General features: G+C 63.6%; 175 protein-coding genes, 1 tRNA gene and 1 pseudogene (1 of these 177 only partly in view). 83 read left to right on the forward strand and 94 right to left on the reverse strand.

Going from position 1 to position 210099, the window contains the following annotated elements; translation table 11 throughout:
- The 5 genes from I2H31_RS10660 to ispF all read right to left on the reverse strand — a co-directional run.
- Positions 1-676, reverse strand: the 5' portion of a protein-coding gene (locus I2H31_RS10660; RefSeq protein ID WP_196293015.1) for a hypothetical protein. Its footprint begins 383 nt before the window's first position; only the first 676 of its 1059 coding nucleotides appear in the window; its start codon is at positions 674-676; its stop codon lies off the left edge, out of view.
- Between the two features lie 66 nt (positions 677-742).
- On the reverse strand, positions 743-2140 hold the full coding sequence (locus tag I2H31_RS10665; RefSeq protein WP_196293016.1) for a LutB/LldF family L-lactate oxidation iron-sulfur protein: 1398 nt from the start codon (positions 2138-2140) through the stop codon (positions 743-745).
- Positions 2137-3822, reverse strand: coding sequence for a M28 family peptidase (locus I2H31_RS10670; RefSeq protein ID WP_196293017.1), 1686 nt, complete (start codon positions 3820-3822; stop codon positions 2137-2139). Before I2H31_RS10670 ends, I2H31_RS10665 begins: the two co-directional genes overlap by 4 nt.
- Before the next feature lie 169 nt (positions 3823-3991).
- A complete protein-coding gene (locus tag I2H31_RS10675) occupies positions 3992-5686 on the reverse strand; it encodes a M28 family peptidase (RefSeq protein ID WP_196293018.1) in 1695 nt (564 codons plus the stop codon).
- A gap of 110 nt (positions 5687-5796) precedes the next feature.
- Positions 5797-6276 (reverse strand): 2-C-methyl-D-erythritol 2,4-cyclodiphosphate synthase, encoded by a 480-nt coding sequence (gene ispF, locus I2H31_RS10680; protein WP_196293019.1) that lies wholly within the window; start codon positions 6274-6276, stop codon positions 5797-5799.
- Positions 6277-6604: 328 nt separating this feature from the next.
- On the opposite strand from ispF, the gene I2H31_RS10685 reads away from it, so the two are divergent.
- The 5 genes from I2H31_RS10685 to I2H31_RS10705 all read left to right on the forward strand — a co-directional run bounded on the left by I2H31_RS10685 (position 6605) and on the right by I2H31_RS10705 (position 14379).
- A complete protein-coding gene (locus I2H31_RS10685; protein ID WP_196293020.1) occupies positions 6605-7219 on the forward strand; it encodes a TetR/AcrR family transcriptional regulator in 615 nt (204 codons plus the stop codon).
- A 45-nt stretch (positions 7220-7264) separates the two neighbouring features.
- The gene (locus tag I2H31_RS10690) at positions 7265-8944 is read left to right on the forward strand and encodes a TolC family protein (protein ID WP_196293021.1); all 1680 of its coding nucleotides are present in this window, start codon (positions 7265-7267) and stop codon (positions 8942-8944) included.
- 136 nt (positions 8945-9080) lie between these two features.
- The gene (locus I2H31_RS10695) at positions 9081-10211 is read left to right on the forward strand and encodes an efflux RND transporter periplasmic adaptor subunit (protein ID WP_196293022.1); all 1131 of its coding nucleotides are present in this window, start codon (positions 9081-9083) and stop codon (positions 10209-10211) included.
- Positions 10212-10495: 284 nt separating this feature from the next.
- On the forward strand, positions 10496-13984 hold the full coding sequence (locus tag I2H31_RS10700) for an efflux RND transporter permease subunit (protein ID WP_196293023.1): 3489 nt from the start codon (positions 10496-10498) through the stop codon (positions 13982-13984).
- Positions 13985-14112: 128 nt separating this feature from the next.
- Entirely contained in the window at positions 14113-14379 is a 267-nt protein-coding gene (locus tag I2H31_RS10705) for an acyl carrier protein (protein WP_196293024.1), read from the forward strand.
- Positions 14380-14472: 93 nt separating this feature from the next.
- Here I2H31_RS10705 and I2H31_RS25800 read toward each other — a convergent pair whose 3' ends face one another.
- The 3 genes from I2H31_RS25800 to I2H31_RS10720 form a co-directional block, all read right to left on the reverse strand.
- A complete protein-coding gene (locus tag I2H31_RS25800; RefSeq protein WP_394368958.1) occupies positions 14473-15258 on the reverse strand; it encodes a YkvA family protein in 786 nt (261 codons plus the stop codon).
- A gap of 248 nt (positions 15259-15506) precedes the next feature.
- The gene (locus I2H31_RS10715) at positions 15507-16682 is read right to left on the reverse strand and encodes a trypsin-like peptidase domain-containing protein (protein WP_196293025.1); all 1176 of its coding nucleotides are present in this window, start codon (positions 16680-16682) and stop codon (positions 15507-15509) included.
- Positions 16683-16760: 78 nt separating this feature from the next.
- Positions 16761-17369: an RNA polymerase sigma factor gene (locus I2H31_RS10720; RefSeq protein ID WP_196293026.1), complete on the reverse strand. Its 609-nt coding sequence runs from the start codon at positions 17367-17369 to the stop codon at positions 16761-16763.
- 135 nt (positions 17370-17504) lie between these two features.
- Here I2H31_RS10720 and I2H31_RS10725 point away from each other — a divergent pair, with 135 nt between their 5' ends.
- Positions 17505-17795, forward strand: coding sequence for a hypothetical protein (locus I2H31_RS10725; protein ID WP_196293027.1), 291 nt, complete (start codon positions 17505-17507; stop codon positions 17793-17795).
- 108 nt (positions 17796-17903) lie between these two features.
- On the opposite strand, the gene I2H31_RS10730 is transcribed toward I2H31_RS10725, so the two are convergent.
- The 4 genes from I2H31_RS10730 to I2H31_RS10745 all read right to left on the reverse strand — a co-directional run bounded on the left by I2H31_RS10730 (position 17904) and on the right by I2H31_RS10745 (position 21665).
- Entirely contained in the window at positions 17904-18938 is a 1035-nt protein-coding gene (locus I2H31_RS10730) for a 5-methylcytosine restriction system specificity protein McrC (protein WP_196293028.1), read from the reverse strand.
- 74 nt (positions 18939-19012) lie between these two features.
- Positions 19013-19279, reverse strand: coding sequence for a hypothetical protein (locus I2H31_RS10735; protein ID WP_196293029.1), 267 nt, complete (start codon positions 19277-19279; stop codon positions 19013-19015).
- Between the two features lie 34 nt (positions 19280-19313).
- On the reverse strand, positions 19314-20630 hold the full coding sequence (locus I2H31_RS10740) for an AAA family ATPase (RefSeq protein WP_196293030.1): 1317 nt from the start codon (positions 20628-20630) through the stop codon (positions 19314-19316).
- A 189-nt stretch (positions 20631-20819) separates the two neighbouring features.
- Positions 20820-21665 (reverse strand): hypothetical protein, encoded by an 846-nt coding sequence (locus I2H31_RS10745; protein WP_196293031.1) that lies wholly within the window; start codon positions 21663-21665, stop codon positions 20820-20822.
- Positions 21666-21821: 156 nt separating this feature from the next.
- Between I2H31_RS10745 and I2H31_RS10750 the strand changes: the two genes are divergently transcribed.
- The 3 genes from I2H31_RS10750 to I2H31_RS10760 all read left to right on the forward strand — a co-directional run bounded on the left by I2H31_RS10750 (position 21822) and on the right by I2H31_RS10760 (position 26389).
- A complete protein-coding gene (locus tag I2H31_RS10750) occupies positions 21822-22796 on the forward strand; it encodes an isopenicillin N synthase family dioxygenase (protein ID WP_196293032.1) in 975 nt (324 codons plus the stop codon).
- A gap of 205 nt (positions 22797-23001) precedes the next feature.
- A complete protein-coding gene (gene chrA / locus I2H31_RS10755) occupies positions 23002-24291 on the forward strand; it encodes a chromate efflux transporter (RefSeq protein ID WP_196293033.1) in 1290 nt (429 codons plus the stop codon).
- Between the two features lie 340 nt (positions 24292-24631).
- The gene (locus I2H31_RS10760; protein WP_196293034.1) at positions 24632-26389 is read left to right on the forward strand and encodes a hypothetical protein; all 1758 of its coding nucleotides are present in this window, start codon (positions 24632-24634) and stop codon (positions 26387-26389) included.
- Between the two features lie 186 nt (positions 26390-26575).
- Here I2H31_RS10760 and I2H31_RS10765 read toward each other — a convergent pair whose 3' ends face one another.
- The 5 genes from I2H31_RS10765 to I2H31_RS10785 form a co-directional block, all read right to left on the reverse strand.
- Positions 26576-27943, reverse strand: coding sequence for a lysophospholipid acyltransferase family protein (locus tag I2H31_RS10765; protein WP_196293035.1), 1368 nt, complete (start codon positions 27941-27943; stop codon positions 26576-26578).
- Positions 27944-28012: 69 nt separating this feature from the next.
- Positions 28013-28933 carry a helix-turn-helix domain-containing protein gene (locus I2H31_RS10770; RefSeq protein ID WP_196293036.1) on the reverse strand — a complete coding sequence of 307 codons (921 nt, stop codon included), beginning with the start codon at positions 28931-28933 and terminating at the stop codon, positions 28013-28015.
- A gap of 202 nt (positions 28934-29135) precedes the next feature.
- The gene (locus I2H31_RS10775) at positions 29136-30131 is read right to left on the reverse strand and encodes an aldo/keto reductase (protein WP_196293037.1); all 996 of its coding nucleotides are present in this window, start codon (positions 30129-30131) and stop codon (positions 29136-29138) included.
- A gap of 102 nt (positions 30132-30233) precedes the next feature.
- Entirely contained in the window at positions 30234-31274 is a 1041-nt protein-coding gene (locus I2H31_RS10780) for an aldo/keto reductase (RefSeq protein ID WP_196293038.1), read from the reverse strand.
- Positions 31275-31437: 163 nt separating this feature from the next.
- Positions 31438-31950: a DUF6799 domain-containing protein gene (locus I2H31_RS10785; RefSeq protein ID WP_196293039.1), complete on the reverse strand. Its 513-nt coding sequence runs from the start codon at positions 31948-31950 to the stop codon at positions 31438-31440.
- A gap of 400 nt (positions 31951-32350) precedes the next feature.
- On the opposite strand from I2H31_RS10785, the gene I2H31_RS10790 reads away from it, so the two are divergent.
- The 4 genes from I2H31_RS10790 (at position 32351) to I2H31_RS10805 (ending at position 36925) form a co-directional block, all read left to right on the forward strand.
- Positions 32351-33280 carry a DnaJ C-terminal domain-containing protein gene (locus I2H31_RS10790; RefSeq protein WP_196293040.1) on the forward strand — a complete coding sequence of 310 codons (930 nt, stop codon included), beginning with the start codon at positions 32351-32353 and terminating at the stop codon, positions 33278-33280.
- A gap of 20 nt (positions 33281-33300) precedes the next feature.
- A complete protein-coding gene (locus tag I2H31_RS10795) occupies positions 33301-33624 on the forward strand; it encodes a hypothetical protein (protein ID WP_196293041.1) in 324 nt (107 codons plus the stop codon).
- A gap of 420 nt (positions 33625-34044) precedes the next feature.
- Entirely contained in the window at positions 34045-35790 is a 1746-nt protein-coding gene (locus I2H31_RS10800) for a sensor histidine kinase (RefSeq protein ID WP_196293042.1), read from the forward strand.
- A 427-nt stretch (positions 35791-36217) separates the two neighbouring features.
- Positions 36218-36925, forward strand: coding sequence for a S41 family peptidase (locus tag I2H31_RS10805; protein WP_196293043.1), 708 nt, complete (start codon positions 36218-36220; stop codon positions 36923-36925).
- A gap of 267 nt (positions 36926-37192) precedes the next feature.
- On the opposite strand, the gene I2H31_RS10810 is transcribed toward I2H31_RS10805, so the two are convergent.
- From I2H31_RS10810 to I2H31_RS10830, 5 genes are all read right to left on the reverse strand, one after another.
- Positions 37193-37942, reverse strand: coding sequence for a ZIP family metal transporter (locus I2H31_RS10810; RefSeq protein ID WP_196293044.1), 750 nt, complete (start codon positions 37940-37942; stop codon positions 37193-37195).
- 172 nt (positions 37943-38114) lie between these two features.
- Positions 38115-38480 (reverse strand): hypothetical protein, encoded by a 366-nt coding sequence (locus I2H31_RS10815; RefSeq protein WP_196293045.1) that lies wholly within the window; start codon positions 38478-38480, stop codon positions 38115-38117.
- A gap of 77 nt (positions 38481-38557) precedes the next feature.
- A complete protein-coding gene (locus I2H31_RS10820) occupies positions 38558-39190 on the reverse strand; it encodes a hypothetical protein (protein ID WP_196293046.1) in 633 nt (210 codons plus the stop codon).
- 107 nt (positions 39191-39297) lie between these two features.
- Positions 39298-40164 (reverse strand): carboxylating nicotinate-nucleotide diphosphorylase, encoded by an 867-nt coding sequence (gene nadC, locus I2H31_RS10825; protein ID WP_196293047.1) that lies wholly within the window; start codon positions 40162-40164, stop codon positions 39298-39300.
- 167 nt (positions 40165-40331) lie between these two features.
- The gene (locus I2H31_RS10830) at positions 40332-40685 is read right to left on the reverse strand and encodes a DUF4783 domain-containing protein (RefSeq protein WP_196293048.1); all 354 of its coding nucleotides are present in this window, start codon (positions 40683-40685) and stop codon (positions 40332-40334) included.
- A 238-nt stretch (positions 40686-40923) separates the two neighbouring features.
- Here I2H31_RS10830 and gpmI point away from each other — a divergent pair, with 238 nt between their 5' ends.
- Together gpmI and I2H31_RS10840 are read left to right on the forward strand one after the other, a co-directional pair.
- Entirely contained in the window at positions 40924-42465 is a 1542-nt protein-coding gene (gpmI, locus tag I2H31_RS10835) for a 2,3-bisphosphoglycerate-independent phosphoglycerate mutase (protein WP_196293049.1), read from the forward strand.
- Positions 42458-43045, forward strand: coding sequence for a hypothetical protein (locus tag I2H31_RS10840; protein ID WP_196293050.1), 588 nt, complete (start codon positions 42458-42460; stop codon positions 43043-43045). The genes gpmI and I2H31_RS10840 overlap by 8 nt, the downstream gene beginning before the upstream one ends.
- Before the next feature lie 24 nt (positions 43046-43069).
- Here the strand turns inward: I2H31_RS10840 and I2H31_RS10845 are convergent, their stop codons facing one another.
- A complete protein-coding gene (locus tag I2H31_RS10845; RefSeq protein WP_196293051.1) occupies positions 43070-44608 on the reverse strand; it encodes a hypothetical protein in 1539 nt (512 codons plus the stop codon).
- Between the two features lie 104 nt (positions 44609-44712).
- A complete protein-coding gene (prfA, locus tag I2H31_RS10850; protein WP_196293052.1) occupies positions 44713-45786 on the reverse strand; it encodes a peptide chain release factor 1 in 1074 nt (357 codons plus the stop codon).
- 114 nt (positions 45787-45900) lie between these two features.
- On the opposite strand from prfA, the gene thrA reads away from it, so the two are divergent.
- The 6 genes from thrA to I2H31_RS10880 all read left to right on the forward strand — a co-directional run bounded on the left by thrA (position 45901) and on the right by I2H31_RS10880 (position 54143).
- Positions 45901-48345 carry a bifunctional aspartate kinase/homoserine dehydrogenase I gene (thrA, locus tag I2H31_RS10855; protein ID WP_196293053.1) on the forward strand — a complete coding sequence of 815 codons (2445 nt, stop codon included), beginning with the start codon at positions 45901-45903 and terminating at the stop codon, positions 48343-48345.
- 86 nt (positions 48346-48431) lie between these two features.
- Positions 48432-49364, forward strand: coding sequence for a homoserine kinase (locus I2H31_RS10860; protein WP_196293054.1), 933 nt, complete (start codon positions 48432-48434; stop codon positions 49362-49364).
- A 139-nt stretch (positions 49365-49503) separates the two neighbouring features.
- Positions 49504-50799, forward strand: a complete 1296-nt coding sequence (gene thrC / locus I2H31_RS10865) for a threonine synthase (protein WP_196293055.1) — start codon at positions 49504-49506, stop codon at positions 50797-50799.
- Positions 50800-50871: 72 nt separating this feature from the next.
- Entirely contained in the window at positions 50872-51561 is a 690-nt protein-coding gene (locus I2H31_RS10870; RefSeq protein WP_196293056.1) for a c-type heme family protein, read from the forward strand.
- A 50-nt stretch (positions 51562-51611) separates the two neighbouring features.
- On the forward strand, positions 51612-52832 hold the full coding sequence (locus I2H31_RS10875; protein WP_196293057.1) for a toxin-antitoxin system YwqK family antitoxin: 1221 nt from the start codon (positions 51612-51614) through the stop codon (positions 52830-52832).
- 12 nt (positions 52833-52844) lie between these two features.
- Positions 52845-54143 (forward strand): protoporphyrinogen/coproporphyrinogen oxidase, encoded by a 1299-nt coding sequence (locus tag I2H31_RS10880; protein ID WP_196293058.1) that lies wholly within the window; start codon positions 52845-52847, stop codon positions 54141-54143.
- A 3-nt stretch (positions 54144-54146) separates the two neighbouring features.
- Here the strand turns inward: I2H31_RS10880 and I2H31_RS10885 are convergent, their stop codons facing one another.
- The 6 genes from I2H31_RS10885 to I2H31_RS10910 form a co-directional block, all read right to left on the reverse strand.
- Positions 54147-55196 carry a glycosyltransferase gene (locus I2H31_RS10885; protein ID WP_196293059.1) on the reverse strand — a complete coding sequence of 350 codons (1050 nt, stop codon included), beginning with the start codon at positions 55194-55196 and terminating at the stop codon, positions 54147-54149.
- A 166-nt stretch (positions 55197-55362) separates the two neighbouring features.
- Complete coding sequence (locus I2H31_RS10890) at positions 55363-56835, reverse strand: MFS transporter (protein ID WP_196293060.1); 1473 nt, start codon at positions 56833-56835, stop codon at positions 55363-55365.
- A gap of 92 nt (positions 56836-56927) precedes the next feature.
- Positions 56928-58748 carry an alpha-amylase family glycosyl hydrolase gene (locus I2H31_RS10895; protein ID WP_196293061.1) on the reverse strand — a complete coding sequence of 607 codons (1821 nt, stop codon included), beginning with the start codon at positions 58746-58748 and terminating at the stop codon, positions 56928-56930.
- A 57-nt stretch (positions 58749-58805) separates the two neighbouring features.
- Entirely contained in the window at positions 58806-59513 is a 708-nt protein-coding gene (locus I2H31_RS10900) for an SDR family oxidoreductase (protein ID WP_196293062.1), read from the reverse strand.
- 12 nt (positions 59514-59525) lie between these two features.
- Entirely contained in the window at positions 59526-59960 is a 435-nt protein-coding gene (locus I2H31_RS10905; RefSeq protein ID WP_196293063.1) for a GxxExxY protein, read from the reverse strand.
- Positions 59961-60009: 49 nt separating this feature from the next.
- Positions 60010-61932: an alpha-amylase family glycosyl hydrolase gene (locus I2H31_RS10910; RefSeq protein ID WP_196293064.1), complete on the reverse strand. Its 1923-nt coding sequence runs from the start codon at positions 61930-61932 to the stop codon at positions 60010-60012.
- 301 nt (positions 61933-62233) lie between these two features.
- Here I2H31_RS10910 and I2H31_RS10915 point away from each other — a divergent pair, with 301 nt between their 5' ends.
- The 4 genes from I2H31_RS10915 to I2H31_RS10930 all read left to right on the forward strand — a co-directional run bounded on the left by I2H31_RS10915 (position 62234) and on the right by I2H31_RS10930 (position 65876).
- Complete coding sequence (locus tag I2H31_RS10915; protein ID WP_196293065.1) at positions 62234-62689, forward strand: PA2169 family four-helix-bundle protein; 456 nt, start codon at positions 62234-62236, stop codon at positions 62687-62689.
- 220 nt (positions 62690-62909) lie between these two features.
- Positions 62910-64562: an alpha-glucan family phosphorylase gene (gene glgP, locus I2H31_RS10920; protein ID WP_196293066.1), complete on the forward strand. Its 1653-nt coding sequence runs from the start codon at positions 62910-62912 to the stop codon at positions 64560-64562.
- Positions 64563-64736: 174 nt separating this feature from the next.
- Positions 64737-65399, forward strand: coding sequence for an SOS response-associated peptidase (locus tag I2H31_RS10925; RefSeq protein ID WP_196293067.1), 663 nt, complete (start codon positions 64737-64739; stop codon positions 65397-65399).
- A gap of 102 nt (positions 65400-65501) precedes the next feature.
- Complete coding sequence (locus I2H31_RS10930) at positions 65502-65876, forward strand: hypothetical protein (protein WP_196293068.1); 375 nt, start codon at positions 65502-65504, stop codon at positions 65874-65876.
- Positions 65877-65982: 106 nt separating this feature from the next.
- On the opposite strand, the gene I2H31_RS10935 is transcribed toward I2H31_RS10930, so the two are convergent.
- Entirely contained in the window at positions 65983-66177 is a 195-nt protein-coding gene (locus tag I2H31_RS10935; RefSeq protein WP_196293069.1) for a hypothetical protein, read from the reverse strand.
- A 42-nt stretch (positions 66178-66219) separates the two neighbouring features.
- Positions 66220-66636: a septal ring lytic transglycosylase RlpA family protein gene (locus I2H31_RS10940; RefSeq protein ID WP_196293070.1), complete on the reverse strand. Its 417-nt coding sequence runs from the start codon at positions 66634-66636 to the stop codon at positions 66220-66222.
- A 64-nt stretch (positions 66637-66700) separates the two neighbouring features.
- Here I2H31_RS10940 and I2H31_RS10945 point away from each other — a divergent pair, with 64 nt between their 5' ends.
- Complete coding sequence (locus tag I2H31_RS10945; RefSeq protein ID WP_196293071.1) at positions 66701-66919, forward strand: hypothetical protein; 219 nt, start codon at positions 66701-66703, stop codon at positions 66917-66919.
- A gap of 18 nt (positions 66920-66937) precedes the next feature.
- Here the strand turns inward: I2H31_RS10945 and I2H31_RS10950 are convergent, their stop codons facing one another.
- Positions 66938-67879, reverse strand: coding sequence for a glycoside hydrolase family 25 protein (locus I2H31_RS10950; protein ID WP_196293072.1), 942 nt, complete (start codon positions 67877-67879; stop codon positions 66938-66940).
- Between the two features lie 96 nt (positions 67880-67975).
- Between I2H31_RS10950 and I2H31_RS10955 the strand changes: the two genes are divergently transcribed.
- On the forward strand, positions 67976-68251 hold the full coding sequence (locus I2H31_RS10955; RefSeq protein ID WP_196293073.1) for a VF530 family protein: 276 nt from the start codon (positions 67976-67978) through the stop codon (positions 68249-68251).
- Between the two features lie 5 nt (positions 68252-68256).
- Positions 68257-68580 carry a hypothetical protein gene (locus tag I2H31_RS10960; RefSeq protein WP_196293074.1) on the forward strand — a complete coding sequence of 108 codons (324 nt, stop codon included), beginning with the start codon at positions 68257-68259 and terminating at the stop codon, positions 68578-68580.
- Positions 68581-68883: 303 nt separating this feature from the next.
- Here I2H31_RS10960 and I2H31_RS10965 read toward each other — a convergent pair whose 3' ends face one another.
- The 3 genes from I2H31_RS10965 to I2H31_RS25630 all read right to left on the reverse strand — a co-directional run bounded on the left by I2H31_RS10965 (position 68884) and on the right by I2H31_RS25630 (position 72734).
- Positions 68884-69267: an Hsp20/alpha crystallin family protein gene (locus I2H31_RS10965; RefSeq protein WP_196293075.1), complete on the reverse strand. Its 384-nt coding sequence runs from the start codon at positions 69265-69267 to the stop codon at positions 68884-68886.
- 183 nt (positions 69268-69450) lie between these two features.
- A complete protein-coding gene (locus I2H31_RS10970; RefSeq protein WP_196293076.1) occupies positions 69451-71316 on the reverse strand; it encodes a BamA/TamA family outer membrane protein in 1866 nt (621 codons plus the stop codon).
- Between the two features lie 98 nt (positions 71317-71414).
- Complete coding sequence (locus tag I2H31_RS25630; RefSeq protein ID WP_196293077.1) at positions 71415-72734, reverse strand: O-antigen ligase family protein; 1320 nt, start codon at positions 72732-72734, stop codon at positions 71415-71417.
- Positions 72735-72958: 224 nt separating this feature from the next.
- Between I2H31_RS25630 and hemW the strand changes: the two genes are divergently transcribed.
- The 6 genes from hemW to I2H31_RS11005 all read left to right on the forward strand — a co-directional run bounded on the left by hemW (position 72959) and on the right by I2H31_RS11005 (position 77721).
- On the forward strand, positions 72959-74116 hold the full coding sequence (hemW, locus tag I2H31_RS10980) for a radical SAM family heme chaperone HemW (RefSeq protein ID WP_196293078.1): 1158 nt from the start codon (positions 72959-72961) through the stop codon (positions 74114-74116).
- Between the two features lie 98 nt (positions 74117-74214).
- Complete coding sequence (locus I2H31_RS10985; protein WP_196293079.1) at positions 74215-74649, forward strand: hypothetical protein; 435 nt, start codon at positions 74215-74217, stop codon at positions 74647-74649.
- A gap of 4 nt (positions 74650-74653) precedes the next feature.
- Positions 74654-75313, forward strand: coding sequence for an alpha/beta fold hydrolase (locus I2H31_RS10990; protein ID WP_196293080.1), 660 nt, complete (start codon positions 74654-74656; stop codon positions 75311-75313).
- A 121-nt stretch (positions 75314-75434) separates the two neighbouring features.
- Positions 75435-76187 carry a hypothetical protein gene (locus I2H31_RS10995; protein WP_196293081.1) on the forward strand — a complete coding sequence of 251 codons (753 nt, stop codon included), beginning with the start codon at positions 75435-75437 and terminating at the stop codon, positions 76185-76187.
- A 21-nt stretch (positions 76188-76208) separates the two neighbouring features.
- Positions 76209-76982, forward strand: coding sequence for a cyclase family protein (locus I2H31_RS11000; RefSeq protein WP_196293082.1), 774 nt, complete (start codon positions 76209-76211; stop codon positions 76980-76982).
- 82 nt (positions 76983-77064) lie between these two features.
- Complete coding sequence (locus tag I2H31_RS11005) at positions 77065-77721, forward strand: hypothetical protein (protein WP_196293083.1); 657 nt, start codon at positions 77065-77067, stop codon at positions 77719-77721.
- A gap of 79 nt (positions 77722-77800) precedes the next feature.
- Here the strand turns inward: I2H31_RS11005 and rpmA are convergent, their stop codons facing one another.
- Complete coding sequence (gene rpmA / locus I2H31_RS11010; RefSeq protein WP_196293084.1) at positions 77801-78076, reverse strand: 50S ribosomal protein L27; 276 nt, start codon at positions 78074-78076, stop codon at positions 77801-77803.
- 81 nt (positions 78077-78157) lie between these two features.
- Positions 78158-78463 carry a 50S ribosomal protein L21 gene (gene rplU / locus I2H31_RS11015; protein ID WP_190926885.1) on the reverse strand — a complete coding sequence of 102 codons (306 nt, stop codon included), beginning with the start codon at positions 78461-78463 and terminating at the stop codon, positions 78158-78160.
- 519 nt (positions 78464-78982) lie between these two features.
- On the opposite strand from rplU, the gene I2H31_RS11020 reads away from it, so the two are divergent.
- From I2H31_RS11020 to I2H31_RS11030, 3 genes are all read left to right on the forward strand, one after another.
- Positions 78983-79942 (forward strand): ribonucleoside-diphosphate reductase small subunit, encoded by a 960-nt coding sequence (locus I2H31_RS11020; RefSeq protein ID WP_196293085.1) that lies wholly within the window; start codon positions 78983-78985, stop codon positions 79940-79942.
- Between the two features lie 205 nt (positions 79943-80147).
- Entirely contained in the window at positions 80148-81077 is a 930-nt protein-coding gene (locus I2H31_RS11025) for a DUF6624 domain-containing protein (protein ID WP_196293086.1), read from the forward strand.
- Positions 81078-81234: 157 nt separating this feature from the next.
- Positions 81235-81861, forward strand: a complete 627-nt coding sequence (locus tag I2H31_RS11030; protein ID WP_196293087.1) for a YceI family protein — start codon at positions 81235-81237, stop codon at positions 81859-81861.
- 82 nt (positions 81862-81943) lie between these two features.
- Here I2H31_RS11030 and I2H31_RS11035 read toward each other — a convergent pair whose 3' ends face one another.
- Positions 81944-82630 carry a membrane-associated protein gene (locus I2H31_RS11035; protein WP_230687679.1) on the reverse strand — a complete coding sequence of 229 codons (687 nt, stop codon included), beginning with the start codon at positions 82628-82630 and terminating at the stop codon, positions 81944-81946.
- Positions 82631-82785: 155 nt separating this feature from the next.
- Between I2H31_RS11035 and I2H31_RS11040 the strand changes: the two genes are divergently transcribed.
- The 4 genes from I2H31_RS11040 (at position 82786) to I2H31_RS11055 (ending at position 90068) form a co-directional block, all read left to right on the forward strand.
- On the forward strand, positions 82786-83892 hold the full coding sequence (locus tag I2H31_RS11040) for a hypothetical protein (RefSeq protein ID WP_196293088.1): 1107 nt from the start codon (positions 82786-82788) through the stop codon (positions 83890-83892).
- 270 nt (positions 83893-84162) lie between these two features.
- On the forward strand, positions 84163-86544 hold the full coding sequence (locus tag I2H31_RS11045; RefSeq protein WP_196293089.1) for a ribonucleoside-diphosphate reductase subunit alpha: 2382 nt from the start codon (positions 84163-84165) through the stop codon (positions 86542-86544).
- A gap of 75 nt (positions 86545-86619) precedes the next feature.
- Positions 86620-88926, forward strand: a complete 2307-nt coding sequence (locus I2H31_RS11050; protein WP_196293090.1) for a DUF262 domain-containing protein — start codon at positions 86620-86622, stop codon at positions 88924-88926.
- A complete protein-coding gene (locus I2H31_RS11055) occupies positions 88923-90068 on the forward strand; it encodes a PIN-like domain-containing protein (RefSeq protein ID WP_196293091.1) in 1146 nt (381 codons plus the stop codon). The genes I2H31_RS11050 and I2H31_RS11055 overlap by 4 nt, the downstream gene beginning before the upstream one ends.
- A 140-nt stretch (positions 90069-90208) precedes the next feature.
- On the opposite strand, the gene I2H31_RS11060 is transcribed toward I2H31_RS11055, so the two are convergent.
- Positions 90209-90553, reverse strand: a complete 345-nt coding sequence (locus I2H31_RS11060; RefSeq protein WP_196293092.1) for a DUF5615 family PIN-like protein — start codon at positions 90551-90553, stop codon at positions 90209-90211.
- Positions 90550-90774 (reverse strand): DUF433 domain-containing protein, encoded by a 225-nt coding sequence (locus I2H31_RS11065; RefSeq protein WP_196293093.1) that lies wholly within the window; start codon positions 90772-90774, stop codon positions 90550-90552. Before I2H31_RS11065 ends, I2H31_RS11060 begins: the two co-directional genes overlap by 4 nt.
- A 422-nt stretch (positions 90775-91196) precedes the next feature.
- Between I2H31_RS11065 and I2H31_RS11070 the strand changes: the two genes are divergently transcribed.
- The 6 genes from I2H31_RS11070 to I2H31_RS11095 all read left to right on the forward strand — a co-directional run bounded on the left by I2H31_RS11070 (position 91197) and on the right by I2H31_RS11095 (position 94465).
- Positions 91197-91667: a radical SAM protein gene (locus I2H31_RS11070; RefSeq protein WP_196293094.1), complete on the forward strand. Its 471-nt coding sequence runs from the start codon at positions 91197-91199 to the stop codon at positions 91665-91667.
- 130 nt (positions 91668-91797) lie between these two features.
- The gene (locus tag I2H31_RS11075; protein ID WP_196293095.1) at positions 91798-92130 is read left to right on the forward strand and encodes a hypothetical protein; all 333 of its coding nucleotides are present in this window, start codon (positions 91798-91800) and stop codon (positions 92128-92130) included.
- A 155-nt stretch (positions 92131-92285) separates the two neighbouring features.
- A complete protein-coding gene (locus I2H31_RS11080; RefSeq protein ID WP_196293096.1) occupies positions 92286-92597 on the forward strand; it encodes a hypothetical protein in 312 nt (103 codons plus the stop codon).
- Between the two features lie 125 nt (positions 92598-92722).
- Positions 92723-93274, forward strand: coding sequence for a glycosyl-4,4'-diaponeurosporenoate acyltransferase CrtO family protein (locus I2H31_RS11085; protein ID WP_196293097.1), 552 nt, complete (start codon positions 92723-92725; stop codon positions 93272-93274).
- Between the two features lie 65 nt (positions 93275-93339).
- Positions 93340-93948 carry a Crp/Fnr family transcriptional regulator gene (locus tag I2H31_RS11090; RefSeq protein WP_196293098.1) on the forward strand — a complete coding sequence of 203 codons (609 nt, stop codon included), beginning with the start codon at positions 93340-93342 and terminating at the stop codon, positions 93946-93948.
- Between the two features lie 79 nt (positions 93949-94027).
- Positions 94028-94465 carry a carboxymuconolactone decarboxylase family protein gene (locus I2H31_RS11095; RefSeq protein WP_196293099.1) on the forward strand — a complete coding sequence of 146 codons (438 nt, stop codon included), beginning with the start codon at positions 94028-94030 and terminating at the stop codon, positions 94463-94465.
- A 247-nt stretch (positions 94466-94712) separates the two neighbouring features.
- On the opposite strand, the gene I2H31_RS11100 is transcribed toward I2H31_RS11095, so the two are convergent.
- A complete protein-coding gene (locus I2H31_RS11100) occupies positions 94713-95477 on the reverse strand; it encodes a hypothetical protein (RefSeq protein WP_196293100.1) in 765 nt (254 codons plus the stop codon).
- A gap of 475 nt (positions 95478-95952) precedes the next feature.
- Here I2H31_RS11100 and I2H31_RS11105 point away from each other — a divergent pair, with 475 nt between their 5' ends.
- Entirely contained in the window at positions 95953-96423 is a 471-nt protein-coding gene (locus tag I2H31_RS11105; protein WP_196293101.1) for a hypothetical protein, read from the forward strand.
- A gap of 118 nt (positions 96424-96541) precedes the next feature.
- Here I2H31_RS11105 and I2H31_RS11110 read toward each other — a convergent pair whose 3' ends face one another.
- On the reverse strand, positions 96542-96967 hold the full coding sequence (locus I2H31_RS11110; protein WP_196293102.1) for a VOC family protein: 426 nt from the start codon (positions 96965-96967) through the stop codon (positions 96542-96544).
- A gap of 152 nt (positions 96968-97119) precedes the next feature.
- Here I2H31_RS11110 and I2H31_RS11115 point away from each other — a divergent pair, with 152 nt between their 5' ends.
- Positions 97120-97839, forward strand: a complete 720-nt coding sequence (locus I2H31_RS11115) for a DUF3826 domain-containing protein (RefSeq protein ID WP_196293103.1) — start codon at positions 97120-97122, stop codon at positions 97837-97839.
- Positions 97840-97846: 7 nt separating this feature from the next.
- Here the strand turns inward: I2H31_RS11115 and I2H31_RS11120 are convergent, their stop codons facing one another.
- Positions 97847-99907, reverse strand: coding sequence for an ExeM/NucH family extracellular endonuclease (locus I2H31_RS11120; RefSeq protein WP_196293104.1), 2061 nt, complete (start codon positions 99905-99907; stop codon positions 97847-97849).
- Between the two features lie 203 nt (positions 99908-100110).
- Here I2H31_RS11120 and I2H31_RS11125 point away from each other — a divergent pair, with 203 nt between their 5' ends.
- A complete protein-coding gene (locus tag I2H31_RS11125; protein ID WP_196293105.1) occupies positions 100111-101022 on the forward strand; it encodes a DUF5694 domain-containing protein in 912 nt (303 codons plus the stop codon).
- On the opposite strand, the gene I2H31_RS11130 is transcribed toward I2H31_RS11125, so the two are convergent.
- The 3 genes from I2H31_RS11130 to I2H31_RS11140 all read right to left on the reverse strand — a co-directional run bounded on the left by I2H31_RS11130 (position 101019) and on the right by I2H31_RS11140 (position 103266).
- Positions 101019-101996 carry a hypothetical protein gene (locus I2H31_RS11130; protein WP_196293106.1) on the reverse strand — a complete coding sequence of 326 codons (978 nt, stop codon included), beginning with the start codon at positions 101994-101996 and terminating at the stop codon, positions 101019-101021. The two genes, I2H31_RS11125 and I2H31_RS11130, sit on opposite strands and share 4 nt — an antisense overlap.
- Positions 101997-102135: 139 nt before the next feature.
- The gene (locus I2H31_RS11135; RefSeq protein WP_196293107.1) at positions 102136-102762 is read right to left on the reverse strand and encodes a helix-turn-helix domain-containing protein; all 627 of its coding nucleotides are present in this window, start codon (positions 102760-102762) and stop codon (positions 102136-102138) included.
- Positions 102763-102846: 84 nt separating this feature from the next.
- The gene (locus I2H31_RS11140; RefSeq protein WP_196293108.1) at positions 102847-103266 is read right to left on the reverse strand and encodes a hypothetical protein; all 420 of its coding nucleotides are present in this window, start codon (positions 103264-103266) and stop codon (positions 102847-102849) included.
- Between the two features lie 205 nt (positions 103267-103471).
- Between I2H31_RS11140 and I2H31_RS11145 the strand changes: the two genes are divergently transcribed.
- Both I2H31_RS11145 and I2H31_RS11150 read left to right on the forward strand, forming a co-directional pair.
- Entirely contained in the window at positions 103472-104047 is a 576-nt protein-coding gene (locus I2H31_RS11145) for a GNAT family N-acetyltransferase (protein ID WP_196293109.1), read from the forward strand.
- A gap of 53 nt (positions 104048-104100) precedes the next feature.
- On the forward strand, positions 104101-104730 hold the full coding sequence (locus I2H31_RS11150; RefSeq protein ID WP_196293110.1) for a YhcH/YjgK/YiaL family protein: 630 nt from the start codon (positions 104101-104103) through the stop codon (positions 104728-104730).
- 154 nt (positions 104731-104884) lie between these two features.
- On the opposite strand, the gene I2H31_RS11155 is transcribed toward I2H31_RS11150, so the two are convergent.
- On the reverse strand, positions 104885-105481 hold the full coding sequence (locus tag I2H31_RS11155) for an OmpA family protein (RefSeq protein WP_196293111.1): 597 nt from the start codon (positions 105479-105481) through the stop codon (positions 104885-104887).
- A 26-nt stretch (positions 105482-105507) separates the two neighbouring features.
- Positions 105508-106077 (reverse strand): lipoprotein, encoded by a 570-nt coding sequence (locus tag I2H31_RS11160; RefSeq protein WP_196293112.1) that lies wholly within the window; start codon positions 106075-106077, stop codon positions 105508-105510.
- 168 nt (positions 106078-106245) lie between these two features.
- Between I2H31_RS11160 and I2H31_RS11165 the strand changes: the two genes are divergently transcribed.
- The 3 genes from I2H31_RS11165 (at position 106246) to I2H31_RS11175 (ending at position 108648) form a co-directional block, all read left to right on the forward strand.
- The gene (locus I2H31_RS11165) at positions 106246-107517 is read left to right on the forward strand and encodes a TPM domain-containing protein (protein ID WP_196293113.1); all 1272 of its coding nucleotides are present in this window, start codon (positions 106246-106248) and stop codon (positions 107515-107517) included.
- A gap of 165 nt (positions 107518-107682) precedes the next feature.
- Positions 107683-108045 (forward strand): VOC family protein, encoded by a 363-nt coding sequence (locus tag I2H31_RS11170; protein ID WP_196293114.1) that lies wholly within the window; start codon positions 107683-107685, stop codon positions 108043-108045.
- Positions 108046-108096: 51 nt separating this feature from the next.
- Positions 108097-108648 (forward strand): GNAT family N-acetyltransferase, encoded by a 552-nt coding sequence (locus tag I2H31_RS11175; protein WP_196293115.1) that lies wholly within the window; start codon positions 108097-108099, stop codon positions 108646-108648.
- On the opposite strand, the gene I2H31_RS11180 is transcribed toward I2H31_RS11175, so the two are convergent.
- Positions 108645-109310: a hypothetical protein gene (locus I2H31_RS11180; protein WP_196293116.1), complete on the reverse strand. Its 666-nt coding sequence runs from the start codon at positions 109308-109310 to the stop codon at positions 108645-108647. The two genes, I2H31_RS11175 and I2H31_RS11180, sit on opposite strands and share 4 nt — an antisense overlap.
- Before the next feature lie 49 nt (positions 109311-109359).
- On the reverse strand, positions 109360-109962 hold the full coding sequence (locus I2H31_RS11185; RefSeq protein ID WP_196293117.1) for a TetR/AcrR family transcriptional regulator: 603 nt from the start codon (positions 109960-109962) through the stop codon (positions 109360-109362).
- 139 nt (positions 109963-110101) lie between these two features.
- Between I2H31_RS11185 and I2H31_RS11190 the strand changes: the two genes are divergently transcribed.
- The 4 genes from I2H31_RS11190 to I2H31_RS11205 all read left to right on the forward strand — a co-directional run bounded on the left by I2H31_RS11190 (position 110102) and on the right by I2H31_RS11205 (position 112742).
- Entirely contained in the window at positions 110102-110869 is a 768-nt protein-coding gene (locus tag I2H31_RS11190; RefSeq protein ID WP_196293118.1) for a creatininase family protein, read from the forward strand.
- A 130-nt stretch (positions 110870-110999) separates the two neighbouring features.
- Positions 111000-111638, forward strand: a complete 639-nt coding sequence (locus tag I2H31_RS11195) for an HAD family hydrolase (RefSeq protein WP_196293119.1) — start codon at positions 111000-111002, stop codon at positions 111636-111638.
- A 199-nt stretch (positions 111639-111837) separates the two neighbouring features.
- Complete coding sequence (locus I2H31_RS25635; RefSeq protein WP_196293120.1) at positions 111838-112233, forward strand: DUF433 domain-containing protein; 396 nt, start codon at positions 111838-111840, stop codon at positions 112231-112233.
- A gap of 80 nt (positions 112234-112313) precedes the next feature.
- Positions 112314-112742 (forward strand): hypothetical protein, encoded by a 429-nt coding sequence (locus I2H31_RS11205; protein ID WP_196293121.1) that lies wholly within the window; start codon positions 112314-112316, stop codon positions 112740-112742.
- Between the two features lie 154 nt (positions 112743-112896).
- Here I2H31_RS11205 and I2H31_RS11210 read toward each other — a convergent pair whose 3' ends face one another.
- The 4 genes from I2H31_RS11210 to I2H31_RS11225 form a co-directional block, all read right to left on the reverse strand.
- Positions 112897-114549 (reverse strand): MFS transporter, encoded by a 1653-nt coding sequence (locus tag I2H31_RS11210; protein ID WP_196293122.1) that lies wholly within the window; start codon positions 114547-114549, stop codon positions 112897-112899.
- A gap of 181 nt (positions 114550-114730) precedes the next feature.
- Complete coding sequence (locus tag I2H31_RS11215) at positions 114731-115765, reverse strand: LacI family DNA-binding transcriptional regulator (RefSeq protein ID WP_196293123.1); 1035 nt, start codon at positions 115763-115765, stop codon at positions 114731-114733.
- A 301-nt stretch (positions 115766-116066) separates the two neighbouring features.
- The gene (locus I2H31_RS11220) at positions 116067-116672 is read right to left on the reverse strand and encodes a pentapeptide repeat-containing protein (RefSeq protein ID WP_196293124.1); all 606 of its coding nucleotides are present in this window, start codon (positions 116670-116672) and stop codon (positions 116067-116069) included.
- Between the two features lie 90 nt (positions 116673-116762).
- A complete protein-coding gene (locus tag I2H31_RS11225; RefSeq protein WP_196293125.1) occupies positions 116763-118853 on the reverse strand; it encodes an ExeM/NucH family extracellular endonuclease in 2091 nt (696 codons plus the stop codon).
- Positions 118854-119033: 180 nt separating this feature from the next.
- Here I2H31_RS11225 and I2H31_RS11230 point away from each other — a divergent pair, with 180 nt between their 5' ends.
- From I2H31_RS11230 to I2H31_RS11240, 3 genes are all read left to right on the forward strand, one after another.
- Positions 119034-120380: a Gfo/Idh/MocA family protein gene (locus tag I2H31_RS11230; RefSeq protein ID WP_196293126.1), complete on the forward strand. Its 1347-nt coding sequence runs from the start codon at positions 119034-119036 to the stop codon at positions 120378-120380.
- Between the two features lie 168 nt (positions 120381-120548).
- Positions 120549-121400 (forward strand): pirin family protein, encoded by an 852-nt coding sequence (locus I2H31_RS11235; RefSeq protein WP_196293191.1) that lies wholly within the window; start codon positions 120549-120551, stop codon positions 121398-121400.
- 120 nt (positions 121401-121520) lie between these two features.
- The gene (locus I2H31_RS11240; RefSeq protein WP_196293127.1) at positions 121521-121943 is read left to right on the forward strand and encodes a hypothetical protein; all 423 of its coding nucleotides are present in this window, start codon (positions 121521-121523) and stop codon (positions 121941-121943) included.
- 106 nt (positions 121944-122049) lie between these two features.
- Here I2H31_RS11240 and lysA read toward each other — a convergent pair whose 3' ends face one another.
- Entirely contained in the window at positions 122050-123282 is a 1233-nt protein-coding gene (gene lysA / locus I2H31_RS11245) for a diaminopimelate decarboxylase (RefSeq protein ID WP_196293128.1), read from the reverse strand.
- A 195-nt stretch (positions 123283-123477) separates the two neighbouring features.
- On the opposite strand from lysA, the gene I2H31_RS11250 reads away from it, so the two are divergent.
- On the forward strand, positions 123478-124005 hold the full coding sequence (locus tag I2H31_RS11250; protein ID WP_196293129.1) for a DinB family protein: 528 nt from the start codon (positions 123478-123480) through the stop codon (positions 124003-124005).
- A 112-nt stretch (positions 124006-124117) separates the two neighbouring features.
- On the opposite strand, the gene I2H31_RS11255 is transcribed toward I2H31_RS11250, so the two are convergent.
- Positions 124118-125209 carry an NADH:flavin oxidoreductase/NADH oxidase gene (locus tag I2H31_RS11255; RefSeq protein ID WP_196293130.1) on the reverse strand — a complete coding sequence of 364 codons (1092 nt, stop codon included), beginning with the start codon at positions 125207-125209 and terminating at the stop codon, positions 124118-124120.
- A 171-nt stretch (positions 125210-125380) separates the two neighbouring features.
- Between I2H31_RS11255 and I2H31_RS11260 the strand changes: the two genes are divergently transcribed.
- The 4 genes from I2H31_RS11260 (at position 125381) to I2H31_RS11275 (ending at position 129662) form a co-directional block, all read left to right on the forward strand.
- Positions 125381-125917 carry a DUF4833 domain-containing protein gene (locus I2H31_RS11260; RefSeq protein WP_196293131.1) on the forward strand — a complete coding sequence of 179 codons (537 nt, stop codon included), beginning with the start codon at positions 125381-125383 and terminating at the stop codon, positions 125915-125917.
- A 359-nt stretch (positions 125918-126276) separates the two neighbouring features.
- Positions 126277-127488, forward strand: a complete 1212-nt coding sequence (locus I2H31_RS11265) for a pyridoxal phosphate-dependent aminotransferase (RefSeq protein ID WP_196293132.1) — start codon at positions 126277-126279, stop codon at positions 127486-127488.
- Positions 127489-127558: 70 nt separating this feature from the next.
- On the forward strand, positions 127559-128422 hold the full coding sequence (locus tag I2H31_RS11270) for a prephenate dehydrogenase (RefSeq protein WP_230687682.1): 864 nt from the start codon (positions 127559-127561) through the stop codon (positions 128420-128422).
- 145 nt (positions 128423-128567) lie between these two features.
- Complete coding sequence (locus I2H31_RS11275) at positions 128568-129662, forward strand: chorismate mutase (RefSeq protein ID WP_230687683.1); 1095 nt, start codon at positions 128568-128570, stop codon at positions 129660-129662.
- A gap of 132 nt (positions 129663-129794) precedes the next feature.
- Here the strand turns inward: I2H31_RS11275 and I2H31_RS11280 are convergent, their stop codons facing one another.
- The 10 genes from I2H31_RS11280 to I2H31_RS11325 form a co-directional block, all read right to left on the reverse strand.
- Complete coding sequence (locus I2H31_RS11280) at positions 129795-130019, reverse strand: PID-CTERM protein-sorting domain-containing protein (protein ID WP_230687684.1); 225 nt, start codon at positions 130017-130019, stop codon at positions 129795-129797.
- Positions 130020-130115: 96 nt separating this feature from the next.
- Positions 130116-133694, reverse strand: coding sequence for an endo-1,4-beta-xylanase (locus I2H31_RS11285; protein WP_196293133.1), 3579 nt, complete (start codon positions 133692-133694; stop codon positions 130116-130118).
- A gap of 310 nt (positions 133695-134004) precedes the next feature.
- Entirely contained in the window at positions 134005-135753 is a 1749-nt protein-coding gene (locus I2H31_RS11290) for a T9SS type A sorting domain-containing protein (protein WP_196293134.1), read from the reverse strand.
- A gap of 109 nt (positions 135754-135862) precedes the next feature.
- Positions 135863-137587 (reverse strand): T9SS type A sorting domain-containing protein, encoded by a 1725-nt coding sequence (locus I2H31_RS25480; protein ID WP_196293135.1) that lies wholly within the window; start codon positions 137585-137587, stop codon positions 135863-135865.
- 111 nt (positions 137588-137698) lie between these two features.
- Complete coding sequence (locus tag I2H31_RS11300) at positions 137699-139486, reverse strand: T9SS type A sorting domain-containing protein (protein WP_196293136.1); 1788 nt, start codon at positions 139484-139486, stop codon at positions 137699-137701.
- Positions 139487-139581: 95 nt separating this feature from the next.
- Positions 139582-141690 (reverse strand): M13 family metallopeptidase, encoded by a 2109-nt coding sequence (locus I2H31_RS11305; RefSeq protein ID WP_196293137.1) that lies wholly within the window; start codon positions 141688-141690, stop codon positions 139582-139584.
- Positions 141691-141850: 160 nt separating this feature from the next.
- The gene (locus tag I2H31_RS11310) at positions 141851-143251 is read right to left on the reverse strand and encodes a M56 family metallopeptidase (protein WP_196293138.1); all 1401 of its coding nucleotides are present in this window, start codon (positions 143249-143251) and stop codon (positions 141851-141853) included.
- Between the two features lie 2 nt (positions 143252-143253).
- Positions 143254-143622, reverse strand: coding sequence for a BlaI/MecI/CopY family transcriptional regulator (locus I2H31_RS11315; protein ID WP_196293139.1), 369 nt, complete (start codon positions 143620-143622; stop codon positions 143254-143256).
- 167 nt (positions 143623-143789) lie between these two features.
- The gene (locus I2H31_RS11320; protein WP_196293140.1) at positions 143790-144218 is read right to left on the reverse strand and encodes a hypothetical protein; all 429 of its coding nucleotides are present in this window, start codon (positions 144216-144218) and stop codon (positions 143790-143792) included.
- 63 nt (positions 144219-144281) lie between these two features.
- Positions 144282-145538 carry a TCR/Tet family MFS transporter gene (locus I2H31_RS11325; protein ID WP_196293141.1) on the reverse strand — a complete coding sequence of 419 codons (1257 nt, stop codon included), beginning with the start codon at positions 145536-145538 and terminating at the stop codon, positions 144282-144284.
- A gap of 205 nt (positions 145539-145743) precedes the next feature.
- Between I2H31_RS11325 and I2H31_RS11330 the strand changes: the two genes are divergently transcribed.
- Positions 145744-145938 (forward strand): hypothetical protein, encoded by a 195-nt coding sequence (locus I2H31_RS11330; RefSeq protein WP_196293142.1) that lies wholly within the window; start codon positions 145744-145746, stop codon positions 145936-145938.
- Between the two features lie 120 nt (positions 145939-146058).
- Positions 146059-146131, forward strand: a tRNA-Met gene (locus I2H31_RS11335).
- A 616-nt stretch (positions 146132-146747) separates the two neighbouring features.
- Here I2H31_RS11335 and I2H31_RS11340 read toward each other — a convergent pair.
- From I2H31_RS11340 to I2H31_RS11350, 3 genes are read right to left on the reverse strand one after another with little or no spacing between them, the layout of a single operon-like run.
- Positions 146748-147212: a hypothetical protein gene (locus I2H31_RS11340; protein ID WP_196293143.1), complete on the reverse strand. Its 465-nt coding sequence runs from the start codon at positions 147210-147212 to the stop codon at positions 146748-146750.
- A 51-nt stretch (positions 147213-147263) separates the two neighbouring features.
- Positions 147264-148013, reverse strand: coding sequence for a LytR/AlgR family response regulator transcription factor (locus tag I2H31_RS11345; RefSeq protein WP_196293144.1), 750 nt, complete (start codon positions 148011-148013; stop codon positions 147264-147266).
- Positions 148010-149029: a sensor histidine kinase gene (locus I2H31_RS11350; protein WP_196293145.1), complete on the reverse strand. Its 1020-nt coding sequence runs from the start codon at positions 149027-149029 to the stop codon at positions 148010-148012. The genes I2H31_RS11345 and I2H31_RS11350 overlap by 4 nt, the downstream gene beginning before the upstream one ends.
- 316 nt (positions 149030-149345) lie before the next feature.
- Between I2H31_RS11350 and I2H31_RS11355 the strand changes: the two genes are divergently transcribed.
- From I2H31_RS11355 to I2H31_RS11370, 4 genes and pseudogenes are all read left to right on the forward strand, one after another.
- Positions 149346-150314, forward strand: a complete 969-nt coding sequence (locus I2H31_RS11355; protein ID WP_196293146.1) for a radical SAM protein — start codon at positions 149346-149348, stop codon at positions 150312-150314.
- Positions 150314-151039, forward strand: coding sequence for a dolichyl-phosphate beta-glucosyltransferase (locus I2H31_RS11360; protein ID WP_196293147.1), 726 nt, complete (start codon positions 150314-150316; stop codon positions 151037-151039). The genes I2H31_RS11355 and I2H31_RS11360 overlap by 1 nt, the downstream gene beginning before the upstream one ends.
- A gap of 727 nt (positions 151040-151766) precedes the next feature.
- On the forward strand, positions 151767-156209 hold the full coding sequence (locus tag I2H31_RS11365; protein WP_196293148.1) for a DUF2339 domain-containing protein: 4443 nt from the start codon (positions 151767-151769) through the stop codon (positions 156207-156209).
- Positions 156210-156433: 224 nt separating this feature from the next.
- Positions 156434-157074: pseudogene (locus I2H31_RS11370) on the forward strand (IS5 family transposase).
- 120 nt (positions 157075-157194) lie between these two features.
- Here I2H31_RS11370 and I2H31_RS11375 read toward each other — a convergent pair.
- From I2H31_RS11375 to uvrA, 12 genes are all read right to left on the reverse strand, one after another.
- Positions 157195-158853, reverse strand: a complete 1659-nt coding sequence (locus I2H31_RS11375; protein ID WP_196293149.1) for an autotransporter outer membrane beta-barrel domain-containing protein — start codon at positions 158851-158853, stop codon at positions 157195-157197.
- A gap of 405 nt (positions 158854-159258) precedes the next feature.
- The gene (locus tag I2H31_RS11380; protein ID WP_196293150.1) at positions 159259-160704 is read right to left on the reverse strand and encodes a T9SS type A sorting domain-containing protein; all 1446 of its coding nucleotides are present in this window, start codon (positions 160702-160704) and stop codon (positions 159259-159261) included.
- An 83-nt stretch (positions 160705-160787) separates the two neighbouring features.
- On the reverse strand, positions 160788-160991 hold the full coding sequence (locus I2H31_RS11385) for a hypothetical protein (protein WP_196293151.1): 204 nt from the start codon (positions 160989-160991) through the stop codon (positions 160788-160790).
- Positions 160991-161527 carry a hypothetical protein gene (locus I2H31_RS11390; protein WP_196293152.1) on the reverse strand — a complete coding sequence of 179 codons (537 nt, stop codon included), beginning with the start codon at positions 161525-161527 and terminating at the stop codon, positions 160991-160993. Before I2H31_RS11390 ends, I2H31_RS11385 begins: the two co-directional genes overlap by 1 nt.
- Positions 161528-161590: 63 nt before the next feature.
- On the reverse strand, positions 161591-162046 hold the full coding sequence (locus tag I2H31_RS11395; RefSeq protein WP_196293153.1) for a hypothetical protein: 456 nt from the start codon (positions 162044-162046) through the stop codon (positions 161591-161593).
- A 21-nt stretch (positions 162047-162067) separates the two neighbouring features.
- A complete protein-coding gene (locus I2H31_RS11400) occupies positions 162068-163435 on the reverse strand; it encodes a TrpB-like pyridoxal phosphate-dependent enzyme (RefSeq protein WP_196293154.1) in 1368 nt (455 codons plus the stop codon).
- A 47-nt stretch (positions 163436-163482) separates the two neighbouring features.
- Positions 163483-163848 carry a hypothetical protein gene (locus I2H31_RS11405; RefSeq protein WP_196293155.1) on the reverse strand — a complete coding sequence of 122 codons (366 nt, stop codon included), beginning with the start codon at positions 163846-163848 and terminating at the stop codon, positions 163483-163485.
- A 582-nt stretch (positions 163849-164430) separates the two neighbouring features.
- Positions 164431-165858 (reverse strand): phytoene desaturase family protein, encoded by a 1428-nt coding sequence (locus I2H31_RS11410; protein ID WP_196293156.1) that lies wholly within the window; start codon positions 165856-165858, stop codon positions 164431-164433.
- A gap of 196 nt (positions 165859-166054) precedes the next feature.
- Positions 166055-167635 carry a DUF6770 family protein gene (locus I2H31_RS11415; RefSeq protein ID WP_196293157.1) on the reverse strand — a complete coding sequence of 527 codons (1581 nt, stop codon included), beginning with the start codon at positions 167633-167635 and terminating at the stop codon, positions 166055-166057.
- Between the two features lie 36 nt (positions 167636-167671).
- Positions 167672-169147, reverse strand: coding sequence for a M48 family metallopeptidase (locus I2H31_RS11420; protein WP_196293158.1), 1476 nt, complete (start codon positions 169145-169147; stop codon positions 167672-167674).
- 186 nt (positions 169148-169333) lie between these two features.
- The gene (locus I2H31_RS11425) at positions 169334-169972 is read right to left on the reverse strand and encodes a class I SAM-dependent methyltransferase (RefSeq protein WP_196293159.1); all 639 of its coding nucleotides are present in this window, start codon (positions 169970-169972) and stop codon (positions 169334-169336) included.
- A 139-nt stretch (positions 169973-170111) separates the two neighbouring features.
- The gene (gene uvrA, locus I2H31_RS11430; RefSeq protein WP_196293160.1) at positions 170112-172646 is read right to left on the reverse strand and encodes an excinuclease ABC subunit UvrA; all 2535 of its coding nucleotides are present in this window, start codon (positions 172644-172646) and stop codon (positions 170112-170114) included.
- 689 nt (positions 172647-173335) lie between these two features.
- Between uvrA and I2H31_RS11435 the strand changes: the two genes are divergently transcribed.
- The gene (locus I2H31_RS11435) at positions 173336-182188 is read left to right on the forward strand and encodes a T9SS type A sorting domain-containing protein (protein WP_196293161.1); all 8853 of its coding nucleotides are present in this window, start codon (positions 173336-173338) and stop codon (positions 182186-182188) included.
- A gap of 145 nt (positions 182189-182333) precedes the next feature.
- On the opposite strand, the gene msrB is transcribed toward I2H31_RS11435, so the two are convergent.
- The 3 genes from msrB to I2H31_RS11450 are packed head-to-tail and all read right to left on the reverse strand — an operon-like array spanning position 182334 to position 184829.
- Positions 182334-182795: a peptide-methionine (R)-S-oxide reductase MsrB gene (gene msrB, locus I2H31_RS11440; protein ID WP_196293162.1), complete on the reverse strand. Its 462-nt coding sequence runs from the start codon at positions 182793-182795 to the stop codon at positions 182334-182336.
- Positions 182796-182811: 16 nt separating this feature from the next.
- On the reverse strand, positions 182812-184320 hold the full coding sequence (locus I2H31_RS11445) for an NCS1 family nucleobase:cation symporter-1 (RefSeq protein WP_196293163.1): 1509 nt from the start codon (positions 184318-184320) through the stop codon (positions 182812-182814).
- Positions 184321-184361: 41 nt separating this feature from the next.
- Positions 184362-184829, reverse strand: a complete 468-nt coding sequence (locus tag I2H31_RS11450; protein ID WP_196293164.1) for a hypothetical protein — start codon at positions 184827-184829, stop codon at positions 184362-184364.
- Positions 184830-184925: 96 nt separating this feature from the next.
- On the opposite strand from I2H31_RS11450, the gene I2H31_RS11455 reads away from it, so the two are divergent.
- The 3 genes from I2H31_RS11455 (at position 184926) to I2H31_RS11465 (ending at position 189285) form a co-directional block, all read left to right on the forward strand.
- Positions 184926-187583, forward strand: coding sequence for a M1 family aminopeptidase (locus I2H31_RS11455; RefSeq protein ID WP_196293165.1), 2658 nt, complete (start codon positions 184926-184928; stop codon positions 187581-187583).
- Between the two features lie 90 nt (positions 187584-187673).
- Complete coding sequence (locus tag I2H31_RS11460) at positions 187674-188222, forward strand: hypothetical protein (RefSeq protein WP_196293166.1); 549 nt, start codon at positions 187674-187676, stop codon at positions 188220-188222.
- Between the two features lie 16 nt (positions 188223-188238).
- A complete protein-coding gene (locus tag I2H31_RS11465) occupies positions 188239-189285 on the forward strand; it encodes a 2Fe-2S iron-sulfur cluster-binding protein (protein ID WP_196293167.1) in 1047 nt (348 codons plus the stop codon).
- A gap of 109 nt (positions 189286-189394) precedes the next feature.
- On the opposite strand, the gene I2H31_RS11470 is transcribed toward I2H31_RS11465, so the two are convergent.
- The 3 genes from I2H31_RS11470 to I2H31_RS25170 all read right to left on the reverse strand — a co-directional run bounded on the left by I2H31_RS11470 (position 189395) and on the right by I2H31_RS25170 (position 192841).
- Positions 189395-189916 carry a GNAT family N-acetyltransferase gene (locus I2H31_RS11470; RefSeq protein WP_196293168.1) on the reverse strand — a complete coding sequence of 174 codons (522 nt, stop codon included), beginning with the start codon at positions 189914-189916 and terminating at the stop codon, positions 189395-189397.
- Between the two features lie 139 nt (positions 189917-190055).
- Positions 190056-191627 carry an ABC transporter permease/substrate-binding protein gene (locus tag I2H31_RS11475; RefSeq protein WP_196293169.1) on the reverse strand — a complete coding sequence of 524 codons (1572 nt, stop codon included), beginning with the start codon at positions 191625-191627 and terminating at the stop codon, positions 190056-190058.
- Entirely contained in the window at positions 191615-192841 is a 1227-nt protein-coding gene (locus tag I2H31_RS25170) for an ABC transporter ATP-binding protein (protein WP_230687685.1), read from the reverse strand. Before I2H31_RS25170 ends, I2H31_RS11475 begins: the two co-directional genes overlap by 13 nt.
- Positions 192842-193010: 169 nt before the next feature.
- On the opposite strand from I2H31_RS25170, the gene I2H31_RS11485 reads away from it, so the two are divergent.
- Positions 193011-194663: a M28 family peptidase gene (locus tag I2H31_RS11485; protein ID WP_196293170.1), complete on the forward strand. Its 1653-nt coding sequence runs from the start codon at positions 193011-193013 to the stop codon at positions 194661-194663.
- Between the two features lie 125 nt (positions 194664-194788).
- Here the strand turns inward: I2H31_RS11485 and I2H31_RS11490 are convergent, their stop codons facing one another.
- Complete coding sequence (locus tag I2H31_RS11490; protein WP_230687686.1) at positions 194789-195679, reverse strand: pirin family protein; 891 nt, start codon at positions 195677-195679, stop codon at positions 194789-194791.
- 304 nt (positions 195680-195983) lie between these two features.
- On the opposite strand from I2H31_RS11490, the gene I2H31_RS11495 reads away from it, so the two are divergent.
- Both I2H31_RS11495 and I2H31_RS11500 read left to right on the forward strand, forming a co-directional pair.
- The gene (locus I2H31_RS11495; protein ID WP_196293171.1) at positions 195984-197105 is read left to right on the forward strand and encodes a glycoside hydrolase family 43 protein; all 1122 of its coding nucleotides are present in this window, start codon (positions 195984-195986) and stop codon (positions 197103-197105) included.
- A 232-nt stretch (positions 197106-197337) separates the two neighbouring features.
- Entirely contained in the window at positions 197338-197760 is a 423-nt protein-coding gene (locus I2H31_RS11500) for a BrxA/BrxB family bacilliredoxin (RefSeq protein WP_190927064.1), read from the forward strand.
- Positions 197761-197834: 74 nt separating this feature from the next.
- Here the strand turns inward: I2H31_RS11500 and I2H31_RS11505 are convergent, their stop codons facing one another.
- Entirely contained in the window at positions 197835-198980 is a 1146-nt protein-coding gene (locus I2H31_RS11505) for a PepSY-associated TM helix domain-containing protein (protein ID WP_196293172.1), read from the reverse strand.
- Positions 198981-199133: 153 nt separating this feature from the next.
- A complete protein-coding gene (locus tag I2H31_RS11510; protein WP_196293173.1) occupies positions 199134-201611 on the reverse strand; it encodes a TonB-dependent receptor in 2478 nt (825 codons plus the stop codon).
- Between the two features lie 151 nt (positions 201612-201762).
- Here I2H31_RS11510 and I2H31_RS11515 point away from each other — a divergent pair, with 151 nt between their 5' ends.
- A complete protein-coding gene (locus I2H31_RS11515; protein WP_196293174.1) occupies positions 201763-202086 on the forward strand; it encodes a hypothetical protein in 324 nt (107 codons plus the stop codon).
- 151 nt (positions 202087-202237) lie between these two features.
- On the opposite strand, the gene I2H31_RS11520 is transcribed toward I2H31_RS11515, so the two are convergent.
- The 3 genes from I2H31_RS11520 to recQ all read right to left on the reverse strand — a co-directional run bounded on the left by I2H31_RS11520 (position 202238) and on the right by recQ (position 207466).
- Positions 202238-202741: an EamA family transporter gene (locus I2H31_RS11520; protein WP_196293175.1), complete on the reverse strand. Its 504-nt coding sequence runs from the start codon at positions 202739-202741 to the stop codon at positions 202238-202240.
- Between the two features lie 173 nt (positions 202742-202914).
- Entirely contained in the window at positions 202915-205017 is a 2103-nt protein-coding gene (locus tag I2H31_RS11525) for a M3 family metallopeptidase (RefSeq protein WP_196293176.1), read from the reverse strand.
- Positions 205018-205261: 244 nt separating this feature from the next.
- Positions 205262-207466 (reverse strand): DNA helicase RecQ, encoded by a 2205-nt coding sequence (gene recQ, locus I2H31_RS11530; RefSeq protein WP_196293177.1) that lies wholly within the window; start codon positions 207464-207466, stop codon positions 205262-205264.
- Between the two features lie 379 nt (positions 207467-207845).
- On the opposite strand from recQ, the gene I2H31_RS11535 reads away from it, so the two are divergent.
- Together I2H31_RS11535 and I2H31_RS11540 are read left to right on the forward strand one after the other, a co-directional pair.
- Positions 207846-208802 (forward strand): KpsF/GutQ family sugar-phosphate isomerase, encoded by a 957-nt coding sequence (locus I2H31_RS11535; RefSeq protein WP_196293196.1) that lies wholly within the window; start codon positions 207846-207848, stop codon positions 208800-208802.
- A gap of 77 nt (positions 208803-208879) precedes the next feature.
- Positions 208880-209962, forward strand: a complete 1083-nt coding sequence (locus I2H31_RS11540) for a mannose-1-phosphate guanylyltransferase (protein WP_196293178.1) — start codon at positions 208880-208882, stop codon at positions 209960-209962.
- The last annotated feature ends 137 nt before the right edge of the window (positions 209963-210099 follow it).

Below are 210099 nucleotides of genomic sequence, written 5' to 3' on the forward strand. Positions count from 1 at the left end.
GCGGCGAGCGGAAGAACGAGAGAATGGGCAGCGAGGTGTGGCTTTCCTCAATCTCGACAAACCACTGCTCCCAGGCCGCCCACTGCGCGTCGTCGTTCTGCACCGAGCCGTCGTGGTTGAGCCAGCCCAGCAGGCAGGCGGCGGTGGGCGGGGTGCCGGCGCGCAGCTCCAGCAGGGCCACCGTGGTTTCGCGCCGCGCAAATGCCTGGTAGATGGTGGGCAGGTACGAGAGCAGCAGCGTGAGCAGCAGCAGCCCCAGCGCCGCTTCGGAGTAGGTGAAGGCCGCGATGAAAACGTGGCGGGTATCGGTGGTGCCCAGCGTGGTGAGGGAGCTGCTGCTCAGTTCGTAGCAACGCAGCCAGCTGCCTTCACCCAGCGCCCAGTACAGGCCGGTGTAGCCCACCCCAACCAGAAACTCCCAGGCCACGGGCAGCGCCACCAGCGCCACGGGCGCGTAGTGCGCCATAATGCGGTCGCGCCGCTCGTAAGAGTTGGCCAGCTTCGCGGCGAAGTCGAACACGACGCGGATGCCCATGAACACCCACACGTTCAGCCGCACCACCTCGTTGCGCGGCAGCACAAACGAGCGAATGGCGGCCGACAGCGTGGTGACGACGAGCATGACGCCGCCCAAGCCAGTCACGATGCGCAAAGCCACAAACAGAAAATCCGACATACGCAGGCAAAAGCCCTGATACGGGCAACCGCCACAAACCGCCGGCCGCCCAACGAATTAGCAAAATTAGCGCGGGGCCTGCCGCGCTTTCCACAGCTCGCGGAACGACTGCGGTGCAATGGCCAGCGCCGCGCGCCGCTTGCTCCAGCCCACCTGGCCCAGCAAGCGGCCGAGGCTCCAGTCCTTCACCCGGGCGGGCAGCACATCCAGGGCCCAGCGGTGCTGCATGCTCCACTTCCACAGGCCAATGGCTATTTTTTCCTCCGTCGGCGCGTGGCCTTCCTCCACGCTCTGCTTGCGGTTGAGCAAGAGCAGGTTGTGCAGCGGAATGCGGACCGGGCACACCGTGGTGCAGGCGCCGCACAGGCTGCTGGCGTAGCTCAGGTGCTTGTGCTCGGGCAGGCCGCTCAGGTGCGGGCTGATGACCGAGCCGATGGGGCCGGAGTAGGTGGTTTCGTAGGTGTGCCCGCCGATGTTTTTGTACACGGGGCACACGTTCAGGCAAGCGCCGCAGCGGATGCAGCGCAGGGCGGCGCGCTTGTCGGGCTGGGCCAGCAGGTTGGTGCGGCCGTTGTCGAGCAGGATGACCACCATTTCCTCCGGGCCGTCCGCTTCACTCGCTTGGCGCGGGCCAAAGTACACTGTGTTGTACACCGTCACTTGCTGGCCGGTGCCGCTAGTGCTGAGCAGGGGCCAGAACAAGTCCAAATCGGTGAGCTGCGGAATCACTTTCTCAATGCCCACAATGGCAATGTGCAGCTTGGGGAAGGTGGCCGATAGCCGGGCATTGCCTTCGTTCTCAGTCACGGCGATGGCGCCTTCTTTGGCAATGAGGAAGTTGCCGCCGGTCACGCCCACCTCGGCGCTGGTGTACTTGTTCCGCAGCAGGTGCCGGGCCGTGAGCACCAGCTGCTGGGCGTCGTCGGTGTGCTCGATGCCCAGGTGCTTCACGAAAATGGCGGCGATGTCGGCCTTGCTCAGGTGCATGGCCGGCGTCACAATGTGGTAAGGCCGCTCGCCGTTCAGCTGCACGATGTATTCGCCCAGGTCCGTCTCCACCGACTCGATGCCCTGCGTGGCCAGGTACTTGTTGAGGTGGATTTCTTCGGTGGTCATGCTCTTGGCTTTCACCACCGTTTTGGTGTTGCGCGCCGCCGTCAGCTTGCCGATTTCGGCCAGCGCTTCGGCGGCGTCGCGCGCCCAAATCACCCGGCCGCCGCGGGCCGTGAAGGCAGCTTCGAACTGCAGCAGGTGCTCGTCCAGCTTTTCCAGCACGGTGGCTTTGAGGTAGGCGCCGCGGTCGCGGGCCAGCTCGTGCTGGTCGTAGAGCTTGAGGCCGGCGCTCACGGCCGCGTCGTACTTGCCGATGTTGAACCGGATTTTGCGGCGGTGCTCGCGGTCGAAGGCTTTGGTTTCGGCGTCGAGCTGAAACTGCTCGGCTTTGGCTTTGGGGGCGTTGGTCATGGCTTGTTGGAATCAACCACGATGCGCTGCTCGCGGTTCGCCAGCTCCCAGGCCGTGTGGAACACCAGCTGGGCGCGCTCCGCTAATTTATCGAACTCGATTTTCTCCACGTCGTCGGTGGCCTTGTGGTAGTCGGCGTGCTCGCCGGTGGTGTAGAAAATGACCGGGATTTTGCGCCGCGCAAAGTTGTAGTGGTCCGAGCGGTAGTAGATGTGCTCCGGCTCGCCGGGGATATTGAAGCGGTAGTCCAGCTCCAAGTGCGTGTAGTCGCGGTTGGCCGCCTCGTTGATGCGGTGCAGGTCCGACGACAATTTATCCGAACCCACAATGCACACGAAATGCTTCTTGGGGCTGTGTTTGCGGTCGGTGCGGCCCACCATGTCAATGTTCAAGTCGGCAATGGTCTGGGCCAGCGGCAGCACCGGGTGGGCCGTGTAGTATTCGGAGCCGAAGAGGCCTTCCTCCTCGGCCGTCATGGTAATGAACAGGATGCTGCGCCGCGGCCCGTGGCCTTCTTTTTTGGCCTGGGCAAACGCCTTTGCCAGCTGCAGCACCGCCACCGTGCCGGAGCCGTCGTCGTCGGCCCCGTTGTAAATGGTGTCGTGTTTCACGCCCAAATGGTCGTAGTGGGCCGAAATCACCAGCACCTCGTCCTTCTTGTCGCTGCCTTCCAGGAAGCCCAGCACGTTTTCGGTGGTCAGCTGCTCCTGCGCCTGCGGCAAATAAAAGGTGGCCGAAGGGGCCCGAAACGCCGGCCGTACCGACTGCCCGGCGGCCTGGCCCAGCGCCTGCACGTAGCCCAGCAGCTCGGGCATGGTGGCGCCGGCCAGCTGCAGGCCCAGCTCCTGCGAGGTCAAGTACACGCCAATGCCCGGCGGAATGCTCTCGCTCACCGTGTCGACGATGGCCGGGCCGGGGTCGGGCAGCGAAAAGGCCAGCTCGCTCAGCGACGCGCCAAACTGCTGGCCTTCCTGCCGAAACGCCGCCGTGGGCGCAAACGTGACCAGGAAAATGCTGCGCGCGCCCTTGGCCTTCGCCAGCGCCGCCTTCCGCAGGCCCGATTCCCAGTAGTCCGCCTTGCGGCCGTAGGGCTTCAGCAGCTGGCGGCCCCGCTCGTCCTGCGGCGCGCCCATCAGGGCCACCACGTCCTTGCCCGTCACATCCAGCCCGGCGTAATCGGAATACGGCCCCTGCTCCACCCCAAAACCCACAAACACCGGCTGGGCCGCCGTAGGAACGAGAAACGGCGAAGGCATGGGCCCGTAGCTGAAAAAGTCATTCAGCCACTCGTAGCGCTGGCCGTTCACCTGCACGTAGCCGCCCGGCGCGGGCGTGCCCCGGGTCAGCGGGAAGTGCTGCAAATACGGACTGTCGCCGCCCGTCACGGGCCCCTGCAGGCCCAGCGCCGCAAACTGCTTCACCAGAAACTCGGCCGCCAGCTTCTGGCCCGGCTGGCCCGCCTCGCGACCCTGAAAGGCATCGGAAGCCACCACGGTCAGGTTCTGGCGCAGCTCGTCGGGAAGGATGGTAGCGGCGTAAGTGCGGGCCCAGTCGGTGGGAGCGGGCGTGGCGCTGGGCGCGGCGGCTTTGGTCTTGATTTTGACCTTGGTAGGTGCTTGCTGAGCCGCGGCGGGCAAGCCGGTGATTAAGGTGAGTTGCCCGAAAAGTAGTAGTGGCTTCATGAAAAGAAGAGCGCAGGAAAGTATAACACGCAATAAACAGAACGTCATGTCGAGCTGGTCGAGACATCTCGCCTGGGGCAGTAATCCATTCAAGTGAGTTACTGCCCCCACGCGAGATGTCTCGACCAGCTCGACATGACGTTCGTGGCTTTTGGCTACTTATTTAGCTTTACGGCTTGTTCGAGTCAACGGCGATGCGGCCGTCGCGGTTGGCCAGCTCCCAAGCCAGGTGGAACACCAGCTGGGCGCGCTTCTCCATTTTCGGAAACTCGATTTTGTCAATTTCGTCGGTTTCCTTGTGGTAGTCGGCGTGCACGCCGTTGAAGAAGAAGGCCACCGGCACCTTGTTCACCGCGAAGTTATAGTGGTCCGAACGGTAGTAGAAGCGGTTCGGGTCGGCGGGGTCGTCGAAGCGGTAGTCCAGGTCGAGGTGGGTGTACTTCTGGTTCTGTTCTTCCTGAATCACCTTCAGCTGCGACGCCAGCTTGTCGGAGCCGATGACGTACACGTAGTCCGGCTTGCCTTCGTGCTCCACGTCGGTGCGCCCAATCATGTCCACGTTCAAATCTGCCTCCGTCTGGGCCAGCGGGAAAATGGGGTGCTTGGAGTAGTACTCCGAGCCAAACAGGCCCTTTTCCTCGCCCGTCACGCTCAGGAACAGCAGGCTGCGGCGCGGCCCGTGGCCCTCGGCCTTGGCCTTGGCAAACGCCTCCGCAATGGCAATGATGCCCGAAGTGCCCGAGCCGTCGTCATCGGCCCCGTTGAACACCTTGCCCTCCTGAATGCCCAAGTGGTCGTGGTGGGCCGAAATCACAATGATGTCTTCCTTCTTATCCGTGCCTTCGATGAAGCCCAGCGCGTTTTCCGTGTCCAGCGGCGTGCGCTTGCGCTCGGCCTTAATCTGCATCGGCACCACTTTGAAGGCCGGTTTCACGGGCTGCTTCGTGGCGTTAATTTTGGCCAGGTAGGCCTGCATGGCGGCCTCCTTGGTGCCCAGCACCGCCATGCCCACGGCCGGCGACACGAAGAACGACGGCACCCGGCTCGGCTTTTCGGTGGTCGGCAGCACCGTCGAAGGGCGCGAGATGTAGGGCGCCATCCGGGCGGCCAGCTTGGCAAAGTTGTCGTTGGGGTTGAAGCTCACGAAAATGGCCGTGCGGGCGCCTTTCTGGGCGGCCAGCTGGGCTTTGGCGCGGTAGTCGTTGCCCCATTTCGTGGGCGCGCCGTCGGCGCTGAGCAGGGCTTTGCCGCCGTCGCCGGTGGGCTCGCCCAGCATAATCAGCACGTCCTTGCCCTTCACGTCCACGCCGGCGTAATCGGAGTAGCCCGGCTGCTCAATGCCGTAGCCCACAAACACCGGCGTCACCGTCGTTACCGTGGCAAAAGGCGAGTCGCCCATGCCGTAGAAATCCACCAGCCACTGGTAGCTGGTTTTGCCCACTTTCAGGCTGGCGCCGTCGGCCCAGGTCACCTGCTCCACGTTGAAATGCTGCTGGTAGGGGTCGGAACCCGTGGTCACGGGCCCAGTCAGGCCGGCGTTTTTGAACTGCGTGGCCACGTAGGCCGCGGCCATGTGCTGGCCTTTCATGCCCGTTTCGCGGCCCTCGTACTCGTCCGAGGCCAGCACCGACAGGTGCGCGCGCAGGCGCTCGGCGTTCACCAGGTCGGCGTATTTCACGCTCCAGTCTTCTGCGACCGGTGCCACGGGCTGGGTGGCCGGCGCGGCCTGGCCCTCTTTCATTTTGGTTTTGGCCGCGGGCGCCGTCACGTTGCCTTTGGTCTTGACTTTGATTTTGCCCTGGGCGTGGGCCGAGGAGGCGCTGGCCAAAGCCAGCAGGGCAAGCAGCAACGTTTTATTCGTCATCAGAAAAGGAAATGGTGGGAGTAGTAAGGTAGGGGCGGGGCTTGCCCCCGCCCGTCGTTGAACAAATTCGATAAATTGGCGGGAACACCGGACGGGGGCAAGCCCCGCCCCTACATTTTTTGGATAAGCACGGTGGCATACGCCGCCACGCCTTCCTGCCGCCCCACAAACCCCAGTTTCTCGGTGGTGGTTGCTTTAATAGAGATATCATCGGCATCAATTCCCATCACGGCGGCCAGCACGCGCTGCATTTCGGCGATGTGCGGGTTCACTTTGGGCCGTTCCAGGCAGATGGTCGAGTCGATGTTGCCGACTTCGTAGCCTTTCGCGCGCAGCAGGCGCAGCACCTCGCTCAGCAGGCGCTTCGAGTCGATTCCCTTGTACTGCGGGTCGGTGTCGGGGAAGTGAAAGCCAATGTCGCGCAGGTTGGCGGCGCCCAGCAGCGCGTCGCAGATGACGTGGATGAGCACGTCGGCGTCGGAGTGGCCAAGGGCGCCGTGGGTGTGCGGCACCTGAATGCCGCCAAGCCAGAACGGCAGGCCTTCCTGCAATTGGTGAACGTCGTAGCCGAAGCCGGTGCGAATTTTCATAAGGTCGGAGGAATGTCGGGCTTCAAAGCGCCGCTGCAAAAGTACCCGGCGCCCGCTGCCCGCGCTACGCCAACATTTTGGGCGTGTTAACAAAATAATAATCGGATTATACGATGCTATTAAACTAAATTTATTAGCTTTGTATTGCTACTGTAATTAGTTGCATGTCGAGGGCACCACGAAAAATTTCCGTTATGGTCAAAATATCCCGTCCGCTCATCCGTCCCTCTTCGAGGCAAAAGCGCTGATACCGATAGCTGGCCGCAAAAAAACAGCTGGAAACTTTGGGCACGATAAAAGTTTCCGTTGTATCTTTGCGGCGTTAGTTATGGAAATCAAAGACCGAATCCTGAACCACGCCCAGGCGCTTTTTATGCGCAACGGCATCAAAAGCGTGAGCATGGACGACATCGCGGCCGACATGGCCATGTCGAAAAAGACCCTCTACAAGTGGTTCGAGAACAAGGACCAGATTGTATTGGCCACCATGAACCGCCACCTCAACCAGGTGCAGGGCGAGTGCGCCGCCGTAGCCGGCCCCGCCGCCAACGCCATCGAGGAGATGCTGACCATTTCGCGCTGGGCCGATGAACAGTTCAGCAACGTGCACCCCAGTATTTTCAACGACCTGAAGAAGTATCACCCCGTGGCCTGGGAGCTGTTTGGCCGGCACAAAAACTCGTTCATTCTGGAGCAAATCACCCGGAACCTGCGCCGCGGCATGGCCGAGGGCCTGTTCCGCCCCGACCTCGACGTGGACGTGCTGGCCCGCCTCAACCTGGCCCAGATTGAGCTGGCTTTTGACCCCACACTTTATCCCCCGGCGCAGTTCAGCCCAATGCGCGTCAACCGGGTGTTCGACGAGCATTTTCTGCTGGGCGTGGCCACGCTCAAGGGCCACAAGCTCATCAACGACTACCGCCAGGTGACTGAAAACGAATAGCAACTCTCGCCTTTTTTCCGCATACCCGTTACCCTTTTTGCTGTTATGAAGATGTTTCAACCCAGAGTCCTGCTGCTGGCGGCGCTGAGTGCGGCCGCGCCGCACGGGCTGCTTGCCCAAACCCGGCCCAACCCGGCGCTGGCATCTACCCCCACGGCCGGCACCATGCCCCTGAGCCTGCAGCAGGCCGTGAGCTACGCCATCCAGAACAAGCCCACGTTGCTGGCCACCCGCCTGGGCGAGGCCACGGCCGCCGCGCGGGTGGGCGAAATCAAGAGCGCCGGCCTGCCGCAGGTGAACGTGGCAGCCACGGCCACCGACAACCTCAAGCTGCAAAAGTCGCTGGTTGACTTTGGGGCGCTGGGCGGCGGCTCGTCGGCCACGCCGCTCACGGCGGCCGATATTGCGGCTGCGCAGGCCGGGCAGACGGTGAACATCAAGCCCATCTCGCTGCCCTCCGAGCCAGTGCCGCCGCAGGCCTTCGCCTTCGGCCTGCAGTACGCCGGCAACGCCAGCGCCTCGGTGTCGCAGCTGCTGTTCGACGGCGCGTACCTGATTGGCTTGAAGGCGGCTAAGGTGTACACCGAGCTGGCCAAGAAGCAGACCCAGCAGGCCGAAATCGACGTGGTGGAGCAGGTGAGCAAGGCCTATTACAGCACGCTGGTGGCCCGCTCGCGCCTCGCCCTGCTGGCCCGCAACGTGCAGCGCCTCGACACGGTGCTCTACCAAACCAACCAGACGTTTAAGGCCGGTTTCGCCGAGAAGCTCGACGTAGACCGCCTGCGCGTGCAGCGTAACAACCTGGTGGTGGAGCAGCAGAAAGCCCAGCGCCTCACCGAGCTGAGCGTGGCCTTGCTGAAGTTTCAGATGGGCCTGCCGCAGCAGCAAAACGTCCAGCTCACCGACTCGCTCGGCGCGGCCGTGGTGGATGCCGGCGCCCTGCGCCAGCGCCTCGGCGTGGCCAGCCTGAACACCGGCGGCGCCGGCGAAGGCAACGTGCCCACGGCCCCCGCGCCCGTCACGGGCACCGACCAGGCCACCCAAAACCGCCTCGACCAGCAAACCGCCCTGGCGGGCGGCCTGGCCCCGGCCGCGCTGGGCGCCCTTAACTACAACAACCGCATCGAGTTTACGACGCTGGAAACGCAGCAGGCCCTGGCTGGCCTCGACCTGCGCAACCGGCAGGCCGGCGCCTACCCGCGCCTGCTGCTGACCGGCGCCTACGGCTTCACCGGCTCGGCCAAGACGATGGGCGACTTGTTTGCCTTCCGCGGGCCCGACTCGCGGGCCGGCAACGGCTTCCCCAACCAGAACTGGTTCGGCTTCGGCAACGTGGGCTTGACCTTGCAGGTGCCGGTGTTCGACGGGTTCCGCCGCAAGTATCTGGTGCAGCAGAGCCGCATTCAGCAGCAAACCATTGAGAAAGGTTTCGAGACGCTGAAGCAGAGCATTGACTTGCAGGACGCCCAGAGCCGCACCACGCTCATCAACGCCCTGGACGTGCTCGACAACCAGAAAGCCAACCTCGACCTCGCCACCGACGTGGCCCGCGTGACGCGCATCAAGTTCAACGCCGGCGTGGGCTCCAACCTGGAGGTCATCACGGCCGAAACCGACCTGCGCTCGGCCCAAACGAACTACTACGGCGCCGTGTACGATGTGCTGGTGGCCAAAGTGGACCGCGACAAGGCCACCGGCGAACTGTACAACCAGGTAAAGAAATAACAACGGTGTTGTCTGTCATCCTGAGCGCAGCGAAGGACCTTCTCAGGTCAGAACGAATTGCTTCAGGCGTGACAAGGTCCTTCGCTCCGCTCAGGATGACAGCCGATTCTCCGATAATCTAAAATACCCGTTTCCCATGCGTTTCAACTCCATTCAACCCGCGGCCCTTCTCTTAGCTGGCACCTTGCTCGCTTCCTGCGGCGGCGGCAACAAAGACCCCAAGGCCGAGCTGGCCAAGCTCAAAAGCGAGCAGGCCGCCAACCAGGCCAAAATCGCCGAGCTAGAAGCCAAAACCGGCGGCCCCGCCACCGTGGCCCCCACCTCGGTGGCGGTAATGAACGTGCAGCCCGAGAACTTCAAGAGCTTCCTGGAAGTGCAGGGCCGCGTCGACTTCGACCAGAACGCCACCGTGGGTGCCCGCGCCGCTGGCTCGCTCACCAGCATCCGCGTGCAGCGCGGCGACCGCGTGAGCAAAGGCCAGGTATTGGCCACCGTGGATGCCAGCATCCTCGACGCCAACGCCGCCGAGCTGCGCACCCGCATGGACCTGGCCAAGACGGTGTACGAAAAGCAAGCCGGCCTCTGGAAGCAGCAGATTGGCACCGAAATCCAGTACCTGCAGGCCAAGAACAACTACGAGGCGCTGCAGCGTAACCTGGCCACGCTCAACCAGCAACGCTCCTTGTATAACGTGGTGGCCCCGTTCTCGGGCACCGTGGACGAGGTGCTGCCCAAGCTGGGCGAAATCACGTCGCCCGGCGCGCCGGTGGTGCGCCTGGCCGGCGGCACGGGCGGCAAAATCCTGGCCGACGTGAGCGAAGCCTACGGCAACAGCATCAAGGCCGGCGACAACGCCGTGGTGACCATCCCGGACCTGGGCGGGGAGGAGCTGCCCGCCACGGTGCGCGTGGTGAGCCGCACCATCAACGCCACCAGCCGCACCTTCACGGTGGAGGTTCGCCTGAAAGGCAACAAAGCCGCCGACCTGCGCCCCAACATGGTGGCCACCGTCCGCATCCAGAACTACGCCCGCCAGAACGCCACGGTCATCCCCGTGGACCTGGTGCAGAAAGACGAAGAAAACAGCTACGTGTACGTGGTGGGCCAGGAAGGCAACAAGAAAGTAGCCAAGAAGCGCGTCATCAAAACCGGCAACACCTACAACGGCAAAGTGGAAGTCACCAGCGGCCTCACCGCCAACGACCAGGTGATTTCGGCCGGCTACCAGAACCTCAACGAAGGCCAATCCATCGCCGTGCAAGGGTAGCCCAACGTTTGGCGACCCGTGCCGAGTCTTCGGCGGGGAGCGCCAACACTTCAACTTGCCTCGCCGAACCTTCGGCGACCCCCGCACAACTTTCGGAGGGACGGGCCAAACCTTCGGCGACCCTCGCCGAACGTTCGGCGAGGGTCGCCAAAGAATATTCCTGCCAAGCTTGACAATCAGCGGGGTAGGTTACCAATAAAATCTGCAAGAAACGCCCTCGCAAGAGTCGATTTATTGTAATAAAGTCAACGCTGCACGTTTAACGCCCTCGCGGCACCCTTCCTATGCAGGATTTAGAAAAAGAATTCGGCCCAACCAGTTGGTCCATCAACAACAAAACCAGCATCTACATCATCACGGTGCTGCTGTGCGTGGCGGGCATTTTCGCCTACGTGAAGCTGGGCAAGGAGAAATTCCCCGACATCGTGATTCCGCGCATCATCGTGGCCACGGTGTACCCCGGCACGTCGCCCACGGACATCGAAAACCTGGTGACGCGCCAGCTCGAAAAGGAGATTAAGAGCGTGAACGGGGTGAAGCACATCAACTCCACCTCCAACCAGGACTATTGCATCGTGGACGTGGAGTTCAACTCCGGCATCGACGTGCAGTACGCCAAGCAGCTCATCAAAGACGCCGTGGACAAGGCCAGCACCGAGCTGCCCAACGACCTGCCCACGGCTCCCACAGTGAAGGAAATCAACATTTCCGAGCAGCCCATCATGTACGTCAACCTGGCCGGCAACCTGCCCGCCGCCCAGCTCAAAAAGTTCGCCGACGACTTCCAGGACAAGATTGAGGCCCTGCCCGAAATCACCCGCGTCGACATCATCGGCGCCCTGGACCAGCAGGTGAACGTGGACGTGGACCTCAACAAGCTGCGCGCCTCGCGCCTGAGCTTTACCGACATTTCGCGCGCCATCGGCGGCGAGAACGTGACCGTGTCGGGTGGCAGCATCGACGTGGGCGGCCAGAAGCGCGCCGTGCGCGTGGCCGGCCAGTACGTGCGCGCCGAAGATATTGCCGACATCCAGGTGAAAAACCTGAACGGCTCGCCGGTGCGCCTCGGCGACATTGCCACCGTCACCGACGGCTTCAAGGACCGCGAAAGCTACGCCCGCCTCGACGGCAAGCCCGCCATCACGCTGAACGTGGTGAAGCGCCAGGGCGAGAACCTGATTGACGCCTCCGACAAAATCAAGGCCGTCATCAAGGAGTCGAAGGCCAGCCTGCCCAAGGAGTTGACCATCACCGTGACCGGCGACACCTCGAACGATACGCGCGTGACGCTGCACGACCTCATCAACACCATCGTCATCGGCTTCCTGCTCGTGACGTTCATCCTGATGTTCTTCATGGGCACCACCAACGCCATGTTCGTGGGCTTGTCCGTGCCGATTTCGATGTTCCTGGCCTTCCTCATTATCCCGGGCTTCGATTTCACGCTGAACATGATTGTGCTCTTCGCCTTCCTGCTGGCGCTGGGCATCGTGGTCGACGACGCCATTGTGGTCATCGAAAACACCCACCGCCTACTGCACGAGCACCCCGACCTGAGCACCCAGAAAGCGGCCAAGTTTGCCGCCGGCGAGGTATTCGTGCCGGTATTGGCCGGCACGCTCACTACGGTGGCGCCGTTTGTGCCGCTCATGTTCTGGCCCGGCATCGTGGGCTCGTTCATGTACTACCTGCCCGTGACCCTGATTATCACGCTCATGTCGTCGCTGGTGGTGGCCTTCATCATGAACCCGGTGTTTGCCGTGAGCTTCATGCAGCGCGAAGAGCATTTTGAAGAAGACCTGCACAGCAAACCCAAAGTCACGCGCGGCTTCCTTATCACCATGGGCGTGCTCATTGGCCTGGGCGTGCTGTTCAACCTGATGGCCCTGGGCGCCAAGCCCGACGTGTCGCCCGAAGGCGAAGTGAGCGGCCTGATGGGCCACTTCCTCGGCAACGTCTGCTTGGCCCTGGCCGCCTTCATCGCCCTCGACCGCTTCATTCTCGTGAAGATGATTGCCTGGTTCCAGACCCGCGCCCTGCCGCGCTTCCAGAACGGCTACGCCAGCCTCGTGCGCTGGGCCATCAGCCACCCCACGTTGGTGATGGTGGGCGTCGTGCTGCTCTTCTTCGGCTCGTTCGTGGCCGTGGGCATCCGCAAGCCGGCCATTCAGTTCTTCCCCAAAGGCGACCCCAAGTTCATCTACACCTACCTGAAGATGCCCGTGGGCACCCGCGTAGAAGTAACGGACTCGATTACGAACGTGCTCGAAAACCGCATCTACGGCGTCATCGGCCGCCACAACCCCGACGTGGAATCGGTGATTACCAACGTGGCCATCGGCGCCGGCGACCCCGGCGAAGCCACGGCCCAGGGCGTGTCGCAGTCGCACATGGGCAAAGTGGGCGTGGCCTTCAAAGAACTCAGCGAGCGCAAAGGCCAGGCCACCCACATCTACATGGATAAAATCCGCGAGGTGGTGAAAGGCATCCCTGGCGCCGAAGTCTCGGTGGACCAGGAAGCCAGCGGCCCGCCCACCGGCAAGGAAATCGCCATCGAAGTAGCCGGCGACGACTACCCCAAACTGGCGGCTCTGTCGAAGAAAGTCATTCGCTACGTCGACTCGCTGAAAATCGGCGGCGTGGAGCAATTGCGCTCCAACCTCGAAGACCGCAACCCGGAAATCGCCGTCAACATCAACCGCACCCGCGCCAACCGCGAGGGCATCAGCACCGGTCAGATTGGTCTGGAAGTGCGCACCGCCATCTACGGCAGCGAGGCCAGCAAATTCAAGACCCCGGACGACGAATACCCCATCCAGGTGCGCTACGCCAAGCCCTACCGCGAAGACGTGGACGCTGTGGTGAACGCCCCGCTCACCTTCCGCGACGCCACCGGCGCCATCCGCCAGGTGCCCATTTCCTCGGTGGCCGACGTGACCTACGGCTCTACCTACGGCGGCATCAAGCGCAAAGACACCAAGCGCGTCATCACGATTTCCTCGAACGTGCTCGGCGGCTACACCGGCCCCGACGTGGTGCGCAACATCCAGACGGCCCTCAAGTCGTTCCCGCTGCCGCCCGGCTACACCATCAACATGGGCGGCGCCCAGGAAAACCAGAAAGAAACCAGCGACTTCCTGCCGCTGGCCGGCATCGGGGCCCTGGCCCTCATCTTCCTCATCCTCGTCACGCAGTTCAACTCGTTCAGCAAGCCGGTCATCATCCTCTCCGAAGTGCTGTTTTCGATTGCGGGCGTGTTCTGGGGCCTGGCCATCACAGGCCAGAACGTCAGCATCGTGATGACGGGCGTGGGCATCATCGCCCTGGCCGGCATCGTGGTGAAAAACGGCATTCTACTCGTTGAATTCACCGACATCCTGCGGGCCCAGGGCATGCCGCTGCGCGAGGCCATTGTGCTGGCCGGCCGCACCCGCCTCAACCCCGTGATTCTGACGGCCACCGCCGCCACGCTGGGCCTCATCCCGCTGGCCATCGGCCTGAACATCGACTTCTACGAACTTTTCGCCTCCGGCAACCCGCACTTCTTCATCGGCGGCGAGTCGGTGACGTTCTGGGGCCCCTTGGCCTGGACCATCATTTTCGGTCTGGTGTTCGCCACGGGCATCACCCTGCTGGTGGTGCCGGTGATGTATTTGCTGAGCGAAACGCTGAAGGGAAAAATTTCCGGAAAAAATCCGGATAACGTTGCAACCATTCAGCAGGAGGTGGACTCTGAAGAGGTACAGGCGGCCCGGCCGCCTGTACTAGCCTAACGTTTTCTGCGTTTCAGGTGCCCGTCGGCCGGTTTTTGTTGCAGCACTAACCACTTCATCCCACCCCGACGGGCACCAACCGCAACTGCGCTGGTCGCCTTCGCCTCACCATTTTTTTCGCAACTATTATGTACGTATCCACCACTAGCCTCGCCCACACGCCCACCATCGAGCAGCAAGTATTCCGCATCATCAGCAAGCGCAAAGCCATTCGGGCCAGCCGCGTGCGCAAGACCGCGAGCCTCGCCCGCGACCTGCGCTTCGACACCGTCGACGTCGTCGACATCATCTTAGAGCTGGAGCGCAACTTCAGCATCACCATCCCCGACGAAGTGCCGCTCTACACCGTGGGCGACTTCGTGCGCTACGTGCGCGAGCACGCCGCTGCCGCTTAGTGGTGACTGAGATATCATTGCTATAGTTGCTATAAATTCAAAAGGCCCCGAAACGCAAGTTCCGGGGCCTTTTTCGTTTGCCTTGAGGCGAAGCTAGCGCACGTTGCCGCCCGCGTCGAGGGCGCTGGCATCGTTGCCATTGCGGCTGCCTTCCCAGGTGCTCACGGTAGGGCCGTTGGTGGCGCCGGTGGGCTGGGCGTCGTCGCCGGCTTCGTGCACCGGGCGCGGGCTGCTGCTCTCGGGTGAGCCCAGACCGGAATCGGTATTGGATTCGCGCTGCGGGGAATTAGTAGCGGAATCTGAATGCGTGCCGTGCTGCTTAGCCGACTCGCGCTCGGGCTGCAGGCGGTCAGCATCGGCGCCGGCCGGGGCCGAGCCGGAGCCCGCCATAGAAGCCGCAGCTTGCTCAGCAGCGGATTTGTGGCTGTTGTCGCCAGCGGCAGCCAGCGCGGGGCGCGTCAGCTCCCACTCGTGGAACTTGTCCATCTCGTGCTTGAGCGTGGTCGAGAACCAGGCCACCAAGGCCACGTCGTCGAGCAGGCCCAGCACCGGAATGAAATCCGGAATCAAGTCAATGGGGCTCAGGAAATAAACGAGCACGGCCACGGCTGCCGCCACCGTGCTGGTGGGCACACCCGTGTATTCGCCCGACATGGAGGCTTTAATAAGCCGGAACATGGTTTGGAGCGTTTCCCAGGCCTCGTGGGCCAGCGTGCCGACTTCGTTTTTCTGGCTGGCTTTTTTGTAAGCGTCCGTCAGCAGCGTTTTCATGCGCGTGGGCTGCTTGATGTAACCTTCGGCGGTGCTGAGGAATTTCTTGAAAAAGGCCGAACCGGCCACGTCGTTGCCGGTGGGCGGGGTTTGTTGATTTTGAGCCACGGTATGCGGAGTTAGGAAAGACAAAAGGGAATGAGACAAACGGAGTTTATCTGGGCCTGAATACTGAATTTGCCCATTCAAGGTTATCGAAACCAAGCTCGGCACTTAAGCAGAGGCCGCAACCGGCGCGGTGGTTGCATGTATAAATATGAATTTTATAATTATTGCTCAGGCCAAAAAAACAGCCCTGTTCCGCGAAAGAAACAGGGCTGCTTGAAGTTGCCAGGCAAACGCGCTTGGTGGACGCCTTAATCTTTCTCGTACACCTTGACCACAAACACATAGTCCTGAAGCTTTTTCAGCTGCTGTGGGCGGCCGGTGCCGGCCAACTGGCCGTAGCGAGGCAGATGGTAGGGCGCGGTAGCCTTGGCGTTAGCAGCTAAGGAGTCGACCAGCCGCACCAGGTACGACGACTTAGTAGCGAAGGCGGCACTTTGCGCGTCGTTCTGCCGGCCGCTCACCACGCCAATCAGGTTGCCACGCTCGTCCAGCAGCGGGCCGCCCGAGTTGCCTGGGTTCACCGGAATGCTAACCTGATAAAAAGCGGTATCTCCCTCAAAACCCGAGCGGGCGCTCAGCGAGCCTTCACCGTACACCACGTCCTCGCGCGGGTAGCCCAGCGTGAATACCCGTTCGCCCAGGTCCGCCTGACCAGCTTTGATGGCGTAAGGCAGGCGGCCGAAGCCGGTGAATTTCCGGTCCGTAATGCGCAGGATGGCCAGGTCGTGCTTGGTGTCGGAATACACCGGTTCGGCGTGGAAGCGCTGCTTGTCGCGGCCTTCCACTAGCACCGAGTCCGCTCCCTGAATCACGTGGTAGCTGGTCACGATGTAGCCTTCCGAGGTAAGCGCAAAGCCCGTCCCGCTGAACTTGCTCACCGGCACCAAGGGTGTCACGCTGCCGTCGATGCGCTGAATGGTGTTATTCAGCACCTTCTGGTTTTGTTTGAGGTTGTTTATCTCGCGGCGCAAGGCCTGGTAGCCCGCCGGAATGGGCAAGTGGTTGGTGCGCCAAATGTCTAGGCCCAGCAGCGTGGCAAATACCGCCATCACGGCCACCGAGGCGGCCACGCCCACGGTGGCGCGGTGCCCGCTCCAGAACTCGCGCAGCTTGCGCTCGGTGCGCGAAATGCGCAGCATCGGGTTCACGGTGTGGGTGAGCTTGGCGGGTTGCTCAGCGGCGGGCGCAACTTCGGGGGATTCGGCGGCCAGCATGGCACCGTGAATGCCGCGCAACTGCTCGCGCGTCTGCTGGCGCTGGCGGTAGGCGCGCAAGGTGCCGGTCAGTTCCGTAAAGTCGGCGTAGCGCAGGGCAAAGTCCGGGTCGGCCGCCATGCGCGCTTCGAGGTTGGCGCGGGCGGGCCCGGCCAATTCGCCGTCGGCGTAGGCTTCAAATAAGGCGTAATAGTCTGCTTCAGTCATCATGGGTAAGCCCGCCGGTGGGAACGGCGGCGGTAAGCGAATTGAGGGTTCTGCGAACGGTTTGCCCGCAGCTAGCGGTAGTTAAATAGGCGCTTCTTTATAGTTGGCAAAGAATAGTTTTTTCAAGCGCACCAGGCACTTATACTTTTGATTTTTAGCATTATCGGCGTTGGTGTAGCCGAATTCAGTTGTCAAATCCTGCATCGATTTATCGAGCAGGTAGAAGCCTTCCAACAGCGAACGACAGGGCTCCCCCAGGTGGTTCAGGGCCTCGCTCATGGTGTTGAAGCGGCGGTCCTGTTCCTCAGCGGCCAGCACATCTTCCTCGGCCCCCGTGTTGAGGTAGGGGCCGTGCTCCTCGTCGTCGAGCAGGCGCACGCCGAAGCGGCTTTTGCTCGTCAGGCGCTTCAGCCACAGGCGGCGGCACACGGCGTAGAGGTAGGTTTTAATCTGGCAGCTCAGCTCCAAGGAGCCGTCGCGGACCTTCTCATAAAACACCATCACGCCTTCCTGGTACACGTCCTGGGCGTCGTCTTCGGAGCCGCTGTTTTGCAGCACGAAGTGCGACACCATGGGCCAGTGCAGCCGGTAGAGGTGGGCCAGCGCCCGCTCATCGCCGGAGCGAATGGCGGCAATCAGCGCATCGTCGGTAGGAGTCAAAGAAGAGGAAGTTGGAGTGCCCCTGCTCATTCACTTTGATTGTTAATACGGCCGCGGGCAGCAAGTAACCCGACGAAAAAATATTTTTCTGGCCCGGGTTACCTTTTCAGGAAGGCGGGATAAAGGGCGTTTTTAAGTTAACCCACTTTCAAAATTACCCCCAAAATGAACAACCTGTTTAAAGTTGCTGCCCTGGGCCTGGCCCTCACCGCTGGTCTGACCTCTTGCGAGTCGAAGTCGACCGAGTCGACCACCGTTGAGACTCCTGCCGCTGGCACCGAGACTTCGACCACTACCACCACTGACACCACCGCCATGGCTCCCGCTGCTGACGCTACGGCTCCTGCTGCTGGCACCACCACCGACGCTGCTGCTCCCGCTGCTGGCGCCACGACCGAAGGTGCTACCACCGCTGGTTCGACCACCACGACCACGACCACCGAAGCTCCTAAGTAGTTGACTGCCGGCGCTGGCCGGCTCACCACTTACGCTCGCGTAGTTGAAAAGCCCGGATTTCCCATTGGGAGGTCCGGGCTTTTTTGCGTTTGGCGCTGCTGCTACTGTTCAGGCAATCAAGCTCAACAAGTCGCGGGCAATGCCGGCCCAGGGCTGGTGCAGGTTGAGGGTGACCACGCGCACCGGGTGCCCGCCCAGAGTGTAGCGCACGTCCACGGCCTGGGTGGCGGCGGGGTAGAGCAGGATGCCCTCCAAGGCCTGGCCCGGCGCAGGCTGCTGGTTTTGCAGGTAGGCGTAGAGCTGGTAGAGGTGCGGGGAAATGAGGCGCTGCCGGTCGTAGCGCGGGCGCAGGGCCGCGGTGTAGTACTTGGTATCGAGGATGATTTTACGCTCGGGCGCTTCGAGGGTGGTGTCCGTGAGCATGGTGGGCAGCAGGGCCAGGTCGTCGGGCTGCTGGGCTTCGGCCTGCCAGGCAATGGTTTCGGCATACACGCGGTAGCGGCGCTGCTCGCGGCGGAAGAAGTTGCGGGTAAATTGCTCAAACAAGCGGGCCATCAGCGCCTCATCGCGGCGGAAATCGGCGAAGCGGCTGCGGCCGCCGGCCGTGGGCTCGGGCAGCGCCGTGAGCCAGACCAGTTCGCACACGTGCAGCAGGAACGCCAGTTGGCCGTCGGGCCGCTGGCGGCGCAGCTCCCGAAAGGTAGCAGCCGTGGGCCGGGGCACTGCCACCGCCCCACCGGGCAGGCGCTGCCGCAAGTGGCTCAACTCGCGGCGCAAGGCCAGGGGCAGGTCCGACGCGGTGGCTAACTGGTCCAGCGTTTGGGCCAGCAGGCGCAGCAGAGGCGAGGCGGCGCCCAATTCATCGAACGTGCAGATGGCCCGGCCCCGCGCCAGCAGGCCCCGGCCCAGGCTGGGCGCCAGCTCGACGCGGCCGCGCAGGCTGGTGAGCTCGGCTTCCTGGTTTTCAAAGGTGCGCGGCAGGCCTTGTTTCAGCAGGCGCCGGGTGCCGTGCAGCAGCACCTGCGCCAGCAGCCCCCACGGCCGATGAAACGGCGCGGCTTCGCTGGCTTGCAGCACGGCGGGCTCGGGCAGCCGGTTCCAGGCGTAGCACAGGAAGTAGTAGAGGGTGGGAAGCGGAATCACGGGCGCAACGCGGTTTTATCTGTCAGGCAATGCTTTTGTGACGGCCAAACGAGCCATTTGTGCACACGTCTTTTTTAAGACGTCAGCCCCCAGAGCAGAACAAAGGGCAAAACGAGAAACAGCACGAATTGCGTTTCAGTAGCGTATGAACCCGGTTTTTGAGGCTTGAACCACTGATATAAGACCCAGGCATACCCATCGTAAACGCCGAGTAAGCATAGGGTGACCAAGGTAAAAAGTCCGACTGCGTCACTGCTTTCGTCGAGCAGGCCGACCTCTACCAGCCATGCACCAACCGCCAGATTAAGCAGCAAAATGCATCCTTGGCGAAAGTTGTGCATGGAAGTGCTGCTTCTTAATCGAGCGTATGTTTTTTTACGCCAACAACTTGCGCAACTGAGCGGCGGCCGTGGCCGGCTGCTCGCGCCAATAGTCGGCCAGCAGCGGGCCTATTTCCTGCTCCAGCACCAGCCGGAGCCAAGCCTCGGCTTGCTCCGGCTGCGTCGGCGGCTGGCAAAAATAGCTGTGGCCAATTTCAAAGTCGGGCCCCAGCTCGGGGTCGTCGGCAATGGTTTGGTTCAACGCCAGCATGCGGGTGCACAAACGCTCGATGAGGGGCACGGGCACGCCTTTGGCAGCCAGGTAGCCTTGCAACGGCGCACCAAACTGCGGCTCCAACTGCACAAAGGCAAAGCGCCGACGCAGGGCATAATCCAGCGGGCTGAGCGAACGGTCAGCCAGATTTAGCGTGCCGATGACGTAGAGGTTATCGGGCACGAAGAAGCGCGGCAGGTCGGGCGGCGCGTAGGGCAGCCGCAGGGCGTGGGCCGGGCCGCGCTTATCGGCTTCGAGCAACAGCAGCAGCTCGCCGAAAATGCGCGGCACGTTGCCGCGGTTCACCTCGTCAATGAGCAAAAAATACGCCCGCCCGGGGTCGGCGGCGGCGCGCTGGCAGAGCAGGGGCAGCACGCCGGGCACGAGGTGAAAGCGGCCGTCGGCATCGGGCCGGAAGCCCAGCATGAAATCCTCGTAGCCGTAGCTGGGATGAAACTGCACCAATTCCAGGCGGCGCTCGTCCTGCGCGCCGAGCAGCAGCCAGGCCAGCCGCCGCGCCAGAAACGTTTTGCCGGTGCCGGGCGGGCCTTGCAGCAGCAGGTTACGCCGGCGCATAAGGCCCGCTACAGCCGCATCCAGCGCGGCTTCATCCATGAATAGCTCGGCCAACGCATCGGCGCGGGTGTAGGCGGGCGGTGCGTAAGGCGCGGCCGGCTCGGCGGCGAGCGTGGAAGGGGCCGCGTGAGAAAGAAAAGTTTCCGGCCCATCCTTGGGCAGGCCGGTGTACAAATCTTCGGCTTGCTGCCGGGCCGTTTCCTCGCCGTCGGGGCCGGAGCCGGACGTGAGCACCGGCCGCTTCGTGCTGATGGTGAAGTCCAGGCTTTCCAGCAAGGCGTTGGTGGGGGCGCCGGCGGCGCGGGGCCATTGGGCGGCGGGATTGCCGGTGGCCAGGCGATAGGCCAGTTCGGCCACGGCGCGGGGCGGGTAGCGCCGGCCCCGGTACACCAGCTCGTACACGGTGCCGGGCGGCAGGGGCCGGCCCTCGCGCGCCACCTGGCGCAGGGCGCGCAGCACCTGCTCGCGGGTGAGCAGCGAGGGCGCGTGGGCGGCAGCAGATTCGGGCGAAGCGGCGGGCATGGTGGGCAATGTAGGACCGGAACAACAAACGGCGGGGAACGGCCTTTAATAAAGAACGTCATGCAGAGCGGAGCGAAGCATCTCTACCGCAAGAGTAATCAGATTACTGCTGCGGTAGAGATGCTTCGCTCCGCTCTGCATGACGTTCTAAAAACGTTTTAACAGACCTGCGGGACCGGCTACGCAGTACTACGGGGCCACCGTGAACTTGCGCGTCACCGAATTGTACGGGCCGGGGATGAGCGTGCCGCTGCTGTCAACGAGCTCCAGCTTCACGGTGTTTTCGCCGGCGGGCAGGCCTTCCATCATGTAGGGCTGCCAGCGGTCAATCATGAACTCAGTGCCGTTGATGGTGGCGCGCACGCGGTTGCCGCCGGGCTCCAGCGTGGTGTTCACGAGGTAAAAGTCCAGCATGATGCGCTTGGCATCGGCGCCGGAGTAGGTGTCTTTCGGGCGGCTGTAGAACAGGTTGGGCCCGTTCACGTTGATGATGGGCGTGGCGGGCGCCGCGCCGTTGCCCACGTTGATGATGCGCAGGTCGTAGGCGCCGCGGTGCTTGAGGCTTTCGTGGTAGGAGCGCGACAGGAACGAGAGCACCACGTGCTGGCCGTCGGGGATGGCTTTGCTGAAGGTGGTTTCGTAGTGGGCGGTGTAGGGCTCGTTGTCCACGATGTTGTGGATGTGCTGGCCCTTCATCGAATTCGCCATTTCGGCCATGTGCGGGCCGCCGCTCATTTTGGTGAGCTGGAAGTTGGTGATTTGGTAGTTGAAGGGCACTTCGCCGCTGGGCACCGTGGAGTTGGCGATGGGGGCGCGCAGCTGCATTTGCGCTTCCGGGAACCGGGGCGAGTCGTTGAAGGGCGTCAGGCGGATGCCGTTGGACTCCATGCTTTCGCCGCTGCCGCCGGGGCGGGCCGCGGCCGCGGTGCCGCTACCGGCCGAGGCGCTCACGTCGGTCGCCGGCTTGCTGGTTTCGCAGCTTGCGAGTACGGCCAGGGTTAGGGTGCTGCTCAGCAGCCAGTAGGGAGTTTTCATAGGGGGTAAAAAACGCAAAAATGTTTGGTAGTAATTTTCTCAAAGAGTTCGTATAGAGCGTGCCGCTTACGAACCGTCCCCGGTGGAAGGTTTTGATTAACTTGCGGCGTTGCCCACCGTGGGGCTTACAAGCCCCAAAGTAAACCTAATTTTCCCATGCAAGACCAACTTCTCGACCAAATTCCCTCGCTCGACCTCGCCGACTTCCGTTCGGGCGACCCCGAGCGCAAGGCCCGCTTCGTGCAACAGCTCGGCGAGGCCTACCAAAACATCGGTTTCGTGGCCCTCAAAAACCACGGCCTCAACGACGAGCAAACCAAACAATTGTACGCCGACGTGCAGGCGTTTTTCCAGCTGCCCGACGACGCCAAGCAGCGCTACGAAAACCCGGAGCTAGCCGGCCAGCGCGGCTACATCAGCAAGGGCAAGGAGCACGCCAAGGGCCGCAACACCGGCGACCTCAAGGAATTCTACCACGTGGGCCAGGAAGTGGAAACCGAAGACCCCATCAAAAACGAGTACCCCGAAAACATCTGGCCCAGCGAGGTGCCCTCCTTTAAAGAAAGCACCTTCCGCGCCTACCGCACGCTGGAAAGCGCCGGCCAGGACGTGCTGCGCGCCATTGCGCTGTACCTGCACTTGCCCGAAAACTACTTCGACGACAAGGTGAAGCACGGCAACAGCATCCTGCGCCCCATTCACTACTTCCCCATCGAAGACCCCGACGCGGTGCCCGCCGACGCCGTGCGCGCCGCCGAACACGGCGACATCAACCTGATTACCTTGCTGATGGGCGCCAGCGCCGACGGCCTGCAGGTGAAGCGCCGCGACGGCAAGTGGATTCCCATCACGGCCCTGCCCGACCAGATTGTGGTGAACGTGGGCGACATGCTCCAGCGCCTCACCAACGGCGTGCTGAAAAGCACCATCCACCGCGTGGTGAACCCGGCCCGCGAGAAAATGAACACCTCGCGCTACAGCATTCCGTTCTTCATGCACCCGCGCTCGGAAATGAGCCTGGCCGCGCTGGAGCACTGCATCACGCCCGACAACCCCAAGAAGGAGGCCGACATCACGGCCGGCGAATTCCTGAACGAGCGCCTGATTGAGCTGGGCCTGAAAAAGAAGTAATTTCGGTTTTGCCTCCCAGAAGCGGCCCGCCTTATTCCAGGCGGGCCGCTTTTTTACGGCCTAGCAGCGGCCGCCAGCAAAGCGGGCAAGCCCAGGCTGGGCAGGCCGTTGGCTGCTGCCATTGAAAAGCTGTTAAAAAAACGCGCCAAGATGCGTGTACCGAGCTGTTTGCCCTATCTTCGGTATATATAGGAAACTGCCCACTGTGCAAACCCAAGCAACTCCCGCGTCTACCGTTTCGCTTGCGCCGCCGCCCCGGCGCTCTGGCAAGCGCACGCGCCGGGTACGGGGCATCATTTTCCTTAAAGACGTGGCCGTGCTGGCGCTCACCGCTTTTGGCGGGCCGCAGGCACACCTGGCCATGTTTTTCCGGCTGCTGGTGGAGAAGCGCCGCTACATCAGCGCGGCCGAGCTGCTGGAATTGCAGGCGCTGTGCGCGCTGCTGCCGGGTCCCACCTCCACCCAAACCATTACCGTCATCGGCTTCCGGCTGGGCGGGCCCAACCTGGCCTACCTCACTTTGCTGGTCTGGATGGCGCCCGCCGTGGCCCTCATGACCGTGGCCGGCCTCACCCTCAGTCACCTCGACCCCGCCCGGGTGGCGGCGCTGGTGCAGTTTGTGCAGCCGGTAGCCGTGGGCTTCGTGGCCTTCTCGGCTTATAAAATCTCGGAGAAAGTCATCCACACCAAAACCGCCGTGGGGCTGATGGTGGCCGCCGCCATGCTGGCCTACTTTTTCCAGCTGCCCTGGATGCTGCCGCTGCTGCTGCTGGCCGGCGGCGCCGTCACCACGGTGCGCTACCGCAAGCACGCCATCATTCAGGAGAAAAAGCCCCTCAGGGTGGAATGGGCCAACTTTTTTCTATGGTTTGGCATTCTGGTGGGGGCGGCCCTGCTGGGGCACTACACGCGCCTGCTGCCGGTGCGGCTGTTTGAGAACTTTTACCGCAACGGCTCCCTGGTATTCGGGGGCGGGCAGGTGCTGGCCCCGCTGCTTTATGCTGAGTTCGTGGAGTTTAAGCACTACCTCACGGCACCGGAATTTCTGTCGGGCCTGGGGCTGGTGCAGGCCATGCCGGGGCCTAATTTTTCCATTGCGGCCTACATCGGGGCGCTGGCCATGCGGCCGGCGGGCGGCACTCACATGCAGTTGCTGGGCGCGCTGGTGGGCGTGGCGGGCATCTTTCTGCCGGGCACTTTCCTCATCTTTTTCGTCATTCGCTTCTGGGACCGGCTGCGGCAGTACCGCGTGGTGCAGGCCTCGCTGGAAGGCATCAATGCCGTGAGCGCCGGGCTGGTGTGCGCGGCCACGTTTCTATTGTACCACCCACTGCCGTACCGGCTGCTGGATTTGCCTTTTCACCTCGGGCCCATTGATTCGCTGCCGCTGAACCCGCTGCTGGTGGGCACCACGTTTCTGCTGCTGCTCTGGGAAAAGGTGCCGAGCGTGGCCATTATCGCCGTGGCGCTGCTGGCGGGAGCGGTGCTGGGATAGGAGGGGGAGGCAGAATCAACCTGTCATTGCGAGCGCAGCGAAGCAATCCGTCCTGTTCTCAGCGACCAGCCCTAAGTTGTGAAGCACTTATTACAAAGCCCCCGGCATTGTGCATTGCCGGGGGCTTTTTGGTGAAAGGACGTGTCTGGTCTTAACAGGACAGATTGCTTCGCTGCGCTCGCAATGACAGACAAATTCTGACTTTCTGCAGCAAGCGACTCCGTGCCAGCACGGACGGAAATATGCCCGCCAGCACGGATTGACCGGGACAGTTGAGAGCGGGTCCTTTGTGAAGGCCAATGCGTTGGCCGTGTCCTTCACCGTTTTTCTGTTCGACCCCATGAATACCCTCGCCTTTGGGCGCTGGCTGCCGGCTGCTGCCGTGGCGGCCGCGCTGCTCCCGGCCCCGCTGCTGGCCCAGAAACTGGTCATTGAGAAAACCCACGACGTATCGGGCAAAGCCAAGCGCGGCTTTCTCGACGACGTGAAAGTAGACGAGTCGGCCAACAAAGTGGACCTGACCTTTTGCACCAAGGCCAACAACCGCAAGGTGAAGTTTGAAACCTATCACTTTGATAAGCAATTCAACTTCAAGGGCATGGACGAGAGCGAGGAGCCCGTGGAAAAGGTGAAGCGCTACAAGGGCGACCTCTACGACGTGCTGGGCGTGACCGTGGAGCCCAACATGATGGGCACGCTGGTGCTGCGCCGCAAGCAGGTGCACTACAAGTGGGATTGGGTGTGGGGCGGCTACAACAAGAAGGTCGAAATCCTGGAAAAAGTGAAGCCCCGCGGCGACAACGGCGCCTACTACCAGTACCTCACCCACGCCGACTACGACCAGACCGGCACCGTGGTGGTCCTCACCTCGGTGAAGGACAAGCTGGGCAAGGGCATGGACCCCCTGAAGATGTACAAGGAGTTCCACGTCCTTAAATTCAACAAAGACCTGGAGCTGGTGAGCGACTCGCCGCTGACTTTTGACAAACCAATGAGCGTGGTGGAAGCCAAAAAGCTGGACCCGCAGGGCGACCGCGACGAAGACGCCGACGACAGCGCCGACCCGGAATACGACCTCGGCTTCGTGTTTGCGCCCTCGCCGGTGGGTGGCAAGAAAGTGAGCGACGCGCCCACCAGCTACGCCTTCGTGCGCGTGGGGGCCGACACCAAGGAGCGCGAGCGGGTGGCCCTGGCCTCGCCCAACGGCGCCTGGGTGGTGAACGGCATGGCCCAAAGCGCCGACGGCACGCTCTCCCTCTTTGGCCCGGCCAACGACAAGGCCGACGAGTACTTCGCCAAATACATCCCTTCGCAGGCGGCCAACGGCGGCACCCGCGAGCCGGAAGAAGAAAATTTCAAAGCCAAAAACTTCCAGCTGGCCCAGATAAAAGGCGGCGCGGTGCGCTACCTCACCAGCACGCCGATTGATGATTTCGAGAAGAAGCTGCAAACCCCGCCCACCCAGAAGCGCACGCCCGAGTACACCGGCAAGCGCTTTAAGGTGACGGGCGGCAGCATCCTGCCCAACGGCGACCTGCTGATTCAGGGCCAGGCCTTCAAGTTCGAGCGCAAGGGCCTGGGGCTGGGCGCCCAGAAAACGGCGTCGAGCGGCGGCGGGCTGGCCGGGGGGCTGATGAGCCTGGCCGGCAAAGGCGGCACCACCATGAGCAGCACCGAAAACCTGAAAGACTACCGCGACGTGATGATGTTCCACTTCGACCCGCAGGGCCAGCTGCGCGCCCAATACGGCGTGCGCCGCCAGGAAAACAACAAATTCAGCGAGCAAAACCCCAACGAGCAGCACACCTACCTGGGGCAAGATGGCCGCAGCGTGTACTGGATGATAGGCGAAATCACGGGCGTGCGCGAAATGGGCGGCATGGAATCGGGCACGGCCAAAGTGCTTTACTACCCGGCCGTGGCCAAAATCGACCTGGCTTCGGCCAAGCTCAGCAACTTCACCAAGTTCGGCAACGAGCAGTATTTCCTCAACAACTCGATGCCGCAACTGCCCATGGGCGGCAAAAACAGCATCGTGTACTTCGGCGAAAACCGTAGCGGCAAAACCATGTGGTTCGGCCAGATGCCGCTAGAGTAGGGGAGGTGTTGCCTGTCATTGCGAGCGCAGCGCGGCAATCCGTCCTGTTCTCAGCGACCAGCACAAAGACGTGACAAAGTTCTGAAAAAGCCCCGGCACTTTGCAGTGTCGGGGCTTTCTGATAAAAGGACGTGTCTGGTCTTGACAGGACGGATTGCCGCGCTGCGCTCGCAATGACAGAATGGTTTACGCCTCCACCCGCCGGGCCAGATACTCCGCCCGGGCCTCTTCCAGCTGCCGCAGCAGGTCGGCCCGGCGGTTCAGCAGGTCCTGGCCCACGGCGGGCATGCTGCGGAACAGGCGCAGGGCGCGCAGCCGCTCCAGCCGCGGGGCCAGCTTGTTCCAGTAGCTCAGGGCGTAGAAGCCGGTGAGGGGCAGGCTGAGCACGTAGAGGGCCGTGAGGCGCCAGTCGTGGGTGAGCCAGTGTTGCACGGCGGCGGCTTGCAGGGCGTAGGCCAGCGGAAACGTGAACATGCCCACCACCAACATGATGGGCGCCACAAAGGAAATGTCGTCGGTGGCGCGTTTGGCCACCATCGACGGCAAAATGTAGGGCAGGTAATTGTTGATGAGCCCGTACAGCCACACCGGCGCGCCCAGCACCAGGTTCAGCAGGCCGGCCACGGTGCCGCGGCTTTGGCCTTCCACGGCCTCGTCGGTGAGGCCGTGGCGCTGCAGCTCGCTCAGGTAAGTTTGGAACTGGATGCGCATGGATACCAGCCGCGTGGGCGCGTGCTGCTCGAACCAGGCCAGCGCCTGCAGCAGCGTCTGGCTGAGCTGAAAGTTGTCGTAGAGCGTGTCGGGGTTGTCGTCGGGGTTGAGGTGGTCGCCGAAGGTGCGCTCCACCTGCTGCACAAATTCGTCCTCGGCCGCGTCGCGCGTGATGACCAGGCGCTTCTCCAGCGCCTCGCGAATGGCGTCGGTGAGCTGGTCGGCCGCTGCTTCGGGGTCCTGGGCGTAGGCGGCGGCGTAGTCGGCCACGATGATGGGCGGGGCCACGTTCAGCAGCACGTCGGAGCGGAAGCGGGCGGGGTCGAAATAGTTGTTGGCAATGGGTATCACCATCAGGCCCAGCTGGAAACCGTGGCGAGCCTCGGCGCCCAGCGCAATGCGGGCGGCGCCGGTTTTGAGGGGGCGCAGGCGGCGCTCGGTGATGCTGGTGCCCTCGGGAAAAATCATGATGGTGCCGCCCTTGTCAAGGTAGTCGTAGCAGCGGCCGAAGCTGGCCTCGTTCTGGGCGGCCAGCTGCTCGGGCGTGGCGGGGGCGGCGCCGCTTTCGGCGTCCTGACGCCGGTAGATGGGGATGGAGTTGCCCGACTCCATGATGGCCCGGCTGATAGGGTTCTTGAAAAACGTGCTTTTGGCCAGAAACGCCACCGGCTGCCGCGTGTGGATGGCCGTGAGCAGCGGGTCCATGAGCGTGTTGGGGTGGTTGGCGGCGAAGAGCAGCGGGCCGGGCAGGTTGAGCCGTTCGCGGTGCCGGACTTCCATGCGCCGGAAAAACACCCGCAGCGCTACCTGCACCAACGGCTTCATCACAGTATAAAAGAGCATGGGCCGAAAGCAGTTAGGCCGGCGAAGGTAGGCAGCGGCTTCCTAATGCGCCTTGCCCCGGCTAATGCGCTACTGCGCCGAAAACCGGAAGGCCGCCGGCGTCAGGCCCGTCTTGCTTTTAAACAGCCGCGTGAAGTACTGCGGGTACTCAAACCCTAGCTGAAACGCCGTCTCGTTGATGGTGAACGAAGTGGTCAGCAGCAGGCGTTTAGCCTTCTCAATGAGGGCGTGGTGCAGGTGCTGCTGGGTATTCTGGCCGGTGAGGCTGCGGAGCATGTCGCTGAGGTAGGCCGGCGACACGTGCAGAGCGTCTGCAAAATGCTGCACGGTGGGCAGCGGCTGCTCGCCGTCGGGCGCAAAATACTCCGTGACCAAGGCCTCGAAGCGGCTGAGCAGGTCGTGCTCGGGCGTGCGCCGGGTGAGGAACTGGCGGTGGTAGAAGCGGTTGGCGTAGCTCAGCAGCACTTCGAGCTGCGAGATGAGTACGTCCTGACTGAAGGCGTCGATGGGCTGCTCGTACTCCAGTTTCATGTTGCGCAACAGGCCATCAAGCACCGCTTCTTCTTTGGCCGAGAGGTGCAGCGCCTCGTGCACGTCGTAGGAGAAAAAGCTGTAGCTCAATATCTTTTTGGCCAGTGGGTACTTCGCCAGCAAGTCGGGATGAAACACCAGCATCCAGCCGCTGATTTCCGACAAATCCAGCGTTTCATCAATGGCAAACACTTGGCCCGGCGCCTGAAACCCCAGCACGCCCTCGCCGAAATCGTAGGACTGCCGGCCGTAGTAGATGGTGCCCTTCAAGCCCTTTTTCAGCCAGATGCTGTAGAGCTGCGGCACCACCGGCGTAAGGCCCTTGGGAGGCGCCTGCCCGCGCGCCTCGCTCAGGTCGATGATGGTGAGCAGGGGGTGTGCCGGGGCCGGCTTCCCGCAAAAGCGGGTGTAGTCCGTGACGGTGTGCAGCACCCGAAACTCTTTGCTGGCTGGTTTCATGGGAATTGATTGAAGGTAAGCCGCTCAGAAGAAAATGGTTTGAAAAGCTAGCAAAGCCTATTAGAACGTCATGCTGAGCTTGTCGAAGCATCTCGCGTGCAAGAGTAAATGAATTACCACTGCACGCGAGATGCTTCGACAAGCTCAGCATGACGTTCTAATAGGCCGGCGGCGCAATGGCGGGCTGGCTGTGCTTGGTTCCTTAAAACCCTTCCGGATACGCGGCACCGGCCTGGCTGCCCACCGGCATAATAGTCTCCAGCTCTGCCAGCTCGGCTGCACTCAGTGCCATGGTAGCAGCGGCCACGTTGGCCTCCAGGTACTTGCGGCGCTTGGTGCCCGGAATGGCCACCACGCCCTGCGCCAGCACCCAGGCCAGCGCTAGCTGCGCGGCCGTCACGCCTTTGGCCTGGGCCATGGCTTGCAGCTTCTCCACCAAAGCCAGGTTTTTGTAGAAATTCTCGCCCTGGTAGCGCGGGAAAAAGCGGCGCGAGTCGTTGGGCTCGAAGTCGTCCGGCGTCTTGATGTCGCCCGACAAAAAGCCCCGGCCCAGCGGCGAATAGCCCACGAAGCCGATGCCCATCTCGCGCGTGGCTTGCAGCACGCCGTTTTCCTCCACGCCCCGGTCAAAGAGCGAGTACTCGGTTTGCAGCGCCGTGATGGGGTGCACGGCGTGCCCCCGACGCAGCACGTCGGCCGACACTTCGCTCAAACCCAGGAAGCGCACTTTGCCTTCTTCCACCAGCCGGCTCATGGCGCCCACGGTTTCTTCGATGGGCGTGGCGGGGTCCACGCGGTGCAGGTAGTAGAGGTCCACGTAGTCGGTGCCCAGGTTGCGCAACGAGCGTTCGATGGACTTGCGCACGTACTCGGGCCGGCCGTTGTAGCCGCCGGTCCAGGTTTCGTTATCGTCGACTTCAAAGCCGAACTTAGTGGCCAATATTACCTCGGCGCGGCGGCCGGCAATGGCCCGGCCCACCAGCCGCTCATTCAGGGCGGGGCCGTAGAGGTCGGCCGTATCCAGCAGGTTCACGCCCAGTTCCAGGGCCCGGTGAATGGTGGCCACGCTCTCGGCTTCGTCGGCCTCGCCGTACACGCTCATGCCGTTCACGCCGGCCGTCATGCCCATGCAGCCCAGTCCTTCCACGGGTACGTGCAGGCCCTGGCTGCCCAGGGCTACTGTTTTAATGGTGCTCATCGTAAGTGTTTTAAAAGAGGTGATTGAGTAAGGCAAAGGTCCGGCCCCGGCCTGCCCGGCGCGTTATACAAACCCCTACTTCTGCAACACAAATCGCGGCGCCTACCAGCCCCGCACCTCCGCGCCGCCAAATACGGCGCGCTTTATCACCGGCCACAGGCGCCCGCCCACGGGGTCCACGATGCTGGCATCGTCCAACGTCTGCAAATGCTCCGCGCTCAGGCGCACTTCCAGCGAAGCCAGGTTGTCGCGCAACTGCTCCGTGCGGCTGGCGCCGATGATGAGCGAGCTGATGCCCGGCTGCGCCGTCGCCCACGCCAGCGCCACCTGCGCCAGCGGCCGCTCCAGCTGCGCCGCCACCGGCCGCAGGGCTTCCAGCACGCGCCAGTTGTGGTCCGTGAATTTCAGGTTGCCGAACGGGTTGGGGCCGCTGAGCCGGCCTTCGCCGCTGGCGCCGGCCCCGGCGCGCTCGTACTTGCCGGCCAAAAATCCCGCGGCCAGCGGACTCCACGGCGTGATGCCCAGGCCCAGATGCAGGGCGGCGGGCACGTGTTCGGTCTCAATGCCGCGCGCCACCAGCGAATATTCCTGTTGCAGCGCAATGGGCCCCGGCACGCCGTGCGCGGCGGCCAGCGTGGCCGCCTGGGTGGCGTACCAGGCCGGCACGTTCGAAAAGCCAAAGTAGCGAATGGTGCCTGCCCGCACCAGGTCGCCCAGGGTTTGCAGCACTTCCTCGGCGGGCGTCACCGTGTCCCAGGCGTGCAGCCAGTACAGGTCCACGTAGTCGGTTTGGAGGCGGCGCAGGGAGCCCTCCAGGGCGCGGTAAATGTTTTTGCGGCCGTTGCCGCCCGCGTTGGGGTTGCCGGGCTGGGGGTTGAAAGCAAATTTGGTGGCCAGCACCAGCTGGTCGCGCAAGCGGCGCTCGGCCACGAAGCGGCCCACCATTTCTTCGCTGCGGCCCCCGGCGTACACGTCGGCCGTGTCGATAAAATTGCCGCCGGCCGCTACGTAAGCGTCGAAAACGTGCTGGGAAACATCCTCGGCCGAGCCCCAACGCGGGGTGCCAAAGGTCATGGTGCCCAAAGCGAGCGGGCTCACCACCAGGCCGGAGCGGCCCAGGGTACGAAAATCAGTAAGGGGCATGAGCGAGGAGCGGTAAGTTGGTGCAAAGCTCCAACCGCCTGCTACTGCCGCGGTTATACAAACCCGCGCTTCTGCAACACAAAACGCCGTGGTGGCTCCAAAACAAACGCGCCGCTCTGCCCGAAGGCAAAGCGGCGCGCGGCCGGGCATGAAAAGCGGGGCCTTATTTTTTCCGCTTGGCGGCCTTCTCTTTTGCTTTGATTTTTTCTTCTTCGCGCTTGAGCTTGGCCTTTTCTTTCTTGGCGCGCTCTTCTTCCATCTTCTTGCGCTTGCCGGGGTGCAGGGCGTCAAACGACGTGATTTTGGCGATGCTGTCGGCCTCAATCATGGCCCGGCGCGAGGTCACGCGGCCGCTCAGCGACACGTGGTCGCCTTCGTTGATTTGGGTGGTGGTGCCGTCTTTGGCCGTCACCAGGCCCGTGGTGCTGATGGTGGTGCCGTTCAGCAGCTGTTTGTCGGCCGTGAGGGGGTTGGTCACACCAAATTCGGTCAGGATGATGCGGCCCTTCTGCATGGTCAGGCCGTCTTTGATGCCCTCGCCGTTGGCGGCCAGTTTGGCCCGGGCGGGCACCGCGCCGCCCGGCCGGCGGGGCGGCAGTTTGGTTTGGGCCTGCGCCGCGACGCCGTTCAGAAGCAGCAGGACCAAAAGGCCGCAGATGAGTTGTGGGAATTTCATGGAAAAATTAAAATTAGAATAAAATAAACGCGAGTTGAATGTCTAATAGGATGCAAGTTATACCTTTTTTGGCATTCATCTTCATCTAGCCTTAATGTACGAGTGCAAAAAGGCAAAGGGTTTCGCTGAAGACAAAAAACCAACTTTTGGGCGAAATTCTCCGTTCAAAAACGAGTTATTCAATTTTGGTGCCTCTTTGTGAATGGCGGCGGTGTTCGGCCTTTCGGCACGTGCTGGCTCGTGGTTATTTTCACCGCTGTTTCGCCGGCCGTGCCGATGATGAGCGGCTGCTTTTCGGCTAACGCCCGCGACGCTGCTACCCTCACGAAGCGCACAATGCGCCGGAGCCGATAACTTGCCAGCCGCCCCCGCATTTGGCCACCCCCAACCCCCTTTGGCAATGGATTACAAAGACTATTACAAGACGCTGGGCCTCGATAAAACGGCCACGCCCGAGCAAATCAAGAAAGCCTACCGCAAGCTGGCCCGCCAGCATCACCCCGACGTCAACCCCAACGACAAAACGGCCGAGCAGAAATTCAAGGAAGTCAACGAGGCCAACGAAGTCCTCAGCGACCCCGAGAAGCGGAAGAAGTACGACCAGTTCGGGGCCGACTGGCAGCGCTACCAGCAGCAGCCCGGTGGCGGGGCCGGCCAGCCCGGCGGCTTCGACTGGAGCCAGTACACCCAAGGCGGGGGCGGCGGCTTCGGCGGCCAGGGCAGCCCCTTTGGCGAGGGCGAGGATTTTTCCGCTTTCTTTGGCTCCCTGTTTGGCGGCATGGGCGGCGGAGGTGGCCGCAGCACCCGCCCCGGCGCCGGCCAAGACTACCAGGCCGAGCTGGAGCTGAGCCTGGAAGAAGCCTACCACGGCGGCCCGCGCACCATCACGGTGAACGGCAAAAACCTGCGCCTCACCATCCAGCCCGGCGTGGCCGATGGCCAAACCATCCGGCTGCGCGACCAGGGCGGCCCCGGCCGCAACGGCGGCCCCAATGGCTCGCTGCTCATCACCTTCCGCATCCGGCCCGATGCCCGCTACGCCCGCACCGGCGATGACCTCACCCAGGACGTGCCCGTGAGCGTGTACAAAGCGCTGCTCGGCGGCGAGCAAACCGTGGAAACCCTCAGCGGCCCCGTCAAAATCAAGCTAAAGCCCGAAACCCAAAACGGCACCCGCCTGCGCCTGCGCGGCAAAGGCTTCCCCGTGTACCGCAAGGAGGGCCAGTTCGGCGACCTCTACCTGCGCCTCAACCTGACGCTGCCCGAACGCCTCACCGACCAGGAAAAAGACCTCATCAAGCAACTCGCCGCCCTGCGGCCCGAAGCCTAACCCACCACCGTTTCGATGCTATGGAAACGCACCTCATCACCCTCACTTTTCAGGAGTGCCGCGTCCGCTACGGCCTGGCGCCCGCCGAGCTGCACGAGTTTCTGCAGGCTGGCTTGCTGCGCGCGGCCCCCGCGCCCGAAACCGTCATCGTGGACGAGCCCGACGACCTGCCCCGCCTGGCCCGCCTCTACCACGAGCTAGGCCTGGCCCCGGAGGCGCTGGACGTGATATTGGCCATGCGCCAGCGGCTGGTGCGCCTGCAGGCCCTGCTGGCCCACGAAACGGCCCGCGCCCGGCAATTGGAAGACTTCCTGCGCGGCAACGGCGCAGTGGAAGAGTTGTGAGCACCTGACAGCACGGAAAACGGCTGCGAAATATTTGTTTCGGCTGCCTAAATTTCCGTTGAGCCCACCATTAGCGTAATGCCGGTAAAATAGCAGGCGAAGAATTCCTGACAACGCCACAATTGTTGCTAAGCGACTTCCGGAATCAGTGCGGGTGTGCTGTGGCGAGAAAAGTGCTCTAATAATGACTTCAAAAAGCTTTGCTGCTTGAAGAATCCCCTGTGTTCACTCACTGTTCCAGCCTCGGGCAGGCCGCCCGGTAGTGGGTTTCTGGCCGTCGTTTAGAGAGGAAGCCTGCCGCTGGTGGGCTTGGCAACCGCTGCGCTAACTGGGGCCAAACTTCCCCGTCGACGCGCCAGTATCCCACAATAGCCTTACTTTAGGTTGTCCGAATCCCTCCTGGCCCCTATTTACAGCTTCATGCCTGCTTTTGATGTTCCCGAAGCGTCCCTGTCGGAAGCAGAATTCCTCTGCCGGCTATTTCCCAACGGGGGCGAAATGGGCGCGCGCATCCGGCAGCTGGACTGGTCGGCCACGCAGCTGGGGCCGGTGCACGGCTGGCCCCAGAGCCTGCGCACAGCCGTGGCCGTCATGCTGGGCTCGCGCATCCCAATGATGGTGCACTGGGGCCCGGAGCTGGTGCATTTCTACAACGACGGCTACGCCACCATTCTGCACACCAAACACCCCGGTGCCCTGGGCCAGCCCGCCGCGCCGTGGTGGGCGGAAATGTGGCCGTTTTTGCTCACCATTTTCGAGCCCGTGCTGGCCGGGCAAACCACCTACTTTGAGAACGGGCTGGTGCTGCCCAACCGGCAAGGCTTCGTGGAAGAAACGTACTTTACATTCTCTCACAGCCCGCTGTACGACGAGAAGGGAGCCGTGGCTGGCATCTTCGTGACGGCCCTGGAAACCACGGCTTCCGTGCTGCAGCAGCGGCGCCTGGCTTTGCTCAGCCACCTCACCGCTCAAACGGCGCTGGCGACGTCGCCGGCCGAAACCGCCCAGCACCTCATTGGCGCGCTGGCCACCAACCCGCACGACATTCCCTTTGCGTTGCTCTACACCCATGAGCTCCGCGCCGAACACGCCCACCTGCGGGCCTGGTTTGGCGTGCCAGCGGGCGAGCCCGCCGCCCCGGCAGCCCTCGCCGCGGCGTCGCCCCTTCACCAGGCGTGGCCCGTGGCCGACGCCCTGCGCCAGGCCGAGCCCCTGCTGGTGCCGTCCATTGCCGAGCGGTTGGGAGCCCTGCCGGCCGGCGACTGGCCCGTGCCGCCGCAACAGGCGTTGCTCTTGCCCGTGTCCCTGGGCGAAGGCAGCCCGGAATCCGCCGTGCTGGTGGTGGGCCTGAGCGCCCGCCTCCCGCTCAACGAAGCCTACCGGTCTTTTCTGAGCTTGGTGGCCGACTACGCGGGCCGGGCGTTGGCGCGCGCCCAGGCCGCGGCCGAGGACCGGCGCCTCACCCAAGCCCTGCGCGAGATGAATGCCTCGCTCGACTCTTTCGTCCACATCGTGGCCCACGACCTGCGGGGACCCGTCACGAACCTGCGGGGCCTGGCGGACGCTTACGCCGACGAGGAGCCTGGCCCCGCCCGCGAGCACTTGGTGGCCTTGGTAAGACACGAAGCAGGGCGCCTCTCAGACACCGTGCAAGGGCTGTTGCAGGTGCTGCGGGCGCAGTACGAGGCCCCGGTGGCCGAAGCGGAAGTGGCGGCCTGGGCCGACCTCTACGCCGGGGTGCACGCGGAACTGGCGGAATACCTGCGGCAGCAGCACGGCACGGTGGTCACGGACTTTGCCGCGGCCCCGCGGGTGCACTACCCGCCGGCCTACGCGGCCAGTATTCTGAAGAATCTGGTGCACAACGCCCTTAAGTACCGCTCCCCCCACCGCCCGCCGGTAGTGCGCATCCAAACCCGCCGAGACGGGCAGGCGGTGGTGCTCACGGTAGCCGACAACGGCCGGGGCATCGACCTGCCCCGCGACCACGAGCGGCTTTTCCAGCCCTTCACGCGGCTGACCGGGGAGGGAGAAGGCGCGGGCCTGGGGCTGCACCTGATTCGCACGCTAATCCAACAGCGCGGAGGAACATTGACCGTCGCGAGCACGCCCAATGTGGGCACAACATTCACCGTTGTGCTGCCTGGAGCAGCGCTACCGCGCTAAAGGCACAAGTTCACGCAAACGGTCTTTTCCGGAATAGAGGTTTTACCTAACAAGTTTTATCCGACGCCTCCGAGAAAAATGGTTGGTTTCGGCCACCGTCGTCCCGCTGGTAGAATGCAGTATTTTTCTGGGACGAGCTTTGCATATTGGGCTTTGTTTTAGCCGCGCAGACATGAGGGTCAAGCTCTGCCTTTTATTCTTCGTGTTTGCCACTTGTGGTGCAGAACGTAGGCCCCCTTCCCCGGCGGTGCGGAAATATTTGGAGGAGGTAGTCGGTGTTATGCAAGCCAATTTCGTTAATCGCGCGGCCATCAACTGGGTAGCTTTCAAGTAGCATCTGCTGGCGGAAGCAAGTGGCGCCAGCACCATTGAGCAGGCCTATCCAGCGGTTGCATCGGCTGTCGTTGCCCTGGGCGATAAACACAGCATGTTTGCGCCCGCCCGTCTGGTGAAGGAGTCCAAACTGCCCACTGCCACGCAGCCCCCGCTATACCCCGACGAGCCGGTTCCCGGGGACATCGGCTACATCCGAATTCCCTGGGTTGTCGGCAGTCCGGAAAAGCTGGACGCGTACATAACCAGTGTGCAAGCCCAAATCAAGGCGCGGGATAAGCCAGCATTAAAAGGCTGGCTCGTGGATTTAAGAGGAAATATGGGCGGGAATATGTGGCCGATGCTTGTGGGGGTAGGGCCGGTGTTGGGAGAAGACACGCTCGGCTATCTCTTTGACTCGAATAAGACCAAAACCGCGTGGCGGTATGAAAAGGGCAAGGCCTTGCTGGACGGCGAAATCCAGGCCGAAGCCGCCAATTATTATACCCTCAAGTCCGCCAACCCGGTAGTGGCCGTGCTGACCGATACCCTAACGGCCAGTTCGGGCGAGGCCGTTGCGGTCGCCTTCAAAGCCCGACAGCACACCCGAAGCTTTGGGGCGGGCACGTGCGGGGTATCTACCAGCAGAAGCCGCTTTTATTTGTCCGATGGGTCCGTTCTCTTGCTGTCAACCGCCGTGTTCGCCGACCGCCGCCTGGTACGGTATGGCCGCTCCATAGCCCCCGACGAGCCGCTCAGGCCAGCCGAAGTAGTACCGCGCGCCATTCGCTGGATTCGAGAAGAATACCAAGCGAAGAAATAAGTGCCCCGGCCATCGCAACGGTGGCGTCTTTACGGACTTGCTGCTAGCTAAAATTCTTAAAAACAGCTCTTATAGGCGATAAACGCCCGAAAGTAAACGAGCGGAAAACGCCCTGCTTTTACGTGAAATGACGAAGAGGGACTCGCCGTTTATCGGTTGTTCAACGGGGACGGGGAGGCCGGCGCCGGAAAGGCGGCCTCCCAAAGCCTTCTTACACAGCCCACTTATTGTGTCAAAATAGGAGTTCTACTACCTGCGGAGCGTCTGCTACGCCACGGCCAGCGCCAGCAGCAGCCCGGCCAGCGTAGCGCCCAGCTTGGGCCAGTTGAGCCGGTGTTCCGGGCTGGTTTCGAAAAGAATGGTGGTGGACACGTGCAGGAAATTGCCGGCCACCAGCCCCAGCAAAGATGCGTACAGCCCGCTGCTCAGCAGCTTGCTCAGCACCACGTAGTTGCTGAACACGATGCCCACGGGCGAAGCCAGCGCAAACACCAGCAGCCCCGGCCACACCCGCCGGAAGCTGCCCAGCCGCAGCCGCAGCAGCGTGGCCAGCGCAAACGCTGCCGGCACGTGGTGCAAGGCCACGCCTACCACAATGGCGTAGAAATTTTGACTTATCTGGCCCACTTCCGGCGTATGCACCAAAATGCTGCCTTCCAGAAAGGAATGCACCACCAGCGCCGCCAGCAGCAGAAACGGCACCCGGCTCACGCCCGCGTGCGCGCCGTGCGCCGGCTCGTGGTGCACGTGCCCGTGTTCCACGCCCTGCGACAGCACTTCGAGCAACAACTGCCCAAAAAAGCCCGCCAGCACCCAGTAGCCCACCCGCGTGGGCTGCTCGGGCAGCAGCTGCAGGGCCTCCGGCAAAATGTGTGTGACCGTGAGCGTGAACAGGTAGGCCCCGCTGAAGGCCAGCAACGGCTTCAGCCAGCGGCTGCCCTGCGCCACCGGCACCCAGGCCGCCGCCGCGCCCGCGCCCAGCACCGTCAGTAGCAGCAAAAAGATAGCAAACCCCATGATAATCAATAACAAATGAAAAATAAGGAATGAGGAACGAAAAACCGGCACCCGCCAATTCTTCGTTCCTCATTCCTCGTTTTCCATTCAAAAACAGCAGCAGCCCGGCCGTCGGTCGGCGGGCCGGGCTGCCACCCAACTATGCAGTTAAAAACGATGCAACGGCAGCGGCTTAGCGCTGAATCTCGTGCCCGTTTTCGGCGGTGTCAGCCTGGCTCGATTTGCCGGCGTCGTTCATCTTGCCGCGCTTGCGCATGCCTTCCTCGGCATTGGCCGAAATGGTCGACTCGACCGCCGGCATGGGGCGCACGTCCAGGTCAGCCGATGAGCTGATGGGCTTGGTGATGGCGCCGCCCTTGGCCTGGTTGGGGGCGTAGGCCGTGTTCTGGTCGAAGTTGTCGGAAGTGCGGGTGCCCGGCGCAACCATGTCGACGGATACTTTGTCGTCGGGGCGCCAGTCGGAGGGCTCGCTGCTGCAGGAGGTGAGGGCCAAAGAAGCGGCGGCCACGGCCAGCAGCAAGGTGGGGGTCAGTTTCATCGGGGTAAAATTAGCGGGGGAATGATGTCGAAAGCAAGCGGCGGGGCACGGGCCTCGTCCCAATACTGCCGCCGGAATTAAACGGTTGTGGCGCCGGCTTCGGCGGGCAGCAGGTTTTTGCGGCGCAGCAAAGCCTCAAACAGCTTGCGGTCGTTATCGGCGTTGAAGATTTTGAACGGCAGGTGCAAAAACACCGGCACGTCGAACGTGCGGGCCAGCCACAGGCGCCAGGCGGCCAAGCCTGCGGGCGGGGTGCCGGGCTTCAGGTACAGCAGGTAGGCGTCGGCGTCGCGGCGGGCGCGGTCTATCATGTCCCAGTTCAACTGCATGGCCTTGCCTTCCTTGTCGGGGCCCACGCGCAGCAGCAACTGCTTGTTGTCCATCTCAAACGCCATGCGCTCAAACAGCGGCTTGCTCTGCTCCATCTGGGTCACGCCCGTCACCTGCGCCGAGCGGAACAGCACGAACAAGATGGTGAGCACCACCGACAGGGCCAGCCACCACCACGAGTGCACAAACAGCGCCGGCAGCAGCCCCAGCACAAACGGAATCAGGGCGTACGGCCAGTCTTTTTTCCACACTTCGCCCATCACCATTTTGGTGTAGGTGTCGGTGGTAAGCTGCGATTTTTTGGTGCGAATGGCCAGCGGCGAAGCCTGCTGGGCCTGGCGGAAGCCGCCGCCTCCGCCCCGTTGGTTGGGTTGGTTCACTGATTGATGGGGTGATTGTTAATTTGCTGATGTGCTGACAAGGAATGAAACTTTCGGTTGATTCACTGGCGCACACGCAGCACATCAGCAAATCAATAATCAACACATTAATACGCTTTAAGACTCAAGTCCAGGCTTTTAACCGAGTGGGTGAGGGCCCCCACGGAGATGTAGTCGACGCCGGTTTGGGCCACTTCGGCAATGGTTTGCTCCGTGATGCCGCCGCTGGCCTCGGTGGGATAACGGCCGGCCACCAGGGCCACGGCCTCGCGCAGCAGCTCGGGCCGCATGTTGTCCAGCATAATGCGCGTGATGCCGCCGGCGTCTAGCGCCTGCTGCACTTCGTCCAAGGAGCGGGTTTCGATTTCGATGGGCAGTTGCCGGCCGGTTGTTGCAAGGTAGGCGTGCGTGGCGGCAATGGCCTGGGCAATGCCGCCGGCGTAGTCCACGTGGTTGTCCTTCAGAATAATCATGTCGAACAGCCCGTAGCGGTGGTTCACGCCGCCGCCGATGAGCACGGCCCACTTCTCACAGAGGCGGAAGTTGGGCGTGGTTTTGCGGGTGTCGAGGAGCTTGGCGCGCGTCCCGGCAATCAGGTTGTTGAGGTGGGCCGTGTAGGTGGCAATGCCGCTCATGCGCTGCATGCAGTTGAGCACCAGCCGCTCGGCGGTGAGGATGCTGCGCGCCGGGCCTTCCACCCTGAAGGCAATGTCGCCGTGCTTCACGCGGGCGCCGTCGGCCAGCAGCGGGGTTATTGCCAGGGCCGGGTCGACGGCCGCGAAAATCATCGGGGCCAGCTGCATGCCGGCCAGCAGGCCTTCACCTTTCACCAGCAGGTGGGCGCGGTTGCGGGCCTCGGCCGGAATGGACGCCAGCGCGGAATGGTCGCCGTCGCCCACGTCCTCGGCCAGGGCCGTGCGGATGAAAGTGGACAGGGCCTCGGGCGTGAGGTAGGGAGCGGAAAAGGTTTGCACGGCGCAAAGGTACGGCCCTTGCCTTTGCCAATGAAACCGGGGCAGGATGCAAGAATGATATAGCAAACGTCAGGTCCCGACAGCGCTCGACCTGACCGTTCTTTCCCGGGCGGGCCTGCCCACCGAACCCACGAAAAAGCCCCGGCCTAATCAGGTCGGGGCTTTTCTTATTCTTTTTCTTTGGTGAAATCCAGCGTATCAATCAGCGGAGCGCCGCGGGAGGGCTTGAGCTTCACGTACAGGCGGTAGGTGCCGCTCTTGCCGGTGTAGCGCCCGATGGCGTACTGAATGCCTTCGCCGCTCTGGCCCTGGTGGATAAACTCAAACGTGCTGGGCGCGTTCTTGGCGAAGATGTCCTTCATCACAATCTCGGCCTGGGTCGAATTATAACTCTGGTGCTGACCGTCAAAACCAATGTCTACGGTGGGGGCAAAGTACTGCGACAACTCGCGGGAGGAACCGTTGCGCAACGCGGCGCGCACGGCCGCCAGGTTATCAGCCTGCGCATGAGCCGCGCCCATGCCCAAGAGGAATATCCAGCTTAAGAATAACGTTCTAAACAAATAGCGTTTCATTATCGGGGTAATAAATGCGTCATACGCGACTGATTTCAAGCGAAAATGGTGCCAGGATAGAAAACGAACCCCGCATTGGGCCCGGAAAGTTTGCTCGTAAACTTAATGGAAAGAAAAACAAGGGCAAGCAACTGCGAAGGTAGATAATTCCAACCCATGGGCGGGCCGGCCGTATCTTCGCGCCATGAATAAGCAGGTTTTGTTGGTGATTTTGGACGGGTGGGGCATTGCCCCTAATACGGCCGTTTCGGCAGTGGACGCCGCTAATACGCCGTTCTACCACGCGCTGTTGCAGCAGTATCCGCACAGCACTTTGCAGGCCTCGGGCGAGGCCGTGGGCTTGCCCGAGGGCCAGATGGGCAACTCCGAAGTGGGGCACATGAACATCGGGGCCGGCCGGGTGGTCGACCAGGAGCTGGTGCGCATCGGCAAGAGCATCCGGGAGCGCAAGCTGGGGCAGATGCCCGCGCTGGTGAAAGCGTTTGAGTACGCCACGGCCAACGACAAGCCCCTGCACCTCATTGGCTTGCTGAGCGACGGCGGCGTGCACTCGCACATCGACCACGTGAAGGCCCTCTGCACCATTGCCCACGAAGCCGGAGTGCGCCGCGTGTTCGTGCACGCCTTCACCGACGGCCGCGACACCGACCCCAAATCCGGCGTGCGCTTCATCAACGACCTGGAGCAGCACAACGAGCGCAACGGCGCCAAAATCGCCTCGGTGGTGGGCCGTTACTACGCCATGGACCGCGACCGCCGCTGGGAACGGGTAAAAGTGGCCTACGACCTGCTGGTGAACGGCGTGGGCACGCCCTCGCAAAACCTCATTCAGAGCGTGCAGGAGCAGTACAAGGACGGCGTGACGGATGAATTCCTGAAGCCCATCGTGAAAACCGGCGCCGACGGCCAGCCGCTGGCCACCATTCAGGACGGCGACGTGGTGCTGTGTTTCAACTTCCGCACCGACCGCGGCCGCGAAATCACGGAGGTGCTGACCCAGCAGGACATGAACGCCTTCCAGATGCACCGCCTCAACCTCCACTACCTCACGCTGACCAACTACGACGACACCTTTACGGGCGTGACGCCGGTGTTCGAGAAAGACAACCTCAACAACACGCTGGGCGAGGTGCTGGCCGCGCATGGCAAAACCCAGATTCGCATTGCCGAAACGGAGAAGTACCCGCACGTCACGTTCTTCTTTTCGGGTGGCCGCGAAAACGAGTTCGAGGGCGAAAAGCGCATCCTGCGGCCTTCGCCCAAAGTGGCGACCTACGACCTGCAGCCCGAAATGAGCGCCGCCGACCTGCGCGACGCCCTGATACCGGAGCTGCAGGCCCGCTCGGCCGATTTTGTGGTCCTGAACTTTGCCAACCCCGACATGGTGGGCCACACCGGCGTGTTTGAGGCCGTGGTGAAGGCCGTGGAAACCACCGATGCCTGCGCCCGCGCCGTGGTGGAAGCCGCCCGGGCCGCCGGTTACGCCAGCATCATCATCGCCGACCACGGCAACGCCGAGTACATGCGCAACGCCGACGGCTCGCCCAACACCGCGCACACCACCAACCTGGTGCCCTGCATCCTGGTCGACGATGACTACCGCGGCGCCCTGGCCGACGGCAAGCTTGGCGACCTAGCGCCCACCATTCTGGAGCTGATGGGCGTGCCCAAACCCCTGGAAATGACGGGCCAGAGCATCCTTCGTCCCGCAGTGTCGAATGCGTAAGGGCGGTCGTGGTTGGGTTGGGGCGTTGGTGCTGAGCGGCCTGGGCCTGCTGGCGGGCTGCAGCGACGCGGGCCCGGCCGCCCCCGCCGCCCGGCGCCCACTGTATTTCGACGTGAAAGGCCTGCTGACCCGGCAGGTAGAGCAGCTGGACCAGCGCCACGCGGCCGTGACCAAGCGCGTGAGCCTGCGCGGCGGGGCCACGGAAACCGTGCGCGTGCCCGCCGTGAAATGGAACGACGAGCTGCAGATTCTGTTCCAGGCCGACATCAACAAAGCCGCCCTGCGCGGCGCCTACGCCGTGGATTCGGTGGCGCTGCCCGGGGGCGGGCTCCGGCGCACCTACACCCGCCGCCCCGGCCAGCCCAATGCCCCGGTGGCCCGCCTGACGGTGGTGCAGCAGGGCGCGATGCCCCAGGAAGTGGCCGCCACCATCGTGCAGAATAACCCGTTGTTTTCGGCGGAGAAGCAGTTGCGATTCCGGCTCGAAAACGGCCAGCTGCGCAGCTACGAAGTGCAAGGCACCCAAAAGCTGGTGCTGTTTGATACGTTGCGCTACTCGGCGGCCGGGCAGGTGCAGTAACCTTCCGAGGCGTGAAGCCCAGTGTTAGTCGTAGGCGCCCCAACTGGTGGTGGCCCGGGAGCGTTGCAGGTTCGAAAGGTCGACAGCGGGTTTGCTGCCCGTAGCACGATTCTTGGCCGGCGAAGTGTCCTGCAGCCGATAGTCGGGCTTGCCGCTGCTGATGGGGGTGCGCTTGAACAGCGGGTCCTGCACGGCGACGAGGTTGCCCAGGCCAGGGGCGCCCAGCCCGGGCTTGTTGGTGGCGTTGGTGGCGGCCTGGTACTCGGTGGTGCGCAGCAGGTTGTTGGTGATGTTGAGGCGGTAGGTCGGGTCGGAGCTGTTCTGTAGAAACAGTTCGTCTTCGTACGAGCCCCACACAATGCTGTTGGTCAGGGTGATATCCGTCTGGAACTTCTGGGTATTGCCGTCGGCGTCCTCCAGGGCGTTGGAGAAGGTAAGTGCGGAGGTTTCGCGGCGGAAAGCGGGCGTGTAGTTGGCGAAGGTGCAGAAATTGAAGTTGAAACGGCCGCCGTAGCCCAACACGGCGTACTCGCCACAGTTGGTGAGCAGGCAGTTGGTGGCGGTGATGTTGCTCAGCACGCCCACGATGCCGCCCGGCGGCAGGCCCGTGCCCACGTAGTTGGGGTTGTCGCCGGAGATGTTGCGCAGCACCACATTTTCCAGCAGCAGGTTGGGCTGCCGGCTGCGGTTTTCTACGTTCAGCAGCGACACGCCAAAATTGGCGTTCTTGATTTCGGTGTAGCGAATGACGTTGTCATGGCTGGTCGAGGTGAAAAAAATGCCGCCCCACTGGCCGGGAATGTCCGAATAGCCCGCTTCCAGCCGGTCGCCCTGGAAGCGCACGGTGGCTTGTTTGGCGGCCGTGGTGTCGCCCGGTGCGGGCGTTATGGCAGCATTGATTTTCAGCGTGCCGTTCACCTGAATGGTAGCGCCTGCGTGGCAATAGATTTTGGCGCCTGGCGCAATCCGGAGCGTGGCGCCTGCTTCTACGTACACGCCCACCATCACATCCGGATTAGGAGCCGTCTGCTTGTAAAGGCTGTTGATGATGACGTGAGGCTTGTCGGCGGGCCAGGTCGTGTCTACCCGGATGATATCGGCGCGATGGAAATACGCGTTCTGGCCATAGGCCACCAGTTTCACGTTCTGGTCGTTGCCATTGGTGCGGAAATGCACTTCATCGGTTACCAAAAACTGCTTGGCCGCGGTGGCCTGCCCGTTATCGCCCAGCGTGGCGCGCACCAGCACCTGCAGGCTGTCGTTGCCGCGAATGGTGATGCCACTCACCGCTGGGCCGGCGTCGCCGTTGATAATCAGCGAGTAGGTATTGCCCGCCAGGCCCGCCAGGCTCACGTCCGTTTTCACGGCGCCGCTGTTGCGGTTGTACACCCACAGCCGCTTGGTCACGGTTTTGATGGTGGTGAACACCGTGTCGAACAGCACCGTGTCCTGCCCCATCTCCAGGCTGCCCGAGGTTTGAATCAGGTCTTCCTTGGGCTCGCAGCCGGGCAGGAAGGTGAGCAGGCAGCTCAGAAAAATAAACAGCGGGAAGAGGTGGCGCATGAGGGATAACAGGTTTGCGGGCAGGGGCCGCTACCAAACGATGAAACCGGAAAAAATTGCAAAAGCGCCGGCAATTGCCGGCGCTTTCGTTTCGGTTGGCTTTTTTACTTGGTCACGCCTTCCTGCAGGCGCTCAGCGCTTTCGGCCAGGCGGAGCTGTTCCACGAAGTCGTCCACGTTGCCTTCCATCACGCTGGCCAGGTTATACACCGTGTAGCCGATGCGGTGGTCGGTCACGCGGCCCTGCGGGTAGTTGTAAGTGCGGATTTTATCCGAGCGGTCGCCGCCGCCAATCATGCTTTTTCGCACGGCGCCGTCGGCTTCGTTCTTCTTGGCCAGCTCCATTTCGTACACGCGGGAGCGGAGCACGGCCAGGGCTTTGTCGAAGTTTTTGAGCTGCGACTTCTGGTCCTGGCACTGGGCCACGAGGCCGGTGGGCAGGTGGGTGAGGCGCACGGCCGAGTAGGTCGTGTTCACGGACTGGCCGCCGGGGCCGCTGGAGCAGAAGTAGTCCTTGCGGATGTCGCTCATGTTGAGCTCGATGTCGAATTCCTCAGCTTCCGGAATGACCACCACCGAGGCCACGCTGGTATGGATGCGGCCCTGGGTCTCGGTGGCCGGCACGCGCTGCACGCGGTGCACGCCCGATTCAAACTTGAGCTTGCCGTACACGTCCTCGCCGCGCACGCCCACGATGATTTCCTTGTAGCCGCCAGCGGTGCCTTCCATGGCGTCAATCAACTCCATTTTCCAGCCCTGCTTTTCGGCGAAGCGCATGTACATGCGCTGCAGGTCGCCGGCAAAAATGGCGGCTTCGTCGCCGCCCGCGCCGGCCCGGATTTCCATGATGACGTCCTTGGAATCGTTGGGGTCTTTGGGCAGCAATAGGTCTTTGATAACTTCTTCGAGGCGCTCCTGCTCGGGCTGCAGCTCGTCGAGCTCCAGCTTGGCCATTTCGCGGAAGTCCTGGTCTTTCTCGGTGGCGATGACTTCGCGGGCGTTTTCGATGTTGCTGAGCACCTGCTGGTAGTTGCGGTATTCGGCCACAATCTTGCCCAGTTCCTTGTATTCCTTGTTCAGGGCCTTATAGCGTTTCAAGTCCGACATCACGTCGGGCTGCATCAATTCCTCGTTCACGTTTTCGTAACGCTGATTGATGGCTTCTAATTTATCCAGCATCGGGTGTTCGGTATTTAGTCAGTAGTTTGCAAAGATACTGAATCTAAACACCGCTATGTCGGCGGGGCGTTCCTTCAGCATCGTAACCCAACAGCCGCGCGGCGGCCTGAGTTTATGCAAGTGTTAAAATTCGGAGGCACGTCGGTGGCCTCCGCCGAGAATATCCGGAAGTCGCTGGCCATTGTGGCGAAGGCGGCGGAGCAAGGTCCGGTGGTGACGGTGGTGTCGGCGTTGAGCGGCACGACGGATGCGTTGATTGGCGCCGGCCGCGCCGCGGCGCTGGGCGATGAGGCTTTCCGCGAGGCGCTGCAACAGCTGGAAGAGCGGCACGTAAGCGCCGCCCACGAGCTGTTGGGCGCCGATGCCGAGCACTCTGCCATTGCGTTGATTCAGAATGAATTTGATGGCTTGCAGCAGCTCTGCAACGGCATTTTTGCCCTCGGCGAGCTGTCGAACCGCACCCTCGACCGGCTCATGAGCTACGGCGAGCTGCTGTCGTCGCGGCTGATTGCCAGCGCCGCCCAGGCGCACGGGCTTGGTGCCGTGTGGGCCGACGCCCGCCAGCTTATTCGCACCAATTCCCGCTTCGGCACGGCCGAGGTGGACATGGCGGCGACCGAAAAGCAAGTAGCTGACTTCAAAGCCAAAACCAACGCCAACATCTGGGTAGTGCCCGGCTTCATCGCCGCCGATGCCCACGGCACGACCACCACACTGGGCCGCGGCGGCTCCGATTACACCGCCGCCCTGCTGGCCGCCGCGCTGGATGCCGAGAAGCTGGAAATATGGACCGACGTGAGCGGGATGATGACGGCCGACCCGCGCCTGGTGCGCAGCGCCCGGCCCATTGCCCGCATCAGCTACCAGGAAGCCATGGAGCTGTCGCATTTTGGCGCCAAGGTGCTCTACCCGCCCACCATTCAGCCCGTGATGCAGCGCGGCATCCCGCTTTGGATTAAAAACACCTTCGCGCCCGACGACTACGGCACCCTGGTGGAAGTGGCGCCGCCGCGCACGCCGGCCGTGGTGCAGGGCATTTCCAGCATCGGCAACCTGACTTTGCTCAACCTCGAAGGCAGCGGCATGGTGGGCATCCCCGGCTTCTCGAAGCGGCTGTTTGAAGCCCTGGCCCGCGAGCGCATCAACGTGATTCTCATCACCCAAAGCTCCTCGGAGCATTCCATCTGCGTGGGCGTAAACGCGCAGGATGCCGGCTTAGCCAAAATAGCCGTGGACGAGGAGTTTGCCACGGAAATTGCGGCCGGCCGCATCGAGCCCTTGCGGCCCGAAACCGACCTGGCCATCGTGGCGCTGGTGGGCGAGAACATGAAGGACCACCCCGGCATCAGCGGCAAGCTGTTTGGGGCGCTGGGGCAAAACGGGGTGAACATCCGAGCCATCGCGCAGGGCGCTTCGGAGAAGAATATCTCGACGGTAATCCGCGCTGCCGACGTGCGCAAAGCCATCAACGTGCTGCACGAGGCTTTTTTCGAGGCCACCAAGAAGCAGGTGAACCTGTTCATCCTGGGTCCCGGCAACGTGGGCAGCAAGCTGCTCGAACAGCTGGCTCGGCAGCAGCCCTACCTGCTCGAAAAGCTGGGCCTGCAGGTGCGCGTGGTGGCCATTGCCAACAGCCGCCACTGCCTGGTAAACGAAAACGGCCTCGACCTGGCCGCCTGGCCGGCGGAATTGGCCCAAGCGCCGGCGCAGTCGCTGGAAGAATTTACCCAATTCATCATCGGCCGCAACCTGCGCAATTCCATTTTTGTGGACGTGACGGCCAACCCGGCGGCGGCCGGCATCTACGCCGGCTTGCTGGAGAAAAGCGTGGCCGTGGTGGCCTGCAACAAGGTGGCGGCCTCGTCGGAATACGCCCACTACGCCCGCCTGAAAAGCCTGTCCAAGGAATTCAACGCCAGCTACCTTTTTGAAACCAACGTGGGCGCGGGCCTGCCCGTCATCGGCACGCTCAACGACCTCACGCGCAGCGGCGACGTGGTGCGGCGCATGGAAGCCGTGCTCTCGGGCACGCTCAATTTTGTGTTCAACCACTACGACGGCACCCGGCCCTTCGCCGAAGTGGTGCGCCAGGCCCAGGCCGAAGGCTACACCGAGCCCGACCCGCGCCTCGACCTGAGCGGCGCCGACGTGGCCCGCAAAATTCTCATCCTGGCCCGCGAAGCCGGGCAGGTGATGGAAATGGCAGATATCGAAATCAAAGGCTTCCTGCCGCCAGCGTGTCTGGAAGGCGACGTGGAGGCCTTTTACGCCCAAATGGCCGCGCACGAAACCCACTTCCGCGCCTTGTATGACGAAGCCACCGCGGCCGGGCAGCGCCTGAAATTTGTGGCGCGCTACGCCGAGGGCCGTGCCGGCGTGGGCCTGCAAGCCGTGGCGCCAGGGCATGATTTATACGACCTGCGCGGCAAAGACAACGTGGTGCTCTTTTATACCGACCGCTACGTGGAGCAGCCGCTGGTGGTGAAGGGGGCGGGAGCCGGCGCGGAGGTCACGGCTTCGGGCGTGTTCGCGGATATTATTAGGGCCGCTAGGTTGTAGCGCGAACTTTGTAGTTCGCGTCCCCACGCCACCGAAACGATTGATGTTCTGCCACGCGAACTACAAAGTTCGCGCTACTGCTTTTTATGCCTGATTCCGTCCTCGTTCATTCCCCCGCCACGCTTTCTAACCTCGGCTGCGGCTTCGATGTGCTCGGCCTCGCCCTCGAAGCGCCTTATGATGCCGTGCGCGTCACGCGCAGTGCCACGCCCGGCGTGCGCATTCAGCATCTTGACCCTTATAATCTGCCCACCGACCCGGCCCAAAACGTGGCTGGTGTGGCGCTGCTGGCTTTGCTGAAAGCCGCGCCCGACGCCATTGGCTTCGACCTGGAAATCACCAAAGGCATCAAGCCGGGCAGTGGCGTGGGCAGCAGCGCGGCCAGCGCCGTGGGCGCCGTGGTGGGCGCCAATGCGCTGCTGGGCAACCGCTTCAGCCAGATGCAAGTGGTCGATTTCGCGATGGAAGGGGAGGCCGTGGCTTCCGGCGCGCGGCACGCCGACAACATTGCGCCGGCCGTTTTTGGCGGTTTCACGGTGGTGCGGGCCCTGCAGCCGGCCATCGACATCGTGGCCCTGACAGCCCCGCCGCTGTGGGTGGCCGTGGTGCATCCGCAGATTGAGGTAAAAACCAGCGACTCGCGTAAAGTGCTGCCCCGGGAAGTATCGCTGGGCTTGGCCACGCGCCAGTGGGCCAACGTGGCCGGGCTGGTGGCGGGCTTTTTAACCGCTGACTATGAGCTGATAGGTCGTTCGCTGGACGACTACATTGTGGAGCCGGCGCGGTTGCCGCTCATTCCGGGTTTGGCTGAGGCCCGCCAGCGGGCGCTGGCCGCGGGGGCCATTGGGGGCGGCATTTCGGGCTCGGGGCCGTCTATTTTCATGCTAAACCGGACCGAGGCCACGGCGCAGGCGGTGGGTGCGGCCATGGGCCCGGTCTTTGCCGAACTTGGCATTGAATTCAACGTCTACGTAGGGCCGGTGGCCACGGAAGGGGCGCGGGTGGTTTCGGCGGAATAGCTAAAACGCTCTGTCATCCTGAGCGCAGCGAGGGACTTTATCAAATCGGAGTAATTGGTCTTGATGATTGGCGCGTGAGAAGGTCCTTCGCTGTGCTCAGGATGACAGAACATTATGAAGAGCGGACACAAACAATAAAATGAAATACTACAGCCTCCGCCACCAGTCGCCGCGGGTTGATTTTCGCACGGCCACCGTCACCGGCCAGGCGCCGGACGGCGGCCTGTATTTCCCCGAAACCCTTCCGAAGCTTCTGCCCGGCTTCCTGCGCGAGCTGCGCACCCTGAGCAAGGCCACCGTGGCCCTGAACGTAATGCAACCCTACGTGGGCAATGCCATCCCGGCGGCCGATTTGCACGGCATCTGCGCCGAGGCGGTGGATTTTGAGTTTCCGCTGGTGCCCGTGGCGGCGGGCGTGGCGGCGCTGGAGCTGTTCCACGGCCCCACGCTGGCGTTTAAAGACGTGGGGGCGCGGTTTATGAGCCGCTGCCTGGGCTACTTCGCCCAGCGTGGCGACACGCCGCCCGTGACCGTGCTGGTGGCCACGTCGGGCGACACCGGCGGGGCCGTGGCCAGCGGCTTTTTGGGCGTGGCGGGCGTGGAAGTCGTCATTCTTTACCCCTCCGGCAAGGTGAGCCCGGTGCAGGAGCAGCAGCTCACCACGCTGGGCCAGAACATTACGGCGCTGGAAGTGCAGGGCACGTTCGACGACTGCCAAGCGCTGGTGAAGCAGGCCTTTCAGGACGCGGACTTGGCCAAGCGGCGCTTCCTCACTTCGGCCAACAGCATCAACGTGGCGCGGTGGCTGCCGCAACAGCTCTACTACTGCTTTGCCGCGCAGCAGTGGCCCGAAGGCGCCGCGCCGCCGGTGGTGGTGGTGCCCAGCGGCAACTTCGGCAACATTTGCGCCGGGCTGCTGGCGCGGGCCTCGGGGCTGCCGCTGGGCCATTTCATTGCGGCCTGCAACGCCAATGAGCCGGTGCCTGCTTACCTGCGCACCGGCACCTTCACGCCGCGGGCGGCCGTGCCCACGTTTTCCAACGCCATGGACGTGGGCAACCCCAGCAATTTCGTGCGCATTCTGGAGCTTTTTGACAACGACCTGACCAAGATGCGGGCGGCCCTGGGCGCCGATACCGTGAGCGACGCCGACACGGTGGCCGCCATTCGGCAGGTGTGGAACGAGCACGGCTACCTGCTCGACCCGCACGGGGCCGTGGCCTACACGGCGCTGCGCCGCTACCAGGCCGAACACGGCGAGACCGGGGGCATGATACTGGCCACGGCTCACCCGGTGAAGTTCCCCAACGTAGTAGAGCCCATTCTCGGCCACGCCGTGCAATTGCCCGAGGTGGTGCAGGCCCTGCAGGGCCGCGCCAAACGAAGCGTGCCCCTGGCGGTTGACTTCGAAGCGCTGAAAGCCTTTTTGCTGTAGTAACGCCCGGCGTGGCCGTTTTTTAACGGCGGCTACTTTTGCACCGCTTTTCAACTACCCCTGCCCTTGCGCGTGAAAAACCTGCTGCCCAACCTCCTCTTTTTTGCGGTGCTGCTAAGCGTCGCCGCCTGCCGCCCCGACCAGGTGGAGCACCTCAAGGACAGCAAGCGCATCGGCATCGAGGCTGAAAACTGGGAGGTGAAACGCATTCTGCCCAAAGACCTGCTGCGCGCCACGCGCTGGGCCGGCGACTCGCTCACGGCCACGGCCGACACGCTGCTGCGCCGCACGCTGGCCCGCGAGCTGGCGGCGGGCGGCGTGGCCCGGGCCGCCGCCTTCTGCCGTCCCGAAACCTACGGCGCGGTCGATTCCCTGGCCCGTGTGCTCAAGGCCACGGCCCGGCGCGTGAGCGAGCGGCCGCGCAACCCTGCGAACCAGGGCGTGCTGCCGGCGGCGGAAATGACGCCGGACACCACCCGCACCATCCGGCGCGAGTCGCAGGAAGTGTTTTTCTACCAGCAGCCCATTGTGCTCAACAATACGCTATGTCTGCGCTGCCACGGCGAGGTGGGCCCGGACATCGCACCCGCCGATTACGCCTTCCTCAAAAAGCAGTTTCCGCAGGACCAGGCCACCGGCTACCGCCTGGGCCAGCCCGTGGGCGCCTGGCAGCTCAGCCTGCGCCGCGACGGCGTGGCCGAATTCTGGACCATGAAAACGCGCAAAAAATGGAAGGAGCACAAGCTGCCCAAGCTGTTTTGAGGAGTACTTTCACCATCAATCAGCTTTTCCAGTTAAATTCTCGTAGCGCGATGCTTACCCTGATTTCTGTTCCGCGGGCGGCAGCTGGCGGCCTGTTGAGCATTGCCGTGGCCTCGGTATCGGTGGCGGAGGCGCAAACGAGTGAAAAACCGCTGACCGTGGCCGAATGCGTGAAGCTGATTCGGCCCGACAGCGTGCACATGTTTTTTGATGCGCAGTACGCGCTAACGCCGCCCACCTGTGCCGCTATCCGGCGCGAAAGCCGAATGGACGCCACCTCCGGCACTTTTCTGGGCGAGGTGCGGGACTACGCCCTACCCGATAACAGTCTGCTGACCAAAGTTCAGTATGCTGCCGGCCAGCGAATGGGCCCCTACGAGCAGCACTATCGAAACCAGCAGCTGGCCGTGAGCGGACAATTTGCGCAGGGCCAGCCGGTGGGTACCTGGAAGTACTGGTACGCCAACGGCCGGCCCTGGCAAACGCTGGAGCTGACCGCGGAGGGGCCGTTGCGCATAGTGGCGTATTGGGACTCGACGGGGCAGCAGCGGGTGAGCGCCGGGGCGGGCACCTGGCAGGAGAGCACCGGCGGCACGCTCCCCACGCGCACCGGCGGGCGGGTGGCCGCGGGGCTGATGGAAGGCACCTGGGAGCGCCGCAGCCTGCTCGATAAGCAGGTGCTGACCGCCGAAGACTACCGCGGCGGGCGTTTGCAGGAAGGCCGGCAGTACATCGGTGTGGTCGGAAAACCTAAAAAGTACCAGACCCAGTCGTTGCTGGGGCCCCGCGTTGCCGACGTTTCCGCTTCAATTGAGCCGTTTCATCTGGGCAAAAGCTGTGAGGAACGGGCGCAACTGGCGGCCGCAGCCGCGGCCAGCCGGGCGGCCTACGCTGCGATGATAATGGTGCAGCCCACGCCGCCCCGCGACCCCAGCACCTACCAGCGCGAAATCCTCATGCGCTTGTCGAGGTTCAACAACCTCACCCAGTGGATGCCCCGCACCGACGGCCAGAGCACGGTGGTCACAGCCGAGGTGGATGCGCAAGGCCAGCTCCACAATTTCACGTCCGAGTCGGGGGGGCTGAGCAATGCTTTTGCTTCGATTATGCGCGAGCTGGGGGCCTGGCACCCGGCCACCGTAAACGGCCGGCCAGTGCCTGGCCAGGTGCGTATTATCTTGAAAATGTATAGCAGCCAACTACAAAGCAGCCTGCAAGCCAATGTGGCCTTTCCGCTCCCGCCCGACGTAATGCCTAAAACAACGAAGTAACTGTTTGAAGCTATGCAGCACCCCACACCTACCATCATCATCGGGGCCGGCATGGCCGGGCTGGCCTGCGCCACCTGGCTGCACCGCGCCGGCCGGCCCGTGCTGCTGCTCGAAGCCTCCGACGCCGTGGGCGGCCGCGTGCGCACGGATGTGACGCCCGAAGGCTTTCGGCTCGACCGCGGCTTTCAGGTGCTGCAAACCAATTACCCCGAGGCCCGGCGCATCTTCGACTACGGCGCGCTGCAGCTGAAGGCTTTTCGCTCGGGCGCCGTCATCCGCATGCCCGATGGCCACGAAACCACGCTGGAAAACCCGTTGCAGCGGCCACTGGCGGCGTTTTCGGCCCTGGCATCGCCCATTGGCACGCTGCCCGATAAGCTGCGCATCCTCAGCTTGGTGCGCCACGTGCTGAAGTGCACGCCGGAGGAACTGCTGGCCCGCCCGGCCACCGACACGCTCACGTTCCTGCAGCGCTACGGCTGGAGCGAGCAGATGATAAATTCGTTTTTCAAGCCCTTTTTCGGCGGCGTGTACCTGGACCGGGAGCTGACCACGGCCAGCAACTTTTTCGAGTTCGTGTTCCAGCAGTTCGTGACCGGCGAAGCGGCCGTGCCGGCCCTGGGCATTCAGCAGCTGCCCGAGCAGCTGGCGGCGCGGCTGCCTGCGGGCACAGTGCAGCTCAACGCGCCCGTGGCCGCCATTGTCGACGGCACGCAGGTGCGGCTTACGTCGGGCAAGGTGTTGGATGCCAGCGGCATCGTGCTGGCCACCGATGGCCTGACGAGCCTGCGCCTGCTGGCCGGCCGCAGCGGCAGCCGCGCCGACGCCGCGAGCGCCGAAGCCGCAAGTTTCCCCACAGCAGCGCGCATCACCACTTGTAACTACTTCGCCACCAATGGCGGCCACTCGCCGGGCCGCAACGACAAGCTGCTGCGTCTCAATGCGTCATCCCGCGCGCTGGCCCACAACGTGGCCTTCCCGGCCGACGTGAGCGGCGCTTACGCCCCGGCCGGCCGGGCGCTGGTTTCCGTCAGCACGCACGGCGAGCGCAGCCTTTCCGAGGCCGAAGTAACGGCCGGCGTGCGCGAAGAGTTGGTGGCGTGGTTTGGGCCGGCGGCGCGGCAGTGGGAACACCTGCGCAGCTACCGCATTGCGGCGGCGCTGCCGGTGTACCTGGCCGGCCAGCCCGTGCGCCAGCCCCTGAAGCTGGCCGAGGGCTTGTACCGCTGCGGCGACTGGGCCGCGTACCCGTCGCTCAACGCCGCGCTGGCCACCGGCCGCGAAGTGGCGGAAATGCTGATTGCGCAGTAGCTTCTAGGCCTCAGCCCACACGTAGCGGCGCGCTTTCCACTCCACCGGTCGGGGCCAGAGCACGTAGCCCAGCACCAGCACCGACATGAAGCACAGGTAGGGTTCGTAGAGCAGCAGCGTGCTCAGGCTTTCGCGCCGCCCGGCCTGCCGCAGCGTGACCGAGAGAAAAGCGGTTTGCAGCCCGATTTTCAGGAAATAAACGCCCGCCACCCATTCCAGGGGCAGAAAACCGGGCCAGAACAGCACCATGTAAAACGCGCCGTAGAGCCAGAACAGCCCGGCCAGGTAACACGGCAGGGTGCCCGCGCCGCTCATCCAGCGCTTGCGCTGCTCCAGCAGCGCCCGCACCGTGGGCTGGGGCAAGGACACGCCCAGCACGCGCGGCTCGCACAGGTTGCGGAAGCCGTAGCCCCGCGCCACCACGGCCTGGAACAGCTGCAAGTCTTCGCTCACGCGGAAGTGCAGGGCCTCGAAACCGCCGGTGGCTTCGTAGGCGGCGCGGGTCACCAGCATGTTGTTGCCCACGGCGGTGGCGGGCAGGCCGCGGTCGGCCAGCAGCCGGATGAGGTTGAGGCCAAACAGCCAGTCGAGCCCCTGCAAGCGCCCAAAAAGCCCGCCGCAAGCCGTGGTGATGCCTGTGACGACGCCCACGCCGGGCGCCAGCGCGGCCAGCATGCCCGCCACCCAGTCGGGCGCCAGAGCCATGTCGGCGTCGGTGAACAGGAAGTAGTCAGTGGTGGCGGCGCGGCAGAGGTGGGCCAGCGCGTTGGCTTTGCCCCGGGCGGTGCCCAACGGCTTGGCGATGTGCAGCAGCCGGAACTGCGGCTTGTCTTTAATAAAAGCCGCAACGATGGCGGCCGTTTCGTCGGTCGAGCCGTCATCGGCGATGAGGATTTCGAGGCGGCCGCTGGGGTAGTTCAGGCGGGCCAGCGAGCGCAGGCAGCGCTCAATCTGGGCTTCCTCGTTGCGGGCCGCCACCAGGATGCTGACGCGGGGCCGAAACGGCCGCCCGGCCCGGCGCCGCACGCGGCGGTGCGGTAGCAGGCACAGCACGCCCGCACATATTCCAAAAAAGACCCCAAAGAAGACAGCCGCCAGCAGCATGCGAAACCGGAATGGTAGATTCCTGGAATACGCGGAAGCTGCTAGCGGCCGTTGCCGGGGTAAATGCGGGTTTTGCTACTGGCAGCCAGTACAAATACGCAGCGGAACTACGCAATTACACTTCCGGGTTGGCCGGGGCCAGAGCGTCGTAGCCGAGGGTTTCGGCGGATTCCTGGGCCGGCAGGCGCACGTCGTCGGCGTCGTGCACGCGCAAGGTGAGCAGGCCCGAGAGTATCATCGACACGCCGCCGAGCACGAGGGTGAGGGCCGCGTTGTCGCTGAAGACGTGCTTGGTGAAAAAGCCCAGCGTGACGCCCGCTACCATCTGCGGCAGCACAATGAAAAAGTTGAAAACGCCCATGTAGTACCCCATTTTGTTGCTGGGCAACGACCCGGCCAGCATGGCGTAGGGCACCGAGAGGATGGAAGCCCACGCCACGCCCACGCCCAGCATGGGCACCAGCAGGGCCAGCTCGGCCACCCGGAAGCTGTGGGCGCCGAACAGATTAAGGGTCGTGGTTTGCTCGATGGGGATGTCGCCGATGAAGTAGATGGAAATCAGCCCCAGGCCGCCCAGCGCCAAGCACAGCATGTGCGTGAAGCGCCGGCTGGTGGCGCGGGCCACCAGCGGCAGGGCCAGCGCCGCCAGGGCCGAAACCCCGTTATAAACCGAGAAACAGACGTTGACCCAGTCGGCGCCTTCGTTGTACAGCTTAGAAGTGGTGTCGTGGGTGTGGTAAATGTGGCTGGTGATGGCGGGGGTGGCGTAAATCCACATCGAAAACAGCGCCAGCCAGCTAAAGAACTGCACCACGGCCAGTTGGCGCATGGTCCGGGGCATGCCCACCACGCCCGCAAACGACTCGCGGACGCCGTGCCAGAAGCCGGCCGTGCGGCGTTTCTCCTCTTCAAAAGCCGCCAGGTCCGCGGGCGGGTATTCGCGCGTGCTCAGCACGGTCCAGAGCACGGCCAGGAAATACACGGCCCCGCCGGTGTAAAAGGCGTATTTCAGCGAAGGCGAAATCTGGCCGGCGGGCGCTACGTTGGAAAAGTGGGCCCACTTGGTGTACATGTAGGGCAGCAAGGACCCCACCACGGCCCCAATGCCGATGAAAAACGTTTGTGCACCGAAGCCTGTCGTGCGCTGCTCGCTGGGCAGCAAGTCGCCCACCAGGGCCCGGAAGGGCTCCATCGAAATGTTGATGCTCGAATCCATCACCCAGAGCATGCCGGCGGCCATCCAGAGGGCCGAAACGTTGGGCATCACCACCAAGGCCAGCGAAGCGCAAATGGCCCCCACGAGGAAAAACGGCCGCCGACGCCCCCAGCGCGGGCTCCAGGTGCGGTCCGACAAGTAGCCGATGATGGGCTGCACTAGCAAGCCCGTGGCCGGCGCCGCCAGCCACAGGAACGCCAGCTCGTCCTGCTTGGCCCCCATGGTTTCGAAAATGCGGCTCATGTTGCCGTTTTGCAGGGCAAAGCCAAATTGAATGCCGAGAAAGCCAAAGCTCATGTTCCAGATTTGCCAGAAGCTGAGGCGCGGCTTGGCGCTGGTGCTGGTGGTGGGTGCGGCGGTGGGAGCGGCCATGAGGGGAGAAGAAAGGGTGAAGGCTGCGACACGCCCGAAACCGGGGCACCGCAGCCTTCAAATTTAGGGATTTACGTTGCACAGCGCAAACGTTAGCGCGGCTTAATCTCGAAGATGTAGGCCGACAGCGGCGCCAGCGTCAGGTTGAGGGCGGTGCGGGGCTCGTCGGTGTCGAGAAGGTCGGTGTAGGTGTAGAATTTTTTGCTGCTCAGGCCCATGGCCGTCATGGCCTCGGCCGGGATGGTGATGGTGGGCCGGTAGGTTTTGTCGGCCGAGAAGTTGACCACCACCAGTAGTTGCTGGGTAGCGGTGTAGCGCAGGTAGGAATAGACATAGCGCTGGTCATACTCCTTGCCTAGGTTGTTGGCGTCCTGCAGTTCGTAGAAGCGGCCTTTGCGCAGGGCCTCGTTCTGGCCCGTGACGGTGAGGAGGCGGGCGTAGAACTCGCGCAGGCTTTTCTGCTCGGGGCTGAGCCGGGCACCGTCGAACTTGCCCTGGTTCAGCCACTTCTGGTGCTCGGGCACGCCCCAGTAGTCGAAGATGCTGGTGCGGCCGTCGTCGCTGCTGAAGCCTTCGGCGCCGCGGGCGGGCTCGCCCACTTCCTGCCCGAAGTAGAGCATCACGGGGCCGCTGGCCAGGGTAGCCGTCACGGTCATGGCCGGGATGGCGCGCTTGGGGTCGGTGGCAAAGTCCTTGGAGGCAATGCGTTGCTCGTCGTGGTTTTCCAGGAAGCGCAGCATGCGCGACGAAAAGCCGTTGCTTTCCTCCTTCCACACGCGGGTGATGTCCTCGGTGGTGCCGGTGCCGGTCATCAGCTTGCGCAGGCCGTCGTAGAGGCCCACTTTGTCGTAGAGAAAGTCGAATTTCCCTTTGTCCAAGTAGGTTTTGTATTCCTTGGCGTTGTAGGCTTCGGCGATGAAGACGATGCCGGGCTTCACCTTTTTTACTTCGGGAATAACCCAGGCCCAAAACTCCACGGGCACCATTTCGGCCATGTCGCAGCGAAAGCCGTCCACGTTTTTGCCGGCCCAGAACACGAGGATATCGCGCATCTTCTTCCACGTGTCGGGCACGGGCGTGAAGTAGGGCTTGCGGCCGTTCGGGTAGTCCACGCCGTAGTTCAGCTTGATGGTCTCAAACCAGTCGTTCACGCTGGGCGCTTCCGAGAAAACGTCGTTGCCGGTGGCGCGGGCGGGCGTTTCGAGGTATTTGCCGTCTTCGCGCGGGCCTTTGCCGGGGCCGAGCGGGTTGTAGTCGGGCGGCACCACAAAGCTCTTGCCGGGCAGGTAGTAGAAGTTGTTGGTGGGCGCGAAGGCCTTGGTTTTGTCGTCCGTGGCGCCCAAATCCACCACGCCCTGCGGCTTGGCATCTGACTTGTAGGAGCGGGCCACGTGGTTCGGAATGAAGTCCATGAGAACCTTCAGGCCGTGGTCGTGGGTGCGCTTGATAAGGGCCTCGTACTCGGGCATGCGGTTTTTCACCACCACCGCCAGGTCCGGGGCCACGTCGTAGTAGTCCTTGATGGCGTAGGGCGAGCCGGCGCGGCCCTTCACCACGTCGGCGTCGTCGGCCGGAATGCCCTGGCTCGTGTAGTCCGTCATGGTGGCGTGTTCGAGCACGCCGGTGTACCACACGTGGCTCACGCCCAGCTTCTTGATTTCCTCTAAGGCTTTGTCGGTGATGTCGTTGAACTTGCCGCAGCCGTTCTCCGTGATGGTGCCGTAGGGCTTGTTGAGGGCCACTTTGTTGCCGAACAGGCGCGTCATCACTTGGTAAATGACCAGCTTGTTGTCCTGGGGCACTTCCGCGGTGGTGTTGGGGTCCGGGGCGGGGCGTTTTTTGTCCACGGGCGGGTTGGGCAAAGCGAATGCAGCCAGGGTGAGGAGGCTGCCAGCCAGCAACAGTTGTTTCATGATGCGGCAAGATAGCGCTTTGCTTCATGACGTTCCTGGTATTCCTCATTTGCCATCTTACCATTCCTGCGTGAGCGGGTGCAGCATCAGCTCGTCCACCACCACGTGGGCGGGGGCTTCCAGCACGTAGCGCACGGCCTGGGCCACGTCGGCGGGGCGCAGGTGGGTTTTCTCGGCCTCCGCGCTGCCGGGCGTGGTGTCGTTGAAGTACGTATCAACCAAACCCGGATAAATGGTGCTCACCTTGATGCCGTGCGGGCGCACTTCCTTGCGAAGGCTGGCCAGCACGGCGTCCTGGGCAAATTTGCTGGCGCCGTAGGCCGTGCCGTGGGCGAAGGTGCGCCGGGCCACGTCGGAGGCAATGCCCACGATGTGGCCGCGCTTCCGGGCCTTGAAATGCGGCACGGCGGCTTTGCAAAGCAGAAATGTGCCTTTCACGTTGGTGTCGAACATCCGGTCCCACTCGGCGGCGCTGAAATGCTCCAGCTCATTGAAAGAGCCCACCCCGGCGTTGCACACCAAGATGTCGAGCCGGCCGAACTGGCGCAGGGTTTCGGCCACTACGTGCCGGGCGTCCTCCTCATCGGCAATGTCGGCCACGATGCCCAGGCCCTGGGTTTTGTGCGTCAGCTCGTTGAGCTCTGCCTGGCTGCGGGCCACGGCCACCACTTTGGCGCCTTGCAGGGCCAGCAGCAGCGCAATGGCCCGGCCGATGCCGCGGCTGGCGCCGGACACGATGGCTACTTGGTCGGTGAGGTCGGTCATGTTCTCGGGTTTTTAGCCCGCAGAGGGCGCTGAAGTTTGCGCAGAAGACGCAGATGGTTCTTCCAGGCCGTTCACTTTTCTAAAGATGCCGCTTTTGATGTAGGGCACGTTGAAGTTAATGAGCAAACCAAGTTTATGGCCCGAGAGCTTTAAGTACGTGAGCAACTGCAGGTGGTGAACCTCGAGCAGAACTTCTACGGATTTTAGCTCAATCACCACTTTGTGCTCCACCACCAGGTCCATCCAAAACCCATTTTCCAGCCGCAGGCCGTCGTACAGCATGGGCAAAGCCACCTGGGTTTGCACGTGCAGTCCCAGCTTTCGCAGCTCGTGGCTTAGCAGGGTTTCGTACACCGATTCCAGCAGCCCTGGTCCGAGGGCTTGGTGAATGGTGTAAGCCGCCTTCCTCACCAAGTAGGAAACGTCGTTCTCGTGCTTCTGCGTCATCTGCGTAAACCTCTGCGTCTTCTGCGGGCTAAAAAACCCAAGAACGACACTATTTCCGCAATTCCACCACCCAGGCCGTGTGGGCCGGCACGGTCAGCGTTTTCAAATCCGAAATCACCGCCCCGCTCGTCACCTCCACGCCGGAGGAAAACCCGTCCGTGCGCTCGGCGAAGCGGCTGCCGTCTACCTTCTTTTCTTCCTTGGTGTTGTTGGCAATCACCATCACGCACTCCGTATCCGAGTACCGGAAATACGTGTACACGCCGTCCTGCGGGATGAATTGCATCAGCCTGCCCGAGCTCAGAACGGGGTGCGTTTTGCGGTAGTTGGCCAGCTTGCTCACGTAGTCGAAGGCCTCGCCGGCCTGCCCGGGCCGTGAGGCAAAGTAGTTCACCTTATCGCCCGCAAAGCCGCCGGGAAAGTCCTCGCGCACCTTGCCGTCGGGGTTCGAGAAGTTCTTCATCAGCACCTCGGTGCCGTAGTAGAGCTGCGGTGTGCCGCGCAAGGTCAGCAGCCAGGCAATGCCGGTTTTGAACTTGCCAAAATCCTCGCCCACCACCGAGTAGAAGCGGCTCATGTCGTGGTTGTCCAGAAACGGCACGTTGCGCGTAGCGTCCACGTACAGCCAGTCGCCCTGCAGGGCGTGGTAGAGCTTGCTCAGGTCGCCGTTTTCCGTCTTCAGGGCATCCAAAATGCTGAAGCAGACCTGAAAATCCAGCACGCCCGGCAGGTTCGACTTAAAGCCGTTTACCGGCGGAAAAATATTCTGGGCGAAGAAAGCCTGCTCGGCCTCAGTGCCCTCCCAGGCTTCACCAAACATGGCCAGCCTGGGGTATTCTTCCTGAATGGCTTTGCCCCACTGCATCAGGAACTGCGGGTCAGAATACGGGTAGGTATCAATTCGATACCCGTCCAGCCCCGTCGATTCCACCCACCACAAGAAGTTCTGAATCAGGTACGTGGCCACCAGCGGGTTGCTCTGGTTCACGTCGGGCATGGTGGTGTCAAACCAGCCGTTGTTGAACAACTGGTAGTCGCGCTTCGAGCCGTAGGGGTCGTTCAGGGCATAGGCGTTGTAGTTGCTGCGCGTGAACGTGGGAAAGGCGTGGAACCAGTCGGCTGCCGGCTGGTCAAGGAACAGATGGTGGTAGCTGCCCCAGTGGTTGAGCACGATGTCCTGCACCACTTTCAGGCCCTGGGCGTGCGCATCCTTCACAAACTGCTGGTATTCGGCGTTGGTGCCGTAGCGCGGGTCGATTTTGTAGCAGTCCGTCACGGCGTAGCCGTGGTAGCTGGCCTTGGGCATGTCGTTTTCCACCAGCGGCGTGGGCCAGATTGCCGTGGCGCCCAGCTGCTTAAAGTAGTCGAAGTGGTTGGCAATGCCCTTGAGGTCGCCGCCGTGGCGGGCATACATGGTGTCGCGGGCCACGCGCGGGGCGCGGGTGCCCTTCACCACGTCGTTCTTCGGGTCGCCGTTGGCAAACCGGTCGGGCATCAGCATGTAGATGAAGTCGGCCTGCGTGAGGCCCTGCGTGCGCTGCGGGTCGGTGTTGCGGGCGCGCAACTCGTAGGTGTAGGTTATAGTCTTGGCCTTGATTTTCCCGCCCTCGGGGTCGGTATTGAAGAACAGTTGCATTGTGCCTGGCTTGGCATCTGATGCAATGATTAAATTGACTATCAAATAATTCGGATTCTCGACTGGTTGGACGCTCTCGATTCGGGCCCCGGCATAAGGTGCTGCCTTTGGAGATGCCGGGCCGATGGCTACCAACCTTTTTGAGCCGATGCCGGGTGCGTGCACCAGCAACTGCAGCCTGGGGTTTTTCATGCCCACCCACCAGTACGTCGGGTCGATGCGGACGCCGGCTGCGGCTGTGGCGGTGGCGGCGGGCGGCGCAGTCGTTTTGGCTGAAGTGGGGGAAATGGCGGCCAACGCATACACCGCGGCTAAAAGCAGATGAGAGGTTTTCATGAGACGGAGCAGCTAGTGGAAACGTTTGCGCAACAAAAGTACGATTTTGGCAATGTGAGCCCTCAGAAGAATGCCAACAAACTATGCAGTTGCGGCAGCTCCGAAACCCCGGCTGAGTTGTGCAGGTGCTCCGTTCAACTCGTTGCTGAGACTACCGGATGGTGAACCAGATTTGGTATTTATCAAATGAGTAGCTGGTTATTCCCAACTCGGCCTTCCCTGCCGTCGTTAGGAAGCCTTGCCGGCGCCGGCCCAACGGCCTGCTTCGGCGTACCACCTTTTGCTTCAACCGACCTTTCCAATGGCTGAAAACTCTAAACTAGCTGATACTCTCAACGAACTGACCCTGTTCGTCAACGACCGCATCGAGGGCTACAAAACCGCCGCCCACGAAACCAAAGACCCGCAGAACCAAGCCTATTACCAGCAGCTGGTGCAGCAAAGCGAGCAGTTCGTGAGCGAGCTGAACGGCTTCGCCAAGGCCGCCGGCGGCGACGCCGAAAGCAGCACCACGCTCAAGGGCAAGTTCTACCGCGGCTTCATGGACGCCAAGGCCCTCGTCACCAACCGCAGCGAAGCCAGCATCCTGGATTCCAACATTTACGGCGAAGAGTGGGCCATCAAAGCCTACGCCGAAGCCCTGGAATCGTCGGAGCTCACCGGCGCCGCCCGCCAGGCCGTGGAGCGCCAGCACCAGACCTCGCAGGAAACCCTGCGCAAGCTCCAGCAGCTGAAAGGCATCGCCAGTGTGGGGTAGGCCCGGCCAGCTATTTTGGCGCACAATGCGGCTTGGGAAAGCGCTTCCTGAGTGGCGTCATTGCGCGTCTGCACCACAAGCTTAATATTGGGCTTCTACTTTATTTGTCGAAACGTTTGCACATTGCGGCTTCGTCTTGTTAAGTCGCCTGGCTTAGCTTCACCTTCATTTTAACCCGCCTTTCTTTTAATGCCAGCCTTGGCTGGTGTCATATTTCCTTATGGCTTTCACGTTCAAACCTTACGCGCCCGCGGCCAAATACAAAACCGCTGCGGCGTACTTCTCGATGGAATTCGCCGTCGACCAAGCCCTCAAAACCTACTCCGGCGGCCTGGGCTTTTTGGCCGGCTCGCACATGCGCTCGGGCTTCGAGCTGAAGCAGAACCTGGTGGGCATCAGCATCCTGTGGAGCTTTGGCTACTACGACCAGGGCCGCGCCGAAGACCAGACCATGCGCGCCGAGTTCCGCCAGAAGCACTACTCGTTTCTGCAGGACACGGGCCTGGTGTTCCCCATCACCATTCACGGCGCCGACGTGCACGTGAAGGCCCTGTACCTGGCCCCGGAGGTGTTCGGCACCGTGCCCATGTTCTTCCTGACCACCGACATCGCGGAAAACGACTACATCTCGCGCACCATCTCGCACCACCTCTACGACCCGGACGCCGCGGCCCGCGTGGCCCAGAGCATCCTGCTGGGCGTGGGCGGCGGCAAGCTGCTCGACGTGCTCGGCCGCAAAACCGACGTGTACCACCTTAACGAGGGCCACGGCCTGCCGCTGGCGTTTTACCTCTACGAAAAACACGGCCGCGACCTGGCCGAAGTGCAGAAGCGCCTCGTGTTCACCACCCACACGCCCGAGCTGGCCGGCAACGAGGAGCGCCCCATGAAGCTGCTCACTGACATGACCTTCTTCGGCACCATGACCGAGGAGGAAGTGCGCCGCGAAGCCCGCATCGGCACCGGCGATGCCCTGAACTACACCCTCACCGCCCTGCGCTTTTCGCGCAAAGCCAACGCCGTGAGCAAGGTGCACGGCCGCGTGGCCAACGAAATGTGGGGCCACTACGAGGGCATCTGCCCCATCATCCCCATCACCAACAGCCAGAACGGCACCTACTGGCGCGACCCGCAACTGGCCGCCGCCAACAAAAGCAAGGACGATGCGGCCCTGCTCGCCCGCAAGCAGGAGCTGAAAAAAGAGCTGTTTAAAATCGTGGCCGACCAGACCGGCAACGTCTTCGACTCCAGCGTGCTCACCGTGGTATGGGCCCGCCGCTTCGCCGGCTACAAGCGCGCCGACCTGATTCTGCGCCACTTCGAGCGCTTCGTGGAGTTGGCCAGCAACACCCAGCGCCCCATTCAGGTGATTTGGGCCGGCAAGCCCTACCCGAAAGACTTCGGTGCGGTGGCCTTGTTCAACGACATCATGAAGCGCACGGCCAGCCTGCCGAACTGCGCCGTGCTCACCGGCTACGAGCTGGGCCTGTCGGCCGCCCTCAAAAAAGGCTCCGACATCTGGCTGAATACGCCCCGCTTCCCGCGCGAAGCCAGCGGCACCAGCGGCATGACCGCCGCCATGAACGCCAGCGTGAACCTGAGCATCGCCGACGGCTGGATTCCGGAGTTCATCCGCGACGGCGAAAACGGCTTCGTCATCGCGCATTCCGACGAAACCCTGCCCGAAAACGTGAAGGACGACCAGGAAGCCACCGCCCTGCTCGACGTGCTGGAAAACACCGTGCTGCCCATGTATTACGACCAGCCCAAGAACTTCCTGAAAGTGGTAAAAACCGCCATGAAGGACGTGGAGCCGGAGTTCGAGTCGGGCCGTATGGCCCGTGAGTACTACGAGCTGCTGTACAAAGCGTAAGCGAGACGGAAGGAGCAGTAGGTTTCATCTGTCATCCTGAACGCAGTGAAGGACCTTATCATGTCGGAACGATTGTCGTATAAACGACTCGTCCGAACGTGGTAAGGTCCTTCACTGCGTTCAGGATGACCGACAATATTATCCTTTCCATTTCTCTTCCCTGCCTTATCCGCCATGTGTGGTCGCTACACCTTCATCGCCCCGGCTCCCACGGCTGAGCAGCGTTTCGACGCCACGTTCGCCGAGCCCGCCCCGACTACCTACAACGCCGCGCCCTCGCAGCGCCTGCCCATCATCACCAACGCCGCGCCCGGCCAGATTCAGCTCCTGAACTGGGGCCTCGTGCCCAGCTGGAGCAAGGACCCCGCCGCCGGCCCCAAGCCCATCAACGCCCGCGCCGAGACGCTGGCCGAGAAGCCCTCGTTTCGGCAGTTGCTGGGCCGCAAGCGCTGCCTGGTGCTGGCCGACAGCTTCTTCGAGTGGCAAGCCACGCCCGGTGGCAAAGTGCCGCACCGCATCCTGTTGCGCAACGAGCAGCCCTTCGCCTTCGCCGGCCTCTGGGACGAGTGGGTGGACCGCGGCACCGGCGAGCTGCACCCCACCTTCACCATCATCACCACCGAGCCCAACGAACTGATGGCCAACATCCACAACCGGATGCCCGTCATCCTGCCCACCCGCGCCGCCGAGCAAGCCTGGCTCGACGACGGCCTGGGCCTGAAGGCGCACCAGGAGCTGCTGGTGCCCTACGACGCCGCGGCCATGCAGGAATACGTCATCAGCAAGCGCGTGAACTCGCCGGCCAACAACGACCCCGAAGTGCTGGCGGCAGCTTGACACTTCGCTGAGCGAGGGAAAACCCGTCTGTCATCCTGCGCTCCGCTCAGGATGACAGACGGGTTTTTCATACTTCATGAAGCAAAGCGTTACTTTGCCCGCATGAACTGGCGCAACCCCTGGCTTTTACCGATTCTCATTCTCGTGCTGGCTTCGGCCGTGCAGCTGGACTTGCCGTGGTGGAGCCTGGCCGTGGTCGCCTTTGTAGTGGGCTTGGCCATTGCGCCCACCGGCCGCGTGGCGTTTTGGGCGGGCTTTAGTGGCGCCGCCTTGAGTTGGATACTCCCTGCCGCTTGGCTGGCTTACCAGAACGAGGGCCTGCTGGCCCACCGCATGGCGCAGCTGCTGCCACTGGGCGGTTCGGTGCCGGTGCTGGTGCTGGTGGCGGGCCTGGTAGCCGGGCTGGCCGGTGGCCTGGCGGGGCTGGCCGGCGCTTGGTTGCGCCTGGCGGTGCGCCCGGTAAATCCCGCCGCCTGACGATGGTAGAGACGCATAGTTGCGTCTCGTCGTTGAACGGCTGGCACCGCGCCGCTGGGGCGTTACTCAGGCGTCATCGTCATAACGGACGCAAGATGCTGCGTCTCTACTTGTAAGTGTACCAGTTCAGTACTTCCAGGCCGGCCTGGTCGTCGTCAGCTTCCACCACCTCGTTGATGACGTACTGAATTTCGTCGTCGGACCAGCCTTCGTCTTCGGCGGCGGGCACCCAGAGGTCGAGGGCGGCGTAGCGGTTGGTGCCGGGCGGCAGGGCCCAGCGGACTTTTTTGCGGATGTTCATGGCGCAATATTCGGAAAAGATGCCCGGTAGTCGGTGCTAACCTTATTTTTTGGGCGCAGCTTTGATGACTTTGAGCTGCACGGGCACCACCCCGGCATCCACCAAATCCAGCTTCTGGGCGGCTTTGCGCGAAACGTCCACGATGCGGCCTTTCACGTGCGGGCCCCGGTCGTTCACGGTCACTTTCACCGACTTGCCGTTGCGCACGTTCGTGACTTTGATGCGGGTGCCGAAGGGCAGGGTGTTGTGGGCGGCCGTCATTTTGCCGGGCCGGTAAGGCGCGCCGCTGGTGGTGGGCCGGCCGGCGAACTTATCGGCGTAGTACGAGCCCTGGCCCGACTGCGTGAACGCATTGCGGCTGCCCCCGCAGGAGGTGGCCAGCAGCAGGGCCGGCAGCGCCCACCGTAGCGGCCCGAAGGGGCGGAGGTACAGAAATTTGGCCTTGAGGTAGTGCTTCATCTAAACTTTATAATTGGCGGCCACCTTTCGGCCATATTTCTCACCCCAAACAACTTTCAACCCCATGAAAAACCTGTTGAAACTGGCTTCGGCCCTGGCTCTCTCGTGCACCTTCCTGGCCGCTCACGCGCAGCAGGGCGACGACAAGATGGCGAAAAAAGAAGCCAAGACGGAAGGCAAGATGATGAAGAAGGACGGCAAGATGGCGTCGGACAAGATGGCCAAGAAAGACGGCAAGATGGTGAAGAAGGACGGCAAAGCGATGGCGAAGGACAAAATGTAGTCCATCGGCCATTGGCCCCTACCGCCCGGCTTGCCGCCCCGCTTGCCGCCCCGCTTTGGGGCCGGTGGGCCGGGCGGTTTTTTTGCCCGGCTGCGTTTTGGCGGGCTTCGTTGTCGCTTCGGGTTTGGGTTTCGGCGCGGGCACGCGCAAGGCCTGCAACGCCTCAAAGTTGCCCTGGAATACGTTGAAGTCGACCACGCCGCGGATGCCGGGCACGTAGGCCTCATCGGAGTGTTGCCAGATTATCCACTTGCTGCGGGGCATGGCGGGCTTTTTCACCTCGTAGTGGGCCAGCCAGAGCGGGTAGTCGTCGAAGTGCCCGGCCAGGTGGCGCCGGTAGAAGCTGTGGTTGGAATAGAGAATGGGCCGCACGCCGTAGTGCGCCTCGGTGAGGCGCAGCCAGCGGGCCACCTCGCGCCGCAGCACGGCCACGTCGTGAAAATTGGGCGCTTCCACGTCGAGCACCGGCGGCAGGTCGCCGGGCGCCAGGGGCACGGTGCGGGCAAAAAGGTCGGCCTGAATCTGCCCGTCGCGGTTGGGCTGAAAATAGTGGTAGGCGCCGCAGAGCACGCCGGCCTTGCGGGCTTCCTTCCAGTTGCGGGCAAAGCGCGGGTCGCGCAACGTGGCCCCCTCGCTGGCCTTGATGAAGGCAAACCGCACCTTGTTGCGCGCCACCTCGGGCCAGTCGATGCGGCCCTGGTAGGCCGACACGTCGATGCCATGCACCGAGTAGCCGGCCAGCAGCGGCGTTTTTTCGCGGCCCGTGAGGCCGTTTTTGGTGAAGGTGGCCCAGGCCCGGCGGGCGTAGCGGTTGAGCTGCACCTGGTGGCGCTGGTAGTACACGGCGCCGGCCAGCAGCGCCAGCAGCAACCCGGCCAGCACGGCGCGCCGCCAGGCCCGCCGGGGCGCGCGGGGCGGGGCGGGAGGGGTGGCGCGGCGGGTGGGCGAAGGCTGGGGCATGGCGGGGCGGCTCAAAAATAACGACGGCCCCGGCGGCATCGTGCCTCGGCCGGCGGCTTTTCGCCAACTTTGCGCTTCCAGCCATCCGTCCCTGCTATGTCTTTCCTCCGCGCCGCCGATGCCCGCGACGAATCGGGCCACCTCATCAGCGAGTTGCACGGCGTCACGCTCGCCGCCATTCTGGAATACCTCGTGGCCGCCTACGGCTGGCCCGAACTCGACGCGCGCCTGCGCATGAACTGCTTCGCCGACAACCCCAGCGTCAAATCCAGCCTCACGTTTTTGCGGCGCACGCCCTGGGCCCGCGCCAAAGTGGAGCAGCTCTACATCAAGGCCCGCTCGGCCGAAGTGCAGGGCCGCCCGCGCCCCTAACCGCCATGGCCGACGTCTCTCCCAAATCCTCCGCCGCGTCGCTGTTCGTGGGCCTGCTGCTGTTCGTGGCCTTCGAGACGGTGGCTTTCTACGCCCTGCAATACCTCACTTCCGGCCTGGGCGAATCGAACCAGATGCAGCCCGAAAACACCATTGTGAGCAACTGGCTCAAGACGATGGTGTTTTTTGTGGCGCACCTCATCCTGGTCATCCTGGCCATGCTGGTGCTCAGCAATCAGCTGCCGCGCCACTACCGGGGGCAGGTGATGGGCTGGTTTTACCTGGCGCTGCTGATGAGCTTCGTGCTCCTGATTCCGCTGTTTGGGTAGGGACTGTTGTAAAAAGAACGTCATGCCGAGCGCAGCGAAGCATCTTTACCGCTGTGGTAATCCGATTAAAAGGAGGAACTGTTGCGGTAAAGATGCTTCGCTGCGCTCAGCATGACGTTCTAATCCAAAATGCCCTAAAAAACAAAACCACCGCTGTGGGCGGTGGCTCAATGTGAAACCGGAAAGACTCAGAAAGCAGCCGGTCGGCCCCGGCGTTATGGATGGACTGCGGTGCCGGTCGGTCCCGGCGTTATAATTAATTAACAGATAGTCAGGAAGATTAATTCGCGGCAAGGGCCGGAATTAATTGTGGCGAATGTCGATTTCGCGCTGCTGGTCCGTCGGGTTCAGGAAAGGAATGCGGACTTGCAGCTCCTGGCCTTCGTGCACGGCATCGATGCGCGACAGGTCGAGGTTGTTCGGCAGGTCGAGGGTCTGGACGAAGAGGGGAGCGGCCAGCTGCGCTTCCGGCTCGTGGCGGTACTCGCCGAACACGGTGAGGCGCTGCTGGTTGAGCACCACGCGGAAGCTTTCGGCCGGCACGGTGGGCATGGCCACGCGCAGAATCACGCCTTTGGGGCGCTGGTCGACGCGCAGTTGGGGCTGGGCCACGCCACCGCCGATGGTGTTGAGCAGGTCAAGCTGCGGGGCGATGGTACGGATAAATTTCGGGCTGATGAATTTCATGGCAAGGAGCCGGTTTTAGGGGCGGCTTCGGGCTTGCTATGACAAATGATGTACCAATCTCAATCAGTACTTACTACGCCTGAAAATCAGCCGAATTGGCGGAAATTTTAGGCGCATTTTTACCATTGCGGCCACGCTGGCAGCAAACGCGGTTTTACCCCCGGAAAAGCCGACGAAATGGCATCAAAACCGGCTGGTGAGGCCGAAGTGAATCTTCGAGTTGCTCAGGCCGAACTGCTGGCCAATGGACGTGGCCTGGCCCGCCGAGTACACGAACTGAAACAAGCCGGCCGGCGTGCGGAAGCTCAGGCCCGCGCCCACGCCGGTGGGCTGGTCGCTGAACCGGTCGTCGGTCACGTCGTGCCGCAGGTAGGCTTGGTCGGCAAACAAAAACACGTAGGAATCGGCGCCGATGAACTGGCGAAATTCGGCCGTGGCCACGGCGAAAGAGCTGGTGTAGAACTGGTTTTCGTTGAAGCCGCGCAGGGAGTTCAGTCCGCCCAGCCGCAGCAGGTCGTTGGTGAACAGGCGCGGGCTGAGCAAGCCTTCGCCGCGCAGGCGCAGCAGCAGCACGCCGGCGCGCTTCACCGGGAAGTAGCGCTCGGCGCGCAGGGCAAAGGTGTACTGGGTAGAGCGCATCGGGATGTCCTTGTAAAGTTCGGCGCGGAGCTGGGCGTTCTGGCTGATGGTTTTGGTGCCCACGGCCGATTGCAAATTCACCAAAGCGCCGCGGTGCGGGAAAAACAGGTCGTCGAGGCTGGCCCAGGCGTAGGCCAGGCCGTAGGAGTTGTACTGCGAGTCTAGGTTGGCGGGCAGCACGGTGGTGTCCTTCAACTCGTCGAGAAACGAGCCCCGCTGCTCGGCAAAAAAGCTGATGCGGCCGGCTCGCACGGTGGGGTACGTCACCTGCAGGCGCGGCTGAATGGTGGTGAAATCGTTGGTTTGCTGGTAGAGGTTGAAGGTGCCGGAAAGCTCCAGCGGTGAGCCAAAGAAGTTGGGGTGCACATACTGCGCATCGAGCAGCTGCGAGAGCGCATCGGTTTTGCGCCATTGCAGGCCGAGCTGCTTGCCGCCGCCCTTGATGTTGCGCAGGTTGATGGTGACGTCGCCGGTGAACTGCACCCCGCTTTGGTCGGCGTTGGAGTTCGGCAAAATGCCCACAATGGCGTCGAACTGGTTGCTGGGCCGGTCATCGAGCAGCAAATACACGCGGGCCTTGCCGCCGGCAAACCGGATTTCGGGCTCGGCGCGCAGCTTGAGGTAGGGCAGCTGGCGCAGCAGTTGGGCCGCGCCCACCACCCGCTGCTGGCTGAAGGGCTGGCCCGGAAATATCTGCAAATACTTGGTGATGAACCGCTTTTTAGTTTTGGTGTTGCCCACTATCTGCAGCGAGTCGAACACCACCGCCGGGCCGCGCTTGAGCACCACGCGCCCGGCAATGGCGCGCCCGCTGAGCTGCACCGAATCGAGGCCCACGGTGGCGAAGGGGAAGCCCTGGTTTTCGGCTTCGGTGAGGATGCGCTCCTGCAGCCGGGCCCAGTCGCCGGGCAGAAAGGGCGTTTGGCGAAACAATTTTTCGCGGTAGCCAGCGCGCGTCAGCAGGCCGTCGCCGAGGTTGCCGTTGCGCAGGTAGGCCCAGCGAAACTGCTCGCCCACGTAGAGGCGCACACGCACCGTGTCGCGGCCCCAGCGCAGCTCGTCGGCCGAGGCCGTGAGGTAGGCGTCGCCCTGCAGGGCCACCACCAGGTCGCGCACTTCGCGCAGCGCGCTCAGCGAATCGGGCACGGTGGCGGGCAGTTTGTAGCGCCGCACGATGGGCCGGTCGGCCGCTTCGGTTTCGAGCTGCAGCACCCGCGGGCGGCCCAGCAGCTGGCGCGGCGCGGGCGCCGGGGGCGGCGCATCGCGCGGCGGCAGGGGCGGGGTGGCCAGGCCGGGCTGGTTGGGCGCGGCGGGGTTGAGGCTGGGCATTTGGGCGCGGGCATGGGGGCTGCTGAGCAGGCCGCTCACCACCAGTATTCCCACGCAGCGCAGTAGTAGCCGGATAACCATTCGGGGCAGTAACGCGAAAGCCGCCATTTAATTTCCCGAAGATACCCGGTACCCCGAACCGAAGGTCAGCGTAGCTAAGCCGGACTTCGGTGGTTGCGCTAGCCGTTCTCGCGGGCTGGCGCGAAGCTTCGGGGTACCGACCCGGCCGCTGTTGCTTCGTTGGTTTCAGCCAGTCCCCTTTTGGCGGCTTCTTCGCCGGCTACCACCAGAAAGCCGTAGCCGAACACGAACAGGTTCAGGCCTATTTGCAGGCTCAGCGTGTCGACCACCATCATCACGGTGGCCTGCGTCAGGATGAAAAAGCAGATGGCCGGGTTGCGCCGCCCCCAGGCCCGGGTGAGGGGCCACAGCAGCACCGCCAGCCACAGGCCCAGCCCAATCAGCCCGCCGCCCATCAGGGCTTCGAGGTACTGATTGTGCACTTCCACGCGGTTTTTGAGCTGCAGGCCGTAGTCGTGCCAGGCGTACTGGCGCAGCATGGCGGCGTGGGTGTCGGCGGGGCCCACGCCCACCAGCCAGTTTTCGCTGATGACGTGGCCGGCGGTTTCGATGGCAGCCAGGCGCCGGGCCAGCGAATAGTTGTTGATGTCGTGCTTGAGTTGGAACTGCTGCACGTCCCACACGGTGGCGCCCACCCGCTTTTGCACCGAGGGCAGCGCCTGGTACGCCAGCCACGGCGCCGCGCCCAGCACCAGCACCAGCCCGAGGCCCAGCGCCAGGTTGCGGCGCGTGAGCAGCCAGCCCGCGTACGCCAGCAAGCCCGCATACAGCACCAGCAGGCCCGTGCGGTAGGCCAGCACGTGCAGCACCACCACGGCCACCACGGCCGCGGCCAGCAGTGCCCGCCGCAGCCACGGCCCGGCCAGCGCGTGGCGCCGCAGTAGCAGGCCCCAGAAAAAGGCCTGCGCCAGCATCAGCCCAAACGAGATGTGAAACACGCGCGTGACGGCCTGCATGTTCTGGCCGATGCGAATGGCTTCGTTGGCCGCTTCGGGGTGCAGCAGGTACTGGCCCAGGGTGAGCAGGCCCACGGCGGCGGTGCCCAGCACAAACAGCGCCCCCACGGCCAGCCGCTGCCCGCTGGCCAGCGGCACGGCCGCCGCAAACGCCAGCGGCACGCCCACCCACGGCAGGCTGCGAAACACCTCGTGCCGCCACACGGCCCATTCGCTGGTGTACACGCTGCTGAGCAGCAAAAACACCACGATAGCCGCCGCCCGCAGGGCCGCGCCGTTGCGGAAGTAGCGGGGCAGGTCGCGGCGCAAGTCGGGGTTGGCCAGCACGGCCAGCACGCCCACCACAGGCGCCAGCGCCACCAGAAAGCGCGCTGCCAGCAGCCCCACCACGCCCGCCACGCAGGCCAGCCACAACAGGTATTGCGAAAGACGACCGGACGAGTAATACTGCGGAATATTCACGAAGCGGGGCGGTAAAAACGGACGGAAAGCGAAGGTAGGGCGTTTTTCCGGCCGTGCTCAAAGCAATGAGGGAGGCAATTGCCGGGCCCGACGGTCCGAGTGGAGGCGCGCTATGAGCGGGGCCACGGCGCGAACTGCCCGCCGCGCCCGCGGTTTCTACCTTTGTTGGCGGAATTAATGCGGGGCCGCGGCCCGTTTAGCCCTACGCCTCACATCGCGCTTTTATGGCTGGCCTTTACCTCCACATTCCTTTCTGCAAGCAGGCTTGCCACTATTGCGACTTCCATTTCAGCACATCGCTGGGCTTGAAAAGCCGCTTGGTCGAAGCCATTGTGCGGGAGCTGGAGCTGCGCCGCGATTACCTCGGTGCTACTACTGAGCTGGAAACCATTTACTTCGGCGGCGGTACGCCCTCATTGCTCAGCGCCCCGGAGCTAAACCAGATTTTCACCGCCATTCGCCGCCATTTCGCGGTGGCCCCGCAGGCCGAAATCACCCTCGAAGCCAACCCCGACGACCTCAGCGCCGCCAAGCTGCACGAACTGGCCGCGGCCGGCGTCAACCGCCTCAGCATCGGCCTGCAAAGCTTCTACGAGCCCCATCTGCGCCTGATGAACCGCGCCCACACCGCCGGGGAATCGACCACGGCCGTGCGCCGGGCGCAGGACGCGGGCTTCGAGAACATTTCCATTGACTTGATTTACGGCGTGCCCGCGCCGGGCCACCACATCTGGGAGGCCGACCTCGCCAACGCCTTCGCGCTGGGTGTGCCGCACGTGTCGGCCTACGCCCTCACCATCGAGCCGGGCACCGCTTTCGGGCACCGCCTGCAAAAGGGCACGTTCAAGGCGGCGCCCGATGAGTTCGTGGCCACCCAGTTTGAAATGCTGCTGGCGGCCATGCGCGCCCACGGCTACGAGCAGTACGAAATCAGCAATTTCTGCCAGCCCGGCCGCGAGAGCCGGCACAACGGCAACTACTGGCGCGGGGTGCCCTATCTCGGCCTCGGCCCCAGCGCCCACAGCTACGACGGCCAGAACCGCCAGTTCACCCTCGCCAACAACCCGCAGTACGTGGCCGCCGTGCTGGAGCGCGGCGAAGTGCCCGTGACGCTGGACGTCCTCACCGCCACCGACCGCGCCAACGAGTACCTGCTCACCACCCTGCGCACGGCCCGCGGCTGCGACCTGGCTTACCTGCGTACCCGTCTCGGCTTCGATGTGCAGGCCGCCCACGCCGCCTACCTCGCCGAGCTGCAAGCCAACGGCTGGGCCCGCATCCAACACGAAGTGCTTACTTTGACCGACGCGGGCAAGCTCCTGGCCGACCACATCACGCTGGAGCTGTTCCAGACCGCAGATTTAACGGATTTTAGCAGATGAAACGGAGTATTTGCGGTTCCGGTCGAAACCTGCGTGGCTCCCCGTCAGAACCGTCGCAAGCCGGTTTTTTAGTTAAAATTCGTTAAATCTGCGGTCCCATGAGACTCCTGAGCGACAGCATTGCCGACGACGCCGACTTCTTTGTGGAGCAGGTACACGTGGTGGCCATTGTCTTTGACAACACCGACGACGTGACCGTGTGGGCCACCACGTTTTTCGACAACGACACGCATTTCTTCCACCTCGCCCTGCCCTTCAAGGCCCTCGACACGCTCCTGAGCCTGGCTCACGACCGCGCCGACGCCTTGCAGGAAGAAGTGGCCGACGCCCTGGCCGCCCAGGAGTGGCCCGCGCTGCTCGAATACAATTCCGACGACAGCCCGCCCGTGCCGCTGCCCAGCGTGGCCCTCAAGCTCTCCGTGACTTACCCGGCGCTGGAAGACGACGAGACCGGGGACGAAGAAGGCCCCGACGACCCGCAGCCCCACAACATCTTCTACCTCGAAGGCGTGTTCGTGCGCCTCGATACGTAAGCGGATGGCGGCGACGCCGGTCTTCTACCTCATTCCCGGGCTGGGCGCCGACGAGCGGGTGTTTCGGTTCCTGCGCTTGCAGGGCGAGGTGCACGTGCTGCGCTGGCTGGCGCCCGAAAACGCCAAGGAGCCGCTGCCGCACTACGCCGCCCGGCTCGCGGCGGCCGTGCCCGCGGGGCAGGCTTGCTGGCTGGTTGGGGTTTCTTTCGGGGGCGTGCTGGCGCAGGAAGTAGGGCGGTTGCGCCCCCGGGCGCGCGTGGTGCTGGTTTCGAGCTTCGCCAGCCCGGAGGAGCTGCCTTGGGTGGCGGGGCTGGCGCGGGCCACGGGCTTGCACCGGCTGCTGGTGCCGCAGCTGTTGGCGCTGCTGCCGCGGGTAGCGCAGTGGTTTTTCAGCGTTGGAAACGGGGCCGAATACGAATTGTTAAAGCGCATCATCCGCGATACCGAGCCGGGCTTCGTGCGCTGGGCCATTGCCCAACTCGTGCAGTGGCCGGGCGGCGCCCCGGCGCCCGTGGCGCGCATCCACGGCACTGCCGACCGGCTGCTGCCGGCCGGCGCGGCGCACAGCACCTACCGGCTGCCCGGCGGCCACTTCATCATCGTCAGCCGCGCGGACGAAATCAGCCGGATTCTCAATCAACTCGGAGCAACGGAAACTACCTGACCCTTCCGTGCCGCGGCGTTGCTTTTCCGGGCATGTGCTTCTTTTGTCCGCACTCGTTCCGAACGGCAGCTTCTGCACGCTAAGGGGCCGTATCAAATTAACATTCTCTTTTGCGGTTCGCATGGCTCCGGGGCTTCACGAAATTATTGACGCGGCGTACCAGTTGTTTGCGCCTTACATGCTGGGTTCCACGCTCGACGTGTGCAAGGCCTGCTGCGTGACCGACGCCGAGGAGCAGGAGTTGCTGCGCACCCCGCTGCGGACGGTGTCGGCCGCCGTGCTGGACGCGGGCTTCTTTAGCTCGGCCCGCTCCGGCTCCGAACGCGAGCATTGGGAGTTGAAGCACTTCCTGCCCCGGTTGCTGGAACTGGTAGCGCAGTTCGACTTTCCGATGCACTCCACGGAAATAACCTTCAGCCGGCTCGAACTGCACCGTGCCGCTCAGTGGACTGACCCGGAGCGAACCCTGTTGCAAACCTTCGCGGAAGTGTTTTTCGTGCAGTGCCTCGGAGAGTACCCCTTGCCAGGCGGCGCCTCGCTCACCGAACTACTTATCATGTTTGGGCTGGGTCATTTCGACCTCGCTCAGCTGCTGGCTGCCTGGGCCGCCGCCCGCAGCCAAAGCAGCGCTTTGCACACCAAAGACTTTTTACTGCGCGAAATCCAATTTGGCCGTGTGGGCCTCCAACTGCTGAATCCTTTTTCCGAGCCCCACATCAATACCGCCGTTGCGGCTTGGCTGAACGAAGCCGCCGTGCCGCAGCAGTTGGCCCAGCAGCTTGAGTACCATGTCCTACATGACTCAGCCCTGAACAACGACACCCTCAATGAACTCAGCTGGGCCTATGAGGTGCTGCAAACAGCGTTAACGTAACCACCGTACCCTGCCTTCCCCATGCTCCCTACTTATCCCTACGCCGGCCGTACCTACGCCTTCGACCCTGCCGCACCCATCGACATTTCCCTGCCGCTGGCCCCCGGCGAAAATCAGGTGAACTGCTTTTGGGCCGAGCCCGTGCAGTTCGACACCATCCGGGTGGGCAGCTTCGTGGGCAGCGTGGCCCTGGGCGGCAGCACCAACTACCAGCGCGTGCACCTCACGCCCCACGGCAACGGCACCCACACCGAATGCTACGGCCACATCTCGCCCGACCCGGCCGTGACGCTCAACCAGTGCCTGCGCCGCTTCCTGTTCGTGGCCCGGCTGGTGAGCGTGGCCCCGCGCCCCCAGCCCAACGGCGACCTCGTGGTGCTGCTGGCCGACGTGCAAGCTGCCCTGGCCGCGCAACCGGACCGGTCCTTGCCCGAGGCCTTCATCCTGCGCACCCTGCCCAACGACCCCGCCAAGCGCCACCGCCAATACTCCGGCACCAACCCCACTTACATCGAGCCCGCGCTGGCCGAATTCCTGGTGGAGCACGGCGTCCAGCATTTCCTGCTCGACCTGCCCAGCGTGGACCGCGAGGAGGACGCCGGCCAGCTCCTGGCCCACCACGCGTTCTGGCAATACCCCGCGCAGCCGCGCTACGCCGCCACCATCACCGAGCTGATTTTTGTGCCCGACGAAGTAGCTGACGGCCTCTACCTTCTTAACATCCAAATTACTAGCCTTGAGCTCGATGCCAGCCCCAGCAAGCCGGTGCTGTATCGCCTGAGTGCCCAAGCATAAACCTGCGCCAAAGGCGGGTGCAACGGAAATGACAGTGGCGGCATCTAGCCAGTACACTTCCATTTCTCACCAGCCACCGCTTATGCGCCTTTTCCGTACCGTATTACCCGGCCTGCTCATTCTGGCTGCCACCGCCACCAGCCACGGGCAAACCGCCCCGGTCGCCCCCACCACGCCCGAGGACGTTGCCACGCCGCTTGCCCCCGACGACGCCCACAAGCTGCTCCTGAAGGTGGGCCTGAACGCCGGCCGCTCGGTTCGCTGGAGCGGCTACGCCGGCTGGTCTGGGCGAACGCCGGTTTCCCTTGCGGCAGAATACGCCCTCAGCCCCAGGTTCACCCTCTACGGTCAGCTCGACACCGACATCGACGTATTGCGCCGGCGGTCACTCGACGGGAACACGATGCCGCTGGTTTCTTCCGGAGCCATTGGGGTGGGCGGCCGGTATTATTACAACCAGGTCGGCCGCGCCCGAAACAACCGCGCCCACGGCCTTTTCGTCGGCAATTACCTGGGCCTGGAACTGCACACCGAGCTGGAGCGCTACGGCAGCTCCCTCCGCACCGGCCCCAGTCTCAACGCCTTGTGGGGCATGCAGCGGCGCCTCGGGCGCAACTTTTTGGTTGATTTCAACGCCGGGGTGGGCTACGGCCCCAACCGGTCTGCCACCACGGGCTACAACACTTCCGCCGGCACCATCGCCACGCAGTTCAACCTCGGCATCTATTTCGGCCGCTAGCGCCGGCCGGACCTTCTGCTCAACGCGAAAAGGGCTGCCCCGATGGGAGCAGCCCTTTTCTATGCTAAGGTGCTGGCAATTAAGCCGGCATCGACATCACTTCGCGGGGCAGCACCGTCACGAACGAACGGTCTTTGCGGCCCTTCTTGAACTGAACTTCGCCATCGACGAGGGCGAACAGGGTGTGGTCCTTGCCCATGCCTACGTTCTCGCCGGCGTGGTGCTTGGTGCCGCGCTGACGCACGATGATGTTGCCGGCAACGAGGGCCTGGCCCCCGAAAATCTTGATGCCGAGACGTTTGGAATGCGATTCGCGGCCGTTGTTTGACGAGCCGACGCCTTTCTTGTGAGCCATGGTATTGAAGCTAATGCTGCCGGCAAATGGCCGGAAGCGGCTGGTTTAATAGAGAATTAGATAGCAGCTAAAGGCTGGAAACTAGCCGATGCTGTTAATCATTACTTTGGTGAACTGCTGGCGGTGGCCGTTCATCTTCTGGTAGCCCTTGCGGCGCTTCTTCTTGAAGACGAGAACTTTGTCACCCTTCACGTGAGCGAGGATGGTGCCGGTTACGGCGACGTTCAGCTCGGGCGCGCCCACGGTGATGGTGCCGTTGTCGTCGGTCAGCAGGGCGTTGCCCAGCGTCACGGTGTCGCCAACATTGCCGGCCAGTTTGTGAGCGTAAACGAATTTGTTGGCCTCAACCTTGGTCTGCTGGCCAGCTATGTTAACAATTGCGTACATCAGCTTTCGCGGGTTTTTCTGAAATGGGAAGGCAAAAGTACGGCTTTGGTTTGGGATTTCCAAGCCTAAGTTCTTAATCATCATTGGCTGGCCGGGGCAGAAGCCGCCAAAACGCTGCTGATACTGCCCTGAGCCCGGTTACGGCTGCGTTGCCCCAGCGTGAGGGAATCACGCGGATACGTACGTATTGTACTCGATTTTGGGGACAAGTAGGTTTATCCACAGAGGAAATGTGGACAAGTCGGCGTGAACCGGCTGATTTTGAGGGCGATTTTCTTCTCGCAGCCGTTGCGTTTGTGGAAAAACACGGAGCTAAATTTTTTCTGAAAAGTCGGTTCTTAGCGAAAAATTAACGAAGAAAAAAGCCCAAATCGGTGCCCGTTCGCCTCCCGGCCGGGCCTATATTTGAACCAGGAAGGTCGACCGCATTTCCCGCGTTTCGGCCAAACATCTGCCGAAGAACTACGGTTGAGTTGCCGCCTTCCTCGACGAAACCCGCCATCAAGACCCCCAGAAATTATGGAGCCGCTCCTCGCCGAAAACCCCAACCGCTTTGTGCTCTTCCCCATCCAGAACGATGAGGTGTGGCAGTACTACAAGAAGTCGCAGGCCTCCTTCTGGACGGCCGAAGAAATCGACCTCTCGCAGGACCAAAAGGATTGGAACAGCCTCAACGACAACGAGAAGCATTTCATCAAGCACGTGCTGGCCTTCTTTGCCGCTTCTGATGGCATTGTGAACGAGAACCTGGCCGTGAACTTTATGCAGGAAGTGCAGATGCCCGAGGCCCGTTGCTTCTACGGCTTCCAGATTATGATGGAAAACATTCACAGCGAGACCTATTCGCTGCTGATTGACACCTACATCAAAGACCCCAAGGAAAAGGACTACCTCTTCAACGCCCTCGAAACGGTGCCCGCCGTGCAGAAAAAAGGTGAGTGGGCCCTGAAATGGATTAACTCCGAGAACTTTGCTGAGCGCCTCATTGCCTTCGCGGCCGTGGAGGGCATCTTCTTCTCGGGCTCGTTCTGCTCGATTTTCTGGCTGAAGAAGCGCGGCCTGATGCCCGGCCTCACGTTCTCCAACGAGCTGATTTCGCGCGATGAAGGGCTGCACTGCGACTTCGCCTGCCTGCTCTACAGCTACTTGCAAAACAAGCTGGACCCGGCCCGCGTGCAAAGCATCATCCGCGACGCGGTGACGATTGAGCAGGAGTTCGTGACCGACGCCCTGCCGGTGAGCCTCATCGGCATGAACGCCAAGGCCATGTCGCAATACATCGAGTTTGTGGCCGACCGCCTGTTGGTGGCCCTGGGCTGCGGCAAGATTTACAACGCCACCAACCCCTTCGACTTCATGGAAATGATTTCGGTGCAGGGCAAAACCAACTTCTTCGAAAAGCGGGTGGCCGAGTACCAGAAAGCCGGCGTGATGAGCGAGCGCAACGACAACGTGTTTTCGCTCGACGAGGATTTCTAAGCAATTGAAGCGCGGACTCTGCGAGTCCGCGCAGGCGAGCGTTGTAATTTCAACGCATATTAAAAAGCCCTGATTCCGGCCGGAGTCAGGGCTTTTTAGTGAATCTAGTTTTCGGAACAGACCCAGGAGTACGCCACCAGGGTGCAACTTCCTGATGCGCTACGTCATCTATTCGGCGTTCGTCTGGCTAAAAATTCCTTCGATTATGAAAAAGCTGTTACTTCTCGCGGTTCTGGTACTGGTTTGCAATGGTTTGGCCCACGCGCAGGCCACTTTCGCCAGGCTCAACAACGAGGCCATGAGCGCCTACAACGCCAAGAACTACCCGGAGTCGGGCAAGCTTTTCGACCAGGCGTTTAAAGACAAAGCGGCCAAGCCGACGAGTACCGACTACTACAACGCCGCCTGCACCTGGGCCCTGGCCGGCGACGCCAAAAAAGCCTTCGCCTACCTCGACCAAGCCACCGTAGCGGGCTGGGACAACGTGGCCCACGTGAAGCAGGACACCGACCTGAGGAACCTGCGCGCCGACAAGCGCTGGCCGCTGATGCTGCAAAAGCTGGAAGCCACCGTGGCCAAAGCCGAAGCCGGCCTGAACCAACCGCTGAAAAAGGAGCTGGAAGTCATTTACGCCTCCGACCAAGGCGTGCGAGGTAAAATAGACTCGGTGCAAAAGAACTTCGGGATGAAGTCGGCGCAGTGGGACGCGCTGATGAAAGAGATGCGCGGCATCGACGAGCGCAACACCAGGCGCGTCACCGAAATTATCGACCAGTACGGCTGGCCGGGCAAAAGCCTGGTGGGTCGCATGGGCAGCACCACGGCGTTTCTGGTCATCCAACACTCGGAGCCTACGGTGCAGCGCAAGTACTTGCCCATGATGCGCGAAGCCGTCGCCAAAGGCGAGCTGTCGAAAGGCAACCTGGCCCTGCTGGAAGACCGGGTGCTGATAGGCTTGGGCAAGCCCCAGATTTACGGCAGCCAGCTGCACACCGACCCCAACACGGGCAAGACCGAGTTTTCACCCATTGAAGACGAAGCGCACGTGGACGAGCGCCGCAGCGCCGTAGGGCTGGAGCCGCTGGCCGCCTACGCCAAGCGCTTTGGGCTGGACTACACGCCAAAAAAGCCGTGACCCTTGCCGGAGTAGGGACCTGAGATGATAATTTTGTAGGATTGGGCAACGTGAAAGTTGGAACCGCAGGCAACCCTTGGCTTCTCGGCTACGAGTAGCAAGCGTGCGGGCCAACGGCCCGACGGAACCTCTATTCTCGTCCCAGATTACTCATCCAATGAAACACGGCTTACTCTACTTTTTGGGCCTGATGCTGGCCGCGCCCCTGGCGCAGGCCCAAACGGCTCCCGCGCCGGCCGCAACCGCCGTTCAAGCGTCTTCTAAGCTGCCGCGCTACAGCACGGCCACGGGCCTCATCACCTTCTTCTCCACGGCGCCGCTGGAAGACATTGAGGCGCTGAACTCGAAGGTGGCGGCCGTATTTGAGCTGGGCACCGGGCAGCTGGCTTTCTCCATGCTGATGCGCGACTTCCAGTTCAAGAACACGCTGATGCAGGAGCACTTCAACGAAAACTACGCCGAGAGCGAGAAGTACCCGCGGGCGCGCTTCACCGGCACGCTGGTAAACATGCCCGACGAGGTGACGCTACGCAGCGGCCCGCAGCCGGTGTACGTGCAGGGCGTGCTCACCATTCACGGGGTGAAGCGCAAAGTGCGGGTGCCCGGCACCCTGCACCTGCGCGACAACGACCTGGTGGTAACCTCCAAGTTTGCCGTGGCTCCGGCTGATTACAAGATTAAAATCCCGGCATTGGTGCGCAACAACATCGCCAAGAGCATCGACGTGAGCGTGATAATGACCTGCCAGCCCGCGACGGCCGCCACGGCCAGCATTGCCAAGTAGCGCCGCGTTATCGTAAAACAAAAGCCCGCCACTGCTGACGCAAGGCGGGCTTTTTTGTGATGAACTACCGGCAAACGACCGGCTAGCGGTAGGCCGGGGCCAGGGCAGGAGCGACGGCTGCCGGAGCCGCCGGGGCAGCCGCGAATACCTTGCGCAACAGCAGATGCGTGGGCACGTACACCACGAGCAGCAGCGTGGCCATCCAGCCCAGCAGATAGAGCGGCGCGGGCAGCCAGGTCTGGGCCTTGGCGTCGTCGAAGCCGAAGACGTAGTTGATATTGACGGGAATCTTGGGGTCGGGCATGACGGCGCCGGCGGGGGGCAGCAGGAAGAAGGCCACCAGGCACAGCCCCCAGCCCAGGGCCGTCCACGACCAGAGGGCGCGGCGGTCATAGCCCAGGCGCTTTACCAGGAACAGCAGCAGGAAGGGCAGCCAGCCGTGGAAAAAGGAGAGCCCGCGCAGAAACAACGAGCGGTTGGGGTCGAACATGTAGGACGTGAGCCCGACGAGGTGCACGCCGAACAGCTCGCCCAGAAAATCGGCGCACCACAGCACCTGCGGCAGCAGGATGCCCACGGCGGCCATGGAGGCCGGCCGGGCGTGCTCGGTCCAGAGGCTGATGAGGCAGAGCAGCAGGGCCACGTCGCAGAAGTAGAGGAAGTTGGTGGGGCCGTAGTTGACGTAGTACACCGGCACCAGTACGCCGACGAAAGCGGTAACCACGAGTTTGAGCCAAAGCGGCAGGCGGGAAGCGGAGGCGGTGGGCATGAGTAGGGTCGGTGAAGTGAAGGAGTGCGCCAGCAGCGGGTACTGAGTTTGCTGGGAAGCCGAGGCGAAATACGCGGGCCACACACGGAATACCGAACTCATTTTCTGATTTTTGGGACTTTAAAAACTGCGTGATTTTGCTGTAAGTATTTGAATTGGAGCTTGATAATAAAAAGTTAACTGACTTTGTAGTTGCGCGGTTTGCCTACGTTTGGTGCCGAATTCGCGGCGTGTTTGTCCGGTTAGCGGGGGACAGCGGCAAGACTTTTCAGTTAGAACCTCCTCTTAGCTATGCCAGCAGTAGCGGGCTTTTTTCTGCGCCAAGCACGAAAGAGCTGACGCCCGCCGTTGCAGCAGGCATGACGAAACTTCGACGCTTCTTGGAGTGGCTGCGGCCGCGGATGCCTTATCTGAATATTGGGCTGGCTGCGGCGGCTTATGGCGCCAACCAATATGTGACGCAGGCATTTTGCCAGCCGGTGGAGTGGGCGGCGTGGGTCCTCTTGGGAAGTGTGGGAGCCTTCCTGGCCTGGCCGTGGCTTAATGGCCAGCCCAAAGCGGTGCGCTACGTGGCGCTGTTTCTGCAGGGTGCCTTGGTGCCCATTTGTGTCTACTGCTACGCATTCATGGGGCCGGGTTCTCTGCTATTTGGAGTGCTGTTTTTCTTTTTTCTGCTGCCGGTACTGGCTTGGGTACCGGTGGTATTTGCGGGACAGGCGCTGCGACGAGCGTGGCGGAGTGAACTGCCGGGTGCACGCGTGGTTTTTGTTTTGGGAATCGTGCCTTTGCTGCTGGCGCAAGCCTGGGCCGAACAACAGTACCGAGCGGTAGAGGCGGCGGTGGCACAGCTGCCTCAGGAGCAGCGACGCTTGCCCGCTACACTGGTCAAGGTAGTGCCGCGAACATACATGGCCGAACGGTTGGCCGGCACGCTGTTCAAATACCACAACTACATGGGCGAGTACGATGGCTGGCGCCCGCCCTTGCATGACCCGTTGGTAAATGTCAGCCTCTGGAGCCGCGGCGGTATGAACTATGATAAACCAGGCGTAAGAGAGGCCAATCCGTTATTGGTAGGTTACCGGGATGTGCGATGGAAGGTGCTGGTTACCTCAATAGACAGCCAAGCCGTCTTCTACCACCAGCTTTTCCCCAACCTGCCCGTGAAGGCTGACTGCACTTGCAACCAGACCTACGATGGCGAATCGTACCGGAAATGGATACCTAACGGGGGCCGCCGAATGCCGCTGCAAGGTGAGTGAATATATGAATAGGGCGAAGAGAAAGTGAGCCGTTTTCCAAAAAACGGCCCCAGCGTCCCCGTTCAGGTCCTATGTGGAAAACTTCCGGAACTTTTCCTTGTCCTTGGAAAACAGAAGAGGTAATTTCCGGGATTGAATATCTGACCGACTACCGCTACCCCAACCGTCGGTACTACGCTTTCACAACTGCCTCAACGACTTGCCGCCGGCACGGTGCCGCGCCGGCTCCTTCAGTATATAAGCAAAAATCCCCAACCAAACACCACTGGTATGCTAGTAATTAAACGCGACGGCCGCCGCGAATCCGTGAAGTTTGACAAAGTCACGGCCCGTATCGAGAAGCTTTGCTACGGCTTGAATCAGGATTTCATCTCGCCGATTGAGGTGGCCAAGAAGGTGATTGACGGCATCTACGATGGCGTGAGCACCATTGAGCTGGACAACCTGGCTGCCGAGACGGCCGCCTCGCTCACCACCCGCCACCCAGACTACGCCATTCTGGCGGCCCGCATTGCGGTGAGCAACCTGCACAAGGTGACTTCCAAGTCCTTCTCGTCCACGATGAAGCGGCTGTATACTTACGAGGACCCCAAGAACGGCGACAATGCCTCGCTGCTGGCCACCGACGTGTGGGAGGTGATTCATAAGAATGCCGCTACGCTGGACTCGGCCATTATTTACGACCGGGACTACAACTACGACTTCTTCGGCTTCAAGACGCTGGAGCGGAGCTACCTGCTGCGCCTGGAGGGCAAGGTGGTGGAGCGGCCCCAGCACATGCTGATGCGCGTGGCGGTGGGCATCCACAAGGAGGACATTGATTCGGTTATCAAGACCTACAACCTGCTGAGCGAGCGGTGGTTTACGCACGCCACGCCCACGCTGTTCAACGCGGGTACGCCGAAGCCGCAGATGAGCAGCTGCTTCCTGCTGACGATGAAGGACGACTCCATTGATGGCATTTACGACACGCTGAAGAACTGCGCGCTGATTTCGCAGTCGGCCGGTGGCATCGGGCTGTCGGTGAGCAATGTGCGGGCCACGGGCTCCTACATCAAGGGGACCAATGGCAACTCGAACGGGCTGGTGCCCATGCTGAAGGTGTTCAACGACACGGCCCGCTACGTGGACCAGGGCGGCGGCAAGCGCAAGGGCGCGTTCGCCATTTACCTGGAGCCCTGGCACGCCGACATTTTCGAATTCCTGGACCTGAAGAAGAACCACGGCAAGGAGGAAATGCGCGCCCGCGACCTGTTTTACGCCCTCTGGACGCCCGACTTGTTCATGAAGCGCGTGGAGCAGAACGGCGACTGGACGCTGATGTGCCCCCACGAGTGCCCCGGCCTCGACACCACCTGGGGCCCGGAGTTCGAGCGCCTCTACGCCAAGTACGAGAAGGAGGGTCGCGGCCGCCGCACCATCAAGGCGCAGGAGCTGTGGTTTGCCATTCTGGAAAGCCAGACGGAGACGGGCACGCCCTACATGCTGTTCAAGGACGCGGCCAACGGCAAGTCGAACCAGCAAAACCTGGGCACGATTAAGAGCTCGAACCTGTGCACCGAGATTATTGAGTACACCGACGCCGACGAGATTGCCGTGTGCAACCTGGCCTCGCTGGCGCTGCCCCGCTACCTCGTGACCGACGCAGCAGGCAACACCACCTTCGACCACCAGAAGCTGTACGAGGTGACCTACCAGGCCACCCTGAACCTGAACAAGGTGATTGACGTGAACTACTACCCGGTGCCCGAAACGCAGAAGTCGAACTTCCGCCACCGGCCCATCGGGCTGGGCGTGCAGGGCCTGGCCGATACGTTCATTGCCCTGCGCATGCCCTTCGAGAGCGACGAAGCCTCGGGCCTGAACAAGGACATTTTCGAAACCATCTACTTCGCGGCCATGACGGCTTCGAAGGACCTCGCCATCAAGGACGGGCCCTACGAAACCTTCCCCGGCTCGCCCCTGAGCCAGGGCAAGTTCCAGTTCGACCTGTGGGGCGTGACGCCCGACTCGGGCCGCTGGGACTGGGAGAGCCTGCGCGCCGAGGTGGTGAAGCACGGCGCCCGCAACTCGCTGCTGGTGGCGCCGATGCCCACGGCCAGCACCGCTCAGATTCTGGGCAACAACGAGTCGTTTGAGCCCTACACGAGCAACATTTATGTGCGGCGCGTGCTCAGCGGCGAGTTTATGGTGGTGAACAAGCACCTGCTGAAGGACCTGGTGGCCCTGGGCCTGTGGAACGACGCGATGAAGCAGGAAATCATCGCGGCCAACGGCTCGGTGCAGAACATCCAGCGCATTCCGCAGCACATCAAGGACCTGTACAAGACGGTGTGGGAGATTTCGCAGCGCCGCATCATCGACCAGGCCGCCGACCGCGGCGCCTACATCTGCCAGAGCCAGAGCCTGAACCTGCACGTGCAAAACGTGAACTTCGGCAAGCTCACCAGCATGCACTTCCACGCCTGGAAGCGCGGCCTGAAAACCGGCATGTACTACCTGCGCACCAAAGCCGCCGCCGACGCCATCAAGTTCACGGTGGAAAAGCAAGCCGCCGAAACCCTGGAGCCCCTGGCCCTGGTGGAGCAAAACCAGTCCGACATGGCCTGCTCCCTGGATAACCCGGACGCCTGCGAGGCGTGTGGGTCGTAAGGAAAAAAACTTATTTATGATTAATTTACAAAGCCTAGGCTATAATAGTCTAGGCTTTGTAATAAAAATTGTTTTATGAATACGAAACTCACGCAAACGGTGGACATCCAAGAGGTCTTTAAAACGGACTTGAAAATTGAAGCCAAGGTAATGGCTATAGAGACTCTATTTGCCAATGAGCGTCGGACTAGAAAAACAGATTACAAACCCTCTTATCAAAGGAATTATGTATGGGACGATGATAAAGCCACTTATTTTATAGAAAGCATATTGTTGGGAACGGAAATTCCTCCGATAATTTTCTTTAGTTCAGAAGAAAAAATCGAGGTGATTGACGGTAGGCAGCGTTACGAGACTATCAAGCGCTTCATTGATAAAAGTTTTAAGCTTAAGAAGAAGGGCTTGCTTAAGTTACGAGACTTGAAAAATAAAGACTTTGACGACTTAGGGGATTTAAGAGATACATTTTGGGATACAAAACTCAGAATTATTGAGTTTAGCTTCAGGGACCAGTCTTTGTCGAGTCCAGAAAAGGAAGAAATCGTTAAAAAGGAAATTTTTAAACGATATAACTCCGGTATTACACCACTAAAATCAGTAGAAATTGACAAAGCAAAATACCAAAACAACGACATAGTCTCTTTCTTTAAAAAGAGAATTACCAACAGCAAGAATGCGCAAAAGGATATTGCTGACGTATTTCACTTTGAGCAACCTTTAGACATTGAAAAAGCCCTGAAAAAAATCAGGCAACAACTAGTGCTTCCAAGCATTCCCATAAAGTATTATGCGAATACGAGTGCTAAGCAAGAAATCATAGAACGTTTTTTTGAGCATCTATCTACCAACGCTGGTGATGCTGAGGATGTCTATGTAAACTTTTCAAAAAAGCTCAATTACTTAAAAGAAATAAAAAATCTATTTGTTACCCGAGGCATTGCAACAAATAGATTAATTTTTGAATGTCTCTTTTGGGCGGTATCTATTATGGATGCAGAGTCCATATCATGGGGGTTCTTACTTGAAGAAAAAGTGAAAAATCGAGTGGTGGATTTTTTCTCCATTCACGCAGAGAGCTTTAAAGTTCAAGACAGCAACTTGTATACACAGGTTATTGAACGGTATGATAAAACCGCTCAACTTTTCCATGACATTGCGAATCTTGACTTTGACGTATACTTGTCGAGCGGCAGTGCATTCAAAGAGCAAAACAGGTTGTTGTCGCAGGCCCAACCTACAACCGATACTTCGACACTATCTAAGTTTGAATCATTACGGCTGAATAAACCAGACGCATCATCTAACGCCATTGATGACATATGCACGCGTATGGCGAAGGAACGGTTCTTACTTCGTCCGTCTTATCAAAGGAATGAAGTAATCGACAGGTTCAAGTCTTCCGCAATCATAGAAAGCATTCTTTTGGGAATTAAACTGCCACCTATTTTTCTTTACAAGAGAAACGATGGTGTTGCAGAAGTTTTAGATGGACAGCAACGGCTGCTGTCTATCCTTGGCTACTTAGGCCGAGGCTTCCTTGATGAATCTAAGCGGACAGTAAAATCCTTAAAGAATAATTATTCTTTAAGGCGGTTGAATATTCTCAAGGAAACACTTGAGGGCAAGAAATTCGCTGACCTCCCTTCCAGCTATCAAGACCGTATTCTTGACTTCGACCTGTGGATAATTGAAATAAGCGAGAAAAATAATCCTGATTTCGACCCTATTGATTTATTCATACGTCTCAATTATAAACCATTTCCAATACTCGAAAACACTTTTGAGATGTGGAATTCTTACGTCGATAGAGATATAATCGATAAGATAAAGGAAATGTATACTTCTCACAAAGGATGGTTCTTTGTAAGGAGGGATAATAGGCGCATGGACAATGAGGGCCTTCTAACCTATTTGGCTTTTCTTGAATACAGCACAAAGCAGCAAGAGGGACGTCGGGAAGCTCCTGAAATATTTTACATATACAAAGCAAACAAGATAAATATTCGCTTAAAGGCGCGTAGCGAAATAACGCAAGTACTTGACAACCCCGAAGAGAAATCTAAGTTCTTGGAGAGCTGCGAAAATCTTGAGCGGAATTTTATAAAAAAAGTTAAAGCGTTGGTTTCGGATTCGGAAGAGGACGAAAACGAAGAAGAGCTACGGTTTGAGTTAGACAGCGTATTTGCGATTTCTAAGCTCAGAAGCTTTCAGAATTTTTATATACTCTGGCTCGTGCTCCTGAATATTCCCTATGATTCTGTGGTAGTGAACAAGAGCGAAATTCGGAAAGACATTAATCGCATAATGAGAGAGGCACGAACTGAGAAAGACGTTGCTTCATTTTTGAGTGATATTCGGCAGTTCGAATTGAAATACCAATGAAAAATTTATTCAGCGAGTATATAGCTCTCGAATCGGCAGATTTTGAACACCTTTGGGAGAATTGTGTATTTGTATTTGATACAAATGTTTTACTCAATTTTTACAGGTACTCTCAAGCGAGTTCTGCTGAGCTACGTGAGACAATTCAGTTTTATGGGAATAGAGTATGGATTCCTAACCAAGTTGGGCATGAGTTTTTTGAAGAACGTCTCACAGTAATAAATGAGCAGCTTAAAAATTATGCTGAGGTAAACAAGGATTTGAATAAAGTGAAGACGCTTCTGATGAATCGGAAGGGGCATCCATTTATCTCGGAAGATTCTTTGGAACTGTTTGAAAGTATAGTTGAAAAGATTAATGGTGAATTCTCGGAGCAAGAGACTGCTTTGTCAAAGCTCATGACTAAGGATGAAACAGCAAAAATGGTTGCTAGCTTATTCGAAGGTCACGTTGGCTCGCCTTACACACCTGAAGCCCTAGTCATATTGTATAAAGAAGCGTCAGAGAGATTTAAATTAAATATTCCTCCTGGGTATAAGGACTCTAGCAAGCCAGAGCCTAATAGATATGGCGACTTTATTATATGGAAACAAATAATTGATAAAGCCAGAGCCGAAAATAAGCCTGTATTATTTATTAGTGATGATGAAAAAGAGGATTGGATTTTAAAGAATTCTGGAAAGACGATAGGGCCTCTACCGGAGCTTATTAGGGAGTTCAAGAAGAGCACAGAACAGAGCTTCTATATATACTCAACATTTAATTTTCTGAAATACTCTTATGAATTTAGAAAAAGAGTTGTAAACCAGCCTATTCTTGATGAAGTGAAGTATGTTGGAAAGAATGTGCAAATGCAAAGCAATGATAGACAAGATAAAGTGCATTCGATTATGTGTGTATTGAGGGTCAAAGACAATGCACAAAACAATTTGAGCTTAGTGTATGAAAGGCTTCAAAATCAGGGCTATTTTTTAAATATAGAATCCGCTAGTGAGGACACTGTGAGAATCACTATCAAGGTTCCGTTCGAAGACTTGGTTAGACGCTTTATTAATCATATCCATGTGCTTGCTAAAGAGTACGATTTTGAAGTTTTAATCATTGCTACATCACCAGCAAATGGGCCAGCACTTGACAGTTGAGCGGGCTAATAATAACTTAAGCTTCACCAGCCGCTTTCGCCCCGGGAGCGGCTGGGTTGTTTTTGGGGTAGCTTGCGCGGCATTGCGAGAAACACTAAGCATCGCCCAGCCGCTGGCGCGCCGGGGGTGGTTGGGGGGCGCTAAGGCAGGACGTTGCCGATTTCCACAAAGGGCTCCCCAGCTTCCAGTAATTCTATTGCGGCGGGCAGGGTGACCAGCAGCACTTCTTGCAGCCGCTCGTTGGACGTATTGCCACACGTGAGCCAGATGACCTGCGGCGGCGGGCCGAAACGGTCGAGTAATTGCCGGAAGTCGGCGTCTTTGGTGAGCACGACGGCCCCGGCGGCTTTGGCCGCCTGGAATATTTCTTCGTCTTCGGCATCACGCAGGCCCAGCGTGCGGAGGGGCACAGCATCTACGGGGAATTTCCACTTTATCCACGCCGCAATGAGGGGCGAGAGGTGCGCGTCAATCCAGATGGTCATGCGGCCAGGCGCGGATGGTCAATCTGATTGGCGGCGTATTGCAGGGCGGCTTGCAGGTCGGCGGCTTCGAGGTCGGGCATCTCGGCCAGTATCTGCTCGGCGTTGAGGCCGGCGGCGAAGAGTTGGAGCACGTCGGCCACGCGGATGCGCATACCCCGAATGCAGGGCCGGCCGCCGCATTGGCGCGGGTTGGTGGTGATGCGCTGTTGCAAGGATTCCATGTGGTGAAGATACTAGGGTTTCCGTTGCCGCTGCGGCCCCGGGAGCGGCTGGTTTGGTTTTGAGGACGCACGCGCGGCATGGCGAGAAACGCGAAGCATCGTTCAGCCGCTGGGGCGCCGGGGGCGGGTGGGGTGGGGGTGGGGGAAGCTCGCGCGGTATTGCGAGAAGCTCTAAGCATCGCTCAGCCGCGGGGGCGCCGGGGGCGGCGGGGGCGGGGTTAGGGGAGCCTGGAAACTCTTCGCCCCTCGCCGGTATGCCTAACATCTGAATTCGGGAGGGACAGGCGGGGTGCCACTTACGCTCATCGCACAACTACCTAGGATAGGTTGCTACCTTAGCCGCAGCTAGTTGCTCTGGTTGTAGAAAAGCTCGGAGCCGGGCAATACTGCAGCGCAACCTTTCCGGGCTTGTACAGAAGGAAATGAGAATACGAACGGTAACCGTCCTCGCATTGGCACTTGGTGGCGTGCTGTCATGCGCATCCGAAACGGAGAAAGTCGCCAAAGCCAGTAAAATACCGATTGCGGGTACCTGGCAACTCGTGAGCAGAACGGTTATTGAAAAAGGAGACACGGTGACCACCGCCAGCAACCCCAAGGAATCCTTTATCAAGGTCATTAATGACAGCCACTTTGCCTTTTTGCAGCACGATGTGAAAAAAGGCAAGGATTCGGCTGCCGTATTCGTGGCCGGGGGTGGAAGGTACTTGCTCAAAGACAGCCTGTACAGCGAGCATCTGGAGTATTGCAGCGCCCGAAAATGGGAGGATAATGATTTTGCCTTCACCGTTACGCTGCACAACGACACGCTCACGCAGAGCGGGGTGGAGAAGGTGGAAAGCGCCGGCGTGAACCGAGTCAATATCGAACGTTATGTACGAGTGAAACCGTAGCGGCTCGCGGATGCGTTGCTCGGCCCGAATGCTTCGCCTGGGTTCAGACAGCGGTGTTGCTTCGGGGGGCCCGCCGGCTGCTGCCGCGCCGGGTGCGGCGGGGTGGTTTTGGGGACTTTGTTACTCCTTGATGCGGCTACCGCTCAGCACGTTCGGCGCGGGCCATTGCGAGCGGTATACCCTGCACGAGGCGGCCGCCAGCTTGCTGCGCGAGAAAAAAGCCGTGCCGCTGCGGCAATTGGCCGCCAACTTTTACGCCGTGAACGACGTGGTCGCTTACCTGCAAAGCGGGAGCGTGGTGCAGTTCGTGCACGACACCTACGGCATCCAAGCCGTGCGCACGCTGTGGCGCGGCGGGCTGGCGCAGGCCGCCGCCGCGACGGGGCTTGCTCCCGACGACCTAGACGCCGCGTGGCGAGCGTATTTGCAACGGCCTGGCTTTCACCCGCGCCCGGTCAATTAGGAAGACATTCGCCGGAGGGGGTGCGAGTAGCAGTTGCGCTACCCGGCGGCCGCGGGCAGCGCAGTATCGTTCGGCCGCTGCCGCTCCCAGAGGTGGCTGGAGTGGTTTTGGGGTATCGTATACCTTTGGGTTTTGCCCCCTTTAGCCCCTTTCCAATGCGTGGATTTCTGCTAAGTGCCGTTTTTGCGGTGATGCTTTCTTTGCCGGCTTTTGCCACCCCACCGAGCGTGGTGCTGGTGCAGTTTCATTACTTCGAGCGCACAATCACCGTCACACGCGGCGCCGGCAAAACGGAAACTATACCGACCCTATCACCTGCTTCAAAGAACAATGTGGCCAATGCCGAACAGTTGCAGGCACTTTTTGCCAAGCTCTATGAGGAGGGGTATGCACTTCAGGCTACTGCTGCTAGTGGCGCAGGAAATACTTCGGTTGAAGTAGTGAGCTACGTGTTCGTAAAGCCTTGAGGCAGCTCCAGGCTGCGGTATTGTTCCAGTTGCTTCAGCTTCACCCTGGAAGCGGCTGGGTAAAGTGGAAAGTTCTGGTATCTTGGCAGTCGGCCTGCCCCAGGTAGCCGGCCGCCCCCGCGCCCATGCCACGGTCTGAGCAGAAAACGGCGTTGCCATCCCCCGCGCTGCTGGCCCTGGCCAACGCCGTCCCGAACGTGCTGTGGTCGTTGCTGGCGCTGCTGCCCCTTAGCGTGTACTGCTACCGGTACATGGCGCGGCCGTGGCTCTACGGTTTCCTGGCGGTTGGCCTGCTGGCCTACGCGGTGCCCACGGCGTGGTTTGGCCGCTGGCAGCTGAGCCGCCGGCCAGCCCGGTACCGCCGGCTGGGCGTGGCCCTGCTCAACCGCCTCACCCAAAACGGCGACTTGGTGAACCGCCTCCTCCGGCGCCGCTACCCGGCCTACCGCCACGTGCGCACCAGGGCTGCGCTGGCGGCCCTGGTGCGCACCAGCTACCACCAGGAGCGGTTTCACTTGCTGGGGTTCCTGTTTTTTGGGCTGGTCAGTGGCTACGCCGCCGCGCGGGGGCAGGCGGGCTGGTGCGGGCTGCTCCTGCTGCTGAACCTGGGGTACAACGTGTACCCGATGTGGCTGCAGCAATACCTCCGGCTGCGGGTGACGCCGCGGGAGCCCTAGCCGCGGGCGCCGCGGGAGTGGTTTGGAGGCTAGCTTGCCGCCCAGTTCGCCACTCGTTTTCGCTTATGTACGCCGCCCTGCTCGCCCACATTGCCCGCTACGTGACCCTGACACCGGCCGAAGCGGAGCTGGTGGCCGACCATTTCACCTGCCAACCCGTGCCGCGCAAGGCCCACCTGCTCGAAGCCGGGCAGCCCGGCTCGGCCAGCTATTTTGTGCTGCAAGGCTGCCTGCGGCTGTATTTCATCACCGAAAAAGGCACGGAACAAACCACGCAGTTTGCCCTCGAAAACTGGTGGCTGGCCGACTACAGCAGCCTGCTGAGCGGGCAGCCGTCGCGGTGCTACATCCAGGCCGTGGAGCCGACGGTAGTGGCCGTGCTCGACTACCCGCGGCAGGAGGCGCTGCTGGCGCGGGTGCCCGCGCTGGAGCGCTACTTCCGGCTGCTGCTGCAGCGGGTGGCCGCCGCCAACCAGATGCGCTGGGTGCACTTCTACGGCGAGTCGCTGGAAGAGCGGTACCGGTTTTTTAGCGCTTCCTTTCCGGGGTTCGTGCAGCGGGTGCCGCAGTACCTGCTGGCCTCGTACCTGGGCTGCACCCCGGAATTCCTGAGTAAGGTTCGGGCCAAAACCACCCTGGGAGATGCCGGGCCCGGGACCGCTGCAAAAGGCTGAATTTCTTAATCTAGGTTAAGGAGAGCGGGCAGGAGCGGGGCAGAACTTTGCCTCATCATCAACCCCCTAACAACCTCGTATGAACCCCCGCCTCAACCTGGAAAAAACCGAGCCCGAAGCCTACAAGGCCATGTACGCCCTCGTGAAGTATATGGGTCACTCCACGCTCAGCCGCACGCAGCTTGACCTGATATCCATCCGCGCCTCCCAGCTCAACGGCTGCGCCTTCTGCCTCGACATGCACACCCGCGAGGCCCGGCAGCACGGCGAAACCGAGCAGCGCCTCTACGTGCTCAGCGCCTGGCGCGAAACCACCCTCTTCACGCCCGAAGAAGAAGCCCTGCTGGCCCTCACCGAAGAAGTCACCTTCATCAACCACGGCGTGTCGGACGCCACCTACCAGCGGGCCGTGGCGGTGCTGGGAGAGCAGCAGGTGGCGCAGGCCATCATGATGGCCGTCACCATCAACGCCTGGAACCGCATTGCCATCGCCACCCACCTGCCGCTGGCTGCCTAAGGTGCCAAGCTGCCCCCTCAGTGCGCGCGCGCTTCAGCGGCGCACTCGCCAACTGGGACGTTGGAGTTACGTAGCGCGCCAGAACCATATAAAAAGTCCCCGGCGGTACAAACAGCCGGGGACTTTTTATATGGTTCGAGCCGGACTATCGAGCTCGCGAAAGCCGCAGAGCGCGGTAGCAGAATCAGACAATGTGCTCTGCTACGCCGCTGGTGGCGTGGACCCCCTGCTGCAATCGGACCGCTGCTTAGTAAGACAGGTTGGTGAATACGCCGTTGGTAATGCGGGCCGAAACGTAGACGCCGGCGTTGTTGGTGCCAAAGCCCACGAATTCGAACGTACCCGAAAAACGGCGGAGCGAGGCGTTGACGTTGGTGATGACCAACGTGCCGCTGCGGGTGGCCCCGTTGTTGTTGCCGAGGGTGAAGTAGCTCTGGTAGTTGGCGTCGTTGTAGGTGGCTTCGTAGTCGGTGAGCGAGCCGGTCAGCGAATAGGTGCCGACGGCCGGCGTCACCCCGTCGAGGTCGATGCTGACGGTGGGGCCGGGAGCACCGCCGGGGCTCACGGAGAAGGTGAGGGTACGGTCGCCAAAAAACACCTGAGAGAAGATGTAAGCGGGCGTCACCGGGACGCCATTGGCACTGAACGAGGCCGAGGCCGGTGCCACGGCAACCGTCACGGCAGGTGCGGTGGTGCCCGCCGCGGCCAGCGTCACGGGGAGCGAGGCGGGGGCAGTGTAGCCGGCAGCCGGTGCAAAGGTGAGGGTGTAGGCCCCCGGCGCCAGTCCCGGGAAGGAATAGGCGCCGGTGCTGCCGGGCGTGGCGGTAGTGGTTTTGCCGCTGGCGTCGGTGGCCGTCACGGTCGTGACGGAACCGGCCGGAGAAATCTGCCCGCTGATGGCGGCGGTTTGCGGCTGGGCCTGCGGGTCCGAACCTTTGTCGCCGCAAGAAGCGGTGGTCAGGGCTCCGCCAATCATCAGTGCAAATGCCAGAATACGTACAACTTTATTCATGGAAAAAAGAAAGTGAAAAAGATAAAAACGGACGCACGCTACTGCACGCATAAGGATAGTAGCGCGCCCGGAATGAATTAATTGGCGGGCGGTTTTCGACCGGAGCAGGACGGCCGGCTGCCTCAGCACAAACAATTATTCTGGAAGTGGCAAGGCAATCCGCCGCTCCGTAGCCACTCGGGCCGGTGAAGCAAAAGCAACCCAGCACGGCCTGCTCCTGGGCAACCCAGTTGCCTGCGAGGCGTGTGAGGCGTAGGGCCTGTTCAGGCCTGGTGGCAATGGGGCAGTAAGTAGTTTTATTAAGAACTTGTAAAGTCAGATATTATTCCAGGCTTAATTCTGACAACTAGAGGTTTATGGCGGTTTAAGGGGGTAAGCCCTGTGTAGTAAAGTCCGATGTTCAATGATTTTTATTTTCGGACAGCACTGTCAAAAGGTAGATTCGATGCAATAATTCTATGTATTCCCAATTGTCATGCGCAAGTTCTACCTGCTGGTGTTGCTGGTTTTTTGCTGTCTGAAGTGGAATGTTCCCTGCTGTGCCCAACAGGCCACTACCCCGGCCTTGGTTGGCGGCCCGCCCATGTTATCCCGGGCCGATACGATAGCCGCCCTGCACGAACTATTTAAGGCAAAGCGAAAATCCAGCCCACTATTTCTAGCCGCTACTCCTGTGGTGCTGGGCTTAACCTTTGCTTTGGTAAAAGCCACTGCTGTCAGTCAGGTAACCAAGAGCGCGTTTGGCCAACGGTCTACCTCCTCTGACGTCGCATTGCCAACGATGGGCATCGTTGCAGGCACCGTCGGGCTTTCGGCTTTGCTAGAGCGCTACGCTCGTTATACCCCCCGAAGCGAAAAGAAAATATTGCGCCGATACGAGAGCACCCACGCACTTCCGCCGTGGGTAAACCAACAGTTGACGCAATACAGCAAAGCAAAACAGTAAAGCCCTCATCCGCTTGGCCCACGAGCACCCATCCGTAAGGGCGCCCGCTGGTGCACCTCGTGGCGGTGCCTGTGCTGGCGAATTTTTTGAGCGTGGCGCACAAGTGGGTTCTGCCCGCTCAAGCAGGCTCCCACAGCTCAAGCTTGTTGCCGTCGGCGTCCATGATGTGGACAAATTTGCCGTAGTCGTGGCGCACGATGTCGTCCAGGATGGTGACCCCGTTTTCCCGGAGCTTGCTCACCAGCCCTTCAATGTTCTGGACGCGGTAGTTAATCATGAATTCCTTTGCGGAAGGGGCGAAGTAGTCGCTTCCCCGCTGGAAAGGGCTCCATTGGAGCTGGTTTAGCTCGTCGGGGTTGTCCACGTTTCTGCTTTCAAAAGTGGAGCCCCAGTCGGTGGTTTCCAGCCCGAGGTTTTTGGCATACCAGGCATTGGTTGCCTTGGGGTTGTCTGAAAAAAAGAAAATCCCGCCAATGCCCGTCACTTTGGGCGTCAGGTCGTTGGCGGAGGGCGCCGGGGTGGGTTCGGTGGGTTGTGCTGCCATTGGAGAGGTGGTTGCTGGTGGAGCTGCAAGATGGCAGAAACGGGCGGCATTGTGTGCGCAGGCTGGTCCGGCCAGGCGTGGCCCGTGGCGCCCGCTGCCCGGGGCGCCTTGTCGAAGGCTCATCGTAGCTTCGGGCACCAAAAGCTGCACCCATGAAAAAGCGTGTCATAACTGCCGCCCTGGCGGCCGGCCTGGGTCTGCTGGCGGCCCCGGCGGCACCCGCCCAGACCGCCCAGTCGCCCGCCACCAGCGCCGACGCCCGCGCCAAAATCACCCGGGAGGCCGACCAGAAAGCCGCCGCCTGGGTTGCCGCGCTTCAGCTGAAGGACGCCCGGAAGGAAGCCGCGGTGCTGGAGGTAATTGCTGCTCATTTGCAAGCCATTGGGGAGTACCACGACGCGCACCCCTACACCGAAACGCCGGCCGGCATCAACCCCGCCACCGGCAAGGCGCTGAGCACGCTGGACCGGCAGCTCATTGCCGTGTCGGCCATGCCCAACGCCATTCACGACAACCTGCTGGCCGGCCTGCGCCAGCACCTCACGCCCGCGCAGGTGGAGGCCGTGCTCGACCAGTACACCATCGGCAAAGTGGCCTTCACCCTGAACGGCTACAAGGCCATCGTACCCAACCTGACGGCCACCGAAGAAGCCGTCATCCTTGCCAACCTGAAGCAGGCCCGCGAACAAGCCGTGGATTTCAAAACCATGAAGGAAATTTCCGCCGTGTTTGAAATCTACAAAACCAAAAACGAGGACTACCTCAACACCCACGGCCGCAACTGGCGTGAGCTGTTCAAGGCCTACGTCGACGCCGCCAACGCCCGCAAAGCCGCCGGCAAAGCCCCGACGCCCGCTGCGCCTCCAAAGTAGCGCCGCGCTATTCCTTCATCACCCGGCGGGTTTGCTGGAAGTTGGTGCCGCGCAGCTTCAGCACGTAGATGCCGGGCGCCAGGTGGGCCGTGTAGTCGCGCAGCTGGCTTTGCAGGGCCGCGGGCGTGCCTTGCAGTGAGAGCAGGCGGGGGCCCTGCGGCAACGAAAAATCGAGGGACAGGCGGCCGGCGCGGGCGGGCACGTCGGCCAGGCTGAAGGGCACCTCGCCGGCGGGCGGGCTCGGGTACACGAACAGGCGCGAGGTGGGCCGCGACGTGGCCGCGTTGCTGATGCCTGCGAAGTTGACCCCGATGAGCACCGGGTCGTGGTCCGACGACCGGAAGGGCGTGGCGATGTCGGTGGCCGCGCCGGCGTTGGAATACTCCAGCACGCTGGGCTCGCCCGAGTTGATGTGCCACTTCTGCACATCAATGAAGCCCACCAGGTTGGGCGTCACCACGGCGTGGTCGAGCGAGCCCGTGAGGCCCTTGAACACGTAGGACGCGCTGGTGGGCGGCGTGGCCGGCACCAGCCCGGCGGCGCGCATGATGTCGATGGGGTCTTCCTCGTAATTAGCGTTGTAGTCGCCGGCGCTCACCACGCGGGCGGCCCCGGCCGGCACCACGGTTTTGGTGATGAACTGCACCAGCGCCGCGGCCTGGGCCTTGCGGCGGGCGTTGGAGCCGCCCTGGCCGTCGTTCTGGTCGGCGTCGGGGCCCTTGCCGCTGCCCTTGCTCTTGAAGTGGTTGATGACGAAGCCCAGCGTATCGGGCCGCTCCTTGCGCTTGGTGACGAATACCTGGGCCAGCGGCGGGCGCTCAAATATGCCCGGCGTGGTGAAGAGCAGCGGTGGTCCCAGCGGCGCCAGCACCGCCGGCTTGTAGAGAATGGCGCAGTGAATGAGGTCGGTGTTGTTGGGCTGGTGGTTGGCGTCGCCGTCGTTCACGAAAATGTAGGTGCCCTTGCCCATCACCTCGTTCAGGCCGTCCACCAGGTTCTGAATGGCCGAAGTGGAGCCGTTGCCGTCGTTCTCAATCTCGGTGAGGCCCACCACGTCGGCGTTCATCTGGCTGATGGCCAGAATGATTTTGGCGCGCTGCCGGGCAAAATCCTCGGCGGTTTTGGCCCCGCGCGGCGTGGGAAAGCCGCTGCCCTCGCCGTCGCCGTTGAAGTAGTTGAGCACGTTGAAGCTGGCCAGCTTCAAATCAAGCTTGCCAAACACCGGCGGGCCCTTGGGGCGCACGGTGCGCACCACCGGCGCCGCTTCGCCCGGCAGCGGCTGCACGCGCCACTTGCCAAAGCCGTAGCCCAGGATGCCGCGCAGGCCCAGCAGCGTGCTGCCCACGCGCACGGTGCCGGTTTTGGGGTCGAGGTAGGGGGTGGGCGAGGGGTTGTTGGCCGAGCTGCCGTCGTCGAGCACCAGGCACTTGTTTTCGTTGGCTTTCTGGTAGGCGTTCACGGCGGCCACGTTGCTGCTGCCGCTGCTGCGGGTGCCGGTGGCGGGCTCGTCGTTGGGGTCGATGAACTGGGTGGGCTGGTAGGCCAGGCCCTGGGCCGAGAGCGTGAGCTCGCCGCGCTGCCGGAGGCTGTAATTGTCAACTACCGTCATCGGGCCCGAAAACTGCACCCGCATGCCTTCGTAACGCTCGGCATCGGCCGCCGAGAAGTCGGCGTTGTTGAGGGTGACAAAGGCCGGCAGCGCCTGGCCTGAGGCCAGCACCGTGATGGTGGGCTCGGTGAGCACGGCTTGGTTGAAGGAGGGCGCGCCGGCGTCTTCGCGCACCGTGCCGCTGACGCGCACCCGGTCGCCGATGCTGACCGTGGGCGCGGGCGCCGCCACGAACAAAGCATCGGAAGTGGCCGGGTTGCCGTCGGCGGTGGCCTTATCGTCCTGCACGTAGAAGCCGGCCGGGTTCAGGCCCGCGTACACGCCCGTCACCACGGCTTCAATGGTGTAGGTGCCGGCTTTGGCGCTGGCGCCGGTGCCCTGAATGGTGCCAATGGGGGTGGCACCAGCCGCGCCGACGCCCAATAAAAACCCTGCGAAAAGGACGAGCTTACCGCGCATTTATAGAACTAAAAGAAGGTGGAAAGGGCGCTAAAGATATTACCAGCGGCCATACGGACGCCCGAAGTAGCCGGAGCAGCCGCAAAAATTCATGGGCTGAGCCGGGGTGTACGGGAGCCGAAGCCGTCCGGCAATCAACGCCGCAGTTTTTTAGCCCAGCGGGCTACCTTTGGTCACTTCTGCCACTTCTTTTTGCGCTTCGCATGAATTTCTTCGGCCGCCCCGACCGACTCGCTTTTGCCCTTCTTTCCGGCCTGTGGCTGGGCCTGGCGGCCTGCACCGCCTCCAAAGCGCCCGCCGCCACTGCCGGCGCGGGCGCCACCGAGCCCACTTCAATTTTGCTGCTGGGCTCCAATCATTTATCACAGCTTTACAAGGCCAATAACCCCAATTCCGACGTGCTCACGCCCCGCCGCCAGGCCGAGATGGTGGCCTTGTGCGAGCAGCTGCAGCGCTACCGCCCCGACGGCATCTTGGTGGAAGAGCTGCCCGAAAACCAGGGCCGCCTCGACAGCCTTTTCCGCCTCTACCGGCAAGACCGGCTGGACCTGAACACCATGCCCGGTGGGCGCAGTGAAGTGTACCAGGTGGGGTTTGTGCTGGCCAAGCGCCTCGGCCTGCCCGGCGTGCACTGCGTGAACTCGCCCGGCGGCACCTCCCAAAGCATCCTGAACGCGGGCAAAAACATCGAGCTCTATGAGCAGGCCACCAAGGAGTGGCGCGAGTTCATCCCCGGCCTCGACCAGCCGCTGCTGGCCGGCACCATCACCATGAGCCAGTACTACCGGGCCATGAACGAGCCCGCCACCGTGCAGCGCCTGCACACGCTGGTGTACCGCACGCCGGCCCGCGTCACCGACGGCACGCTCAAGCCCGACCCCATGGTGGACGCGGCCTTCATCAACCCGCGCTACGTGGGCGCCGAGTTCATTTCGGTGTTCTACAACCGCGACCTGAAGGTGTATTCCAACATCGTGACCACGCAGCTGGCCACCCGCCAGCGCCGCCAGCTGCTCATCATGGGCCTGCGGCACGTGGGTTCGCTGCACGGCATTTTCCGCGATGACCCCGCCTACCAGCTGGTGGAGGCCAACGCCTACCTCAGCCGCCGCTAGGGGCGCACCAGCCCGAAACGGCCACCTTTTACGTCCAGCACGATGGTGCGCGCCGCGAACGGCTCGTTGCCCAGCATGCCGGCCATGCCCGAAAAGCGCATCATCAGGTTTTGGCTGAAGCTGGTGCCCGTCATGTGGCTGACGGTGCCCAGCGGCAGCGCGGCCGGGCCCATCTGCACGGCCTCGGCCGTGGGCGCCGTGTAGGAGGTGAGGGGCCGGCCCCAGGAATTGACCACCGTGGTGCGTACGGGCGCGCCGGGCCGGGCCAGTTGGTGCCACTCGCCCTCGTTGGTGAGCAGGGCAAAGGCGCTGGCGCCCGTGTCGAAAAACAATTGCCGCGGCTGGCCCTGCAGGCCCGCCGTGAACACCGGCCGCCGGCTTTCGAACGCCAGGGGCACGAAATCGGTGCGCTGGGCCACGCTGTCGGGCACCTCGGGCAGCAGGCTGAAGCGCTGGCGGGCGTAGTCGAGCACCAGCGCCCGGCCCTCCAGCACGTCGCCCCCGAGCGTGCCGATGATGAAGGGTTCGAGGCTGTCGGCGGGCAGCGTGCGTGCGCCCAGGTCGCGGGCCCTCACCCAGCGCGCCCGCACCAGGCCCTGGCCAATGCTGAAGCGGAAGTCGCGCAGGGTGTCGTGGTGCAGCGCCAGGGCCGGGCGCAGGGCGGGATAGCGCGCTTGCAGTGCCGCCAGCGGCCGGGCGTAAAACAAGGAGTAGGGCGCGCCGGTGTCGAACTGCAGGTAGCAGGTGCGCGGGCAGTTGGGCAGCCGCACGGGCACCAGCACGGCGGCGTGCGGCATGGCCCGGCCCCCGGCCGTATCGGCCAGCCAGGCAAAGGCGCAAGTGGCCGGCAGCCCCGAAACCACCAGCTGATTAGGCGGCGGCATAAACTGCCGGCGGAAGTAGAAATAGCCGCCGATGCTGCTCAACGCAAGCAGCGCAAGCACGGAAAGCAGGACTTTGAAAACGGGTTTCATGATGCAGAAAAGGTGAGTGGCTTGACTGCATCAAAAGTGCTTGGCGCTGCTGCCGAAACCGGGCGCCATTAGGGCGTCATTTTGCCGCCACTTCGGACAAGATGCTGATTATTAACCCGAATGGTTTAGGAGGCGGCGCCTACAGTCGGAAGCGGTACACGTCGAAATTGCCCCGGCGCAGCTGCGCGCCGTAGTAAACGACCGTGCACACGTTGGCCGCGTAGGTGCCAATCAGGGCGCTCAGCCAGAGCTCGGGCAGGGCCACGTGGTAGTGCCGGTACACCACCAGTTGCCCCGCCAGCGCCAGCAGCATCAGGAAGAACGTGCCCACCTGCCACAGCGCCTGAAAGCCCAGCACCCGGCGGCCCAGCTCGGCCACGTGGGCGGTGCTGTGGCGCCGGGCGCGCCACAGCAGCCAGGGCACCACCAAGTTCAGCAGGGGCAGCACCAGGAAGCTCAGGGCGCTCAGGTTGAGCAGCTGCAAAAAGTCAGGGTCGGAGCGCAGGGCAGAGGTGGCCGCGGCCAGCTCAGCCACGGCAACTGCCGGCTCGGGCCGCGGCGGCTCTGGCTCGGCGTGCAAAGCTTCGAGTGGCACGCTCAGGGCGGCGGCCAAGGCCTGCACGGTGTGGCCGCGCGGCACCGTGGCGCCCTGTTCCACCCGCTGAATGGTGCGCAGGCTCACCCCCGATTGCTCCGCCAATACTTCTTGCGACAAGCCTTTGCTTTTGCGAAGAGCCAGAATGCGGGCGGCGGAAAACTCGGACATGCAGGAGAATCAGGGTAGAAAAGCGGCGGTAAAATAAGTTCTGCCGAATGCTATTTGGGCAAACGACAAAGGTCCCGCCATTTGCTAGCCCGGCTGCTGCGCCAGCCAGGCGGCCGCGGCCGCCTCGGTATCGAAGGAGCGATACACCAGCGGCAGGCCCTGCACGGTGGTGGTCACGAAGGCGGTGGCCAGGCGCACCAGCACGTCCGGCGACACCACCACGGCACCGTGCCGGTAGCCACCTTCCGCCACGGCGCGCGGCAGCCAGGTGCGCGCAATCCACTGCTGCTCGGCAGGCGAAAAGGGAGGCATGGCCAGCTGGTTAATCAGGATGCGGCTCCAGCGCTGCTGTTGCAGGCCGCGCAGCATCTGCTCAAACAGGGCCTGGGTATCGGCCAGGGTGCGCGGGCCCGGGCTCCAGGTGGCGCGCAGAAAGCCCACCGGGTCGGCGAGCAGGCGGCCCGCCGCGTTTTCAAAAAGTACTGGCGAAGCCACGTGGTTCATTGGCACAAAGGTACCCCCAGATGCGCTCAAGCCACTAAAATTTCCCCACCTTCTATTCAGGTGGCGGTCAAGCACCGAACCGCGGGCAGAACGCCTCTGCAGCCACGCTCTCGGCCTGGAAACGCGGCTGAAACGGCACTACGGTTGGGTCCGCAGTGGCAGTGGTGCTTGCCCTTGCCGGGCATTACCGCCGTATAATCGGGCTATGATTCCCTTAATCACCCACACGCCGCGCCTGCTCATCCTGGCCGCCAGCCGGGCCCTGCTCACGGCCGAGCTCCACAAACCGCATTATTTCCCGGTGCTCCTCGGCGCCGCCCTGCCCGAAGACTGGCCCCCCGGCGAGTACGACCGCCCGGCCATGGAGTTCTTTCTGGAGCAACTCACGGCTGGCGGACGCACCGCCGCCGGCTGGTACGGCTGGTACGCCCTGCGCAAAGCCGAGGGCGACACGCCCCGCACCCTCATCGGCAGCGGTGGCTTCATGGGCCCGCCCGACGCGGCGGGCACGGCGGAAATCGGCTACTCCATTTCCAGCGACTGGCGCCGGCAGGGCCTGGCCACCGAGTTGGTGGGCGGCCTGGTGGCGCAGGCCGCGGCCACGGGCATGGTGCGCCAGCTGGTGGCCCACACCGAGCCCGGCAACGCGGGCTCGCAGGAGGTGTTGCTGCGCAACGGCTTCGTGGCCGCCGGCACGGCCGACGACGGCCGCCTGCGCTTCGAGCGGGCCGTGGAGCCGCTGGTGGCCGAAAATGAGGCCCCGGCCCCCCTGGAACGCTAGCGGCCGTGGCCTACATTTGCCGCATCCCTGGCCCTGAATTGCTCCGCGCTTCCATGAAAAAAGCTTTGCTGAAATACGGTTTCTTCGCGCTGCTGCTGGCCCCGCTGGGCTGCAAAACCAGCAGCCCCGCCGCCACCCAGGCCCCCGCCGCAACCTGGACGCCCCAGAAAGCCGACAAGTGGTTTCGGAGCCGCGTGTGGGCCAATGGGCTGAAGCTGAACGTGCAGGAATCGGTGAACAAAGTCGAATTTGCCAAGCAGTACACCGCCAACAAAGCGGCCTGGGACAAAGCCTTTGCCTACTTCCGCGACACCAATTTGGAGGAGCTGCCCGTGGGCAAGTACCCGATTGACGCCGACAACGTGACTGCCGCCGTGACGGACAACCCCACCAAGGAATACGCCGACACCAAGTGGGAGTCGCACCGCAAGTTCATCGACATGCAGTGCGTGGTGCGCGGCGCCGAGAAAATGGGCCAGGTGCCCATCGACCAAGCCACCGTCACCAAGCCCTACGACGACGCCCGCGACGTGGCCAACTACTCGGCCGAGGGCCCGCAGTACGAAGCCCGGCCCGGCACCATCTTCATCTTCTTCCCGCAAGACGTGCACCGGCCCAACATCAAGGCCGAAGGCGTCGACCGAGACAAGAAGGTGGTGGTAAAGGTGCGCGTGGCGCAATAGGCGCGCCGCTTGGTGGCTGAAGCCAGAGTAGAACAAACCAGAACGGTCATGCAGAGCGTCAGCGAAGCATCTTTACCGAGGAAGTAATTGATTACTCTCGTGGTAAAGATGCTTCGCTGACGCTCTGCATGACCGTTCTGTTCGCCCACCCACTCTAAGAAATAATAACCTCGACCCGCCGGTTCTGCTGGCGGCCTTCGGGGTTGTCGTGGCCGTCGGGCTGGGTGTTGGGGGCCACGGGGTTGGCTTCGCCGTAGCCTTTGACCTGGGTTTGACCGGCGGCGCCGGGCGTGTGGGTGCTGAGCCAGTCGGCAATGGCCTGGGCGCGCTGCTCCGACAGCTTCAGGTTGTAGGCGTCGTCGCCCTTGGCGTCGGTGTAGCCGTTGATGAGCACCCGGCTTTTAGCGGCTTGCTGCACCACCTGGGCCAGCTTCTCCAGTGTGGGCTGGGCCTCCGGCTTCAGGTCGGCTTTGTCGAAATCGAACAGCACGTCGGCGCTGAAATTGATGACCAGGCCCGCCGCCGTCTGCTTGCCGCCCAGGTCGCTGATGAGGCCGTTGAGGTCGCTCACCGAGCCGGTGAGTCGCTGGCCCTGGTCGAGCGGCGGCCGCGCCGCGGTGGGTGCGGCCGTGCCTGGGGCTTGCGGCGGCGCGGCCGGCCGGCCGGTGGCGCTGCTGAGGTGCTGGCCGGCGTCAGGCGTTTGCGATGTAGGCTGCTGTTCGGAGCAGGCGGCGGCTAACAATGCCAGCAACAGGCCAGCGGCGTGGCGTGGGCGGTTCATCGCTGCACGGCCACGCCGTCGAAAGAGCCCACTTCCGGAATCGTCAGCGAGATGGTTTGGCTGGTGGCGGGCGGCGCCGGAAACTTCACGGTGGCGATGGACGGACTGTTTTGACTGAGTTCAATTCGCAGCTCTTTGGTGTTGGAGTAGAGCGGCGTGGCCATGTAGCTGCCTTCCTGGTCTTTCAGCACGCCGTATTTCTTGGAAGTGGCGTCGTCGATGTAATTAATCTGGTCAATCTTTTCGTAGAGCGTCGGCGTGTTGTCGATGCCCGGGTTGAGGCTGTACTGCAACTCCACAGTCAGGATGTCGCCGCGCACCAAGGCCTTCGTGAGGGCCACCTGCGTGCCCTTGGGGCCAGGCTGGGTGTCGAGGGCGGGCTTGGTGGGCGCGGCGGGGGCGGTTTCGGCCCGGGTCACGCCGGTTTCGGCCGGGGCCGTGGCCGCGGGGGCCGGCGCGGTGGCGGGTGCCGAGGCCACGGGTGCGGTGGTTTCGTCGGCCGGTTTCTGGCCGCAGCCGGCCAGGCCAAGCAGCGCGGCGCTCAACACAATGAGGGACTTGTTCATAAAGCTTGTCAATGGTTAGGCTCGGTGATACGCGCCCGGCCGCGGGCAAGTTTATCCCCAAGCCGCCGGGCGCGCCAAACGCTCCCGGGGCCGGGCCATAGCCAAACCAGTACCGGGGCCGTACAAGGCGCAAGATTCCCTTCTTCCACTTCTCTTCTCCGCTCTGCTATGACCAAACTGCTGTTTCTCGTCTTCTTATTTGTGTCGGCCGGGCTGGGCCTGCCCGCGGCCGCGCAAACCGGCACCGCCGACGTGCCCCCGCGGCCCAAGCCCTTCCATTTCATCAACGACGAGGCCAACCTCATGGCTCCCGCCGATGCCAAAAAGCTGGACAACGGCCTGCGTCGCTACGCCGACAACAACGGCACCCAGGTCGTCGTCGTGACCGTGCCCTCCCTCGGCGGGCGCGACGTGGCCGACTACGCCCGGGCCATCGGCACGGCCTGGGGCGTGGGCCAGCGCGACAAAAACAACGGCGTGGTGGTCCTCATCAGCTCGCAGGACCGCAAAGTCAGCATCCAGCCCGGCAGCGGCCTGCAAAGCATTATCACGCCGCAGGTTACCCAGCAGGTTATCGGCCAGATGGGCCCCAGCTTCAAGCAGGGTAACTATTTTGCCGGCCTCCGCACCGGCCTGAATACCCTGATGGCCGCCGCCGACCCCAACGCCGCCACCCGTCAGCAGGCCGGCAGCGCCGCCACCAGTCCCGCTGCCACCAGCCCCGCTGCCACCAGCCCCGACCTAACCACCCAAAGCAACCTCTCGCAGGACCCCGCCCCGGCGCCGGTCGCCGACCCCGTGCTGGCCGCGCCGCCGGCCGAGCCGGCTTCCTCGGGCCCCGGCATGGGCACGCTGCTCATTGGGGCACTGGTCATTGGCGGCGTGCTGTGGTTTTTGGTGAAGATGTTCCGCGGCCGCAGCGCCGCCAATGCGGCCAGCAACGGCCCGTCGGGCTCCGCGCCCGACTTCCTGCCGAACCGCGGCCCGGCCGGCAACTACAACCAGGGCGGCGGCTACGGCCCGGGCTACGGCGCGCCCAACCAGGGCGGAGGGGGCATGGGCGTGGGCGGCATGCTGGCTACCGGTGCCGCCGCCGCCGCGGGCGCCTACCTCGGCAACCGCATGGCGTCGGGCCACGACACGTCGGGCAATAACTACGCCGGCGACGGCAACAATACCAGTTTCAACACGGGCGCTGCCGGGGCGGGTGCTGCCGGCCTGGGCGCCGCTGGTGCAGGCAGCGACTACTTCGCAAACCGCGACGGCGGCGCGGCCGACAATTCTTCCGCCCCCGACTATTTTTCCGACGCCAACACGGCCTCCGATAACTCGTCGGACTACTTCTCCTCCGACGATAATTCCTCCTACGACGACAACTCTTCCGGCGACACCGGCGGGGGCGGCTTCGACAGCGGCAACGATAACAGCGGCTCGTGGTAAGTAGCTGGCATTGCTTGTAACACTCAAAAAAGCCCCAATGCAAAGTGCGTTAGGGCTTTTTTATGCAAAAACCGCCGACTGAGAATGTCAGGGAGGCGCGCAGTAAATAAGTAAATCGGCAAAGCGCTATACCTTTCGGCCGTATTCACCTTCACTTTTTCGGCGATGTTTCAAGGTTTGCGCACGGTGGTGTATCCGGCGGGGGATTTGGCAGAGGCTACGGCCTGGTACAGCCGCGTTCTGGAACAGGGGCCGTATTTCAACGAGCCATTTTACGTAGGCTTCAACGTGGGCGGCTACGAGCTGGGCCTGGTGCCCGATGGCACCCCCGACGGGCCCGTCGGCGCCACCACCTACTGGGGCGTGCCCGATGCCGCCGCGGCCCACACGCGTCTGCTGGCGCTGGGCGCGCAACCCCACGAAGCCGTGCACGATGTAGGCAGCGGCATTCTGGTGGGCACCGTGCTCGACCCGTTTGGCAACCTGCTGGGGGTCATCCAAAACCCGCACTTCGCGCTGCCGGCGTAGGGCCGCACGCGCTGCACATCCTTTTCCGGGCCGATGAGCCCGTTGTTTTCCATGCCTGAAAATACTTCCCTGCTGGCCGTGCCGGTGCTCGAAACCAGCCGCCTGCGCCTGCGCGGCTTCCGCGCCGATGACTTTGATAACTGGTTCGCCATGAGCCGGTCAATTGACTATCACCGCTACTTCACGCCCGAGCCCATGCCCGCCGAGGAAGTGTGGAAGCTGCTGCTGCGCAGCGCCGGCCACTGGGCCGTGATGGGCTACGGCTTCTGGGCGGTGGAGGAAAAGGCCAGCGGGCGCTTCGTGGGCGGCATCGGCTTCCTCAACCTCAAGCGCGCCCTCGACCCGCCCCTGGGCGAGGCCCCGGAAATCGGCTGGGTGCTCGACCCCGCCATCCACGGCCTGGGCTACGCCACCGAAGGCGTGGCGGCCGCCCTGGCCTGGGGCGAGCAGCATTTTGGGCCGGTGCGCACCGTCTGCATCATCCACCCCGACAACGTGCCCTCGTTGAAAGTGGCGGCCAAGTTTGGCTACCGCGAATACGCCCGCACCACCTACCACGAGCAGCCCATCGTGCTGCTGGAGCGGCCCGGACAGCCCGCCTAGGCCGCGGGCGCCCGCCGGTGCGCCTGCAGCAGCCGAATGATGGCGTAGATGCCGGGCAGCATGGGCAGGGCCGCCGTCCACATCCCGGCAAAATAGTAGCGCCCGGTGGTGTGGAAGTAATAATTGGGCATGTTGGCCACCAGGCGGCCGTTGGCCACCACCGCCGAAACGGCCCGGGCCAGCTCCGGCGCAATGGCAGGCTTAAGAACCGGGAAAATGAAGTGCGTGAACTCCGCCACGCCCGGCCCGATGAAGATGAACCACGCCAGAAAGCCCGCCAGCGGCACGCGGTAGTACAAGCCCAGCGCGGTGAGGGCGTAAAGCGTCGGCCCGAAAAACGCGAACACCAGCAGAAAGCCGCGCTCCGTCCAGCTGATGTTGAACAAGCGGCTCATGGCCGGCCCAAAGCCGGTGAGGTATTCTTCCGTCATGTGAATTTCGAGCGCGGCCACCGTCAGCAGAAACAGCGGCAGAATGAGGGCCGGGTCGGTGGGGCGGGCCAGGTAGGTGCGGCGCCACAGCACCAGCGCCACCAGCCCCGAGCCGCCCACTATCAGCACCGGCGGCAGCCCAATGGCGCGGTAGCCCGCGGCCATGGCCACCACCAAAAAAGCCACTGCGCCGGCAAAGCTGGCCCATTGCGTTGTGTTAGAAATTGTCATAAAATGAAATGCTAAACTAACCAGTTGGTTAATTAGTGAGCAAAAAAAGCTAGAGTTGTTGCAACAGCATTTGTGTGATAAGAAGCTGGCGTTCTTTTAGAAAGCTGCGGTACTGAGCTTCCGTCTTGTGCATGATGCGGCGGAGCAGGGGCTGGGCCAGCACCGGATACACACACAGCGCCACTATGTTGGCAAACAGGTGCTCGGCGGCGTTGGGCGCCTGGTGCCGGGGGTGGCCGGTGGCGGCCAGCTGCTGCCGGAAGGCCGGCCAATCGACCAACGCCTGCTGGCCAAACTGCGCGGTGAGGCGCTCCGGGTGCTGCTGCAGCTCGTGCACGATGAACGCGGCGAGGGCCGGGTTTTCGGCCAAGGCGTCGGTGGTGTACGCCACGTACTGCGCTATTTTCTCGGGCAGCGGGGCCTCGCCGTTCAATACCGGGGCAATGCCCCCCAGAAACTGCCCCAGCGCCCCCCGAAACACGGTGTCGAAGAGCTGCTCTTTGCTCTTGAAGTAGTAGTGGAGCATGGCTTTGTTGATACCAGCCAAATCGGCGATTTCCTGCATGCGGGCGCCGCTCAGCCCTTTTTGGTAGAACACGGTGCTGGCAATGGCCAGGATTCGGTCGCGGGTGGAAGCATCCAGGTTGGGCATCAACTAACCATTTGGTTAAGGCAAAAGTAAACGTTTTTGGCCAATGTTGGTTCCGCCGCCGGCCCGGCTGCTGCAAACCACCTGCGCGGGCTGAGCCGACTGCCGGCTTTTACTTTGCCCCAACCAAGCGCCGTTGCTCATGCCCACCCGTCCATACATTCTCGCCGAAACCACCTGGAAAACGGTGCAGGAAAACGCCTACCAGGTAGTAGTACTGCCCTGGGGCGCCACCGAGGCCCACAACTACCACCTGCCCTACGCCACCGACAACTACCAGTCGGACTACGTGGCCGCCGAGGCCGCGCGCCGGGCCTGGGAGCAGGGCGCCAAAGTGGTGGTGCTGCCCTGCGTGCCCTTCGGCGTGAACACCGGCCAGCTCGACATCACGCTCGACATCAACATGAGCCCCAGCACCCAGCTGGCGCTGCTGCGCGACGTGGTGCAGGTGCTGGCCCGCCAGGGCATCCCCAAGCTGGTCATCCTGAACGGGCACGGCGGCAACGACTTCCGCCAAATCCTGCGCGAACTGCAAGCCGAATTTCCCACGGTGTTTCTGAGTACGCTCAACTGGTTCCGGGCCGCCGACCGCAACCAGTATTTCGGCGCGCCCGGCGACCACGCCGACGAACTGGAAACCAGCGTCATGCAGCACATTGCGCCCGAGTTGGTGCGCCCGCTGGTCGAAGCCGGCGACGGCGCCGCCAAGCAGTTCCGCATCGCGGCCCTGCGCCAGGGCTGGGCCTGGGCCCAACGCGAGTGGAGCCAGGTATCGGCCGACACCGGCGTGGGCAACCCCGCCGCCGCCACCGCCGAAAAAGGCGCCGCTTTCCTGGAAGCCGTGACCACCAACATCGGCCGGTTTCTGGTGGAGCTGGCCGCCGCCGATCCACAGGATTTGTACGAGTAATAAAACGTCATGCCGAGCGCAGCAAAGCATCTTGCCCGCCATTACTGATTCCGACGATTGAGTCAGTATCGAGGTAAAGATGCTTCGCTACGCTCGGCATGACGTTCTTTTCGCTAACTAAAATCAACTCATGCTGACTCCATTCGACAGCGTAATCTTTGACCTCGACGGCACGCTTTGGGATGCCTCGGCGGCCATCACGCGCGCCTTTCAGGCGGCCAAAAACAGCGTCGACTACATCGAAAACGACGTGACGCTGGCCCAGGTGCAGGCCGTGACCGGCCAACCCTACACCGTGGTGTACGAGCGCCTGTTCCCGAAGCTGCCCGCCGACAAGCTGGACGAGTACCGCGCCCTCTGCGCCCGCCACGAGCTGGCCGCGGCCGTGGAGCACGGCGGCGCGCCTTACCCGGGCCTCGAAGACGCCCTGCGCTACCTGCGCGGCCGTGGCTACCGGCTGTTCATCGTCAGCAACTGCCAGCTGGGCTACGTGGAGGCGTTTTTCCAGCACAGCGGGCTGGGCGAGTTCTTTGAAGGCCACCAGTGCTTCGGCACCAAGCTGCTGGCCAAAGCCGAAAACATCCGGGAAGTAGTGGCGCAGTACGGCCTGCAAGCGCCGGTGTACGTGGGCGACACGCCCGGCGACCTTGCCGCCAGCCAGGGCGCGGGCGTGCCGTTCATCTTCGCCACCTACGGCTTCGGAACGCTGAGCGAGGCCGAAGCCCCAACGCGCATCAGCCAATTGGCCGACCTGAAAAAGCTGCTCTGAAACGCGTCAGAAAGCCCTCGTCAGAACAGTCATGCCGAGCGCAGCGCAGCATCTTTACCGCCACCACTAATTGATGGCGTTGCGCAGTAAAGATAATGCTGCGCTGCGCTCGGCATGACGGGCTGCTTTGTTTACTTCGATTAGCCCTCCGCCTCACGAAGCATGTGGTAAAAAAGGCCACATTTCGTACTTTGGTGGCATGAATTTTCCGGTTTTTTCCCGCATTACCATCCATCCGTCCATCTGCGGCGGGCAGCCCACCGTGCGGGGGCTGCGCTACCCGGTGTGGCAGGTGCTGGAGTGGCTGGCCAGCGGCACCACCGAAGCCGAAATCCTCGCCGGGCACCCCGAGCTCGAAGCCGAAGACATCCGGGCCTGCTTGGCCTTCGCCGCCGAGCGCCTCAAGCCCCTCGACCGCACCCCGCCCACCCAAGAAGACCAGAATTCTGAAGAGTGGATGCTGAGCCGCCAAAGCCAGTGGCTGGCCGAGCAGGAGTTTCTCAAGCAGCTCTGGGAGCGCAACCCCGCGCCGGCCAGCCCCGGCCCCGAGCCCGCGGCCCGGCGCAAAACCAGCTGGCTGCGCTTGCCGAAATGAGCGGTTTTAAGCCGGAATAGATGCGTAGCTTTGGCGCCCTTGCCGCCGGCCAGCTGCCGGAAATAAAGCCGCCACCTCCCATGTACCAGGACCTTGCTTCGACGGCTTTTCTGCACGTGGCCTTCCGGCCCGATTCGTGCCTGCTCATCGGCCGCTGGCTGTGTTCCATCAACGAGGCGCAGTTGCGCGAGGGCTACCAAACCATGCGCCGCGCCGCCCAGCAGCACGAGTGCCGCCACTGGCTGATGGACGCCCGCCGCCGCACCGACCGCCGCCAAAACGGCCCCGAATGGGTGGTGACCAACTTCCTGCCCCAGGTGCAGCAGGAAATGGGCGCCCCGCTCTACGTGGCCTTTCTGGTGCTGCCCAACCACTTGCGCGAAGTAGAAGCCGACCCGGAAATGGCGGAAAAAGAACCTTCGCCCAACGCGTCGTTTCAGTACGCCCGCTTCATCGACGAAGGCGCCGCCAATGCCTGGCTTGACGAGAAGCGGCGCGGGGATAAGTAGGAGTGAGAAGCCGCCCCGCTTGTCATGCAGAGCGCAGCGAAGCATCTTTACCGCGCAACGCAATTATTTACTTCCACGGTAAAGATGCTTCGCTGCGCTCTGCATGACCGTCCGCTGGTTGTACTGACGTTCTGGTTATTCCGGCCATTGCCTGCTACCGTTGGCTTTCCAGCGTTTGCATGGGCGTGGCCGGCTCCACGTTCGAGGTGTTGGGGAAGGCCACGAAGTGCGACACGCGCGGCGCCTCCGGCCCGCTGTGCAGGCGGCGTACCTGGGCTTCCACGGCCTGGTCTTCCTTGGTGAAGCGGTGGTGCTGGCGCTGGTGCTCGCCCCAGGTGGCTACGTAGTAGAACTCGGTAAGGCGCGTGGGGTGGGCCACGTCGGCAAACACGCCGGCGCGCAGGGCGCCGTCGCGCAGGCGCAGGCGCTTGAGCTGCTCGGCCGCCGTGCGGAAGGCGGGCCAGTCGGCCGGCTCCACGCGGTATTCTATCATGATGACGACGGGGCCGTCGTCGGGGTCGATGTGGCCTTCGGTTTCGGGGTCGGGCCAGTGCTCGGCGGGGTCCAGGTTCAGGCCTTCGGCCGAGCGCATCGGGAAGGGAATGGCCAGCAGCGCGCTCGCCAGCATCCAGCCCGCGGCAATGAGCAGCGAGATTTCCAGAGTGAGGTGGTCGGCCAGCTCGCCCCACACCAGGCTGCCCAGCGACAAGCCCGCCTGAAACACCAGCATATACACGCTGATGACGCGCGCCTGCACCCATTTCGGCACGCTCAGCTGCACGGTGGTGCTGAAGCTGGTCATCACCATCAGCCAGGCAATGCCGGACAGGAACATCACCGCATAGAGAATGTAAATCTGGGTGATGAGCGCCAGCGACAGGTTGGTAACGCCGAACATGAGCACGCCCAGCAGCACCCGCTGGTTGAAATTCAGCCGCTCGCCGGCCCGGCCCATCAGAAAAGCGCCCGTGACGGCCCCCGCGCCCAGCCACGACAGCATCACGCCGTAGTGCCCGGAGCTGAGGTGCAGCTTGCGCGCCACCACCACCGACACCAGCCCCCACAGGGCCGCCGCCCCAAACGAAAACGCAAACGTGCGCACCAGCACCCCGTAAATGGCCGGCGAATACTGCACGTAGCGCAGCCCCGCCCGCAGCGCCCCCAGGAAGTTTTCGGCCGGGCCGCTGGTCAGCGTGTGCTCGCGCTTCCAGAAATACACCACCGCCCAGGTGCCCAGAAACGACACCCCGTTCAGCACAAACACCCAGCCCGCCGAGTAGTAGGCAATGATGGCCCCGCCGATGGCCGGCCCGATGGCCCGCGCAATGTTGTTGCTGACCCCGTTCAGGGTAATGGCAAACGACAGCGCTTGGCGCGGCACCAGCTCGTTGGTCACGGCCTGCCAGATGGGCGCGTTCAGGGCCGCGCCCATGCCCAGCAAAAACGTGAACCCTAGCACGCCATAGGCCGAAATCTGGCCCATGAGCGTGAGCGTGCCCAGAATGGCAGCCACCACCGCCATGAACCCCTGCGTGAAGAGCAGCAGCTTGCGGCGGTCCACCATGTCGGCCATGGCGCCGGCGGGCATGCTCAGCAAAAACGACGGCAAGCTGGTGGCGGCCTGCATCATGGCCACGAGCAGGGCCGAGGTGGTGAGCGTGGTCACGAGCCACACGCCGGCCACGTTCTGCATCCAGGTGCCCACGTTCGAGACCAGGCCCGCAATCCAGATGGCCCGGAAAAGGGAGTAGGTAAACGGCGTGAGCAGCGTGGCTTTGGGCGGGGCAGGAGGGGCAGTGGGCGTCATCGGCAGCAGGTTTCTACCCTCATCAACAAGCGGACGGGGCGAATGGCTTCCTACGGCTAAAGGATACAAAAGGCTTTGCCTGTCATCCTGAGCGCAGCGAAGGACCTTCTCACCAATGAACAAGTTGTTTCGACGTGAGAAGGTCCTTCGCTGCGCTCAGGATGACAGGCAATTAGTTCTCTTACCGGCGCTGCGACGACTCCCGCACCAGCAGCCGGGGCTTGAGCACGATGGGCTTGGGCGGACCCTGGCGGTTGGGGCCGCTTTTCAGCATTTTTTGCAGCAATTGCACCGCCGTTTTGCCCATTTGCTCGCAGCGCTGGTCCACGCTGCTCAGCATGGGCTCGGTGAGCATGGTGAACATCTCGTTGCTGAAGCCCACCACGGCCACGTCTTTGGGCACGCGCAGGCGGGCGCTTTTCACCGCCTGAATGGCGCCGATGGCCGCCAGGTCGTTGCTCGAAAACACGGCGTCGGGGCGCCGGGGCAGCTTCAGAAGCTGGCGCATGGCCTGGGTGCCGCCCTTCTGGCTCATCTCGCAGAACATAATCAGCTCCTCGTCCAGGGGCAGGCCGTGGGCGGCAAGGGCGTCGCGGTAGCCCTGGTGGCGGTTTTTGTGAATGTTGAGGTGCAGCGGGCCGGTGAAGTGGGCAATGCGGGTGCAGCCCTGCTCGATGAGGTGCGTCACCACCTGGTAGGCGCCTTGGTAGTCGTCAATCATCACGGCGCTCACGTTGCTGCCGCTGAAATCTTCCACCACGCGGTCGAAAAACACCAGCGGGATGTTCTGCTGGCGCACGGCCTCGAAGTGGCCGAAGCTCTGCGTGGTGTTGGCCAGCGACACCAGGATGCCTTCCACCTGCGAGTTCATCAGCAGGTCGATGTTTTTCTGCTCCTGGCGCGCATCTTCGTTGCTCTGGCAAATCATCACGTTGAAGCCCAGCTTGGCGGCTTCGGTGGCGATGCCGTGCACCACCTGCGGGAAAAAGTGGCCCGTGATGTGCGGCACCAGCACGCCCAGCGTGTTGCTGCGGCCCCGGCGCAGGGCGGCGGCCAACTGGTTGGGCTGGTAGTGCAGCTCTTCGGCCAACTGGCGCACGCGGGCCTTGGTGGCCTCGCTCACGTCGTCGTGGTCGCTCAGGGCCCGCGAAATGGTGGAGGGAGAAAGCCCCAGCGTCTTGGCCAGGTCAGTGATGGAGGCGCGGCGATTGGCCATCTGTTCGTTGTAGCGAAGTGAAAAAATACCCGAACCCGGCGCATGTGCCGGAGTCGCGGGCCCGGGTGCGGCCGAAAGCACGAGCTGCTTTCGCCCAGCGCCGGGCCCGCGCGGGGTGCTGACAAGTTACCGAAAGCTGATGAGCGCCGTGACAAGGGGCGCTCCTTCCGGGTATAGATGGGAATTCGGCCGCAATCTACTAGCCGCAGATGAATCCGGGCCGGGGCCCGCCATATTTCCCGCCTTCGGCACCGTCGGACTTATCCGAAGCTTCCCGGCCCCAACGGCCCCGCCCCGGCTTTTATTCTATCACCAGCCCAAACTTGGCCACCACGCCCACCAGGCCTTGCAAGGTGAATTTGGCCCCGAGCAGCGGGTTGGTTTCGGGGTCGATGATGAAGCCGGTGGCGGAAGTGAAATCGGCCCCGGCCAGCCTGGTGTTCTGAAACACCGCGCCGGCCAGCGCGCAGTCCTGAAACACGGCGCCGGTCAGGTCGGCGTCGGCAAAATCGGCTTCTTCCAGCCCGCAGCCCACGAAGCGGGTGCCAGGCATGGTGCGGCCCGCGAAGGAGGCGTAGCGCAGCTGGCACTGGTCGAAATGCACGCCAAACAGCATGTCGCGGCAGGCCGTGAACTGCAGGCCCAGCAGCTTGCAGTCGGCAAAGGCCACGTTTTGCAGGGCCGTGCCCGCCAGCCGCACCGTTGCCAGGTTGCAGTGCTCAAACAGGCACTCGCTGAAGCGCAGCCGGCTGAAATCGGCGCCGCTGAAATCGCAGTTCACAAAGCGGAACTCGTCGAACTCGGCGTGGCCCAACAGGTGCCGGGCGTCCCAGCCCACGGCCACATTGTCACCAGGGAAATGGTCGGGTTTGCGCAGGGCAGCGGGCTTGCGGCGGGCGGGTTTCATAAGTAGCTGAGACAGGTTTGCAGCTACGAAGAACGTCATGCTTCGCTGGCGCTCGGCATGACGTTCCTTTTCTTTTTCTACTAAAAGCCGCTACAGCTTCACCACGCGCAACGCCTGGCTGAAGCCTTCGCCGCGCAGGCGCAGCAAGTAGGCGCCCGGCGCCAGCCCGGCCGTGCGGCGGCCGATTTCCGCCTGCAGCTCGGCGGCTGAGCCGTGCAGCGCCAGCACCCGCTGGCCCAGCGACGAGAGCACCTCCAGCGTGAGCGGCTGCGTGCCCAACGACGCGCTGAGGCGCAGGTTGAAAGCGCCCGAAGTCGGGTTCGGGAAAGCCTCAAACTGTACGCCCGCGGCCGGTTTGGTGGCGGCCGTCACCACGCCGGTAAAGTTCAGGCCGATGAGCACGGGGTCGTGGTCGGAAGAGCGGAAGGGGCTGGTGATGTCGGTGTTGGCACCGGCCACGTCGTACTCCAAAAACTCGGGCTCGGCGGCGTTGATGTGCCACTTTTCCACGGCGGCGTGGCCCACCAGGTTGGGCGTGAGCACGGCGTGGTCGAGGGAGCCGCTCATACCGTCGAAGACGTAGGAGGCGCTGCTGGCCGGGCTGCCCAGCACGAAGCCGGCCGCCCGCAGAATGTCCATCGGGTCTTCTTCGTAGTTGGCGTTGTAGTCGCCCACGCTCACCACGTAGCGCGTGCCGGCGGGCTTCACCACGGCATTAATAAACTGGACCAGGGCCGTGGCCTGCTGCTTGCGGCGCAGGTTGCTGCCGCCCTGGCCGTCGCCCTGGTCGGCGTTGGCGCCGCTGCCGCTGGCTTTCGACTTGAGGTGGTTCACCACCAGCGCAAACGTGTCGCGCGGGGCCGTAGCGCGGTTGGTGATGAAAAGCTGGGCCAGCGGCGGCCGCTCGAAGGTGCCCGTGACGGTGGCCAGCAGCGCGGGGCCGTAGGGCGTGAGGGCGGCGGGCTTGTAAATGATGGCGCAGTGAATGAGGTCGGTGTTGTTGAGCTGGCGGCTGGCGCCGCCGTCGTTGATGAAGGCGTAGGTGCCCGCGCCCACGGCCTGATTCAGGCCATTGACGAGGTCCTGCACGGCGGAAGTGGCGCCGGTGCCGTCGTTTTCAATTTCCATCAGGCCAAACACGTCGGCGTTCATCTGCGCGAGGGCGGCGAGAATTTTGCTGCGCTGCCTTTCAAAATCAGCTTGCGTGTTGGCGCCGCGCGCGGTGGGGAAGCCGCCGCCCGCGCCGTCGCCGTTGAAGAAATTGAGCACGTTCATGCTGGCAACTTTCACGTCAATGGGCCCGAACGTGGGCACGGGCGGGCGCACGGTGGTCACCACTGGGGCGTTGGCGCCGGGCAGGGGCTGAATGCGCCATTTGCTGGAGCTGTAGCCCATGATGCCGCGCAGGCTGGCAATGGTGCTGCCCACGCGCACGGTTTGGGTGGCGGCGTCGAGGTAGGGGATGGGCGTGGGGTTGACGGTGACGCGGCCGTCGTCGAGCAGCAGCGACTTCTGCACGTTGGCGGCCTGGTAGGCGTTCACGGCGGCCACGTTGGTGGTGCCGGTGCTGCTGGTGCCGGTGGCGGGGTCGTCGTTGGGGTCCACGAACTGGGTGGGCTGGTACACGAGGCCCTGGGTGGAGAGGTTGAGCACGCCCTGAGTTTTGACCGTGGCCACGTCGGACACCGTGACCGGGGCCGAAAACTGCACCAGCATGCCTTCCAGGGGCTCGGCATCGGCCGAGACGGCAAAGGTGGCGTTGTTGATGGTGGCGAAGGGCGGCAGGGCCTGGGCCGTGGCCAGCACCGTGATGCTGGGGCCGGTGAGCACGGCCTGGCCGTTGGAGGGCGTGGTGGGGGTTTCCTGCACGGCGCCGGTGATGCGCACCCGCGTGCCGGGCGCCACCGTGGGGTTGGTTTGCACCACGTAGAGGGCGTCGGAAGTGGCGGGGTCGCCGTCGGCGCCGGCGGTTTCGTTCTGCACGTAGAAGCCGGCCGGGCTCAGGCCCGAATACACGGCTGTCACGATGCCCTCGATGGTGTAGGTACCGGCCGTGGCCAGCACGCCGCTGGTTTGGATGGTGCCGATGGGCGTGACCGTCTGGGCCTGCGCCGGGGCCGTGCCGGCCGCTAGCAGCGCCGTGAAAACAGCCCCAATCGAGCCGGTAAAAAACTTCATCATGCAGTTGAAAATTGAAATAACCCCAATTCGGGGCTGTAAATGTACTGGGGTTTGGGCAGTCGTGCTGGCCGAACCCCAAATCCGGCGGATAAGTGCAATGCCCAAATGCTGTGGCAACTAAGCAGCGGGCCCGGCACGTAAGCAGGGCAGCCCCTTTTCCACTTTTTCACGTCCCTCCCCATGTTTCAAGAAACTACGCCCGCCCTGCCCGCCACTGCCGATGCGGAGCCCGGCCACGACGAATCGCGCCGCCAGTTCATCCACCACGCCGGGCGCGGCCTGCTGGCCGTGGGCGTGGCCAGCGCCCTGCCCGTGGCCGCCGCCGAAGCCGCTGCGGCCTCGGCTGATGCCGCCGCGCCGCCCGTCAGTGGCCCGCTCGACATCAAGCTGCCCGCCCTGGAAGCGCCCACCGACCCCAAGGGCGCCCAGCCCTTCAACCCCGACGCGCCCGAGCGCCGCGTGGGCTACGCCATCGTGGGCCTGGGCCACCTCACGCTGAACGAGATTCTGCCCGCTTTCGGCCAGAGCAAGCACGCCAAACCGGTGGCCCTGGTGAGCGGTGACCCCGAAAAAATGCGCAAAGTGGCCCAGCAATACGGCATCAAGGCCAGCAGCTGCTACTCCTACCAGACCTACGACCAACTCAAGGACAACCCCGAAGTGGAGGTGATTTACATCGTGCTGCCCAACTCCATGCACCACGAATTCACCATCCGCGGCGCGAAGGCCGGCAAGCACATTCTCTGCGAAAAGCCCATGGCCGTGTCCTCTAAAGAGTGCGAGGAAATGATTGCGGCCTGCAAAAAAGCCGGCAAAAAGCTCATGATTGCCTACCGCATTCAGTACGAGCCGCTGAACCGCATGGCCCAGCAAGCGGTGCGCGACAAAACCTACGGCAAGCCCAAGCTCATCCAGATGGTGAACAACCAGAACCAGGCCCATGACCAGCAGTGGCGCCACAAAAAAGCCCTGGCCGGCGGCGGCTCGCTGCCCGACGTGGGCCTGTACTGCCTCAACACCACGCGCTACTTGCTGGGCGAGGAGCCCACCGAGGTTTCGGCCCAGATATACACCACGCCCGGCGACGACCGGTTTAAGGAAGTGGAAGAGAACGTGACGTTTACGATGCGCTTCCCCAGCGGCGTGATTTCGCAGTGCATGACCGGCTACGGCACGTTCAACAACAAGAGCTACATGGTGCACTGTGAGGAAGGCACCATCAAAATGGACCCGGCCTTCACCTACCAGGGCCTGCACCAGGAGCGCGTGCACGCCCCCAAAGGCAAGCAACTGAAGGAGACGCCCAACGACCCGCAGAAAGACCAATTTGCGCTGGAGCTGGACCACATGGCCGACTGCGTGCGCAACAATAAAACCCCCTTCACGCCCGGCGAAGAGGGCCTGCAGGACCAGCGCATCATGGAAGCCATCTACCAATCGGCCAAGGAAAACAAGCCGGTGAAGCTGCCGGCCGTGGCCAAGATTGATGCTTTCCGGGGTTCGCCGCCGCAGGAGGAAGAGGCTTGAGGAGCAGAGCCAAACACGATGGTCATGTCGAGCTTGTCGAGACATCTCGCTCGGGGCAGTAATCAATGGATTAGTGGCGGCACGCGAGATGTCTCGACAAGCTCGACATGACCGTTCTCACCGCTCGACATGAGCGTTCATCTTTATTTTCCTAAAATTCCCACCACCATGCGCACCATCAAGCAGTTGCACCGGGCCGTTAATGCCCCCATTGCCGACCTCGTGACTTACCGGGCGCTGCCCACTAGCTCGGTGGAGTACCTCGACCCGTTTCTGTTTCTGAACCACCACGGCCCGCAGGTGTACCGGCCCAGCAACAAGGGCCTGCCCTTCGGCCCGCACCCACACCGCGGGTTCGAGACGGTGACCTTTATTCTGGAAGGCGACATCCTGCACAAGGACACCGGCGGGCACGAAAGCGTGATAAACGCCGGCGGCATTCAGTGGATGACGGCCGGCAGCGGCCTGATTCACGCCGAAGTTTCCTCCGAAGCGTTCAAGCAAACGGGCGGGCCGCTCGAAATCCTGCAACTCTGGGTGAACCTGCCGGCCAAAGACAAAATGGTGGCGCCGCGCTACATCGGGCTGCAAAAAGACGAGATTCCGGCCGTGACGCTGGATGGCGGGGTGGTCGTGCACGCCGTGTCGGGCGAGTGGGCCGGCACCGCCGGGGCCGTGCAGCCGCTGGCCGACGTGGCCCTGGCCTGGCTGGAGTTGCCGGCTGGCAGCCGCGTGGTGCTGCCCGTGGCGGCGGCGCGCACCGTTTTCTTCTACGTGGTGCGCGGCGCGGTGCAGGTGAGCGGCGCCGAAGCCCAAGCCCGCCAGCTGGTCGAGTTCAACCACGACGGCGACGAGCTGGCCATTGCGGCCCTGGCCGATGCCGTGCTGCTGCTGGGCCACGCGCTGCCGTTTAATGAACCGGTGGTGTCCTACGGGCCGTTTGTGATGAACACCGAGGCCGAGATTCAGCAAGCCTACCGCGACTACCAAAGCGGGGCTTTCGGCGCCTGGAAAGGCTAGTTTAACGAAAAGCCGCGCCGCCGCATAACCTCAACCGCGCGTTGATGGTTGAGGCGTGCAGCCAGCGCAATTCGCGCCTGCGGGCCAGTTGCCGGCTTTGCTTTTGTCTTCATGTTGTTAATGCTCAAACCTTCGCCCCGCACCCTTTATTTCGAAAACAGCATTGGCCGAATCTGGGAAGAGCCCCAGGGCTACGTACGGCTGGAATACCGGCCCGGCGCGCGCGAAATGGTGCAGTTTCGGGCCCTGCTCACGCATCTGGCGCAGGCCCTGCTGCGGCGCCAGTGGTCGAAGGCGCTGATTGACCAGCGCGCCATGGCGCCCTACACCCCCGCCGAGCTCGACTGGATGACCAACGAGTGGCTGCCCGGCGCCGTGCGCGACTGCGGCTACCGCCACGGCGCCGCCCTGGTGGCGCACGACGTATTCGCCCGCCTCGCCATGAACCAGCTGGTGATGGCCAACCGCGGCCTGGCGCACGTGTACCGCACCTTCGAGAACGAAGCCGAGGCGACTGAGTGGCTGGAGTCGGTAGGGAGTTAGAAAAACGGCTGTCATCCTGAGCGCAGCGAAGGACCTTTTCACGTCAGAATATAGCATTCCAACGTGAAAAGGTCCTTCGCTGCGCTCAGGATGACAGCCGTTTTTCTTACCCCTTAACCCCTGCCGCCAACTCCACGTCCACCTGCCCGGCCAGCAGGTCCTCAAACGTCTGGCGGCGGCGGATGAGGCGCAGCTCGCCGCTTTCGTCCAGCAGCACTTCGGCCGGGCGGGGGCGCGAGTTGAAGCTGCTGCTCATCTCGAAGCCGTAGGCGCCCGCGTTGTGGAAAGCCAGCAGGTCGTTTTCGCGGATTTCGGGCAGCAGCCGGTCCCAGGCGAAGGTGTCGGTTTCGCAGATGTTGCCCACCACGGTGTAGAGGCGCTCGGTGCCCTTGGGGTTGGTCAGGTTGCTGATGTGGTGGTAGCTGTCGTAGAACATGGGCCGAATCAGGTGGTTGAAGCCCGAGTTCACGCCCGCAAACACCGTGGCGGTGGTTTGCTTCACCACGGCCACGTTCACCAGCAGGAAGCCGGATTCGCTCACCAGGTACTTACCCGGCTCAAACCAGCATTCCAGCGCGCGGCCGTATTCTTTCTCGAAGGCTTTGAAGGCCTGCGCCACCTGCGTGCCCAGCGCGTTCACGTCGGTTTCGGGGTCGCCGGGCTTGTAGGGCACCTTGAAGCCCGAGCCCAGGTCCAGAAACTCCAAATCGGGGAAGCGCGTGGCGGCGTCGAACAGAATGTCCAGGGCCCGCATGAACACGCCCACGTCCTTGATTTCGGAGCCCGTGTGCATGTGCAGGCCGCGCACGTGCAGGCCGGTGCCCTTCACCACGCGCTCCAGGTGCCGCATCTGGTGGATGCTGATGCCGAATTTGGAGTCGATGTGGCCGGTTTGAATCTTGTAGTTGCCGCCGGCCTCGATGTGCGGGTTCAGGCGTACGCACACCGGGTACGAGCCCCCAAACGTGGCCCCGAAGCGCTCCAGCAGCGAGATGTTGTCGATGTTGAGGTTGACGCCCAGGTTTTTGGCTTCCACCAACTCCTCAAACGTTACCGAGTTGGGCGTGAACAGAATGTCATCTGGCGCGAAGCCGACGTGCAGGCCCAGCTTAACTTCGTTGATGCTCACGCAGTCGAGCCCCGAGCCCAGCCCGTGGATGCGGCGTAGCACGGCCACGTTGCTCAAGGCTTTGCAGGCGTAGAAAAAGCGCGTTTTGTGCCCCTTGAAAGCGGTGGTCAGCTTCTCATACTGCCGCGTGATGGCGGCGGCGTTGTAAACGTAAAGCGGGGTGCCGAACTGCTCGGCGGCGGCGCGCAGCGCCTCGTTGATATTCGACATAATTACAAAAGTACGACTTGGAAGAGTCGTTGAATGGGCCGTTTCAACCCAACGAACGTCATGCAGAGCGCGGCGCAGCATCTTTACCGCAGCAAGTAGTTTGATTGCGTTACGCGGTAAAGATGCTGCGCCGCGCTCTGCATGACGTTCTTTCTTGCTGCTTAATTCCCCTGTTTTGTCCTCATCTCGTTTCCAATGCCTGCTCCTCAACCTCTCGAAGTCTGGCTGCGCGGCCCGCTGCCCGGCGTGCCGGCCCTGCTCCAGCCCGTGGCCCACGCCCTGCTGCAGGCCCGCGAAGAACTAACCGCCGCCCTGCACGACTTTCCGCCCGCGCTGCTCAACGAGCGGCCCGCGGGCGTGGCCTCCGTGGGCTTCCACCTCCAGCACCTGGCCGGCGTGCTCAACCGCCTGCTAACCTACGCCCGCGCCGAAGCCTTGACCGACAGCCAGTTCGCCGATTTTCACGCCGAAGTGCCGCCGCTGCCCATCGAGCCCGAAGCGGTGCAGCGGCTGGTGGCGCGTTTCAGCCAGGAAGTCGACGCGGCGCTGGCCCAGCTGCAAACCACCGACGTGGCCACCCTCGCGGAGGGGCGCGGCGTGGGCCGGGCCCAGGTGCCGTCCACCGTCATCGGCATCCTGACCCACGCCGCCGAACACACCACGCGCCACCTCGGCCAGCTGCTGGTAACGGCCAAGTGGGTGCGCAGCTTGAGCTTGGTTTGAAGCGAATGAAAAAACGTCATGCAGCGCGCCGCGAAGCATCTCTACCGCGCAAGTAATTGGTTTGCGTTGCACGGTAGAGATGCTTCGCGGCGCGCTGCATGACGTTCTGTTATTACCGTTGGCCCGCCACGGCGTGCACGCGCGGCTTCGCGCGTTCGTACTGCGGCGGCCAGGGCACTTCCACGCCCAGCTCGTGCGCCGCAAACAGCGGAAAGTAGGGCTCGCGCAGAAACTCGCGGGCCAGCAGCACCAGGTCGGCCTGGCCGTTGGCCAGGATGGCTTCGGCCTCGGCGGGGTTGGTGATGAGGCCCACCGCGCCCGTCCGAATGCCGGCTTCCTGCTTGATGCGCTCGGCAAAGGGCACCTGATAGCCGGGGCCCACGGGAATGGGCGCCTTGGGCACGTTGCCGCCGGTGGAGCAGTCTATTAGGTCCACGCCGCGGGTTTTGAGCAGGGCGGCCAGCTGCACGGCGTCGTCGGCGTTCCAGCCGCCTTCCGTCCAGTCGGTGGCCGAAATGCGCACGATGAGCGGCAACTCCTCGGGCCACACCTCGCGGGTGGCGGCCACTACTTCCAGCAGCAGCCGGACGCGGTTTTCAAAAGAGCCGCCGTACTCGTCGGTGCGCTGGTTGCTCAGCGGCGACAGAAACTGGTGCAGCAGGTAGCCGTGGGCGCCGTGCAGCTCAATCACCCGGTAGCCCGCGGCAAGGCAGCGCTGGGCAGCAGCCCGGAAGTCGGCAATGACTTTCTGAATGCCTTGGGCGTCGAGGGCCTGGGGCTGGGGGTAGTTGGGAGCAAAAGGAACGTCGCTGGGGCCCACCACTGGCCAGCCGCCTTCGCTTTCGGGCACGGTGCCCTCGCCCCGCCACAGGGCGTAGGTGCTGGCCTTGCGGCCGGCGTGGGCCAGCTGGATGCCCGGCACGCTGCCCTGGGCCGTGATGAACTCGTTGATGCGACGCAGCATGGGCAGGTGCTCGTCTTTCCAGATGCCGAGGTCTTCGGGGCTGATGCGGCCTTCCGGCGACACGGCCGTGGCTTCCTGGATGATGAGGCCGGCGCCGCCCACGGCGCGGCTGCCCAGGTGCACGAGGTGCCAGTCGTTGGCAAAGCCGTCCTGAGCGCTGTATTGGCACATGGGCGACACCACGATGCGGTTTTTGAGGGTGACGCCGCGCAGGGCCAGGGGTTCAAATAGCTTAATCATAAAGGGCAAAGAGTGAGGTCAGCAACCAAGCTGCCTTAACCCACTTTTGGCCGTCCGGGTTATCGGCAGCCCGATAAACGGCCACTGTAACATCGAAACTGGGCACCGCGGACAGCCACGGCCGGTGGCCGGGACCGTACCTTTGTGGCCTCCTCGTATTGGCCCGAAAAAATGTCGGCAACGGTCTTTCTGCTGTTCTTTACCCTGCTTTTTGTCCCGGCGCAGGCCCCGCCACCAGCCCTCGTGTTTCCGGTGCCCAGCGGCGTGGCCCGCCAGCTATTCTACCTGCAGCGCGACCCCAACACCAACACGGTGATTTACCAGCTGAACGTGGACCGCGCCGGCCGCCTCGACGAGGACGAGCCCGTGAACGCCTTCTGGATTCGCTACGACGAGCACGGCGAGCGCAAGGAGCTGAACTTCATTCAGCGCAAGTTTGCCTACGGCCTCACCGCCGAAAAGCTGGCCGCCGACAGGTACGAGCTGAAGTTTGCGGCCTACAACAAGGTTCGTTTCTTCCTGCAAAAGTCGCTCATCGACAAGAGTTTTCACGTGTTTGCCACGCTCGGCGGCAAGCAGCTGCAGCTGGAGCGTGTGTTTCTGCGCATCGAAGGCGGCACGTTTTGGGTGCCCAACGTGAAGTACATCGAATTCAAGGGCCTGAACACTGCCACCCGCGAGCCGCTGACGGAGCGCATCATGCTGTAGCGGCGGCCTCGGGCCGTTTGGATTTCTGGCGGGCGTGCCTATCTTGCCGCCGCAACCAACCCGCTCATGCTCCAGACGCGCACCTTTTTCGGCTATTATTACCTCTACGCCCCCGCGTAGAGTGAGCCGTCGTTTGTAGCTAACCCGCAGACTTCTCCAGCGCCGCTCGTTCATCGGGAGGCGCTTTTTTAATGCCCGATTCACTCATGCTACCCTCGCCGCAGGCTCTTTCTTATTACGGCTATTACTCCTTCTGCCCGAAGAAGCCGGCCCGCTGTTGCCCGAGTTAATCCCTCCAACTCACCGCCAACAACCCCAGGGCCCCCGCATTTCGGAGGCCTTTTTTATTGCCTATTCCCATGCATATTTCCGTGGCCCGCCGCCTGGCCCATACCGGCGAATACTACTTCTCGCGCAAGCTGCGCGAGCTGGCCGCCCTGAACGCGGCCGGCGCCAGCATCATTAACCTCGGCATCGGCAGCCCCGATTTGCCGCCGCACCCCAGTGTGGTGGCGGCCCTGGCGGCCGGCGCCACCCAGCCCGGCGCCCACGGCTACCAGGGCTACCAGGGCACGCCGGCCCTGCGCGGTGCCCTGGCCGAATTCTACCAGCGGCACTACGGCGTGACGCTGGACCCCGCCGGTGAAATCCTGCCGCTGCTGGGCTCCAAAGAAGGCCTCATGCACATCGCCATGACCTTTCTGGAAGCCGGCGACGCGGTGCTCATCCCCAACCCCGGCTACCCCACCTACCGCGCCGTGGCCGAAATCAGCGGGGCCGAAGTGCGCGAGTACGACCTGTGCGCCGCGGCCGGCTGGCTGCCCGATTTGGAAGCCCTGGCCCGAACCGACCTTTCGCGGGTGAAGCTCATGCTGGTGAACTACCCGCACATGCCCACCGGTGCCGCGGCCGACGAGGCCTTTCTGACCCAATTGGTGGCCTTTGCCCGGCGGCACCACATCCTGCTGGTGCACGACAACCCCTACGGCTTCATCCTGAACGAAACGCCGCCGCTGAGCCTGCTGGCCGTGCCCGGCGCCCGTGAGGTGGCGCTGGAGCTGAATTCGCTCAGCAAGTCGCACAACTTGGCCGGCTGGCGCGTGGGCATGCTGTGCGGCCGCGCCGACCTTATTGGCGAGGTGCTGCGCTTCAAAAGCAACATGGATTCGGGCATGTTTTTGCCGGTGCAGCAGGCGGCCGTGGCGGCCCTGGCGCTGGGCCCCGAGTGGTTTGCGGAGCTAAATGCCACCTACCGCGCCCGCCGCGAGCTGGTGCGGGCGCTGCTGCGCGCCCTGGGCTGCGCACCGGCGCCGGGCCAGGTGGGCCTGTTCGTGTGGGCCGCCGTGCCGCCCGAGTACGCCGACGGTTACGCCCTGAGCGATGCCGTGCTGGCCGAAGCGCGGGTGTTTCTCACGCCGGGCGGCATTTTCGGCAGCAACGGGCGGGGCTACGTGCGGGCCAGCCTCTGCCAGCCCGAGGGCGTGCTGCGCGAGGCCCTGGACCGGGTGCAGCCGGCTGTCATTCTGAGCGCAGCGAAGGACCTTCTCACGCCTGAACAACTGCCGCGCTGACGTGACAAGGTCCTTCGCTGCGCTCAGGATGACAGCCGACTGCACCAATCCGCCAATCCACTAATCCACTATGCTACAATACAACCACATGACTATCACCATCATCGGCCTCGGCCTCATCGGCGGCTCATTGGCGCTTAGCCTGCGCCAGCAGGGCTTGGCCCGGCATTTCGTGGGCGTGGAGGCCAGCCTAGCCCACGCGCGCCGCGCCCTGGAGCTGGGCTTGGTTGATGAAATCGAAACCGACCTTTCCACGGCCGTACGCCAAGCCGATTTCATTGTGGTGGCGGTGCCCATGGACGCCATGCTCGCGGTGCTGCCCGCCGTGCTCGATGCCGTGGCCCCGCCCCAGGTCGTCATCGACGTGGGCTCGACCAAGCAGGCGTTGCTGGCCGCCGTGGCCAGGCACCCGCGCCGCGGCCGGTTTGTGGCCGCGCACCCCATGGCCGGCACCGAGCATTCGGGGCCGGAGGCGGCCGTGCCGGGCCTTTTCGATGGCAAAACCGTGGTGCTGTGCGATGCCGAGCAAAGCGACCCCGACGCTGTGCAGCTGGTGGAAAAGCTGTTTGGCGCGCTGGCGATGCGCCTGCTCTGCCTCGATGCCGCGGCCCACGACCTGCACACGGCCTACGTGTCGCACATCTCGCACATCACCTCGTTTGCGCTGGCCCTCACGGTGCTGGAAAAGGAAAAAGAGGAGCAGCGCATCTTCGATTTGGCCAGCGGCGGCTTTGCCTCCACGGTGCGGCTGGCCAAGAGCTCGCCGGCCATGTGGGTGCCCATCCTCCGCCAAAACCGCCTGAACGTGCTCGACGTGCTCGATGAGCATTTGCACCAGCTGCAGCACCTGCGCAAGCTGCTGGCGCGGGAGGATTACGGCAGCCTGACCCAGCAGATTGAGCAAGCCAATCACATTCGCAAAATCCTGCCCTAAGGGCCAAAACAGCACGTCATGTCGAGCTTGTCGAGACATCTCGCGTGGGGCAGTAATCCAATCGATTGACTCAGTGACCCAAGCAAGATGCTTCGACTGCGCTCAGCATGACCGTCTGAAATAAAATAAAAACCAACCTATTCCCATGAATTCACTCACCATTCCTGCCATGAAATCGGCCCTGTTCAACCGCCAGCCCGACGACAAGCCCTTTCTCATTGCCGGGCCGTGCTCGGCCGAAACCGAGGCGCAGGTGCTCGAAACCAGCCGGCGCCTGGCCGCCACCGGCAAGGTGCAGGCCCTGCGCGCCGGCATCTGGAAGCCGCGCACCAAGCCCGGCGGCTTCGAGGGCGTGGGCACCCGGGGCCTGCCCTGGCTCAAGAAAGCAGGCGAGCTAATGGGCCTGCCCACCGCCGTGGAAGTGGCCACCGCCAAGCACGTGGAAGACTGCCTGGCCTTCGGCATCGACATTTTGTGGGTGGGCGCCCGCACCACCGGCAACCCGTTTTCGGTGCAGGAAATCGCCAACGCCCTGCGCGGCGTGGACGTGCCGGTGCTGGTGAAAAACCCCATTCACCCCGAGCTGGAGCTGTGGGCCGGCGCCGTGGAGCGCCTGCAAAAAGCCGGTTTGCAGCACGTGGGCCTCATTCACCGCGGCTTTTCGAGCTATGGCAACACCGATTTTCGCAACGCGCCGATGTGGCACCTGCCCATTGAGATGAAGCGCCGCTTGCCCGGGCTGCCGCTGCTCTGCGACCCCAGCCACATTTGCGGCCGGCGCGACACGCTGGCGGCCGTGGCCCAGCAGGCTCTCAACCTGGGCTTCGACGGCAACATGCTGGAAAGCCACATCGACCCCGATAGCGCCTGGAGCGACGCCCGGCAGCAAATCACCCCCGAAGTGCTGCGCGACCTGATTGAGGCGCTGGTGTGGCGCCACGAAACCACCGACCAGCGCGAGTTTCTCACGGCGCTGGCCAGCTTCCGCGAGCAAATCAACCAACTCGACGCCGAGATAATGCAGCTGCTGGGCCGCCGCATGGCCGTGGCCGAGAAAATTGGTCAGTACAAAAAGGAAAACGACATCACCATCCTGCAAACCAACCGTTTCAATGAGGTGCTGGACCGGGCCTTCCGCCAGGGCGCCTCGGTGGGGCTAACGCGCGAGTTTGTGGAGCAGTACTTTGCCGCCGTACATTTAGAGTCCGTCAACCGCCAGAACAAAGTGATGGAGGGCTAGCGCCGGACAGCCCCGCATTCTGCGGGATGTAGGCACACAAAATAGCGTCTTGTGCGCGTTTTATACTAATAGTATATAAAAAACTCGCTTCACGCGCAGTGAGGCGAGTTTTTTATGCTGTGCAAGGAATAATTACTCCTTGCGACGGCCGCGCAAACGCTTCAGGCCAAAGCCGACGCCCGCGGCCAGCAGCAGTGAAGCGCCGCCATCAAGCGGCACATCGGTGGCGGCGGGCGTGCCGGGAGCGGGACCGCCGGTGCTGGGGCCCTGCGCCAGCGCCTGCGAAGCGGCCCCCGCTGCCAGCCAGAACACGGCGGCCGCCAGCGTCAGGCGCCAGATGTTGTTAGGTTTGTTCATGAGAAAATGGGATACAAAATATGGGAGAAATGACCATGCCGGCCCGGTAGAAGCCCCCGGCCGTCCACGGCAGCCGGAGGCTTTGAAGGCAAGAATTTAGTTGATGGTCAGGCGCTTGCTGAGGGTGCCGGCGGCCGTTTGCAGGCGCACCGTGTAGATGCCTGGGGCCAGGCCGGGCAGCGTGAGGGGGTGCAGCAGGTCGGCGCTGGCGGGCAGGGGCTGGTGTAGCACGGTTTGGCCCAGGGCATTCAGCAACGACACCTCCACGGCGTGCGTGCTCAGCGCGGCGGGCAGGCTTAGCGAGACGCTGCCGTGGGCCGGGTTAGGGTAGAGGGCCACTTGCTGGCTGAGAGCGGCTGGGGCAGTGGCCAGCACGCGGTTTTGGCTGATGATAAGCGCAAAGCGTCCGGCTGCGGCCGGGCCGGCGGCCAGGTTCACGGTGTAGCCGGTGGGCTGGCTGAGGTCGAACAAAGTGCCGGTGAGTGCGTCGCGCAAGTAGGCATAGCGGCCAGCCGGCAGGTTTAGGAGCTCGGTGGCACGCAGGGTATAGGCGCCGGCTTGCGGGGCCGTCAGGCGCAGGGCCACGGCCACGTCGGCGGTGCCCAGGGCGGGCAGCGCGTTGATGGACAGCAGCTCGGTGGCACTTACTTCGCTGGCCAGCACAGGGGCGTTGCCGGCGGTGAGCTTGTAGGCATCGGCGGCGGGGTCGAAGCCGGCCGTCGCGCCGCTGGCGAAGGTAACGACGGCTTCATCGGCGGGGCCGGTGGCGGCGCGCAGCTCCAGGCGCACCAGCGGGTCGGTGGCGGCGGTGCTGCGCTGGAACACCGGGCTGGCGTAGGTGGTGGCGCGGGCCGAATTGGCGAAGTTGATGGCCCCAGGCGTGGCGGCCGAGGTGGTGCGCACGAAGAAGCCCTGCGCCACCGGCAGCAGGTTGGTGCCGCCGTTGGTGCTGGCGCCGCCGCGCACGTAGCTGGCGTAGGTGCCTGCATAGGGGCCGCTGGAGCGGAAAACGTACACGGCCGCATCGAGGCCGGTGGTGCTCACGGCTTCCCAATCCAGCGGGGCCGGGTAGGGGTTGCCGAGCAGCTGCCAGCCCGATTCCGGCTGCGCGCTGCGCGTGAGGCCGGTGCGGCTGATGCTGCCGTTGTTGAGCGGGCCCACAAAATCCACGAGCTGCGTGCCGCTCAGGTTCACCGAATAGCCCTGGCCGGGATTCAACGCGTCACCGAGAGTTGCGGGCGATTCCCAGCCGTAGTCGAACGCGCTGGTTGTGGGTGCGGCCGACGCGAACAGACGCGAGGAGTTGTAGGCGAATACCGTGGGGAAAGTCGTCACGGTGTTGCCCACCGTGTTGTATTGCGAATTCACTACCGGCGTGAAGGTGCTGGTAGCCAAATCAGCCACCGTGCTGCCGCTCACGGGCGGCGCGTAGTGGCGGTAGCCCAGGCCAGTGTTGGTGGAGGCAATGTAGCGCTGCACGGTGGCGTTGCCCACCACGGCGCCGCTGGTGTTCAGCACCATGGCCGTGCCCGCGGCGTCGGAAAGCAGCGTGAAGGCGCGCCCGTTGGTGGTGAGGTTGCCGGTCAGGCTCAGGAGCTGGCGCACGCCGGCCGGGGCAGCCAGGCTGGCCCCGGCCGCGCCCACGGTCAGGTTCTGGAAGGTCGACGCGCTGCTGCCGCCAATGGTTTGGGCCGCAGTGCCGGCCAGCACGATGGTGCCGTTGCCGCTGCCCGCTAGGGCGCCGCCGTTGTTGGTCAGGTTGCCGGTGAGGGTGAGGGTGCTGCCGGCCGGGGTGGTGAGGGTGGCGCCGCTGCCCGAGAGCGTGACGCTGCGAATGGCCTGCGCGCCGCTCACGCTGGGCTGGTTGGCGGCGTAGCTCGGGAAAAAGGCGTCATCGGTGGCCAGGGGCAGGGCGTAGGCCGAGGCCGATGACACGACGGAGTTGGCCGGGGCGCCGTTGTTGGTTATCCAGTTGCTGGCGGTGCCCCAGGCGCTGCTGGTGTTGCCGGTCCACAGGGGGCCGGTGTAGGCGCCGGCCACGTAGCCGCGCAGCCACACCAGCGCCGCGCGCTCGGTGTTGTCGGCGTTGGCCAGGTTGGCGCCCTGGGCGGTGCGCCAGTGGCCCACGCGGTAGCCCCACACGGTGATGCCGCGCACGGCCGGGTTTTCCCAAAACAGCGGAAACACGCGCTGGTAGTTGGCCAGCTGGTCGGCATCGGCCAGGCCATCGAGGTCAAACTCGGTGATGTAGAGCGGCAAATTGGTAGCGGCCAGCGTGGCCATGTTGGCCTGAATGGACGCCGTGGAAGTAGACGCCAGCGAGAACGAGTGCCCCTGAATGCCAATGGCGTCAATCAGCCCGCGCGCTTTCAGCAGGTTCACAATGGTCACGTACGTGGCCGCCCGCGCCGGCTCGTTTTCCACGCTGTACTCGTTCAGCATCAGCTTGGCGTTGGGGAAATACTGGCGGGCCAGCTGGAAAGAGGTGATGACCCAGTCCCAGCCGGTGGTGCCGCTGCCGCCCAGCGCGTTGAGGTAGCCGCCGCCATCGGGGCCCGAAGCGCCGGTGGGCGGCTGGTGGGTGGGCTCGTTCACCACGTCGATAAAGTCGATGCGCTTACCCGCGAAATGCGCCGCCACGGCCGCGTACCAGTTATTGATTTCCACGAGCTGGTCGGCGGGCGAAAGGCCGGCCATCCAGGTGGGCTGCTGGGTGCCCCAGATGAGGGTGTGGAAGCGAAACGGGCCGCCGGTGGCCACGGCCTGGGCGTAGGCCGCGTCGGCGTCGGCCCAGTTGAACACGCCGCGGGTGCCTTCCACGCTGCCCCACTTGCCGCCGTTTTCGGGCGTCACCGCGTCCCAATAATTGCCGAAAAAGGGCGCCTGCTGCGCGCTGTAGGCGCAGCCCAGGTACTTGGGCTTGCCGGTGGCCAGCGGCGGGCCGGTGGGCGTGAACGTGACCGGCGGCGTGGCCGAGCCCTGCGCGCCCGCATCCAGATTCGCCACCGTGAAATACAGCCCGCTCTGCCCGAACACGAACTTATCGAAGTCCATTCCGTCTTCGCGGGCGCCAATCTGGAAAGTCTGGGTGAGGGCGCCGGCCGGTACGGTGTAAGTGACCAGCGGCGCCCCGCCGAAGCTGTATTTCGAGAAGTTGACCCACTTCCACACGCCGGTGCCGGCCCCGCCGCCGCCGTCCACCACCTGCGTGGCGCCGGTGTAGCCGATGTTGAAGATGTTGTTGCTGCTCACCCAGTCGGCGGGCGTGGTGGGGCTTTTGGCCCCGAAGCCGGCCGGCTCAAAAAAGCTGTCGTCGTTGGCGCCGTTGGCCCCGATGCGGATGCGGGCGTACAAGTCGTAGGTGCCCGGCCCGGGAAACGTGACCGTGTAGCTCAGCACGCGGCCGGCCGTGGCCGGGGCCGTGGCGCCCACCCCGCCGCCCGGCGAGCCCGGGGCCGTGTAGCCCGACACGTCGGTGAGGCTGGTGGCATACGTCACGGCCGGGGTGCCCGCCGTGCGGAAGGCCCAGTCGCCCTGCGCCGCACCGCTGATGGGGGCCCCGGCCGAAGTGCCGGTTTCGGCCTCGAAAGGCACCGGCGCATTCTGGGCCGAGAGGGTGAAGTGGCCGCTGAAAGCGGCCGCGAGCGTGAGAAAAACGCGTTGAAGTTTCTTCATAGGAAGACGGGTTTGGGTGGGATAAGTGGATAAAGAATCAGCCGTGGTAGCTCCTGCAAACCCTGGCCTTGCTTTAAAAATAGCCTCCTTCTCTCCTGAATAAATACCTGTTTTTCTGCTGAATAACTATGTTTTTGAGCGGCAACGATTGTGATAGTTATACAACCGTTTGCGATAGGCGGCACAGGCCAAAATCTTTTTAGGCGTCCGCCGCGTCGTGCGTCGGCACAATGAAAAAGGGCTTCCGCCACGGCGGAAGCCCTTTAAAAAGGTAACTGTTGAAGCTGCTGCGGCCGGACGGCCGGCTTTCCTACTCCACCACCAGCCGGCGGGTGGCGGTTTCAGCTCCGGTCGTCACGCGCAGGGCGTAGAGGCCGGGGGCCAGGCCGCGCAGGTCGAGCTCATGGCGCAGGCCGGCAGCGGGCAGCGGCACGGTTTGCACGAACACCGCCCGGCCCAGCGCGTCGAGCAGGGCGAGGGTGGCGGTGGGGGCGCCGGGCAAGGCGGGCAGCGTGACGGTGGCCGTGGTGTGGGCCGGGTTGGGCGCCAGGGAGAAGCTTAGAGAGCCCTGGGCTGCGGTGGTGGCGAGGAGGGTGGGGTCGGTGAGGGAGGCGAGGTAGGCTACCGACCCGCCGAAGCTACCCGTGACGGCGATGGACCCAAAGGTGGCCGGCGCCACGAAGCTGCCCACCGCATACACGCTGCTGCCAGCCAGGGCCAGGGCGTAGCCAAAATCGGCGCCGGAGCCGCCGCCCGATTGCGTCCAGGCGAAGGCACTGGTGGGGCCCGCGTCCACGAGCTTTGTCACGAACACGTCGCTGTTGCTGGTACTCACCGAGGTGAGCGCGGCGCCGCCGAAGGCGGCCGTGCCCTGGAAATGGCCCACGACGTACACATTGGGCCCGCTCACAGCCAGCCCCACGCCGATATCAACGCCAGGGCCCCCGGCGGCCTGGGCCCAGGTGAACGCTCCCGTGGGCCCGGCATCGGTGATTTTGGCCACGAATACATCGGGCATGGTGGGGCTGGCGGCGGTGACGTTAGTGAGCGTAGTGGCCCCGAAGCCGGCCGTAGGGCTGTCGAAGCGGCCCACGATGTAGAGGCTGCTGCCAGCCCCTGGCACCACCGTAAACGCGTAATCGTTGCTGATGCCCCCGGCCGCCAAGCCCCAGGTGAAGCTGCTGGTGGCGCCTGCGTCGGTGAGCTTGACCACGAACACATCGCCGCTGCCGGCCGAGGCCAGGCCGACGGGGCCGAACGACGCGGTGCCGGTGAAATACCCGGTGAGGTACACGCTGCCGCCGCGCACGGCCACGCCGTAGATGAAGCCGTAGGTGAGGCCGGTGCTGCCGCGCTGGGCCCAGGCAAAGCTCGCGCTGGAGCCCGCGTCGGTGAGCTTGGCCACGAAGGCGTCGGCGGCGCTGCCGGGCGCCGACGTGAGTGTGGTGCCTCCAAAGGCCACCGTGCCCGCGAAATAACCCGTTGCGTACACGCTGCTGCCGCTCACGGCCACGGCGGTGGCCTGGTCGGCGGCGGTGCTGCCTATGGGCTGCACCCACGCCCAGGTGCTGGCGCTGCCCGCGTCGGCGAGCTTGGCCACGAAGGCATCGGAGTTGCCGCCGCCCATCGACGTGAGTGTGGTGCCCCCGAAGCCGGCCGTGCCCGTGAAGTAGCCCGCCACATACACGCTGCTGCCGCTCACGGCGATGCCCGACACACCATCGACGCCGGGGCCACCGGCCCGTTGCACCCACGCTAGGGCGGCGGTGCGGGGGTTCCACTTGGCAATGAACACATCGGTATTGCCCGCGCTGGTGAGCGTGACCGCGCCGAAGGTGGCCGTGCCCGTGAAGTAGCCGGCCATGTACACGTTGCCGGCCGCGTCGGTGGCCGTGGCCTTCACCAGCGAAGAGTAGGTGGCCGCGTTGGTGGGGGCAAAGGCCGTAGCTGCCTGCCAGGCCGGGGCCTGCGCCCGCGCTGCCGGCCCGGCCAGCCACGAAAGAATCAGGAGCAGCGCGGCCACGGGCCCGCGGCGCATCAAGGAGGAAACGTGCTTCATAAAAAAGAGAGTAGCGGCACGCCGATGGTAGAATGCCCGCCTAAAGATAGCCGCACAGCAAAGCCCCGATGCGCGGGCACCGGGGCTTCTGGGGCAGCAAGTTGGGCGGCTACTCTACCACCAGCCGGCGGGTGGCGGTTTCAGCTCCGGCCGTCACGCGCAGGGCGTAGAGGCCGGGGGCCAGGCCGCGCAGGTCGAGGTCGACGCGGGCGTTGGAGGCAGCGGTTTGGGTGCGCACTTGGCGGCCCAGCGCGTCGAGCAGGACGAGAGTGGCCGTGGCGGCGCCGGGCACGGCGGGCAGCTGCACGGTGGCGGCGGTGCGGGCGGGGTTGGGAAAGAGGCCGAAGCTTAGGGAGCCTTTGGCCGCGGGAGTGGCGGTAATGGTGGGGTCGGCGAGGGCGGCCAGGAAAGGTATGGATGTGTTTGTGGGAACGTTGATGGTGAGCGGGGCAAAAATGGCCTGGGGCGAAACCGCGCCGGCCACGTACAGGGCCGGACCGGCAAGCGTCAATGCATACGCCTGGTCTGAGCTCGTGCCGCCGGCGCGCTGGGCCCAGGCAAAGCTGCCGCTGTTGCCGGTATCGACCAAGCGGGTCACGAAGACGTCGGCGCCGCCGTTGCTGCCGTAGTTGGCCAGTGTCGTGCCGCCGTAAGTGGCCGTGGCGCTGCGCGAGTACCCGGCCACGCACACGCCATCGGCCGTGGCCGCTATGCCGTAGGCCCGGTCGTCGTTGGTGCCACCGGCGCGCTGGGCCCAGCCAAAGCTGCCGCTGCTGCCCGCATCGGTGAGTTGGGCCACAAACACGTCGTAATCGCCGGCGCGCGCCAGGGCGGTGGGCCCGAAGCTGGCCGTGTTGCTGTCGAAATAGCCCGCCACGTACACCCGGTTGCCGCGCCCGGCCACGCCCTGGGCCACGTCGTCGCCGGTGCTGCCGCCGGCCCGCTGCACCCACGCAAAGCTGCGGCTGCTACCGGTGTCGAGCAGCTTGCCCACGAACACGTCCTGAAAGCCGGCGCTGGTCAGCGTGAAAGGCCCAAACGTGCTGGTGACGCGGAAACTGCCAGCCACCAGCACATCGGCGCCGGTCACGGCCAGGGCCGTCACCTTGTCGTGGTTGGTGCCGCCCAGGCCCTGGGCCCAGGCAAAGCCCGCCGTGGTCCCCGCATCGGTGATTTTGGCCACAAACCCATCGTCGTAGCCGGCGTTGACGGTGCCGGTGTTCGGCAGGCGCAGGGCATCGAAGCTGGCCGAATTGCTGCTGAAATGCCCGCCCACGTACACGCTTGGGCCATTGGCGGCCAGGGCCAGCGCTTCATCGAAGCCATCGCCGCTGACGGGCAGCGCCCACACAAAGCCCCCGGCCGGCGTGAGCTTCGCCACGAAGGCATCGGCGCCGCCGCTGGCGCTCAGGGTGCTGGGGCCAAAGTTGATGAGCGCGCTCTGGGTGAAACCGGCGATGTAGATGCCCGCGCTGCTCACGGCCACGGCATTCACTTGGTCGTTGGAGGTGCCGCCGGTGCGCACCGCCCACTCGAAGGCCCGGCTGACCGGATTGTACTTGGCCACAAACAAATCATAATTGCCGACGCTGGTGAGCGTGGTGCCGCCAAATGCGACGGTGCCCCGGAAGCTACCGCCGATGTACACATTGCCGGCGGCGTCGGCCGCGCTGCCATAAACCTGCGAAAGGTCGGCGCTGCCGGTGGTGGCCACGGCCAGCTGCCAGGCCGGGGCCTGCGCCCGCGCTGCCGGCCCGGCCAGCCACGAAAGAATCAGGAGCAGCCCGGTTGCGGGCCAGCGGTGCATGTTGCGTAAAAAGTAGACGTGCTTCACTAAGCAAAAAGAAAAGCCCGCCACCAATGGCAAGCCCGGCCCAAAGATAGGCGCAACAAGAAGCCCCGGCGCGCGCGCCGGGGCTTCTCTGGGCAAGGCAAACAAGCCGGCCTACTCCACCACCAGCGGGCGGGTGGCGGTTTCGGCGCCGGCGCGCACGCGCAGGGCGTAGAGGCCGGGGGCCAGGCCGGTGAGGTTCAACTCGTGGCGCCGGCCGGCGGCGGGCAGGGGCACGGTTTCGGTGCGCACTTGCCGGCCCAGCGCGTCGAGCAACGTGAGGGTGGCCGTGGCGGCGCCGGGCACGGCCGGCAAGCTCACGGCGGTGGTGACGCGGGCCGGGTTGGGGAAGAGGCCGAACGCGGTACCGCGCAGGGCCGAGGTAGCGGCCGTGACCAAGCCGGCGTCTGGGAGGGAGGCCAGGAAGCTGGTGACGTATAGCGGCGACAGAAGGCCAGGATTGATAGCTTGACTGCCAAAGCTGGCATCACCCCCGGCGCCGCCACTCACATACACGGAGGTGCCGCTGCTAGAGATGCCGTTGGCAAAGTCGCGGCCGGGGCCGCCGGCTTGCTGGGCCCAGTCGAAGCGGCTGCTGCTGCCCAGGTCGGTGAGGCGGGCCACGAAAATGTCCGCGCTATAAAAGGTGTTGGGCGTGCTGACGTTGCCGAGGGTGCTGCTGCCAAAACCGGCCTGCGGGCTGAGGAAGGTGCCCGCCACGTATAGCTGGTCGCCGCGCACGGTGATGGCCGTGGCCGAGTCGTTGCCGACGCCCCCGGCCCGTTGGGCCCACTCGAAGCGGCCGGCGGGGCCCGCATCCGTGAGCTTGGCCACAAACGCGTCGTACTCGCCGGTGCTCACCAGCGCGGTGCTGCCAAAGGTGGAGGGCGTGTTGGCCGGCATCGCCGAGCTGCTGCCGCTATAGGTTCCAAAAACCCCCGCCAGGTAAATGCTTGAGCCGCTCACGGCCATGTCCATCGGTATCTCGTGGGCCATGCCCCCCGCCTGCTGCACCCAGGTGAAAGTGGCGCTGGTGCCGGCATCCGTTAGTTTCGCCACGTACAAATCGGCGGTATTTCTGCCCAGGGTAGTGTTGGGGTTGGTTAAGGTAGTCGAGCCGAATGTCATACTAGCACTCTCAAAGCGCCCGGTGACGTAAACTGCCGCCCCCTGAACGGCCAGCGCCGTAGGCCAGCTGTTGAATTCTGCCGGGCCTCCGAACTGCCGGGCCCAATTGTAGGCAACCCCCGGGCCGGTGTCGGTAAGACGGCTGACGAAGCTGCCGCCCAGCTGGCCCGCGTTGGTCAGCGTGATGCTGCCGAAGTGCGCCGTGGGGTAGAAAGACCCCGTGGCATACAAGCTGGTGCCAGCCGCCGCCAGCGCCGCTATGCCAAAATCGGTGCGCTCTATCCACGCAAAGTCCGCCCGGTTGCCCATATCAGCAAGCTTGGCAATGAAGCCGCCGTCGGCGAAGGCCGCGGAAACGGGCAGGCCAAACGTGGCATTACCGGTTACGCTCCCGGCGATGTACACATTCGAGCCGCTCACCGCAATGGCCGTGACGAAGTTGTAGCTGCTACCGCCCGCGCGTTGCGCCCACACAAACCCGTTGCTGGCCGGGCTCCACTTGGCCACAAACAGCTCCGGGTTGCCGGCGGCACTCGTGAGGGTGGTGGCGCCAAAGCGGGCGGTTCCCACAAACCGCCCCGTTAGGTAAACATTGCCCGCCGCATCCGTCACGGTGGTGGCCACTTTGTAGTGAGGGCTGTAATCGGCCGGGGCCGCCGACAGCGCCATTTGCCAGGCCGGCGCCTGGGCAAAAGCCGCGGCGTTGGCCAGCAGCAATAACAACAGCAGGCCGGCCAGGTGCCGGCCGCGGGCGAGTGCGGAAAGGTGTTTCATCCCAACGTGCTTTGGAAAGGAAAAAGAAGAGGCCCCGACGCGGAGCATCGGGGCCTCTTGCGGCAAGGATTAAGCCATTAAAGCAACGGAAGCAGCTACCAAATCACGGCCCTATCGGCCGGCTTCCGAATCATCTTGTCGCCCTCCTGGCACCCAAACGCCTGCTGAAACTGCGGCATGTTCATCAGCGGGCCGATGGTGCGGTACTGGCCGGGCGAGTGCGGGTCGGTGGCGATTTGCTGGCGCAGGGCCTCGGGCCGGATGTTCTGGCGGCGCAACTGCGCCCAGCTCAGAAAGTAGCGCTGCTCGGGCGTGAAGCCGTCGAACTTCGGGCGCGGGCCGCTGCCGTAGCGCTGCTGGAGTTGCTTCTGCAGGGCGCCGTACACCACCGTGAGGCCGGCGAAATCGGCCAGGTTTTCGCCCATCGTCAGCTGCCCGTTCACGTGCACCGAGTCCAGGGGCGAAAAAGCGTCGTACTGCCGGCCCACCACGGCGGCGCGCTTCGTAAACTCGGCCGCGTCCTGCGGCGTCCACCAGTCGCGCAGGTTGCCCTCGGCGTCGTACTGCCGGCCCTGGTCGTCGAAGCCGTGGGTCATTTCGTGGCCCATCACCCCGCCAATGGCGCCGTAGTTGATGGCGTCGTCGGCCTTGGGGTCGAAGAAGGGCGGCTGCAGGTAGCCGGCCGGAAACACGATTTCGTTCATCGGCGGGTTGTAGTAGGCGTTGATGGTGGGCGGCGTCATGCCCCACTCGTTGCGGTCGATGGGCTGGCCCAGGTGGGCGGCCTCGCGGCGGCGCTCCCACTGCCGCGCCGCCAGCACGTTCCTCAGGTAGCTTTCGCGGGTGATTTTCAGGGTCGAATAATCTTTCCACACGTCGGGGTAGCCGATTTTCACGCGCAGGGCGTTCAGCTTTTTCAGGGCCTCGGCCTTGGTGGGCGCGCTCATCCAGGTGTTGGTCTGGATGTGCTCGGCCATGCTGGCCTTGATGTTGTTCACCATTTCCAGGGCCTTGGCCTTGGCCGCGGGCGGGAAGGCCTGGTCCACGTACAACTGCCCGAAGGCCTCGCCCAGGGTCTGGTCGGTCACGGCTTGCATGCGTTTCCAGCGGGTGGCCTGCTGCTTGGCGCCGGTCAGGGCCTGGTTGTAGCGGAAGGCGGCCTCGGCGTAGGGCGTGGGCAGGGCCGCGGCGGAGCTGCGCAGCAAGTGCCAGCGCAGGTAGGCCTTGAGGTCGGGCACGCTCTCGGTCTTCAGCACGGCGTTCACCTCGTCGAAAAACGCCGGCTGGCCGATGATGATTTCCTGCGCTTTGCCCATCTGCAAGCCCGCCAGCAGGCCCTTGGGGTCGAGCGTCGGGTAGCGCTTCTGGGCGGCGGCCACGGTCAGCTTGTTGTAGTTGGCCTGCGGGTCGCGCAACTCCACGGGCGTGCGCGAGGCCTTGGCCAGCCGCGTTTCGATGCGCTCCACGGTGGCCGCGTCGAGCTGGGCCACCACCGGGGCGGCACCCTGCAGCTCAAACAGCTGCTTCACGTAGGTGCGATAGGCCGTTTTCACCTTCTCGGTGCGCGCGTCGGTCTTGAAGTAGAACTCCCGGTTGGGCAGCGTGAGGCCGCCCTGGTTCATCTGCACGGCGTACTGCGACGTGTTTTTCTCGTCCACGTCCACCCCAATGCGGAAAAACACGCCCAGGCCCAACTCCTGCAAGTGAATGATTTCGGCGCGCAGGGTGGCCGCGTCGCGCACGGCGGCCACGCGGTCCAGCTCCGGCTTCAGCGGCGCCAGGCCGGCCCGGTCGATGGCCGCCGTGTCCATGGCCGCGGCGTAGAAGTCGCCCACTTTCTGCAGGTTCGAGCCGGGCGTGGCGTTGCGGTTGGCCGCCGCGTCTTCCAGAATTTTGCGCAGCAAGTCCTGCGTGCGGTTGCCGAGCAGGTTGCGCGGCCCCCAGCTGCTGGCGTAGCTCGGCACGGGGTTACTCCGCAGCCAGTTGCCGCCCGAAAACTGAAAGAAGTCGTCGCAGGGATTCACCGAGCGGTCAATATCAGCCATGTCCAGCCCCACGCCTTTCGGGTCGTTGGGCGCGGAGGACGCGGCCACCACGGGCGCCGCGGTGGGAGTGGTGGTGGCCACAGCGGCGGGCTTGGTGCCGGCGCAACTGGCCAGTGCCAGGGCCGCCGCCAGCCAGGGGCGGGAGGAGAAGTTGTTCATAAAAACGAAGCGTTGCGTTCACACAAAAGAGCAACAAAGAAGCCACGCGGCCGCGCAAGCTGCATCCGGGGAACAAAAAAGCCGCTTCCGAAATTGGCAGCGGCTTTTTTGTTCTCTGGATGCAACTTGGTACGGCGGCGCAACGCATGGCGCTGCTGCTTTACAGCTTTACCGCATTCCCTTTGTCGTCGAAGTAGGCATAGTGCGGCCGGCGGCCTTCGGCCAAATGCACCTTGTACGTCACCCCCAAGCCCGTGGGCGGGTGGTTCAGCTTGGTGACTTCGATAATGCGCGAGTTGGGGTAGTTTTTAGTGATAAAGGCCAACGCCGCGGGCGTGAGCACGTTCACTTCGGCCTCCGTTTCGGTGTCTGCCGCCTCTACCCGCGCGTTGAAAGCCTTCACATCGGCGCGGTTCTGGTTCTGCTTCGTGGTGATGGCCATCACGTATTCGTCCTGCGGGTTGCCGGAGAATTTTCGGGCGTTATCGCCTTTCAGTGGCGTGATAAATGCCACGTTGTCCGCGCCCAGTTTAATTACCTCCGCCACGGTGCTCACCTTGCCGTCGATGTAGTGCGTGACGGGCTCAGGCCGGGTATCTGGCAGGGTGGGCGCGGCCGTTTTGCGTTGGGACGAGGCGGCCGGGCGGGCGCCCTGGGCCCGGGCCCCGGAGTAGCCCAACGCCAGGGCCAGCACCAGCGGCCCGGCCACGAAATAGCGGGCCAGCTGTCCGGTCGAAGAATGCGGTTGGTTCATCATGGCAACACGGTTTTTGAGGGTGAGAAAAGTGAAATGCGATACTAAAGCCGGCCCCGCCGCGCCCTGGCTCAGGCGCAGCAGGCTGTATTGGTAGGCGCGCCGGTCGAGGCCGGCGGCGAGCACGGCGTGGTCGGCCAGGTATTCGAGGTTGTCGAGCAGGGCGCGGCGCAGCAGCCAGGCCGCCGGGTTGCACCACGCCGCCGCCTGCGCCACCTGGGCCAGCAGCACGTCCAGGGTGTGCCACTGGCGCACGTGCACCTGCTCGTGGCGCAGCACGGCCGCCAGCTCGGCCGCCGGGTGCCGGGCCGGGTTCAGGTAAATGGTCGAGCCGAAGGAAAACGGGCTCACCTCGCCCGGCAGCGCCCGCACCGGCACCCCGCCCACCACGGCCGGCCGCGAGGTGCGCCGCAGCCGCCCCAGCGACAGCAGCTGCACCAGCAGCCGCAGCAGCCCCACCGCGGCCCCCGCCGCGTACACGGCCAGCACCACCGCGCTCCAGTCGATGGGCGTTTCGGCCGGGGCTGCTACGGCGGTCGGACCTGCCTGCGGCGTCCCGGCCCCGGCCGTAGTTTGCGGCAGCAGCACCGCCACCGCGGTGGCCACGGCCGGCGCCTCCAGCGGTGGCAGCAGCGCCGGCACCGGCAGCGCCGGGTACACCGCCGAAAACAGCAGCGCAAACACCAGATAAACCCGATTCAGCGTGAAAAATGTGAGCCGGCGCAGCAGCCCGAAATACGCCAGCGCAAACAGCAGCAGCGCGCCGTTGGCCTTTAGCAGATACAGCAACGTGGGCGAGAGCGGCATGGCTATTCGGGCTTTTTGCTTTCGATGAGCTTAATAATCTCTTGCAAATCCTCCGCGCTGACCTTGTTTTCCTGCGCGAAAAACGACACCAACTCCTTATAGGAATTCTGGAAGTGCTGCTTCACCAGCGTGCCCAGGGAGCGGCGCTGGTAGTCGTCGGCCGTCACCACGGGCACGAAGCGGTAAGAGTTGCCCAGCTTTTCGGCGCGCACGTAGCCCTTGCGCTCCAAATTGCGCAGGGTGCTGGCCAGCGTCGTGTAGGGCGGCCGCGGTTCGGGCAACTGGTCGAGCACGTCTTTCACAAAGCCGCCACCGGGCAGCGGCCACAGCACGCGCAGGGCGTCTTCTTCGGGTTGGGTAAGGCGTTCCATAGTTTGGTTATACGATGATGTCGTAAATCTACGAATTTTTCGTAATTCCCAAACGGGCTGGGTAGAAAATTGTTGTGGTAGAAACAAAAAAGCCTCTCCACGAACTGGAAAGGCTTTAATTGCTGAAAAAATAGCCGCCGCACCCCAGGCCGAAGCTGCCGCGGCGGCTAATGCACCTTGTCTGTCTGCTGAATCTGGAGCCAGCGAATGGCCGCGCCTTCGTCGCCGAAAAAGGACGTGGCGAAGGGCTTGCCGTCGTAGGCCTCGGCGGGCACGTAGCCGGGCTGTTTCACGATGGACTCGTGCAGCGCCGGGCCCACCAGGTAGGCGATGTAGAGCCGCCCGCCCAGCCGCTGCGCCATGTCGGGGAAAAACTTGGTGAGCAGCCATTCCGTCGTCGACGGGTCGTTCACGGTGCGGCGGCGAATGTCCTGCAGCCAGAAACGGGCATTTTTGGCCAGCGCTTGGTCGGTCATTTGCTGGTACACGGCCGGCAGCTCGCGCGGGTCGGGCTGGTAGCCCCAGCGCCCCACCAAGATGTCGAGGTCGTCGCGGTACAGAAATTCGATAAGTGGCGTGGGTATTTCCGAGGTCATAGGCAATAAAAGGCAGCGGTTGGCAAAGTACGCAAGCGGCCCTTATTTGGCTCGAACTAGCGACTAATGAGCCGGCATGGCCTCGGAGGCAGGCCGTGGAGCCTCCACTGGCGGGTGCCGGCGCAGGGAACGCGCCGCCAGCAGCGCACTGGCCAGCGCCAGCAGCGCCCCCAGCAAAAACGGCGCCCCCGGAAAGTGCACCGGCCCGCCTTCCTTGGTGAAAAACCGGAACAGGCCGGTCATCAGCAGCGGGCCCACCACGCCGGTGGCGCTCATCAGGCTGGTGAGGGCGCCCTGCAGCTCGCCCTGCTCGTTGGCCGGCACCTGGCCCGACACGGCGCTTTGCAGCGCCGGCCCCGCGATGCCGCCCAGGCAGTAGGGCGCCAGAAACGCCAGCATCAGCCAGCCGCTGGGGGCGAAGGCAAACAGCACCAGGCCCAGCGTGTAGCACAGCAGGCCCGCCGTAATGGCCCGGGCCACGCCCAGCTTCGGGATGGCCACGCGCACCAGCCCGCCCTGCACCAGCCCCGAAAACAAGCCCACCACGCCCAGCGAGATGCCCACCATGCGCTCGGTCCAGCCAAACTTCAGCTCCGTGTAAAATGTCCACACCGACTGCACCGACGAGCCCGCCAGGTAAATCAGCAGCAGCGAGGCCACCAGGCCCAGCATGGCCGGGTAGCGCCCCAGCCGCAGCAGCGAGGCCAGCGGGTTGGCCCGCGCCCACTCAAACGGCCGCCGCTTTTCCGGCGCCAGCGACTCGGGCAGCACCAGCAGGCCGTACAGGAAGTTGCACAAACTCAGGCCCGCCGCCACCATAAACGGCACCCGCGAGCCGTAGTCGGCCAGCAGCCCGCCCAGCGCCGGCCCGATGATGAACCCGATGCCAAACGCCGCGCCCACCATGCCGAAGTTCTGGGCCCGGTTTTCGGGCGTGCTGATGTCGGCGATGTAGGCCGTGGCCGTGGTGAAGCTGGCCCCGGTCATGCCCGCAATCACGCGGCCCACAAACAGCCAGGCCAGGGTGGGGGCAAAGCTCAAGAAAATGTAGTCGAGCCCCAGGCCCAGCAGCGCGGCCAGCAGCACCGGCCGCCGCCCCAGCTTGTCGCTGAGCCCGCCCATCACCGGCGCAAAGCAAAACTGGGCCCCGGCGTAGGCAAACGTGAGCCAGCCCGAATACACCGCCGCCTGGCTCAGCCCCTCGCCCGTGAGCTGCCGGATGAGCGTGGGCACCACCGGAATGATGATGCCGAGCCCGCTGACGTCAATCAGCAGCGTGACGAAAATGAACCCCAGGGCAGGCGAGCGTTGCGACGGCATAACACAAATTGCTAAATACGCTAGCAAAGATGGGGGATTATGCTGATATCTGCTTGCTTTAGTACGTCGGCCGTACCGGTTTGGCCAGGCCGTATGCTACGGTATTTGGGAGCGGGCGCTATCCATTTGTCGGCCGTTGGCGTATGAGGCGCACGGCCGTGCAGTCGGCTTTTTCTTTCGACCTTCTTCACTTGAACTCCTAGCCATGAATCAGAAACGCACCTTTGGCAGCATCCTCACCGTTTTGGGCATCGTGGGCATCATCATCGGCGCCCTGGCTTTCCTGGGCGTCGGCGGCATCGGCCTCAGCAAGATGAACTCCGTCGTGCCCTTCATCGTGGGCCTCATCTTCTTTTTTGCCGGCATCAACCTGGTAAAAGCCACCGGCGACCGGGCCTGACGCGCCTCGCGCCTAAAAATTACTCATTAGTAGCGAAGGGGTTACCCGGCAGCAGCAAGTTTTTGCCAGCGAATGGTTGCCTGCTTTCTAAAACTCCCGTACTTTTGCAGAACCAAACAGTGCGGGGTGGAGCAGTTGGTAGCTCGTTGGGCTCATAACCCAAAGGTCACTGGTTCGAGTCCAGTCCCCGCTACCTAGTAAAAAGGCCGTTTTCCAAAGGGAAAACGGCCTTTTTCTTTCCAGGGGTACGGGTGGGGTACACGCCTTGATTGTGGCGGGTTGATTGGGGGCTTCGGCTGCGCATACGCCAGATGAGCGGGACGTTGTGTCTTTTGACCGATTGCGCATTTGAGCGCAGTGCTGCTGGCAGCACGCGGCGTGGAGGCTGTCCCTTTTCCGCCAGATAGGGTGGCTTCCGCCGCTCTGGCCCACCCTACCCGCCTGGCCCAGTTGGGCGCTTTCAAAATACAGGCAGGGTCCATAGGAAACCCCCATGGCTCACTTTTCTTGGAAATAGGACGAGGCGCCACGCGACGCAGCAGATGCCCGCGGGGACGCCCACAACGAAGGGGCTAGTAGCAATGCCAGTCCGAGGTCTTCAGTCGTCGAAGAAGCTCCATTAAACCCGGGTACCGCGATTGCCTGCGGCGAAGCCAGCCGCACGCGTTGTTGGCGGGTGCCCTCGGCTTAGTGCTCTGGTCCAGCTTTGCCGCCTTTTCCGCCGAAAGCTTGTGGTAGCCCTTGCTACAGGCGTTGTCGGGCAGTAGACATTCAGGAAAACGGTCCGAACCACTTGAAGAGGGTTCCTACTACTCTGGGGGAGGGAAATGTGCGCGCCGGGAATACGTAATGATGCTGGTGAGCGTGGTGGTGTCGGACGAAGGGATTACCTGCCGAACCACCAAGCGCGTGCGTGTCAGCGAGTTAATGGCCACGTCGCCGCTGTTGCCGGGGATGCGCAGCGCGCCCGGCCCGTGCCCTTCCCCTAGGCGGAACCCGGCCCGCGTGCGCGTATAGCGGGCCCACACCTGCACGCGCCTGCCGTGGTAATGGCGCACTTCGGTGGGGGTAAACGCGCATACTACCTGCCCGGCGCGGTATACGTCCGTTCGGGCAAACACGCGCCGCCCCAAGGCGTTGGTTTCCAGGCTCACGCAGCGTTCTCCCTCCCACACGCCCTGCAAAGGCCAGGTGTCGGTCGCTGGGTCAGCCGTCGGCGTGCAGGCACTGCAGCTCGTTAGCAGTACAAACCAGGCAGAGTAGATTCTCGTCATTCCACAAGCTAAGGCCGTTCAGCCAAACGGTCAATCCGGCAAAAGGAGGGATTAGTGGTCTAGCCATTGCTTAAAAGCCGGCGCGCGCCCGGCGCTCACGACCAAGGACTCCTCTGCCACCGGCGGCGCCACCTGCAGCACCAGCCGGCCCTTGAAATACGGCCGGATTTCCTGCACCGCGCCAATGCTCAGGATGAATTGCCGGTTGATGCGAAAGAAATTCTGGGCATCTAACTGGCCTTCGAGCTGGTCGAGCGTGTCGGCAATGATGTGCCGCTTGCCTTGGTGGGTGACGAGGAACACCACACCCTCTTCGGCCAGAAAATACGCTACGTCGTCCACCAGCACGGCTTTCAGGGCCAGCCCGGATTTTACGAGGAAGCGCGAGCGGGGCGTGGTGCGCACCAGGCGTTGCACGTTCGCGACGGCGGCCGACAGCGTAGCGGGGTGCCGGGTTTCGTACTTCTGCAGGGCCCGTTCCACCTCCGCGGCTTGCAAGGGTTTGAGCAGGTAGTCCACGCTGTTTACCTGAAAGGCCTGGATGGCGTACGTGTCGTAAGCAGTAGTGAAAATGACCGGCACGTCCACCATCACCTGCCGGAAGATGTCGAAGCTGTTGCCGTCCGAGAGGTGGATGTCGCAGAAGAGCAGGTCGGGGGCCGGCTGTTCGCGCAGCCACTCCACCGCTTCTTCCACCGAGCCCAGCGACGCCAGGATGCGCGCCGCAGGCCGCAGGCGGGTGAGCAAGGCGGCCAGTGCCTGGGCAGCCAACGGCTCGTCTTCGATGAGTACGACGTTCATGCGGCGGGGGCGGTTAGGAGCGGGAGGCGGACGACGAAGGACGCCGCCGTGGGCACAATTTCCACGGGGCGGTCGGTGAGGTAGTGGTAGCGGCGTTGGATGTTCTGCAAGCCTAGTTGGGTGGACGCCACGGCGTCGGTGCGGGGCTGCCGGTTGTTCTCCACCACCAGCAAGCCATCAGCGGCCGTTATTTTGATGCGCAGGGGCTTGCGGGCGGTGGAGCCGTTGTGCTTGATGGCATTTTCCAGCAGCATCTGCACGGCGGTGGGCGGCACCAGGGCCTGCTCCCAGGCCGGAGCCACGTCCCATTCCACGCGCAGGGCCTCGCCGAAGCGGGTTTCCATCAAACTGGCGTAGGCGCGCACCAGCGCCATTTCGCGGTGCAGCGGCACCAACGGTTGCGCCCCGGTATCGAGCAGGGCGCGGTAGACGTCCGACAGCTGCCCAAGGAATTGCACGGCCCGGTCCGGGTCGAGGTGAATCAGCGAGCCGAGCACGTTGAGGCTATTGAACAGGAAATGGGGGTCGACTTGGTTTTTCAGCGCTTCGAGCTGCGCCTGAAAGGTCTCTTTTTGCAGCTGTGCCACCCGATACAGCTCCTGCTCCAGGTTTTTGCGGACGTGTTCGCGCTCCACAAAGTAGTAGAAGAACAAAGACAGCACCGCGCTGATGGCCAGCGAAAAACGCAGCGTCCGGGGCGATATTTCCGCAGTGGGCACCAGGAAGTGCTGCGGAAGGGTGAAGAACCCCAACCAGAAAGCCACGCTGACCAGCACCACGCTCTGCCCTTCCAACAGGGCCTTGGCCGAAGCGGGCAGCGTGGTCAGGCGGTCGGGACCGAAGAGACGGGCAATGGGCACGTGAACCCAAAAGGTGGCCAGCAGAAAGGCAAACAGCAGCAGCAGCAGCTTGTAGCTGGCCAGCGCCCCCACCCACAAGGTGCCATACTGGATGAACACCGCCATGTGGAAGACCGCAGTGGCGGCCAGCACCGCCAAGGCTATTTTTCGAATCATGGGGTCGGGTTGAGGCGACGACTTGCGCCAGGGCGAGGGTCGCGGAAAGAAGAAAGTGGAGGCAATGGCCCTATTCGGGGCCTTGGGGGCCTGAGTACCACCCCGGAGCAACAAGGCAAAATTACCAGGTTGCCCGGCGAAAAGCGGCATTTGGTCGGCCAATTCACCTGGCTTCTATCCCGATTCATTGACCCGGAATCCGCCTTCGGCAGAAAGCACTTTCGGACGGGCTCAACGCGGGGGAGTATTGTGCCATGCTATCCGCAGCCGGGCGCTGCATTCCCTTTTTGTCACCGTCAACCCCCACCCGTACCGCATGAAACTGCCCTCTTTCGCCAAACCCTTGCGCATTTCCCGAACCCGGGTGTTGTGGAAACTAACCAAAGCCGCCCTGGACAAGGACCAGCCGGTGCTGGTGCAAATCGTGGTAACGCGCCGCTGCAACCTGGCTTGCGGCTATTGCTACGAATACGACAAGGTATCGAAGCCCGTCCCCCTGCAAGAGCTGAAAGCCCGCGTCGACACACTGCGCAAGCTAAAAGCCGTGTTTGTGACGCTCAACGGCGGCGAGCCCCTGCTGCATCCGCACATCGCCGAGCTGGTTCGCTACATCGCGGAAGCCGGTATGGTGCCGATGATAAACACCAACGGCCACGTGCTGAAGGCTCCGCTCATCAAAAGCCTGAACGAGGCCGGCCTGTTCGGCATGCAGCTCAGCTGCGACAGCCTGGAAGACAATGAGGTGACCGAGAAAAGCATGCGCCGGCTGCGCCCCAAACTGGAGCTCCTGCGTGAGCACGCCCGGTTTATGGTGCGGATAAATGGGGTGCTGGGTTCCGGCAACCCGGCCGAGATGGAGGAAGTGGCCAAGGTGGTGGTGGGTTTCAGCTTCGGGTTCCAGTGCTCGCTGATGCGCGACAACGCCGGGCAGGCCCTCCCCCTGAGCGAGGCAGCCCTGCAGGCCTACCTGCGCATTCGGGCCATGAAAGGCCGCCTGCCCCAAATCCTCAACGATAACTTCCAGCTGCCCCTGGCCCGTGGCAAAAGCAAGCCCTGGAAATGCCGGGCCGGGGCGCGCCACTTCGAAGTTGACGGTGCCGGCTTGGTGCACCTGTGCCAGCCCAAAACCGGCTCGCCCGCCAAGCCCCTGGCGGAGTACTCTGTCGCAGACATCCGCGCCCAGTTCGACTGCGGTAAAGCGTGCTCGGCCCGCTGCCCCATTGCCTACGCCCACCTGGGCAGCCGGCTCGATGGCTTCCGGAGCCAAAAAAGTGCTCAAGCCTGATGGAACTGAGCCTCATCATCCCGGCCTTCAACGAAGCGCAACGCATCGGGCCCACGCTACGGCGCGCGCATCGGTTTCTGGCCGCCCGGCCCGCGCGCTTTGAAATCCTGGTGGTCGACGACGGCTCGACCGACGACACCGTGGCGCTGGTCACGGCGCTGGCCGCCGAGCTGCCCGGCGTGCGCGTGCTGTGCTCCCCGGCCAACCGGGGCAAAGGCCACGCGGTGCGCCTGGGCATGCGGGCGGCCGCTGGTCGCATCCGCCTGTTTTCCGACGCCGACGGCTCTACCCCCATCGACGAGCTGGACCCGCTGCTCCAAGCGCTGGCCGAGGGGGCCGACGTTGCCATCGGCTCGCGCTACCTGGCGGCGTCGCGGGTCACGCGGCCCCAGCCCTGGTTCCGCCGGGCCTGGAGCCGCCTCGCGAACCGGGTGGTGCAGCGCGTGCTGCTGCCCGGCGTGGCCGACACGCACTGCGGCTTCAAGGCCTTTACGGCCGCGGCGGCCGAGCGCATTTTCGGAGCCTGTACTGTAGACGGCTGGTCGTTCGACCTGGAGGTGCTGGCCCGCACCCGCGCCTTGGGGTTCTGCATCCTGGAAGTGCCCGTGCGCTGGGAAAACGACGAGCGCAGCAAAGCCCGCCTCCGGCAGTTGCCCCGGGAATTTCGGCACGTGTACCGCCTTCGCCAGCAGCTTCGGCAAGCAGAGAAGCTGGCAGGCAGGTAACCAAGGGCGAAGCATCGCCTGAAAATCAACCGTTTATTTTTTGTCTTCTGGAATGGATGCTTTCGTTGTCATTTTAATCATTGCTGTTGTGGTGGCCTGGCGGGTATGGGGCCTACCCAAGCGCTTTCTGGAGTTGCAGGCTGAGGTGAGAAATCGCCAGGCTGAGTTCAGCAAGCGGCAGGCTGAGATGCAAGCGGAGCTGCTGCGCCTGCGCGAACAAGTGGCCGGTCTGCTCGAAGCGGGGACGCCACCCACAGCAGCCCCCACGGCCGTGCCCCTGGTTCGGCCAAGCACCGCTGCAACGGCGGCTTTCGTGCCAGTCGGTGCTCCAAAATCGGGAGCCCCTCCGGCTAGTTCGCCAGTCCGCGAGCCGGTTGTGCCGGTGCCGCCGGCGGCCCTGCCCATTGCCCCAGCACCCGTTCCGGATAAGCCGGCAGAAGTGGAGCCCGTCGTCATGCTGCCAGCTGTGCCGCTAGAGCCAGTGGAGCCGGTGGAATCACCGCGCTTGCCAGAGCCACCGGTGGTTCCGGCAGCACCGACACCCGCGCCCGCGCCGGCGTCGGTTTCACTGGAATCGGTTCCACTGGTCCTGGTTCCAGCAGTTCCGGTATCCGTGCCGGTAGTGCCCGCGCCCCCGGTAGCTGCGCCTGTTTCTGAGCCGGTTGTCATTCCTGTTTCTGAGCCTATTGTCATCCCCAATGAAGTAGCGGCCCCGGCTCCACCGCCTGTGCCACCCGTCCCGCCAGCGCCGCCCCGGCCGCTGCGGCGCCCGCCGCCCCCACCCGAGCCCACCGGGCCCACCTGGTGGGAACGGGCCGCCACCCTTATCCTCGAAAACTGGACTGGCATCCTCGGGGCCGTGGTGCTGGTTACGGGTGTCGGCTTCCTGGGCATCTACGCGGCGTTGCGGGTGAGTCCGCCGTTGCGGTTTCTGCTGATTTGCGCGTTCGCGGCGGGCCTGTTGGGCGTGCGGTGGGCACTCCGCCAGAAAAGCTTCGCGCGGCAACTCAACGGCTGGCTACTGAGCAGCGCGGCGGCCATTTTCCTGTTTGCCTGCGTGGCCGCCGTGAGCATTGAGGGCCTGCGCTGGGTCACCGCGCCCTGGGACTACCTGCTGCTCCTCACCGGCGTGGGGGCCAACCTGCTCCTGGCCTGGCGCGCCAGCCGCGAGGAAGTAGCCACGCTGCACGGCGTGCTGAGCCTGGTGGCCCTGGCGGTGCTGCCGCCTACGGCCCTCACGCTGGGCACGGCGGCGGCGGTTACGGCGTTCACCATCGCCATCACTTACCGCCAGCGGTGGAAGTACCAGCTGCTGCTCGGCATCGTCAGCTTCTTCGCCTTCCACCTCTACTGGCACCGGCAGCTGACGGACATCCCCAACTCCCTGCGCCTGATAGCCATGGCCCTGGTGGCGCTGGTGGGCCTGGCCGCCGCCGTGGTGCAGTACCGCCGCGTGTACGCCCAGCGGCGGTTTGAACCCTTGCTTTTTACCGCCCACCTGCTCAACTGGACCTGTCTGGGTATCAACCTGTACCTGTACAGCACGGGTTCCGTCTGGAAAACCATTCCGTTGGGCCTGGGCGCGCTGCTCACCTTCTGGGCCGGGCGTCAAGCCAAGAAGCTCGGCATCGGCTGGCTGTTCCAGACCGATACCATCATCTCGCTTATTCTGGCGCTGGCCACGGCCCTGTCGCTGCAGGGCTGGCACGCTACTCCCACGGTTATCCTGGTGTTTATGCTGCTCGAAACGCTGCTGGTGGCGCTGGTAATGGCCCGGCAACGCGAAGCGCTGGTGTACCGCGTGGCGCTGTCCGCCGCGTGCCTGGCGGGCGGTGGCCTGCTGTTCTTCGCCGCCCTCAACGCCGATTCCAGCCTGCTCCAGGTGTTGTATCGCAATGCTTTCTTGCTGGCCCTGGCGGGCTGGGCGGGCCTGGCGTTTACCCAGCTGATGTACAAGCAGGCGCTGCTGCAAGCTGATGGGCCCGACACAAAGGCATGGGTGGGGGCTACTTCCCCCGCCAAGTCGGCTCGCAACCTATTGGCGGGCTTTGCAGGGCTGGCCGGCTTGTTGCAGGCGGGGTCCGGACTGCTGCTGACCCGGGTGCTGTTTGGCTGGGACCACGCGCCCGTTGCGTTGCTGCTCGGTGCTCTGCTGGTTCTGAGTACCGGCGCCTTGGCCCTGGCGGCCTGGGCACGCACCGCTCCCCAAATCCCGACCTGGGTGCGGCAGCAGCAACTAGTACTGGCGCAGGGCTTCGCGGTGCTGGCCGGTCTAGGCCTGCACGAGTTAAGCCTGAGCTGGGCGGTGGTACTGGGCAGTCTCTACGCCGAGAATGTGACCGTGGCCTTGCTGGCTGTCCGGCGGCGCGAGCCGCTGCTGTACCATATTGCCCAGGCCGGGGCCTTTCTGGCCGGTGGCAGCTTGTTGCTGACTGCCTGGGCGAAGGTAAACCACGCCCTGCCCCGTGAACTGTACCGCGACGCCCTGGTGCTGGCCCTGACCGGCTGGCTGAGTCTGGCATTCCTTCGCTGGGCTTACCGGCAGCTGTCGGCTTCCGGCTCATCAGAACTATCCGACACGAACCAACGCTTGCTTAGTGGCTTTGCGGGGCTGGGCGCTTTGCTGCAAGCCAGCACGGGCCTGCTGCTGGCACGCGTGCTATTTGGCTGGCAGCCGGCGCCGGTAGTGGCGTTGTTGGCAGCGCTGCTGGTAATGGGCGGCGTAGCGCTGGGATTGGCCGCCTGGGTGCGTGCCGAGCCCCGGCTGCCCGCCTGGGTACGGCCGCTGCAGCTGTTGCTGGCTCAGGTATTCGCCCTGCTCACGGTGTCGGGATTGCACGAGTTAGGGCTGAGCTGGCCCGTGGTGCTGGGCCTGCTTTTTGCCGAAAACATGGCGGTGGTCCTGCTCGCCGCCCGGAAGCGGGAGGTCTTCATCTACCGGGTTGCCCTGGCCGGCGCCTGTTCCGCAGGAATAGGTTTGCTGCTACTGGCCATAGGCAACGCCGACCACAGTCTGCTGCCTACGCTGTACCGCGACGCCCTGGTACTGGCGTTGGCTGGCTGGGCTGGACTCATCTTGGTTGATTTCACCCACCGCCAACTACTGCCTGCACAGCAAGCCGACGGGCCGCATGATGCGCAAACCGACCGTGACCTGTTGGGCGGCATTGTGGGGCTGGCGGGCTTGCTGCAGGCCGGCACCGGGCTGCTGCTGGGCCGGGCGCTGTTCAGCGCACCCGGCGCGCCGGTGGCCTGGCTGCTGGGGGCGCTTGTGGGCATGGGGGGCATTGCGCTGGGCCTGGCGGCTTGGGTGCACGCCCAGTGCTTGCTGCCTCGTTGGGTGCGGCGCCAGCAGCTGGTGTTGGGACAGGCATTTGCCGTGCTGGCCGCATTGGGCTTGCACGAGGCAGGCCTGAGCTGGCCCGGCGTCCTACTGGTTCTGTATGCTGAGAATCTGCTGGCCGCGCTGCTGCTGCGTGGCCGCGACGAAGATGACCTGTTGCACTTGCAGACATATCTGCTGGTGCTGCTGGCAGCCCTGTTGCCCCTGTTGGTACGCCACACGTCACCGGGAGCCTTCGGGGCGGAGGTGCGGGCGGCCTTGCTCGTGGGGGCGGCCCTGCTCACGGTGGGCTACCAGCTACGGCACCAGTTGTGGTCGGCGGCAAGCGAAGAGTATGCGGTGCTGCCGCTCAGTGGCACCTTGCGGTTGCCGGTGCTGGGGCTGGCCGTGGGCTGGCTACTGCTCAGTGGCGGCGCGCTGATGTACGACCAAGTCTGGGCCGCGTGGGCCATGGTGGGCTTGCTGAGCGGGCTGCTCTACCTACGGCACCGGGTGGCGGTGCCGGGCCTTTGGGCCGGGCTGCTGCTGGCGGCCGTGGGCTACCTGGGCTTGCAGTGGAGCTACGCGCTGCGGCCGGCGGCCGGGCAGCTGGCCAGCGCGGGGGCCGTGCTGCTCTACCTGCTGCCCACGCTGGCCGTGCCGCTGGTGGGCACCTGGGTGTCGTGGTGGGCGCCGGCCCAACGGTTCGTGCGCGGCCCGTGGGTGTACCTGCTGGGGCTGCACCTGGTGGTGGCGCTGGTGGCCGCCGTGCCAGCGGGCCACGTGGCTTACCTCGCGCTGGGCTTTACCGGACTGGCGGGGGCGGCCTTCGCCGCGGCCCGGGTGTGGCGCCGCCGCTTGCCCGACGAGACGGCCGTGTGGCAGGCCGGCCTGCCCGACCGCTACCTGCTGCACCTCAGCTACGGGCTACTGCTGGCGGGCCTGCTCACGCACGGGTACCTCCTCGCGCTCGATGAGCGGTTCTTCGGCCAGCCCGCCGAATACGTGACGGCGGCGCTGCTCTTCGCCACGCTGACGGCCCTGGCGTTGGCGGCCCCGCCCGCTACGGGCCCGGTGTACAACACCTGGCGCCGGCTGCATCCCTGGCTACCCGAGGCGGCGCTGCTCTTTGGCACTGCCACGCTGGGCCACCACGTGCGCACGCCCTGGCTGCCGCTGCTGTGGGCAACCGGCGCGCTGGCGCTGACGCTAGTGGCTTCCAGAATCCCAACGCGCTTCCGCCGATTGGCCGCGTACGGCCGGCTCTACTATTGGCTGGCCGCCGGCACGGCCAGCCTGGCCAGCCTGCGCTACATCACTCCGGAGCAGCTTCTGAGCTTCGATTGGTGGGGAATTTCGGCGGCGGTGGCCTTGCTGTTTGCCTACATGGCCCTGGCGCTGCAAGCGGTCAATCCTCCTGCCGGCCTCTCGCCCGCCTGGGAGCGGCTAATTCACCCGCCGCGCCGCGTGCTCGAAGCCTGGCTGCTCTATCCGGCTTTCCTGGCGTTCACGCTGCTGCTCGTGCAGTCGTTCGACCACTCGGTGCTCACCGTGTTGCTCATGCTGGAAGTGGTGGCCGTCTTTAGCACCAGCCTGCTGCTGCGGCGTCAGGATTTGCGCTATCTCGCCCTGGCCGGCATGCTGGGCTCGCTGCTCCGGCTGGTGTTTTTCGACCTGAGCCGCAGCGGCACCATCACACGGGCCTTCGTCTTCATATTCATGGGGCTGCTGCTGCTGGGCATGAATGCGCTATATGCCCGTTTTAAGGCCCGTTTCGTCACCGGAAAATCGGCAGAAGACGATAGAGAGCCGGAGGTACTGGCCAGGCCGGACGTTCAGGTAGAATAAGGGAAGTCCGCTTGCCATGGTCTGGCAAGCGGGCCACTCCCATTTACAGTACATTCCCAAACAGTTTAGGCCATCGGCCAGTCCATTGGCCGGCCAGCAAAACGGTCCGACAAACAAAACGAGAGATTTCCTGACGAGCCCTCTAAGGTGCGTGGATAATCGCCGACCTTTGGGTAGTGTGACGCTATGAACTCAAAGATGCCGATTGGGCGCGATGAGCGCCCTTGTTGCCGGGCAAAGCCGGCGACGCGGGCCGCTCGGCTGCCGATAACCACTCGTTTTTAAACGCGGTGCTCTGGATAGTGCGCAGCGGCGCGCCGTGGCGCGACTTGCCCGAGCGGTTCGGGCCGTGGAATTCAACGTGCCGGCGCTTCCGCCGCTGGGCGCAAAAAGGCGTCTGGCAGCGCGTGTTTGAGGCCGTGCAAGACCTGGACCTGGACTGGGCCATGCTCGATTCCACCAGCGTGCGGGCCCACCAGCAGGCGGCCGGGCAGAAAAAGCAGTGCCCCGGCCGAAGCCCTCGGCCGTTCGCGGGGCGGCTTCACCAGCAAGTTCCACGTCGTCGTAGACGCGCTGGGCAACCCGTTGCGGCTGGTGCTCACGCCCGGCCAGCAGGCCGACGGCACCGTCGCCGCCGACTTGTTGGCGGGCTTGGCGGTGGGGCCGTGGCCGTTGTCATCGTGCCCAGCAGACGCAGCCAGCGCACCGCCAACTTGACTGCAACCTGTACGCCGACCGCAACAAGGTCGAACGCCTCTTTAACCGCCTCAAGCGGTACCGCCGCCTGGCCACCCGCTACGAGAAAACCGCTTCCTCGTTTCTGGCCTTCGCCCACTGCGCCGCTACTTTCGTCTGGCTCCTGTAATTGTCCACACGCCCTGGAAGGTGGGAGGGAAGTCGCTAAGACGTCGTGTTGAGCTTGTTGAAGCCGTTCGGCCGCTTCACTGAATGGCTCATGCGAAGCGGCCGAGCGGCTTCGGCGGCGCTAGTTCGACGAATAGCTCATTTCGAGCCACTGCGTGCCGTTCCAAAGCAACAGAATCGTGTCATCGGGGTTGAGGGTGCGCGTGCCGGACGTGTTGACGTTGCTGCTCTGGCCGATTTCGAATTCATTGGCGCCGGAACTGATGCTTTCAATCATCAGAACCTGGCCGCGCTGCAGGCCATTGCCCAGGCGGACGGTGCGGGCGGTGCCGGTGGGTGCGTTCGACGAAAGGCGGAGGTAAGACCGGTCGCCCACGGCCACGGCCTGCTCGTCGGCCGAAAGAAACACCGCGTTGCCGCTGTCGCGCAGCGTCAGCGCGCCCAGCACGTCGAGGGTGGTGGCGGGGTTGGTCATGCCGATGCCCACTTTCACGGCGTTGGCGCCGGTGCCGCCCAGCACCATTGCATTGTCCACGCTCACCTTGGCGTTGGCGCCGATGGCGGTGGTGTTCACCCGGTCGCTGGCCGTGGGCCCGGCTTTGTAGCCCAGGGCCGTGTTGTCGGTGCCCGCGCCGTTAAAATCGCCGCTGCGGGAGCCAAAAAAGGAGTTGTGCGCACCGCTGACGTCGCTGACGCCGCTCTGGTAGCCATAAAATACGTTTTCGCTGCCCATGAAGTGAAGCCGGCCGCTTTGGTAGCCGCTGAACACGTTGGCATCGCCCAGCAGGTTGGCGTAGCCACTCTCGTGCCCCATAAACTGGTTGTAGGAAGCGGTGATGTTGGAAAAGCCGCTTTGGTAGCCGCTGAAGTAGTTGTCGGTGCCCCCCACGTTGTGGAAGCCGCTTTGGTAGCCGCTGAACTGGTTTCGCGTGCCCTCGGTGTTGCTGTTGCCCGCCTCGTAGCCGATGAATTGGTTGATGCTGCCCGAGGTGTTTTCCAGCCCGCTGCGGTAGCCCAGGAACAGGTTGGCGTTGCCGTCCACGTTGCTGTAGCCACTGAGCGAGCCCAGAAACATGTTCTGGTTGCCGAGGGTGTTGGTCTTGCCGCTCAGGTAGCCGATGAACTGGTTTTCGCTGCCGGCGGTGTTGTTCATGCCGCTTTGGTAGCCCACAAACAGGTTTTCGCCCCCGTCCTGGTTGCCGAAGCCGCTTTGGTAGCCATCAAACTGGTTGTTGCTGCCCGTGGTCGTGCTGCGGCCGCTCTGGTAGCCCACAAACTGGTTGCCAACGCCGGTGGTGGTGGCGTGCCCGGCCCGGAAGCCCACGTACACGTTGTTGCCGGCCGTGTTCTGGCCCAGGTTCAGGCCGCCGTCGGCGCGCACGCCCAGGCCCACGCTCGCGCCAATGCTGGCCCCGCTGCCGGTGAGGGCGTTGGCCTGCAGCCGCAGTTCCTGGGTGGCGAGGTGGTTGCCCAGGTTGTCGGCGCCGGGGTTGAAGAAGGCCCAGGCCGGGGCGCCGGACGTGCCGGCGTTGTACCAGAAGCCGGGCTGGGCGCCGTCGGTTTGAAACACGAGCAGGGCCTTGGCCGGCGCGGCAATGCCTTGCCGCTGCGCCTCGCTCATGCGCGGCACCAGCAGGCCCTTGGCCGTGCTCGCCACCTCGAGCAGGGCCGAGGCATCGGGTGTGGCCGTGCCGATGCCCACCTGGGCCTGCGCCGGGGCGGCACCGGCCAGCAGCAGCAACAGGGCGGCCGGTGCCAGGCGGGAGTATAGGGTTTTCATAATGCTGGGGATGGAGGGTGAAACAGAAAAAAGCATGGTGCCAGAAAGCATAAGATGGCCGGAAGCGGCTACTGCGCAGCGTTTTCCGTTGTCGATGAGTCAAAGCTACCGGCACCTCCCAACCACGGAAATAGCGGATTGAGCAATGCCCGGAATGAGTTGATGAATGAAGGCATTCGCTTAAGGGCAGGCGGGTGGCTGTGTGGCTACATTGCCCGGCCCGAGCCACGCCGTCGGAGCACACCCAACGCGGCAGCTTCCGGCAGCCCAGCCCCGGCAAAACCGGCAAACGCCCCCGGCCACTCAGGACCGGAGGCGTTTGCCAAGGGATTCAGCGCCATTTTACCGCTTAGGCTAGCTCCTGGCAAGCCAACGGCGAAGCGGCCGCTGGCCCGTTTTCCAGCCTTATTCGCGCACCACTTTCAGGCGGACTACGCCGCCGCTTTGCTGAACGGTGAGCACATACACGCCGCTGGGAAGCCGGCCCAGTTCGGGCAAAGCCAGGGTGCTGCTGCCAGCGGCCAGGTCCTGGCGGCGGCTGAGGACGACCCGGCCCTGGGCATCGTGCAGCGTGAGCTCCGCCGCACCAGCCGCCGCCGGGTGCACCGTGAGGCTGGTGCCCGCGCCCGCGAACGGGTTGGGCCAGGCGGCGGCGTGCAGCGGCGCCGTGGCGGCCACCTGCACGGTGCGCACCGGCGAGAGGTGGGCCGCGCCATCGGCATCCACCTGGCGCAGGCGGTAGTACACCAGCTGGGCGGCGTAGCGGGCAATGTTTTCATCCAGCAGGCGGTAGGTGCGGGGCTGGGCGGGGCTGCCCTGGCCGGCCACCGTGCCAATGCGCCGAAAAGCGCGGCCGTCGGCGCTGGCTTCTACTTCAAACCGGTCGTTGTTTTTCTCCGAAGCCGTGGTCCAGGTGAGTTGGGCATCGGCGTTGAGGGCTTGGGCGTCGAAGCTGGTCAGCTCCACGGGCAGCGGGTTGGCCGCGTTGCTGATGGTGAACGTGCCGAGCGAGGCCACGCTCTGGGTGAGGGCGCGGCCCGCCGCGTTGGTGCCCGCACTGGCCGAAACCCAGGGGCCGGCGTTGGTGGCGGCTTGCCAGAGGCGGGCCTGGGCGAAGCCCGCAAGGCCGTTGTCGTCGTCGGGGAGCCAGCTCAGGCTAACGGGCACGGGGCTGCTGGGCGGGTTGGTGGGCACCACGGTCCAAATGCGGTCGATGCCTTTGGTGGTGCCGCCCAGGTTGGTGCCGTGGCTCTGGCCCGCCGCCAGCAGGCCCGCGCTGCGGGTCACGCTCACCGCGCCCAGGGCCTGGCCCGTGCCGTCGAGCCGCACCCCGTGGCCGAAGTCCACCAGGCCGGGCACGGCGTTGCGGGTTATTTTCAGGTGGCCCTGCACGTAGCGGCCGGGGGCTTCGCCCGCCAGCACCGCGCCATCGGGCAGGCTGATGGTGGCACTGGCGGCGGTGCGCACCAGGCCGGCCACGAGCGTGAGGGCACTGCCGATGGTCAGGCTTTGCGGAACGAGCAGGCGGTTGCTGCCGGCCGCGCCGGCATTGTCTACCGTCACGCTGGCCAGGGTGGTGCCGGCGGGGGCCGTCAGGGTTTGGTCCTGGCTGCCGCTGAAGCGCAGCTGGCCGCTGCCGCCCAGGCCGCCGGTGCTGGTCAGGTCGCCGGTCGTTTCCACCGTGCCGTCGTTGGCGAGGGTGCCGCCGGCGGTGTTGAGCACGCTGCCGGCCACGTAGAGCCGGGTGCCGGGCTGCACCTGCAGCAGGCCGTTGTTGGCCAGCATCTGAGCGGCGGCGGGACGCGGGAGCAGCTGCGCGGCCAGCGCAAGGCAAGAGAGTAAAGTTTTCATATACAGTAACATATTAGCGTGGAAGGCAGCTGCCCGAACGGCGCAAAGGCGAGAGAATGCAGGGCGGGCCCGGGCTGGCAAAATCAGGCGGCCTGCTGCAGGTATTGTCCTGCAGAAACGCCGGCTTCTATGAAGCGTCTTTCAAAGGCAGACATATAGCGCACCCACACTTGCTGGCCGCCCGCCTGCTCGCAGCACAGCTGGGCGGGCTGCGCCTGCAGGCTGCAGATGCGGGCCAGCTGCCCGGCATCGGCCAGGGAAAAGGCAGTGCCGGGGCGCCACTCCATCAGCGTGGATTGGTACTTTGGCGTAGGGTACGCCACACTGCCCTGCTGGCCAAAGTGGCGAACCGGCTCGAAGCCCAGGGTCCGGGACATGGCCATGGTGTGCGGGGCGGCCAGGCCGTACAGGCAGGGCGCCACCCGGGGGCCAGGGCCACGGAATAGCGCACCAGCAGCTGGGGCAGGCCCCGCCGGCCGTGCCAGGCCGCTACCCACAGGCCGCAGGATTCGGCCGCGCCCAGCAGCAGCGCCGGGGCCAGCACGGGCAGAATGTCGGGGTGCGCGGCAGCCAGCGCGGCTACCAGCGGCAGGGGCCGGCCGGGCCGGGAGCGATGCAGGCGGATGCCGCCGGCCGGGTTGCCCTCGGCGTCGCGGGCCAGCACCACCAACACGTTGGGGTCGCCGAGCCAGTCGGGGCCGCCGCTACCCACGGCTTCCAGGCCGTGGCGTTGCAGCACGCGCTGGTGGCCGTGGTAGAAGGCCAGGGCTTCGGCAGGTTCGTCGATGGCCCAAAAAGCGGTGAGATGATAGTCAGGGTTCATCAGAAAGCAGGAATGAAGGTGAAGGGCGGGCCGCAAACGGGCCGCGGCCGGTGCCGGGTAGTATCAGGCGGCGATGGGCAACGGGGTTGCCGGGCACAGCTGGCGGCCCGGGTCGAAATAGTGCCGGCCCGAGCCAATGGGCTCGCCCAGCAGGATGCGGCGGGCCGTGCCCGCCGCCACGGCCCCGCCCAGCATCACGTCGGTGCCGAGCTGGGGCCAGGTGGTGATGGTGCGGCCAATTTCCGCCAGCGAGTTTTTCAGCCGGTCCGACAAGTGGTCATAGTCGAGCAGGCGCAGCACGTAGGGCAGCTTTTCGGCGGCCGTGCGCAGGCCGGCCAGGTGCTCGTAGCCGACGTCCTCCGGCAGGCGGCCGTGCAGCAGGGGGTAGTCGGGGTCCAGGTCGAAGCGTTCCACGTCGAGCATGCCCCGGTCGCTGGTGTCCATCAGGAGCGGAATGCCGGCGTGGCGGGCATGCTGGCGCAGCAGCACCTTGACGGCGAGGTCGTCGCATTCCTCCACCAGCAAATCGAGGGAGCCGCCTCAACCGTTAATCAGCGGGGTGGTGAGCAGGGCCAGCGACTGGTTGATTTCTCGCTGCGTGACCTCGTGCTCGACCAGGTTGCCGGCCAGGTACTGCTCGTAGGCGGCCATGTCGAAGTGGCCATGGCCGCAGAGGTTGAAGACGATGGTTTCGGCCCGGCCCTCCTCTTTGCAGCGCTGGGCTTCCTTGATGACGGTGGCAATGGCGTGGTTGGCCTCGGGCGCGGGAATGATGCCTTCGGCGCGGGCAAACTGCACGCCCGCCGCGAAGCAGGTGAGTTGGTCGTGGGCCTGGGCCTCAATCAGGCCGTCGTGCAACAGCTGGCTCACGATGGCGCCCGCGCCGTGGTAGCGCAGCCCGCCGGCGTGAATGGGCGCCGGCACAAAGTTGTGGCCCAGCGTGTACATGGGCAGCAGCGGCGTCATGCCCACGGCGTCGCCGAGGTCGTAGCGGAACACGCCGCGGGTGAGCTTGGGGCAGGAAGTAGGCTCGGCGGCAATGCAGCGGACTTTTTTCCCCTCGGCGAGATGATGCCGCAGAAACGGGAAGCCCAGCCCCGCAAAGTTGGAGCCGCCGCCGAACGGGGCCACGATGACATCGGGAAAGTGGCCGGCCATTTCCAGCTGCTTTTCCGTTTCCAGCCCGATGATGGTCTGGTGCAGCAGCACGTGGTTGAGCACCGAGCCCAGCGCGTACTTGGTGTGCTCCTCGTGCACGGCCATTTCCACCGCTTCCGAAATGGCCATGCCCAGGCTGCCCGGCGAGTTGGGGTGCGCGGCCAGGATGCCGCGGCCGGCGGCGGTGCGGATAGAGGGCGAGGGGTACACGTCGGCGCCCCAGGTGTTCATCATGATTTTGCGGTAGGGCTTGCCGTCGTAGCTGGCCCGCACCATGTACACCTCGCAGGCCAGGCCGAAGTGCTGGCAGGCGAAGCTCAGGGCCGAGCCCCACTGCCCGGCGCCGGTTTCGGTGGTGATTTTGGTGGTGCCGGCCAGCTTGTTGTAGTAGGCCTGGGGCACGGCTGTGTTGGGCTTGTGCGAGCCCGCCGGGCTCACGCCCTCGTACTTGTAGTAGATGCGGGCCGGGGTGTCGAGCAGCTTTTCCAGGCCGGTGGCCCGAATCAGGGGCGTGGGCCGCCAGATGCGGTAGATGTCGCGCACCTCCTCGGGAATGTCAATCCAGCGTTCCTGGCTGACTTCCTGCTCGATGAGCGCCGGCGGAAACAGCGGGGCCAGCATGTCGGGCCCGATGGGCTCGTGGGTGCCGGGGTGCAGCGGCGGCAGCGGCTTGGTGGGCATGTCGGCCACAATGTTGTACCACTGGCGGGGGATTTCAGATTCGGGAAGCAGTATTTTCTTGGTGTCCATGGCAAAGAGAGAAGGGGCAAGGGAAGAAGGGTGAATTGATAAAAAGCTCAGTAGGTCCCGCCGGCCAGCAGCGCGGCGGTGGGCGGCGCGGGGGCCGGCAGGCGCACCCGGCACAGCCCGGGCGAAAAAGTGCTGGCGTGCTGCCAGGCCTGGTACTGGTTCAGCGTGAGCACCCGCAGCCACGCCGCGGGCGGCACGGGCCGGGCCGGCCAGCGCAGCTGCCGCCGCAGCAGCACGGCCACACGCTGGCGCTGGTGGGCACTCAGCCGCAGGGCATCGGCCAGATAAGTGGTTTGGGCCGCCACCGTGGCCGTCACCGAATCGACGGCCGCCGCGGCATGGTTCTGCGCGGCGGCCGGGTGGCCAAACAGCCGGGCCAGCAGCAAAAGCAACAAGAGCAGGAAGACTTTCATGGGCAAAAAGCATAGAAGGTGGAGGGGAGCGCCGGGCCAGCCGGCAGTGCCTTTGCAGCAGCGGCGAGCCAAACATACCCGGCTGCCTGGCCGGCCCCCAAGGCCCACTTGACCAGCGCCCGGCCCCGGTTGACGAATGCCCGCAACGGCTTGAGCGCCACGCCGGCCGCCGGGCCACCCGGCCACCCCAACCGGCTTGCCTGGCCCGTGGCGGGCTTTTCGCCGCTCGGCAACAGCTGCTTCTGCGTCGGGCGCCTGCTTAGCCACTCTTCTCCCCCTGATGCCGTGCACCTTTTCACTCCATCTGCTTCGCGACGGCTGGCCGGTTTCCGCTCCGGGCTTTGCCGGGCTGGTGTTCGGCCGCCATGCGGGCACAAGGCAGGGCCGGCCGTTGTGGCGGGCCGCACCGTCACCTTCAACCCCACCAACCACCGCTTGCCGACCCAGCGAAACGGTGCTGACCACGGTGCGCACCACGGCTGGGAACAAGGGTGGCCTGAACCAGCAACCTGCCGGTGGGAAACTACTCCAGCAGCGTGGCGGCCGCCGACCTGAATTTATTCCTCAGCGAAAGCACCGCAACTACCGGCCGAACACGTCGCGCAAGGCCCGGCGCGCCGCGTGGTAGCCGCACATGCCGTGCACGCCCCCGCCGGGCGGCGTCGACGACGAGCAGAGGTACAGCCCTTTGGCGGAGGTGCGGTAGGGCGACAGGCGCAGCACCGGCCGCGTGAACAGCTGCCCAATGTCGAGCACGCCGCCGTTGATGTCGCCGCCCACGTAGTTGGGGTTGTGGGCTTCCAGCTGGGCCGGCCCCATGGTGTGGCGGGCCAGGATGCGCTCCCGAAAGCCCGGCGCAAACCGTTCCACTTGCTGCTCGATGGCGGCCGTCATGTCGCGCGGCGAGCCGTGCGGCACGTGGCAGTAGGCCCAGGCCGTGTGCTGGCCCGCCGGGGCCCGCGTCGGGTCAAACAGGCTTTGCTGGGCCAGCAGCACGAAGGGCCGCTCCGGGTGGTGGCCGTGCCAGGTGAGGTGCTCGGCGTGCGCTATTTCCTCCAGCGTGTTGCCCAGGTGCACGGTGCCCGCGCGGCGGCACTCCGGCGCCGCAAACGGAATGGGCTCGGCCAACGCCCAGTCGACTTTGAACACGCCCATGCCGTAGCGGTAGCGCCCCAGCTGCCACTTATACAGCGCCGAAAGCTGCTGCCCCGCGATGGCCAGCAGCTGCCGGGGCGTCACGTCCAGCAGCACCGCGTGCGCGGAGGGCAGCTGGCGCAAAGACTTCACGTAGAAGCCCGTTTCTATCCGGCCGCCCAGCGAGGTGAAGTACGACGCGAGGGCCGCCGCAATTTGCTGCGAGCCGCCTTTGGGCACCGGCCAGCCGCCCGCGTGCCCCAGCGCCAGCAGCACCAGCCCAATGGCCGAGGTGGCCATGTGGCCCAGCGGCAGCTGCGCGTGGGCCGCCATGCCCGCCCACAGCCCCCGCGCTTCGGGCGTGGCAAAGTGGCGGGCCAGCCGCTGGGCCGGCAGCAGGCCCTTGAGGCCAAACCGCGCCAGGGCCAGCGGGTGCGCCGGCAGCCGGAGCGGGCCCAGAATGGCCGGCGCCAGTTGCGGCCAGTCCGCCGCCACGGGCCCCACCAGCTGCCGGTACGCGGCGGCGTCGGCCCCGAGCCGGGCGGCAGTTTCGTCCAGAGAGGGGTGCAGCGCGGCGGCCGTGCCGTTGGCAAACGGGTGGGCCGCGGCCACGGGCGGGTACAGAAACTCCAGGCCGTGGGCCGCCAGCGGCAGCGTGCGGAAAAACGGCGACCCGGCCGCCAGCGGATGCACCGCCGAGCACACGTCGTGCCGGAAGCCGGGCAGGGTAAGCTCGGCCGTGCGCAGGCCGCCGCCCACCGTGTCCTTGCCCTCCAGCAGCAGCACCGACAGGCCCTGCTGCTGCAGCGTGATGGCGGCGGCCAGCCCGTTCGGGCCCGAACCAACCACGACGGCGTCAAAATCCCGTTTGGTCACGCGGGGGAAGTGTAAGGGTGAGGGGACAGGCCGCCGCGGCTTTCCGGGCCCCGGCGTTGGGGGTAATACCGCCGGGGGCAGCAGCGGGTTATGGGGCCCGGGCTCACAAGCCAGCCATTCAGCAAACCGCCGCGGTAAAAACGCAAAAAGGCCCGGCATCTGCCGGGCCTTTCTTCTCAAACGGAACCACCGCCGCTTAGATGTTCAGCTTCACGAGCTTCATGCCCATTTTCTTTTCCTTCTTGAGGTAGTCCACCAGCATCACGTAGCCGGGCTTGGCCGGGTACAGGAACGAGGCCGTGGCGTTGCTGGTGCCGTCAATCTTGTCGACCTTGAACTGGCCGTTGTCGCCAAACGCCACGTTGCCGATGACCTTTTTGGTGGCCTCGCCCTTCTCCTTGTCGTAGTTGATGTACACCACGTTGAACTGCGAGTTGGCGTCGTTTTTCTGGGTGAACTGGTAGTCGAACTGGCCCGACTGCCGGAAGTACATGCCCAGCAGGCCGGTGCCCATCAGGCCGGCTCCGGGCGGCACGTAGGCCACGGAGGGGTCTTTGGGGTAAAACTTGATGTCGGTGAGCTTGTAGTCGGGGTCGAGGGCAAACACCAGCATGTTGGCGATTTTGCCCTTCGACACCGAGGCCCCGCCGCCCAGCGCGGTGAGGGCAATGCCGAGGCCGTCGCCCACCACTTTGTACTGCTCGGCCACGATGTAGGTCTTGCCGTTGGAGCCGCGCACGATGGACTGCGTGTAGTTCACGAAGCCGTCTTCCTGGCTGGGGCGGGCTTCGGCGGGCATCAGGGCGGCCACTTCGTTGTGCCAGCCGTAGTTTTTCACGGCCACCGGCTTGCCGGCTTCGCTGAAGCGCTTGATGAAAAAGCCCTGGCTTTTGTTTACAAACGGCTTGTCGTTGAGCTTGTAGAACTCGCCCACGGCCACGAACTCGCGCTTCACGGGGTCGAAGGTGAACGAGCTGAGCGAAAGCTGCTCGGTGTTGGTGGTTTCCACCGGCACGTCGAACACCTTCTTGCCCGTGGCCGACTCGATGGCCACCATGAAGGCGTTGATTTTCTTCGACATCATGCCGTCGCGCCGCAGCACGGTGGCCAGAATGTACTTGTCCACGGCCTGGGTCAGGCTCACCGTTTCGTAGAATTTCGACTTCGGGTCGGAGCTCAGGCGCCAGCGCGGGGTCAGCTTGTCGTCGTACATCTGCAGGTTGTAGCCCTTCATCATGCCCTCGTAGCTGTTGCGCACGAAGCCGAAGTTGGGCACCGGAAACAGGGTCATGCCGCCCATCAGGCCCCCGCCGCCTTCGCCGTCGTTGCCCTGCGTCATAAACGACTGCTGGGTGGCCATCATGTCGCCCCGGTTCAGGTCGCCAATGGCTTTAAAGCCCAGCTTTTTGAGGCTGGTGTCGTAGGTTTCCAGCTCCAGCGTTTTCTCCTTCGAGTTGTAGTAGTACATCGCAAACGCCGAGCCGTTGAAGGCGTTGCGCAGCAGGAAATACTTGCCGGCCGGCTTCTGCAAGGTGATGTTGGACACCTTGTTGAGGTCCTGGTCGTAGAAATCGAGCAGGAAGTTGTCGTTTTTCTTGTCGGCCTTGTCGCCTTTGGTGTAGGTCACGTAGCCTTTCACCTCGTTGCCGGCATACACCGGCTCGATGGCCGTGCGGTAGACGCGCGAGATGTTGTCCAGGGTTTGGGTTTGGGCGTGCAGCGCCGCCGGAACCGCCAGCGCCACCGTAGCAGCCAGCAGGGTTTGTTTAACAAACATGAAGGGGGAAGTAGGGGTGAGAAATAAGCGGAATGATTAATGAATGGATTTCTTGGTGGGCGCGGCCGGCTTCGGAAACAGCAGCTTCGCAAACTTGCCGTCGTGGTAGTTGGCCAGGTACTGCTGTTTCAGGGTGGCCGCGCCGGGCTCGCCGGCCAGGGCCGAAGCCGCGTAGTTGGCCGCCAGGGCGTACTCGTTGGTGGGGGCCGCAGGGCTGCCGTTTTGGGCAAAGCAGGCCAGCAGGCCCTTGTAGTCGTCGGCCTTCCAGGCGTAGAGCGTGGTGAGTAGTTGGTTGAAATTTTCGGGGTGATGCTTCGACACGTTGCCCACCACTTCGTAGAAATCGTGCTTCAGCAGGTGCTCGCGCAGCTCGTACAGGCTCAGCGTCACCACCGAGCGCAGGTAGGCGTTCTGGGGCTCCTCGCGCAGCAGCTGCAGGGCCTCGAACAGGGCGTGGTCGTAGCAATCGTAGTCGAACCAGCTTTGCACCGACTCCAGCCGGCTCATGGCCACGATGCGGGCAAACTCCGGCGCCGGGGCGGCCGGGGCGTCGGCTATCTCGCCGTGGGCCAGCTCGCTGAGGTAGCGCATGCGCTTGGCGCAGTCGGGGTGCGACTTGAGGGTGTCGGTGGTTTCGAGCACCGTTTGGACGGGCGCGGCCACCGTGAAGATGGATTTGGACTTGGCCGGCGCCTCGGGCAGCGGGTAGGGCGAAGTGGCGCAGCCAAACGTCTGGCCCAGCGGCAGGGGCTCGGGCGAGAGCGGCTGGTCGATTTTGTCGAGCAGCTGCAGCACGCGGTAGGCCTGCTTCGGGTCGAAGCTGGTGCGCCGGAGCAGGGCGTAGCCCAGCGAGTCGGCCTGCTTTTCGTATTTGCGGTGGTGGAACGTGCTGTTCAGCGACAGGCCCAGGGCCAGCGCCTTCAGCTTCGAACTGATGTTGTACTCGTCGGCCACGATGCGCTTCACTTCCTTGCGCACCTGCTTGCTGTGGATTTTGGTGAGCTGCTCGCGCAGGCCGCGCTCCATGTGCCCGTACTGGATGTGGGCCAGCTCGTGGCAGAGCACGTAGGCCAGCTGGCTTTCGTTTTCGAGGCGGGCCAGCAGGCCCACGTTCAGCATCACGGTGCTGTTGCCCACGGCGTGGGCGTTGGGCTCGGGGTTGCGGCTGAGCACCAGCTGCACGGCCGGCAGCTGGGGGTTGGCCTTCCGGATTTGCTCGAACACGCGCTGCGCGTAGGGGTTCAGCACGGGGTCGACGAGGGCCGAGTAGCGCACCGTGTTGTACACGTCGGCGCACGCTTCCTGAGCAATGCGCTTGTAGTGGTCCTTGTACTCGCCGCTCACCGATTTGGGCGTTACCAGGTATTTCTGCACGGCCGCGCGGTGGGCCACGGCCATCTCGTGCACCCGCACGGTGTCCGGCGAGTAGTAGGGCAGGTAGGGCGCCTGCTGCGCCAGGGCCGGGGTAGCCAACATGCCGCCCACCAGGGCCAGCAAAATAAAGAGACGCATAAAGACGCCGGAAACTAAGATTTCGGAAAAGAAGGCAATTGGTCGAACCAAAGGTAGAACGACGCATTGCTATAATCCTAACCGGGAATCCTGGCCGGGCGGTATTTTCTGGTTCTGGCTGTGAGGGGCTTATGAGCCCTTGCCAGTGGGCCTGCTGCTGGAAATGCTGGGGAGGTTGAGGGGCTGTCAGGCGGAAATTCTTCGGGCTACCACCGCAAATAGCGGGTCGGAGCGGCCGGGTGGCTGCGGGCTGCGGTCGAGCAGTTCGATGGCGTGCCAGCCGCCGGCCGCGGTGAGGTATTGGCGCACCAGCGCGAGGTGGCCGTGGTCGTCGAGGGCGTGCCACGCAGCAATGGCCTTGCTGGGAAAGCAGCGGTTGGAGAAGGTGATGACCAGCGGCGCGTCGGGCCGCAGCACGCGGGCCAGCTCGCGCAGCACCGCCACGGGTTGGGTGAGGTAATCGACGGACACGCAGATGGCCGCCCCGTCGAATTCGGCAGCGGAAAAAGGTAGGATGGACTGCTGGTTAAGGTCTTGCACCACGAAGCTGGCCAGGCGCGGGTTGGCTTTTAGCTCGGCCACGTTCATGCCCAGGCCCACCACCCGGCGGTAGGGCACCTCGGGCGGCAGGTGGCTCACCCAGCTGCTCATCAGGTCGAGCAGGGCGGTATCGGGCAGAAAGTATTCGCGGTAGAGCTGCGTAACGGCTGCAACGGCGGGCGCGTCGATATGCGTCACGAAGCGCGGGTGGTGATAAAATTCCGCGTCGGGCGTTTCATCCTGGCGGCGGAAGAGGTTGGCGGGAAGGTCGTCGTTGGGGTCCATGTGGGAAGTAGAGGGAATAAGAGAACGGTCATGTCGAACTGGTCGAGACATCTCGCTCGGGGCAGTAATCAAAGGATTAGTGGTGGCACGCGAGATGTCTCGACCAGCTCGACATGACGGCTAGCTTTATTTCGACCCTTTACCGAGCCGATTTCAAAAACTGCCGCAGGTAGGGCGCCGTGCGGCTCTCGCGCACCTTCGCTACCTCGGCTGGCGGGCCGGCGGCCACCACGCGCCCGCCTTCCTCGCCCGCGCCGGGGCCAATGTCCAGCACCCAGTCGGAGCCGGCCACCACGCGCATGTCGTGCTCCACCACAATGACGGTGTTGCCGGCGGCCACCAGGCCTTCGAGCTGCATCATCAGCTTTTCCACGTCGGAGGGGTGCAGGCCGGTGGTGGGCTCGTCGAGCACGTAGAGCGTATTGCCGCGCCCGATGCGCTGCAGCTCGGTGGCGAGCTTGATGCGCTGGGCCTCGCCGCCGCTGAGCTCGGTGGCGGGCTGGCCGAGGCGCAGGTAGCCCAGGCCCACTTCGCGCAGCACCGTGAGGGCGCGGAAGATGGCCGGCTCGTCGGCGAAGAACTCCCAGGCATCGTCCACGGTCAGGCCCAGCACTTCGGCGATGTTGCGGCCGCGGTACTGGATTTCGAGGGTTTTGGCATTGTAGCGGGCGCCGTGACACACCGGGCAGGGCGCGTACACGCTGGGCAGAAACAGCAATTCCACCATCACGAAGCCTTCGCCGGAACAGTTTTCGCAGCGCCCCTTGGCCACGTTGAAGGAGAAGCGGCCGGCGTCGTAGCGGCGCTTTTTGGCATCGGGCGTGGCGGCGAACAGCTTGCGCACGTGGTCGAACAAACCCGTGTAAGTGGCCATGTTGGAGCGCGGCGTGCGGCCAATGGGCTTCTGGTCGACGCGCACCAGCCGCTTGATGCCTTCCAAACCGGCCGTAATCTGGCCGCCGAGCGTAGCTGGCGCGGGCGGGGCCAGCGGGTCGGTTTCCTCTTCTTCGGGGCTGATTTCCTGGCCCAGGCTTTCGGCCACCAACTCCACCAGCACCTGGCTCACGAGGCTGGACTTGCCCGAGCCCGACACGCCCGTGACGGTCGTGAACACGCCCAGCGGAAACTGCACGTCGAGCCGGGCGAGGTTGTTGCGCGTCACGCCGGCCAGCTTCAGCCAGCCCGTGGGCGTGCGCGGCGGCTGGTCGGGCAGCGCGGGCGCATCGAACAGAAACTGCCGCGTCTGGGAAGCGGCTACCTTATTTAGGCCCTCCGGCGGGCCGCTGTAGAGGATTTCGCCGCCCTTCTCGCCAGCGGCCGGGCCCACGTCCACCAGCCAGTCGGCCTGGCGGATGACGTCCAAATCGTGCTCCACCACAAACAACGAATTGCCCGCGCTTTTCAAGCCGGCCAGCGCCTTCAGCAGCGCCTCGGTATCGGCCGGGTGCAGGCCGGCGGAGGGCTCATCGAGCACGTACACCACGCCGAACAGGTTGGAATACAGCTGCGTGGCCAGCCGCAGGCGCTGCAGCTCGCCGGGCGAGAGCGTGGGCGTGCCGCGCTCCAGCGATAAATAGCCCAAACCCAAATCGAGCAGCACCGTGAGGCGCGCCGCCAGGTCCTCGGCAATGCGCCGGGCCACGATGGCCTGCTCCGGGTGCGCGAGGTGGCCGGCGGTTTTGCCCGCGGCGAAGGGCTGCAGCAGCGCCGCCAGCCGCTTGAGCGGCAGCCGCGACATCTCGGCAATGTCCAGCCCCGCAAACTTCACGCTCAGCGACTCCACCCGCAGGCGCTTGCCGTGGCAGGTGGGGCAGTCGGAGCCCAGCATGTACTGGGCCACGCGCTTCTTCATCAGCGCGCTTTGGGTGGTGGCGAAGGTGTGCAGCACGTACTTTTTCACGCCTGTGAAGGTGCCCATGTAGTTCGGCGGCTCGCGGCGCTTGATGGCTCTTTGCGTCTGCTCGGGTGAGTAACCGGGGTACACGGGCAGCACCGGCTGCTCCTCGGTGAAGAGTATCCAGTCCCGGTCCTTTTGGGGCAGGTCCTGCCAGGGCGTGTCCACGTCGTAGCCCATGCTCACCAATATGTCGCGCTGGTTCTGGCCGCCCCAGGCCTGGGGCCAGGCCGCAATGGCCCGCTCCCGGATGGTGAGCGTGGGGTCGGGCACCATGCTTTGCTCGGTCACCTCGTACACGCGGCCCAGGCCGTGGCAGGTGGGGCAGGCGCCCTCGGCGGTGTTGGGCGAAAAGGCTTCGGCGTAGATGATGCCCTGGCCGGTCGGGTAGTCGCCGGCCCGCGAATACAGCATCCGCAGCAAATTCGAGAGCGTGGTGACCGAGCCCACCGACGAGCGGGTGCTGGGCGCGCCGCGCTGCTGCTGCAAGGCCACGGCCGGCGGCAGCCCGTCGATGGCCGTCACCTCGGGCACCGCCATCTGGTGGAACAGCCGCCGCGCGTAGGGCGACACCGACTCCAGGTAACGCCGCTGGGCTTCGGCGTAAAGCGTGCCAAACGCTAGGCTCGACTTGCCCGAGCCCGACACGCCGGTGAACACCACCAAGGCATCGCGCGGAATGTCGACGTCGACATTCTTGAGGTTGTGCTCGCGGGCACCACGCACGCGCACGAAGCCGGTGAAACCGCCTTCATTGGCCGCAGAAAGCTTGTTTTTCATTTGCTGAATGTCACAAGGAGAAGTTTCGCCAGCCGTTGCTGGCGAGCGGTGGCATCTGGCCGGGCCGCCTGGGAAGCGGGCCCGGACAGATGCCGAACTGTGGGGCTAACGGCCGGCATTTGCAAACGGTTATTGCGGCGCGGCCGGAGTTCCGCATGGGGTACTATCGGCTTACCAGCCGTTCCCACCCATGCCCGGCCATCGGGGCCAGCAGCTCAATTCAGCTAAGCGCGAGAACGGGAAAGAAAAATATTTTCATTTTTTTCTGCGATTCCCAAAAAAGGAAGCTAATGCGGTTCTTCATCAGAACTACACTTTGGTTTTTTAGCGAATCATTAATTGAGCCCAAAAATTATGATTATTCCGTTTTTTGGAAATCATTCCTTTTTTTGGAACAGGCTTAAATAAATTATAAATTATTGATTTTAAACAAAAATTATGAAATTGTAGCTTAATATAGTAAAAATCCGATAAAATACGAAAAATAGTACTATGAAAACTGAGTGGCAGTAATTTTATAGCTGGTTTTACAGCTAATTAATACTGCTAATGCAGAGTGCACCTCTTTTTTTATTTTTACTATGAGAGAAAATGTACAATCTTTTTCGGCGCCATTTTTCCTTGGGAAAGATGAGAGGAGTGCAAAAAAATTGCCAACGGCCCGGCTGGTACGGCCGCGGCGCTCGGTGATGGAAGCCCCGTTTTTTGCCCGGCTGCTGGTGTTGCTGGGAGCGGGGCTGTGGGGCGGTCTGGCACCGGCCGCCGCCCAAACCTGCGCCACGGCCACGGTCGCGCTGAGCTACAACGCCCGGGCCGCTGGTGAGAACTGGAAAAACCGGGCCACGGCCCCGGTGCCCGGCCCGAACTCCTACACGCAGGTGGGCACTGCCTACACGTCGACTTCGGCCGCGGGCAACACGACCCTGCAAACGGCTACCCTAAACGGGGTGCAAACGCTGAGCTGGTCGGCCGACTACACCTCCAGCGCGGCCAACTCTTCGTCGGTAACCTACACTTTCAGCCGGGCGGTATCGAACCTGGTGGTGCGGGTGCAGGACGTGGACGCGGTGTTTAACAACGGAATACTCGGGGCGCTGTCCAATGGCTTCCGGGACGAGGTAACGTTCACGGGCGCGAACGGCGGCTCCGGCGTGACGCCGACCCTGACGAAGCAGAATGCCAGCTCGGCATTCTTCACCATTGCCGGCAACGTGGCCACGGCCAACGACGCGGCTGGCGACAACACCAGCGCCAACAATGCCACGGTGATTGCCACCTACGGCAGCGCCGTGACGTCCATTACCATTCAATACCGCAACATCACCTCCGCCGGCACGCTCAATAACCAGTCGATTGGCATCGACCAGCTGAGCTGGTGCCGCGTGGCGCCAGTGGCCAATAGTTTGACAACCAGCACCGTGCCCAGCTCGGGGGGCACCACGGGCATCAGCAGCCTGAGCGGCTACGCCGACGGCACGCCGTCGTTTGTCGTGACCTCGCTGCCGGCCAACGGCACGCTGTCTTACAACTCCACGGGCACCACCTACGTGCCCGTGTCCCTGAACCAGGCCCTGACTGCGGCCCAGGCCGCCAGCCTGCGCTACACGCCCGACCCGGCCTATACCGGCCCCAACACCACTTTTACTTACCAAGTGAAGGACGACGCCAACCTGGTGTCGAACACGGCCACGTACACCATTCCGCTGCAGTACTTCGCGCCCTGCGCCACCACCACTAACACACTCAACTTTGCGGGGCGGCCCGCTAGCGAGGACTGGAAGGCGCACGCCGCATTGGCTGTGCCAACCACCAGCAACGTGACCACCATTACCTCCAGTGCCTACGCGGTGAGCACGGCCACGACGTCGACCCTGCAAATCGGGCAGTTGAACGCGGTGAACACCCTGAACTGGACCAACGACTACTCCAGCACGGGCCGCACCTCCACGGTGACGTTCACGTTTAATCGGCCGGTGACGAATTTCACCGTGCGGGTGCAGGACATCGATGCTTCGGGCAATTTCATTGACAATGTGGTCTTCAACGGCTTCAATGCCGGTGCCCCGGTGACGCCGGTGCTCACGGCCGTGAACCCCGGCGCGGGCGTGGTGAGCATCAGCGGCAACGCGGCCACCGGCCTGGCCAACACCGACAACAACCAGGACGGCACCGTAACGGCTTATTTCCCCAGCGCCATCACCAGCCTGCAGCTGACTTATAACAACAACACCAATGCGGCCGACCCGGCCCTCCAGTCCATCGGCATCGACCAGATGACGTGGTGCCGCCAAGCCCCGCTGGCCACCAACGTGACCTCGACGCCGGTGCTGACCACCAGCGTGCAGGCCAGCATCAGCGGCCTGGCCAGCGCCGTGGATGGGGCCGTGGCCTCGTACACCGTAACCTCGCTGCCCGCCAACGGCACCTTGTTCTACAACACCACGGGCACCACCTACGCCGCCGTGGCCCTGAACCAGAGCCTGACCGCGGCCCAGGCCGCCAGCCTGCGCTACACCGCCAACCCGGCTTTCGCCGGCGCCACCGCCACCTTCACCTTCAAGGTGACGGACGATGCGGGCCTGACCTCGGCCAACGCGGCCACCTACACCATTCCGCTGGTGTCAGTGACCCCCTGCGCCACGACCACGACGCTGAACTTCTCGGGCCGGCCGGCCGGCGAGGACTGGAAAAGCCACGCGGCGCTGGCCGTGCCCGCCACCAGCACGCTGACCACCATCAGCTCAGGCGGCTATTCAGCCAGCGCGGCCAACCCGCAGGTGCTGCAGGTTGGGACGGTGAACGGCGTGAACAGCCTGAACTGGAACAACGACTACACCGGTTCGGGCCGCACCTCCACGGTGACCTTCACCTTCAACCGGGCAGTGACAAACTTCGCGGTGCGGGTGCAGGATATTGATGCCGCGGGTGATTTTATTGATAACGTGGTATTTGTGGGCAGCAACGGCGGTACACCGGTCACGCCGGTGCTCACGGCCGTGAACCCCGGCGCGGGCGTGGTGAGCATCAGCGGCAACACCGCCACGGGCCTGGCCAATACCGACAACACCACCGACGGCACCGTGACGGCCTTCTTCCCGAGCGCCATCAACAGCCTGACCATTACCTACAGCAACAACACCGGCGCGGCCGACCCGGGCAACCAACTCATCGGCATCGACCAGATGACCTGGTGCCGCCAGGCGCCCGTGGCCAGCAACATCACCAGCCCGGCCCAGCCCAGCGGCCAGGGCGCTACCGGCACGGCCGCGTTGTCGGCCCTGGCCGATGGCACTATTACTTCCTATACCATCACGGCGCTGCCTTCGGCCAGCCAGGGCATTTATTACGTGAACGGCGTGCAGCTGACAGCCGCCAACTTCCCCGGCCTGGTGCTGACGCCAACGCAGGCCGCGCAGCTCAGCTTCGCCCCGGCCGCGGGCTTTAGCGGCAACGCGGGCTTCTCCTATACCGCCACCGACGACGTGGGCGTGGTGAGCAACACCGCTACCTACACCATTCCGGTGCTGGCCACGGGCGGCAGCGGCATCCCCGCCGCCTGCGCCACGCCCGGCAAGGACGGCGCCTTCACCATCAGCCTCAACCCCGATACTTACTACCCGGGCACGTTGTCGGCCGCGGCCGGCACCAGCACCCTCACGGTGGGCGCAGGCACGGCCGGCGGCGCGGCGGGCGTGCCCACTGGCATTCTGCCCGGCGACCTGCTGCTGGTGATGCAGATGCAGGGCGCGGACATCGACTACAGCAATTCCGACAGCTACGGCAACGGCGTGGCCGGCGGCGGGGCCAGCGGCATCCAGAGCACCAACTTCGCAGCGGGTACTTATGAGTATGTGAAGGTGGCCGCTCCCACGGCCATCGTGGCCACCGGCGGGGGCACCATCACGCTGAGCGCGCCGCTGCTGAATAGCTACGCCAGTGCCGCCGCTACAAGCTCGGCTGGCCCGCGCCGCTTTCAGGTTATTCGCATTCCGCAGTTCACCAACCTCACGCTGGGCGCCACCATTACGGCCCTGCCGTGGAATGGCAGCGTAGGCGGCGTGCTGGCCGTTGACGTATCGACGCAAACCAATTTTGCGGGCTTTAATATGACGGCTTCGGCCCGGGGCTTCCGGGGCGGCGGCGGCCGCACGCAGACCGTGGCCAACGGCAACTCGACGGACTACGTGAACGCCTTCATTTCGGCGGCTACCGACGTGAACGCCCAGAAGGGCGAAGGCCTGGCCGGCACGCCGCGCTTCGTGAACCAGCCCACCACGCCCACCAACTCCGCCACCAATACCACCGTGGACACCGGCGCGGACAACTACCCCGGCGGCAGCAGCGGCCGCGGTGCCCCCGGCAACGCTGGCGGCGGCGGTAACAACAACATTGACAACGCCGGCGGCGGCGGCGGCGCCAACGGCGGCAACGGCGGCCGGGGCGGCAACAACTTCGCTTCGAACCAGCCCATTGGTGGCGAGCCCGGCGCTTACGTGGCCCAGGCCAGCAGCCGGCGCTTATTGCTCGGCGGCGGCGGCGGCGCCGGCACCACCAACAACAACACCGGCACGCCCACCAACGGCCAGGCCAGCAGCGGGGCTCCCGGCGGCGGCATCGTGATGCTGCGCACCGGCAGCATCAGCGGCACGGGCGCCATCAACGCCAACGGCGGCAACGCCAACTCGACGGTGGCCGACGACGGCAGCGGCGGGGGCGGGGCCGGCGGCAGCATCCTGGTCACGGCCACCAACCCGGCCGGCCTGAGCAGCATCACCCTCTCGGCCAACGGCGGCACGGGCGGCACCAACACCGGCGGCAGCAGCGGCCCCCACGGCCCGGGCGGCGGCGGCGGCGGCGGCGTAGTGCTGGCCAATGCGGCAGTAGCCAGCGCCTCGGCCGCGGCCGGCGCCAGCGGCACCACGCAGGGCACGCCGGCGGCTTTCGGCGCGGCGCCCGGCCTGGCCGGGGTGAGCAACCTGCAAATCAGCACGAGCATCGCGGGCAGCGCCTCGGGTAGCGAGTGCTTGCTGGTGGGAGCTGATGTGACGACGGTCCTGACGGGCCCGTCCACGCTCACGCCGGGTCAGCCTTCGGGCACCTACACCGCTACTTTCCTCAACGAAGGCCCGCAGGCCGCCCTGAGCGTGACCCGCCAGGTGACGCTGCCGGCCGGCGCCACCAACATTCTGGTGAATGGCGCGCCCTACACGCCCACCACGGCCAACACCATCGACTTCGGCACGGCTACTTCACTGGCCAGCGGCGAGGTGAGCAGCTTCACGTTCAGCTTCACGCCGGCAGCGAATGCCACGGGCCCGCTGAACATCAGCAGCGCGGTAGGCACCAGCAGCAACCAAGGCCCGGCCCTGGCCCCCGACAACTCGACCATCACGGCCGCGGTGCCGGCGGTGGCCAACGTCGCGGCCGCCATCACGGCGGGCCCCACGGCGGTGGCCGCTACGCCGGGCGCGGGCAGCTTCGTGGCTACTTTCAGCAACAGCGGCCCCACCGCGGCCCAGGGCGTGGTGGCCACCGTGCAGCTGCCGGCCGGACTCACCAACGTGGTGGCTTCCAACGGTGGCATCTACAACCAAGCCACCGGCGTGGTGAGCTATGCCAGCCTGACGACGCTGGCCAGCGGTGCTAGCTCGTCCTCGACCATCACCTACGACACGCCCGTGAACGGGCCGGTAGTGGGCACGGCCGGCATCACGACCACCAGCAGCCAGGCGGGCCAAATGGCCAACGACCGCGCCAGCGCCAGCCAGGCCCTCACGCCGGCTTTCGACCTGCGCACTACTCTGAGCGGCCCGCTCAATGCGGTGCCCGGCAACCTGATTACGCTGAGCATTACCACCACCAACGCTGGCCCCAGCGCCGCGCCCAACACGGTGCAAACCGCCCAGCTGCCCACCGGCCTCAGCGCCGTGTACGTGAGCAACGGCGGTACTTACAACAGCAGCACTTCGCCCATCAGCGTCACCTATGCTGGTATTACTTACACGGTGCCGGCCGGCGGCGTCATCTACCCGCCCGTGAGCACCTTGCCTGCCGGCCAGACCCTGGCCAACACCGTGAGCTTTGTGATGCCGGCCGCCGGCTTCGTGCCCACGGCCACCAGCGCCGCCGATGGCACCGAAACCAGCCCGGCCAACAACACCGCCTACCTCAACGGCGCCGCCAACAGCGCCGCCCCGGCGGCCACGCTCAGCCCCACGCCGGCCACCGGCAACCCTTCGGATGTGTTCACCCGCCTGACGGCTTCGGCGTCCACGGTAGCGGCCGGCAGCGGCGTGACCCTGACCGTGACCACGGGCAACAACGGCCCCGCCCTCACGGCGGCCAGCGTGGTACAGACGGTGCAAGTAGTGCCCGGCCTCACGGCGATGCAGATTGACGGCCAGGCCGGTACGGCGGTGGCCGGTGGGCTGAGCTTTGCCAGCGGCGCTACCTATAGCTCGACTACGGGCATGGTGACGTTCCCAGCCATTGTGCCGGCCAGCGGCAGTAGCGTGAGCCACAGCATTGCCTTCCTGGCTCCGGCCAGCGGCGGCAACCTGATGCTGTCGGCTGCCGTGACCGAAGGCAATGCCGACCCCGTGCCCTCCAACAACCTGGCGGCGACGGCGGTGGGCATCATCAAAACGGCGGACATTCAAACCACGCTGGTGGGCCCGACCTCGGCCCCGGCGGGCAGCCCCGTTACCTACACGGCCTCCTTCGTGCACAATGGCCCGCTGGAATCGGCCGGCGCCAACACGGGCGGCACCCTGGGCAGCGGCATCATCGAAACGGCCCAGCTGCCGGTGGGCCTGACGGGCGTCACCATCACCGACGCCAACGGAGCCGTGGTATCCGGGGCCAGCTACAACGCAGCTACCGGCCTCGTCAGCTTTCCTATCCTGCTCAGCAGCATGGCCGGCAACACGCAGGTGTACAACGTCAGCTTCCCAGCTCCGGCCCACAACTTTGCGGTGACAGCCAACGCCGCCACTGCCGCGCCCGACGGCACCGCCACCAACAACAGCGCCAGCGCGGCTACCACCGTCACGGGAGCCGCCGATTTGGTGACCACCGTATCGGGCCCGGCCACGGCGCCGCTCGGTGCGCCCGTAACGTACTCGCTGGCCACTACGAATAACGGCCCTTCGACTGCTACCACGGTGGTGCCCACCCTGGCACTGCCCATCGGCCTCACCGCTACTACGCTGCGCGTGAATGGCCTGACCGGCACCCTCACCGGCGGTAATGTGACCTACACCGACGGCTCCAGCTACAACCCGACTTCGGGCCTGCTTATTTTGGGCACCACCGCCAGCCTGCCTAACGGCATCAGCGTGTTGAACCAGGCCACATTCATCATGCCGAACACGGGGCAGGTGACGGGCGTAGCTTCGGCCACCTCGGCCGTGGCCGACTACACGCCCGGCAACAACGGCAGCAGCGTGGCCACCAGCCTCGCGCCCGCCACGACCACCACCGCCGACCTGCAGGCGACTGTGACGCCCTCGGCCGCTGCGGTGGCGGCCGGCGCGCCGGTGAGCTTCACGGCTACCTTCACCAACGCCGGCCCGGATGCGGCCACCTTCGTAGTGCCCACCCTGAGCCTGCCCACCGGCCTGGCCGGCGTGACCGTGAGCAACGGCGGCAGCTACAACCCCGCCACCGGCGTGGTGACCTGGCCCACACTGCCCAACCAGCCCAGCGGCAATGTGCAGACCTACACCGTGGACCTGCCCGCCGCCCCGGCCAGCGGCCCCCTCACGGCCGTCGCCGTGGCTAAGTCCAGCACGAAGGAGCCCGCCAACTCGTTCAACAACGTGGCCAGCGCCAGCGTGACCATCAACCCGGTATTCGACACGATGGTGAGCCTGGCCGGCCCGGCCACGACGCTGCCGGGCAGCGCTGCGACTTATACCATCAGCACGCTCAACAACGGTACCTCGGCTACGAACGCGGCCGCTACCCAGACGGTGACTTTGCCCGCCGGCCTCGCGCCGGTGGCGGGCAGCATCACGGGCGGTGGCTCGTACAACCCCGGCACCAACACCATCACCTGGACGGTGCCCGCCGGGCAGGTGCCCGGCCAGTCGGGCGCGGTATCGAACAGCTTCTCGGTGCTGCTGCCGGCGAGCGGCCTCAGCTTGAGCGCCACTTCGGTGGTAGCCGGCGAAGCCAATGCGGCCGACAACAGCACGACCTTCGCCACTGCGGCCACCAACCAGCCGCCCACGGCCGCCGCGGTTATCAACGCCCTGCAAACCCCCGTGGGTAGCACGGCCGGCAGCAGCCCCACCAACGTGTACGGCCTGCTCATCTCGTCGCTAGCGGCTTCCGACCCCGAAGGTGCCCTCAGTAGCACCGCGCCCTACACCGTCCTGACGGTGCCCATCACCAGCCAGGGCACGCTCTTCTACAACACAGGCTCGGGCTACGCCGCCGTGGCACCCGGCCAGCCGCTGACCACGGTACAGGCCACCACGCTGCGCTTCATGCCTGCCGCGGGCTACGTGGGCAATGCCACGTTCTCCTACCTGGCCACCGATGACGCGGGCAACCAGTCGACCCCGGCCAGCTACACGGTGCTCGTGGGCGTCGACCGCGACGCCATCTACATGGCCACGCCGGTGCGCGGCGGCGCCAGCCAGTACCAGAACGGCGACGTCATCACCTACATCATCGACCCCAACGGCGCGCGCTACAACTCGGCGGGCCTGGTGTACAACACCAGCGGCGTGCTGCAAAGCGGGGCAGCCAACGGCCTCGACCCGACCAGCAGCAGCAGCTCGATGCTGGCCGCCGGCACGCTGCCGCCCGGCGTGGCCCTGAACCCCAACACCGGCCAGCTCTACGTGTCCGACCGCACCCTGCTGCCCCTAGCAGGCATCACGACCACCGTGTCCATCATCACCACCGACCTGAACGGGGGCGTGACCACGGTGGTGGAAACCTTCTCCCTGGGCGCCTTCCCGCTGCCGGTGGAGCTGACGACCTTCACGGCCAAGGCCGTGCGCAACACCAGCAGCCAGCTCGATTGGGCCACGGCCAGCGAGAAAAACAACGACCATTTCGACGTGGAGCGCAGCCTCACTGGCACGGACTTCGTGAAGATTGGGGAGGTGAAGGGCCAGGGCAGCAAAACCAGCCTCACCGCCTACGCCTTCACCGACGCCAACGCGGCCAAGCTGGGCAGCATGCTCTACTACCGCCTCAAGCAGGTAGATGCCGACGGCAAGGCCACCTACTCGCCGGTGCGCACGGTGCGCTTCGATAACGCTCCCGCCGAGCCCGCCATCGCCCTGAGTGTGTACCCCAACCCCGCTCCGGCCCAAGCCAGCACCGTGACCCTCGACCTGAGCACCCTGCCCCAGGGCGCCTACCAGGCCACGGTGCTCGACGCCACCGGCCGGCTGGTGGCCACCTACTCCGTGGTGGGCGGCGTGAACAAGGAATTGCCCGTGCAGGCGCTATCCTCCGGGGTGTACCTCGTGCAGGTGCGCGGCAATGGCTTGAATCTGACCCAGCGCCTCATCAAGGAGTAAGCGCTGCCGGGTTTCGGCAAATGTCAAAAGGCCCTCTCCAGATTACTGGGGAGGGCCTTTTTGCTATTAAAAGCAGCACGGCGTAGCGTGCTATAAAGATGGCGCCAAGCCGTGCTGGCTATACGCCAACCTATAAAAACACGCCCTAAATGCCGGAGACAGGCGGCGCCAGCTGCACCAGGCTAGCCGAGTTGATGCAGTAGCGCAGGCCGCTGGGCTCGGGTCCGTCCGGGAAAACGTGGCCCAGGTGGCCGCCGCACACATTGCAGCGCGCCTCGATGCGTTGCATGTGGTGGCTCTCATCAAAGAAATACGCAATGGCGTTGCGAGCCGCCGGCTGCCGGAAGCTGGGCCAGCCCGAAATGGCATGGTACTTCTCTTGGGCCTCAAACAACAGGCTGCCGCAGCCGGCGCAGGCGTAGCAGCCGGGCTCGTAGGCGCGGCAGTAGGCGTTGCGGTAGGGCGGCTCGGTGGCGGCTTCGCGCAGCACCCGGAACCGCTCGGGCGGCAGCCGGGCGGCCCATTCGGCTTCGGAATGGTCCACGCGGCGGGGCGGCTCGGGGTTGCCGTATTTGGCGAAGGTGAGAACGTCTTTCCAACGTAACATGACCCGGCCTTCCGCTTTACTGCGCCAGCGCAGCAGAAGGCTCCCCTGCGTACGGCAGCGGCTGGCCAGCCGTTTGGGTCCGCATCAGCAGCAAGTATACGCCGCCCGATACCAGGAAGCCCACGAACCAGGCGTAATTGTACACCGCCACCAGCGCGGGCCACACCGTTCCTTTATCGAGCACGCCGATGGCGGTGAGGAAGCCCGGAATGTTGGGCAAAATGCCCACCACGAGGGCCAGCATAGCGGCCCGGTTCACGCCGTTGCGGTAGGCGTAGCGGCCGTGGTACTGGTACAGGTCGGGCAGGTCGAGCCGCTGCCGGCGCACGAGGTAGTAATCCACAATCATGATGCCGCCGATGGGGCCCAGCAGCCCCGAGTAGCCCACCAGCCAGGTAAAGATGAAGCCCGAAGGGTCGGCGATGAGCTTCCAGGGGAAGATGAGCAGGCCGATGACGCCGGTGATGTAGCCACCCGTTTTGAAGCTGATGCGCTCGGGCGAAAAGTTGGCGAAGTCGTTGGCCGGGCTCACGATGTTGGCCGCGATGTTGGTGGCCAGCGTGCTCAGGGCCACGGCCAGCATGGCGAAGCTCACCAGCAGCTTGCTGTCGAACTTGCCGGCCAGCACCACCGGGTCCCAGATGGTGTGGCCGTAGATGACGAAAGTGGCCGAGGTCACGACCACGCCCACGAACGAAAACAGCGTCATGGACGTGGGCAGGCCGATGGCCTGGCCCATCTGCTGGGCGCGCTGGCTGGTGGCGTAGCGCGTGAAGTCCGGAATGTTGAGCGAGAGCGTGGCCCAGAAGCCCACCATGCCCGTGAGCGAGGGGAAAAAGAAGGCCCAGAACTGCGCGCTGCTCGTAAACTTGCTCGGCTGCGCCAAAATGGGCCCCAGCCCGTTGCCGGCCGAAATGGCCCACCACAGCAGCGCCGCCGCCGCCACCGGCAGGAAAAACGCCTTGAACACCAGCAGCTTCCGAATGCTGTCGACGCCGAGGTACACCACGTACATGTTCAACAGCCAAAACAGGAAGAACAAGATGGCCGGCCCCGTGGCCAGCCCCCAACTGGCCGGAAACACGGCCGGCAGCGTGGCCAGCGAGGGCATCCACAGCACCGCCATCTGGTACAAGGCGTAGCCGCCAATCCACGTCTGAATGCCGAACCAGCCGCAAGCGATGATGGCCCGCAGCAGGGCCGGCACGTTGGCCCCGCGCACGCCGAAGCTGGCCCGCGCAAACACCGGAAACGGGATGCCGTACTGCGTGCCGGCCCGGCCGTTGAGCAGCATGGGCACCAGCACAATGGTGTTGCCCAGGAAGATGGTGAGCAGCGCCTGCCACCAGTTCATGCCGCCCTCGATGAGCGAGCTGGCCAGCATGTAGGTGGGGATGCACAAGCTCATGCTAATCCAGAGCGCGGCGTAGTTGCCGGTGCCCCAGGTGCGCTCGGCGGGCGCCACGGGCGCCAGGTCGGGGCTGGTGAGGCCGGGGGCGGCGGGTTCGGTAACGGTGGGGGTCATAGCGGTGATTGGACAAAAATCCTGCGGGATGGCTTCGGCGGCTAGGGGCGTGGTTTGGCCGCGAGGCGCTGCCGCCGGGCGGTTTCGCTGCGGTAGAAAGCGGCTTCGTCGGCGTAGGCGTCCGTGCTCCAGTCGGGGCGGTCACGGGCGATGAGGTCGAGCGAGCTTTGCAGCATGGCCCAGGTTTCGGCGGTGCCCAGGGCGCGGGTGGAATCGGCCAGCAGGGCCGCCTGGCACTGCTGCAGCACCGATTCCTGGTAGGCTATCTGGGAGTAGCTGGGACCCTTGAGCTTGCCCGCGGGCGTGCGTTTTTGGTAATAAGACTCGCCGCGGTAGGTGGCCGTGGTCACGTAGCGGCCGGAGTTGGCGTCTTGGCGTTTGCGGCCGCCCGCCACGGCGGCGTTCACGCCCAGCCGGGTGCCTAGCGAAAGCACGTGCACGAGGTTGGCCTGGGCTGCGGCCGAACCTGCCAGCCCCAAGAGGGCGAAGAGTAGTAGAAGTTGTTTCATCGTAATAATGTTGGGAAGGAGCCGGAAGTGAATAAGTGGCGTCCAAGATACACGGGCCAGCGGTTACTTTCGGGCACTTCGTTTTGATTCTCTGGCATGAAGCTCCGCTTGCGTATTAATAACCGGGCCGTGGCCGTGCTGCTGGCCCTGCTGGCGGCGGCCTGCCAGCGGCAGCCCATTGCCCAAACCGTAATTGCATCGCCTGACGCTGCGTCCCAGGGCCCGGCGCGCCCGACGCCGCCCGTCGAAAAAGGCGTGGCCGAAACCCTGGCCGTGGCCCGCAAGCACAACCTCAGCCGGGTAGCCTACCAGCTCAGTTTCAGCATTCCGGCCCAGCAGTCGGCGCCCATTGCCGTGGAAGAAACCGTGGCCTTCACCCTGCGCGACGCCGGCGCCCCGGTGCTGCTTGATTTCAAAGCGCCCACGGCCAACCTGCACAGCGTGGAGGTAAATGGCCAGCCCGTGCCCGTCGACCACCGCCACGAGCACCTCGTGCTGCCCGCCGCCGCCCTCAAAGCGGGGGCGAACGTGGCCGAAATCCGCCTCACGGCCGGCGAGCAGTCGCTGAACCGCAGCGCCGACTACCTCTACACGCTGCTGGTGCCCGACCGTGCCCGCACCGTGTTTCCGGTGTTCGACCAGCCCGACCTGAAGGCCGTCTTCACGCTGGCCCTCACCCTGCCCCGCACCTGGCAGGCCGTGGCCAATGCCCCGCTGGCCGACTCCACGGCGCACACCGCTGACGGCTTGTTGCCGGGCCGGAAAACCTATTTCTTCGCGCCCTCCGACAGCATTAGCACCTACCTGTTTTCCTTCGCAGCCGGCAAGTTTGCGCGGGAAAGCCGCACGTTGAATGGCCGGCCGATGAACCTGTTGCACCGCGAAACCGACCCGGCCAAGCTGCGCCTGAGTCTCGGCCCCATTTCCCAGCTGCACGCCGATGCGCTGAGCTTTATGGAGCAGTACACGAACATCAAGTACCCGTTTCAGAAGTTTGACTTCGTGGCGATTCCCGACTTCCAGTATGGCGGCATGGAGCACGTCGGGGCCATCGACTACAAGGCTTCGACCTTGTTTCTGGACGAGGGCGCTACCCAGGACCAGGTGCTGGCCCGCGCCAATCTGGTGGCGCACGAAACGGCCCACATGTGGTTTGGCGACCTCGTGACGATGCGCTGGTTCAACGACGTGTGGATGAAGGAGGTGTTTGCCAATTTTATGGCCGATAAAATCACCCAGGTGGCGGTCAAAAACGCGAGCTATGACCTCAAGTTCGTCGTCGACCATTATCCCGCCGCCTACGGCGTCGACCGCACGGCCGGCGCCAACCCCATTCGGCAGCCGCTGGCCAACCTGCAGGACGCGGGCTCGCTCTACGGCAACATCATCTACCACAAAGCGCCCATCATGATGCGCCAGCTGGAGCGCCTGATGGGCCCCGAAGCCTTCCGGGCCGGCTTGCAGGAGTACCTGCGCACCTACGCCCGCGGCAACGCCACCTGGCCCGACCTCATCAACATCCTCGACGCCCGCACCCCCGCCGACCTGCAGGCCTGGAACCAGGTGTGGGTGAACCAGCCCGGCCGGCCGGTGTTCAGCTACCGCATCAGCGGCGGCCACGACCAGCGCTACGGCCTGTATGTGACGCAAACGGCCGAGGACGGCTCCGACCGCCTCTGGCCGCAGGAGTTCGACGTTCTGATTGAGTCGGCGAGCGGCGAACAGCAGCAGCTGACCGTGAAAATGGACGGCCAGGAGAAAGGTGTCCGGATTCCTTTTCTGCCGAAGCGCGTCGTGTTCAACGTCACGGGGCTGGGCTACGGCGTGTTTCCGGTGGCCCCAGAGGTGCTGGGCACCGTGACGCAGCTCAAAAGCCCGGTAGCCCGCGCCGCCACCTACGTCAACCTCTACGAAAACATGCTCCGCGGCGAGGCGGCCATCGCGCCGCTGAAACTGCTCACGGCCTACCGCCAGGCCCTCGCCCTGGAGCCCGAAGAGCTGAACCTGAAGCTGCTCACGGGGCAGGCCAGCGCCATATTCTGGCAATTTCTCAGCCCGGCCCAGCGGCAGGCCGTGGGGCCCGGTTTGGAGGCCGACGTGTGGGCTGCTATGCTGAAAAATCCGGCCGCAAATTCCAAAAAGCAGCTGTTCAAAGTCTACCAATCGGTGACGCTGACCAAGGCGGCGCAGGCCCGCCTCTATCGCATTTGGCAAACTGAAAAAGCGCCCGTCGGCGTGAAGCTGACCGAAGACGACTACACCGCCCTGGCCCTGGCACTGGCCGTGCGCGACTATCCCGCGCCGCAGCCCATCCTGCCGCAGCAGCTGGCTCGCATCAAGAACGTGGACCGCCGCCAGCGGCTGGAATTCCTGATGCCGGCCCTCTCGCCCAACGTGGCCACGCGCGACGCCTTTTTTGCGAGCCTGAAAGACGAGAAAGGCCGCGAAAAAGAAGCCTGGGTGACGGCGGCGCTGGGCTACCTGCACCACCCGCTGCGCCAGGCCACGTCGGAGAAATACCTGCCGGCCAGCCTCGATTTGCTGGAAGAAATTCAACTCACGGGCGATATTTTCTTTCCGTACTCCTGGCTGCAGGCCACGCTGGGCAGCTACCAGTCGGCCAGCGCGGCGGCCACGGTGCGGGCCTTTTTGCGGGCCCACCACGGCTACAACCCCCAGTTGCGTGCCAAGCTGCTGCAAGCCGCCGACGACCTGTTTCGGGCCGAGAAACTGGTGGCCGGGCCCAAGTCTTGAGGGCCGGGAAGGAGGGCCCCGCCGCATAACCTTTCGGCGCCGGGAAAGTAAAAACGCAGGAGCCTTTTCCTTCCCCATTTTAGCCTGACCATGACGACGACCTCACAGCCCGACGACAACGAACTGACCAGCCACCCCGACTCGGCCCAGCTGGGCGCCGACCAAGGCCCCGGCAACTCGCCCGAGGAAGACTCCCGCGACATGTCGACGGTGATGGCCGGGGCCGACGATAACCGGGGCGGCGCCGGCCCCCACGGCCCCGAGCTGGGCGGCGACGGCCCGGCCACCGGCGCCGGCTCCGACTTTGACCGCGCCCGGCGCGCGGGCGCTGCCGGCACCAACGACCCCACCGGCGACGTGGGCCGCGGCCAGGGCATGGGCCACGCCGACAACGGCGACGAAGACCGCGGCTACGACCAAAGCGGTATCCGCGGCGGCCTGGGCTCGGCCGGCGGGCGCGAAGACCTCTCGGACCGGCAAACCGACACCGGCGCTAACCCCTTTGCCGGCGGCTACGGCGGCGGCAACTACCCGCAGCCCGACCCAGAAACCGCGCAACGCATCGGCATGAACAGCCAAAATCCGACGGAAGAGGCGGACAAAGCGCCGGGCGAAAACACCGGGCCGACCAAAAGCTAACAGCTGCCGCAACGCCGTGCCCGACGCTTACCAGCTGCTCACCGTTGAAGCCATTCGGCCGCACGGCCCCGAGGCCCGGACGCTGGTGTTGCGCCCCCAGCCCGGCGAGGCCCTGGCCTACGAAGCCGGCCAATACCTGACCCTGGTGCGCGAGCAGCGCGGCACGGAAGTGCGCCGTTCGTATTCCTTTAGCTCGGCGCCGGGGCTGGATGAGCTGCCCGCCATCACGGTGCAGCGGGTGGAAAACGGCTTGTTTTCGCGTTGGCTCGTGGACCAGGTGCGCGTGGGCGAGGTGCTGCGCAGCAGCGGCGTGGGCGGATTCTTCACCCTGCCGCCGGATGCAGAGGCATACGAGCAACTGATTTTTGTGGCGGCCGGCAGCGGCATCACTCCGCTGTTTTCGTTGCTGAAAACGGCTTTGCACGGCCACCCGCACCTGAATGTGCTGCTGCTCTACAGCAGCCATGCGGCCGACGACGCGCTGTTTCTGGCCGAGCTGCGGGCACTGGCGCAGCAGTTTTCGCAGCGGCTGCACCTGGAGCTGTTTTTCAGCAACGACCCCGTGCTCTACCGCGCCCACCTGCACAAAGAGCTGCTGGAACAGCTGGTGGCCCGGCACGCGCCGGCCAGCCCCGCCCGCACCCTGGCCTACCTCTGCGGGCCGCTGAACTACATGCGCATGGCCACCTACGGCCTGCACGACGCCGGCCTGCCGCTGGCCCACATCCGACGCGAGCTATTCCAGACGGGCCTGGCGGGCGCGGCCCCGCTGCTGCCGCCCGATACGGAGCCGCACGAGGTCAGCATTGCCCTGCGCGGCCAGTTGCACCGCTTTCCGGTGCAGTACCCGCGCACCATTTTGCAGGCCGCGCGGCAGGCGGGCCTGCGCCTGCCCTACAGCTGCGAGGCCGGCCAGTGCGGCAATTGCGCCGTGCGCTGCACCGCCGGCCGCGTCTGGATGAGCACCAACGAAGTCCTCACCGACCGCGAGCTGGCCCGCGGCCTGGTGCTCACCTGCACCGGCTACCCCGTCGGGGGCGACGTATCCCTAGATTTCAACTGAAAAGCCGATTGGCAAGTAGAGACGCAACATGTTGCGTCTCGTCGTTGAACGACTCGCAGTTGAACGATACCCGAACGACGTGGACGACAAGACGCAACATATTGCGTCTCTACTGCGGCAGGGCCAGTGGTTTTTCCAGTACCAGCAGCGTGAGCGGCTGCCGCGGAATGCCGTAGCGCGGGTCGGTGGGGAAGGGCTCGGTGGCGCCGGTGCGGCGGTAGCCCTGGCGCTCGTAGTAGGCCAGCAGCTCGGTTCGCACCGAAATCACGGTCATCTTGCTCGTGGTGCAGCCGTGCTGCCGGCCGTAGTCTTCGGCCGCTTTGAGGAGGAATTTGCCCACGCCGCGTGCTTGCTTCTCGGGGTCGACGGCCAGCATGCCGAGGTAGACTTGCGGGCCCGTGGCGTGGGCGTAGAAACTGCCCAGCAGCTCGCCGTTTTCGGCCAGGCACAGGAGCATGGCGGCGCCGGGCACGGCCAGCATCTCGGCCATTCCGGCCGCGTCGATGCGCTGGCCGTCGAGCAGGTGGGCTTCGGTGGTCCACCCTTGGCGGGAGGCGTCGCCGCGGTAGGCGCGGTTCACAAGGGCGGTCAGGCGGGGAATATCAGCGGAGGTAGCAAAGGCAAGCAGCATGGCGCGAAAGTAGCGCCTCTTCGTCTGTCATCCTGAGCGCAGCGAAGGACCTTGTCACGCTCGCAGCAGTTAAGTTATTGCTAACTATTCAGCGGTGATAAGGTCCTTCGCTGGGCTCAGGATGACAGACGTGCGCCCGCTACTCGCGCAGAAACGCCCCTAATTCCGACACGCTCGCCACGCCCAGCTGCCGGGCCTGCTGCTCGCGCATCAGCAGGGCGTAGGTGTTGTTGAAGCCCAACGGCGCCAGCCATTCCAGCTGGTAGCGCCGCCGAAATTCCTGCCGCACGTAGCGCAGCACCGCCGCCGGCTGCCCGCCCAGCGAGTCGACCACGGCGGGACGGGGCTGTAGCAGCACCAGCAGCCCCGTACCGGTGTATTCCGGGTACATATCGATGGCGCCGCTGCGCAGGGCCTCGAAGCAGATGGTGGTGCCGCCGAGGCCGGTTTTGGTTTGCACCGCCAGGTCGGTATTGCCCCGAATGAGGGCCGCGTATAGCTCGGCCAAGATGTACTGCTCGGCAAAAATCTTGGAGCCCAGGCGCACCACCGGCGCGCCGGCCACCGCCGGGCGGGCGTCGTGCCACAGCCCGCGCCGCCGCAGAAAAGCTTCGGCAATGGCTTTGGGGTCCTGGTGCAGGTAGTCGGCCCGGTAGTTCAGGTTGGTCATCACCGAATCAGAAATCTGCCCTTCGAGCTGGGCCAGCACCGGCGTCAGCTCCGGGTGCGCGCGCAGCAGGGCCGGGCGCACCACCGGCGCCGCGTAGTAGGGCGGAAACGTGTGGCGGTCGTCGCGCAGCACGCGCAGGTGGTAGGCCCGGATGCGGCCGTCGGTGCTGTAGCCGTCGATGACGTCCACGTGGGCGTTGCGGGCGGCTTCGTACACCAGCGCGGGGGCCAGCACCACGCTGGGCAGGCGCGTGAGGCCGTAGGTTTTGCGCAGGCTGGGCAGGCCGTCGGCCCGGCCCACAAACTCCGGGCTGAAGCCGGCCAGCAGCTTGCCGGTGGCGCGCGGCAGCAGGTACAACGCCCCCAGCAGCGGCAGCGCCACCAGCAGCCCCGCGCCCACCTGGCCCAGGCGCCGGGAGCTCAGCCGCTGCACGCCGCCCAGCAGCGCATCAAACGCCAGGGCCAGCCCGGCGGCGGGCAGGGCGCCGGCCAGTATCATGGCGGGGTTGTTCAGGGCAATGCCGCCGAAGATGAACTCGCCCAGGCCGCCGGCCGCCACGTAGGCGGCCAGCGTGGCCACGCCCACATTTATCACCGCCGCCGTGCGAATGCCGGCCATGAGCACCGGCAGCGCCAGCGGCAGCTCCACGTGGCGCAGCACCTGCCCATCGGTGAGGCCCAGGCCGCGGGCGGCCTCCGCCACGGCCGGCGGCACCCCCCGAATGCCGGCCAGCGTGTTGCGGATGATGGGCAGCAGCGAGTACAGAAACAGCGCGAAAATGGCCGGCGCCGGCCCAATGCCCAGCAGCGGAATCAGAAAGCCAAGCAGGGCAATGCTGGGCACCGTCTGGAGCACGCCGGCCACGCCCAGCACCGCCGGCGCCCAGCGCGGCCGGCGCGACAGCCACAGCCCCAGCGGCACGCCCAGCAGCACCCCCAGCAGCAAGGAGCCCGCCGTGAGGCCGATGTGCTGCAGGGTTTGCTCGCCCAGCTTGCCGGCCTGCTCCCGCCAGAAGGTGAAAAGGGCCGTTAGCGTTTCCATGCGTCCTCCTCTCGTTGCAGGGCGGCGCCAAAGGCGGCCATGAGTTGCGCCACCGTGAAAGGCGCGGCCTGGTCCGCCGGGCCACTGGTGAGGGCTTCCAGAGCTTCATTCACCGTGGTTGCAGCCGTGAAAGACGGCGGCGGTGCGCCCGTATCAGGCTCATCGGTGTCGATACCAGGCATCCAATTGATGATGGCAGGCGTAGTTGACCCGATACCAGGCATTGTATTCTTAATATCAAGCATATCATGCTTGAAACTTGGCATTACATTGTTATCATAAGGCTTATTGTTTTCAATATCAGGCTTATCACTACCTATATCAGGCTTATCCCTGTCAATACCAGGCTTACCACTGTTAATAGTAGGCTTTTCGCTGTCAATACCAGGCCTATCACTGTCGACATCAGGCGTAGCGGCAGTTGTTTCAATGAAAACATCGCCCAGCGTGAGGATGCGCAACTGCAACGCCAGCCGCTCGGCCGCGAAAAAGCGGCGCACAAAGTCATTAGCGGGCCGGAACAGCAGCTCGCGGGGCGTGCCCAGCTGCTGCACCTGCCCGGCATCGAGCAGCAGAATGCGGTCGGCCAGTTCGAAAGCCTCCGTCACGTCGTGGGTGACGAGGACGACCGTTTTGCGGCGCAGCTCCTCCAGCTCCCGAAACTCGCGCCGAATGCTGGCCCGCGTGATGGGGTCGAGGGCGCCGAAGGGCTCGTCCAGCAGCACAATGGGCGGGTCGGCGGCCAGGGCGCGGGCCAGGCCCACGCGCTGCTGCTGCCCGCCCGAAAGCTGGTGCGGAAACTGGCCGGCGTAGCGCGCGGGCGGCAGGTGCAGGCGCGTGAGCAGGGCCGTGGTGCGCGCCGCAATGGCGGCCGGCGCGTGCCCCAGCAGGCGCGGCACCACCGCAATGTTCTCGGCCACGGTGTAGTGCGGCAGCAGCCCCACCTGCTGAATGACGTAGCCCATGCCGCGCCGCAGCTCCTCCGGGCGCTGGGCCCGCACGTTCCGGCCGTTGATTTCCACGGTGCCGCCGTCGGGCTCAATCAGGCGGTTGAGCATTTTGAGCAGCGTGGTTTTGCCGCAGCCGCTGGGGCCCAGCAGCACCAGGGTTTCGCCCGCGGCCAGCGCGAAGGACACGTCGCGCACCACGGCGTGGGCGCCAAAGTGCTTGGTAAGGCCAGAAACCCGGATGACGGGCGCGGAAAGGTCGGGCATGGCGCAAAGTAGCGCGAACTTTGTAGTTCGCGTGCCAGAACGACACCCGAACGGCGTACGGTCCCACCCGAATGGCGTAGGTACGCGAACTACAAAGTTCGCGCTACTTTGCGCCGCGCCACGCCGCCGGAATCCCAGCAATGGGCCAACACGATTTTACGTTTTCCCAATGAAATTGAATCTAGCAACCCTTGCTTTCGCCAGTATGCTGCTCAGCGGCGCCGCCCATGCGCAAGCCCCGCTCACCGTGCCCGCGCCCGTCAAGCAAGCCCTTGAGCAAGTGCAGCCCGCCGACATCAAAGCCCACATCGCCTACCTGGCCGACGACCGCCTGCAGGGCCGCAAGGCCGGCACCCCCGGCTATCAGCTGGCCGTCGACTACGTGACCCGGCAACTAAAGGAACTGGGCGCCCAGCCCGCCGGCGACGACGGCACCTACATCCAGAAAGTGCGCCTGCGCCGGGCTTTCCTCAAGGGCGACGCCACTTTTGCCGCTCGCGATGCCCAGGGCGTGGCCCTGCCCCTCGTGGCCGGCCAGGACTACGTGGTGTACCCCAGCCCCAAGCTGCCGGCCACCAGCGTCACGAACGTGCCGCTGGCCTTCGCCGGCTACGGCATCAGCGCGCCCGAGCTGGGCTACGACGACTACAAGGGCCTCGACGTGAAAGGCAAAATCGTGGTGATTGTGCGTGGCGCGCCGCGCACGTTTGCCTCCACCGTGGCCTCGGCCAGCCAGGATTTGGCGGGGCTGCTGAAGGCGGCCGTGCAGCACGGCGCCGTGGGCTTGCTGCTGGCCTCGGCCCACGCCGGCCCCTTGCCTAGCCTGAAAGCCGGCACCTACAGCGTGCTGGGCCCCACCGGCGACGTGGCCGTGTCGCGCACCTTCGCCGCCGGCAGCAAGCAGCAGTTTTACGGGGCCGTGAGCGCCGCCACCCTGCAGCGGCTGATGCAAACTGCAGCCCTCGACACGGCCCAGGTTTTCGCCTCCCTCAAAAGCGGCAAACCGGCTTCGGCCGCGCTGAAAACCACCGTCACGGCCAGCGCGCAGTCGACTTATCAGGACATCGAGAGCTACAACGTGGTGGGCAAATTCGTGGGCTCCGATGCCAAGCTGAAGGACGAGTACGTGGTGCATTCGGCCCACTTGGACCACCTGGGCATCACCGCGCCGGTGAAGGGCGACTCCATCAACAACGGCGCCCACGACAACGCCTCGGGCGTGTCGTGCGTGCTCGAAATCGCCAAAATCTACTCCAAGCTCAAGGAGAAGCCCAAGCGCAGCATGCTCTTCGTGTTCATGACCGGCGAGGAGCTGGGCCTGCTGGGCTCGGCCGCCTTTGCCGCCAATCCCACCGTGCCCAAGGCCAAAATTGTGGCCGATGTGAACATGGACATGCCCACGCTCATTGCCCCGCTGCTGAGCGTGGTGGCGCTGGGTGCCCCGCATTCCAGCCTCATCGAGCCCGTGAAAAGCGCCGCGGCCTACATGAACGTCGCGCTGGAGCAGGACCCCGAGCCCGAGCAAAACCGCTTCATCCGCAGCGACCAGTACAGCTTCGTGACGGCCGGCATCCCGGCCCTGCACATCAAATACGGCAACAAAACGGCCGACGGCAAGAACAACCTCAGCGAGGAAGTGCAGAAGTGGCGCGCCGTGACCTACCACAAGCCGCAGGACGACATCAACGGCCAATTCGACTTCGACGCGGCCAAGAAATACGTGCAGCTCTGCTTCCTCATCGGCTACCAAGTGGCCCAGAACCCCGCGCGCCCCACCTGGAACAAGGGCGACTTTTTCGGGGCGCGCTACGGTAAGCGGTAGATGCCAAATATCCAGTCATATCAGAAACTCTGTCATCCTGAGCGCAGCGAAGGACCTTGTCACATCAGGCTGCTTGTAGCTGACGTGACAAGGTCCTTCGCTGCGCTCAGGATGACGGGACAGGCTTACTCCTCGTCCTCGAACTTGCCCATCGCGCCGCTCTCATAGTCGGCAATGGCCTGCACCAGTTCCTTGTTCGTGTTCATCACAAACGGCCCGTAAGTAGCCAGCGGCTCTTCGATGGGCTCGCCGGCCAGCACCAGGATGATGCTGTCCTCGGTGGCGGCAATGTGCGCTTCTTCGGAATCCCAGCCCAGCACCACGAGTTGCTTAGTGGCGGCGGGGCGGTTGCCGTGCAGCAACACGTCGCCCTTCACAATGTAGAGGCCCACGTTGTAGTCTTGCGGTAGCTTCAGGGTGAACTCGCTGCCTTTGGGCAGGTGCACGTCCAGCATGGTCAGGGGCGAGAAGGTGCTGGCCGGGCCGCGCACGCCCTCGTATTCCCCGGCGATGACGCGGACGGTGCCCTGGCCGTCCGGGGTGGGCAGGGTCTTGATTTCGGAGGAGGGAATGTCCTGATAGTTGGCCGGGGCCATTTTGTCCTTTTTGGGCATGTTCACCCACAGCTGCACTACTTCCAGCGTGCCGCCGCGGCGGGTGAACTCTTTCTCGTACAGCTCCTCGTGCATGAGGCCGGCGCCGGCCGTCATCCACTGCACGTCGCCGGGGCCGATGTTGCCGGTGTGCCCGGCCGTGTCGCGGTGGGCCAGCACGCCCTGGTACATCACAGTCACGGTTTCGAAGCCGCGGTGGGGGTGGGGCGGCGAGCCCAGCGGCTTTTCGCTGGGCGCAATGGGCATGGGCCCGATGTGGTCGATGAGCAGGAAGGGGCTGAGCTGGCGGATGCGCGGCCCCGGCATGGGGCTCGTCACCTGGAAGCCGTCGCCCACGGCTTTGCGGTTGCCGTCGATGACCTGGAAGATGCGGCGGAAGGTGGTGTCCTGCGTGGTGTCCATAAGAAGTAGAAGCGAAAAAAGCGGGAGGAAAAGCCGGCGCTCGGTGGCCGTTTGGTAAAAGCGTTGGGCGTCAAAATAGTTATGCGCCCGCCTCCGCTAAACGCGCCAGGGACCATTGAGTTTTGCTGACCTATCACAAACGGTTTCGGTAGTTTTGTCTTAAAAAGCGTTATCAATCAGCTTGTTGCAGGCGTGGTTTGTGCTTCTATATTTACGCGCCATTCGCTGCAAACGCCAGGTTGTTCACGGCGACCAAACTGTTTTCGGCAGCCTTCGCAAACCTGCTTACACCCCAAAATTCCCCATGCTCACCTCCTCCAAAACGCAGCGCCTGGCGCCCGTGCTAGCGGCTTCGCTGGCCCTGCTCGGTGCCTGCCAAAGCAACCCCACCACCCAGGAAACCACCGCCACCACCGAGGCCCCCAAAGCCGACACCACGGCCGCGGCCCCAGCCGCGAAGCCGCCGCTGTCGCAGCCTCTCATCAGCAATATCTACACCGCCGACCCGTCGGCCCACCTCTTCGAGGGCAAGATTTACATCTACCCCTCGCACGACATCGAAGCCGGCATTCCGGAAAACGACAAGGGCGACCATTTTGCCATGCGCGACTACCACATCCTGTCGATGGACAGCATCAACGGCAAGGTGACGGACCACGGCGTGGGGCTCGACATCAAGGACATTCCCTGGGCCGGTCGCCAGCTTTGGGCGCCCGATGCCGCCTTCAAAAACGGCACCTACTACCTCTACTTCCCCGTGAAGGACAAGCAGGACGTCTTCCGCATCGGCGTGGCCACCAGCAAAACGCCCGCCGGCCCCTTCAAGGCGGAGGCCACGCCCATCGCCGGCAGCTTCAGCATCGACCCGGCCGTGTTCCAGGACACCGATGGCAACTCCTATATGTACTTCGGCGGCTTGTGGGGCGGCCAGCTGCAGCGCTGGCAAAAAGGCGCCTACGACGCCAACGCCCCCGAAAAAGAACCCAGCACCGACGTGCCCGCCCTCAACGCCCGCGTGGGCAAGCTCTCGGCCGACATGAAGCACTTCGACGGCCCGGTGCAGGAAATTAAAATCCTGGACGAAGCCGGCAAGCCGCTGCTGGCCAGCGATACCAAGCGGCGCTTCTTCGAAGGCGGCTGGATGCACAAGTACCAGGGCAAGTATTACTTTTCCTACTCCACCGGCGACACGCACCTGCTGGTGTACGCCACCAGCGCCACGCCCACCGGCCCCTTCACCTACCAGGGCGTCATCATGCAGCCCGTGCAGGGCTGGACCACCCACCACTCCATCATCGAGAAAGACGGCAAGTGGTACATTTTCTATCACGACACCCAACTCTCGGGCAAAACCTGGCTGCGCAACATCAAAGTGACCGAGCTGAAGCGCCGCGCCGATGGCGGCATTGAGACGATAGTGCCGTAAGGTCGGTTGACGCTGAGAAACAACAGCACGTCATGCTGAGCTTGTCGAAGCATCTTTACCGCGCAACTAATTTGAGTTAGTGCTGCGGTAGAGATGCTTCGACAAGCTCAGCATGACGTGCTGTTATTTACCAACTCCCGCCCCGAAACTTTCCGCGGCCCTCGTTGCTTTAAGCATGCGTATTTTTGCATCCTCATGCGGCCGCGCCGCTTTTTAATAAATCATTACGACAATGGCAGTTTATCCCGAATACATGGTGGCGCCCATCCGCCAGGACCTCACCGAGGTTGGCTTTGAGCAATTAATGACGCCCGAAGCAGTGGAATCGGCCCTGGCCGACAAAGAAGGCACCGTGCTGGTGGCCGTGAACTCGGTGTGCGGCTGCGCCGCCGCCAAGGCCCGCCCCGCCCTGAAAATGGCCCTCGCCAGCGCCGACAAAAAGCCCGGCAAGCTGGTCACCGTTTTCGCCGGCATGGAAACCGACGCCGTGGCCAAAATGCGCGAGCACCTGCTCCCGTACCCTCCCTCGTCGCCCTGCATCGCCCTGTTCAAAGACGGCGAGCTGGTGCACATGATTGAGCGCTACCACATCGAAGGCTCCGACGCCATGCGCATCGTCAACAACCTGCAAGGCGCGTTCGAAGAGTATTGCTAAGCAAAAGCATGCTTCCATAAAAAAGGCCCGTCGTGAACCGACGGGCCTTTTTTGCTGACTTGCAATTGAGAAACTCAGGCGCTGAGCGCTGCGGCTTTCTGCGTCTTCGGCTTGGCTTTTTTGTGGCGACGCCCCCACCAAAGCACGGTGCCCGTCACGGGCAGACTGGCCGAAATCAAGCTGGCCAGAAAGGCCACGATTTTGCCGCCAAGGCCCATAATCTGCCCGGTGTGCAGGTCGTAGTTCATGTCGGAGAGCTTGGCGCCGTTGCTCTTGCTGGTGTGAAAACGGGCTTGCAGCAGCTGGCCCGATACGGGGTGAAAGGCGTATTCGTCGCGGTGGTAGTAGTGCAGCGCCCGCTGGTAGGCCCAGCACTGCGCCGGCTCTTTGCCAGCACCGGTTGGCCCAATGAGGACCATTTCAGCGCCTGGCGAGCGGCGCCGCACCGTGCGGTAAATGACATCAGGCAACAACTGGGCAGCGGCCGTCACGACTTGCAGCGTATCTACTTTGGCCACCGCTTTTTCCTGCGGATACTCACGGCCGCCATTGGCCACCAGCATGGCCGAGTCGAGCAAAGCCGGAAAAATCATGAACAAGCCCGTGAGGGCCAGCAGCCCGGCAATGCTGGCGGCGTAGAAGCCCAGCACGTTGTGCAAATCGTAGTTTATGCGCCGCCAGCGAGCCCCCCACTTGATGGTGAAGCGCTGTCGGCGTTCCTGCTTGCGCTTGGGCCACCACAGCACCAGCCCCGTGACCAGCATCACCACGAAGACGACGACGCTGCCGCCCACCACCCATTTGGCCACCGCTTCGGGCAGCAGCAAGGTCATGTGAATGGCCTGCACGATGCTGAAGAAGTGGTAGCGCAGGTTTTGCTCGTTCAGCACCTGGCCGGTGTACGGGTTCAACGACACCATGATGGGTTGGCTGCCTGAATCCGTAAAAAACACCGTGGCGGCGCGCTCGGGGCCGAAGTAGGTCGTCCAGGTCGTGGAGGCCGGCACATCGGGGTGCCCGGCCAGCGCCACGGCTTGCAGGCGCGAGGGCAGCAGCATGGCCGTAGCCTGCGCTTCCACCTTGCGGCCGGGCTCGGTCAGGTCCCGGATTTCGTCCTGAAACGTGAAAATGGCGCCCGTCAAACTCACAATGAACACCACCAGCCCGGAGCCCAGCCCCAGCCAGAGGTGCAGTTTGCCGATGGCTTTTTTGAAAGTCATGGTGGGGATTGAAAGTTGAAACAGAACGTCATGCAGAGCGCAGCGAAGCATCTTTACCGCAACAGTAAACCATTGCGATTGGAATGCGTTGCGCGGTAAAGATGCTTCGCTCCGCGCTGCATGACCGTTCTCGTCCGTTCAATTACAGCAACCCTAAAACTTATACGCCACTGAGCCCACGATGCTGCGCAGCTTTTGCGGAGTCAGGGTAGTGTAGCCAAGCCAATACTTCTGGTCGGTGAGGTTGTCGACTTTGGCCGAGACGCGGAACTTGGACTGGTCGTAGAAAATACTGGCGGTGAGCACCGTGTAGGCCGGCAGCGTGAAGACGCCCTGCGAGACGCTGTTCAAAATTTTGTTGTCGCTGGCGTAGTTGCCCCCGATGCCCGCGCCGAGGCCCTTAAGCCGGCCCTCGGGCTGGCGGTAGCTCACCCAGGCATTGGCTAGGTAGGGCGACGAGGCCGTGGCGGGCCGGCGGCCGTTCAAGTCCTCGTTGGTATCCACCACCAGGGAGTAATTATAGGCGAAGCCGCCCACGAGGTTCAGGCCCGGCAGCGGGTTGGCCGTCAGGTTTAGCTCGGCGCCGCGGCTCCACTGGCTGCCGTCCTGGGCGCTGGTGGTGGCCGTGAGGGTGCGCAGGATGTTCTGCACCCGGATGTCGTAGTAGCTCACGGTGGCGCTCACCCGGCCACCGGCCGCGTCCAGCTTCACGCCGGCTTCCACCTGGTTGGCCCGCTCGGGGGTGGTGATGCGCGGCTGGTTACCTGCATCCTGGTAGGTGGTATTCAGGTTGCGGAAGCTGTTCTGGTAGTTGGCAAACAGCGCCACCCGGTCTTTTACGGGCTGATACACCAACCCGAACTTTGGCGAAACCGCCGTTTGCTTGTACGATTCTACTGGGAAGTAGACCAGCCCACCGTTATTGTCGTAGCGGTCGACGCGCACAGCCGCCAGCACGCTCAGCTGGTCGGTCAGGTTGAGCACGTCGGAAGCGAAGGCGCTGTAGGTGTTCACCTTGGTCGTGACCGGGTAGTGCGGCGGCGCGGCGGCGGCGTAGGCCGCATCCACGGCGGCGCCATTGAAGGTGCGGTAGTCGTAGCCCGCCACGCCCACCGGCACCATGTCAATGGTCCCGCCAAAAAAGTCCAGGCCGGAATCAATGCGCAGGAAATCAAGCCCCAGCACCACGCGATTGCGCAGCCCGCCCAGTTGAAAATCCCCATTGAAAAGCTGCTGCACCTCGTAGGTATCGCTGTGGCTGTTTTGCGTCGACTGGTCGGCCCGGTCCAGGTGATGGACGCCGGGCCGGCGCGCAAAGCCCGGGGGAATCCCTGCCTGGGGATTCGCGGCTTCCAGCGAGTCCAGGGCGTATCTCGTGTTCGATATCAGGTAGAAGTATGGGCCTTTGCCCTGCGAGTAGCTGCGGCTCGACGTGAGGTAGGTGGTGGAGGTGAAGCTGGGCGAAATGCGGTAGCGCACCTGCGCAAACAGGTTGGTGCTGCGCGAGTCCTGCGTCAGGCCCGGCCCCTGGTACGACTGCCGGTAGTCGAGCGGCGCTTCATCGGCCCGCGAAAAGCCTAGGTACTGGGTGTTTTCACGGTAGTTGAAGTAAATGAGCTGCTTGCCAATGTTGCTGCCCCGATAGATTTCCGCGTCCAGGTTAATGGTCAGGCGGTCGGTGGGGCTGAACTGCAGGCTGGGCGCAATGGCCAGATTTTTCGCGTAGCCGGCGTAGCCCACGTTCTGGAAATTGTCTTCGTAGTTGTAGGCCGTGTTCAGGCGGAAAGCCAGCGTTTTGGCGGCGTTGAGCGGCGTGTTCACGTCGGCGCTCACCCGGTGGAAGCCGTAGCTGCCACCCGATACGGACACTTCGCCCCCAAACGTTTCGAACGGCTTCTTGGTCACGCGGTTGAGCAAGCCCCCGTACGACGTCAGCGCGCTGCCGTACAGCGTGGCCGACGGTCCTTTGATAACTTCGAGCTTCTCTAGGTTCACCGCGTCGATGGTGTTGGTCACGTTGCCGGCCACGCCGTTGCGCAGCTGGCTCGACACCACAAAGCCCCGGCTGGCGTAGAACGCGCCACCGTCGCCGCCACGGCCGGTGGCGTCCCACATTTTCTGCAGGCCCGGCACGTTGCGCGTCGCATCCTCCACCGAAAAAACAACCTGCTCGGTCAGCAATTCCTTGCCCACGGTGGCGTACACCTGCGGATTTTCGAGGTTTTTGAGCGGCATTTTGGCCACGTCGACGCTGTTGGAGCGGTTAAACTTATTGGTGCGCGCGCCCTGCACGATGACTTCCTGCAGCTCGGCCGTGCTTTCGGCCAGCCGGAAATCCACCTTCGCCCGCTGGCCGGCTTCCACCGTCACCTGTTGCTGCGCCGGCTTCAGGCCCACGAAGGATACCACCACCGTGTAAGTACCCGCCGGCACCGAGTTGATGTAGTAGCGCCCCTCGCCGTCGGTGATGCCGCCCAGCGGCTGGCCCTGCACCCCCACGCTCACCGATTCGGCGGCGTCGCCATCGGTAGTGGTTACGCGGCCGGCAATGCTACCCGTTTGTTGCGCCCAGGCAGGCACCGCGCACAGCGCAAGAATAAAAAAGAGGACGTGAAAAAGTCGGGTTTTCATTGAGGTGTTATTTAGAATCATTCTAATCAAGGGCAAATGTAAGGGCGTTTGTGACCTCTCAAAAAATTATTTAGAATATTTCTAAATAAGCTTGCGGGCAGAAAACCGGCCAATACCTTTGCGACTGACTCACCGTTTTCCCTCTCCTACAATGTGTCGCTACCTGCATCACAACGACTTGGGCTGCATTTCGCGCTGCCCCACGGGCTGCTGCGTGCACCTGTACTTTGGCAACGTGGCCCTGTGCCTCAAGCGGCCGGAGCTACCCGAGTGGCGCGCGGTGGTGGCTGAGCTTTACGAGCGCCACGCTAGCCGCGTGCCCGCCCCGCAGGCCCGGTGCGTGGTGTTGCCCGGCCCAGTGGCCTCCCAAAACTTTGTATTCAATCTGGAAGAAGTTTTCCTTCTGCACGATTTGCTGATGGGCGCCTCGCTGCTACTGGAAGCCGAAACGCTGCTGACGCCGGCCGCAAAATGACCTTAGTTGAAGGTGCCTTGCGGTAGAGACGCAATATTTTGCGTCTCGTCGTTGAACGACTTGCACCCGAACAATAACGTGCAAACGCAACCCAAACCGTGCAAACGACGAGACGCAAAATATTGCGTCTCTGTAATTTCCTGATGGCTGCTTACGCCGCAGACTTGGATTCGTAGATGGTCGTGCCGGTTTCGGGGCGGCCGTTCTTTTTGCCGGCATCCTCGGGCTTTTCGACCGGTTTGGCGAAGGCGATGAGCAAGGCGCCGCTGGCCATGAGCCCAGCGCCCAGCATTACCTGCCAGGTGAGTTTCTCCTTGAGGAAAATGGCGGCCAACGTGACGGAAAACACCAGGGCCACGTTGGTGAGCGGCGACACCCGCGAGGCATCGCCAATGGACAGCGCCCGGAAGGAAAGCAGCGAGGATGCGGCCGTAAGAATGCCCGCCGCAATGAGAAAAATCCAGCTTTTGCGCTCAATCTTGCCGAGGTCGGGCAGCAGGTTTTGCCACAGCACCGTGCCCCACGACACGATGATGATGAGCACCGCCTGAATGGCAAAAGCCAGGCTGGGCGGCACGTTTTTGATGCCCGCCTTCGACAACGTAACCACGGTAGCCGACACCAAAGCGGCCATCAACGCCAAAATAACCCACATATATAACTCGGTAAGTATTTGCCAAGCAGCCTGCTAAGCGTACTTGTCAATACGCTGCCCAAGCGGCAGAGTTGAAACCAGTTGCTTCGGAACCGGACAACCAACAAAAAGGCCGCTTCATTCAAAGCGGCCTTTTTGTTGGACTGAGGAATATTTAGGTTGGTGACTAATGCCTACAATCCCAGTGACTTGAAGAAGGCTTCCTGGTTGGGCTCGCGGCCCAGGAAGTTTTTCACCAGGTTGTATTCCTCGTCGGTGCCGCCTTTGGCCAGAATCAGGTCGCGGTAGCGCAGGCCGGTTTTGCTGTCCATGATGCCATTTTTCTCGAACACCGAGAACATGTCCTCGGCGTACACCTTCGACCACATGTAGCCGTAGTAGCCCGCGCCGTAGCCGGTGAGGTGGCCGAAAGCGGCCTGCATGTTGGTGCCGTCGAGGTAGGCGAAGGGCGTAATCTGGTTTTGCAGCTTCTTGAGCACATCGGTGGTGGTTTCGGTGCCGTTCGGGTCGAACCGGTCGTGCAGGGTCATGTCCAGGGTGCCGTACAGAATCTGCTGCGACGCGGCCAGGCCCGAGCCCACGTTGCGGGCGGCCCACATCTTGTCGTAGAGCGGCTTGGGCAGCACTTCGCCGGTCTGGTAGTGCTTGGCGAAGGTCTTGAGGGCGTCATAGTTCCAGGCCCAGTTTTCCAGAATCTGCGAGGGCGCTTCTACGAAGTCGCGCTTCACGCTGGTGCCGGCCTGGCTTGATAATTCGGCCGTGGTCAGCAGGTTGTGCATCACGTGGCCGAACTCGTGGAAGAAGGTCACCACCTGGCTGTGGTTCATCAGGGCCGGCTTGCCGGGCGTGGGCGCGTTGAAGTTGCAGAGCAGCACGGCGGTGGGCAGCTGGTAGCCCTGGGCCGTGGCCCGGCCCGACTGCACCCCGAAGCAGGCCGCGTGGGTATACTTGTTGTCGCGCGGAAACAGGTCGATGTAGAAGCGCCCGATGAGCTTGCCGTCGCGCTGCACCTCAAACATGCGCGCGTCCGGGTGCCACACCGACGGATTTTTCACCTCGTTGAATTTCAGGGCAAACAGCTGCTGCGTGGTCTGGAACAGGCCGTCTACCACATGGTTCACCTCGAAATACTCCTTCACCTTCTCGCCGTCGAGCTGGTACTTGTTCTGCATCAGCAGGTTGTTGTAGAAACCGGTTTCCCAGGGCGCGATGCTTTGCGCGCTCACGTCTTTGAGGTAGGCGCGCTTCACGGCCAGCAACTCGGCCAGGTCCTGCTGGCTTTTCACCTTCACCCGGTCCACCAGCTTGGTTTCGAAGGCCCACACGGTTTCGGGGTTTTTCACCATGCGGCTGCTGGTTTGGTAGGCCGCGTAGGTTTTGTAACCCAGCAACTGGGCTTTTTTCTGGCGCTCGATAAGCAACTGCTTTAGCACCGGCAGGTTGGCCTCGGCGGCGCGGTTGTTATACAGCGTGTAGAGCTTTTTGCGCAGCGGCTCCGACTCCGCGTACTTCATGAACGTGGTGTAGGCCGGGCCGTCCACGTTGATGCGGTAGGCCGCGCCCTCGCGCGGACGGCTCTTGATGTAGTCGTCCGGTAGGCCCTTCAAATCGGCCTCATTCACCAGCATAAAGCTCTTGTCCTTGGCAATGTTGGCCCCAAAGGCCAGGCTCAGGTCGGCTATTTTGTCGTTCAGCTTTTGCAGCTCCTGCCGCTTCTCCGGGCTCAGGGCAAAGCCGTTGCGCTCATACTCGTCCACCGTTTCGGTGAGAAACTTCTTGTGCGGGCCGGTCAGGGCCAGGGCTTCCTTGGTTTTCGAATAGTCCTTCACCGCCCGGTACAGCTTTTCGTCCAGTTCCAGCTCGTTGCTGTACTTGCTGAGCAGGGCAATGCTGCGCTCCGCCTGGTTGCGCACCGTTGAGTCGGGACTGGCATTAAACAGGATGCTGATGGGCCCGTACGCGCTGCCGAAGTTGTCGTTCAGCGCATCGAGCGGCAGCATGGTGTTGGCAAACGTGCGCTTGGCCGCCGGCACGTTGTAGATGGCCGTCAGGGCCGTTTTGGTGTTGGCAATGGCCCGGTCGGTGGCTTGTTGCACGTCGGCCTTGGTGGCTTTGCTGAAGGCAATGGGCTGGTTGAAAGCGGGCATTAGCGGGTTGGCCGCGGCTTTCGGGGCGGTCGTGGTAGGCGGCCCGGCGGCGTTGGCTTCCAGCGTGGTCACGGAAAGCAACGCCAATGCGCCGCGCAAAACCGCCCGGCGGGAAAAAGAAGAAGTCATACTTTAAAGCAGAAAAGTTGAAAAGTCAGGCAAGTTAACAGGCGGTCGGTTTCGGTAAACCGTTTTTCCACTTGTCATCCTGAGCGTAGCGAAGGACCTTCTCACGTTTGAGCGACGGTGTTCAAACGTGAGAAGGTCCTTCGCTACGCTCAGGATGACAAGTGGAAAAAAGAAATCCCAACGAAACCACTTCTTGCGCGAGGTGGCTTCGTTGGGGCAAATGCACAGTGGGTAACGGCCGGGATTAATTGGCCACCTCGCTCAGGAATTTCACGCGCACCAAGCGCAGCTCTTCCTCGGTAAAGTCGTTGCCCAGCTCTTTCATGGCCACGGCAATGTTGTCGGTGCTGGCCGACATGAAGTAGTCGTAAATCTCGTCCTGTACCTCGGGCTCCACCATTTCGTCCAGGAAATAGTCGATGTTCAGGCGGGTGCCGGAGTAGCAGATGTGCTCAATTTCCTCCATCAGCTCGGTCATCGAAATGCCTTTCGAGGACGCAATGTCCTCCAGCATCATCTTCTTGTCGATTTGCTGGATGATGTAAATTTTGATTTTTGAGCGGTTCACGGCCGACTTCACCACCACGTCTTCCGCGGTTTCGATGTCGTTGTCTTCCACGTACTTCTTGATGGCCGCCACGAACGGCGCGCCAAACTTCTGGGCCTTGCCCTGGCCCACGCCCGACACGTGCGTGAGGTCGTGCAGCGTGGTGGGGTAGGTGGTGGCCATCTCCTTCAGGCTCGGGTCCTGGAACAGGACGTAGGGCGGCAGGTTTTTCTGCTTGGCCACCTGCTTGCGCAGCTCTTTGAGCTGGGCAAACAGGGCTTCGTCGTGCCCGGCGGCGTGCTGCACTTCCTCTTTTTCCTCGTCGGCCTTCTGCTCGGCGTCGAAGTTGTGGTCGCGCGTGAGCGTGATGGCGTACGGATTCTCGATGAAGTCCATGCCCTTGTCGGTGATGCGCACCAGGCCCAGGCTGTCGATGTCCTTCTCCAAAAAGCCGTTCAGCAGGCACTGGCGCAGCACCGAGTGCCAGAATTGGGCGTCGCCCAGCTCCTTGCCCTGGCCGTACACCGGCAGCGCGTTGTGCGCGTAGCTCTCGATGTGCGGGTTGTTCAGGCCCAGCAGCACCTGGCCGATGTGGTTCAGGTTGAATCGGGCTTCCGTTTGCACCACGGCGCGCAGGGCCAGGCCCACGGCCGCTTCGCCCTCAAACCGCTCCTTGGGGTGCTTGCAGTTGTCGCAGAAGCCGCAGTCCTTGTCCAGCTGCTCGCCAAAATAGTGCAGCAACTGCCGCCGCCGGCACACCGACGACTCGGCGTAGTTCGTCATCTCGGCCAGCAGCTGGTGGGCGTTGTCGCGCTCGGTCACCGGCTTGTCCTTGCTGAACTTCTCCAGCTTCAGAATGTCGTCGTAGCTGTAGAACATCAGGCAGTCGCCTTCCAGGCCGTCGCGGCCGCCGCGGCCGGTTTCCTGGTAGTAGCCTTCAATGGATTTGGGCGCGTCGTAGTGCACCACGAAGCGCACGTCGGGCTTGTCGATGCCCATGCCGAAGGCGATGGTGGCCACGATGACGTCGCACTCCTCGTTGAGGAAAGCGTCCTGGTTGTCGATGCGGGTTTGCTGGTCGAGGCCGGCGTGGTAGGGGCGGGCGCGCACGTCGTTCACGCGCAGCAGCTCGGCAATTTCCTCCACCTTCTTGCGGCTCAGGCAGTAAATGATGCCGGCCTTGCCCTTGTGCTGCTTCACGTACTGAATCAGCTGCTTCTTGGTGTTGTGCTTGGCGCGCACCTCGTAGTAAAGGTTGGTGCGGTTGAAGCTGGTTTTGAACACCGAAGCGTCGTCCATCTGCAGGTTCTTCTGGATATCCAGCTGCACTTTGGGCGTGGCCGTGGCCGTGAGGGCAATGATGGGCACGTTGCCGCCCAGGTTGTCGATGATGCCGCGAATCTTGCGGTACTCGGGTCGGAAGTCGTGGCCCCATTCCGAAATGCAGTGGGCCTCGTCAATCGCCACGAAGCTAATGGTGCTTTTCAGCAGAAACTCAATGGTGTCGTCCTTGGTCAGGCTTTCCGGGGCCACGTAGAGCAGGCGCACCTCGCCGCTCATCACGTCCTTTTTCACCCGGTTCATCTCCGTTTTGGTCAGCGTCGAATTGTACACCTGCGCATTGACGCCGAAGGCGCCGAGCTGGTCGACCTGGTTTTTCATCAGGGCGATGAGGGGCGAAATCACGATGGCCGTGCCCGGCAACACCAAGGCCGGCAGCTGGTAGCACAGGCTTTTGCCCGCGCCGGTGGGCATGATGACAAAGGTGTTGCGCCCCGCCAAAATGTTTTGAATAACAGCTTCCTGGGTTCCCCGAAACTGGCCGTAGCCGAATACTTTCTTAAGCGTATGTTTCAAATCGGCCGTCAGGACCGGGAATTCTTGCAGAGCAACGGTGGACATAGTTCGAAGGCTCAAATGGGAGCGTATTAGAAGCGTGGTTCTTAACGAAGATAAGCACACCGATTGGTTTTTAACGTGAAAAATGGTGTTTTTCTTGAATTGTGGAAAACAATTTGGTAACGCCAAATTCCGGCCGCCGCGCTCCGCAAAAAGCAACGGCCAGATGAACAGCCGATTTGCCAGCCGCTGCGAGCAATGGGCTTTTGTCGGCCGAAAACGAATGTGCCCCGCACCGCTGTTGTGCCAGCGGGGTCGGCTCCCGGCGGCCGCCGGCTTAGTTTCTATCCCCGATTTTTGCACTGCACTTTCCGCTTTGCCCATGCCCGCTTCCTCTGAACTTGCTCCCTCGGCCGCCGCGACCGCCCCGTCGCCCGCCGACATGCTGACCATTGCCCGGCAGGTGCTGCACGAAGAAGCCGCCGCCCTGCTCGACGTGGCCGAGGCCCTGGCCGCCACCCCCGATTTCGTGGCTTGCGTGCAGGCCATTCTGCAGCTCAAGGGCCGCGTGGTGGTCACGGGCATTGGCAAAAGCGCCCACGTGGCCGGCAAAATCGTGGCCACGCTCAACAGCACGGGCACACCGGCCCTGTTCATGCACGCCGCCGACGCCATTCACGGCGACCTGGGCATGATTCAGCCCGAGGACTTCGTCATTGCCATCAGCAAGAGCGGCGACACGCCCGAAATCAAGGTGCTGGTGCCGCTGCTGCGCCGCAAAGGCGTGCCCCTGGCCGCCCTGGTGAGCAACGCCGATTCTTATCTCGGCCAGCAGGCCACTTACATTCTGCACGCTCCGGTGGCCAAAGAAGCCTGCACGAATAACCTGGCGCCCACCACCAGCACCACCGCCGCCCTGGCCCTGGGCGACGCCCTGGCCGTGTGCCTGCTTGAAAGCCGGCAGTTCACCGCCGCCGACTTTGCCCGCCTGCACCCCGGCGGCACCCTCGGCAAGCGCCTTTACCTGAAAGTGGGCGACCTCAGCCGCCAGAACCAGCGCCCGCAGGTGACCGAAGAAGCCCCGCTAAAGGAAGTATTGCTTGAAATTTCGGGCAAGCGCCTCGGGGCCACGGCCGTGCTGGATGCCGCCGGGCAACTCGCCGGCATCATCACCGACGGCGACCTGCGGCGCATGCTGGGCAGCTTTTCGGACCTGGAAAGCCTGCGGGCGCGCGACATTCTCACGCCGCGCCCGGCCACGATTGACATTGAGGATTTCGCGGCGGAAGCGCTGGCGCGTATGCAGCAGCGCAACATCACGCAGCTGGTGGTGACGGAGGCCGGGCAGTTTGCCGGCTTCATTCACTTGCACGACTTGCTGCGCGAGGGGCTGGTGTAGTGCGCTCGGCGTGACGTTCTGAAGGAACCGGGCGGCGACTTCCCTACACGTTCTGGCTGGGCCTTACCTTTGCCCCAATGAATTCTACTTACCTCATCGTCATGGCGGGCGGCATTGGCAGCCGCTTCTGGCCGTTTAGTCGCACCCACCACCCCAAGCAGTTCCACGACGTACTCGGCGTGGGACGCTCCATGCTCCAGCTGACCGTGGACCGGTTTGCCGGCGTGTGCCCCCGCGAAAACGTCTTCGTCGTCACGAACCGCGACTACACCCAGCTGGTGCAGGAACACCTGCCCGACCTGCCCGCCGACCAGATTCTGGGCGAGCCCATTGGCCGCAACACGGCACCGTGCATTGCCTACGCTAGCTACCGCATTGCCCAGCGCGACCCGCAGGCCACCATCATCGTGACGCCCGCCGACCACGCCGTGCTGCGCGAAGACGAGTTTCGCCGGCTCATTGGCAAGGCGGTGGCCGCCGCGCGAGCCAGCGACGTGCTCATTACGCTCGGCATTCAGCCCTCCCGGCCCGATACCGGCTACGGCTACATCCAATACATGGACGAGCAGAGCCTGCCCGGCGGCGAGCTGCACAAGGTGAAAACCTTCACCGAGAAGCCCAATCTGGAAATTGCGAAGATGTTCGTGGAGAGCGGCGACTTCCTTTGGAATTCGGGACTATTTGTGTGGCGCGCCGACGTCATCATCAACGCCTTCCACCAGTATTTAAGCGACATCGCCGAAGTGTTCGACGAAGGCGCTACGCAGTTGGGTACGGCTGAGGAAGAAAGCTTTATCAGCGAAGCGTATTCGCGCTGCCGCAACATCAGCATCGACTACGGGGTGATGGAAAAGGCTGATAATGTGTACGTGCTGCCCGCCGACTTCGGCTGGAGCGACGTGGGCACCTGGGATTCGCTGCACCGCATCGGCGAGCACGACGAGCACGGCAACATGGTGAGCGGCGACGTGCTGCTCTACGACACCACCGGCTGCGTCATCAAAACGCCCTCGGAGCGGCTGGTGGTGGTGCAGGGCCTGGAAGACTACATCGTGGCCGAGTACGACAACGTGCTGCTCATCTGCAAGCGCAGCGAGGAGCAGCGCGTGAAGGAGTTCGTGGCCGATGTGAAGGCCAAGAAGGGCGCGGGGTACAATTAGCAAACGGTGAACCCCGCCGTGCCGGTGAAACCCATATTATCTCTTGTCCTGCTTGGGGGTTGAGGTGGTCTAGCTAAGCCGGACAGAACTGGTACGTGGTTTTGAGTTGGGATTCGAAGTGGTTGGGGGCGAGGTAA

Origin of the sequence: Hymenobacter ruricola, from assembly GCF_015694525.1 — a bacterium.
GTDB lineage: Bacteria > Bacteroidota > Bacteroidia > Cytophagales > Hymenobacteraceae > Hymenobacter > Hymenobacter ruricola.

What these genes read in the sequence shown, in the direction of transcription:
- I2H31_RS10665 (WP_196293016.1), bottom strand. Translation starts at nt 2,140, where the DNA reads ATGACCAACGCCCCCAAAGCCAAAGCCGAGCAGTTTCAGCTCGACGCC.
- I2H31_RS10670 (WP_196293017.1), bottom strand. Translation starts at nt 3,822, where the DNA reads ATGAAGCCACTACTACTTTTCGGGCAACTCACCTTAATCACCGGCTTG.
- I2H31_RS10675 (WP_196293018.1), bottom strand. Translation starts at nt 5,686, where the DNA reads ATGACGAATAAAACGTTGCTGCTTGCCCTGCTGGCTTTGGCCAGCGCC.
- ispF (WP_196293019.1), bottom strand. Translation starts at nt 6,276, where the DNA reads ATGAAAATTCGCACCGGCTTCGGCTACGACGTTCACCAATTGCAGGAA.
- I2H31_RS10685 (WP_196293020.1), top strand. Translation starts at nt 6,605, where the DNA reads ATGGAAATCAAAGACCGAATCCTGAACCACGCCCAGGCGCTTTTTATG.
- I2H31_RS10690 (WP_196293021.1), top strand. Translation starts at nt 7,265, where the DNA reads ATGAAGATGTTTCAACCCAGAGTCCTGCTGCTGGCGGCGCTGAGTGCG.
- I2H31_RS10695 (WP_196293022.1), top strand. Translation starts at nt 9,081, where the DNA reads ATGCGTTTCAACTCCATTCAACCCGCGGCCCTTCTCTTAGCTGGCACC.
- I2H31_RS10700 (WP_196293023.1), top strand. Translation starts at nt 10,496, where the DNA reads ATGCAGGATTTAGAAAAAGAATTCGGCCCAACCAGTTGGTCCATCAAC.
- I2H31_RS10705 (WP_196293024.1), top strand. Translation starts at nt 14,113, where the DNA reads ATGTACGTATCCACCACTAGCCTCGCCCACACGCCCACCATCGAGCAG.
- I2H31_RS10715 (WP_196293025.1), bottom strand. Translation starts at nt 16,682, where the DNA reads ATGATGACTGAAGCAGACTATTACGCCTTATTTGAAGCCTACGCCGAC.
- I2H31_RS10720 (WP_196293026.1), bottom strand. Translation starts at nt 17,369, where the DNA reads ATGAGCAGGGGCACTCCAACTTCCTCTTCTTTGACTCCTACCGACGAT.
- I2H31_RS10725 (WP_196293027.1), top strand. Translation starts at nt 17,505, where the DNA reads ATGAACAACCTGTTTAAAGTTGCTGCCCTGGGCCTGGCCCTCACCGCT.
- I2H31_RS10735 (WP_196293029.1), bottom strand. Translation starts at nt 19,279, where the DNA reads ATGCACAACTTTCGCCAAGGATGCATTTTGCTGCTTAATCTGGCGGTT.
- I2H31_RS10740 (WP_196293030.1), bottom strand. Translation starts at nt 20,630, where the DNA reads ATGCCCGCCGCTTCGCCCGAATCTGCTGCCGCCCACGCGCCCTCGCTG.
- I2H31_RS10745 (WP_196293031.1), bottom strand. Translation starts at nt 21,665, where the DNA reads ATGAAAACTCCCTACTGGCTGCTGAGCAGCACCCTAACCCTGGCCGTA.
- I2H31_RS10750 (WP_196293032.1), top strand. Translation starts at nt 21,822, where the DNA reads ATGCAAGACCAACTTCTCGACCAAATTCCCTCGCTCGACCTCGCCGAC.
- I2H31_RS10760 (WP_196293034.1), top strand. Translation starts at nt 24,632, where the DNA reads ATGAATACCCTCGCCTTTGGGCGCTGGCTGCCGGCTGCTGCCGTGGCG.
- I2H31_RS10765 (WP_196293035.1), bottom strand. Translation starts at nt 27,943, where the DNA reads ATGCTCTTTTATACTGTGATGAAGCCGTTGGTGCAGGTAGCGCTGCGG.
- I2H31_RS10770 (WP_196293036.1), bottom strand. Translation starts at nt 28,933, where the DNA reads ATGAAACCAGCCAGCAAAGAGTTTCGGGTGCTGCACACCGTCACGGAC.
- I2H31_RS10775 (WP_196293037.1), bottom strand. Translation starts at nt 30,131, where the DNA reads ATGAGCACCATTAAAACAGTAGCCCTGGGCAGCCAGGGCCTGCACGTA.
- I2H31_RS10780 (WP_196293038.1), bottom strand. Translation starts at nt 31,274, where the DNA reads ATGCCCCTTACTGATTTTCGTACCCTGGGCCGCTCCGGCCTGGTGGTG.
- I2H31_RS10785 (WP_196293039.1), bottom strand. Translation starts at nt 31,950, where the DNA reads ATGAAATTCCCACAACTCATCTGCGGCCTTTTGGTCCTGCTGCTTCTG.
- I2H31_RS10790 (WP_196293040.1), top strand. Translation starts at nt 32,351, where the DNA reads ATGGATTACAAAGACTATTACAAGACGCTGGGCCTCGATAAAACGGCC.
- I2H31_RS10795 (WP_196293041.1), top strand. Translation starts at nt 33,301, where the DNA reads ATGGAAACGCACCTCATCACCCTCACTTTTCAGGAGTGCCGCGTCCGC.
- I2H31_RS10800 (WP_196293042.1), top strand. Translation starts at nt 34,045, where the DNA reads ATGCCTGCTTTTGATGTTCCCGAAGCGTCCCTGTCGGAAGCAGAATTC.
- I2H31_RS10805 (WP_196293043.1), top strand. Translation starts at nt 36,218, where the DNA reads ATGTTTGCGCCCGCCCGTCTGGTGAAGGAGTCCAAACTGCCCACTGCC.
- I2H31_RS10810 (WP_196293044.1), bottom strand. Translation starts at nt 37,942, where the DNA reads ATGGGGTTTGCTATCTTTTTGCTGCTACTGACGGTGCTGGGCGCGGGC.
- I2H31_RS10815 (WP_196293045.1), bottom strand. Translation starts at nt 38,480, where the DNA reads ATGAAACTGACCCCCACCTTGCTGCTGGCCGTGGCCGCCGCTTCTTTG.
- I2H31_RS10830 (WP_196293048.1), bottom strand. Translation starts at nt 40,685, where the DNA reads ATGGGCGCGGCTCATGCGCAGGCTGATAACCTGGCGGCCGTGCGCGCC.
- gpmI (WP_196293049.1), top strand. Translation starts at nt 40,924, where the DNA reads ATGAATAAGCAGGTTTTGTTGGTGATTTTGGACGGGTGGGGCATTGCC.
- I2H31_RS10840 (WP_196293050.1), top strand. Translation starts at nt 42,458, where the DNA reads ATGCGTAAGGGCGGTCGTGGTTGGGTTGGGGCGTTGGTGCTGAGCGGC.
- I2H31_RS10845 (WP_196293051.1), bottom strand. Translation starts at nt 44,608, where the DNA reads ATGCGCCACCTCTTCCCGCTGTTTATTTTTCTGAGCTGCCTGCTCACC.
- prfA (WP_196293052.1), bottom strand. Translation starts at nt 45,786, where the DNA reads ATGCTGGATAAATTAGAAGCCATCAATCAGCGTTACGAAAACGTGAAC.
- thrA (WP_196293053.1), top strand. Translation starts at nt 45,901, where the DNA reads ATGCAAGTGTTAAAATTCGGAGGCACGTCGGTGGCCTCCGCCGAGAAT.
- I2H31_RS10860 (WP_196293054.1), top strand. Translation starts at nt 48,432, where the DNA reads ATGCCTGATTCCGTCCTCGTTCATTCCCCCGCCACGCTTTCTAACCTC.
- thrC (WP_196293055.1), top strand. Translation starts at nt 49,504, where the DNA reads ATGAAATACTACAGCCTCCGCCACCAGTCGCCGCGGGTTGATTTTCGC.
- I2H31_RS10875 (WP_196293057.1), top strand. Translation starts at nt 51,612, where the DNA reads ATGCTTACCCTGATTTCTGTTCCGCGGGCGGCAGCTGGCGGCCTGTTG.
- I2H31_RS10880 (WP_196293058.1), top strand. Translation starts at nt 52,845, where the DNA reads ATGCAGCACCCCACACCTACCATCATCATCGGGGCCGGCATGGCCGGG.
- I2H31_RS10890 (WP_196293060.1), bottom strand. Translation starts at nt 56,835, where the DNA reads ATGGCCGCTCCCACCGCCGCACCCACCACCAGCACCAGCGCCAAGCCG.
- I2H31_RS10895 (WP_196293061.1), bottom strand. Translation starts at nt 58,748, where the DNA reads ATGAAACAACTGTTGCTGGCTGGCAGCCTCCTCACCCTGGCTGCATTC.
- I2H31_RS10900 (WP_196293062.1), bottom strand. Translation starts at nt 59,513, where the DNA reads ATGACCGACCTCACCGACCAAGTAGCCATCGTGTCCGGCGCCAGCCGC.
- I2H31_RS10905 (WP_196293063.1), bottom strand. Translation starts at nt 59,960, where the DNA reads ATGACGCAGAAGCACGAGAACGACGTTTCCTACTTGGTGAGGAAGGCG.
- I2H31_RS10910 (WP_196293064.1), bottom strand. Translation starts at nt 61,932, where the DNA reads ATGAAAACCTCTCATCTGCTTTTAGCCGCGGTGTATGCGTTGGCCGCC.
- I2H31_RS10915 (WP_196293065.1), top strand. Translation starts at nt 62,234, where the DNA reads ATGGCTGAAAACTCTAAACTAGCTGATACTCTCAACGAACTGACCCTG.
- glgP (WP_196293066.1), top strand. Translation starts at nt 62,910, where the DNA reads ATGGCTTTCACGTTCAAACCTTACGCGCCCGCGGCCAAATACAAAACC.
- I2H31_RS10925 (WP_196293067.1), top strand. Translation starts at nt 64,737, where the DNA reads ATGTGTGGTCGCTACACCTTCATCGCCCCGGCTCCCACGGCTGAGCAG.
- I2H31_RS10930 (WP_196293068.1), top strand. Translation starts at nt 65,502, where the DNA reads ATGAACTGGCGCAACCCCTGGCTTTTACCGATTCTCATTCTCGTGCTG.
- I2H31_RS10935 (WP_196293069.1), bottom strand. Translation starts at nt 66,177, where the DNA reads ATGAACATCCGCAAAAAAGTCCGCTGGGCCCTGCCGCCCGGCACCAAC.
- I2H31_RS10940 (WP_196293070.1), bottom strand. Translation starts at nt 66,636, where the DNA reads ATGAAGCACTACCTCAAGGCCAAATTTCTGTACCTCCGCCCCTTCGGG.
- I2H31_RS10945 (WP_196293071.1), top strand. Translation starts at nt 66,701, where the DNA reads ATGAAAAACCTGTTGAAACTGGCTTCGGCCCTGGCTCTCTCGTGCACC.
- I2H31_RS10950 (WP_196293072.1), bottom strand. Translation starts at nt 67,879, where the DNA reads ATGCCCCAGCCTTCGCCCACCCGCCGCGCCACCCCTCCCGCCCCGCCC.
- I2H31_RS10955 (WP_196293073.1), top strand. Translation starts at nt 67,976, where the DNA reads ATGTCTTTCCTCCGCGCCGCCGATGCCCGCGACGAATCGGGCCACCTC.
- I2H31_RS10960 (WP_196293074.1), top strand. Translation starts at nt 68,257, where the DNA reads ATGGCCGACGTCTCTCCCAAATCCTCCGCCGCGTCGCTGTTCGTGGGC.
- I2H31_RS10965 (WP_196293075.1), bottom strand. Translation starts at nt 69,267, where the DNA reads ATGAAATTCATCAGCCCGAAATTTATCCGTACCATCGCCCCGCAGCTT.
- I2H31_RS10970 (WP_196293076.1), bottom strand. Translation starts at nt 71,316, where the DNA reads ATGGTTATCCGGCTACTACTGCGCTGCGTGGGAATACTGGTGGTGAGC.
- hemW (WP_196293078.1), top strand. Translation starts at nt 72,959, where the DNA reads ATGGCTGGCCTTTACCTCCACATTCCTTTCTGCAAGCAGGCTTGCCAC.
- I2H31_RS10985 (WP_196293079.1), top strand. Translation starts at nt 74,215, where the DNA reads ATGAGACTCCTGAGCGACAGCATTGCCGACGACGCCGACTTCTTTGTG.
- I2H31_RS10990 (WP_196293080.1), top strand. Translation starts at nt 74,654, where the DNA reads ATGGCGGCGACGCCGGTCTTCTACCTCATTCCCGGGCTGGGCGCCGAC.
- I2H31_RS10995 (WP_196293081.1), top strand. Translation starts at nt 75,435, where the DNA reads ATGGCTCCGGGGCTTCACGAAATTATTGACGCGGCGTACCAGTTGTTT.
- I2H31_RS11000 (WP_196293082.1), top strand. Translation starts at nt 76,209, where the DNA reads ATGCTCCCTACTTATCCCTACGCCGGCCGTACCTACGCCTTCGACCCT.
- I2H31_RS11005 (WP_196293083.1), top strand. Translation starts at nt 77,065, where the DNA reads ATGCGCCTTTTCCGTACCGTATTACCCGGCCTGCTCATTCTGGCTGCC.
- rpmA (WP_196293084.1), bottom strand. Translation starts at nt 78,076, where the DNA reads ATGGCTCACAAGAAAGGCGTCGGCTCGTCAAACAACGGCCGCGAATCG.
- rplU (WP_190926885.1), bottom strand. Translation starts at nt 78,463, where the DNA reads ATGTACGCAATTGTTAACATAGCTGGCCAGCAGACCAAGGTTGAGGCC.
- I2H31_RS11020 (WP_196293085.1), top strand. Translation starts at nt 78,983, where the DNA reads ATGGAGCCGCTCCTCGCCGAAAACCCCAACCGCTTTGTGCTCTTCCCC.
- I2H31_RS11025 (WP_196293086.1), top strand. Translation starts at nt 80,148, where the DNA reads ATGAAAAAGCTGTTACTTCTCGCGGTTCTGGTACTGGTTTGCAATGGT.
- I2H31_RS11030 (WP_196293087.1), top strand. Translation starts at nt 81,235, where the DNA reads ATGAAACACGGCTTACTCTACTTTTTGGGCCTGATGCTGGCCGCGCCC.
- I2H31_RS11035 (WP_230687679.1), bottom strand. Translation starts at nt 82,630, where the DNA reads ATGCCCACCGCCTCCGCTTCCCGCCTGCCGCTTTGGCTCAAACTCGTG.
- I2H31_RS11045 (WP_196293089.1), top strand. Translation starts at nt 84,163, where the DNA reads ATGCTAGTAATTAAACGCGACGGCCGCCGCGAATCCGTGAAGTTTGAC.
- I2H31_RS11050 (WP_196293090.1), top strand. Translation starts at nt 86,620, where the DNA reads ATGAATACGAAACTCACGCAAACGGTGGACATCCAAGAGGTCTTTAAA.
- I2H31_RS11055 (WP_196293091.1), top strand. Translation starts at nt 88,923, where the DNA reads ATGAAAAATTTATTCAGCGAGTATATAGCTCTCGAATCGGCAGATTTT.
- I2H31_RS11060 (WP_196293092.1), bottom strand. Translation starts at nt 90,553, where the DNA reads ATGACCATCTGGATTGACGCGCACCTCTCGCCCCTCATTGCGGCGTGG.
- I2H31_RS11065 (WP_196293093.1), bottom strand. Translation starts at nt 90,774, where the DNA reads ATGGAATCCTTGCAACAGCGCATCACCACCAACCCGCGCCAATGCGGC.
- I2H31_RS11070 (WP_196293094.1), top strand. Translation starts at nt 91,197, where the DNA reads ATGAGAATACGAACGGTAACCGTCCTCGCATTGGCACTTGGTGGCGTG.
- I2H31_RS11075 (WP_196293095.1), top strand. Translation starts at nt 91,798, where the DNA reads ATGCGGCTACCGCTCAGCACGTTCGGCGCGGGCCATTGCGAGCGGTAT.
- I2H31_RS11080 (WP_196293096.1), top strand. Translation starts at nt 92,286, where the DNA reads ATGCGTGGATTTCTGCTAAGTGCCGTTTTTGCGGTGATGCTTTCTTTG.
- I2H31_RS11085 (WP_196293097.1), top strand. Translation starts at nt 92,723, where the DNA reads ATGCCACGGTCTGAGCAGAAAACGGCGTTGCCATCCCCCGCGCTGCTG.
- I2H31_RS11090 (WP_196293098.1), top strand. Translation starts at nt 93,340, where the DNA reads ATGTACGCCGCCCTGCTCGCCCACATTGCCCGCTACGTGACCCTGACA.
- I2H31_RS11095 (WP_196293099.1), top strand. Translation starts at nt 94,028, where the DNA reads ATGAACCCCCGCCTCAACCTGGAAAAAACCGAGCCCGAAGCCTACAAG.
- I2H31_RS11100 (WP_196293100.1), bottom strand. Translation starts at nt 95,477, where the DNA reads ATGAATAAAGTTGTACGTATTCTGGCATTTGCACTGATGATTGGCGGA.
- I2H31_RS11105 (WP_196293101.1), top strand. Translation starts at nt 95,953, where the DNA reads ATGCGCAAGTTCTACCTGCTGGTGTTGCTGGTTTTTTGCTGTCTGAAG.
- I2H31_RS11110 (WP_196293102.1), bottom strand. Translation starts at nt 96,967, where the DNA reads ATGGCAGCACAACCCACCGAACCCACCCCGGCGCCCTCCGCCAACGAC.
- I2H31_RS11115 (WP_196293103.1), top strand. Translation starts at nt 97,120, where the DNA reads ATGAAAAAGCGTGTCATAACTGCCGCCCTGGCGGCCGGCCTGGGTCTG.
- I2H31_RS11120 (WP_196293104.1), bottom strand. Translation starts at nt 99,907, where the DNA reads ATGCGCGGTAAGCTCGTCCTTTTCGCAGGGTTTTTATTGGGCGTCGGC.
- I2H31_RS11125 (WP_196293105.1), top strand. Translation starts at nt 100,111, where the DNA reads ATGAATTTCTTCGGCCGCCCCGACCGACTCGCTTTTGCCCTTCTTTCC.
- I2H31_RS11130 (WP_196293106.1), bottom strand. Translation starts at nt 101,996, where the DNA reads ATGAAACCCGTTTTCAAAGTCCTGCTTTCCGTGCTTGCGCTGCTTGCG.
- I2H31_RS11135 (WP_196293107.1), bottom strand. Translation starts at nt 102,762, where the DNA reads ATGTCCGAGTTTTCCGCCGCCCGCATTCTGGCTCTTCGCAAAAGCAAA.
- I2H31_RS11140 (WP_196293108.1), bottom strand. Translation starts at nt 103,266, where the DNA reads ATGAACCACGTGGCTTCGCCAGTACTTTTTGAAAACGCGGCGGGCCGC.
- I2H31_RS11145 (WP_196293109.1), top strand. Translation starts at nt 103,472, where the DNA reads ATGATTCCCTTAATCACCCACACGCCGCGCCTGCTCATCCTGGCCGCC.
- I2H31_RS11150 (WP_196293110.1), top strand. Translation starts at nt 104,101, where the DNA reads ATGAAAAAAGCTTTGCTGAAATACGGTTTCTTCGCGCTGCTGCTGGCC.
- I2H31_RS11160 (WP_196293112.1), bottom strand. Translation starts at nt 106,077, where the DNA reads ATGAACAAGTCCCTCATTGTGTTGAGCGCCGCGCTGCTTGGCCTGGCC.
- I2H31_RS11165 (WP_196293113.1), top strand. Translation starts at nt 106,246, where the DNA reads ATGACCAAACTGCTGTTTCTCGTCTTCTTATTTGTGTCGGCCGGGCTG.
- I2H31_RS11170 (WP_196293114.1), top strand. Translation starts at nt 107,683, where the DNA reads ATGTTTCAAGGTTTGCGCACGGTGGTGTATCCGGCGGGGGATTTGGCA.
- I2H31_RS11175 (WP_196293115.1), top strand. Translation starts at nt 108,097, where the DNA reads ATGCCTGAAAATACTTCCCTGCTGGCCGTGCCGGTGCTCGAAACCAGC.
- I2H31_RS11180 (WP_196293116.1), bottom strand. Translation starts at nt 109,310, where the DNA reads ATGACAATTTCTAACACAACGCAATGGGCCAGCTTTGCCGGCGCAGTG.
- I2H31_RS11185 (WP_196293117.1), bottom strand. Translation starts at nt 109,962, where the DNA reads ATGCCCAACCTGGATGCTTCCACCCGCGACCGAATCCTGGCCATTGCC.
- I2H31_RS11190 (WP_196293118.1), top strand. Translation starts at nt 110,102, where the DNA reads ATGCCCACCCGTCCATACATTCTCGCCGAAACCACCTGGAAAACGGTG.
- I2H31_RS11195 (WP_196293119.1), top strand. Translation starts at nt 111,000, where the DNA reads ATGCTGACTCCATTCGACAGCGTAATCTTTGACCTCGACGGCACGCTT.
- I2H31_RS25635 (WP_196293120.1), top strand. Translation starts at nt 111,838, where the DNA reads ATGAATTTTCCGGTTTTTTCCCGCATTACCATCCATCCGTCCATCTGC.
- I2H31_RS11205 (WP_196293121.1), top strand. Translation starts at nt 112,314, where the DNA reads ATGTACCAGGACCTTGCTTCGACGGCTTTTCTGCACGTGGCCTTCCGG.
- I2H31_RS11210 (WP_196293122.1), bottom strand. Translation starts at nt 114,549, where the DNA reads ATGACGCCCACTGCCCCTCCTGCCCCGCCCAAAGCCACGCTGCTCACG.
- I2H31_RS11215 (WP_196293123.1), bottom strand. Translation starts at nt 115,765, where the DNA reads ATGGCCAATCGCCGCGCCTCCATCACTGACCTGGCCAAGACGCTGGGG.
- I2H31_RS11220 (WP_196293124.1), bottom strand. Translation starts at nt 116,672, where the DNA reads ATGAAACCCGCCCGCCGCAAGCCCGCTGCCCTGCGCAAACCCGACCAT.
- I2H31_RS11225 (WP_196293125.1), bottom strand. Translation starts at nt 118,853, where the DNA reads ATGATGAAGTTTTTTACCGGCTCGATTGGGGCTGTTTTCACGGCGCTG.
- I2H31_RS11230 (WP_196293126.1), top strand. Translation starts at nt 119,034, where the DNA reads ATGTTTCAAGAAACTACGCCCGCCCTGCCCGCCACTGCCGATGCGGAG.
- I2H31_RS11235 (WP_196293191.1), top strand. Translation starts at nt 120,549, where the DNA reads ATGCGCACCATCAAGCAGTTGCACCGGGCCGTTAATGCCCCCATTGCC.
- I2H31_RS11240 (WP_196293127.1), top strand. Translation starts at nt 121,521, where the DNA reads ATGCTCAAACCTTCGCCCCGCACCCTTTATTTCGAAAACAGCATTGGC.
- lysA (WP_196293128.1), bottom strand. Translation starts at nt 123,282, where the DNA reads ATGTCGAATATCAACGAGGCGCTGCGCGCCGCCGCCGAGCAGTTCGGC.
- I2H31_RS11250 (WP_196293129.1), top strand. Translation starts at nt 123,478, where the DNA reads ATGCCTGCTCCTCAACCTCTCGAAGTCTGGCTGCGCGGCCCGCTGCCC.
- I2H31_RS11255 (WP_196293130.1), bottom strand. Translation starts at nt 125,209, where the DNA reads ATGATTAAGCTATTTGAACCCCTGGCCCTGCGCGGCGTCACCCTCAAA.
- I2H31_RS11260 (WP_196293131.1), top strand. Translation starts at nt 125,381, where the DNA reads ATGTCGGCAACGGTCTTTCTGCTGTTCTTTACCCTGCTTTTTGTCCCG.
- I2H31_RS11265 (WP_196293132.1), top strand. Translation starts at nt 126,277, where the DNA reads ATGCATATTTCCGTGGCCCGCCGCCTGGCCCATACCGGCGAATACTAC.
- I2H31_RS11270 (WP_230687682.1), top strand. Translation starts at nt 127,559, where the DNA reads ATGCTACAATACAACCACATGACTATCACCATCATCGGCCTCGGCCTC.
- I2H31_RS11275 (WP_230687683.1), top strand. Translation starts at nt 128,568, where the DNA reads ATGAATTCACTCACCATTCCTGCCATGAAATCGGCCCTGTTCAACCGC.
- I2H31_RS11280 (WP_230687684.1), bottom strand. Translation starts at nt 130,019, where the DNA reads ATGAACAAACCTAACAACATCTGGCGCCTGACGCTGGCGGCCGCCGTG.
- I2H31_RS11285 (WP_196293133.1), bottom strand. Translation starts at nt 133,694, where the DNA reads ATGAAGAAACTTCAACGCGTTTTTCTCACGCTCGCGGCCGCTTTCAGC.
- I2H31_RS11290 (WP_196293134.1), bottom strand. Translation starts at nt 135,753, where the DNA reads ATGAAGCACGTTTCCTCCTTGATGCGCCGCGGGCCCGTGGCCGCGCTG.
- I2H31_RS11300 (WP_196293136.1), bottom strand. Translation starts at nt 139,486, where the DNA reads ATGAAACACCTTTCCGCACTCGCCCGCGGCCGGCACCTGGCCGGCCTG.
- I2H31_RS11305 (WP_196293137.1), bottom strand. Translation starts at nt 141,690, where the DNA reads ATGAACAACTTCTCCTCCCGCCCCTGGCTGGCGGCGGCCCTGGCACTG.
- I2H31_RS11310 (WP_196293138.1), bottom strand. Translation starts at nt 143,251, where the DNA reads ATGCCGCTCTCGCCCACGTTGCTGTATCTGCTAAAGGCCAACGGCGCG.
- I2H31_RS11315 (WP_196293139.1), bottom strand. Translation starts at nt 143,622, where the DNA reads ATGGAACGCCTTACCCAACCCGAAGAAGACGCCCTGCGCGTGCTGTGG.
- I2H31_RS11320 (WP_196293140.1), bottom strand. Translation starts at nt 144,218, where the DNA reads ATGACCTCGGAAATACCCACGCCACTTATCGAATTTCTGTACCGCGAC.
- I2H31_RS11325 (WP_196293141.1), bottom strand. Translation starts at nt 145,538, where the DNA reads ATGCCGTCGCAACGCTCGCCTGCCCTGGGGTTCATTTTCGTCACGCTG.
- I2H31_RS11330 (WP_196293142.1), top strand. Translation starts at nt 145,744, where the DNA reads ATGAATCAGAAACGCACCTTTGGCAGCATCCTCACCGTTTTGGGCATC.
- I2H31_RS11340 (WP_196293143.1), bottom strand. Translation starts at nt 147,212, where the DNA reads ATGACGAGAATCTACTCTGCCTGGTTTGTACTGCTAACGAGCTGCAGT.
- I2H31_RS11345 (WP_196293144.1), bottom strand. Translation starts at nt 148,013, where the DNA reads ATGAACGTCGTACTCATCGAAGACGAGCCGTTGGCTGCCCAGGCACTG.
- I2H31_RS11350 (WP_196293145.1), bottom strand. Translation starts at nt 149,029, where the DNA reads ATGATTCGAAAAATAGCCTTGGCGGTGCTGGCCGCCACTGCGGTCTTC.
- I2H31_RS11355 (WP_196293146.1), top strand. Translation starts at nt 149,346, where the DNA reads ATGAAACTGCCCTCTTTCGCCAAACCCTTGCGCATTTCCCGAACCCGG.
- I2H31_RS11360 (WP_196293147.1), top strand. Translation starts at nt 150,314, where the DNA reads ATGGAACTGAGCCTCATCATCCCGGCCTTCAACGAAGCGCAACGCATC.
- I2H31_RS11375 (WP_196293149.1), bottom strand. Translation starts at nt 158,853, where the DNA reads ATGAAAACCCTATACTCCCGCCTGGCACCGGCCGCCCTGTTGCTGCTG.
- I2H31_RS11380 (WP_196293150.1), bottom strand. Translation starts at nt 160,704, where the DNA reads ATGAAAACTTTACTCTCTTGCCTTGCGCTGGCCGCGCAGCTGCTCCCG.
- I2H31_RS11385 (WP_196293151.1), bottom strand. Translation starts at nt 160,991, where the DNA reads ATGGAGTGGCGCCCCGGCACTGCCTTTTCCCTGGCCGATGCCGGGCAG.
- I2H31_RS11390 (WP_196293152.1), bottom strand. Translation starts at nt 161,527, where the DNA reads ATGAACCCTGACTATCATCTCACCGCTTTTTGGGCCATCGACGAACCT.
- I2H31_RS11400 (WP_196293154.1), bottom strand. Translation starts at nt 163,435, where the DNA reads ATGGACACCAAGAAAATACTGCTTCCCGAATCTGAAATCCCCCGCCAG.
- I2H31_RS11405 (WP_196293155.1), bottom strand. Translation starts at nt 163,848, where the DNA reads ATGAAAGTCTTCCTGCTCTTGTTGCTTTTGCTGCTGGCCCGGCTGTTT.
- I2H31_RS11415 (WP_196293157.1), bottom strand. Translation starts at nt 167,635, where the DNA reads ATGTTTGTTAAACAAACCCTGCTGGCTGCTACGGTGGCGCTGGCGGTT.
- I2H31_RS11420 (WP_196293158.1), bottom strand. Translation starts at nt 169,147, where the DNA reads ATGCGTCTCTTTATTTTGCTGGCCCTGGTGGGCGGCATGTTGGCTACC.
- I2H31_RS11425 (WP_196293159.1), bottom strand. Translation starts at nt 169,972, where the DNA reads ATGGACCCCAACGACGACCTTCCCGCCAACCTCTTCCGCCGCCAGGAT.
- uvrA (WP_196293160.1), bottom strand. Translation starts at nt 172,646, where the DNA reads ATGAAAAACAAGCTTTCTGCGGCCAATGAAGGCGGTTTCACCGGCTTC.
- I2H31_RS11435 (WP_196293161.1), top strand. Translation starts at nt 173,336, where the DNA reads ATGGAAGCCCCGTTTTTTGCCCGGCTGCTGGTGTTGCTGGGAGCGGGG.
- msrB (WP_196293162.1), bottom strand. Translation starts at nt 182,795, where the DNA reads ATGTTACGTTGGAAAGACGTTCTCACCTTCGCCAAATACGGCAACCCC.
- I2H31_RS11445 (WP_196293163.1), bottom strand. Translation starts at nt 184,320, where the DNA reads ATGACCCCCACCGTTACCGAACCCGCCGCCCCCGGCCTCACCAGCCCC.
- I2H31_RS11450 (WP_196293164.1), bottom strand. Translation starts at nt 184,829, where the DNA reads ATGAAACAACTTCTACTACTCTTCGCCCTCTTGGGGCTGGCAGGTTCG.
- I2H31_RS11455 (WP_196293165.1), top strand. Translation starts at nt 184,926, where the DNA reads ATGAAGCTCCGCTTGCGTATTAATAACCGGGCCGTGGCCGTGCTGCTG.
- I2H31_RS11460 (WP_196293166.1), top strand. Translation starts at nt 187,674, where the DNA reads ATGACGACGACCTCACAGCCCGACGACAACGAACTGACCAGCCACCCC.
- I2H31_RS11470 (WP_196293168.1), bottom strand. Translation starts at nt 189,916, where the DNA reads ATGCTGCTTGCCTTTGCTACCTCCGCTGATATTCCCCGCCTGACCGCC.
- I2H31_RS11475 (WP_196293169.1), bottom strand. Translation starts at nt 191,627, where the DNA reads ATGGAAACGCTAACGGCCCTTTTCACCTTCTGGCGGGAGCAGGCCGGC.
- I2H31_RS25170 (WP_230687685.1), bottom strand. Translation starts at nt 192,841, where the DNA reads ATGCCCGACCTTTCCGCGCCCGTCATCCGGGTTTCTGGCCTTACCAAG.
- I2H31_RS11485 (WP_196293170.1), top strand. Translation starts at nt 193,011, where the DNA reads ATGAAATTGAATCTAGCAACCCTTGCTTTCGCCAGTATGCTGCTCAGC.
- I2H31_RS11490 (WP_230687686.1), bottom strand. Translation starts at nt 195,679, where the DNA reads ATGGACACCACGCAGGACACCACCTTCCGCCGCATCTTCCAGGTCATC.
- I2H31_RS11495 (WP_196293171.1), top strand. Translation starts at nt 195,984, where the DNA reads ATGCTCACCTCCTCCAAAACGCAGCGCCTGGCGCCCGTGCTAGCGGCT.
- I2H31_RS11500 (WP_190927064.1), top strand. Translation starts at nt 197,338, where the DNA reads ATGGCAGTTTATCCCGAATACATGGTGGCGCCCATCCGCCAGGACCTC.
- I2H31_RS11505 (WP_196293172.1), bottom strand. Translation starts at nt 198,980, where the DNA reads ATGACTTTCAAAAAAGCCATCGGCAAACTGCACCTCTGGCTGGGGCTG.
- I2H31_RS11510 (WP_196293173.1), bottom strand. Translation starts at nt 201,611, where the DNA reads ATGAAAACCCGACTTTTTCACGTCCTCTTTTTTATTCTTGCGCTGTGC.
- I2H31_RS11515 (WP_196293174.1), top strand. Translation starts at nt 201,763, where the DNA reads ATGTGTCGCTACCTGCATCACAACGACTTGGGCTGCATTTCGCGCTGC.
- I2H31_RS11520 (WP_196293175.1), bottom strand. Translation starts at nt 202,741, where the DNA reads ATGTGGGTTATTTTGGCGTTGATGGCCGCTTTGGTGTCGGCTACCGTG.
- I2H31_RS11525 (WP_196293176.1), bottom strand. Translation starts at nt 205,017, where the DNA reads ATGACTTCTTCTTTTTCCCGCCGGGCGGTTTTGCGCGGCGCATTGGCG.
- recQ (WP_196293177.1), bottom strand. Translation starts at nt 207,466, where the DNA reads ATGTCCACCGTTGCTCTGCAAGAATTCCCGGTCCTGACGGCCGATTTG.
- I2H31_RS11535 (WP_196293196.1), top strand. Translation starts at nt 207,846, where the DNA reads ATGCTGACCATTGCCCGGCAGGTGCTGCACGAAGAAGCCGCCGCCCTG.
- I2H31_RS11540 (WP_196293178.1), top strand. Translation starts at nt 208,880, where the DNA reads ATGAATTCTACTTACCTCATCGTCATGGCGGGCGGCATTGGCAGCCGC.